Source organism: Dongia deserti, assembly GCF_003574735.1.
GTDB lineage: Bacteria > Pseudomonadota > Alphaproteobacteria > Dongiales > Dongiaceae > Dongia_A > Dongia_A deserti.
The window spans coordinates 166,957-370,845 of sequence record NZ_QORW01000004.1 but is presented as its reverse complement, the minus strand read 5'-3'; the positions used below and the strand labels follow the sequence as shown (position 1 = coordinate 370,845).

Below are 203,889 nucleotides of genomic sequence, written 5' to 3'. Positions count from 1 at the left end.
GGCCGTCGAGCACGTCGCTGACGCTCTCCGCCTCGAACAGGATGTCGGCCAGCGCCTCGGTGGATACCGCGCCGACGTTCTTCCAGCCCTCCGCCCACTTGTCCGTCGACTCGCTCGCTTCTTCGAGCGTCTTGTCGGCCAGCTCGACAGCGCGGTTGAAGGTCTCCTGGCTGATCGCGTCCTGCGCCAGCAGGTCCCGCAGATGCTCCAGCGTGTCGGCATAGACCTCGGTCGGCGTGCGCAGCGCTTCGGTGAGCTGCCGGCCTTCCTCCATGGTGGCATTGGCCGCTTCCTGCGCCGCGTCGGCGAGCTGCTGCGCGTCGGTCTTCTGCTGGATCGACGCGACCAGCTGCTGGATCGTCTGCCCGGCCGCCGAATTGATGTCGACGCCGGCCGCATGCAACGCGTTGTAGAGCTGCTGTTCTTCCGATGTGCGCGAGAGTTGCTCGTTCTCGAACTCAAGCGCCTCGACCAACTTGCGGATCTGCTTCTCCGCATCGGTCTCGCCGCGCGGTCCGCCGCCGACCGGCGGTGGTGGCGCCTTGCCCGGCTGGTCGACCTTCCGCAGCATCAGCTCGTCAGCAAGCTGCTGCAGCTCGAGGAGGCGCGCCTCAATCTCACCGAGCCGCCGCGTGTCGCGCTCGTCTCCGACGCCGAGGAAGTCGGAGATCCCGGCCAGCACGGAATCGTTCTGTCGCTGCTGGATGCGCCCTACGATCTCGTCGCGCTCATCCATCAGGGCGTTGATCTCGTTGGAGACGGCATCGAGGCCGCTGGCGTTGAGGCGGTTGATCCAGTCCGTCAACGCCTTGAGGCCGGCGATCGCAGCATCGAAGGCCGCGCTATCCGCCAAGCTCTTGAGGAAGTCGCCCCATGCGTCGTCCAGCTCGTTGAGCGCGCCGGTCAGGCCCGTCACCTGCTCGGCCGCGACGCCGCCGATCTGGCCAGCGACGGTGTCGAGGATGATCCCCATCGCCTCGCCCTGCTGGCCGGTCTCGACCAGGGACTTGATGAGATCCTGCTGGGCCTCGGTGAAGCTGATGCCCGACCGCCGGAGCGCGGTCAGCCCGGTCACGGGATCCTCCAACGCCTTGCCGAGCTGCAGCACCGCGCCCTGCAGGTCGCCGCCCATAAGCGCGGCAAGGTCGGTGGCCAGGCCTATCGCCTCGCGGAACGTGTCGCCTTGCACCTGGCGGAAGGTCAGCAGCACCGCTTCGGCCTGCTTGATCGCCGCGTCGTCGAACAAGGTCGTGCGTTCGAGCTGGTCGGCCAGGTCCGACAGCTCGTCGGCCGTGAAGCCCACGGTGCCGCCCGTCGCGCGCAGCACGGCATTGAGATTGGCGGTCGCCTTCTCAGCCTTGGTGATTTCGCTGACTGCGGCGCCGATGAACCGCTGTGCGGTGGCGAAGCTGGCATAGGCCGTGACGGTGCCGATGACGGCCGTCTTGAGCCGGCCGAGCGCGCCCGACCACGCGTCGGTTCCCTTGGTGGCCTGCTCGGCCGAGCGTTTGCCGGTATCGCCGAGCTTCTTCAGCTCGTCGCTGCTGACCTTGACGGCGCCGACGAAGCCGGTGCCGTCCGCCTTCAGCGTGATGCCAAGCGTCAAGTCAGCCATGGGTCACCGCCGTTTCTCGATCATCGCCTTGATCGCGGCGTGCTCCATCTCGCGCAGATCCTCGAACAGCGCCGGCGTCACGGTCAGCGCCATCATGCGGGCCGCGCTTTCGACGCCGAGATAATCCAGGCCGATCGCCACGCCGCCCATGCCGGCCGTGCGCCATTGCGTCGACGACGCCAGGAAGAGCCGCAGCGCATCCTGGTTCTCCTCCAGGATCGCGAAGCGTGCCCGCTCTGCGTTGCCCTTTGCGCGTCGCTCCCATTGTGCGATGACCTCCAGTGGTGCGCCCAGCTCCCGCAGCTCACGCGTTACTGAATCGTCGCCGGCGGTTGGATCGTCGCCGCTGGCCCAGTGGCGAGCGGCGTCCCGGAGTTTTTTCTTTTCGCTCCGGTCATGCACTGGACGAAGGCGCGCGCGATCCCGGCGCGCGCATACGGGATGCGCAGCATCGTGCCGAGCGCCTCCTTGCTGAACGGCAGCTCTTCCTTCTGGCCGGTGATCGTCTCGCGATTCACGCCGCTCCAGCCGACGATCACGTCCTCGAACTTGCCGAAGCCGGCGAGCTGGTCCGTCGGGATCAGCTTGAACGAAACCTCGAACTCCTCCGGCCGCGTCTCGCCGCCGTCGACCGGCACCTCGACGATGACCGGCCACTTCACGATGCGCTCGGTGTTGAGTGTGAACATGGATTGCCTTCTCCCTTGTGTAGTCAGAACTCCAAACGCGCGGCGCGATCGATGGGTTGGCGGGCGGCGTCGAGCGCGCCGCGCCCAGCGCGCTCCGGCGCGCTACTTCACAGTAATTTTCACCTCGTCGTTGCCCACGCTGGGATGGAACTCCAAGTCCATCGTCAGCGTCGTCATGCCCTGCGATTCGCCGTAGCGCGGATTGAGGAGCTGCACCTGCGGCGCATCGACCTGAATGATCTGGCCGGCGGCGACGCCGTGGATCAGCTGCAGCGCGCCGAGCGTCTCGCCGCTGATGGTGCTGAAGAAGTTCTTCTGCGCGATCGTCGGCGCCTCGATCACGACTTGCCCCGCCGGCGCGCGGTCGGTGATCTGCACGTCCTTCGTGTTCACCCAGTCGCGGAAGGCGACGACATTCGCCATGTCGATAGACAACGAGGAGAGCGCCGCCGCGAAGCCGTGCAGCGTGAAAGTCGGCGTGTTGACCTTGTTGACGACACGAGGCTCGATCCAGCCGGTGAAGTCCGGCGTCACGATCGCGGAATCATCCGGTTCAAGGGGCAAGCCCGTCATGGCGACGCGGAGTCGCGGCGGCAGGCCGGACGTAAACTCGAACACCGGAGATCCGCGATAGCCGTTCGCGCGGGTGCGCTGGCCGTCGACGTTCCAGAAGCTGGTCATGGAATCGAAGGCAGCCGACACCGGCGAATACTGCACGTCCACGCCGACATTGATCGTCTCGGAGAAGCCGCAGCAGCGCAGGTCAAGGCCCCACTTCGGCGCGGTGCCAGCAGCGCCGGCGCCGACCATTTCGATGAAGTAGCTCAGCGTCGACTTGGCGTTCGCCATCTTCGTCCTGGTCGTGCGCCCCATCCAGGGCTTGATCGCCCTGCGGCCGACGCCTTCGGCAGCATACGGAACGAAGTCGACTTCGTGCGCGAGCGCCGCGTCGGCGGCGGCTGGCACTGGATCTGTGCCGTAGGTGACCTCGCGCTTGCGCTGCAGGACCTTCTTTGCCCAATAGAACGGCATGGCTGGTTACTCCTTCGCTTCGGTCGCCGGCGCGCCTGGGACGGCCGGCTTCGTGGGCTCTTCGACGCGGCGTCGAACGCCGTTCTCGATGACGTAGCTGCCGCCCTCTGCCGGAGGCGGCAGGTCGGGCTTGGTGGTCTCGGCTGGCTTCTTCGCCATGGTCAGACTCCCACTCGGAAATGGCGCGTCGCGAGATTGAGGCGCGCGCCGTGACACAGCACGTCGGCGAACATCACCGGTCCGTGCTCGATGAGCTGCACGCCGATTGTGGGCGGCGGCACCTGCGTGCCTTTGATCAGTCCGCCAAGGGTCTCGTCGGCGCGGAACGCGTCCCGGATCGCTTCGATGAGGTTGTCGAAGGCGATCTCGCTTTCGGCGGAATCGTCGATCGCCATGAAACCGCGAATCTGCCAGCGGTGGTCGATGACGTAGCTGCCCAGCGTCGGGCTGACCTCGTTGGTGGCGGTCCGGCGGATGTGCCAGCCGCGAAGCTGGCCGCCAGTCACATACAGGGCCTTGAGATCCGCCACACGCGTTGCCAGGCGCTCGTACTTGTGCACCACGCCGATGCCTGGAATCGCTTCCAGCTTCGCTTTGATGGCGTCCCGGATCTGGGTGAGTGTCGCCATGCTACACGCCCGCCGAGCTGGGGTTGGCGGGGCGGCCAGCGAGGCGGGCCAGGCCGCGTTCCGCGGCCCGCGTCAATATGGCCTGCACGGTTGCCTCGCCATCGCTGAAGGCGCGCTGGAACATGAAATGGCCCTTGGTGCCTTCGCGCGCGATCTTGCGCGCGACCGCATAGCCGACTTCCTCGGCTTCCTCCGGTGGCAGGCCGAACTTCATCCGTGCCCAATCGGCCAGCGCCTGCACCGGCGGGAAATGTGGCTTGGAGCCTAGCTCGACGGGGATCGCATACCCGATCGACGTGCCGACCACGCCGATCGCGTCTTCCCCAATGCGGCGCGGCTCGCGCGCGCCGATCGAACCGCGCAGGACGTTCGTGGTGGTCGGCGTGTTGTCCTTGACGAGGCGCTCCAGGTAGAGCGAGGCCTCCAGCACGCCATTGACCAGCTCCTCGGCCATCAGATCCGGCGCGTAGCGCCAGGCGTCGGCCACCGCTGCCACCTTGCTCGCGTCGATTTCGATCCGGATGCCGGTCATCGCCGCAACCTGTGCGTCATGCGCGGCCCGCCCAGGGAGTCGCGCACATCGAGTGCGACCACGGTGCCGGCCGCCACCTCGCGCTTCGGATCGATGCCGAGCTGGTCGAAGTAGAACTTGCGCAGCCGGTTGGCGCGCGAAGCAAACTGGTCGCCGCGCGAGCGATGGTCGACGACGTCGGCCTGGATAGTGGAATCGCTGGCGCCCGAAAAGAACGCTGCCAGCTCGTCGAGCAGGATCGCCGCCGCATAGGACGCGATCGGTTCGCGATCGTCGACCGGGATCGTGTCTGTGACGGCGTCGACCTGGTGCCGGATGGTGTAAGTGGCGCGCACCGCCTGGCCGTTGCCGATCGCGCTGTCGAGCTGGATGACGGTGCTCGCCGGCTTCTGGTAGAGCCGGCGGAACTCCGGTGCAATGAAGGTTGGCGGGATGTTGCCGACCGGGTACTCCAGGCTCTTCAAGTCGGAGAAACCGTCCTGCCAGCCAACCGGCAGCGCCAGCTCGTTGGTGCCGGCGCCGGCCAGGTCCTCGACCTTGATGCGCGGCCGGTCCTTCCCGTAACGCCCGAACGCCAAGCCGAGCGCGCGGTCCCGATCGGCGACCGTGATCTTGGCCGTATCGTCGCGCACCAGGTTGTCGGTCAGCGTCTGATAGTCGGAAAGCACTTCTTGCCCTCTGATGGTTGGCGCCGGCCGGGAGAGAAGGCTGACCCCCGCGCCGGCGCCGTTTTCCCCCGCTGCAGAAGGGGATCTGCGTCTACTTCCGGAACAGCGTCACGAGCACGACGATGTCGTTCCAGGTCGGCGAGGTGCCGCCGATCGCCAGATTGACGGTGATCGCCGCCTCGTCGGCCAGGTCCTTGTCCGTGACTGTGGCCTCCGCGACCGCGCCGGCGGTGACCGCGACCGGCGCCGAGAGGATCGTGACGCCGCCCTCCAGCACGTCGACGGTCAAGGTCGGCGATGTGCCGCCGGACGCGCGCGCCGAGGCGCTGACGCCCAGCACGGCCGCCGGGAAAGGCAGCGTGAGCCGCGCGACGGCGGTGGTGTTCGCGGTGTACTGGCCGCTGATGTGCAGCGGGATGACGACGACCTGGCCGGCGCCCGGCGTCACGTTTGGTGTGGCCGCCTCCGCGAGCTGCGCGATCGGCGCGAGGACCGAGGCCGCGATCAAGGCGGCGGCGAGAAGATTGCGAATGAACTTCATGTGGACTCCTCTGCATCAGGCGCACCGACGGCGCGCCGCGAACTGGGGTTGGAGGGGCGGCCGGTTCGCGGCGCGCCCCTCTCGATTACGCCACCACGCTCTTGTCGAAGGCGCGGAAGTCGACCGGCGCGCCGCCATAGATGTGGCGGATCTTGTAGGTCGTCTTGTCGTTGGTGAACATCGAGCCGACGGTGGGCGCGTCCTGCACGAACAGCTCGGGCTCCTCGTTGCCGTTGAGGAAGCCGATCTCGATGCCGGGCACGTCCATCGGGTCGGCGTAGAGTGCCCAGTCGTTCGTGTCGGTCCAGTACCACACCGGCAGGATGTCCAGCGTCATGGCCTGGATGAAGGTCTTCTCGTTGTTCGTCGACAGCTTGAACAGGTTGACTGCCGCCTCCTGCAAGTCGACCGGGACCATCATACCTTTCGGCGGGATGCCAAGGCGGTCGGCCGAGCTCAGCTCGGTCTGCTTCATCATCGCCAGACGCCGGGCGGCGAGGCTGGTGGTGTCGAGCGCGGCCGAGCCGAGGTTGCCGTGCGAGGCGTGGAACAGCGCGATGCCGTCGTAGGCCGTCGGGTTCGTGCGGATGAAGTCGAACACGAACTTGGAGAGCGTGCGCTTGGACGCGCGCGACAGCTTGATGGGGATGCTGCGGATCGCGCCGACGTCGTCGTTCGTGATCATCTCCAGGGTGACGTCCTCGGTGCCGCCGCGCTTTGCGATGGCATAGGTCGCCTTCTCGTCGCTGGGCGAGGACTGCGCCAGGTAGGGTGCCGCCTCGGCGACGATCGGCAGGTCGCCGTAGCCGCCATAGCGGGTGCGCTCCTGGCTGCGGAAGTCGCGCACCGGCACGACGTTCACGATCTGGCGCCAGATGCCGTACTGGTCGGCCAGGCGATAGTCGGCGATCATGCGGCGCGTGATCGAGTTGCCGAGCACGTTCGCGAAGCTGCCGCTGTCGAGCGATTCGCGCAGCAGCACCTGGTCGCAGTTGTCGAGCCGGCCGGTGATATTATGGTCGCCGGTGATGACGACATAGCACTCGCGGAAGGAGCGAGCGTGACGGTGGTCCTTGTGCTCTGGGTCGAAGAAGGCGTCGAGCATGGCGGCGACCTTCTGCGCGCGGGTTTCGCCGACCTCGATGCGCGGGAAGCCGCCGAGCTGCACTTTGCCGCTCTCGGTGAACTTCGCGATGTAGGTGCGCTCCTCGCCGATCAGCTTGTCGATCTCGGCTTCGGTGAACTTGGCCATGAGCGTGACCTGCGCGGTCAGCTTTGTCTTGGCCTCGTCGGGAAGGCCGCTGGCGGCGATGGCCGCGCGGGCATAGGCGCGCGCCTCGGTCATGCGGATCGTCTCGGCGAGCTGCTCCTGCGTGACGGGCGTGCCGCCGACGTTTGCCGGCTGGCTCGCCGACGCGGCCTGGCCGAGAGCCTCTGTGAACAGCGCTTCGAGCTGTTCGTCGGTGAGCTGGTCCACCTTTTTGCCCTGCAGCAGGTCGGGCCGCTTGGCTTCCAGCAGGGCGAGCATTTTCGTGCGATCCATGATGACGTCCTTCTTCGCTTCGAGGAGCCCGATGACACGTCCGCCGGCGCCGGGCTCGACGATCAAGTCGACGGAGTTGACTTCGATGAACTTGGTGGCGGTGCGGCGAGGCCTGCCGGCGGCAGTCTCGCTGCGCGCCAGGCCCTTGGCATCGATCGAGAAGCCGAAAAGATTGGTAAGGCCGCTGTCCCACGCTTCGCGGATCTTTAGCGCCTCGGGGCCGTTTGCGTCGATCAGCGTGAAGACCGCCTGGATCTCGCCGCTGTCCGGCGCCTTGCCTTCGATGAAGATCGGCTTGCTGAGCCCGCCGATCAGGTTGCGGAAGTCCTTGCCCTCGCCGGCCAGGTGCTGCTTGTCACTCTTCACGAACACGCGCGCGCCGTCGAACAGGGGCGCCGCCTCGCGCAGCACCGCGTCGGGATAGTAGTTGCCGTTGCCGCTGAGGCCGCCCTTGATGACGCGGATCTTGTAGCGCCCGGGCTTGGCGGCGGCTTCGATGAAGACGCCGTCAGTCAGCGCCTCGCGCATCGCGACGGGTTCATACGACGCGACCACCTCGACCGGCGCGCCGAGCGTGAGTGTGTTGGCCGCCGCGTCGTGTGAGTAGGGATAAGACCAGATCTTGGTCTCGCGGCGCACGACCACGTGGTCGGCATAGAGCGCCAGCACGTTCGGCCAGCAATCGATGTCACCCGCAGCCTTGAATACCTTGCGCAGCGCGTCATGCAGCATTTCGCCGAGCTGTCTGTAGTCGGTGGCCACCGCCTCGCGAATCGCCGCCTCGCCGATGATGCCGGTCTCAGGCAGAGCGGCGCCGGCGGCTTCGATGAAGCGCGCCGGCAGCTCGCCGCCGATCACGAGGACGCGGCTCACGCGGCGGCCTCGATCTTCTGGCCGTCGATGGTGACGATCGTCACCCGGTTGCCACGCACCGCGTGGCTGAGGATGTCGTCGACCGTGGCCGTCCGTTCGATGACGATCTTCTGCTTCGTCTTCGGGTCGACAACGGGGTTGCCCTTTTTGTCGACGTCGAACACGCGCACCGTCACGCCCTTCGCCACCTTGGCGAGCTGCTCGGCCGTGAGGGTTTTCTGTGCTTCAGCCATGGAGCCTCCTGGTAGGTTGGCCGGGTTGCCGCCGGCCGCCGGTTGCCAAATCGGCAAGGCTGGGCGACTGTATCGGCGGCCCCCTCTGGTGGGACCCCGAACACCTGTTCGGGGGTCAGCCCCGATCTCAGGAATCCCAAAAACGGCGAATCCGCCCTGGCGAACCGGACGGGAAGGCCGTACGCCGGCCTTTTAAACGGGGTTTTAAACGGGTCGGGGGATTTGCCGGGGCGATGGCAGCGGCCGGAGGCGCGAATCGGGCTGTACGGGGCTCTAATGGGCGTTAACGGAACCGCCTGGGTTTTCCGGGTAGACGGGGCGCTTTTCTAAGCGGCGTACTATCATTCGTGGCCGATTCCAGGGTCGCGACACTTGAGGGGGGACGCGTGAATCAGAATCAGGACACCCGACCGGACGACTTCTCGGACATCGCTGCGCAGCTGGCGGAGGAATGGGAACTCGGAAACGAGTCGAACCAGCCGGTAGTCACTACGCCGCTTTATCACTACACCTCAGCAGTCGGCCTAATCGAGATCTTCCGAAGTCAGAAGCTCTGGTTCACTTCGCTCTTTCACATGAACGATCCGAGCGAGCTGCGGCATGGCCTCAAGATAGCATCACGGTTGGTGCGCGCGCATGTAAAAGACGACGGCAGCAACATAGACAAGGCGAGGTTGGCATTCGCAAATGTGTTTGAACGCATACTCAGACTTAGCGAGCCGCTGCCATTCACTCATTTCCTCGCGTGCTTCAGCAAGGCTCGGGACGAGTTGGGCCAGTGGCGCGCCTACGGGGATGATGGGCGCGGGTTCGCGATCGGTTTCGCACCTCAGGTCTTCCAGCCCGATGGCGAAGCGATCACCGCGCCAGGTGGAGCACTTACGATTAGGAACGTTCACTACGACGCCGACGCAGCGGAGGCGAATATGCGGCCACGGATCGATAGAGCGCTGGCGCTTCTGGAGAGCACGATCACGTCAGACCAACGGGTGAGGGATCTTAAGAGCGCGGCAAAGTCAATGCACCGAATTGCTGCGACGCTCCTGGTCGAGCTGCTGCACCAGTCTCTCGCCTACAAGCATGAAGCCTATAGAGCTGAAGAGGAATCGCGGCTCATCTGCATGAATGTGAGAGAGGACTTGGCGAAGCACGTCCTAACACGTGCACGCGGGGCCACCTTGGTCTCCTACATCGAGAATGACATTGCTGTACGGAAGCCAGGCAACGTGATCGAAATCGTCATCGGACCGAGCGCGCATATAGATGCGGAAGATGCAGTCGGCTCTCTCTTGGCGTCGTATGATTTACTCAAGCAGGTCAAGATCTCTCGTTCTGCAATTCCATATCGTTCTGTTAGGTAGGGCTCTCCCAGCTCTCCATGAACGGCAGCGATTCGCAGCCGCAGTTGATCGTCTCCGATGCCGGCGCGCGCGGGTCACGCGGGAACATCAGCGAGACCCCGTCGCCCAGCGTGAAGGGCTCGTCGACCGCGCGCACCTGGCCATCGATCGCGTCGTGCTGCGGCCGGCTGTGCACCTTGCCGGATCGGCGCCATTGCTTCTTCAGCCCCGGCAGTTTCGCCGCTGCTTGCTCGTAGCGTTCCTGCGAAGCGACCGAGAAGGCGCGACCCAGCTCGGTGCGGATGATCGTGGTGGCGCGGGCGCGGCCACCGTCGATCAGTCCGCCGATCGCCTCCGCCGCCTGGTGTTGCGTCTTCGCGCCGATCATCACGAGCCCCAGCTCGCTGTTGATGCGGTTCGCGACGCTGGTCGAGATGTCGCTCATGCGATCGGTCATGAAGCTGCGCATCGCACGCAGCTGCCGCGTGTCGATCTCGCCAAGGAGTCCGTCGAGCCGGAAGCGCGGCCCGCCCGCCGCCTCGATTGGCTTGTCGACCAGGTCGATGCCGGCTTGCCAGGACTGGCCGGCCGCCGTGCCCAGCTTCGAGTTCGCCGCGCGCTCCATCGTCTCCAGTGCGCGCGTGACGTTCTTCTTCAGATTGTCGAGGTGAAACGCCTGCCACGACTTCGGGTCGGGCGCGAGCGCCAGGTCCCGATTGATCTGCTCCAGTGCCTTCTTCAGCAGCCGGCGGATCTCCTTGTCGGTGTCGCGCTGGATCGCCGTCAGCCGGCGCCGCACCTTGTTCGCTTCGCGCCGCAGGATCTTGTCGCGCGGGTCGGCCATCTATTCACCGAGCGCGTTCAATCCCATGGCGAACAGCTCCGCTTCCTTGGCGAGCAGCAGCATATCGCCCGCGCCCATGCGGCTGTTCACGACCATCGGCATGCCGCCCTTGAGGCGAGCAACGATCAGGACTTCCTCCAGCTCATAGCCGGCAACGTGCGCCAGCGCCTGTTCTGGCGAAAAGAAATCGCTCGCCGGCAAAGCTATGACGCGCGCGCTGCGCTGCTGCTCGTCGGCCATCACTCGCCTCCGTTCTCCGGGTCGGGCAGATCCTCGTCTTCAGGGATCTCCGTGAACGAATCCTCCTCGCGCCGCTTCACCAGCTCGTCCTTCGCCGCCTGCAGCTCCGCCTCTGCATCGATCTCGACGCCGAGCCGGCCGGCGACGGCGTTGATGAGGCGCAGCGCCGTCAGCTCGGTCAAGAGTCCGCGGTCGATCGCGCTGGCGCAGCCGGTCACGACTTGGGCGAGAGCGGCGGCATAGGTCGAGATGTCGCGCGTCTGCAGCTCGGGGAAGATCGCCTGCGGCATTACCTCATCGTCGGTGCGGTCGATCCAGCTCTTGCCGCTGGGATCAATCCCGCGCGACACAACGAAGCGCCCCACGTCCTCAAGGATCGCTTTCAGGATCCGCTGCAGCATCGAGAGCGCCTTGTAGGTCGGATCGCCCATCTCGCTCGCAGTCGCGCGGTTCACGTCGCCGCCGCCGCCGAACCAGTGCTCAGGCAGCGTGCTGCCGGAGAGCATGTGGTTGCGGAACAAGCGAGCGGAATTGGCCGACTCGTAGGAACCCAGCTCTGCGGCCAGTGACTGCCACGTCTCGCTGTCGTTATGGACGCGAACGCTGTTCGGCTTGGGTGCCGTGATCTCGTCGGAGCGTTTCTTCACTTCCTCCGGCGTCGCGCCCTTGAGCGTCACGTCCCACACGAAGCTGCGCATGATATGCGAGCGATCGATCTCCCCGAACAGGAACTGCTCGTAGGCGTCAAGCCAGTCGATCTGCGCCAGCAGCGTGCCGTGCCCGCGCACCACCGAAGTGAGGTCATTGATCGAATAGTAGAAGCAGTCGCCGTCGGTGAAGGTCTTGCGGATGTTCTGGGTGCGCGCCGTGAAGCACTCCACTTCCGTCCCCATGACGATCACACGGTAGCGCCGCGCCACGCCCTTCTTGTTCTTTTTCGTGATGATGCCGATCGGCTGCTCCGGATTGTCTGGGTCAGTCACCACCGTCTCGATGAAGCAGGGATCGAGATTGCCGAGGCGGACCTTGCCGTTGAACTCGTTGACGAAGGCCGGCCAGCATTGCTCGCCGAACAACTTCAGCTCGCGCACGCGCTTCGGCAGCTTCTGGTCCATGCGGTTGATCGGGTCGAACCAGAAGGTGTCGAGATAGTCCTGCGCGGCCTCGTCCTTGGTGGCCAGGCGCACACCTTCCGCCAGCAGGTAGGCGATCGGCAGCTCGATCATGCGGTTGGCGAGCAGGTTCGATTGCCACAGATAGAGCGACAGCTCGCGCATGCGCTGGCGCGTCATGGGCGTGAGATCGCGGTCGGAATCACCGGTCAGCGGGCGCCAATTGTGATCGTCAGCATCGACGTTCACGCCGAATGCCTCGCGCAATTTGACGGTGGCCTGCGACGGCGCGGGCTTGTCCGGCGCCGGTGCAGCCGCCGCCTCTTCCAGCTCGTCGCCGGCGACCGCCTCGGCCTTGGGGACCGTGGCGCGGAACAGACTCATGATCGAATGGAATCCGAACCCTCTCGCCATCATCTGCTCCTGAAGATGCCGCGCATCTGCTCGAAGGTGCGGCCGAACATGCGGACAGCCGGACGCTCCGGCATCGAGGCCGGCCGCAGATCCTCGCGCTTGCTTTCGATGGTGGAGCCGGCTGCCGGCGGCACCAGGTTGGCGCCTGCGAGCAGCGCCAGCATGTGCGCCCAGAAGTGGTCGGCGTGGCCGATCGCCTCCGACCGCTCCGCATCGAAGCGTGGTGCGCCGCTGACCGTCGTCATCTTGCGCACGGCATGGTGGCTTTCCCGGATGGTGCGCGTGGGCGGAATGCGCGTGCGCTTGTCCTCAAACATCTGCTTGCCGCGGGTGGCCAGATCCTGTTTCGCCGGAAGCGTGAACATCACGCCCTCGACCTTGTATTCGCCGTGGCGCTTCTTCGCGTCCTCGACCACCTTCTCGCCCATGCCGGTCTGGTCGATGCAGGCGCGCCGCACGTCGTAGGTTCCCATGAGCCGGTCGAACTCGGCGTCCTGCTCGGCGAATGTCTTGCGGTGCATGTCGACGACTTCGCGCGCCCACATCACGTCGCCAACCAGCTCGTCGACCCACATAACGCTGAGGTCGCGCTTTCGCCCGATGTCCCAGCCGACGTAGCAAGGACCGCGTTGATAGTGCTCCGGCTTGCCCGCGTCGGGATGCTCGTTTGCGGTGATCAGCTCCCAGGTCAGCCAGGCGGTCGCTTCGTCAACCGGCTGGCACATGAACTCCTGCAGCCAGGTCTCCTCGTCACCGGCGGCATCGCGCTGCTCCTGCAGCCACGCGGCGCGTTCCTCCGCCGTCAATGCTCGGCCCAGGATCTTGTCGGCCAGGCCTTGCTCGACGGCCATCGCGATCGTGGTAGTGTGCAGAGACCAGTTGTTCTCCTTCTTCGCCTCCACGACCATACGGTAGTAGCGGTTGCCCTTGCCGTTGTAGGTCGAGAGAACGCGTACCGGATAGCCCCAGGTGATGATCGGCAGCGCGGCCTTCCACAGCTCCTCCGGCTGGGCATGGAACGCATACTCGTCGATGACGAGCTTGCCGCCCTTGGAGCGGAACGCCTTCGGGTTCGACGAGAGGCCGTGGATGCGCTTGCCCGTCGCGAACTCGATGGTGCGCGCCTTGATGTCATCCTTCCTGTCGATGACGATCTCGCCGAGATCCTGCGCGGCGATGTCGTAGAGGCGGGTCCACATCTCGCAATAGCGGATGTACTCGGCGGCCGCGCTGTCGTCGGCCGACGTGAACCACACGTCGATCGGCTTGTCCGCTTTCGATGCGTCGATCACGTCCTCATAGGACTGCCCGTAGGTGGCGCCAATGCGCCGGGACTTCTCCCAGATCTTGAAGCGCGACTGGTCTGCGATCCATTTGGCCTGGTAAGGCAGGAAGTAGCCGCTCACCGGACGATCCCCAGGATCTCCCGCTCGACCGTGGCGATCGTCTCGGCCGAGAGCCCCGCCTTCTTCAGCGTGCCAGCCGCCTGCTTCGCGGTCTCTGTGGCCCTCTCCGCGATCTCCGCCTTCACACGCTCGCGGATCTTGACCTCGCGCTCGACGTCGACCTTGGCGGCCTGCGCCAGGCGCTGCAGCGCGGTTGCCGCAAAGTAGGCTTCCTGCGCATCGAGCTTGACCGGTTCATCGCTGCCGTCGCCGGTCATCAGCTTCATGACCAGGCCGTGCATCAGCTCGATGTTGAGGCGCGCGGTCTTCGATTCCGGCGCGTCGCCCAGGCGCTGGACGATCGCGTCGGCGATCGTGCGCGTGCGCTGGATGTCAGCAACGATCTTGTCTAGGCCCTGGATGTGACGCCCCAGCGCGGAGCGCGAAACATCCTGTGCGCCGGGCGCCTTCAGCTCGCGCAGCTTGTCCAGGATCTCGTCGATCGTGTGGCCGTCGCGGCGGAGCTGCCCGATCAGCTCGCGCACCTCGCCGGGCAGTCTCATGATGGAGCTGGGGCGCGGCATTGTCGCCTCACGCGCCGGGACTGGGCTTCTTGACGCCCTCGACTTCCACGCGCCCTGCCTCGACGTCCAGCCCCCGCTCGGTCAGACGCGCGACTCTCACCTTGTCCTCGAACCATTCGATGGTGATCAGGCCGCGATCCTTGAGGAAATCGAGGTCGCCGCGCACATCATCGCGCGTGGCGGTCTCGTGCCCCGACATTCGGACACCGGCGGTGAGTACGCTGTCGTTGGCGGTGCCGCCGGCGCCCTTGATCAGCCGCAGGATGACCAGGCGCCGGTCCTGCTTCAGATGATCGACAAAACGCTTTGTCATCGGTTCTTCGCCAGGAACTCTTCGATCCTGTCCACCTGGTGTTTGAAGACCTTCTGCAGATCCTCCATGCCCGACATGCGCTCATTGGTGATGCCGAGCTGCCCGGTCAGCCGCTCGATGGCCAGACTCAGCTCGTGCATCTCCTTCGCGGTCGGCCCTTGCTTCATCTGGTGACCGATCAGGGTGATCGTCGTCTCCAGGTTCTGGACGCGTTTCTCGACTGCCTCGTGGTCCTTTCGAGTCACGAACACGCTGCGCATGTAGAGCATGAAGACGAAGAAGAGCGCGACCGCGATCCACTGCAGGATCTGCAGAACGGGCTGGGATGCCTGCAGGATCTCCGTCATGCGCTGCCTACCCGCCTACAGCGCTTCGCCGAGAATGGCGCCGATGCGCTTCCGGTTCTTCTCGATACGCTCTTCGCACCCCGCCGTTGCAACCTCGAGGTCCAGCTTCTCCGCGCCGATCTCCGCGACCACGCGCTTCACGTCGCGCACGATGCCGTCCGCCAGGACGGCCTGGCGCGCGGCGATTCCGGCGCGGTCCAGCACGCCGGGCACGTTGACGCCGCCGGCGAAGTTGCCGAGCAGGCCGGCGACGCGCGACTTGGTCGCATCGACGATCACGCCGGCCAGCTCCAGCGTGACGATCTTCACGTCCGTCTCGAACCAGATGTTGGCGGCCGAGGTGTCGAGGTTGTCGAGTACGGCCTTGATGCGCGTGATCTGGCCGGCCGCCGCCTCGGCGTACGCCGCGTCGCCGTGCGTCACGCGATCGGTCATCACTTCGACCACGCCGGACGCGATCATGCACAGGCGCACGCCGCGATGGTCCGGCCCGATCGCTTCGGTGAACAGGCGATCGGCGACCGCTTGCGCCGGGCTCTTGTCCTCGATCGAGTCCGGCGCCAGCTCCTCGAGCGGCTTGCCGCCGGCCGCGCAGCCGGACAGCAACACGGCCACGATGCCGGTCGCGAGAGCGAACGCGGCGAGCGACGAAAGCGCGGAGCTGCTGCCGTCACTCGCCGCGCCACCGGCTGGCGTGCCACTCTTGAGCTTGTTGGGGATCGCCCACACCGAGACGAAGCCGAAGACGCCGGCGCCAATCGCGACCCACAGCACGTTGAACGCCGCTTCGAGCAGCGCCGGATCGACCGGCTCGGCCATGCCGAACATCGCGAAGATCGTCTGCAGCAGGACGATGCCGGCCGGCACCGTGTCCGGCTCGATGCCGATCGGCACGGCCAAGACGGAGAGGAACCCGCCCGCGCCCCCCATGCGCGCCTTGTTCGCGTTGAACACCTGCCTGAGTGCGGTCGTGTTCATCTAGACCTCCTTGCCCTCGAACGTTCGAAGGGCGATCCACTGCAGTTTGAAGAGCCGGAGAAACAGACCGCGCTGAAGATCCTGGTGGCTCTTCTGCGCGTAGCGCCAGGCGCGTCGCGACAGGAAGTCGCCCCAATCGGCGGGCGTGTTGCGCTTGCGCGCGGCCGCGATCGTGACGGGTCCGACAATGCCGTCATCCTTCACGCCTACGGTGTCCTGCAGCATCTCGATCACGCCGTCCTCGGGACCGGGAATCGCCGCTGGCTGATTGACGACGCCGTCGAACACGAGCAGCGACCACGGCCATGGCAGCTCGTCGCAGCTGAACTTCAGCCAGTAGTGCTCGTGATAGATCTCGGTCGCGCGGTCGATGGTGAGGTTCGGGATGTCCTCGCCCGGATGCCAGCGCTTCGAGATGCCGTACTTGGTCTCGCCGCCGGGATCGCGCTTGTCATCGCTGAAGACGCCCTCGGCCTTCAGGACGATCGCCACCGCGCGGGTGAAGTCGGAGGAATACATCGGGCTCGCCAGTCCAATTGACCGGCGTCATAGTGCCTCTGGTCGGGAGACACGGGACCGCGAACTCCGGTTCGCGGGACGCTCAGTTGAGGCGCCACCTTGGATTGTTGCGGATGAGGCGGTCCTTGATCAGCCGATCCCAATCGATGTCCGCGCAGTGCCGACGGTGCTGCTCGGCGAAATCGGGAGACTCCCGGAAAAGAGCGCCGACGAGGTCTTCATAGCGTTCCCCGCCGCGGTCGACGGAGCATGCGTCATCGAACCCATTCGTACCGCCGTGCAGGCAGGTGTGATGCACATAGCTCGCATCGTGGGCCGCCATATAGAGCGGGCACTTCGCGACGTCGTTCTTGTAGGGGCAGGCCATGGGTATCTTACTTGACCTTGTCGAACAGATCGACCTGCCGAGGATCAGGACCGCCAAGGCCGAGCTTCCCCTTGGTCCTGCGCACGGTCACCTCGTGGCAGTGCAGGTCCCGCGCGATCTCGTTGTTGGAGCCGCCCTCCGCGATCCGCTTCGCGAGCGCGATGCGGAACCGCGCTTGGTTGCCCGTCGGTCCGAGCGGGACTGTGATGTCGCCCCGGCCGAGCAGCTTGCAGAGCTTCTCGGCCAGCTCCTGGCCGAGCTGCTTGGTGATCGGGCTCTCCGGTCCTGGTTTCTCCGGGATATAGATCCGCTGCCCGCCGAACGCGTGCGCGAACTTCAGCATTGCTGCATAGCCCAGCTCGGCCTCGATCGTCTGCAGCAGCTCGGGCAGCGTGTCGTCGATCATGCGCGCTCCGCCCGCCGCCGCTTCTGCCGGCGAACAACAGCGCCGAGCGCCGCGATGGCGTCATCGAGCCCGTCGCTGGTCATCATCCAGACCTGTTCGACTCTGTAGTGGATGCGCAGCCACGCTTCGATCGGGGCGCCGTCCGCGATCGTGTTGCCCGCGCGCTTCCACAGCGTCAGGAGCAGCGCACATTTGGCGGCGAAGCCGGTGTCGACCTCCTCCAGCATGGCCTCTCGCCGGCGGGAGTTGATGTGGTCCAGATGAAACGAATTAGGCTGGAGGAATCCCAGGCGGCCGCACCAGGCGCGCAGCGTATTGATGACCTTCGCGACGTCGCGCTGGTCGAGCCACTGCAGCGCGGCCTTGCCCGTCATTCGCTCGGCATACTTGGCGAGCGCGGCCTCGCCCGACTCCTGCACCTCGCCGAGCTGGAAGAGCGCCAGCCACAGCGCGCGCATCTTCGACGCCTCGGCGCCCTCCGCCAGCGGCCGCGCCCCGGACTTCGATCCGGGGCCAGCGCGCTTGATCCGTCGATCGTCGAAGCCCTTCGCCTTGAAATAGTCCAGTACCTTCGTGCGGCCAGCCTGGTCGAGATCGCCGGCGCTGTCCTTGCCGGCGACCCGTATCAACAGGGATCGATACGTATCGTCGTCCAGCCCCAGCGCCTTCTTCGCCAGGTGGATCTTCGCCAGCTCCTTCTTCCGGCGGACGTCGGTCGCGATGCTCATGCGCCACCTATCAGTGGCAGGTCGAGCTGCCGATCGACCAGGCGCCACACGCTGACGAGACGCCCGGTCGGACCCTTGCGCAGCTCCGCGCGCACGATGACGCCCAGCTTCTCCAGCTCGCCGCGGCGCGGCGTCACGCAATTGATCGGCCAGCCCAGCTTCATCGACAGGTCCTGGTCGCTGGCTTCGCCCAGCTCCATCAGCGCGGCGGCCACGGCCGCCTGGCGCTCGTTGAGCGGCACCGTGCTGTAGGCCCAGCGCGATGTCTCAGCGACCGGCATGTCCGCTCCGTTCCTTTGCAGCCATCCGCGCACGATCATCGAGGGTCAGGCGGATGCGCGCCTTGGCTTCATTGAGCAGCATCGTGTTCCAACGCAGCCTGATGAACTCTGTGATGTGGAGCGGCCCTTTGAGCACATTGCACTCCAGACACGCGGCCACGCGGTTGTAACCGTCATCGCGCCCGCCAAGCGCTAGCGGCCTCAGGTGATCGATGGTCGCGCGCAGCGGCGTGTTGCGGTCACCGGCACCCGCGCGCGGATCGACCATCGTGCGCCCGCAATAGGCGCACCGCCCTCCTTGGAATCGCCACAGTTCGAGGAGGACGTGGTTCGCCATTACAGCTCCACCTCCAGCTTCCGGCCGATGCGGTGTGCGACCGCCATCTGCTTGGGCGTGAAGAGCGTGCGCTCTCCATAGCGGCCGAGGCGCGTCGCCGTGTTGGTCGCGAAGTCGACCTCGAAGTCCGTCAGCCCATCCGCTTCCCCGATCGCCTTCGCCATCACGCGATCCATCCACGCGAACTTGTCGCCGATCGGCGTGCCCGCGGACTCGTGCTGCACCACGTTGTTGTGCTTCATGCTGTCCTCCGCTTCCGCCGGCGGCGCCGGCGCGGTTTTGGATTCCTCAGGCGTTCGAGGGCGCTGAGGAAACGACGATGCACGTTCTCCGCTCTGGCACCCTGCTTGAAGTTCGCGATGTAGTGGAACTCGCTATCGATCACCTTTTCCCGCTGCGCGGCGTCGTTCGTATAGAGATCGACGCGCGTGAGTATCCGGTTGCAGAGTGCCTGTACCAGCGTCTCCTTGGAGAAGCGACGAAGCCGCTCATCAACGCGACGTATCTCGTCGATCCTGGCGCGCGTCGCATCGGACAGCGTGATTGCAGTCATGCGATCCCCGCCGCGCGTTCGATCGCCTGTTCTTTCATCTTGGCCCACACGCGCCGTTCGATGCCGAACAACGTCTTGGCCAGGCCGAGATTGGCTCGGCAGACCTCCAGCCCTTCGACCTTCCGGCAGACGCGGCGGTGAAGACGGCGGAGTCCGCTATCGACCAGGCGCTTGTGGCCTCCACAGATGATCTCCGCATTCGCATCGTCGTTGGGATCGCGCGGCGCCGTCCGCTTGCAGAACGGCACCACGCACGCGATGCGGCCCGGCTTCGGCCTGCGCGTCATGGCTGCGGCACCTCCGCCAGGACGGTCGCCTCGAGCGCGCCGAGGCTCCAGCCCATGAAGAACATCGCACCCATGGCACATACGAAGGTGACGGCGATGCGTCCAGGCGTCTGCCTGCCCTCCATCGCGATCATGGCGCCGATCAGGAACGCCATAGCGAAGATGATCTGCATCATGGCGCCGCCTCCTTCAGCTCGCCCATCTCCGGGCTCGTGGTGCCTCGATAAAGGCCGGCTCGGTTCCGGTCGCCGGCTTCTTCTGGATCGAAGCGGCGTGGTGCTCGTCGCAGTAGGAGTGGCCCTCGCGCACCGGCGTCGCGCCGCAAAAGTGGAAGCCCGGCTCGCGCGGGTCCCCGATCGGCCATGCGCACGTGCGGCTGGTCATCCTCTCCGAGCGCGACTGGGTTGGCGTGGCGACCGTCGCGCGAGCATCAAGAGCGATGCGCGGCTCCGGTGGTGACGGTGGTGGCGGCGGCGGTGCAGCTGGTGCGGCGGGCTGCGCCTGGCGCTGTGCTGCCTTGACGGCCTCCGTCCGCTCGCGTGCCTCCAGGAGCGCTTGACGGCCTCCTGGCAGCTTCGGGCGCGGCTTGTATTGCCGTCGCTTCGGCGTTCGGCCGTCGCGGATGATCGGGCTCGGCCGGCCGGCCAGGCCTAGCCTGTGCGCCTTGCCGATCACCGCGTTGCGCGTGAGCCCGCCGCCGAGCGCCGACGCAATCTTGTTGGCCGACACCTTCTGATCCCACAGCCGGCGCAAGGCCTCGAGCCGCCATGGAGTCCAGACGTCATTCACAGCTACAGGTCCGCGCGTCATGCTGGCATCTCCTCTGGCTTTTCGGGCTGTCTCCCAGCCGCCCGGATCGCGTTGTTCACCGCAAGGATGTAGTCGTTGCCAGTCCGCCATCTCCATTGCGGCCGGTCGCAGCGCCAGGCCCTGTATCGGCGGCGAACTTCCTCCCGCTGTGCTTCCGGCAGAGCGTCCCAGTGGCCGGCGCACAGGATGTCCCGCTCGCCCTGCAGCGGCTGCTCGCAGCCGTCTACCGGGCACGTGCGCGGCTTGTCGGCCGGTGTAGTGCTACCCATTGCCGCCTCCCGCCTCCGCGCGCTCGACGGCGATCGCGGCGGCCCCAGTGTCGCTCAGCGGCTCCAGGTGCTTGAGGATGCCAAGCGCGTGGCGCTTCGCTTCGTCCGGCGGCAGATCGAACACCACGCGATCGAGCGCTGTTAGCACCTCGACGCGCACGCCGCCGGCCGGCAACCGCATGGTGCAGATCGTCCCACGCGCGCCGGCGCCGCGCGCATTCTTGATCTGCGTCTTCTGGCCTTGTGCCTCAGTCATCGCAGCACCGCTCGATCACGCCGTTGCACGTGCGGCACTGGGTGTGCCCGTGGACTCGGACTTCGGGGTCTCGCTCTCCGCAGAAGGGGCAGTGTTCCCACTGACGAAACTCGGACCTGGAGCGGCTGCGGTCGTGCGTGGGTGGTTCCGATGATCGAACCACGTCTTCATCTTCTCGCTGCATGTTGCGGCCTCAGCCAGCTTCGCTTTGTCCGTGTCGCGCATGCCTAGCGACCGAAGGTCGGCGATGGCATCGTCCAGGAGCTGCCGCGCGAACTCGAAGTGGCCACCACGCAAGGCCGACCAGATGGCGACCAGGTGGTGCGCCGTCCGATCGCGACCGAGCAGAGTGAACATCGGCTCATCGGCGTGCGCCTTCGCATAGCAGTCATAGTCGCCAGGGTTATTCTTCGTGCCCATGTTGCCCTCTCAGTTGCTGCGTTGGAGCGGCACGCCTGCCCAACCGGAATCGATCAGGTTGTGCAGCTCCGGTTCGATCTCGATGACCAGGTCGCGCAGCAGCCAAGCCACCTGCGTCACGCAGGTGCTGTTGATGCCGTGCTCACGCTGCGCCCGCTGCAGCACCATCAGGACCGTCGCCGCCGTGAAGCCATCGAGGCGCAGGACCAGCGCCTTCGTTCGGGCGCGCATCATCGCCTCGATCTCGGGCTCAGTCGGCTCGCGGACGAGAAGCGCGCCGAATGCTTGCGTGCTCTCAAGCCCCATCGTGCGCCTCCATGGAGCGCTGCAGCTGCTTCTCGTCGCGCGCGGCGCACTTGCTGCAGAGATCCGGTTCCACCCAGTGGCAGCCGACGCCGTTGTCATCGCAGGCATGCTGGTCGGTGCAGCCGCATTCGCGGCATTCCAGCGACGCGCGCGCCATGTCCATCACCCAGGACGTCGGCACGATCTGGCCGTCCAGCTCGTGGTGCGTCTCGCGCCGGTCCTCGCGCTTGGCGCAGAACACGCGGTGCCCATGCCGGCGCAGCTTCAGCACGGCGTCGTAGGCGGCGGGCGTGAGGCCCAGCTCCGTATCGTGCAGCCGGACCCTCATGCCGCCTTCTCCAGCTTCATCTCGTTGGGAGTGACGGCGAACTGCTCGCCCGCGCTGGCGACCTTGACGCCGGGCACTTCCGCCGCCAGCTCCGGCCAGCGCAGCATCGCCTCGCGGTCGATTGCGTGCTTGATGCGCAGGAACTTCTCGAACTGTTTCGGTGCCTCCTTCAGCCAGGCCAGCACCTTCTTGGCACCCTTGATCGTGACCTTCTTGGGTCGCAGTCTCCACGCCACCTCGCCGTTGCCGAAGCGGTAGGACTTGGTCTTGCCGCCGCCTGTGAGGCGCTCTCGATGGGCGTTGCAATAGCCTTCGATCGCGCCGTGAAGAGCCGCGAGCCGCTGGCGGTGCGGCTCAGCCTGGGTCTCAAAGTCCGCCTTCGCCTTGGCGAGCGCATCGTTCATCTCGGCTTCGAGCTTCACCAAGTAGCGGTGCAGCTCGCCCAGCGCGAGGATATAGCTGTCGCATTCGATGTCGTCGGCCGGCGCGTCGACCGCCGGCAGCTTCGCCTTCTTCGCCATGTCAGGCCTCATCGTCCGGGAACCAGCCGCGCGGCAGCGTGATGGTGAGCGCCTGGCCGCTGACCTCGCTGTCGCACTCGATGAAGCCCGCAGGCTCCAGGCCCTTCATCTGGACGGCGTTCCACCACGGGCGCGTCGCGATGGAGAAGTGGCTGGCCTGGCGGCCGTGCTCCCCCAGCTTCCAGCCGCGCGGCGCTGGCGCCAGACGAACCTTGCCCGCGTCCTCCTCCGTGCCAGCCTGGATGCCGATGACGCCACCGAGTTTCCACTTGAGCTTGCCGGCGAGTGTCGCGTCGACGGCGAGGGTCAGCCGCGTCTTGCCCTTCTTCGGGAACGCGAGCTTGGCGGATGCCCCCCCAGGCAGCGTGTGGCCACGGCTGATGGTGATGAACGGCATGATCTCCTCCTCTCAGTTGGCTGCGCGGGCCAGCGCCAGCGCACGCGTGTTGAATGGATCGTCTGCGCCGGCCCACGGCGCGAAGCGGCCCGCGCTCACGACCAGCGTTTCGCCGTTGCGGATGGCGCTGTTGAGGCCGACCAGGCGCGCGCCATCGTCGTCGATCAGAAGGACCGGGCCGCCGGAGTCGCCCGGCCTGATGGGGCAGCGCGTCGTGAAGAAGGCTTCGCCCCACACGTCCAGCAGCGCGCAGCCGGTGTGCTCGACCAGCATGTTTGGATCGGCGAAGCCGAAACTTGCCAGGCGCGCGCCCTGCGCGACCGCCTTCTGGATCTGGACTTTGGTCATCGGCGCGACCGCGATCGGCGCGATCGGCATCGGTGCCGTGCGGATCAGCGCCCAGTCGCGCGCCACTTCGACGGGGCTGACCTCGGCACCATCGGTGAAGCCACCGGCGGCCAGGATCTCCTTTCCGCGCCAGGCGTGGTTGACGCCAACCGGCACGAACACCAGGTCGCCCGCATCGGCGCCCTGCAGGCAATGACCGGCTGTCGCCACCAGGTTCGCCTGCACCAGCACGCCCGTGCAGACGGTGTTCGCGTGCCGGTTCGCGATGTGCATGATCGCCGCGCGCCAGTCGCCGCCGGCATAGCCGGCCGGTGCGCCCGCTGGCTGCGCAGCGGCGCACCCAGCGAGCAGCAGACCAGCGATGACGGCGGCGAAGCGCATCAGGCGGCGTCCTCCTTCGTTGCGAGGAAGGCGCGCAGCCCGTCGCGCACGGCTCCCGCCGCGCCGATCGGATCCAGTGAGAACGCCTGCCGCGCCAGCTCGTCGATCTCGCTGTCGATCGATGGTGCGCATCGCGCGACCGCGCGCTCGGCCGCCAACACGGCCGGATCGCGCACCGCGGACTCGCACCGGTCTACCTGGAAACGCAGGTCCGGATCGCGTCCAATGCGTTCCTTGATGGTGTTCACGGCATGGAGGATGGTCGTGTGATCGCGCTCGAACGCCCATCCCAGCCGCGTCAGCGAAAAGTTCGTCGCGCGGTGGGCGAGATACATCGCCACCATGCGCGGCGTTGCCGTTCGCAGGTCACGTCGCTCCGAGAGCATCTCGGCCACCGCGATTCCGAACTCCTCGGCCACGATGGCGCAGATGCGACCGCACTCGGACCAACGCTGCGTCTGCGCAGGCGGGCGTTTGCGGGCTGCAGTCACGGCCGCTTGCCTCCCGTCATCGGCACGACGTTGGGTCCCCAGCCCCACGGCGGCTCCTTGCAGATCCGCGGATCACGCGGCACCACAGCGTTCTCCAGCGCGCGCACGTCGTTGCGGATGCCGAGCAGGTTGGCGTAGAGCGTGTCGAACGCCTGCCCGTCGATCGTCACCTGCGGCACCCCGACGTGCTCTTCGAGGTGCTTCAGGAGGTTCGTGATGTCTCCGCTGGCGCTCACGACGCGGCCTCCTGCTGGTCGATCGCTTCGCCCTGCAGCTCTTCCCAGGCCGCCTTGATATGCTGCAGCGTGGTCGAACCGCCGCCTGCGAGCACGGCCGCCAGGCGCAGGACCTTCACCACCATGCGCAGAGCGCCGGGCCGCCGGCTGATGGCCTCCAGCTCGCGCAGCTCAGGCGTGCCCTTGACCTTGAAGGCGGCGGCCATCGCGTGAACGTCGCCGGCGACCGGCCGCACCAGGGCGAGCCGCTTGCCGACGCGGCTGAAGAGCTGGGCGAAGCCGTTGTTGCCGCCGCGATAGAGGTTGTTGAACACCGCCGCGTTGCCGCTCAGGACCAGCCCGATGCCGGTGGCGTCGTGCAGGGAGCGCGCCGCTTCCAGCGCCTGCTTGGTGAGGTGCTGGGCCTCGTCGATGACGAGCAGCCCGCCCGTATCCTGGATGTGCCGCAGGATCGCGCGCTGCAGCTTGGCCGGGTGCAGCGGATAGTCCCGGAAGCCGAGGGCAATGGCGATCTCTTCGAGAAGCAGCGCCACGCCTGCGGTCGCCGGCGTCGCGGTCACCACCCACACGTTCACGTTCCTCTCGCGATACCGCCGGATCGTGGTGGTCTTGGAGAGGCCGGCGCCGCCATAGATCACGGCGATGTCGCCGACGTGCTGCGCGTAGGCGAGCGCGTCATAGATCCGCTTCGCCGTCGGTGCCTCCACCCAGCTCGGGGCGTGCGGCAGCACCGCGTTGATGCGCGCGTTCTCGTCGCGGCTCTTCAGCCACTTGACGAGCGATGCGCCGACCTTGTTGCTGTCGCCGCGATAGGAATCGCTGAGCCACTGGCTGATGACGGAGGTGCTGTGGCCGGTTTCGCGCGCCAGCTGGGCCTGGCTGATCTCTTCCTTGGTCATCAGCGCGCGCACGCGCTCGCGCAATTCCGCCTGGTTGAGCGGCACGACGACGGTGTCGGCCGGTTTTTGCTCGATGGCTTGCTTCATGGTAGGTTGCCTTCTGGTTTGGGTTGCTAGGCTCAGACCTGCCGGTTCCCCTCATCAGGAAAGTCGGCATCGACATGGGCCGGGACCTCACTCCCGGCCCTTGTTCCTTCCAGCTCTTCGAAGTCGTCGGCCGCCGTCATCAGCACGCGCGCGAGCTGGCGCGCAGACGCCGACGTGATCTCCGATTGCACCTGGATTCCGGCGGGCGATTGCAGCGTGAGCAGCACGCCGTGCTCGTCGACCGCGACGTAGGTCCTGCCGCCGACCGTGCAGACGCTCGTCATGATGCGGCCGTCGATCATGGTCATGCCTCCTTGACCAGGCCGAGCTTGCGCATGCCGTCCGCGAACAGGCGGTCGCGCTCTTCGGCGGTGATGCGTGGCTGATCCGGCGCTTGGCTTGCGAAGCCGAGGGGTCGGATGACGTTCGCCGCCGGCGCCGGCGGTTCCGGCGTCTTGGGCAGCAGCGCGGCGACCCGCGCCGCATCCATGGTGCGCTCGGCCTGCAGCAGCTCGCGCTGCGCCTTGGTCCAGCTCTTGCGCGCGCGGGCGTGCTCGCGCGCCGCCTCGATGTCGTTGAAGCCGGCCAGCTCCTGGCACTCGGCAGCGCACAGGTAACGGCCGTCGAGCCCATAGACGTGGATCGGATCGGCCAGCCGCTGCGGATCGAAACGCGCGATGACCTTCTTCCCTGCCATGCGCGCGAGCGCCGGCGCATCGCTCCAGTACATGTTGCCGAACAGGTGGATCGCGGCCGTGTCCGCCCGTGCCGTCACGCCCTCAGCCGCCAGCAGCAACAGGCGCAGCTGCTCCTCGGTCGCCTTGCGGATCGGCGCGCGGGAATACGACTCAGCGAAGGTCGCGTCGAAGCTGCGGCCGGCGCACACCGGCGAGCGACGGCCGTCACGCCGGTTGAGCGCGCGCATGCGATCGTCGACCAGCGCGATGAACGCGTCGAACGGCACCGTGCGGCTGTCGTAATTCTCTGGCTTCTTGTCGGCGCTGCCGCCGGTGTAGGCGCCCTCGCACAGCGGGTGCTTCGAGATCTCTTCGATGACGTCCTGGAAGCCGCGCTCGATCGGCTTGGACTGGCCGCTGTAGGGATTGGTCCAGTGGATCTCGACGCCGAGCTGCTTGAACACGCCGTCCGGCTCTTCCTCGCGGAACTTGAAGCGGTAGCGGTTCGGGATGCCACCGGTGTTCCACTTGCTCGCGAAGGCGCGGCCGTTGTCGAGATAGGCCTGCGCCGGCAGGCCATAGGTCCGGCACACGTCGCTGAAGCTGAGGCGCACCAGCTCGGCGCATTCCGTTGCGGCGATGCGCCAGCCGACCCACTTGCCGGAGTAGATGTCCTGCCAGGCCAGCAGCGTCGGCCGGAACTTTTTGCCGTCGCGGTCGCGCACGAACACGTCGAAGCGATGGCCGTCACCGTTGATCGCTTCGAGCGCGTGGAACACCGCATGATCGCGGCGCTGCGCAGGGAACGCGCGCTTCAGCGCGTCCGGTCCACCGCGCGCGAGGCGCTGCAGGGCCGGCGGCAGCTCGCGCGCCAAGCGCCGCTGCAGCGTGCGCAGCGATGGGATGGTCCAGCCGTGCGCGGCCGCCGCTTCTTCGAGCCGTCGATAGCAAGGCTCCGCGCGCGGCTGCGACATGCGCAGGAAGTCGCCCTTGAAGAACTCCCACGCGTCCGGGCTGCATTCGGCTGTGTCCGTGCGGCCGGTCCATTTCGGCGCGAGCGCCGGCAGCCAGTCCGCGCGATCGAGGCCGGCGACGAGCTGCTGCCAACGCCGAATGGTCGAGGGATGCTCCTGGATGTGCGCCGCGACTGCGTTGACCGCTTCGAGCTTGCCGCGCCCGCCGGCGATCAGAGTCTCGACTGCGTCGAGCGCTTCGAGCCGGCGCTGCGCGATGTCCTTCAGCTTCTGCGGTTTGCGTTCGAACAGCGCCCACAGGTGCGACCGCCGGGCATCGCTGTCATTCGCCGGCAGCGCAGGCGCGGCGTGCTTCAGCGCGAGCGCCGCCTGCGTCTCCGCCGGCAGGCATGTGATCGGATAGACCCAGCCGCCACCACGCCCGCTGCGCTTCTGGCGCGGCCATGATTCGCGCTTTGCAAGGCGGATGACGCCGCTTTCGGATTGTGGCATGCCGGGCTTGCCGGCCAACTCAGCCGCTGAGGCGTGGATGTTCATGTCCGCGCCCCTCCACGCTGCTGCTTGCGGATTTTCTGTTCGAGCTGCTTCCGGCGCTCGACAGCCTGCAGTTCCTCGTGGCGGGCTTGGGCAAGCTGCGCCATCTCGTCGTCCACGACGACGCGTCCACACTTCGATGCGAGACGGTCTAGCAACCAGGTCGCGCCGGTTGCGCGCACGAAGGCCGGGAGATAGATCAGCGGGAAACGGTAGTCAGTCTTGCTGGCGGCGGTCCACGCATTGAGGAGCGCCACGCTCACGGGGTAGTCCGGATCGTTGCCGAGGAGCCGCTCCATCTCGGTCGCGATGTTGCCGCGCCCGAAGCCGCATTCCTCGATGGCTTGATTGAGCGCCGCGCGCCACTCGCGATCGAAGCTGAGACTGCCGCTCGCGACGGTGGAAGAATCGCCGTCGAAGAGCGTCGCTTGTCGCGGGTCTTGGCGCGCCGGGGAACGCATGTCTAGGCGACCCCCGGAACTTGGACATTGCGACCAAGGGGCGCTCTGCTACGCTGCGGCGAACGGGTCGCATGCAGGCGACGACCAGCGGAGTCGAAGCGCTCTGGAAACAGCTGCTGTGGCTTTAGACCCAGCTCCTTGGCCAGCGCGGTTTCGATGTAGGAGGATGGAGAGAACAATGCAGCACTGACAGCCTGCTGGCTGACGCCGATCTGGAAGGCGAAGCGGCGCAGGTTGGTGCCGCGGACGCGCAGCTGGTAGATCACCCAGTGCCGCCTTTTGGCGGCATCTTTTGGAACGTCATAGGTTGTCATTACGCTTGTCATCTTGGGTCACAGCTATAACACCAGGGAGAGAGATCAGCAACACTAAAGAGTTGGTCAGACTTACCCCATGGTGGGATAGTGACTTTGAATGTGGAAAATGGCGCAGAATCAAAAAGATGAAGAAACTCTGACGCTTGAAGGCCACTCTGACCTAGGCGTCAGGGCTGGGAAGCGGGACTCTGACGGGATAGCCGCCCGGCTCGGACTTGCTCTAGGGAGTGATTCGCCTTTCTCCCTGGCGCGACGGACAGGAATCCGCGACAGCCTGATCCGGAAGTATCTCAAGGGGTCGGAGCCCGGCCTGACCAACGGCCGCAAGATCGCGGATGCGCTTGGCGTTTCGCTGGGCTGGCTGAGCGGCGGCGAACCCGAAATAGCGCGGGATTACGAGCTGGAGATCCAAGCCTGGCAGTCGACCCTGGAGAGCCTGAAAGGCCTCGAAGGCGAGCCGAGCATGGAGGACATCAACGCCCTGATTCGCGTGCTCAGGCAGGGTTTGCAGGCGCGGCAAGAGGTGGAGCAGATCGAGAATCGGCTGCGGGAGAAGATGCCGGAGCACTATGGCGCGTCGGGCGATCAGCGCAACGTGACGCTCGGAAACCGGTCCGACGCGCGTGCTGTGCCGCAGCCGCCGCTTGATCGCAGCGTGTTGCGCGAGGCGCTGCAGCGGTTCTTCCGCGCATGGCTGAAAATGTCGGAGGAGGATGCTGCCGACAATGCCGCCGCTTTCGTCGGGCTATACGAAGAGTGGTTGCGACGGCGTGGGTAAGGAATTGGAAACGAACGTGGGCTGAGAATCCTGACATATTCGAAAGTATAGGTCGGGGTTTTCTATGTCGGGTTGGGAAGAGTTTGAGAAGGCAATGCGCGAGCTGCACTCAAAGAAGAAGCGCAGGGCAGGAGATGGTGGAATGTCGCGATCCGATGCCATACGAGCGGTCGAGGACGGTGTGGCCGAAGCGGGACTTGGGGCCGTCCTGCAGGCATATCTCGCGAGCACGTTCGACGCGCCGAGTCTGCATGTGCTTGATGATGCGCAGCTCGGCCGCGCACTGCTCTTCGTCGCCCAGATGGTGCGCCAGGCGCCGCAGCCGTACGTGCCCTGGCCGAGTGCCCCGTTTAAGGGGGAAGTGCTGTGGATGAAGGTGGACGTCGGCGCCGCCGGCGGCTAGGGGGAGAGTCACATGAGCGACGCTGTCTTCATTGCATATGCGGCTGCGCCGGTGATCGCTGGCCTGCTGGTCGGCGCGGTCGCACAGCTCTGGAAGCGGCGCGTCGGGTTCTACTGGTGGTTCCTGACGACGGCCGCCGGCTATATCGCTGCTTTCGGCCTCGATCGGATTCTGCGCTCGTTAGATGGCTATAGGCAGATGGTCGAGGCCGCTGCCAAGGAGTCCGCTCCCCGGCTCGTTACGATCGAGATCGCCGCCGGTGGTATTCTGGCCGGCTTGGTCATGCTGATCGGCGTCTCCACCCTGCCGCGTTCGAACGCTCTTAAACGCTCCGGTGAAGCCGGGTAGAATGTGCGCAAATCATGTGTCGGGAGAGCGGCCGTTCGGGGGAAAGTGCGCAATCCAAGTGTCAGGCGAACGCGCGCGAGCGGCGCGCCGATTTTTCCGCAACCCCTTGATAGAGCGGACTCCATCCCGCCATGTCCCGCGTCATCCCACGGAATCCCGGATTGCGCAGATCATGTGTCAGCCCTCACTTAAGGCGAGCAGCATCTATCTCAAGCCGCCGCCGAATTGGCGCGCTTGGCTTTCTTCCAGGCGTCGGTGAGGCGGGAGAAGCGCCGCGCCATCTCCGAGATGGCAGCCGTGTCGTCCATCTGGCCGCGCAGCCAGGCATCGGCGGGCTCGGCGAAGATGGTGCGGCCGACGGCGAAGCCTTTCACGATCGGATCGCTGGCGGCCGCCTGGAATGCCTCCTCCAACACATCCTCGCTGGCCTCGAGGCCCAGCAGCACGACACCGCGACAGAACGGATCGCGCGCCCGGATCACGTCCCCGATCTGCTGCCAGGCAGTCCGGGTCGCCTGCGGCTCCAGCTTCCACCAGTCCGGACGGATGCCGAGATCATAGAGCCGGCGCAGGACGGTGGCGACCGTTTCGTCGGTCGACGGTCCGTGCTTGCCGGCGATGATCTCGACCAGCAACTCGCGCCCCGCCGTGCGCGCGGCGTCATAAAGGGTCAACAGCCGCTCCTCCTGCTCGGCACGCAACGCTTCCGGATCGTCCGGATGATAGAAGCACAGACATTTGATGACGTGCGTCACCGGCCATTCGGCGAGATGGGAGCCGAGATCCTCTGTCTCGAACCTGAGAGGGCGCGATCCCGGCCGTTCTACCGGCCGCGCGATCCAGAGGTCATGATCCGCGGCGCGGAACAAGGCCTCGCGGCCATAGGTGCCATCGAGCAGCATCCCGAAGCCTGGCTGCCCGTCGGCAACCTTGGTGGCAGCCGCCACCGCTAGCGCCTTGAATGCGCCGATGCGGGCGCGTGGCACGCCCGCCTTGTCCGCCAGATCCTCCATCTGCGCGCGGTGATCGATGGCGAGCGCCAGCAGGAGGGACCAGCGGCCGCGCCGCGTCGTCGACCAATGAATGTGGTTGAGGTCGGCATCGTACCGTAGCGCGCGATGCTTGCTGCCATGCTCCAGGAAGTATTGCAGCTCCGTCCAGGTCGGGATCTCCGGCGAGCAGAGCAGGCGTGATACCGCGAAGGCGCCGCAGGCGTTGGCCCAGGTCGCGCAGGTCTCCAGCTTCTCTCCGGTCAGCCAGCCGCGCAGGAAGCCTGACATGAAGGCATCCCCCGCGCCGAGCACGTTGTAGACCTCGATCGGGAACCCGCTGCCGACGATGCCCTGATCGACATCGTCCGGAATTGCATCGGAAAAGACCGCGCAGCCCTTGGGCCCGCGCTTCAGCACGATGATGGCGCTGCTCCTGGCACGGATGTTGCGCAACGCTGTCAACGCGTCCTCGGCGCCGCCGGCGATCTTCACTTCTTCCTCGGTGCCGACGATCAGGTCGCACGCGGGCAGGATCGGCTGCAGATGCTGCGACACCCGGTCGGAGGCTATGTAGCGCGATTCACCCGCGCCGTGCCCGGCCAGGCCCCACAGGTTCGGGCGATAGTCGATGTCGAACACGATCTTCGTACCGTTCTCGCGCGCAATCTTCATCGCTTTGCGCTGCGCCGCCGCCGTGGTTGGCGTCGAGAAATGCGTGCCCGTCACCACGATCGCCCGCGCGCGCTTGATGAATTCCGGATCGACGTCGCTTTCATCGAGCGCCATGTCGGCGCAATCGGTGCGATAGAAGATGAGGGGGAAGCTGTCGGAATCTCTGACGCCCAGAATGACGAGCGCGGTCAACCGCTTGGGATCGGTCCTGATACCGTCGACGGCGACGCCTTCACGGGCCATTTGCTCGCGGATGAAGCGGCCCATATGCTCATCGCCGACGCGCGTCAGGATGGCGGATTTGAGACCCAGGCGCGCCGCGCCGATGGCGATGTTGGAGGGGCAGCCGCCGACCGACTTGGCGAACGTGCCCATGTCCTCGAGGCGGCCGCCGATCTGCTGACCATAGAGATCGACCGAGGAGCGCCCGATGGTGATGACGTCAAGGTCTTGGGCCATATGGCCTTCCTGCCCAGTGCGGAGCGCGGTCCATCGCTTCCCCCGTCAGCGCGCCGCAAGGACGCACCATCTCGACGCGCTGCTTGACGTTCGCGCTTGCCCTAATGAAACAAACATTCTATTTTCTGTCAATAACGGAATGTCTGGTATTTGTAGGGAGGACATCCATGCGGGTCGGGCTTTTAGGTGCTGGCCGGATCGGCCAGATTCACGCGCGTTCCGCCGCCGCGCACAAGGTTGCGAAGCTGGCTACGGTCTTTGACGTGGATGCCAAAGCGGCCGGTGCGATTGCGACCGAAACCGGCGCGAGCGTCGCCAAGGGCATTCCCGAGATCATGGACGACAAGAACATCGAAGCGGTGCTGATCTGCACGCCGACCGACACCCATGCCGATTTGATCGAGCAAGCCGCGAAAGCGGGCAAGGCGGTGTTCTGCGAAAAGCCGGTGGACTTGTCCGCGGAGCGTGTGCGGGCTTGCTTGAAGGTCGTGGCGGACACCAAGGCCAAGCTGATGATCGGCTTCAACCGCCGCTTCGATCCGAGTTTCGCGACCCTGAAGAAGCGGCTGGAAGCGGGCGAGGTGGGCAAGCCGGAGATCGTCACCATCCTGTCGCGCGATCCCGGGCCGCCGCCGGTCTCCTACATCAAGCATTCGGGCGGCCTGTTCCGCGACATGATGATCCACGATCTCGACATGGCGCGCTTCCTGTTGGGCGAGGAGCCGGTGGAAGTCTCGGCCATGGCCGCGTGCCTGGTCGATCCCGCGATCGGCCAAGTTGGCGATGTTGATACCGCGGTGGTGACGCTCAAGACCAAGAGCGGCCGCCTGGCGCAGATCTCAAACTCGCGGCGCGCCACCTACGGCTACGACCAGCGCATCGAGGTGCATGGCAGCGGTGGCATGTTGCGGGCCCACAATCAGCACGCGACGACGGTCGAGAAGGCGACTGCCGAGGGCTTTGCGTCGGATCCTGCGCTCCATTTCTTCCTGGAGCGCTACACCGCCGCCTATCGCGCGGAGATGGACACTTTCGTCGCCGGCGTCACGGAAGGCAAGCCGCTCTCGCCAACGGGCGAGGATGGATTGAAGGCATTGATCCTGGCCGATGCGGCGGTGGAATCCGTGAAAACAGGGAAAAGCGTGCGCGTAGGCTAAGGCCTACGCCGCGCTCTTCTGCACGGGGGCGCATTGCGGCACGTTGGCGAGCCGCGTGCCGACTTTGCCGAGCAGATCGACCAGCTCGCGCAGGCGCCTGCCTTCCTCGGTCAGATCGTATTCCACGCGCGGTGGCACTTCCGGGTAGACCGTGCGCTGCAGGAGTCCGGCTTTCTCCAACGCACGCAGATCGAGCGTCAGCATGCGCTGCGAGATGGACGGCATGGCGCGGCGCAATTCGCTGAAGCGCCTCTTGCCGTCCAGCAGATGATAGATGAGCACGATGCGCCAGCGGCCGCCGAGCAGGCGAATGGCGTCTTCAACCGGGCAGCCCGATACACTCTCTTTCATCACGAACCTCGGTATAAAAATTGTTCCCGTCTCACAAATTAGTGCCGTCTTCACAAGTAGCACGGCCAGCGCCACGTTCAATCCCGTTGAGAGCAAGCAGTCAATTTTCGGGAGTTTGAATCATGGAACCGGTGTTGTTCTACGGCGTGCCGCATGGTTGTTCTTTCGGATCGATCGTGGCGCTGGAGTGGTTGGGGCAACCTTACCGCCTCTGCCGGATCGAGATGCTGGCGCCGAAAGATGAGCGCTACCTGCGCATCAATCCCAAGCACCTGACGCCGACCCTGCTTATGGAGAATGGCGAAGCGCTCGGCGAAAGCCTCGCGATCCTCCTCAATATCGCCGCGCGGGATCTAGGCCAGCGTCTCGGCTTCCTGCAAGGCACGCGCGCGTTCGACCGCCTCAACAGCGTGCTCGCGTTCCTTCATATGGAACTACACGGCGCCTTCGCGCCAGCCTGGACCGCCTACAAGCTGCCGGAGGACGCGACGAAAGAGAAAGAGATGCTGCGGAACTTGGCACGCGAACAGGTGGCCAAGGCCTATGTGCATGTCGAGCACTTGCTTTCAAGCAGTGCGTGGCTGGCGGGCGATGTCCGGACAGTTGCCGACGCGTATCTGGCTGGCATCGCGCGCTGGGGCGAAGATCTGCGCCTGTTCGATCTCGGCAAGGAGTATCCACGGCTCTACAAGCACCTGCAGAAGCTGGAACACGACAAGGCCGTCATCTTCGCGCACGCGATCGAGGACGCGAAACCGACCACCAGCAGCGGTCACTTCCTGGGGCACGTCACGCTGGACGATCTGCAGCCGCGCTTGGCTGCGTGACGTCGCCTGCTCCTACCCCGTCGCCCCCAGCGCCACCACGAGCGACTGCGCGAGGCACATCGAGGCGCCGAGCGAGCGGAAGTCGTGCACCGCGGCGTCCTCGACATAGAACACCACGTCGCATTGCGCGGTGAGGGGGCTCAAGGGCTGGTCGGTGATGCCGACGACCGGCACCTTGCGCTGGGCGGCAAAGGTGACGGTCTCGACCACGCGCGGCGTATAGTCGGCGTAGGTGACGGCGACCAGTGCATCCCGCGGGTCCATCAGTTGGCGCTGCTCCTGGTCCATGCCGCCGATGGCGTCTATCAGGTGCGCGCGCCGGCCGATCTTGCTCAGCGCGTAATAGAGATAGGCGGCGAGCGGGAACGAGCGGCGCTGTGCCACCAGATGGATCGTCTCGGCCTTGCGGAGGATCTGCACCGCGCGGTCGAGGTCGCCGGCCTTGGTCTCCTCGCACAGATGCTGCAGGGCGGCGATGTTGGCTTCGGCGAAGCGGGTCAGGATGGCTTGCGGCCCGTGATCGCGCTGGCCATGCAGCTCCTCGCGCATGGCAGCGATGCGCTCGGCATAGCTTGGCCGGCTCTCGCGGAGCCGCTGCTGGAAAATGCGCTGCAGATCGGAGAAGCCTTCGAAGCCGAACGCCTTGGCGAAGCGGATGAGCGCTGAGGGCTGCACTCCGGCATGCTGCGCGATCACCGCGATGGATTCGATCGCGATCTCGTTGGGATGCTTGAGCGCGAACTCAGCGATCTGCCTTAGGCGCTTGCTGAGAGTCGGATAGCGGGTCGAGATCTCGCGATTGAGTCCCACGACATCGGACGGGACGGCGGACGCCGCGGCGCGGCGCGTGCGTGTGCCCACCGATGTCAGGTTCTTGCGTTTCGGCATGCCCCGCGTCCCCGCTTTTGATGGAAAGACCGCAAAATAGAATAAAAATTCCTCTTGCTTGATACAAACGAAAAATTCCAGAATCCGCAGCCGTCGCCACGGATGCGGCGGTTTCGGAGCGTACTTCATGCCGCAATCCATCGGAATCGGTGTCGTCGGCACCGGCATCATGGGCGCTGCCCATGCCATGGCGTTCAGATCGGCGCCCACGATCTTTGAGACCGCGCTCTCGACCCGCCTCGAGGTCGTGGCGGACGTGAGCCTGTCTGCCGCGCAGCAGGCGGCGCAGCGGTTCGGCTTCCGGCGCGCCGTCGAATCGTGGCAGGAGTTGATCGCCGATCCCGCAGTCGACATTGTCTCGATCACCACGCCCAACGCGCTGCATCACGACATCGCCATTGCCGCGCTGAAGGCCGGCAAGCATGTCTATTGCGAGAAGCCGCTGGCCGCGAACCTAGCGGCGGCGGAGGAGATGGCGGCAGTCGCGCGCTCTGCAAAAGGCAAGACGCTGGTCGGCTACAATTACATACGCTCACCCGCGATCGCTTTCGCCAAGCAGCTCATCGCCGAGGGTGCGATCGGCAATGTCAGCTATTTCCGCGGCGTCTGCGACGAAGACTACATGGCGGATGAAGAGACCCCCTATTCCTGGCGCTGCCGGCAGGACATGGCGGGCCTCGGCGCGCTCGGCGATCTCGCCTCGCATCTGGTCAGCATCGCCCACGATCTAATCGGTCCCGTGCGCCGTCTGGTGGCCGACACGCGAATCTTGATCCCGAAGCGCCCGGTGCCGGCCGCCGGCGACGGGACGGAGCGGCGCGACATGAAGGTCGCGTTGAGCGGCGAATACCGCGCAGTGGAGAACGAAGATACCGCCCACGCGCTCTTGCAATTCGACGGCGGAATCATGGGCACGCTGGTGACGAGCCGCGCCCATTGGGGCCGCAAGTCCCACCTCGCGTTCGAGGTGTTCGGATCGAACGGTTCGATCCTGTTCGATCATGAGCGGATGAACGAGCTGCAGATCTACACCAAGGATGCGAGCGACGCGCCGACCAACGGCTATCGCCTCATTCCCATGGGACCGGAGCATCCCTTCTATGGCCGCTTCTCGCCGGCGAAGGGCCACGGCATCGGGTTCAATGATCTCAAGATCATCGAAGTCGCCCATCTGTTGGAAGGCATCGCCGGCAAGGAGACGCTGTCACCCACCATCGGCGATGCCCTGGCGATCGAGAAAGTGCTCCACAGTGTCATCGCCTCAGCCAAGAGCGGGAGTTGGGTGGAGCTGGCCTAGCGGTCGCGCTTGGTCACAGGCGTCCCGCTCTCCTCGCGCACTATGCGGGCTGGCGGCGCAGTGCCTGTCTTGCCCTCCCCAAAATAGATCGTGCGGTGCGGGAACGGCATCTCGATCCCGCGTTCGTCGAACTTCATCTTGAGCCGTCGGTTGTATTCTCGGCCTACGTCCCACTGCCGGATCGGCAGGGTCTTGATGCGGCCGCGGACGACGACGGCGGAGTCCTCGAAACGATCGACGCCAAGGATCTCGATTGGCGCGATGATATCGGGGCCGAGTGTCGGATCCTCGCGCAGTTCGGCATCGACCTCGCGCATAATGGCGACCACGTCGTCGGTTCTCTCGCGGTAAGCCACCCCGACATCGAGCAGGTAGTACGAGAATTCCCTGGTCATGTTGGTGACGGTCGTGATCGATCCGAAGGGAATTGTGTGCACGTTGCCCGACAAGTCGCGGAGTCGGATGGTGCGGACCGTCATGCCTTCCACCAGGCCGCCCGTGCCGTTGATGTTGACGACGTCGCCGATATTGATCGTGTCCTCGAACAGAATGAACGCGCCGGTGATCACGTCCTTAACGAGCGATTGCGCGCCGAACCCGATCGCAAGGCCCGCGACCCCTGCCCCGGCGAGCAACGGCGCGATGTCTACGCCGATTTCCGACAGGACCACCAGCGTCGCCATCACCGCGATCACGATCATGAGCGCGTTGCGGATCAGCGGCAGCAGGGTCCGCATGCGTGCGGACCGGATGAGCGACGCGCCCGAGGTGTCGCGCCTGTTGAGGTGCGCGGTGATCAGGCCGTTCGCCACCTCCCAGGCGGCGAGCGAGATCACTAACACGACGGCGATATCGAACAGCCGGCCGAGGATATTGCGGCCCGTATCGCTGAAGAGGATGGCGGTAACGCCGACCTGCCAGGCGGCCAGGATGACCAGGATTGCTACAATCCGGATGGCATAGACCAGCACTCGCCGCAGGATGGGCAGGTAACGGCTGGTGCGAGCGGCCACGAATGGATAGCGCGCCACCAAAGGCGCATCGAGCCCGGAGAAGCGATCCAGGAGTCGCGGCACCCAGTACTCGCCCGCGACCAGGAGGCCGATCACCAGCACTGTGAGAACGGTCGCGCGCAGGAGATAGAGGAATCCGCCCGCTATATTGAATGCCCAGATCAGATAAACGCCCGCCAGGTAGGCGATCGCCGCAACGTGCCAGATCTCGGCCGCGCGGCCGCGCGCGATCCGCCGACCGCCTTCGGCCGGCCCGCCCCGGATCCAATACGCGACCGTTTCCCTGTTCTGCAGGACCAGGACGATCAGCAGGGCCGCCACGATCAGCCCGACGATCTTGGCGCCAATCGCATATCCCGACGGCGGCAGTCCCAGGAGCAGGGCGGCCTGCAGCAGCACATAACCCCACGCGATGACCACGATCAACCGGCGCGACCAGACGTAGAGATAGACGGCGGTGGCATCGCTGAGCGGGAAGAGCCGCAATCCGGGCTCCATAGGGCTGAACACGAATCGCGCTGCGACTGCGCCAGCCATCGAAATCAGCGTCGCGTTGATGAAAGCGAGCAGCGCTACGCGCGCCGTTGGTATAGGCGCCGTCCACCCGGCGACGCCGAAAGCAACCAGCCCGAACGCGATGACTGGCAGCATCTCCAGGAGCAGCCGCGCGGCGGAGAAGCGGATGCGCCGGAACAGCCGGTCGCCGGCGCGCTGGGCCAGGCGATGCCGGGCGGCCCTGACGAGGACTGCGATGACATAGGCAACGAGGAATCCGGCACCGAGGCTGAGGACGAGATCCCAGCCGACGTCGATCCACATCGCGCGCCGCATTGGATCGGTGGCTTGAATCTCGAGCCAGGACAGGAGTTGCCCGGAGGCACCAAAGCCTCGTCCCAGATCTTCCAATGTCTGGCTGAATTGCTCGGACCCGCTCGACAGCGTGTCGAGAATGCGCATCCCGATGCGCGGCTGCTCTTCGGGCGCAGGTTCAGGCTGCTGAACTGCGAGCAGAGTCTCTATCTGCTTTTCGAGCTCCTCGCGCTTGGCAGGGTCGCGCAGGGTGTCCAGCATGTTCTGAAGATCTTCACGCGTGCCGCTGGCCGGCGCGGCTTGTTTGTCGCCGGGCGTTGCGGTGGGCTCAGGAGCTGGAGCCGGCGAGGGTGTTTGCGCGTTCGCGTGCGGAACGGCAATGCTGAGCGCGAGAGTGGCTAGAATGGCGACGAGCCACCCTTTCAGCAGCCGCGAGATTTTCATGGCAACTCCACAAAGAGAAGGCGGGCGGGGCGATCTCTCGCACCCGACCCGCACCTCAGCGTTGCTGGGTATGCTCGGACAAAACATACCCGTAGCCGCCGAGTCATCAAACAATTTAGGGGATAAATCCGTTGCAGGCTCGAAAACTCATATAATAGTGTAACGGCCCGAAGGGAGGCCCCATTGCGCAATCTCGGAAAGACCCCGCTTCGTGTCACCGAAATAGGCTTCGGCGGCGCGCCGCTCGGCAACCTGTTCGCGGTCGTCACCGATACCGAGGCCCAGGCCAGCCTCGCCACCGCTTGGGAGAATGGCTGCCGTTTCTTCGACACCGCGCCGCTCTACGGCTACGGGCTCAGCGAGCGGCGCGTCGGTGATGCGCTGCGCGAGAAGCCGCGCGATCGGTATGTGCTGTCCAGCAAGGTTGGGCGCCTGCTGCGGCCCGGCACGCTTGGGCGCGGTGACGGCACGGATTTCAAGTCGCCGATGCCGTTCTACGCGGAGTTCGACTATTCCTATGACGCGACCATGCGCTCGATCGAGGATTCGCTGCAACGCCTCGGGCTCGATCGCATCGACGTCGCGCTAATCCATGACGTCGGCCGCGACTGGCACGGCGATCAGCAGCCGGCCATGTTCCGCCAGGCGATGAGCGGCGCCGCCAAGGCGCTGGCGGAACTGAGGGCGGCCGGTCGGATCGGTGCCATCGGTCTCGGCGTGAACGAGTCAGACGTGTGCGAGGAGGCGCTGGAACACGGCGACTTCGACTGCTTCCTGCTCGCCGGCCGCTACACGCTGCTGGAGCAGGCGCCGCTCGACCGCTTGTTCCCGGCGTGCCAGAAAAGAAATGTCTCCATCATCATTGGCGGTCCGTTCAATTCGGGCCTACTGGCGCGGGTCGGGCAGCCGGACGCGACCTACAATTACGGCGCTGTCCCACCGGAGATCGCACAGCGCGCGGCCGCTCTGCATGAGGTCTGCGGCCGTCATGGTGTGCCGCTGCCGGCCGCTGCGTTGCAGTTCCCGCTGGCGCATCCCGTGGTGGCATCGGTGATCCCGGGCGCCCGCAACACGGCGGAAGTGGCGAGCCATTGGCAGTGGGCACGGCTCAGGCTGCCAGCCGCCTTGTGGGAAGATCTGCGCGAGCGCGGCCTGCTGCACCCCGAAGCACCGGTGCCTCAAGGTCCCGTTCTCTAGCCATGCGCATCGATTCTCATCAGCATTTCTGGAAACTGAGCCGCGGCGACTATAGCTGGCTGACGCCGGACCTGGGCGTGATCCATCGCGACTTCGGACCCGATGACCTGCGCCCGATCCTCCAGCGTCACAAGATCGACGCCACCATCATCGTGCAGGCCGCGCCGACCATCTCCGAAACCGAATTCATGCTCGACGTCGCGCGCCGCACGGATTTCGTCAAGGCCGTCGTCGGCTGGGCCGATTTCGAAGCAAAGGACGCACCCGATGTCATCGGCCGGCTCGCCGCGCGGGACTATCTGGTGGGCCTGCGGCCGATGATCCAGGACATCCCGGATCCGGAGTGGATGCTGGGCGCTTCGATCGAGCCGGCGGTCGCGGCGATGGAACGGGGAGGGTTGCGCTTCGACGCGCTGCTCAAGCCGCCGCATCTCCAGCCGTTTCTGATGTTTCTGCGCAAGTATCCCAACCTGCCGATCGTCGTCGATCATGGCGCGAAGCCGGAGATCCGCAGTGGCGGTTTTGCCGCGTGGGCTCCCGCAATGAGCGAGATCGCGCGGGACGAGCACGTGTTCTGCAAATTGTCGGGCCTGATCACCGAGGCGAATGCGGACTGGCAGGTGGACGACCTGCGGCGTTATATCGATCATCTCGTGGCGTGCTTCGGCCCCGGTCGACTGATGTGGGGCAGCGACTGGCCGGTCGCCAACCTGGCCGGTGGCTACGATCGCTGGGTGGAAGCAAGCGATGCGTGCCTGTCTTCGCTCAGCGGCGATGAACGGGCGGCGATCTACGGTGGAACGGCGGCGCGGTTCTACGGCGTGTCCGCTTGAACTCAAGTCTGAGGAGAATCACGTGAAATTACTGCGCTATGGCCCGAAAGGGCGGGAGAAGCCGGGGCTTCTGGACAAGGACGGACAGATCAGGGATCTGAGCGCGCATGTTCCTGACATCGCGGGCGAAGTGCTTTTGGCCGATTCCCTGAAGAAGCTGGCGGCGCTCGACCCCAACAGCCTGCCGCTCGCCACCGGCGATCTGCGCATCGGGCCGTGCGTCGGACGGATTGGCAAGTTCATCTGCATCGGCCTCAATTACGCGGATCACGCCGAGGAATCGAATGCGCCGATCCCGAAGGAGCCGGTCGTGTTCATGAAGGCGACCAGCGCGGCCTGCGGTCCCAATGATGATGTCGAGATTCCGCGCGGGGCCGAAAAGGTCGACTGGGAAGTGGAGCTTGGCATCGTGATCGGCAAGCCGGCGAAATATGCGCCGGAGAACCACATCATGGATTACGTCGCCGGCTACTGCGTGATCAACGACGTATCGGAGCGCGAATATCAGCTCGAGCGCGGCGGCGGCCAATGGGACAAGGGCAAAGGCTGCGACACCTTCGGGCCGATCGGCCCCTGGCTCGTCACCAAGGACGAGGTGCCCGACCCGCAAAATCTCGCCATGTGGCTGGAGGTCGACGGCAAGCGCTACCAGAACGGCAACACCAGGACGATGATCTTCAACGTGCCGAAGCTGGTCTCCTATTTGAGCCATTTCATGAGCCTGCAGCCGGGCGACGTCATCTCCACGGGCACGCCGCCGGGCGTCGGGTTGGGGCAGAAGCCGAACCCAATCTATCTGAAGGCCGGACAAGTCATGCGCCTCGGCATCCAGGGCCTCGGCGAACAGCAGCAGCGCGTGGTGCAGGGGTAAGTGCGCACGCGTATTTGGCACGCTCTCGTTCGTCATGGTCGCGCTTGGACCATCCATGAGTTTGCCTGCCGCAACACGATGTGGCCGATAGAAACTCGTGGATGGTCGGACCAAGTCCGACCATGATGGGAGAGGGACGTCGTTTCTTTGCAGGGAGCGCGTCATGACAAAAATCACCGCCGTCGTCGTGCGCGACATTCGCTTCCCCACCTCGCGCAATCTCGACGGGTCCGATGCGATGAATCCGGACCCGGACTATTCCGCCGCCTATGTGGTGCTGAAGACCGATACGCCAGGCCTGGAAGGGCACGGCCTCACCTTCACTCTCGGCCTCGGCACGGAATTGTGCGTGGCGGCGGCAGAAGCGCTGGCGCCTGCCGTCATCGGGCGCGATCTTGCTGGCATCACCAAGAACATGGGCCAGTTCTGGCGCGGCCTCACCGCCTTCCGCCAGCTGCGCTGGGTCGGGCCGGAAAAGGGCGTGCTGCATCTTGCGACGGCTGCCGTGGTGAACGCGATCTGGGATCTCTGGGGCAAGGCGGTCAAGAAGCCGGTCTGGCGCGTGGTCGCCGACCTCTCTCCGGAAGAATTCGTACGCCTGATCGACTTCCGCTACATCACCGACGCGCTGACGCCGGACGAAGCGCTCGACATCCTCCGCGCCAACGACGGAAGCAAGGATGTGCGCATCGCGGAGATGGAGAAGAACGGCTATCCGGCCTACACGACCTCGGCCGGCTGGCTCGGCTATCCCGACGACAAGGTGCGGCGCCTCACGCGCGAAGCGGTCGCGAAGGGCCTCGACTACATCAAGATCAAGGTCGGCCGCGATTTGGCTGACGACAAGAAGCGCTGCAAGGCGGTGCGCGATGAGATCGGACCAAACCGCAACCTCATGATCGACGCCAACCAGGTGTGGGATGTCGGCCAGGCGATCGAATGGATCACGGAGCTCGCTCCCTACAAGCCGCTCTGGATCGAGGAGCCGACCTCGCCCGACGACGTGCTCGGCCACGCCGCGATCCGCAAGGCGGTGAAGCCACTCGGCATCGGTGTTGCGACCGGCGAGATGTGCCAGAACCGCGTGATCTTCAAGCAGCTGATGCAGGCCGAGGCGATCGATTTCTGCCAGATCGATTCCTGCCGCCTCGGCGGCGTCAACGAGATCCTCGCCGTCCTGCTGATGGCGAAGAAGTTCGGCATCCCGGTCTGCCCGCATGCCGGCGGCGTCGGCCTGTGCGAGTATGTCCAGCATCTCGCGCTCATCGACTACATCTGTGTCTCGGCGAGCCTCGAGCACCGCGTGGTCGAATATGTCGACCATCTGCATGAGCACTTCGTCGATCCGGTAGTGGTGAAGAGCGGCCGCTACATGCCGCCGAAGATGCCCGGCTATTCCATCACCATGAAGCCGGAAAGCCTCGACCGCTACGAGTTCCCGAACGGCGCGGAGTGGCGCAGCTGACGGAGGGGCAATGGGCGCTGAGTCACCTTATGCGACTGCGTCCATCGCGGGCTTCTGCTCCACCAGCGGGAAGTGCACGTCGAACCTGGCGCCTTGGCCGGGCTCGTTGTCGACCAGGACGAAGCCGCCATGGTCGCGCACGATGCCTTGCACGACGGAAAGGCCGAGGCCGGTGCCTTCGCCGACCGGCTTGGTGGTGAAGAACGGATCGAACAAGCGCGCCTTCACATCCGGAGAAATGCCGGGACCGGTATCGACGACAGAGATCCGGCAGAACGATCCGGGCTCGACCTCCTGGCCGGTGATGGCCGTGCTGTCCTCCAGCTCGACCTGGTCGAGCGTGACGCGGACCGCGCCGCGATTCGGGCCGATGGCACCGACCGCGTTGCTCACCAGGTTCATGATCACCTGATGGATCTGCGTCTGGTTGATTTTGCAGTTCAGCTGAGCCGCACGCACGTCCATATCGAGCGCAATGGTGGCCGGCACCATCGCGCGCAGCATGCGCAAGGTGCTCGCGATCTCGGCAGTCATATCGACGATGCAGCGCTCCGAGCCTTCGTCGCGGCTGAAGGCCAGGATCTGCCGGACCAGCTCCTTGACCTTCAAGGCAGCAGACATCACGTCGCGCAGCTCTTCGCTGAGCTCGCTGTCCTTCGGTGCGTCCAGCAGCAACATGTCGACGGCCCCGATGATCGGGATCAGCGTGTTGTTGATGTCGTGCGCGATGCCGCCGGCGAGGGTGCCCAGCGCCTCGACCTTCTGGGTCTGCTGCAGCTGATCTTGCAGCATGCGCCGGTGCTGCTCGGCGAGCTTGCGGGCGGAGATGTCGGTGAGAGAGCCAGCGGCGCGATAAGGCCGCCCGTCTTCATCGCGGATCACCGCGCCGCGGTCCGACACCCAGCAATAGCTGCCGTCGAGCCGGCGCAAGCGGTATTCGATGGCGAAGGAGCGCGCGCTACCGCTGAGGCAATCCTGCAGAGCGCGCAAGGTCGCGGGCAGGTCGTCGGGATGAACCAGGCTCTGCCACCAATCATTGTTCTGCATCCGACCGGACAGGTTCGTGTCCGGCGGATAGCCGAGCATTTCCATGCAGCGGCCGGACCAGAAGAGCTTGCCCGTGCGCAGATCCCAGTCCCACAGGCCGTCATAGGCGCCCTCGAAGGCCAGGGCGTAGCGCTCCTCGCTCTGTTTCAGCGCGGCTTCGCTTTCGGCCAGACGCTTCTGCGCGCTGATCAGCTCGGATACGTCCCGCACGACCGTGATGCCCGCGACGACATTGCCCTCGTCGTCCCGCAGCGGGCGTCCGTTCACGCTGACGACAAAGCCGTCCGGCCGGCTCGGGCCACGCACGACCACATTGAGGTCGTTGGTTTCCAGCCCCCGTAAAGCGCGCGGCAGCGCCAGCTCCTCCGTCGCCACCGGCGTGACACCATCCAGATGAAAGCGCTTGTAGTTCTTCAGCCAGGATTCGAGCTTGTCGCCGCGCCAGTCGCCGAGCATCTCCTGCGCTGGGCGGTTGAACACCAGGAACTTGCCGTTCGTATCGACGGCGAGCAGTCCGTCGCTCATCGATTCCAGGACGGCGTCGAGCATCTTGCTCTCCTGGGCGTGGGCCCGCTCCCGTGCCAGGATCGCATCCTCGCGGCGCAGCATGGCTCCGAGGATGATCGTGCCGCCCAAGCCGTTGCCGAGGACAAAGACAGCAAAGACCACAGGCGCCGTCTCTGCGACGTCACGATGAGCGACCAGCGCACCGAGTCCGCCGGCCAACGCCATGCTCAAACCGAGCAGCGCGAGGGCAGCCGTTGTGATCGGGGCTTGCCTCCGTCGATGAAGGAAAGCGAAGCCGATCCCGACCGCGCTGGCGACCAGCGCCTCAGTGACATGGGCGTAGCCGTGCGCGTGGCCGACCAGCCGGAAGAAGCCGGCGATGATCGTCGTAATGATCGTGGCCAGCGGGCCACCGAACACCGCCGACAAGGCGATGGGAAGCAGCCCTGCGTCCATCGCCTGCTTGCCCGCAAGGACCACGGGCAGCATGGTGCCAATCGCGGCACCGGCGCCGAACAGCAGGCCAAGCAGAATCGTCCGCTGCCACTCGTTGCGCGCGGCCCTGACAGTCTCGCGGTAGCAGAGGACGATTGCAGCGAACAGGCAGACATTCTGCAAGCACTGCAATATCCACCCGGTGTCCAGCTCCATCCGAAAGGCCTGTTGATTCTCGGTGCATTCATTCTTTCGGATGATCATGAACCAGAACTTAAGAGATGCTGAGGCAAGCCTTTTGGCGTAAGGATTGCCTAAACCAAAGGTGTTAGGCTGTGCGGGTTAGCAAGGGGTTTCAATTTATGGCAATTGCCGCGGAATTGCTGTCGGCCCATGAGGCGAACCGGTCCGTCATGTCGGATCGCGGCGAAGGGCGCATCCTCATCGTAGCCAGAAACGCGCCGCCACTGAAATTGCTGGAGGCCTAGAACCATGCCAGACATCAGGCTCCCGACCGGCGCGGCTCCGGTCTTCGAGACGGAGCGGTTGAGGCTGCGGCCTCATCGGGTGGAAGACATCGACGCCTGCGTTGCGATGTGGGCCGATCCCATCGTCACCCGTCACATCGGCGGCAGGCCGTTCTCGCGCGAGGAGACCTGGTCGAAGATGCTGCGCTATGCCGGCCACTGGGCGCTGATGGGCTTTGGGTATTGGGTGGCAGAGGACAAGGCGAGCAACGACTTCCTGGGTGAAGCAGGCTTCGCCGAATTCCGGCGCGAGGTCAGCCCCTCCATCGAAGGCCTGCCGGAAATCGGCTGGGCGTTCGTTCCCTCGGCCCATGGAAAGGGTCTAGCGACCGAGGCAGTGCAAGCGATCTGTGCCTGGGCCGACCGGAATTTCGGGTCGACCCCGACCGTCTGCATCATCGACCCGGAGAACATCGCCTCCGCCTGGGTCGCCAAGAAATGCGGCTACCAGGAATTCCTGCGGGCGATCTACAAGGACCATCCGACGATGCTCTATCGTCGCCAGGCCTGACGCGACGCCGAACGGCAAACGTCAGGGCATAACAACTCGCCCAGCTGCAGGCGACGCCCAGCTGTTACAGATTTTGCGCAGATGACACGCTCCAACGCCGGCTCGCCCACTATGCGAGCCGACGCTAGTTCCCAACGATTGCCGGCGGGCGGTTAGACTGAAATCTCGGGCCCGCTGGTGGGATCGAGGTCGATCGTGTCTGTGACTTCAGCGTCCTGCGGGACCAGGCTGTTCTTCCGGTCATCCGCCCAGTGCGCCACCTTCACCACATAAGTGGTCTGCTCGCTGATCGCGTCGCCGCCACCGCGCTCCACGACGTGCAGGCCCTCTGTTCCAATGAAGAAAGTATGGTGCCCGAACACCGATTCGAGCTGCGGAACGGTCGGGTGATCGTCTGGGATCACCTCCGCCGGCAGCTGATCCAGCACCTGATCAACCTGGGACTCGTTAAGTTTCATGCCTCGGTTCCTTGGCTGGTGTTAACGAATCCACCAACAAGGACAGCGGCAATGGGTTCCCTCAGAAAGGATGGCGCGCGCTCCTTTAATGCATTCGCTCTTCCGACGGCGCCTCCAAGGCACCGGTCATGAGTGCGACCGCCTCTGACATGGAGTATTTCTTGGGATCGATCACCGTCAGCCGCCGGCCAAGGCGGTGGATGTGGATGCGGTCCGCCACCTCGAACACATGCGGCATGTTGTGGCTGATAAGCACGATGGGCAGGCCGCGGCGCTTCACGTCCAGGATCAGCTCCAGCACCCGGCGCGACTCCTTGACGCCGAGTGCCGCGGTCGGCTCGTCCATGATCACGACCTTGCTGCCGAAGGCGGCGGCGCGCGCGACCGCGACGCCCTGGCGCTGACCGCCGCTCAGGGTCTCGACCGGCTGGTTGATGTTCTGGATCGTGAGCAGGCCAAGCTCGGACAATCGCTCACGCGCGACTCGTTGCATGGCCGCCTTGTCGAGCTTGCGGAACCAGGAGCCCAGCGGGCCCTTTGCCCTGATCTCCCGGCCCAAGAACAGATTATCCACAATGGAAAGGGCAGGGGACAAAGCCAGGTTTTGGTAGACGGTCTCGATGCCGGCGCGGCGCGCATCCATGGGCGAGCGGAAATGGATCGGCTTGCCGTCCATCAGGATCTCGCCATGGTCGGGCATGATCGCCCCGGTCAGCGCCTTTATCAGCGTCGACTTGCCGGCGCCGTTGTCGCCGATGACAGCCAGGATCTCGCCGGGATAGAGGTCGAAATCGGCGTGGTCGAGCGCCGTGACCCGGCCGAACCGTTTGACGAGGCCGCGGGCCTGGATGATGGGAGCCGGGTTCGTCATGCCGAGACCCTCCGCAGCCACTGGTCGATCGCCACCGCCGCAATGATGAGGAAGCCGACCGCGAATTCCTGCCACAGCACGTCGACGCCCGAGAGCGCAAGGCCGTTCCGGAACACGCCAACGATGAGCGCGCCTATGAGCGTGCCGATGATGGAGCCGCGCCCGCCGAAAAGGCTGGTACCCCCGATCACGACCGCCGTGATGCTATCGAGGTTCGCCGTGTAGCCGGCCTGCGGGCTGACCGATCCGATGCGGCCGATCAGCGCCCAGCCTGCCACCGCGCAGATGAAGCCGGCGATCCCATAGACCGAGAGCAGCAACCCGTTGGTGCGGATGCCGGCCAGCTTGGCCGCCTCCGGATCATCACCGATCGCATAGATGTGTCGCCCGAACGATGTCCAGTTGAGGATGTACCAGAACAGGAATACCAGCCCCAGCATCAGGATCGAACCGATCGTGATGCGCGCCTGGCCGATGACGAAGGGCGTGCCGGTGAATTGAAGGAAGCCGGCTGTTGCCGCGATGTCCTGGGACCGGATGCTTTCGCTGCCTGAGTACCAGAGATTGAGCGCGAAGAAGATGCTCCAGGTGCCGAGGGTCACGATGAAAGGCGGCAGGCGCAACCGGGTGACCAGCAGGCCGTTCATGATGCCGCACAGCGTGCCGACCACCAGGCCGCTCGCGAAGGCCAGCGGAACGGGCAGCCCGACGTCGATGGCGAACTTGCCCATCACCACGGAGCTCAGGACCATGATGGCGCCGACCGAGAGATCGATGCCCGCGGTTAGCACGATGAGAGTCTGCGCCACGCCAACGATGCCGATGATGGTGACCTGCTGCAGCACCAGCGAGAAATTGAACGGATGCAGGAATTTCTGGCCGGCGATGCTGGAGAACAGGATGATGGCAAGCACCAGCACGATCGCCGGGATCGCCGTCGGATGCGCATGCAGGAAATGCTGTAGCCGCCTGAGCGGCGTCGCAGCATCCTCCTCGAACGACGCAATGCTCTGGTCGGCTTTCTTCAGGGCCTGCTCGTAGCCGGCTGGGCCGGCCCTGCTTTCCGTGTCGGCTCCGCTCATGCGGGACTCCCCTGATCTGCAGGCATCCTTGCCTGCGCACGCTACAACGCCCTCCCCCAAGTTGGAGGAGAGCCGGGGTGGGGGTTGCTCTATCGAGCGAAGGCTGGGTCGAGCTGAACCATCGCCCCCACCCTAACCCTCCCCCGCCTCGGGGGAGGGAAGGAGGGCTCGTGGATCTTTTGTGGTTGGAAACCTGGACTCAACCCCAGCACTTCGCAAGGCCTTCCTCGACGCTGAGCGAGGGAACGCCGTCCACCGGTTTGGCGGTGATGAGCTCAACGCCCGTGTTGAAGAAGTCGAGGCCAGGCGAATTCTCCGGCTTCTTGCCGGTCTTCACGTAGTTGACCACTGCCTCGACTCCCATCGAGGCCATGAGCAGTGGATATTGCTGCGAGGTGGCGCCGATGATCCCCGCTTCGACGTTCTTGACGCCCGGGCAGCCGCCGTCGACCGAGACGATCAGCACATCCTTTTCGCGGCCCACCGCCTTCAGCGCTTCATACGCGCCTGCCGCGGCCGGTTCGTTGATCGTGTAGACGACGTTGATGGTCGGGTCCTTCTGCAGCAGGTTCTCCATCGCCCTGCGGCCGCCCTCCTCGTTGCCCGAGGTCACGTCGTGGCCGGCGATGCGCGGATCGTCCTCGTCGCCGATATCGGTCGGGTCCTTGATGTCGATGCCGAAGCCCTTCATGAAGCCCTGGTCGCGCAGGTAATCGACCGTCGGCTCCATCGGGGTCAGATCGAGAAAGCCGATACGCGCATCCTTCGCGTCCTCGCCGAGCGTTGCCGCAGCCCACTGACCGATCAACTCGCCAGCCTTGAAGTTGTCGGTGGCGAGCGTGGCGTCGGCAGCAGTGATCGGCTCCAGCGGCGTGTCGAGCGCGATCACCATGATGCCGGCTTCGCGCGCCCGCTCGACGGCCGGGACAATCGCCTTGGTGTCGCTGGGCGTAATGAGAATGCCCTTGGCGCCGGCGGCGATCAGGCTTTCGATCGCGGCGACCTGGGATTCATTGTCCCCGTCGACCTTGCCGGCATAGGAGCGCAGTTCGACGCCCAGCTCCTTGGCCTTGGCCTGTGCGCCTTGCTTCATCTTCACGAAGAACGGATTGATCTCGGTCTTGGTGATGAGGCCGACGATGATGTCTTCGGCGAGGGCAGGGGCTGTGCCGATGAAGGCCAAGCAGGCAGTGCCGAAGGCAGTACCCAGGGCGATCTTCTTCAAGCTGCGGAATGATAATGATGCTGTCACTTTCGTCCTCCCATGGTTCCCCGCTTCGGGGTCGAACATTGATTGAGATAGATCTGCGGCCGGGGCGCTGTGCCAGGGTCGCGCAACCCCGCATGCGATGGAACCGACCGCCGCGCTCATTCCAGACAATGTTTCACGGCGAGTCAATAATTAAATCACGCGGATTTAGTTATTGACCCCGAGCAAGAAAATGGGGCACTTTCAAAGTGTAAGGCCGCTCAGGCCAAGGGCCCAAATAACAGCAATTCGATGGCAAAAGTCGGTCCAGAGATCGCAGTTCCGCAGGTGCCGAGCATCGGACGGACGCTCAGCACGCCGCCGCTGCATCCGGGCGATCTGGCGCGCGGCGGCAGCCAATCGGGCGTGCGGCTCTATAACGAGCGGCTGGTGCTGTCCCTGATCCGCCGCTACGGCAGCCTGCCCAAGGCGGAGATCGCGCGTGTCACCGGGCTCTCGGCGCAAACCGCCTCCGTCATCGTGAAGCAACTCGAAGCGGACGGGCTGCTGCTGCGCCAGCGGCCGCAGCGCGGGCGTATCGGCCAGCCGCCGGTTCCTCTCAGCCTCAATCCCGACGGCGCCTATTCCATCGGCCTCAAGGTCGGGCGCCGCAGCGCTGATCTTGTGTTGATCGATCTCATGGGAAAAGTGCGCGCCAGCCAGCACCGGACCTATCGCTATCCGGAGCCCGGCCCGACTCTCGACTTTGTGCGCGACGGCATTGAAGAGCTGCAGCGCGACTTGAAGCCGGCACAGCGCGCGCGCATCTCCGGCCTCGGCATCGCGACACCATTCGAGCTCTGGAACTGGGAAAAGGAGATCGGCGCGCCGCACGATGTGCTGCAGGTCTGGCGCACTTTCGATTTGGTGGGCGAGGTGACGAAGCTGTCGGGCTGGCCCGTGCAACTCTGCAATGACGCGACCGCCGCTTGCGCCGCCGAGCTCTCCTTCGGCATCGGCAGCCGGTATCGCGACTTCGTCTACTTCTTCATCGGCTCTTTCATCGGCGGCGGCATCGTCCTCAATGGCATGCTCTATCAAGGCCGCACTGCCAACGCCGGCGCCCTGGGCTCCATGCCGGTGAGCGGCGAAGGGCCGCTCGGCGTGCTGCAGCTCATTCGCTCGGCATCGCTCTACCGCCTGGAACAGCTGATCAGCAATCAAGGGCGCGATCCCTCCATGCTGTGGAAGACGCCGCAGGACTGGGGCGAGATCGGCAATCCGCTCGATGTCTGGATCAAGGATTCCTCGATACACCTTGCGCAGGCGATCGTGGCGTCCGTCTCGGTGATCGATTTCGAAGCCGCCATCATTGATGTTGCCTGTCCGCCCGACGTGCGTACGCGCCTGGTCGAAGAAACGAAGAAGCAGATCGCGCAGCTGGACCAGCAGGGCTTGTCGCCATTCACCACCGTCGAGGGCAGCATCGGCAGCGACGCCCGCGCCATCGGTGGCGCCAGCCTGCCGCTGCTGACGAACTTCGCGGTGGACCGGGAGATCTTTCTGAGAACGGCGGGGTAGGAACGTTCATCGGCTCCCCGCCGTCGTGGTCGGAGCAACTCCGACCACGACGATGAAGAGGCTATGCCAATCCCAGGTAGCTAAGGATGACAGCAATGACAACCACCACGCCGATGATGTAGAAGATGTTCATAATCCTCTCTCCACAACAAATGACAGCATGGCTGCCCAGGAGGCAGCATTGCCGTTTCCTGTAAACAAGTTCGGTGGCAGGTTAGGTTCCGTGACGCGCGGCGGACAAAGCACGCGCCAGGTCCGTTGCAGGTCCGCCGCTAGAACGCCCGCGGAATATCTTCAATATTGTACGGCGTCGCTTCGTACAGCGCTTTGATCCAGTTGGTGTAGATGTGCGCCGTGTGCCGCCAGGTGTTGCGCGGCATGCGGTCGGGGTTATCGCCGGGGAAGTAGTGGAGCGGCAATGGCCAGCGCGAGTCCTTCGCAGAATCGCGCTTGTACTCCACACCCAGGGTCTCTGTGTCGTATTCCGGATGATTGAGGATGTAGACGCGATGGGGGTAGAGGAACCGCCCGCGATCATAGGGCGCGCTCTCGACGATGATGTTCGGGCCGCCCTCCTCGGAATCCGCCACGATCTCCAGAGCCTCGTGTTCGAGGATGTCCTCGCGGCGCGGGCTCTTCCAGCGCGAGACGGGAACCGGGAACACATCGGGGAAGCCGAACAGCAATCCGGTCTTGTCCGACACGAGGTGATGCTCGAACAGGCCGAACAGCTTCTGCTTGCTCTTGTAGCTCTCGATATCGTGGAAGTGCTTCAGCGCCGCCTTGGCACCCCAGCACAGGAACATCGATGACAGAACGTTAGTCTCCGACCAGTGTAGGATCTTCTGCACCTCCGGCCAGATGTCTTCGTCGCTGACGCGTTCCTTGAGCGCGTTCACGCCCGTGACGATCAAGCCGTCGAACTTCTGGTCCTTGATCTCGCTCCAAGCGCGATAGAACTTGCGGATGTGCTCGGCCGGCGTGTTCTTGGTCTCGCGGCCGGCATGCACGTCGCGCACGTACGTGTCGGTCGTCGCGAAGGTCAGCTTGACCTGCAGCATGGTATTGCCGAGCCAGAGGGCCAGTTGCCGTTCGGTCGTCTGCTTGTCCGCCATCAGATTGATGATCGCGATCTCGAGGGGGCGGATGTCCTGATGCTCCGCCCGCGCGCTCTCGATCGCCAGCGGCGTGCCGAGCGACGGCAGGAAGGGGTGGATGGCTTCGCTGTTGATAATGACCGGCATAAAAACCCTCGTCGCGGGCGGGCTATGGCCGCCTCGTTCCAACCGCGGGTAAATAGGGCAAGTCCGGCGTTACCGCAACAGCAACTCCGCCACTAGGTTCGAGGCGGCCCAATGGGGCATATGGCCGGCATTCTTGACGAAATGCACTGCTGCCCGGGCCGGCATCTGGGCCGCATGCTGCCAGGGGATGATGCGGTCCTTGAGGCCGAAAATGGCGGTTACATGCGCTTTCACGCGCTCGAGATCGGCCAAGATGGAATGAAGCTGCCCGCAGCCATCATTGATCGACGCGGCAAGCGCGCGCAGCACGCTGCGCCGGGCCTGGATGCGGCTGAGCAGCTCCGCCAGATAGCTGGGCGACAAGGCACCGCCATCGAGCTTGGCGAGTTCGCGTTCAAGGTCGGCGGTGGTATCGGCGCCGATCATCCGGTCGATGAAGCCGGTATCGATCTCCTTGCCCAGGCCGGCCGGCGCCAGCAGCATCAGACGTTCGAGCGCAACTTCGCCCTCGGCCGCGATCTTGGCTGCGACCATGGCGCCGAGGGAGTGGCCCACCAGCCGGACTGGACCGACGGCGAGCGCGCGCAGGACCGTGGCCGTCGCATCGACCAGTTGATCGAGGCTCGTGGCCGTGGCGTCGCTGCCGCCATGACCCGGCAGATCGATGGCGAGGACACGCAAGCCGCCTTTGGCAAGGCGCCGCGCCGCCAACGCGTAGGAATCCGCGTCGGCAAACAGGCCGTGGATCAGAAAGGCATCGCCGCGGCGCTGGCCAGCGGCCGGCCATTCCCGTACCTGGATCGTGCCGTGGAGCGTCGCGACCTGGATGGCGGCCTGTGGCGCTTCGCTCGTGCGGGTGCTCGCGGCCAACACATCATCGCCGCTGATCCGTCCGTTTCGGCCCGTGCCGGTGAGGGCGGCGAGATCGGTGCCACGATCCCGCGCCAGCCGCCGAGCACGCGGGCTCGCGCGCAAGCCGTCATCGGCCGGCCGCGTCGCGATCGGCGCTGCCGGCTTTGCCATCGTCGGGGTTGGAGCCGCCGGTTTCGGCGCCGCTGCCAACTCGACGGCGCCGGCAACCTCGATGCGCGCGATTGGCGCATCGACCGGGATCATGTCGGCTTCGGCGGCGAGATGCTCTATCATCACGCCGTCCTGCAGAGCGGGCACTTCCACAACCGTCTTGTCGGTCTCCACCTCGAGCAGGATTTCGCCGCGCTTGAACTTGTCCCCCGGCTGCTTGAGCCAGGCGACGATGCGGCCTTCCTCCATTGTCTCGCCGAGACGGGGCAGGGGGAGATTTACAGTGCCCACGCCGGCGCCTTCCTTTGCACCAACCACAGGCCGGTTTCCGTAATGAGCTGCGCGTTCGGCACGGCGTTGCGCTCGAGCGGCGGCGAGACCGGGATCGGGATATCCTCGCCCGCCACGCGCGCGACTGGCTCTTCCAGATGATCGAAGCAGGATTCGTGGATGCGCGCCGACAGCTCCGCCGAGAAGCCGCCTGTCAGGTGCGCCTCCGTCACCACCATCGCACGGTGCGTGCGGCGCACCGAGTTGGCCACGGTCTCCTCATCCAATGGATTGAGGGTGCGCAGATCGATTACTTCCGCCGAGACGCCCTGCGCCGCCAGCTGCTCGGCCGCCGCGAGGGATTCCAGCAGCATCTTTGAATAGGTGACGATGGTAAGATCATGGCCGGCGCGCCGCACGACCGCCTTGCCCCACGGCGCGTCCGGCTGGGCAGTATCCAGCGTGCCCTTCTGCACATAGAGCCCCTTGTGCTCCAGGAACACGACCGGATCCGGCAAAGTCAGCGCATGGCGCAGCAGGTGATAGGCGTCATTGACTGTCGCCGGCATGGCGAGACGCAGGCCGGGCACATGCGCCATCCAGGCCTCGAGCGATTGCGAATGCTGCGCGGCGGCGGAGCGGCCAGTGCCACCCTGGCTGCGCAGGACCATCGGCACGCCGATCTGCCCTCCGAACATGTAGCGGATCTTGGCCGCTTGGTTGGCGAGCTGGTCCATCACGATGCCGACGAAATCGACATACATCAGCTCTGCGACAGGCCGAAGGCCGCTCATTGCGGCGCCGACTGCCGCACCGACGATGGCGGCCTCGGAGATCGGTGTATCGAGGATGCGCTCCGGCCCGAACTGGTCGATCAGGCCCTTGGTCACGCCATAGGCGCCGCCATAGAGGCCGACTTCCTCGCCCAGCACGACGATGTCCGGGTCCTCGTTCATCGCGTCGATGAGTGCCTGGCGCAAAGCCTCGCGATAGGTAGTCTCGATGGCGCTCATTTCGCCGCCTCCGATAGGATGGCGTTGAGACGTGTGCGGACCGGCACCGGTTTCGGCTGATCGGGCGCGAATACGTCCTCGAACATCGAATCCACTGACGGCAACGACGAATTGACCGCGGCCTCGAGTGCCGCATCCATCTCTGCCGCAATCTCCGCGTCGAGCGCATCGAGTTCCGCTGCCTTTGCGCCGCGGGCGATCAACTTATCTCGCGCTTTCTTCAAGGGATCGCGCGCGCGCCCGGCCGCTTCCTCCGCCTCGTCGCGGTAGGGGCTCTTGTCCATGCGCGCATGGCCATAAAAGCGATAGCAGGTGAGCGACATGAAGCCCGGCTTGCCCTGGCGCGCATTGCTGAGCACACGCTCCGCCGTTTCGTGCACGAGCTCGACGTCCGCGCCGTCGACGATCACGCCGTCAAGCCCGAAGGCGCGGGCGCGGTCATCGAAGGCCAGATTGGCGGCGGCACGGTCGACCCGCGTGCCCATGCCGTACTGGTTGTTGATGCAGGCGAACACGACCGGGAGGGACCAGAGCGCGGCCAGGTTCATGCTTTCATAGAGAATGCCCTGCTGCATCGCCCCATCGCCGAAAAAGGCGACCGACACGCGCGGCTGCTTCTTGCGCTTGTAGGCGAGGGCAGCGCCTACCGCGTGCGCGATGCCGCCGCCCACGATCGCGTTGGCGCCGAGATGGCCGAGCCCCATGTCGGCGATATGCATGGATCCGCCCTTGCCGCGGCAATAGCCGTTCGCCTTGCCGGCGATCTCCGCCAGCATGCGCGCCGGTTCCGCGCCGCGCGCAACGAAAATGCCGTGCCCGCGATGGTGCGTGGTGAAGCTATCTTGTCGCTCCATGGCGTGGACGACGCCCGCGATGCCCTCCTCGCCGATGGACAGGTGCAGCATCGAGCCCGCGCTTTCCGAGCGCACAAACAATTCGCTGACCCGCTCCTCCAGCGAGCGGATGCGACGCATGTCGCGATAGAGCGCGTGGAGGAGTCTGTTATCGGTACTCATGTTGTTTCACGGACCTTTTTCAGCGCGGCATAGAGCTCGCGATACCGGGAATAGAACGAGTCGTAGCGTCTGGTATTGGCGGTGTTCGGCTCAATGGTACGGGCTGTGCGCACCATGGCCTTCGCGCCTTCCTCGATGGTGCGGAAGCGGCCGGCCCCGTGAGCGGCGAGGATGGCGCAGCCGAGGGCAGGGGCATCGGACACTTCAGTGAGTTCCAAGGGTGCGCCGATCGTGTCGGCATGGATCTGCAGCCAAAGCGGCGAGTGGGTCGCCCCGCCCGCCACCACGATGCGCTTGGGCGTGAACGCCGCGCCGAAATTCTCGACGATCAACTTGGTGCCGAGGCAGATGCCCTCGATGATCGCGCGATACACGTGCGCCGGTGTGTGCTTCAGCGTGAGACCCGTGATCGCTCCACGCGACAAGGCATCGGTGTAGGGTGTGCGGTTGCCCTGGAAATGATCCAGCACCAGCAGCCCCTCACAGCCGGGCTCGATCTTGGCCGCCTCTTCATTGAGTGCATCGAAGCTCGTGCTAGGCGCGAAGTGGCGCTTGAACCAAGCGATGACAGAGCCAGTCGACGTCTGGCCGCCTTCGATCACCGGCTTATCGGGATAGACGGCGTCCATATAGGTGCCCCAGATGCCAGGCCCGTGCACCGGCTTGGCTGCGATGCCGAGATGCAGGTGCGAGGAGCCTGTGATCAGCGCCATCTCGCCCGGCTCGGTCACGCCGAGGCCGATGACGCCGATGAAGGCGTCGGCACCGCCTTGCACCACCGGGGTACCGGCCTTGAGGCCGAGGTGATCCGCTGCGGCTTTGGCGAGCGTGTCGATCACGTCGCCGGGGCGCACGACTACCGGCGGCCACTTCTGTTCCAGTTCTTCGAGCTCCAGCGCCTCCAACAGCGAGAGCGGCAATCCGCCTTCACGGCTCTGGTAGTGCCAGCGCACCGACATGTTGTTGAGGGATGCCACCCAGCGGCCGGTCAGGCGCCAGTTGATGTAGTCCTGATATTCGCAGATATGCGCGGCGCGCTGGAACAGCTCCGGCTGGTTGCGCTTCATCCACAGCGATTTCGGTACCATCCACTCGGCGGAGACCGGGCCGCTGCCATCGCTGTTGATGCGCAAGGCGGGATCGCCGCTCGCCGCGACGTCGGCAGCCTCGGCCGCGGAGCGGACATCCATCCAGATCATGGCGGGTCGCAGTGGCGTGCCGTCCGCGTCCACCGCGACGACGGAGCAGCAGGTGGTATCGACGCACAACGCGAGCACATCTTTGGCAGAGATGCCGGCGGCGCTCACCGCGCCGCGCACCGCTTCGCCCATGCCGCGCCACCAATCCTCCGGGTTCTGCTCCGCCCAACTCGGCTTGGGGAATTGCGTCGGGTAGGCGCTGGCGTGCGCGCCTTTCGGCCGCCCTTCCAGATCGAAGACGATCGCCCGGATGCTCTCCGTCCCGCCATCAACGCCGATCAGATAGGCCATGTCCTCCCCTCGTGTTTTGTCGAGGCGAATGTGGCTGGTTTCAGCGGCCCGTGGCAAGGCTCGAGCAGGGCAGCATTAAAACGCGTTTACAAGCCGACTTCCGCGCGCACGCGATCGGCGCCGGAGAGCATGCGCCATCTGGTCCGGTAGGCGGTAATGTCGACTGCCGGGCGCAGCGCCGCCACAGGCAGCGAGGCCGGCCAATTCGGATCGGCCAGCAAGGCGGCGCCGAGGCTGGTGCCTTGGGTCTCTGCGCTGGGCAGAACCGGACTCTCCGGGCGCAAGGCGGCGAGGGCGGCGATGTAGACATTATTCGTAGCGAATGGCCCGTCGAGGATGATCGGCCCACGCGCGGTCAGGACATCCAGCATCAGGTCGGTCATCAAGGCGCAATAGACCGCGCCCAAGGTGGATGGATCGGATGCCGCAGCATCATTGCCGTGCTCATCGACGATGCGGCCCTTCCGGCCGGCGAACGGGCCACCCTGGTCCGAGAACGCCGGCAGAGCGTAGCAGGGCACGGCCAGCAGCCGCGTGAGCTTGTCTTCAGCTGATCCACCGACGGCGCGGTGTTCGCCGGCGATGCGCTCCAGCTCGCGGCCGCCCAGGAAGCGCGCGCTCGCCACCAAGTTGCCGAGCGCATCGACGTTGCCCAGGCAGTCGAGATGCTCGCCCGCCGCAGGCAGATTGCCGCCGGCCGCCAGCAGGATGATCCAGGTGCCGGTCGAGGCGACCGTGAAGGGTTCCTGCAACAGCGAGCGCCAGCGCAGGAAGGTGGCGTTGCTGTCGTGGATGCCACAGCGCACCCGGCACTGAGGCGAGAGGCCCGTGCGCGCCGCGATCTCCGGCCGGATTGGACCCAGCACGTCGCTTGCCTTGCGGAGCGGCGGCATCAGCCGGCGCCAGCCCGTCGTGTCCACCAGCCGCGAATAGTCCGCAACACGCGGGCGCCACAGATCCGTGTGACAGCCAAGCGCCGTGAGTTCACTGGCCGCGACACCACTCAGCAGGAAAGCCCAATATTGCGAATAGCCGACGATGGCCTTGGTGCGCGCGAAGGCTTCGGAGAATTTGCGCTGCAGCCAGAAGAGCTGCCGCCCCGTGTTGTGGCCGCAGGGCAGGCGCGGACAGGCCGTCTCGGCAAAGTCGCGCGCAAGCTGTTCGTATTCAGCGTCGAAATCGGAGATGTCCTGCTCGTAGTCCAGCATCGGCAGGACGAGACCGCCGCCATCAATCGCCGCGACGCTGGCGCCGTGGGCGACCGGCACGATGTCGGTGATGGTGAACTGGCGCGACAGCGCCGTGAGCTGATCAAGCGCCCAGTCCCAGATCCGGTCGTTGGCAAGGTGAAGGTACGGCGGCGCGGGATGCGGCTCGTTGTGGCGCCGGCGCTGTTCGATGATGCCGCCGTCGGCCACCAGCGTCACTTTGACGTTGGTCTTCCCCACGTCGAGAATCGCGATCGCATCCATGCCGCCATCCTTGCTCAAACCGGGCAAGGATGGCGAGAGGCAACGCGCCGTCAGGCCGACCTCAATGATGGTCCAGATTCATCGGAGTTGGCTGGCGCGAGCGCCTTGCGCATCCGCGTGAGGGGCATGCTGATGCGGTCGCCGAGATCCACATGGAATGGGTCCAGGACCTGGTATCCAACGCTCCGGTAGAACCCGCGGCTGTTCTCTGTGGCGCCTAGTTCGGCAGTGCGCAAGCCTGCGGCGCGCAGGGCGTTCTCGACCGCGCTCATGATCCCGCGACCGATGCCCTGGCGCGCGGCGAGCGGCTCCACGAACACGCTGCGAACCGTCGCGCGGCTCGGATCCGGCGAGTGCACGTTATCCTTAGTGTGGCGCGCATAGCCCGGCAGACGCGTGGTCCATCCGCCGCAGCCGACGATCTCGCCATCCGCTTCGGCCAGCAGATAAGTGCGATCGTGGACCAGATAGTCATCCATCGTGCCGATGCGCGCGATGTAGGCCTCGATTTGGGTTGCAGAATACCGGAGGCGGCCCAGCATGCGCATGGATCGTTCCTGGAGCTCGCGCAGGGCAGGGATATCGGCGCTTTCCGCCAGGCGAATCTCGATCTGGTTCATGTGCGTCTCACGTCGTTTGGGCTCTGGGGCAGCGGATATACGCAGCCGCTTTACATCACTGAAACGAATTTATATGATCCATTGAATCAATAATATTGATCATGCTGGAGCCAGACCTTCTCCGCACTTTCCTGGCGATCTGCGACGCAGGCGGCTTCACCGCCGCTGGTGCCGTGGTCGGGCGCACCCAATCGGCGGTGAGCATGCAAATGCGGCGCCTGGAGGAGCAGCTCGGGTGCAGCCTGTTCCACCGTTCCGCGCATGAGGTGGCGCTGACCCCGCAGGGCGAGGTACTGCGCCGCCACGCCCGGCTCATCCTCAATGCTCAGCAGGCCGCCCTCGCAGCCCTCGATCGGCCTGATGTGCCGTACGAGATCTCGCTCGCTATCCCGGACGATTACGCGCTGGGGCTACTGCCGCCCGTGCTGCGAGACATCGCCACCGTCCATCCGAACGCGTCAGTCAACATAACCTGCGAGCCCTCGCGCGAGATCATCCGGAACATGGCGGAGGGCGCTTATGATCTGGCCCTCGTCACGGAGGGACAAGGCCCAGTGACGGGGCCGGTCGTGCATCAGGAACCTTGCCACTGGGTTAGCAGCGCCAACGGCGATGTTCACGGTGTTGATCCATTGCCGGTGGCCTTCCGCCCGGAGGACGACACGTATCGGCGGTGGGCGATTGACCGGCTGGTGGAGCATGGGCGCTCGTTTCGCATCGCCTACACCTCGACCAGCATGGCAGCCATTCGGGGTGCGGTTGCCTCCGGCCTCGCCGTCAGCGTGATGGCACGGAGCAGCATGACCACCGCCATGCGCGCCCTGACTCGCGCCGATGGATTCCCTGATCTCCCGGTTCTGCGAATCTGCCTGATAACGAGTCCCCGCAATCGGACAGAGATGGTGCAGGCGCTCGAGAATTTTCTGGTTAAGCGGATGCGGGAGCGGGCAGGCGGCATTGTCGACCGTCCTACTCCGGCCCCGCAGCGCATCCGAAAAAGGGTGGGCAAAGGCGAGCGCGATCCGGCCAAGCGCCGACGCCGCGGCTGAATCAGCGCCGGTGTGTCTCACCGTAGCGCGGCGGAGGCGAGGGGCTCGCCTAGCCGCCGTAGGCCTTCGCCATCTCGTCGAAGTGCTTCTCCGCGTCCTCGAGCGATTCCAGCGCACGCAGCATGTCGATGAGGGCCCAGAGCAGAGCTTCGAGGTCGGTCAGCTCCTTGCTCACCATCTCGCCCGCATCCTCGATGTCGCCGACGATCTTGCCCAGCGTCCTGGTCGCGCCGCGCAACCGTCCGCGCGTCTTGCGGTCTTTCGAAGTATCGTTGTCGAATTGGGTCTTCCTATTGCCCCTGAGCCTCTTGCTGATTTTGCGGATCAGCTTGTCGACTTCCCGTCGGACGGCGTCCGCGGCAGTCTTCAACGCCTGCTGGATCGCCCGAAAGGCCGGTCCAAGTACGGCGGTCGACATGGTGCCCCTCCTTCCCCAACGCGCATCGCTTGCAGATGGCGGCGCCAATACTACTCCTGGAGGCAGGTCGCGACAGGGGAAATTGCCAAAGGTTGTCGAGCAGAATACTTTGATGTATGATATCTTAATATTAAGAGACTGATCTGATGCAGGATTTCATCGACCGGTTCGAGATCGAAGCTCCAAGGACCAGGCCGGGCATCCATCTGGGGGACACGGCCGGTCTCCTGCGGGTCATGCGGCTGGCGGCTCATCTGGAGCGGGACTTCGCCGCGAATTGCGCGGTGAAGCCGGGCGAGTTTCAGGTGCTGGCCGCCTTGCGCCGACGCGATCCCCTCCCGATGCGCGCGACCGAATTGGCGCGGGCGGCGATCCTGACCACGGGCGCCATGACCGCGGTCCTCGACCGGTTGGAAGAAGAGGGGCTGGTCCGCCGCGAGATCGACAGCGAAGACAGGCGGGCGCGGCGCGTCACCATCACCGAGAAAGGCCGCACCATCATCGACCGGGCGCTCGACCAGCGAATGGCGCGGCATCGCGCCCTGAATGCCGTCCTCACCATAGACGAGCGCGAGACCCTGTCCGCCATCCTGCGCAAGTTGTTGATTGCGGTCGAAGGCGAAGCTGCCTAGCCAAGCGGCGGCGCTGCTTGTATGCAGGGAGCATGCTCCGCTTTGCCGCAAACATCTCCTTCCTGTTCAAGGAACTGCCATTCCTCGACCGCTTTGTCGCGGCGGCCGAGTCAGGGTTCAAGCTGGTCGAGTGCCATTGGCCGTACGACAATGCGGTCGAGGCGCTGCGCGATCGCCTGGAGCGCAACGGGCTCAAGCTGGTGATGGTGAACACGGCGCCCGGGAACCTCGACGCCGGCGATTTCGGGCTGGGTGCCGTGCCGGGACGGGAAGCGGATTTCCAGGCGGCGCTAGATCAGGCGCTGCTCTATGTCTCAGCGCTCGGCGCGACGCGGATCCACTGCATGGCGGGCAAGGTACCGGTGACGTCGACCACCCATGGCACCTTCGTCGACAACCTGCGCCGTGGCGCCGACAAGGCGCGCGAGAAAGATGTGACCCTGGTGATCGAGCCGATCAACGCGCGCTCCGCCCCGGGCTACTTCCTCACCAACTCGCAGCAGGCGGTCGACATCATCGGCGAGGTCGGTCGGCCGAACGTGAAACTGCTGTTCGACGTGTTCCATCTGCAGATCATGGAAGGCGACCTCATCACGCGGCTGGAAAAATTGAAGCCGCTGATCGGCCATGTGCAGATCGCCGCCGTCCCCTCGCGCGCCGAGCCGGACGAAGGCGAGATCAACTACCGCGCCATATTCGATGCGCTGGAGCGCATCGGCTATGACGGCGTCGTTGGCTGCGAATACCTGCCGCGCGCGGGCACGAAGGAGGGCCTGGTGTGGATGAAGACGTTGGGCGTCACGCCGAGCTAGGCTCCGCTTTGGAGTGTCATATCGTCTCCAAGAACGCCTCTATCTTTTCCGCTACTAGGTTGGGCGTGTCCAGCATGGCGAAGTGGCCGGCGTCGGGCAGGTACGAGAGCCGCGCATCCGGGATGAGAGACTGCAGGCGCTTTGCGGTCTCGGGTGCAAGCCAGCGATCCTCGGCACCCCAAAGGATCTGGGTCGGGACCGTGATGCTCGGATAGAGCGTTTCGAGTAGGCCGGTGAAGTCATGATCGTACTGCGCGACCTGACGGTAGTACGCGGCTTGGCCTGCTTCGCCGGTCCAAGGCCCGAGCAGCGCCAGCAATGCTGCCTCATCGAGCACGCGGCTGACTGCGGAACGAAGGTGCGCGGCCAGCATCGCCTCGTGCACATAAGCGGGTAAGGCCCGGAACACGGCGACATTGGCGCGTACCAGCAATGAATAGGGCGTGCCCCAAGGATTGAGTGTCACCCCGTCTATGACGGTCAAGCTTCTCGCCCCCACCCGCTCGACAAGATGCGCGCCCAGCACGGTGGCGGCGCCGAAGTCGTGGCCGACCAGGTGCGGGCGCGCGAGGCCGAGATGTGCGACGAACTCGGCCAGCACATGCGCTTGCGCGCGCAATCGCACATCCTGGTCCTCATACTTGTCCGATGCGCCGTAGCCGGCGAGGTCGTATGTGATGACCTGCAAGCGGGATGCGAGGCGCGGCCAGACCTTCTCCCACACAAAGGAGGAACTCGGTGTCCCATGCACCAGGACGACTGGCGCACCTTCGCCATGGATGTCGTAACGGATGCGCCCCTGGCTGGACGGGAAGAACCGGCTCGCTTTGGCCATTCGCATCACCATGAATTCAATTTGAGTGATGCCGCAAGGATGAGCGCAGAACGCGGCCATGATAAGCGAATTCTCTTGCGGCAATACTTGAAGAAAGTTCAAATGCCGCCGGCATGGTGAATTACCCTCCCTTCGCGCCTTTGAAGTCGTTCTTTGCCGCTGCTGAAGCCTCGGAGTCCGGGCGGCTGCGGGCCGCCGCGAAACAGCTGGGGCTCACCGAATCCGCGGTATCGCACCAGATCAAGCGGCTGGAAGAGTTCTTCGGCATTGCGCTGTTCGAGCGTCATGGGCGCGAGCTGCGGCTGACTGCGGCGGGCGCGCGCTTCCATCGTGCGATCCAACCCGCCTTGGCGACGATCGAGACGGCGACCGCCGACATGATGACCGGACCGCAGCGGCAGCGAGTCACGATCACCGTGCCAACCTCGATCGCAGCCTTCTGGTTGATCCCGCGCATGGCGAAGCTGCAGCAGCGCCACCCGTCGGTCGATCTGCAACTGGTGGCAACGAATCGCCTGTGCGATCTGGCACGCGAGCACATCGACCTCGCGATTCGCTATGGTGCGGGTCAGTGGCGCGAGCTCGAAGTACGACCATTGATGCCCGAGCTGTATTTCCCCGTCGCAAGCGCCGCGTTTGTGCGCAAGCACGGCGCGTGCGACCCGGCAGAGCTGCTGAAGAGCAGTCGCATAATTACCAATGCGCTACATCCTGATGAGTGGAGTGAGTGGTGCAGCGCGCACGGCTTGCAGCCACCACGAACATCCAACATGATCACGCTGACCTCGGCGGAGCTGGTCGTGCCAGCTGTGCTCGATGGGGTAGGGATCGGGATGGGGCGGCGGCCGATCATCGATCCATTGTTGAACGACGGAAGGTTGGTGCCATTGTTCCGGGACCGGGCAATCGGCAAAACGGCTTATTACCTGGCGCAGCCGCGCGCGAGTCGGAGCACGGCGGCGCGCAAGGTTGCGGAATGGCTGGTCGAGGAAGCGAGACAGGCGAACGAAGGCAAGTTGACCACTGGAGCAGGCGGAACGGTCAGCGGGGAACGATCCGTCGGCGCCAGGAGGAACAAGAAAGCAAGAGGATGAAAAGCATGGCCCGCAACGCCTGCGAACTCGAGCGGTCTGGTGGATCGCCACGATGATGCGCTTTCTTCGGTATTCTGTGGCCGCGATCATCGGTATCGCCCTCGCCGCCATCGCACTGATCCTGGAAGGCGAAACGCTGGAGACCATTATCTTCGGGATCAAGGACGTGCCGGTCATAGATTTCGCGACGCTGGAGCGCAGGGCCGCGCCCAATCAGTTTCTGCTGTGCCCCACGTCCCTGTGTTCCACGCGAACAGACGGCGCAGCACCCGTCTTCAACGTCACGGTCCCGAAGCTGCAGGCTGAGTGGGATGCCATGATCGCGGAGCAGCCGCGGGTCCAGGTGCTCCGCCGCGACCTCACCAACATGCAGATCGACTACGTGCAGCGCTCGCGGTTCCTGCGGTTCCCGGACCTGATCACGGTGCGGTTCCTGCCGGTCGACGACACGCACTCGACGCTCGCCATTTACAGCCGCTCGCTCTACGGCAAGGGCGACTTCGGCGTGAATCGGGCCCGAGTCGAGGAATGGCTCGCCAGGCTGAAGGCGCGGTTGGGCTAGCCGCCGCGAAACAGTTCCGCAATGCTCGATCGATGACGGCGCGGCTTGAGGGACGCACGAAAGTGCGAATCGCGCGGCCTCGATTGGACGCTGTTCAAGGCATGAAGCAGTGCGCCTAGGGCCGCAAAGCGGCCTCAATCAGGACCGGCCTATCCGCGCGATTATCCCGTTACGTCAACAGATTGCTCTCTTCACACGGGATGTGAAAATAAAACAGACTCGCTTTTCACGTTCAATTCACGGCGCATGTGGCTATCTGTGCGCGCCATAAGATTGTGGAGGGCCACATGCCAACGTTGACGACGGTTGTCGCTGTGAGGAAGTCATGCTGACTGCCCTCGTCCTGATCTGTTCGATTGCGACAACGCCGGATTTGAGAGACTGCGATACCGACAATGCACGGGTCGTGATGCGCGTTCCTCAGGCTTACGCGAGCCCGGTGAGCTGCGCCATGCATGGCCAAGCCTACTTGGCAGAAACTGCGGTCGGGCGGGCGCTCACCAAGACCGACCGGGTGAAGGTCGTCTGCATGCGCCAGGAAAAAGCCGAGGAAATGATCGCCAAGCTGCCGAACCAGTGACGATTCGGCAGCCGGGCGGCGATGCGGCTACCGCTTCGAATCGAGGGGGATCGCCCTATTGTCCGTTCCACGGCGCCAGAACGGCGCGCTTGGCGGCGCGTTGCTCCTCGACCGGCAGCTTGAAATTGCCGCCAAACGGCGCGGATTCGAATGAGCCGTAGCTGGGGTTGGGGAGCATGATCCATTCGCGCCCCCACCGCGCGTGGTTCTCTTCGAATACCGTCTGCCGTTCCTCGACGCTGCCCTTGTAGGCGTCGGTGAAGTCGCCGAAATTATCGCCGATGCAGAGCAGGATACGATAGTGCCTGGCGATGGCCGCGCGCCGCGTGCCTTTGGCGGAACTCCAGTCTGGTTGTTCCTTCGCGCTCAGGATCGTGTCGACATTGGCGCTCATGGGAAAACCGAGTTTTCTCATGTTCTCACGCGTGGGCCCTTCTTCCACCTTGGTACGGTTCGTGACGTAGAACACCCGGACACCCTTGGCCTCCGCGTATTTGGCGAACTCGACCGCGCCGGGGGTGGCCAGTGATGTCTGCGAGTTGACGAACTGGGTCCACGTCTTGGGACTGAAGGTCAGGTTGTTCATCACCATCCAGGCCTGATAGCCCGAATTGTCGAGCACGGTTTCATCGGCGTCGATGACGATGGCGGGGGTCAGATCCTTGAAGTCGCCGGTCTGCTCGGCGGGCGCTGCGGTCCAGCTCTTATCCTTTAGCGCCTGGTCGAGGCGAATCTTGGCGAGTTCGAAAAGTGCCAAGGTCGTGGCCTGGTATTCGACCGAGCGTTGCATCCAAAGGACTGCGTTCAGATTGTCGTTGGCGGGCACGTCCTGCGCCCAAGCGGCGGGGGATAACGCAGCGCAGAGCGCCAGCGCGGCGAGCGGACGAAGACTGACTCCCAGCATGACGATCTCCCTACAGTTTTACGACTGAGGGATCATAGGAAGAAGGTCGTGCGGGTGGCAAGCAGCCCGCGGCGCCGCGCTCTAGATCGCGCGGCAGATCAGCTCGGCCGGGGCCAATACCGCACGCTCGAACAGGTCGACGACATTGCGGAAGACCTTTTGTAGATCGGCCCTGAGCAGGAGATGGATGCCGAGGAGAGTCGGCCAGGTTGCAAACGCGAGTCAGGCCGAACTCTTGAGCGCCGCGGCGGTCAGGTCGCCCAGCCTCTGCTGCTGCTTGCCATGGGCGTCGAAATTGCTGGGATCGAGCCAGGTTTCGTACGCGGCCTTCAAGGCCAGCCACTCGTGATCGATCATCGCAAACCAGGCGGTGTCGCGGTTGCGGCCCTTGTAGACGGTGGCCTGGCGGAAAACGCCCTCGAAGGTGAAGCCGAGGCGCTGCGCGCCGCGGCGTGATGGCTCGTTCAACGCGTCACATTTCCATTCATACCGGCGATAGCCGAGCTCCTCGAACACCCGGCACATCATCAGATACATCGCCTCGGTCGCGGCGCGCGTGCGCTGTAGCCGCGGGGAATAGTGGATATGCCCGGTCTCGATCACGCCGAACTTGGGGTCGATCCGCAGGTAGGAGGCGACGCCGACCGCCTTGTTGGTGCTGATGTCGATGATCGCGTGGAACAGGGGATCATCGGCCAGACAGGTTGCCTTCATCCAGGCGCGATACTCCGGCAGCGTACCGAACGGCCCGTACGCCATGTAGGTCCAGCTTCGGCCATCGGCATCCTCTGAGATCGCTTCAAACAGATCGGCGGCGTGCCGATCGATGTCGATCGGCTCGACCCGGCAGTAGCGGCCGACAACGGGCGTGCGCGGCGGCGAGTTGACCGGCTTCCAGTGCGGCACTTGATACCCGATCGGCTGTCCCAGCGAGTTCAACCGGTTCTTCATGCAAGCCCCGCGCGACGATTCGGAGCACCATCATAAAGCCTTTAGTGGCGCTCGCCATCACTTTGCAAAAAGCTGCAAAGTGAATCGCTAAGGGCGGTTTCCAATGTTGCGTGCGAAGCGCCGGCGGGCCAGACTTTGCCCATGTTGCCCGAAGCCGACAGCTATTCCGCGCTTGTCCGCGATTTCCGCTGGCAGGTGCCCGCCCGCTATAACATCGGCGTTGATGTCTGCGATCGCTGGGCCGTCCGGGAGCCGGAGCGGATCGCCCTGACCTTTGTCGGACCGGACGATGCGACGCGTGACTATTCATATGGCGAGCTGCGCACCTGGTCGAACCGGCTTGCCAACCTGCTTCGGAAGCTAGGGGTCGGCCGCGGTGACCGCGTTGCCGTCCTGCTGCCGCAAGCGCCTGAGACGGCGGTCGGTCACATCGCAATCTACAAGCTTGGCGCGATCGCCGTCCCCTTGTTCGCCTTGTTCGGGCCGGAGGCGCTGCAATACCGGCTTGCCAATTCCGGCGCCAAGGCCGTCATCACGAACCGCGGCGGCGCGGCGAAGCTGGCCGAGATCCGAGCCAGCTTGCCCCATTTGGAGCACGTGCTCTGCGTTGATGGCGCTGCGCCGGGTTGCTGGGAACTCTCGGCAGCGCTGGAGACTCAGGTGGCGGATTTCACGCCGGTCGATACGGCAGCGAACGACCCGGCCCTCATCATCTACACCTCGGGAACGACCGGCCAACCGAAGGGCACGCTGCACGCCCATCGCGTGCTCTTGGGCCATCTGCCAGGAGTCGAGATGAGTCACGACCTGCTGCCGCAGCCGGGTGACAAGATCTGGACGCCGGCTGATTGGGCCTGGATCGGCGGCCTGCTCGACGTTTTGATGCCGGCGCTCCATCACGGCGTTCCCGTCGTGGCGCGACGGTTCGAGAAGTTCACCGGCGAGGCGGCGTTTCAGCTCATCCAGGATTTCGGTATCCGGAATGCCTTTCTGCCGCCGACCGCGCTCAAGATCATGCGCGGCGTCCCGGAGCCGGAGGAGCGCTGGCGCCTCGCCATGCGCTCGATCGCCAGCGGCGGCGAGACTCTCGGTGCCGAGTTGATTGAGTGGGGCAGGCGCGTCTTCGGCCTCACCATCAACGAGTTCTACGGCCAGACCGAATGCAACATGATCGTCTCCTCCTGCGCGCGGCTGATGCCGGCGCGGCCGGGCATCATGGGACGCGCCGTGCCAGGACATCACCTCGGGATCGTGGATGCAGCCGGTGCTGTCGTGTCGGAAGGAACGCTCGGCAACATCGCGGTTCGACAGCCCGATCCGGTGATGTTCCTGGAATACTGGCGCAACCCCGAGGCGACGGCGGCCAAGTTCGCCGGCGAATGGCTGCTGACCGGCGACACCGGCACAATGGATGGAGAGGGGTGGATCAAGTTCGTCGGCCGCGACGACGATGTCATCACGTCGGCTGGCTATCGGATCGGGCCGGGTGAGATCGAGGACTGTCTGCTGGGACATCCGGCGGTGCGCCTTGCCGGCGTGGTCGGGAAGCCAGACGAGGAACGCACGGAAATCATCAAGGCTTACGTCGTCCTGCAGGAGGGGCACACGCCGAGCGACGAATTGGCGCGCGACATCCAGGCCTATGTGAAGAAGCGCCTCGCCGCGCACGAATATCCGCGCGAGATCGAATTCGTGAGCGAGTTGCCGATGACGACGACGGGCAAGATCATCCGCCGCGCGCTGCGTGCGCGCTGAACGGGCTGCGGATCATCAACCGGACTGCTGCGTCTTCTGGGTGGCTGCCAGGGGCAGGCGCGCCTCGAGCCACGCTGCGGCATCTGGTGGAATGGCTGCGGAGCCATCGAACAACCGATTGCTCCGGGCGTCTTGACCTTCGAACAGCCCGTGGTAGTGGACATGGACAAGGGGGCGCGGCAAAGCGGTTCGATCGGCAAGATGGAGGGGAAAGTTGTAGCCGTCCGGCAGCAGTCGGACAGGTATTCGGCTGGCCACGCAAGCCAATGAGAATGCTGCTTGGCTGGTGCCCCAATACGATGTGGCTGAGCCGCTCAAGACACCGGTTCCGGCGGCAACTTTGGGCCCCTCGCTTCCCCATGGCCGCAGGCCCGCAGCGACCATCCTCCCGAGGATCTCCTCCGTGCGTGTGAAGAGGCCGTGAGAGCGGCGCGCCACCAGGAGGCCGCCATTATAGCTTGCCCGGACTCGGCATCCATCGATGCTCGTCACCACGAAGGGAAGATCCGAGTAGTCGACCTCTGCGATGCGGCAAATCTCCTGCCAATAGCGATCGAACGGGTCGCTCGGCCCGGTGGTGCACATGCCTTTCACATCAACCGGTCTGGCTGCAGCCTCCCAATCGCCGAGTGAGAAGTCCGGCTGCTCAAAAAAGAGCGTGTCGCTGTCGAGTTGCGCAATTACATCTGGCCCGGACCTGCGCTCAATCCACGCGGCAGAGTGGACGCGATAGCTCGTGCCGTACAGCGGACAGCAGCTATCGACCTCGATTTCGTGGTAATCGACATTCAGCCGCTCCAAAGCGCAGATGGTCGCGGCCAACGGGCGGCGGCTTGGCCTGGGCGATACCACCGTTATGCGAGGGCGCGCATAGCCGCCGGCGAAGCGACGTATGCTTTCGCACAACAGGAGCGCCTGCGCTTCGAGGATTCCTGTCTCGGCGATCGCCACGAACTCGACGTCATTCGGTGGCTCTCGGTCGGCGAGCTTCTCGGTCATATGCGACGCCTCAGATCTTCTCGACGATGAGCTGGTAGCCGCGATGCAGCTCCCGATACTCCCCGGCGCGGACCCGAAGGAACGTATCGACGCCTAGCTTGGGGCGATCCATTTCCGTCCCCATCAGGGACCAATCGTAGTCGTCGAAGACAACAATTCCATGATTTTTGACCATCGGCCACGACAACGTCGCGTCGGACTGTACATCGGCGCTCCGGTGACTGCCGTCGATATAGACAAGGTCGAACTGGGCTCCTTGCAAGAGCAAGCGGGCCAAGGCTTGCATGGATCTCGACTTCAGCTTGACCACGCGGTCGCCGAACTCCGCCACGTTCGCATCGAAACGCGCTTCGATGTGTGGAACGGCAACACGCCACTTCTCGACCGTGAGATGCTCGGCACTTCCGGCAAAAGTATCGATACACGTAAGCCGGCAGTTCGGCAGATACCGAAGAAAGAAGATCGCTGAACGGCCTTCCCACGAGCCGATTTCGAGGACCGTCAGCGGCTCGTTGCGGCGCGACCCAAGGAGCGAAGCCCAGATGGGATAATAACGCGATGTCCAGTCCGTCGTCAGATCCTTGCCGCGAAACCAGGCCGAGTAGTCCTCGCTCGTCATATTCTCCTTAGCTCGATCCATATTCACCTCATCCACGTCCAGCACCACCCTGCGTGCGCTTGCGTATTCCCAGGACCAGGGGCACTGCCGCAAGCTTCATGCGCTCGACTGCAGCTCTGCAAGCAGCATATGGGCCCAGGGCGCAGCACAGCAGGCAAATCGATAGAGCGCGATAGGACAATGGAGGTGGTTCACTCAGGATGCGGCGAATCAGATTGCGCTTCAACCTAGCGGCAGCGAAGCGGTCGTCCGCTCTCGCAGTAGGCGCGACCGAGGCAAGGAATGCACGAAGTACGAGCAGCAGCTTGTGGTAAGCGGCTGTTCGGCGCGGAGCGGGAATGGTGCGACCACGAAGGAACTCGCTGATACTTGCCGCAAGTTTGTCGTCGTACAGGTCATATACGAGGCCTATTCGAGACCAGAGCACTTCGCGGATGCGATGGGTGCGCGACCTCCCGCGCCTCGAATCAGTCGTAGTGAGCCCGCGGCTGTTGACCCGGTAACGCACGAGCGGCTCGGGGACGTTCCGCGCGCGGCAATGTGGAAGCATGTCGAACCACAAATAGTGATCTTGGGAAACAAGCTCTCCGGGCCGATAGTGTCCGGCAGACTCGAAACAGTGGCGGCGGAAAGCTACGGTCGAGTGGTAAAATGGATTATGGAAGAGAATGGTCCATCGGATCTCAAGATCACTCTCCGGCATCGGCTGAACTCCTATTACGGAGTCTGTCTCATCGATAAGCGTGCACCAACTGCCGAGAAGGCCAAGCTCGGGATCGTCCGATAGCATGGAGAACAGGCGCGAAATTCGATTGGGCTCTGCAAGGTCATCGGCATCAAGCCGGACGATGATGTCAGAACGAGCGGACTCGATCCCTCGATTCGCGGCGGCGGCCGTGCCAATGTTGATTGGGTTCGCCAGAACGCTGATGCGTGGATCACGTCGAGCGATAGCGTCGAACAATGCTTGCTGTCCGGTTCCGTCATCGACCACGATCAGCTCGAAATCGGGAAAGTCTTGGCTGATTATGCTTTCGATCGCGTCGTCCAAAAAGCGCAAGTCGTTGAAGACCGTCATCACGACAGAGATTTTTGGAGGTGCACCATCCATCACGTGACCCGGAAATCAGGCATTGCATTCGGAGGAGCGATGATGAGGGAAGGGCGCTCGAAAAACAAGAAACGATCGATATTCACGCGAGAAGGTGTCTCGTTGTGCACAAGTGTCCGCGCGAGATCGAATTCGTGAGCGAGTTGCCGATGACGACGACGGGCAGGATCATCCGCCGCGCGCTGCGCGCACGGGCCGTGGCGGAAGCGACGGCAACGAACACGCCCTGACCCCTGAAAATGAAAAATCCCTTCCTGCAGAGAGTGCGGAGAGGGAATTCTTTGACGCGTAGCACGGTTGTCGGTGCTGGAACCTTGCCCCGCGACGCCCATGGCTCGAAGCGCAAGTGGGATGACGCCGCAACAGCAGTAACCTAGCTGGAGGAAGAGAAGAGGAAAACTGATGGCCAACGAAAGGACTGCAAGATACGAGCTGCGGCTGGAGCGTCTGCTGGACGCGCCGCGCGCGAGTGTTTGGCGGTGCTGGACGGAGCCCAACCTGCTGGAGCAATGGTTCGCGCCCCAGTCCTGGAGAACCGAGGTGAAGACTCTGGAACCGCGCACCGGCGGCGCGTCTCACATCGTCATGCGCGGCCCGGACGGCGAGGAATCCGATGGCGACGGCGTGTTCTTGGAGGCGGTTCCGGAGCAGCGGTTGGTGTTCACCAACGCCTTTACCTCGGGGTGGATCCCATCCAGCAAACCCACGGTCGTCCCCTTCATGACCACGATCATTGAGATGTCCGACAAAGACAGCAAGACTCGCTATGTCGTGCGCGCCCTGCACTGGACCGAGGAGGCGCGGAAACAGCATGAGGAGATGGGCTTCCATGAAGGCTGGGGACAGACGGCCGGCAAACTCGAAGCGCTTGCCCGGACGCTCTGAAAACGCAAAAAAATGCGTCGGTTGCTAAGCCGCAGCATCCTATCGGGATTTGACGAAGCGTTCCAGTTTGCCCAGCGTTTGCAAGCCCAGTTCGACTGCGCCAAATCCTTTCGCCTCCTGAAACGCGGCCTCTGTACTGAGCACCATGCCCAGCGTCACCTTCGTCGCCCCGTCCTGATCCTCGAACGACGCCCAGGCGTCGGCATGTTTTGGTCCGTTCTCGCCCCATAGCAGCGTATAGCTGATCCTCTCCTCGGGTCGGACCTCGGTATAGAGGTGATGGTTCGGGAAGACCGCGCCATCGGGCGCGATCATGTCGAACACCCATTCGCCGCCCGTTCGCAGGTCGATCCTCTTCGTCCGGCAGGAAAACCCATCCGGCCCCCACCATTGTGGCAGCGTCTCGGGGTTCATCCACGTGTTCCAGACGATGGTTCGTGGTGCCTGTATCATTCGCTGCAGCACCATGGTTCGCTCGGCCGCTCCTGCGAGATTGCGCAGTCCCGCATCGAAGCCCTGCCGGTAGCTAGCCTCCATATCCTCGGCCAGCGAGGAAAGCTGCACCGTTACGACCAATCGGCTGCGCTCGTCTGTGCCTGAGAAATCAGCCGTCACCAGCGCCGCCGATTGCGTCACACCACCGGAGGAGACCACCTCGTAGTTCACGCTGCGCTCTGCCGGCTGCAACTCAAGCCAGCCACATTCACAGCGGGTATCCGGCTGGCCCTCAATCTTGCAGAGCGAGACCTCGCGTCCACCCACCCTGATGTCGGCTTCCAAAAACTCCACGGTGACAGAGGGCGTGGGCGCGGCCCAGACCGCTCGCGCGGCTGGCGCCGTCCAGGTCTGCCACAGCACCGACAATGGCGCGGCCACGTCCCGCTCGAAGGTCAGCGTCGCAAAGCGGCCTTCCGCATGATCGGGCGCCGCAGGCATGCGCTCGGGGTTCAGTTTCGATATCATTCGGCGCGTTCCTTCATAGTTTTCATCGCAAATGCGTCCAACCGGCTGAGCCGGCCTTCCCATATTGCCCGCTGCTCATCGAGCCATGTCCGGACCGGTTCCAATGCCTCCGGCACGATGACGCAGGTGCGCACCCGCCCATCCTTGGACGTGGCGATCAGCCCTGCCTCCTCAAGCACTGAAAGGTGCCGCATCACCGTGGGCAGGCGCAGCCCCGTGGGTGCCGACAGATCCGAGACCCGCGCGGGCGTTTCAGCGAGTCGGGTCAGGATCGATCGACGGGTCGGATCGGCCAGGGCATGGAAGAGCAGCGAAAGTTCCGGATGATGCTTAGTCATAAAGCTAACTATCATCCGAGGCGTCTGCCGCGCAAGAGAAACTTCGTCAATTTGCTAAGTGTTCCCACATTGGCATCGGGGCCACGAAGCAGTCGGCTTCTTTGCAGGGGACGGGCCGGAAGATCGGGTGCAAGCACAGACATTAGTTTGCCATACGGTGAACAATTGTATATAGTTCACCATATGGAAACCTATCGAACACCACTTGATGCCGCTTTCCACGCGCTTTCCGACCCGACCCGGAGAGCGATCATCAACCGTCTGATGACAAGCCCCGCGCCGGTCAAGGAACTGGCCGAGCCTTTCAGCATGGGGCTGCCTGGCTTCCTGAAACATCTTCGGGTGCTTGAGGACAGCGGATTGATCGCTACCGAGAAGGCCGGCCGTGTCCGCACCTGCCGGGTGAGGATCGAGCGCTTGGCGGAGGCCGAGACCTGGCTTTCCGAGCAGCGCGCGCTTTGGCAGGCCAGAACCGACCGCCTGGCCAATTATGTCGAAACCCAAATGTCAGGGAACGAAGATGAGGACTGAAAATACCGAGTTGAATATCTCGCGGATCATCAACGCTTCGCCCGTCACGGTCTGGAAAGCGTGGAGCGAGCCGGAGCATCTTGCGAAATGGTGGATACCCGCTCCCATCGAATGCAAGGTCGTCAAGCTGGACCTGCGGCCGGGCGGCGGCTTCGAGACGTTGATGAGTGAAGGCGGCGGCGAATTCAAGCCGCATATCAAAGCCTGCTTCCTCGACATCACGCCTGCGCGGCGGATGGTCTGGACCACGACCCTGGCTGAGGGCTGGCAACCGATCGAGCCCTGGTTGGCGCTGACCGCGATCATCACATTTGAGCAGGAGGGAAAGGGCACGCGGTATTCGGCCCGGGTGCTGCACAAAAGCCCCGCCGATAGCCGCAAGCATGAGGAGCTGGGATTCCACGAGGGATGGGGCACGACGATTGACCAACTCGCAGCCTTTGCTGAGCGCTTGAAATGACGCAAAGGTCGCCGAGCCGAGGCCAACTTATCCTTGGATTTCGCCTGAAACCGAGCAGTCCAGTTTCGGCCTAGGCCAGTCACACCCTGCTTGTTCCTCGGTGAGGGGAGCGGTCCTCAACGTGTGATCGGCGGTTGTAGCGGACGGACTATCTGCCCGGTTGAGCGCGTGAGAACTACGTCTCGCAGCACAATAGCACTCCAGGCGCCTACCTTTATTGATAATCAAAAGAGATGGACTATCAATTTGCGCCGTAATCGGCGGTGTTTGGTGGGCCCGGCGGGACTCGAACCCGCGACCTCTCGATTAAAAGTCGCTTGCTCTACCGACTGAGCTACGGGCCCACTCTGGCCGCCGGAGGCATGTCCGCCGGGGCCGGCAAGGGCTTCCCAAAATCCCGCCCAAAATGCAAGCGCAAAACCCGCAATGGCGCCCTTCAGAACGCACCGGCGGGCAGGAAAAGCCAGAAATTCCGCTGTCTTAGGGGGTGAGCTTGCGCGGGGCGCCGGTGAGGGGCTTCAGGGGCCGGGCCTTGATCGTGGAATTAACCGGCGCGGCTTTCGAAGGTGCCGCGGGCGGGGCCTTGGCAACTGGCTTGGCCGCGACCGGCGCAGGCTGGCAGGCATTCTGCGCCGCCTCGAACCGGTGCCAATTGTCCCGCATCACATCCGGCCACACGCCACTGACTGTGTGGTCCGGCCAGTAGAGATCGCCGTTCCAGAACCGCGTTACAGAGCCGCCGGCGAAGTCCGGCTCGACCGTCACAAACGCAAGCTTTTCCCCGCGGGGCGAGTCGATGGTGATCTCGTGAACGCCGCGGTAGATGTCGACCGTCGGCCTCCGGTCGCGGAAATTCTCCCCCAGCTTGACCGCAAGGCAGGAGGTCAATGCCCGCGGGGCTACCGGCGATTTCATCACGATGTCCGGCTCAGCCACCTTGACCGTAGGGGTGCAGGCGCCAGCGCCCAGCGCCGCCAGGGCGGCGAACAGAGGGGCGGCAAGAAATGCAGGGCGTTTGCTCATAACCATCATGCAACGCAAGCCATGTGCCAGGGCATCTTGTGGCCCAAATCACTTTTCCCCTTCGTTAATGCTTGTAGGGTCAAATGGCACTGCCTACGCCACCCTTTTTTGGGGCGGCGCCTGAAGGAACGATCACATGTGCCGGTGGCTGACCTATTGCGGCGACCCGATCTACCTCGACAAGGTCCTGTTCGAGCCGCGCAATTCCCTGATCAGCCAGAGCCTCCGCGCCCGGCACAGCCACGTCACCACCAACGGCGACGGCTTCGGGATCGGCTGGTACGGCGAACGCCCGACCCCGGGTGTCTATCGCGATATCCTGCCGGCCTGGAACGACCAGAACCTCAAGAGCCTGGCGCACCAGATCCGCTCCAGTCTGTTCCTGGCGCATGTGCGCGCCTCGACCGGGACGGCGACCTCGCGCGCCAACTGCCACCCGTTCGCTCACGGCAAATGGCTGTTCATGCATAACGGCCAGATCGGCGGCTATGAACGCGTGCGCCGCCGGCTGGAAGCGATGATCGATGACCGCTTCTATTGCCATCGCGTTGGTACGACGGACAGCGAGCTCATCTTCTACCTGCTGCTGAGCGACGGGTTGCAGGAGGATCCAATCGGCGCGCTGACGCGCACCATCGGCAGCATCGAACGGCTGGCACGCGACGCGGCGGTGAACGAGCCGTTCAAGTTCACCTCGGTGTTGAGCGACGGCGAATTCGTCTATGCGGTGCGGCATTCCAGCGACGAGGTGCCGCCGACGTTGTTCCACCGGCAGCGCAGCGATCATTTCATGGTCGTGTCGGAGCCGCTGGACGAGGAAGAGGATTGCCAAGCCTGGCGCGAAGTGCCGGCCGGTCACATGCTCGTGATCGAAAAGCGCGGCAGTCTCGAGATCACGCCCTTTCTTCCGAGCATCTGAGCCTCCATCCGGAACGTAACGCTTATGAACGCGTGACGGCCATCACAGTGCTGCTGCGCTGTGTGACGGCATTCACAGAATCCGCCATTTTGCGGCGTTAACGTCCGCATGCAGTTATTGAAGCGGACGCAGGCATACCCTACGTGCTGATCCACGAGTTTGGAGGGGACAATGTTTACGACCGAAACCTACCAGGACGTCTTGAGCGAAAACGGCTATCGTGACCATGCGGCCAGCAGCGCCTGGATCGTCGTTGTCGCCGTGACCGTCGCGCTCATTCTCTTCGCCTAGAGACAGCTTCGCTGTCATCCAATCCCAGTTCCTGGCGCCGCTTCCTGGAGAGGCCGAGCGCGACGATACGGTGGGACTCCTTCAGATAGCCTTTCAGGTCCTTATCCGACAGGCCCGGCTTCGCGTAGTGCTGGATCCATTTCATCCCGCGTGAGGCGAGATACGGCGCCGGCCTCAAGCCGCGCTTGTCCTTCAGCATCTCATAGGCGATCGGCGAGACTTTGAAGGTGACGCGGCCGCCATTGGCATCCCAGCCGCCGATCGCGAACACCTTGCCGCCGACCTTCCACACATGATGGTCGCCCCACTGCATCACGTAGGTCGTGGCAGGCAGCGACTTACAGAAGGCGTTGAACTCTTTCTCGGTCACACGTCCAGGTCCCGGGCGAACTGGGCGTTCTCCTGTATGTATTGGAAACGCAGCTCGGGTTTGCGGCCCATCAGGCGTTCGACCAGGTCGGAGGTTTCGCGCGCCTCCTGCCGTTCCTCTTCGACGTAACGATGGGGCATGCGCACGCGCAGCAGCACGCGGTGCTTGGGGTCCATGGTGGTGCTCTTGAGGTCGGCGGCGGGCATTTCTCCGAGGCCCTTGAAGCGGCTGATCTCCACCTTGCCGCGTCCGGAGAACTCGGTCTTCAGCAGCTCCTCCTTGTGCGCATCATCGCGCGCATAGACTTTCTTCGCACCCTGGGTGAGGGCATAGAGCGGCGGCTGCGCCAGGAATAGATGGCCGTTCTGGATGAGGTCCGGCATCTCCCGGAAGAAGAACGTCATCAGGAGCGAGGCGATGTGCGCGCCGTCGACATCGGCGTCGGTCATGATGATAACCTTGTCGTAGCGCAGGCGCTCCTCGTCATACTTGTCGCGCGTGCTGCAGCCAAGCGCCTGAATGAGGTCGATCAATTCCTGGTTCCCGGAGAGCTTGTCGGCGGATGCACTGGCGACGTTGAGGATCTTTCCGCGCAGCGGCATCACGGCCTGGGTCTCGCGATTGCGCGCCGTCTTGGCCGAGCCGCCGGCGGAATCGCCTTCGACCAGGAAGATCTCAGTGCCCGGCCCGGTCTTGGTGCAGTCGATCAGCTTGCCCGGCAGGCGCAGCTTGCGGGTGGCGGTCTTGCGCAGGATCTCCTTGTCCTGGCGCTTGCGCAGGCGCTCCTCCGCGCGCTCGATCACCCACTCCAGGAGGTCCTTGCCGCGGGCGGGATCGGCGGAGAGCCAGTGATCGAAATGGTCCTTGATCGAGGTTTCGACCAGGCGCGCCGCTTCGGCCGTCGCCAGCTTTTCCTTGGTCTGGCCCTGGAACTGCGGATCGCGGATGAAGAGCGACAGGATCACGACTGCCCCGCCAATCACATCTTCGGCGATGATCTGGCCCGTCTTGCGGTTGCCGATGAGCTCGCCATAGGCGCGCAGCGACCGGCTGAGGCCTGCACGAAGGCCCGTCTCATGGGTGCCGCCTTCGGGGGTAGGGACCGTGTTGCAGTAGAAGCTGCGCAGCCCCTCCTCTTCGTCGGATGCGACCGGCCAGGCAATCGCCCATTCGACCCGGCCTTGCTTGTCGGGAAATTCCGCCTGCCCGACGAACGGCGTGGAGGTGACGGTCTGCTTGCCATTGAGGCGGGACGCCAGGTAGTCCCCCAGGCCGCCCGGAAAATGCAGGGTCTCCTCGGCTGGTGTCGAATCCTTGTCGCTGATTAGCGAAGGATCGCACGACCAGCGGATCTCGACACCGCGATAGAGGTAGGCCTTGGACCGGCACATGCGATAGAGCCGGTTCGGCCTGAAGTGCGCCTGCTTGCCGAAGATCTCGGGATCGGGATGGAAGCGCACGCTGGTGCCGCGCCGGTTGACGCCGCCGGCATTCTTCAACTTTCCCTTCGGCTTTCCCTTGCTATAGGCCTGAACATAAAGCTCTTTGCCGCGCGCAATCTCGACGGTGAAATCGTCGCTGAGCGCGTTGACCACCGACATGCCGACGCCGTGCAGGCCGCCGGAGGTCTCGTAGACCTTGCCGCCGAACTTGCCGCCGGAATGGAGCGTGGTGAGCAGGACTTCGACCGCGGGCTTGTTGCCGTATTTCGGCATGGGATCGATGGGAATGCCGCGGCCATTGTCGCGCACGATGATATAGCCGTCGGCGCCTAGCTCGACCTCGATGCGGCTGGCGTGGCCGGCCACGGCCTCGTCCATGGAATTGTCCAGGATCTCAGCGACTAGGTGATGAAGCGCATGCTCGTCCGTGCCGCCGATATACATGCCAGGGCGCCGCCGTACCGGCTCCAGCCCCTCCAGGACCTCGATATCTTTGGCGCTGTAGTCCGCGCCCCGCTTGCCGCCGCTGAAAAGATCGTTCATCCGACTCGTGTTCCGAAGGTGATTGCGGGCAAAGACATAAGGCCCCGGGCAGGCCCGCTGCAAGCTTTCCGATGCGACGAATTATCGTGGCATTTCAAAGGCCAAGCCGGCACGAGCCGCACCGGCCGCCGTTGCGCAGTTGGACACGGTCCGCTAAATAGCGTGACCCTTCACTGGATTGCGAGCGGGGGATGGCGCCGAAGCCGGCCAAGATAGTCTATTGCCCGATGGAGATCGCCTCGCGGGAGCTGGATTCGCGCCTCCTGCTGACTGCGATTGCGGCCGCGCGCGGCTTCGAGGTGGTGCTGGGCCAGAAGTGGCTGATCGAGCGCAACATAGAGCGCATGACGCCGGGCATCTACCTCTCCAAGACGCTGACCGTGCGCGATGCCAAGATGCTGAAGCGGGCGCGGGCGGCGGGCTACATCACGGCGGCAGTCGATGAGGAGATCCCCGGCCTCGTCGTGCACGACAAGAACTTCTGGTGGGTCTCGCGCGATGCGGTCGATGCAACCGACGTCATCTTCCTGCCCGGGACCTTCAACTCGCGGGCGTTCCTGGAGGCGTTCGGACTCGAAGCCGGCCGGGTCAAAAAGGCTGCGAACCCTCGCTGGGACCTTCTGCGGCGCGAGCTGCGCACGATCTTCGCCGAAGAAGCTGACGCACTGCGGCGACGGCACGGCGAGTTCATCCTGCTGAACTCGAATCTCGGCTTCACGAATTCCCACAAAGGCAACATCGACGAGATCATCCAGTCGCTGGTCGACCAGGGCAAGGTCGATCCGAACAACCACGCGTTCATGGCAGAGCTCAGGGAGTTCGGGCGGATGGAGAGCGGCAATCGCGCGGCGCTGCTCGAGCTGCTGCCGGCTCTGGCCCAGGCCTTTCCGCACTACAAGATCGTCGTTCGCCCGCATCCGAGCGAGAATGTGGAGGCGTGGCAGGAATGGACGCGCGGAATCCCGAACCTGTCTGTCATTCGCGAGGGCTCGGCAACCGCATGGATCATGGCCTCGCAGGTCCTCGTCCACACTAACTGCTCGACGGGCACCGAAGCCGTCGCACTCGATCGTCCGGCGGTGTGCCTCGTGCCGACGGACAGCCCCGCCAATCGCCGCTACCTGGCCAACCTCGTGAACCCGGTTGCTAAGACGGCGCGCGAAGCCCTGGAGGCGGTCGCCTCGTTCCTGTCGGAGCCGGCGCGCTGCTATACACGCGAGATGATCGATCGATACCGGGACACCTTGTCCTACGACGACAAATGGACGGGTGCGGAGCAGATCATATCCGGCATGGAGGAGCTCGCGGCCGCGCGCGGCGGGTGGAGCGCGAGCGGTGAAGGGATGAGCGCATGGCATCCATCCCTCGGCTACCGTTGGCATCAGGCAGACAAGAATGTCCGCGGCACCCTGTTCCCCGAGCTCGACCTCGTGGCTGTCGAACGGCGCCTGAAGCAGTTCAGCGAAATATTGGGCCTCGATACGCAGCTCAACATCGAAGGCTGCGGCACGAAGGTGGCCCTGATCTCGCCGCGCGGCCTGCCGCTGACTACCCGCATCCGCCGCGCGGTCGGACGGTGGTAGCGGGCCTACAATCTCGGAAGATCTGGCAAGCTATTGGAATTGTTGGAATTGCCATCCGGCCCGGAAGTATGCCGCCAGTGGCTGCAGCCGATGGACTTTGGTGCCGCCGGGCGCTTGTAACGCGCCGTCCCTCCGTTTATGAGAGGCCCTCACGAACCGAACCAAGGGAGCATCGCATGTCTTTTGAGCCGTGGCAGGTCTGGGGCCGGGAGCCCGATGTAGAAGTGACCCTGCCGCGAAGGGCGACTGGTGAGCTGGGCGAGATGGAGTCAACCAAGCAGCTCGTGAAGCTCATCGGCGACGTCTACAAGCCCGGCATGCGCGTTCTTGATGTGGGATGCAACGTCGGACACTACCTGCGTGGCATCCGCCGCATCGGCGCTGACGTCACGTATCGCGGTGTCGATGCCTATGAGCATGTGATCAACAAGGCGCGGCAGATCTTCAAGGACGATCCGCATGCCAGCTTCGAGGTCAAGGATATCCACCAGCCGCTTTATCCGAGCGATCGGTACGACATCGTCTATTGCTGCAACGTTATCCTTCATTTGCCTTTCTTCAAGAAGCCGGTGAAGAACCTGCTCGACAGCACCGGGAAGGTCTGCTTCATCCGCACGCTGCTGAGCGAGCACCCGACCACCATCTCGAAGCGGTGTAGGGACAACCTGTTCGACGATGACGGCAACCCGCTCGAATGGGCGTACCAGAACACCTACGACGTCGAGTTCTTTGCCGACTATGTCCGCGGGCTCGGGTGCGACATCGAGTATATCGATGACGAGTTCGACCCCACCGTGCTTCAGGATGAATACAAGAAGCTCAAAGGGAACTATGGCACCCGCATCGTTGGCACGGGCGTGCAGGCGGACGGCAATGTGCTGTTCCACTGGAAGTGGGCAAAGATCACCCGGCGCTGATTCTGCATGAGCGCGGGCGGTATCTCGCGCACATCATGGATTGCGGCAGCACGACGCCAGCGATTGCCAGCGCAATGCCGGCGCCTCTCCGGGTACAATGGGCGGCGTCTCACGCGGCAACAGGCGCCTGTTGCCGCGGTGCCACCAGCGACAGAGCCAACATCATCGTCACCAGCGACAGCCATACCCACACCGAGTGCTGCTCGCCGAAAATGATCATGCCCCAGACCACGCCGAACAGGGTGACGAGGTTTGCGGTCTGGCTGGTGAAGACGGGGCCCGCGCTCTCGATCAGGCGGATGAACAGCGAATAGGAGACGGCGTTGATGACGCCGAGGCCCAGCATGGCCCATTCCACCTTCGTCCATGGCCAGCCGAAGGACACGAACGTGCCGGTCGCATAGAGAATCGGGCTCATCATCAGGGCGGCGGCGACGAACATGCCGGCGGTCACCGCGCCGGGCGTCATTCCGCCAGGCTTCCACAGCGCCAGCATGACGTTGAAGGCGGCGTAGCAGGCAGCCGCGAGGAGCGCGAGCAGAACCCACGGAAGTTGTGCCGGGTCGGGCAGGCTCTGTTGCGGCCCGACCAGCAGCATGATCGCCAGCGCCCCGAGCACAACGCCGGTGACACGACCGAGCGCAAACATCTCCAGCCTGAGCAGCGCCGATGCGACGAAGGTGACAATGGGAATGATCGCCAGGGAGATCGCAAGGATTCCGGCCGGCACGTGCGCGGCGGCATAGAAGAAGATCGCACCGGGTAGGACCATTCCCAGCAGGCCCGAAACCAAGTAGAGCAGCATCGACGCGCGGGTGACGGGAATCCTGCGACGGCGGACGCCGCTGAGCGTCAACAGAATCGCGCCCGCGATGGCGGCCTCCCAGAAGGTAAGGCTGAGCGGGTGGATGCCGCCCACCGCGGCGATCCTGGCGAGCGAGAACGATAGGCCCCAGCTGAGACCCATTGTCAGCAAGATGGTCCAACCCCACAGCTGTCGAACCATAAGGCGCTGAGCCATGGCAACCATCCCCCCTCATTCGGATGCGCGTTCGGATGCGCGCTGCACCATAGGCGCTGCCTGAACCGGCGAATAGAGCGTCCGTGCAACACGCCGAACCACCGCCGACAACCGGCGGGCAAGCGACGGGGCGGCTTGAAGAGGCGATCGCGGAATGCGAACGCGGCCTGGAGATCAACCCGAACAGCTCGCTGATCCTGGGAAACCCTGCGCGTGCCTGGCTGCGTCCGTCCGGTCGCAGCCCACGCTCGAAGCATCGCGCTTGGCCCTCAAGCTCAATCCGCGCGATCCGTCGAACTTCTGGCGGCACTACGCGATCGCGGTGGCGCACATCGCGGCGGAGGATTATGCGACGGCGCGCCAGGAGGCCAACAAGACGGCATTGTTGCGGCCGCCCGATTCCTGCCGCGGTCCCACCCCAGTCCTGATCTTATGGTCCTGGTTTAGTCCAATGCCTCGAGCGCCGCGACTGTCAGCACGTCCAGGATAAAGTTGCTGGCCGCCTTGATCAGCAGAACCCGGTTATCGACAATCCTATAATGGTATCCCGGCTGCAGTGGCGGCAGCTGCACGATCAGATCGTGCGGCAGCGGATGGTACTCCAAGCCGGGCGGCAACTGGTTGTTGCGCGCCAGCTGCTTGGCGATGCCCGGCGGCAACGAGCCCTTCTTGGCGATACCGGGCGGCAGGCCCTTGTGCTTGTTCTTCTTGCCCTTCTTGTACTCATAATAGTCCGGGCTCTGCTGGTACGCGACCAGGTGGCGCTGGTAGTAGCTGGCTATGATCCGCTTCTCGAGCTCGCCGATGAAGATATCGGCGGCATCCGGCGATTCCGCGACTTGCGTGCCCGTCGCGCCATGCTGGCTTGGTTGGTCGGCCATGGCTGCATGCGACAACAACGCCAGCGGAAGAGCCATAGCCGTGGCTCGCAGAATGGAACGGATGTGGATGATACGCAGCATCAGCAGATCCCCAGTGGTTGCTCGAGGATTGAAAAGATAGCGCTCCACCGCCGCTGTCAAACGCAAGAACGCGTGACCGACTTGTTCATGTCTGGTTCAGATACCGGCGCGATCAGTACGACGGGCCGCCACCCGGTGAGGGCGGGGGAAGCTGATCCACAGTCGGCTCGGTCGGGATCGGGCCGCCGCCGCCATTGCTGCCGCCGCCGCCGCCACCGCCGCCCGCGCTCGTGCGCTTGGTTCCGGGCACAACGGTGCAGCGATCGCCACAGGCGAAGATCGTTTCAGTGACGTTCCCGCCGTCTGGCGCCAGCACGGAGACCTGCGCGCTCGCATTCTTGGCCGTCACGACAACCTGCGTGTCCATCGTGATGGTGCCATCGTTCATGATGATCAGACGCGTGATGCCCGGCGCTCTGCCGATGATGACCAGTCGGTTCGGTGTTTGCACCGTGACGTCGGCGACGTTCGGGTTGCCGACGACGATGTCGCTCGCTGGGTTATCCAGCTTCAGAATTCGGGCGCCGTCCAACTCGACGGTCAGGGCATCAGCAGCGTGGACGCTGCTTGCCGCGGCCACAGCAATTCCGGCTGCGACCAGAAACGGCCAAGTCGATCGGAACATGCTCATCAATCCCCTCTTCTTAAACGATTTGTTCATCATGTTCGGCCATGCTCTTCGATGGGTGATACTCCATCAGAACATCCTCAACGATCAGTTAACGCGGGCTAAGAACTGCAGAGGTAAGGGGAAATGGTAAAACGCACGACGCGATTGCTGGGCAGTGTGGCGCTTGCGCTTGCCATGTCCGGGTGCGCGACGGTGGCCGATAAGGCCGCCAAGCCGGCTGAGAAGACAGCCGATGTGGAGCCGACTCTGCGCCGGGCGGCAATGATGGCCGAGCGCAACGCCAGCTATGGCGAAGCGGCGCAGCATTACGCGGCGCTTCATGCACGGTATCCGCAGGATAAGGCGATCACCTTGGCCGTGGCCCGCAACCTGCGCTTCTCCGGCAATCCCCAGAAGGCCATCGCGGTGATCAACAGCTCCGCGAGCGGGCAGGCGCCCGATGCCCTGACGCTGCTGGAGCTAGGCAAGGACTATCTGGCCGCAGACCAGTTGAATCTGGCCAAGCCGACTTTGGAGCGCGCCAAGGCGGCCGCTCCCCTCAACTGGGAAATCCTCTCGTCCCTCGGCGTTGTCTACGATTACGACGGCGAATATGCCCAGGCGCAGCAGCAGTATGATGCCGCCCTGTTCCTGGACCCGGAGAACCCAACCGTCCTCAACAACAAGGCGCTTTCCCTGGCGCAGCAGGGGCGGCTGGACGAGGCCGTCGCGACCATGAAGCTCGCCACCGACCAGCCGTCGGCCAGCGCCCAGGCGCGCCAGAATCTGGCCTTGCTGATGGCCCTCAAAGGGGACGCGGAAACGGCCGAGCGCCTGGCGCGCAAGGACCTGCCGCCGGCCGTCGCCGAGGCGAACATCGAATACTACCGCTCCCTGGCGAAGCCGGAGCAGCCGGCGAAGCCGACGCAGAAGGCGCGCGTGAAGCCGCAGCCGCCGGCCGAGGACGACGACCTCCCGCCGCCTCCACCGCCGCCGCTCGACTACTAGTCCCCGACGCCTTTCCTACCGAAACGGCGGCCGTCCGAAAGGAACGGCCGCCGTTCTTCCTTCATTCGAGTCAAATGCCGGAAATGTCAGGCGGCGCGTTCCGCGGACTCATTGATGAGGGTCGCCTAGAGCCCGGCGTTGTGCAGGGTCGCTTCGAGTTCGCGATGAGCGGCCAGGATAGGTGACTTCACCGGTCCGCAAGAAAGCTCATGGCCGTGATGGACACGGCGTGAAGCGGTGTGGCGCAGGAATTTGTCCAGTGTTTATCGCTCGGACATCATCTGCGCGATCTGGATTCCGGCTGGAGCGGCGATGATGATGAACAGCACCGGCAGGAAGAAGACGATCATCGGCACCGTGAGCTGGGCAGGCAAGGCCGCGGCCTTCTTCTCGGCCATCGACATGCGCGTGTCGCGGTTCTCTTGCGCCAGCACGCGCAGGCCGTTGGCGATCGGCGTGCCGTAGCGCTCGGACTGCAGCAGCGTGGTGGCGAGCGCCTTGAACGACGGCATACCGGTGCGTTCGCTCAGGTTCTCGAACGCTTGCCGCCGGTCGCTCAGGAAAGCCAGCTCGGCCGCAGTCAGGCCCATCTCTTCCGACATCTCGGGCGAGCTCTCGGCCATCTGCTCCGTCACCTTGTTGAACGCCGCTTCGATCGACATGCCGGATTCAACGCAGATCACGATCAGGTCGAGCGCGTCGGGGAAGGCCCGCTGCAGCAGCTTTTGCCGCTTCTGGATCGCATTGTTGAGCATGATCTGCGGCAGGAAATAGCCGAGACCGCCAGCGGCGAGCACGCCCGCCATGCGAACGGCGATCGGCTTGTCCGGGAACAGGAGCCACGCATAGAGCAGGGCCACGATCACAAAGCTGATCGGCAGCGCGATGCGCTTGAACAAGTAGTTGGCCACCGCGCTCGGGCTGCGCTTACCGGCGCGCGCCAGCTTCATGCGCAACTCCTTGGCGTCCAGCAGGTCGGACATGCTGACGCCGCGCAAAGCAAGGCCCTTGATGCCCGTGTTCGGCACGGCCTGCAGTCGGTTGCGCGCCTGGAAGGACTGGGTCTGGGCCTGCGACAAGGCGCGCCGCCGATCGCGCACGGCACGCAGGCGAGCCTCGAAGCGTTCGCCTCGCATGAAGGGCAGGGCCAGTGCAAAGATCGTCAAGACGGTGGCCGCGAACACGATCAGCACGATTATGCTCGTGATATTGAAACCACCGGAAAAGTCGATTCCTAATTGGCCCATTGCAGCAGACCTCAGATCTCGAAATTGATCATCTTACGCATCACGGCGATGCCGATCGCAAATGACATGAAGCCGATGAAGACGCACCAGTTGCCGGCATTGGTCGTCACCAGAAGGCTTACGTAGTCGGGAGCGATGAAGCTGAGGATTCCGGCGACCGCAAAGGGCAAGGATCCGATGATGCTGGCGGAGGCCTTCGCTTCGCTCGACAGCGCCTTGATCTTGTCGCGCATCTTCTTGCGGTCGCGCAGGATGCCCGACAGTTTCGCCAAGGTTTCGGCCAAGTTGCCGCCGGTAACCTGCTGCGTGACCAGCACGATTGTGAAGAACCGCACCTCTGTGGTGGGCACCCGCATGACCAGCCGATTGAGGCACTCTTCCAAGGTCATGCCCATCTGAATGTTCTCGGTGATGGCGCGGAACTCCATGCCGACCGGGTCCGGCATCTCCTTCCCGACGATGGAGAGACATTCGGCGACCGTCATGCCGGTCTTGACGCCGCGCACGATGAGGTCGATCGCGTTGGCGAACTGAGCCGTGAACGCCTTGAAGCGCTTGTTCACCAGGTAGCGCAGGACAAACCGTGGAATGCCGAACATACCGACCAGAATGCCGGCCGGAATGGTGTAGATGATTCCGGTAGAGAAGAAGATGATCAGCGTGAAGACAGCGCCGCAGATGATGCTGTAGATCCAGAATTGCTTGGGAGTCGTCTTCAAGCCGGCCTGGATGAGTTTCTCTTGCAGCTGATAGCCGCGCTGCTGCTTCTTCAGCTGCTCGGCCGCCTTCAGCTTGGCCTCGATATCTTTGCGCCGCATTCCGGTTTGCGTCTTGCCCGCGCCGGCCTTATCCCGGCTGCCGCCCGCGCTGCCCGCGACCGAGTTCAGCCGCCGCTCCAGCCGCGCGCGCGGCCCATAGAGGCTGTTCAGCAGTGCGAACGAGACGATGATGAGGGCCAATAAGAGGACACCGACGGCGCCCATGATCATGGGGTCCAGATTGGCCAGGTTCTTAATCAAAGTCGTCTCCCATGATTTCTGCCAGTTCGCGCTCGCGGCCGAAATACTTTGCCTGATCCCAGAAGGCCGGGCGCAGACCTGTAAATTTGTGGCGGCCCACGATGCGGCCGGATGCGTCCTCGCCCTGGATCTCGTAGATGAAAAGGTCTTGAAGCGTGACGACCTCGCCTTCCATGCCGACGATCTCGGTCACATGGGTGATCTTGCGCGAGCCGTCGCGCAGACGCGCTGCCTGTATGATCACGTTGATCGAGCCGGCAATCTGCTCGCGGACGGTCTTGGCAGGTAGATTGTAGCCGCCCATCGCGATCATGTTCTCGAGACGCGAGATGCATTCGCGCGGGTTGTTGGCGTGGATGGTGCCCATCGACCCGTCGTGGCCGGTGTTCATGGCTTGTAGCAGATCGAACGCTTCGGTTCCGCGGACCTCGCCGACGATGATGCGTTCAGGGCGCATACGCAGACAGTTGCGCACCAGGTCGCGCATTGTCACCTGGCCGACGCCTTCGAGGTTCGGCGGACGGGTTTCCAGGCGCACGACGTGCGGCTGCTGGAGCTGAAGTTCCGCCGCATCTTCGCAGGTGATGACGCGTTCGCCCTTGTCAATGAACTGCGTCAAGCAGTTCAGCAGCGTGGTTTTACCGGAGCCGGTGCCGCCCGAGACGATCGTGTTGAGCCGGCAATGGCCGATGATCTGCAACAGCTTGGCGCCGGCCGGCGACACGGACCCATAGTTCACCAGCTTATCGAGCGTCAGGCGATCACGCTTGAACTTACGAATGGTGAGCGCGCAGCCATCGAGAGCCAAGGGTGGAGCGATGACGTTCACGCGCGAGCCATCCATCAAGCGCGCGTCGCAGATCGGGCTGGCTTCGTCGACGCGCCGGCCGACGGCCGAGACGATGCGCTGACAGATGTTCATCAGCTGCTGCTGGTCGCGGAATTTGATGTCCGTCAGCTCGATCTTGCCGTTGGCTTCGATGTAGACCTTGTCAGGCCCGTTTACCATGATGTCGGCGATATCATCACGGGCGATCAGCGGCTCGAGCGGACCGAGGCCGAGGACGTCGTTGCAGATATCCGTGACGAGCAGCTGTTGTTCGCCGGCGCTGATCGTCAGGTTGCGGAGGTTGATGATCTCCGCCACCACTTCCCCGATCGCCTCGCGGACCGATTTGTGGTCGAGCTTCGCCAGCTCGGCGAGGTCGACCGTGGAAATCAGGTCGTTGAAGACGTTCTGCTTGATCTCCTGCAAGCGGCTGTCAAGTTCTCCCGGGCGGCCCGGGCCGGTCTTCTTCGGCGCAACAGGCGCAGCCGGTGCTATCTCGGTTGCGGCGGTCGCGACCGGGACATTCTGGCTGGGCGCCGGCTGTGTCGGCGGAGAGGAACGACGGCCGAACATGAGACCTCAGTACCCCCTTAGGCGACCTTGGGCTGCGGCTTCCGGAACAGGCTCGGGAAGGCGAGTTTCTTGGCCGGCTTCGCGGCGCCCTTCACGCTGCCACGGACGCCGGTCCGCATTACCAGATCGGTGAAGACTCCGATCAGTTTGTGGGACTTGAACCGGTCGCCGATCATCTTGCCGTCGTTGGCTGCCTCAATGAAGGTCGTCGGATCGAACGGAATCGCCGCCACCGGCTGGATGCCGAGCGTGTTCGATATGTCCTTCGGCAGCAAGCGCGTGCGCTTGGCCACGTCCGACTTGTTGATCACCACCTTGACCTGCTTGCTGTCGCCGCGCTTGCCGTTCAGGAAGTCGAGCAGATTGCGCGAATCGCGGATATTCGCGATATCGGGCGCAAGCACCAGGACAGTTTCGTCGGCGCTCATCAGAAGCGCCTCCGACCAATCGGTCCAAACATGCGGCACGTCGACGATCACCAGCTTCGCCATCTGCCGGCAGAGATCAATCGTCTTCTCGACAGCCTCCTCATCGATGCCTTCGTAGTGGCGGAGAATGCCTGGCGTGCTCAGAATCTGCAGGTTGTCATCCTCGCCCGTCATGTAGCGCTCGAGGAGCGTGATGTCGATGCGCTCGGGGTCGTTGAATGCTTCGCCGAATGCCGTCCGCGGATCCTGGTTGAAGGCGAGGCCGGCAGTCCCGAAAGTCAGGTCCATGTCGGCCAGGATCGTCTTGAGATTAAGCCGCCTGGCAGACGCCCAGGCCATATTGTGGGCGATGGTGGAGGCGCCAACCCCGCCGCGAGCACCGGTCACGGCGACGAGCCTGCAGCGTTCCGGACCCTTCGGGTCGTGCGCCGCGCGCTCGATCGCGTCCATCATGCCTTCCAGGCTGAGAGGCGAAACCAGGTAGTCGGTGACGCCGAGCGATACGATCCGGCGGTAAACCGAGATGTCATTGACGGCGCCGACCACGATCAGCTTGCGACCGGGCTCGACCACCTGCGCCAGCGCGTCCAGCCGCGATTGCAGCGTAGCGGTGTCCCCGTCGTCCTCCACGATGATCAGGTGGGGCGAGGGATGATCGGCATAGTGAGTCACGGCACGTGCCAATCCGCCATCGCGCACCGCGATCTTGCATCGGGCAAATGCGCGCTGCTCGGCCAATGCCTTTGCTGATGCCGAGGTCTGCTCGGCGTGGCAGAAGACGTCAATCGTCAAACGATGCTGCATGGCTGGTCTCTCACTAACTGGAGATCTTGAAGTTGTAGTCTTGCAAGAGGTCGTTCGCGCTCGGAAGCGCCTTGCCTCTCTGATAGTTGTCGATCACGTAGTAGGCGCGCGCGCCGGATCGGCCGGGCGTCATCTCGCGTGGATGAACGAGATCACGCGGATTGGCGGCCATCGCGTCGATGTTGTGCTGGATCGCGCAGCCGTAGTTCGGATGGATCGCGTTTTCGTGCCCCTTATCCCAGAAGCCGGGCGTATAGCCGCACCGCTCCGGAGACGTCACGTAGATCGGGAAGGTGACGCTCGCCGTTCCCTTGGTCTGGGTCTCGGCGACATAGAGGTTGATGTCCTCCGCAGGGACGCCGCGGTGCATCAGCGCGTTGGCAAGCTGCAGAGCATGCTCTCGCGCGGCCGGGTCATCGGTCGACTTGCCGGGCACTGTCACCTCCAGCGGCCGCTCGCCCTGGGTTTGATAGGCCGCCAGGAACTCGTCGATCCGCTCTGAATCGGAGGGGTTGGGTTTGCCGGCATAGAATGGTCCCACGTCGATCCGCGCTGTCTTGCGTTGGACGGTGGTGGGGTGGGCGTAGGTCGGGTCATGCTTGGTGATGTCGGTCTCGCACGCGCCGATGAAGACAGCGATGAGGCTGGCGCAGGCGCAACGCAGCAGAGAATGAGTCACGGCTGGTCTCCTCAATTGATGATGTAGCCGATGGGGCCTTTCGGACCCTCGCTCGGCTGGCTGCCCTCGGGTGGCCGCTTGACGTAGAGGCTCTGGAGGTTGCCGAGGAAGTAGCGATCTAGGTCATGCGAGGGCGACAGGCCGTCCGTCGGCGCAGCCAGCAGATCCGGGTCGACTGGCTTGGCGAGCATGACGTTCACGAGGATTACCAATTCGGTTTCGTTGCGCTGGAAGTCGGTCGACCGGAACAGCGCACCGAGAATGGGAATATCCATCAGCCCAGGAACACCAGTGATCGTGCTCTGAATGTCGTCCTGCAGCAGGCCGGCAATCATGATGCCGCCACCGCTTGGCAGCTCGATGGTGCTGTTGGCGCGGCGGGTCTGCAGACCAAGGATGGTGAAGTCGTCATCGCCGAACGGCAAGGTGACAGAGTTCGCGGTCGACAAGGCGCTGACCTCGGTGGAGACCTTGAGCCAGATGCGGCCAGGCGCGATTACCACCGGAAGGAATGCGAGGCTGACGCCGAACGGCTTGTACTCGACCGAGACAGTGGCCGAGTCTCCGTCATCCGACACCGCAACGACAGGATATTCGCCGCCAGCCAGCATGCTGGCGGGCTCGCCGGAGATTGCGAGCAGGTTGGGCTGGGCCAATGTCCGCAGCATGCCTTGCGACTCAAGCGCTTCGAACGTCGCATCGACGTTGTCGCCGTTGAAAGCAAGAGTTCCGATCGCGCTGGTAAGGCCCGCCGTGCTCAGGAAGTCGAGCGCAAATGGGCCAAGGTCCTGCGCAGCCAGGTCAAAAAGGGAGCCGAGTTGCTTCAGGGCCGTCTTCTGCACCTCGGCGACCTTGACCCTGATTAGCACCTGCTGCTCGGAGCCGACTGTGATCATGTTGATGATGTTGTCGTCGTTCGGCACGAACCGGCGTGCAATCTGCTGGGCCTGTGCGGCGGCACCATCCGAGCTGGCGACGCCGGAGAGCACAACGGAATCGCCAACGCCCCTCACGTTGATGCGCTCCTTGGGGAGCAACTGGCGAATCGCGGCCTCGACTGCCGATCCGTCGGGATTGACCACCACCTCGAGCTTACGCACCAGGTTGCCCCTGGCATCTACCAGGAACACGTTGGTCTCGCCGACCGAGCGGCCAATCAAATAGATCTGGCCGGGCGCACGCACCACAACGTCAGCGACTTCGGGGTTGCCGATGATCACGTCGCGCACCGCGCGGTCGAGCTCGATCGGACGCGTCTTGTTGAGCGGCAGCTCGAAATGATCCGCGCCGACCGCAGGAGTCGCCGGCAGTGGCTCAACTGGGATCTGCACGCGTTTGACCGGAGCGCTCGCACCCTTGGTAGGGTCGAACTCGTAGGCGTCGAGCGGCACGTTGGCAGCCACCTGGTTGGCGGGCAAGCTGGTCAGCGGCGAACGGAACTCGGGCATGTCGGCCAGAAGCTCCGCCTCGGCGTCCAATGTCGCATCCTCGGCGCCCGGATTGTTGACGATGCCGATCACCTTCTTGATCGGCTTGAGCTGCCTGTTGGTCTGGGTTGCCAGGGCGCTGGCCGCGGCGCTTGCGGCGGCTGTCGCGCTATCGACCTTGGTGTTCGCCGGTACTGGTGACGATGTCGCCGGCTTCTGGGCCGCCTTGGGCGCGGGCACCAGCCGATTTTCGCCTGATGCGACGGGATTGCCGTTCGTGTCGACCGGCGTCAGCATGATCGCGTTCGGGCCAGGCACACCCGGCGAGCCTGCCAGCGGCAGTTTGTCCACGATGGGCGCCGGAACTTCAGGCGAAGTCGCGGCCGGCGGGGTCTCCGCAAAAGTCGTGGAGGCCCCCCACAGTGCCCCGACGACCAGGATGGCTGCGATTCCGTGAAGTTTCGACACGGCTATTTTCCTTCCTGTGAAATTGCACCGCCCCTATTGACGCGCACGCCGCCGCTCTCCCTATGGCCATACAACGACGACGTCGTGTGAATGGCCGAGACTGCGCGACTGGTCGCCACGTCGGTCGTGAAATTGAAAGGATCTTCGAACGCGTCGATTTCGTCTTGCGGCGTGTCTTCGACGATCATGCTCCGCAGGACCAGCGTCAGGCTGCCGAGCTTCGATGCTGTGAGCAGCTTCTCGGTATCGGACAGCGAGACCTCTAGCGTTGCGGTCTTGCCCACGTCGGCCGGGCCTTCCTCGGCTCTGCGGCCCAGCTTCTGATCGATTGCCAGGACCTTCACGTTGCGCAGGACGGTTTCGCTCGTAACCTTGAGTAATTCATCGCCGTCCGGCAGTGTCGCCGGCGTGCCTTGCGGCAGTTCCTTGCCGCTGCCATCAACGATCGTGAGTTTGTGCTCGATCGACAGGATCACGTCCACGTAGTCGCCCGGCGCAATGAAGCCGCCGGACGCGCTCGTGGCATTGATCGGGATCGAGACGGCACGCATGCCGGGCGAGACGACGGCAGAACCGATGCTGCGGTCACCGCGCTGGATCAGCTGATCCGGGCTGATCGGCTCGTTGGCAAGGATGCGGCGGCGGGCTACCGCACCGACAATCGCCGCGTCGGCGGGGCTCGACGATTGCGCGCCGTTTTCCACTGCGCCACTCGCCGACTTCTTGGTCGACGCATCACCTTCGCCCGTGCGCACGATCATGCCGACTTGCGTCGGCGGCACAGTGGCCGACGGCACGACGAACTCGCTTTCGTCGATCATCCGCTCAGTGATGAGCGCCTTCGGCCATTCGGCCCAGGTGACATCCTTCGTCGACAGAATTTCGCCGGGATTGATGGTGCGGCTCGCAACCAGGACCTTCGCACCACCCTTCGGCTTTTCCTCTTGAACGATGACAGGCTGCGCCTGGCGTTCGAGGAACACTTTGACCAGAAACGCCGCCGCGCCCGCGAGAACCAGCGCGACAACGGCGAGCATGATGACGGATGGCCTCATGGAAAACCGGCTCCTCTTCCCACGAAATTATGCAACGCGGACGTGTGCGAGTATCCGCAATCGTCCCGATGCTAGGCACCCATGGTGAAGGATTGGTAAATTCTGAAGGCGCTATTTGCGTTTTACTGAGCAGGGCAAGAACTTGCGGAAAATGCACTGCTGGAGAGTCGCGCCGTGCAGTTGCTCGAGCATGGCCACTCGAACCCGATAAAAACCCGCTCTAATTGAATCGCAGAATTCGTTCCTAGGTTGGCGGCGCTACTGCAGCCAGGACCAGAACGGCGTGAAGGGAGAGCGCATGCTCGTGACGAAGAAGTCCAAGCCGGCAATTGCGATCGCGACCCCGTAGGGAATGCGGTTTGGAACTTTTTGTCCTGACACATTGTCGGACGACAATGCGGCGGCATGAGGCGCATCGGACGGCGAAGCCGGGTCGCTTGCCAACACGGGACGCTGGCGTCGCCGCTTGAGCATCCACACAACGCCCAGCAATCCGCCCGCCGCGGTCATGACAAACAGAAAGCGCGGCAGAGCAGGGAGGCCGGTCCACAGCGCCATGGCCGCGATTAATTTGACATCGCCGCCACCGAACAATCCGAGCGCGAACAGGCCCGCACCCAACAGGAACATGCCCAGTCCGGCCAGCACAGACCATCCCATGGCACTCCATGTCATGTTGAAGATCGCGCCGATCGCGAAGGCGATCACGATCGCATAGACGAAGGTGTTCGGAATGCGATAGCGCCGAACGTCGCTGACACCGGCGGCAATCAGCAGAATGGCTGTCGCGGAGGCGGCGAGAACGTGGATCCAGTCGGCGTAGGTCATCGGGCCCTTCGGTCAAATCAGAGACAAGGTGTCTTCCGTGGTCAGCATCGCAGTGCGAGCAGACCGACGCAAGCACCCGATTCGAAGGCAGCGTGCACGAGCTCGTCGATCGAGCTCAGAGACGCAATGGGAGAGAAATGCACCCGCGCGGCGGAAAGCGTCGTCCTGGTCATCCACGGGGAGCATGTAGAAAATGGGCGGCGGGCGAGAGACTTCGGACCCACCGCCGAACGCGCACTAGTTCAGTGCACTATCGATGTTAGAACTGATGTAGTTGAAGGCGCCCGTCATCGCGTTTTCAACGGCCACGAGAGATGTGATGATGACGACGGAAATCAGACCAGCGATCAGACCGTATTCAACAGCCGTAGCGCCCAATTCGTCCTCACGAAGCCTTCGATAGAATCGGAGCATCGTCAGGTCTCCTGTGACTGCCGTATCGAATTGGTCCACCATCGGTGAACCCCCCGAAGAAGCCAAACGGCGGGCAGAGCGAACCCTCAGCCCGCCGTTCGTCAAGTACGTTCCCGCGTGTTAGTTGCTGGACACAACGTTTTCCAGCGCGCCCTCGATCTTCATGAACACCAAGTTCAGCGAGTTGCCAACGAGGGTAACGGCACCGATGATCACGACAGAAATCAGACCGGCGATCAGACCGTACTCGATGGCCGTGGCGCCGTTCTCGTCCTTACGCAACTTGCGAAAGAAGCGAAGCATCGTTAGTTCCTCCTAATCGACGTGGCGCCCCGACGGCGACCACTTCCCACTCCACCCATGCGGCATCGGATTGTTTGCCGCCGAATGTCACATGAGCTAATAAATCAACCAGCACGTTAACACAAGTAAAAATCCGAATTTGCCCGAAGATTTATTTTAGATAACTCAATCAAAAATATACTTTTACTATAATAATTCGACAAGAACAGTATTCGCTTGGGCTGTTCCATCGGCTCAAGGCTGCGATGAGTCCACGCCCGAGGCGCCGGGAACATGGCTGTTATAGGACCGAGAAATTAACGAACGGTGAAAGGCGGGCGGTCAATCGGTGCGCTCCGACACAGCTATATGTGCATAGTCCCCGGCGCCAGTTCCCAGCCGATGACCTAAAGTTTTAAGTAAATAGTGGCTAATATTTAAATAGCGCAAATATTCGAACGAAAGCATGCGGATGGCTGCCAGTCGTCGGATAAAGTGCTCGCAGCGCGCTAGGCGGGCATTGGTGGGAGTGTTTTCGGCCAAAGCACAGCTCGTGTCGCGGGCCGACCCACAAGCCGACCAGTGAATCGCCAGGGAGCCCAGGCGGCGGCGATGGAAACGTAGCCATCGAGCGCGTAATGCCATCCGAGATGCACCGACCCGATCAGGATGACGCCAAGGAAAGCTGCAACCGGCGATGGCGGCCAGCGTCCATAATAGGTCTGCAGCATGCGCGCGATCAGCCAAGTGGAGGCGACATGCATGCTCGGTGCAGCGGATATTCCGAGCCCAAGCCCGGTGTCGCTCTGCTGGTACAACAGGTCCTGGACACAGCGACCAATTTCGGCGGAGAGCCGACGCCCAGTACCAGCGTCGCCTGCACGGTATCGCGCAGGTACGCCATGAGCGGCGCATAGCTGTCCGGAGGATCCAGGCAACATGGTGCTGAGCGCGCATTCCCACTCCTCTACGGCTGTCCCGCCCGTGCTGTCTCCTGCAGCTTGACGCGGCGGAGGCGATGGTGATGAGTGCGGAGGAAACGCAGTCGGGCACGGACGACAGCAAAAAGGAAAGACAGGAATGGCAATCCTCTATGCGGATGACCCGGCCGATGCGGCCGCTTGGGCGGCGGCGATCCACGCGCTCGAGCCTCAGCTTGAGCTGCGCTTCTGGCCGGATTCGGGCGCCGCGGCGGAGATCGATTTCGCCATTGTCGGCGGACGGGCGCCGGGCGATCTGCGCGCTTTCCCCAATCTGAAGGCGATCCAGTCGACCTGGGCGGGAGTCAATCATCTGCTGATGGACGCCAATCTACCATCGGACCGGCCGCTGGCGCGCATGGTCGATCAAGGCCTCACTGTCAGCATGACGGAATTCGTTGTGCTCCATGTGCTGGACAGCGCGCGGGAAGGGCCCCGATTGCGCGCCGCCCAGCGCGCGCGGCAGTGGCTGGAGTTGAATCCGGTATCGCCCCGCACCATCACCGTTGCGATCCTCGGCCTCGGTACCCTGGGCGCGGATGCCGGCACGCGCCTCGCCGGGCTCGGGTTCAACGTGCGCGGCTGGAGCCGCAGCCGCAAAGAGATTGCCGGCATCCAGAGTTTCGCCGGCAGCGATGGATTGCGGGACTGCCTGGCTGGTGCGCACATCCTGGTCTGCCTGCTGCCGCTGACCGAGGGTACGCGCGGCATCCTCAACGGGGCGACCTTTGCGCCGCTGGCACGCGGTGCCGTGCTCGTGCACGCCGCGCGCGGCGCACATCTGGTCGAAGCAGATTTGTTGGCGGCACTCGACTCCGGCGGACTGTCGCGCGCGATCCTGGATGTCTTCGCGGCCGAACCGTTGCCCGGCGATCATCCGTTCTGGAAACATCCGCAGGTGACGGTCACGCCGCACGTCGCGGCAATCACGCGCCCGGGCACCGGTGCCGCCGACATCATCGAGAACTATCGCCGTGCGTTGGCCGGCGAGGCGCTCATCAACCAGGTGGATCGCACGAAGGGCTATTAGAGCGCGCTCAGCGCGGCCTGCGATAGCCCTCGGCCCGCGTGAGCATCATGGAGATGTGGTTTCGCCGGATCATGCCAAGGGCGTCGAAATCATTGACCGCGAGCGCGCGTAGCGACTCCTCGACCTCATAATAGAAGTATTGCACTTCCTGCCGCACGTCTGCCTTCGCCAGCCAGCCGTACCAGTAGCGGTCGGTCTGGGTGTAGAGCTGATCCTGGAACTGACGCAGGAAGGTGTTGCCGATGACGTTGTTGAGCCGCGTGAAGAAACGATCGCACAGATCGGCATACTCGCCGATCTCCGGCTCCTGATCCCCGGCGAGGATCTCGGCCAGCCGCTGCCTCACCGCGTGAAGCTCCGCCATGTCGTCTTTGGAGAGCGACCGCGGCGACAGTCGCCCGATCAACGTCGCGAGGGACATGCGCAATTCGTAGATGTCCTGCAGCTCCGCATCGTCGACCTCGGTCACCTGGATGCCGACGCCGTTCTTCACCTCCACCAGCCCCTCGACCGCCAGCCGGTGCAGCGCCTGACGCACTGGCGTGCGCGAGACCTCGAACTCCTCTGCGATCTCGGCCTCGGTCAGGCGAATACCAGGAGCATATTGGCGGGTTGCGATGCGCTGACGCAGAACGTCATAGACGCGCATGGAATTGTCGCCATGCCGCGCGGGTGCATGGCGCTGCGGCGTCACCGCCCGGCTGATCTCGCTGGCGGCTTCCGGCCCGGCAAGTCTGGTTCGGCGCTTAGAGCTCATGATATCCCGGCGGGGCTAGGTCCCGCCTCATCGGCTGTTCAGGGCCGCTCATACCAGGGCTTGGCGGCAGAAGCCAGAAATTAACCGATGGACTGGGACAATGGGCCCATGTCCACCGATCTGCGGCGGAGCGGGAACGAACGCTCGGCACAGCCCATCGCCGACCTATCGTCGATCCGGAGCGATGTGTTGCGCCGGTTTGTCGCATATTGGAGGGAGATTCGCGGCGTCCGCCGGATGCCGACGCGTCGCGATTTCGATCCGTTGGATGCGCGATTCGCCCTTGGCTATATCAGCCTGATCGAAGTTCATCGCGATCCTATGCGGTTCTATTTCCGCCTCGACGGCACCAACCAGGTAGAGCTGTTCGGCATCGATTGTACGCGCCGCTACCTGGATGAAGCGATGCCGTCGGAGCATGCGGCAATGGCCAGCATCTCCTATACCGACGTCGTCCAGCACGGCGAGCCGCGCTACCATCGGCGACAAATCGTCTTCCATGAGCGGTTGATTGATTGGGAGGTGGTGATCCTACCGTTCTCCAATGATGGCGAACGGGTCGATCGATTGATGACAGGAATTGTTCCAGATCAATCGTTATAGAGTTTCGGTAGGCTACAGTTTGACCTGTGCGGAATGTCACTTTCGGGAACGCCCAGGTGAGGGCATATTGGAGTGTGACTTTTGGTTTACGAGCGGGCCCAATCACTGATTTGTGTCTATCGGAGCTTGGCCGGTCCGCCGATAGTGCTCGCGGGAATCGGGGCGCCCCGTTGGGATGCGTCCCGCCACAAGGAGAGAGGTTACAAATGAAGAGGCTTTTGACCTTGGCGGTGGCGATGGCGACCCTGGCGGGTTGTGCGCAGACCTACCAGCCGGTGGTCGATACCAAGGGCCACGATTCGGCCCGCTATCAGCAGGATCTGTTCGAGTGCCGCCAGTATGCGGAGCAGGTGAGCCCGGCCGGTGATGCCGCGGTCGGTGGTCTCGGCGGCGCAGCGGCTGGTGCGGCCTTGGGCGCCATTACGGGCGCGCTGGTCGGCGGCGTCGGCGCTGGTGAGGCCGCGGCCGTCGGTGCGGCCACCGGTGGCGCGGTCGGCGTCGGTGCCGGCGCCTATAGCGGCGTCAACGAGCAGCAGCGCATCATCGACAACTGCATGCGCGGCCGCGGCTACAACGTCCTCAACTAGACGGCAGCTCGTTTAAGTGCACAGCCCCGGTCGCAGGCAGCGGCCGGGGTTTTTCTGTGACCAAACTGGGCCTCTGTTGATCGCAGTTGCGGCGGTTCTGCGTTTCTGTATGTTCCGGCCCAACTGAGCCGGAGCATTTGCCAGATGGACCTTTCCAAGATCAAGACGGGCGAGAATCCGCCTTACGACGTTAACGTGGTGATCGAGATTCCGCTTGGTGGAAATCCGGTCAAGTACGAGCTCGATAAGGTGTCCGGCGCCATGTATGTGGACCGGTTCCTCTACACGGCCATGTTCTATCCCGGCAATTACGGCTTCATCCCGCACACGCTGGCCGCGGACGGCGACCCTATGGATGTCATCGTGCTCGGCCCGACCGCGGTGGTGCCGGGTGCCGTCGTCCGTTCACGCCCCGTCGGAGCGCTGCTCATGGAGGATGAAGCCGGCGGCGACGAGAAGATCATCGCCGTGCCGGTGGACAAGCTGCATCCCTATTATGCCAATGTCGGATCGTACCGCGATCTGCCGGACGTACTGCGGGAACAGGTGGCGCACTTCTTCGCGCACTACAAGGATCTTGAAAAAGGCAAGTGGGTGAAGGTGACGCGCTGGGCCGAGCCGGAGGAAGCCTGCGAGCTGATCCGGCAATCGATCGCCAATTACGGCAAGGAGTGATCCTTGCTGCCGCGCGGGTCGGTCAAGGCGCTCTCGGATTTTCTCCGCAAGGCGGCGCAGGCGGAGCGTGCGGATGTCGGCCTCGAGCGTGCGCTTCCCGGCGATGCGGGACGTGCGCACTATCTGATCTCGGTGGAATTTCTCGGCGGTCCTTTGACCGGGCGGCACGCGCTGGTCGTGCGGGGGCAGAGCGATGATCGCGGCTCCATGCTCACCGGCGCCGAAGAATTCGCCATTCGTCGCGTCGCGTTCGGCGCGGGCCTGACGACTCCCGAACCGCTCTGGCTCGAAGCGAACGGTGACGCGCTGGGCTGGCCGTTCATGGTGTTGCGCCACGCGGCGGGCACGGTAGACGCGGCTGCGCTGCAAAGCGAGCTGTCGATGGAAGAGGGCGACCGCCTCGCTTATCGTCTGGGCCAGGAATTGGCGCGGCTGCATCGGATTACGCTTGAAAAGGCGCCGGCGGAGATCGCCTTCCTGCCGCATCCCGACGCGGACTGGGCGCGACGGCGCGCCGCAGAATGGCACGCGGCATTGGACGATATTGGAACGCCACAGCCTTGCTTCGAATGGGCGATCAACTGGTTCCTCGACCATGCGCCCGGTATCGAGGGTTTTGCGCTGTGTCATCGCGACCTGCGCCTTGGCAATTTTGTCGCCGACGGCGAGCAGCTGGTCGGCATTCTCGATCTGGAGCAGGTGCGCTGGAGCGATCCGATGGAGGATCTGGGCTGGCTGTGCGCACGCGGCGCGCGCCACGGCCTGCCGGACCGCGAAGCCGGCGGCATCGGCAGTCGCGAAGCGCTCTATGACGGCTACAAGGATGTTGCCGGACACGAGGTCGATGATCGCCGCGTGCGCTTCTGGGAGATTGCAGCCGCGATCCGCCAGGGCATCGCGGCGCTGCAGCGCGCCGCACGGCCCGCCGGCGATGCGGAGCAGGGGCTTGCGGCCATGCTGACGGGCCTGCGATCGCTCGAGGCCGAATATGATCTGCTGCTCGAGATCGAGCACTATGCAGCGGAGGCCGCGTGATGGCGAATAGCCCACTCCTGCCATATGGCCCGGCCGAGCTGCTCGAGCGCGCAATCGAGACGCTGCGCGCACGTGCGCTGCCTGAGCTGAAGGAAACGCCGGAGCATGAGGCGATGCTTGCGGCCGTTCATGCGCTCGCCATCGCGCAGGCGGAGCTCTCGAGCGACCCGGCCATCATGGGCCGCGAGTTGGCGGAAATCGAAGGTTTGCTCGGCCGCACGTTCGATGGTGATGCCATTGCCGCCCGACGCGCCCTCGCGGACGCCATCCGCGCACGCACCTTGCCAAGCGACGGCCCAACGCAAGTACGGCTGCGCGATCACCTGCTGAAAGCGACCGCCAACCGCTTGCGTCTTACCAATGCCAAATACATGACACGGCGGCAGCGCAGGGCGGAATCTTCCTACTGAAGGAACGGCGCAAGATGCCCAGTCATCGCAGAAGCTCCACCAGTACATCCGCCAGACGGTCGTAGCTCGCGCTCGCGCCGCTCTCCATGCCACCTTTCAGGAGCTTGTCGCGCGTCTCCCGTGAATCACAAAGCGTGGTGGAGGTGAAGGTGGTGATGCCGCCGCTCTCGGCGAGCGTGGTGGTCAGCACTAACTCGCCAGGAAGCCACGCCGCTTCCATGCGCTGGGTGTTGACGATCCTCTCCGGCCGCACGATCTCGCGATACAACCCGTTCATGGCAAATTCAGAGCCGTCCGGGCTACGCCACACGAAGCGATAGGCGCCGCCGACCTTCAGGTCGATCTCGCACACTGGCATCGAGGCGCCCACGTTGCCCAGCATCCAGCGCTTCACCAACTCCGGCTTGGTCAGGGCGTCGAACACCAGGTTGCGCGGCGCGTTGAAGGTGCGCGAGAGCACGATCTCGCGGTCGGAGGGCGTGGTCACGGTCAATGTCTTGGTCATAGGCGTTTTCCTTTGCGGGGGGCGGTCTTTTTCTCGGGCGCTTGCAGCTCCTCGAGCAGGGCATCGAGACGTTGGAAGTTCTCCTCCCAGATCCGGCGATAGTTCTCGAGCCATTCGCTGATATCGGCGAGGGGCTTGCCTTCGATGCGGCAGGGGCGACGCTGGGCGTCGCGCCCGCGGGAGATCAGGCCGGCGCGTTCCAAGACCTTGAGATGCTTGGAAATTGCCGGCTGACTCATGGCGAAGGGCTTGGCCAGTTCCAGCACCGAAGCTTCGCCCGTGGCGAGCCGGGCCAGGATCGCCCGCCGGGTGGGATCAGCGAGGGCGATGAAGGTGGCATTGAGGCGTTCGGATGAGGTCATTCCATAACCATATGGTTCTATAACGACCAGGTTATGCACAACTTCGAGCGTATCGTCAAGCCCGCGGCGCGTCCGACCTGGCGCAGCACCGGTGGTGCTGGCCACCTGGGCGATGCGGTCCCCTTTGCAGCTTGGACCGCGCTCGGCTATTGATTGAATTGAGCGGTCGTCATTGGGAGGCGCGCCGCATCGACCTGGGCCTTGCACCCGGAGTCCAACCAAAGAGGGATTGTCATGAAAGCGATGTTGAAAGGCGCCTTGGTCGCCCTTGGCCTTGCCGTGACCCTGGCAATGGGCCAGCAGGCCGCGAGTGCGGCGGAGAATTCGTTGCTGCACCAGATCCTGAACCGCGGCACGCTGCGCGTGGGCACAACCGGCGATTATCCGCCGTTCTCCGAGCTCGATCAGGCCACCAAGACCTACAAGGGTTATGAGATCGACGTGGTGACCGCGCTCGCCGCCGATCTCGGCGTGAAACTCGAGTTCGTGCCGACGAACTGGGATACGCTCGGCGCCGGCATCGCGGCGGACAAATATGATGTGGTCGCCTCCGGTGTCACCATGACTCTCGAGCGGCTGAAGAGCGTCGCCTTCTCGGATCCCTATCTCGATTCGCCGCTGGTGCCGCTTATCCTCAAGAAGGACGACGGCAAGTTCGCGAGCTGGCGCGCGATGGATCAGGAGGGAGTGAAGCTGGCGGTGATGGCGGGCACTTCGGCAGAGGAATCCGCCAAGAAGAACTTCACCAAGGCGGAGGTCGTGCCCATTACTGCACCCGCGCTCGACTACCAGGAGCTGCTCGCAGGCCGCGTCACGGCGGCGATCACCGATACGGTTTTCATCAAGAAGGCGTTGGCACAGTACGAGAGGGAATTCGCCGTCGTCGATCCCAGCCATCCAATCGAAGGCCAGCCTATCAGCATGATGACGCGGCAGGGCGACCAGGTCTGGCTCAATTGGGTCAACACCTGGATCAAGCTCCGGCAGCAATCCGGCTTCTTCGACAGCCTGTTCCAGAAGTGGATCGCGGGCTAACAAACACCCTCCCCCAATATGGGGGAGGGCTGGGGAGGGGGAAGCGAGCGAAGGCTCTTTCCCATCGTGCGCCGGCTTCCCCCTCCCTAACCCTCCCCCGTTTCGGGGGAGGGGATCATAATCCATCAATAGCGCTCCTTGCCTGTATCGCTCTCGTCCTAACCGGCTGCGGGAATTGGACGGTGCTCATGCCGACCAATCCCAATGGGCAGAAGTACCTTCTCTTCCTGCTGTCCGGCATCCCGCTGACCCTGCTGATCTCGTTCTATTCGATCATCTTCGGATCGATCATCGGCCTCGGCGGTGCCTTGATGCTGCGCAGCCGGCGCAAGGCACTGCGCTGGTTCGCGGCGGGCTATGTCGATCTGTTCCGCAAGATTCCGCTCTATGTGGTGCTGCTGTGGATCTATTTCGGCTTTCCGACCGCGCTGCGCGACCTGCCGGACGAGATCAAGACCATGCCGGTGATCTCGCTCTTTGCCAGCATGACGGCGGTCACGGCGGCGACCGTTGGCCTCTCGCTCAATGCCGGCGCCTTCCTGATTGAAGTGTTCCGCGCGGGTATCGAAAGCGTGTCGAAGGGCCAGATCGACGCGGCCTACAGCTTCGGGATGTCACGGGCGCTCGCCATGCGCCGCGTCGTGCTGCCGCAGGCGCTGCGCCGCATGCTGCCGCCGACCGTCAATCAGTACATTTCCGTCGTGAAGGATTCATCGCTTGCCGGCGCGATCGGCGTGCTGGAGATCACGCGGCAAGCGACGCTGCTGCAGACGCAGATCCTGCACGCAATGGAGATCTATACGTTCCTCGGCCTGCAGTACTTCGTCATCCTGACGCTGCTGACCTGGCTGTCGCGCTGTCTGGAGCGGAGGTTTCCGCAATATAGTTGACGTGCGAGAGGTCAACCCGTCCGGTGGGAAGTCTATCTAAGCGCATCCAGAGAATGCGCTTAGCTGACCTGCAGCACCTCATCCGCACTGCGGGTCAGGCCGTGGAGGGAGGAGCGCAAGAGCTCGCACCGCACCGTCTCCGGGTGCTGCAGCAATTGCGCGACGCCATCGTGCATCGCGTAGAACCGCACCAGGCGGGTCGCAATCTCGCCAGGCAAGAGGTCCAGCCGATCGGCATTGGCGCCATAGACCGTCGCGCGCGGCAAACCGAGCAGGCCCAGGTGCGAGCCCGGGATCGGCAGGTCCTGGACCAGACTCCTTGTCCCGTCGTACTGCTCCTGTGCTGAATCGCGGATCGCGGCGACCTCGGCCAGGAGCGTGGCCGCGAGTACGTGGCCGTCGGCCGCACCCTCTACGTCCGGTGTGACATCGCGCCTTCGCGCAAGCAGCACCAGCGCGATCAGGCCCAGCACCGCAATAAGGCCGAGCAGCGGCGCCTGCTCGATCCACTTCGGAACGGCGCTTTGCAATGGCGTGGGCTGCGGCGGGGTAGGCGCTGTAGCGTCGCGCGGCGCCCAGACACCGAGCTTGCGCGCGCGGGCGTCGGCCTCCTCGGTGTCGTAGCGCGCGGCCAGTTCCCGTTCCGCCGCGGTCGGCGCCGCGCCGACGCGATAGACCGAGGCGAGGCCCTGCGCCAGCAGCTCGGATGCGACATCAGTGCCGTCGATCGCGCAGATCGCGACCATTTGGCCGTGCGCGTTGCGATCCACTTCCGTGCACGTCACGCGCTGGCCTCCGGCGAGCGCGTCCAGATAGAGCCGTGCATCGGGCCCGAGATTGGAACTGATGTCCGGCGCGGCGATGCCGAACAGGCGGATGAGGCTGTCACCGACCCGGAGCTCGTCGCCGTCGATCACCGTCGCCATGCCATGGATCGTTTGGCCAGCAACGCGTGTCATTGGGGCGGTAGCGACGTCCCCTACCGGCACCGCGGGCGGTGCTGGGGCAACATTGCTCTGAGCGACGACACCGGCACTGGATGTGCAGAGCACGACGATGGCAATGGCGCAAATCGAGGGTCCGTTCATGGTCGCCTCACGCGTGACGCAGCTTGGTAGCCAAACGAATCCGGTGGCGTCAAACCATCTGTCTGACTGCCACCGGGCGATCCCGCCACGAGAGGGCACACCGGCCCTGGAACCCTTCCACACCGCGACGGTTTAGAACACCATCCGCGCCCCCGCGCCGCGTCCGCTCGGATTAGGGTCGCATAGCGTCGAGAACTACGTCACGAATGACAGCGCGCATCCGCAAGTTGCTCAGTGATCTCGGGGAGGCATTTTGGGTATTGCCCGCACTGCTCGTGGCCGGCGGCGTGATCTTGGCAGTCTCCGCCCTTCGGGTCGATCGCGACAACATTGTCCCGCAGTGGCTGATCGAGAGCCGCTGGCTCTATGGGGGTGGGGCGGAAGGAGCCAGGACGCTGCTTGGAACGATCGCGGCGTCGACCATAGGTGTAACCGGAACGGTGTTCTCCATCACCGTTGCGGCGCTCTCGTTGGCCGTCGGACAGATGGGGCCACGATTGCTGCGAAACTTCACGCGCGATCGGGGCAACCAGATGACATTGGGCCTCTATCTTGGCACTTTCGCCTATTCGGTGATGGTGCTGCGAAGCATCCGTACGGCTGGTCAAGAGGACTTCGTTCCACATCTGGCGCTGAGCCTCTGCGTTGTTCTGGCGATCGCGTGTGTCGCGATGCTGGTTTACTTCATTGGGCATATCGCGGGCCGGATCAATGTGGATACCGTCATCGACCTCGTGAGCGAAGATGCCCGGGATACGGTCGGACGGGTCGCAACCGATGAGCTTCAGCCGACTGTCCAATCTGGCAACATGTTTTGTGAAGCGGTTCCGGTGCGCGACCCGCGGCGCGGCTATCTTCAGGAGCTTGACGCCGAGGGCCTCGCTGATTGGGCCGCCGAGCACAAGGTCGCGGTGTGCATGTTGGTGCGACCCGGAGATTTCGTGTTTCCCGGAACTCCGATTGCCATGCTGACTGCCGCCGTCGATGGCGCGGATACAGCCATTCGCGAGGCTACCGCGCTGGGTCGGCAACGAGGAAGCCCAACCGACTTGGAGTTTGCTGTGCGGCAGATGGTCGAGGTCGCCATTCGCGCATTGTCGCCGGGAGTGAACGACCCAAACACCGCGATCACTGTGCTAGATCGGCTGGGGGCGCTTTTGTGTGACATCGCACCACTACATCTCAAAACCGGAGTCCATGAGCGGAACGGTGTTCCTGTGCTGTTCGTGCCAGCGATCAAATACGACGAGCTGGTCGACGCGATGTTTGGAGTTATCCGCCGGCACTCAGCGGGGAACGCCGATCTGCTGATGCGCCTGCTCGAAGTGCTGAGCTCCGTACGCGGCTGCGAGCGGGATGCGATGCGGTTTGCCACGCTGCAACACCAAGCCAAGCTCGTTATGCACGATGCGGAGCGCTCGATCAGCAATCCGTCGGATCTTACTGAGGTGCGCAATCGCTATATGAGGTTCGAGCAGGGAGTGTGGAACGGCCGAGACGTCGAGCCTGCCAGAGGAATGCAGGAGAACGTGTCGGTTCCTTCGCAACAAACAGCACCGTCAAGAACGACGGGTAGGGTTTCTCGCCCGCAGGTCGTTGAGACCTCAACCGAGCCGTAGCCCAGCCAGCTTCCACAAGGCCTGGGCGTATTTCTCGGCGGTGCCCGCGATCACGTCAACGGGAAGGCGCGGCCCCGGTGCTTTTTTGTTCCAGTCCAGCGTCTCCAGATAGTCGCGCACGAACTGCTTGTCATAGCTGGGCGGACTGATGCCGGCGCGATAGTCGTCCGCCGGCCAGAAGCGCGAGGAATCCGGCGTTAGCATCTCGTCCATCACATAGAGCGTGCCGTCCGCATCGGTGCCGAACTCGAACTTGGTGTCGGCGATGATGATGCCGCGCGCGGCAGCATAGGTTGCCGCCCATTTGTAGATCCCTAAAGTCGCCGCGCGCACGCGCTCCGCGAGCTCGCCGCCGATCACGGCAACCACCGCGTCGAAGCTGACGTTCTCGTCGTGGTCGCCCACCGCCGCCTTGGTGGACGGCGTGAAGATCGGCTCAGGCAGCTGCTCGGCCTGGCGCAGGCCGGCTGGCAGCTTGATGCCGCAGAGCGTGCTGGTCGACTGGTAATCCTTCCAGCCGGAGCCGATGAGATAGCCGCGTGCGATGGCTTCGACCGGCAAGGGCTTGAGGCGCCGCGTTACGATGGCGCGCTTTGCATAGAGCGCCGCATCAACGCCCGGCGGGAGCACGTCTAGCACTGGCGTCGCAAGCAAATGATTGGGGATGATGTGCGCCGTCTTGCCGAACCAGAAGTTCGACATCTGGGTCAGCATCTCGCCCTTGCCGGGGATGGGATCGGGCAGCACGACGTCGAACGCCGACAGCCGGTCGGTGGCGACGATCAGCAGGCGGTTGCCTGGTAGGGCAAAGACATCACGCACCTTGCCGCGATGAATGAGATCAAGGCCGGGCAGGTCGGCCTGCAGAAGAGTGGTGGGCAAGGTAGAGGCTCCGACAGATGTTCGAACGTCTAGACGTTATGACCCCGGTATGAAGCCGGTGGTCCGCCCTTTCATGTCGAAGATAATCGAGGGTTGCTCGGACGGACCGAGCCGAGCCTCAGGCATGGAGGACGGACCATGGGGAAGTATAGCGAGGTGTACGTCGCGTTTGATACGGCGAAGCTGAAGCATTCGGTGGCAATTGCGGAAGGCGGGCGCCAGGGCGAGATCCGCTTTGTCGGCGAGATCGCGAACCAGCCGGCAACGATCCAGCGGCTGATCAGGAAGCTGGCCGGTCGCTACAGCCACCTGCAGGTATGTTTTGAAGCCGGCCCGACGGGCTTTGGCCTTTACCGTCAGATCCGAGCGTTGGGGCATGAGTGCCTGGTGGTAGCTCCGTCACTGATCCCGCGTCGGTCAGGCGACCGGGTGAAGACCAACCGACGGGATGCGATGACATTGGCCCGCCTGTTTCGGGCCGGCGAGCTGACGGGGGTCTGGGTACCCGACAGCGTCCACGAGGCGGTGCGCGATCTGGTGCGTGGTCGCCTGGCTGCGGCGGACGACCTTCGACGCAAGCGCCAGCAACTGCTGTCCTTCCTGTTGCGCCATGGCCGGATCTTCACGGGCGGAGATCACTGGACTCGCGCGCATCGACGCTGGCTGGCCGACCAGAGCTTCGAGCATCCGGCGCAGCAGATCGTCTTCCAGGACGGGGGTCGCTGCCATCGAGGATGCCATCGAACGACTGCGCCGGCTCGAGGACCAGCTCGCATCCATCGTGCCGAGTTGGTCCATGGCACCTGTGGTCGCTGCCTATCAGGCAATGCGCGGCGTGTCATTCCTGGTCGCGGTGACCTTCGCTGCCGAGATCGGTGACGTGCGCCGGTTCGACACACCACGACAGCTGATGTCATTCCTCGGTCTGGTTCCTGCTGAGCGCTCGACCGGCGATACGGTACGGCGCACCGGTCTCACTCTGGCCGGCAATCGGCGCACCCGCCGGGTGCTGGTGGAAGCGGCTTGGAGCTACCGTCATCCCGCTCGCGTCAGCAACACCCAACGGGCGCGGCTCGAAGCGATTCCCAAGGCAGTCCGCGACATCGCATGGAAGGCGCAAGTCAGGCTGTGCGGTCGGTATCGCCGGCTCAGCGCTGCCGGCAAGAGGCAGCCCGTCATCATCGCTGCTATCGCACGCGAGATGGCGGCGTTCCTATGGGCGATCGGCCGCCAGGTTACTCCAGTACCCTGACCTGGCCGCCGAGCTCATCATGTGCTGCTGCGCAGCGTTGGGGATGGAGCACGGAGGGGAACTCCCGGCGCTAGTTATGTGGCCGGGCCAAGCCCGACGCCCGTCATCTAGAACGAGGAAAGCCCCGAGACGTAGACACGCAAGGCGGTACCCAACCCGCGGATAAGAGCCTGATCAACCGTCGTCTCACGCTCCATCCCCAGCCTTGCGCAGCTTCCATATCCGTCGCCCCGACGGCGCCAACCAGCGCCGCCGAGCAAACGGTTTCACCTCAGCTCTTGACCGGGGAGCCTACATCGTCAAACACGGAACAACCCGCTGCTGTGATCCCCGATCTCGCGGGTCTGCCCGCGAGCTCGGGTCAACGGCCTGTATCGCTGGGCAGGCTAGTCGGGGGGGCGCCCTGGTAGGTCAAGATAACGACTCAGCCACACGACAGATCCGTCCGTCTTTTCCAGGGCGGCGAGGATTGTGAACTCACCATAAACCGATATCCAAAGCTCGAACTGGCTCTCCGCCGCCGCAGTGGAGATTAGACGGTTCTCCTCAGCCCATGAATTGTCGAGACGGTAGATCACGTGCTTCACGCTTTCCGCGCCAAACCCGAAGTTCTTATCGAACTCAACCCAGACTCTAACGCTGTAGCGCCCGCTCTTGGGGCTTGTCCGCGGCACTTGCATGACAGCAGAGTGCAGCAAGTAGGGATAGGTCGCTGACTGATCAGGATTGTCCTCGCGCTTCAGTGAAGCGATCAGTTCGGGTCGAACCTCGGACAACTTGCCACCCGAAACGCCCTCCTTGGTCGTGCTTTTCACAGTGTCGCTGGCAATGCCAGCCGGCACCTCGATCGAAACGGGGCCAACCGTGAACTTGGTGCCGCGCTGGATGAGCATGTCAACGTACTTGACTGCATTGGCAAGATATCCGCGTGCCCTAGTCGAATAGGACAATGTGATGATGAGGCCCACGGCGATGGCAGGCCAAGCCACGGCACTCAATAGCGAGCCAATGGCTGTTATAAGTTGGGCTATGTCATTCACAATCGATGGATCGTTCGCGGGCGTATCGGACATCGCGCATCCCAGCATTCTACCGTCTGGTTCTCCGAAGTAGGCACCTTCTCCGAAGTAGGCACCATCGGCGGCACATCAACTAATGATAGCAGAATGGAACTCAAAAGCAAAACGCCCTCCCGGTTAGGGGGAGGGCGCTGCAGCGTTGCGGAGAGATAGTTTAGCCGCTGATGCCCGGCATCAGCTTGTTATCGCCCTCGTGATCCCCGCCGTCGGAGAGCTCATCCAACGTCAGGTCGACGGCCTGCTCGAACTTGCTCAGCGTCTCCGTGAGGCATGCTTCGTCGTGTGCGGCGGAGATGAACCAGGGCTCGCGACTGTCAGGCTCGCACATCACGCCCATGTCGATCAGGATGCCCGCCATCGTGTCGTAGAAGGTGTAGTCGCTGAGCTTCCAGTTGCGATAGGTGGTCGGCGCCTGGGCGCTGAAGAACAGGCCGGACATCGAGTAATGGCCGGTGAAGCTGTGCGGGATGCCGCGGCGGCTCAGCACCTTGTGCATGCCCTCTTGCATCGCCTTGCCATAGGCATTGATGCGCTCGAACGCATCGGTATCGCGCAGGATGGTCAGCGTCTTCTCGGCGGCGGCGAGGCTCATGGCCTGCGCCGTGTAGGTGCCGCCATGAGCGACGCCCTTACCGTACTTGCGCATGATCTCTTCCTTGCCGCCGATCGCCGCGATCGGGTAGCCGTTCGCCATCGCCTTGGCGACGGTGAAGATGTCCGCCTCGATGCCGTAGAGCGCCTGCGCGCCGCCTTTGCCGACACGGAAGCCGGTCTTCACCTCGTCCACAACCATCAGAACGTTGTACTTGGTGCAGAGCTCGCGCACCGCGCGGATGAACTCGGGCTTCGAGGGGATGCCGCAGCAATTGCCGAGGATCGGCTCGATCAGAACCGCCGCGATCGAATCATGGTGCTGCTTCAGCACGTCCTCGAGGCGGTTGGCGTCGTTGTACGGCACCTGCCAGAACAGCTGGCGCACCAGCTTCGGAATGCCCTGACCGTAGGAGATCAATACCGGGTCCCGGCTCTGGTCCTTCATGCTCTCGGGGTCCGCCGTCCACATGGTGGCGTCGAACAGGCCGTGATAGGAGCCTTCGAAGGTGACGTAATTGTCCTTGCCGGTATAGCCGCGCGCCAAGCGCAGGGCAGCCATCACCGCTTCGGTGCCGGAGTTGGAGAAGCGCACAAGGTCGGCGGCCGGCATCATCTCCTTGATCAGCTTGGCGATGGTCACTTCCTTCTCGGTGCCGAGGGCGTAGACCGTGCCCGTCGACTGCGCCTCACGCACAGCGGCGTCGACCTCGTCGTTGCAGTGGCCGAGGATCGCCGGGCCATAGCCCAGCCGGTAGTCGATGTATTCGTTGCCATCCAGGTCCCAGAGGCGCGCGCCCTTGCCGCGCTTCACGAACACGGTCTCCTTCTCGCCCCAAAAGCGGAAGTTGGACGAAACCCCCAGCGGCAGATGCTTCACAGCCTCCTTGTAGTGCGCGTTGGACTTCGTGAGGTTGCGCCGCTCGGTCTTGATCGTGCTCATGATTCGCTCCGGGTTGGTGCCGCTGAAGCCCTCCGTAGCGTCGTCTCAGCGGCGGATCATTAAATGACGATATAGAAAATCTAGCCCTCTTCTGGCATACTGTCCAGCATGTTAAATGAACATTTAATCCCGCAGGTGCAGCAATCCATTGCAATTCAACAAGTTGGGTGTAGAGTGCTCGCCTTTAACGCGAGAGGGGGCTCGCGTGGTAAGGGTTGTTAAAATGGCGAAAGCAGAAGCCGCCAAAGAGATTCGGCGCAAGCAGCTGATCGACGCGACCATGCGGGCGATCGGGCGCTATGGCTATGCGAGCCTGACTTTGACCCACGTCGCGGGTGAGGCGGGGCTGTCGCCCGGCATCGTCAATTTCTATTTCAAGTCCAAGGATCAGCTCCTCATCGCGACCTTGGAAAACATCGCGGAGGAATATTCCGGCTTGTGGCAGGCTGCGATCGCCAAGGGCAAGGTTTCGCCCGCCGCCGGCCTCGAAGCAATGATTGAGGCCGACTTCCACGCGACGGTGTGTAATGCGGAGAAGGTCTCGGTCTGGTACGCCTTCTGGGCGGAGGCACGGAACAACGCCAACTACCAGAACCTCGTGATGCGGCTGGAGGAGGAATACCTCAAGGAGACCGAGCAGCTCTGCGCGCGCATCGTGGCCGAAGGCGCTTATGAGGGTGTCGATGCCCACCAGGCCGCCGTCGGCCTGAATGCCATGATCGACGGCCTGTGGTTCGATTGCCTGATGTCGCCCGCCAAGTTCGATCGTCAAGGCGCCAAACGCACCTGTCTTGCCTATCTCTCTGCCGTCTTCCCGGCGCATTTCGGCAGCGGTGCCGCGACGAGGCGCGGCAAAGGTGACGTGGATCCCTCTATCGCGATGGCGATCGATCAGGACGTGCAGGGGCGCGACGCGCACCGTGCCCGGCTGGCGGCGGCACTGCGCAAGCGGCTGGAGCCGGTCGGCCCCATGCGGCGCGAGGCACTGGCCGCCGCGACCGGCGTTTCCGTCAAGGTACTGGAAAGCTGGCTGGAGGGGCGGGCGGAGCCGACCTCCTGGCAGATGGGCCGCCTGATCGTCGCGGTCGACGTGCAGCTCTGGATGGAGGTCTATGGCCCCGTCCATGAAGAAGCCAAGCGCCTGTTCGAGGCCAAGCTGGCGCAGCAGCGCGATTTCGCCCAGCGCGAGCAGGCGAGTCTTGACGCGCTGTCGGGCAAGGCGAAGGACTAGCCACCTCCATGACCAACGTCGTCTGGCTGCCTTCGGCGTCTTCCGCGGCGCTGCGGGCGCACCGCCTGGCGCCGCTGCTGAGGCCGAAGCGGGTGGCGCTGGTGGGTGCTTCGCCGAAAGAGGGCACGGTCGGCAACGGCATGATCGTCGCCGCGACCATGGGCGAGCCGCCGGCCGAGATTGCGCTGGTCAATCCGAACTACCGGGGGATCGGCGATCGGCCGGTCTATCCGAGCCTGCGCGAGGGTCCGGGGCCGGTCGATATGGCGGTGCTGGGCGTCTCCAACGAGCGGCTGGAAGCGGCGGTGCACGACGCCATTGCGGCCGGCGTGAAGGCACTCACCATTTTTGCGTCCGGGTATCTCGACAACGACAGCGAGCCGAAGCTGACGCAGCGCGTTGCCGCGATGGCGCGCGAGGCGGGCGTGCAGATCTGCGGCGGCAACTGCATGGGGTTCTACAATCTCAGCTATGGCTTGCGCGTCTGCGGCTTCCCGCCGCCGCAATGGATGCGCAAAGGCGGCGCGGTGCTGCTCACTCACTCCGGCTCAGTCTATTCGGGCATCTGTCACAACGACAGGCGCATGGGCTGGGCGCTCGCGGTCTCGGCCGGGCAGGAGCTGACCACCACGATCGCCGACTATCTCGATTTCGCGCTGGAGATGCCGGAGACGCGCTGCATCGGCCTGTTCCTCGAGACGGTGCGCGATCCGGCCAACTTCGTCGCCGGTCTCGAGAAGGCGCGCAAGCGCGATATTCCTGTGATCGCGCTGAAGGTGGGGAAGACCGCTGCCTCGGCGGCGAAGGCGGTCAGCCATTCCGGCGCCATCGCCGGCAATCACGCGGCCTATGCCGCCTTGTTCGACCGGCACAACGTGATCGAGGTCGAGACGCTGGATGATTTCGCCAACGCGCTGCGGTTCTATTCCGGGCCGCGGCGCCTGGCGCCGGGCGACATCGCGACCATGCACGATTCCGGCGGGTTGTTGGAGCTGACCATTGATCGCGCCGAGAAGCATGGCGTTTCTTTCGCTGTGATCTCGGACGAAACCAAGCGCAAGCTGGCGAAGCGCCTGGATGCCGGGCTTGAACCGACGAATCCGCTCGATGCGTGGGGCACGGGCAAGGATTACCAAGCGGCGATGGGCGAGATGATGACCGCGCTGGTGGAGGATCCCGCCACGGCGTGCGGCATTTTCTGCGTCGAGACGCGTGACGGCTACTATCTCTCCGATGGCTATGCCGCGCTGATGGAAGCTGCCTTCGCGCGTACGGAGAAGCCGCTGCTGCTCAGCACCAATCTCGGCAGCAACGGATCGGATGGCGTCGCCCAGCGTCTGACCGAGCACGGTATCCCGGTTCTGTCCGGCGTCGATTCCACGCTCAGCGTCATGAAGCTGGCGCTGCGCCATCGCGATCGCGGTTCGCAGCAACGTCTGGAGATTGCGCCGGCGTCGCCCGGCCTGCGCGAGAAATGGGCGCCACGCCTGAGGCAAGGGGAGCCGCTCGACGAGGATGCTAGCCTCGCGCTGCTGGAGGATTATGGCTTGCGGGTGCCGAAGCGCCACGTCGTCGGCAGCGTGGAGCAGGCGATCGCGTGGGCGGAGCGCATCGGTTATCCGGTCGCGCTCAAGACAGCAGCGCCGGCCGTGCACCACAAGTCCGATGTCGGCGGCGTGAAGCTCGACATTCGCAGCGAGGCGCACTTGCGCGCGGCCTATGAGGAGATGGCGACGCGCCTCGGCGCGCGCATGCTGCTCACGCAGATGGTGGAGCAGGGGACGGAGCTGGCGCTGGGCGGTCTGCATGATCCGCAGTTCGGCATGCTGCTCATGCTGGGCGCCGGCGGCACCCTCATCGAGATGCTGGAGGACCGTACCTTCGCCCTGGCGCCGATCGACGAGCTGGAGGCCGAGCGCAAGCTCGACGGCCTGAAGCTGCGCAAGCTGCTCGACGGCGTGCGCGGGCGGCCTGCGGCGCATCTGCCGAGCGTACTCATGGCGATCGCGCGCTTCTCGGTGATGCTCGCGGACCTGGACGGCTTGAGCGCGGAAGTCGACGTGAACCCGCTGATCGCCGGCCCCAGCGCCTGCATGGCCGTCGACGCGCTGATCGTGCCTTCTTCTCATATGTCACCCCGGCCTTGAGCCGTGGCCTATGCGGCCTATCGAGCGCACCGAACGTTCGCATGGGTCCCGGCTCTCGCTCACGCTCGGCCGGGATGACACTCTGGGAAGCGTAACTTGGGGGGAACGCATGGACCTGTCACTCAGCACCGCCGACATCGAAGCGCAGGCGCGGGCCCGCGCCTTTGTCGAGACCTGGCTGCATCCTAACGAGATCGCGTGCGATGAGCGCACGCTCTCGAAGAAGACGCTGGCCGAGATCAAGAAGAATGTGCTGCGCTACAAGCTGAACGGCGTCAATCACACGATCGAGGATGGCGGTCACGGCTACACGCCGCTGCAGCAGGTCCTCATCGCCGAGCAGCTCGGCCGCGCCACCAACGGCATGTGGACCGTGTGCTGGAAGGCCTCGACCCCGCTGAAATACGGCACCGAGAAGCAGCGCCAGGAGTTCCTCATCCCGATCAACCAGGGCAAGGGCCGCGCCTGTTACGCCATCACCGAGCCGGAGGCCGGCTCCGATCCCTCGATGGTCAAGACCAGCGCTGTCAAGAAGAAAGGCAGGTGGGTGATCTCGGGCGAGAAGTGGTTCGTCACCTCGGCCGATGCCTCGCACGTCATCCTCGTGCACGCTCATGTCGATGGAGATCCGAAGAAGCCGACCCTCTTCATCGTCGACAAGGATGCGCCGGGCGTGAAGGTCAACCGCATCCCCAAGTTCACCCACAATTATCTCTACGAGCACTTCGAGATGACCTTCGACAAGGTGACCGTGGAGGACGACCGACGCCTGGGCGACGTGGGGCAGGGCTTCGACCTTACCAAGGAGTGGTTCACCGAGACGCGGATCGAGATCGCGGCTCATTGCCTGGGTGCTGCCACCCGCGCGACCGAGATCGCCAACGACTACGCCGCCGGTCGCATCCAGTTCGGCAAGCCGATCCGCGATTTTCAGGCCATCGAGTTCATGCTGGCCGACATGGCGGTAGACCTCTTTGCGACCAAGAGCATGATCTATCGCGTCGGCGCGGAATTGAATGCCGGCCTCGACAAGAAGATGCAGCACGCCCGCGCCTCCGCGCTCAAGCTCTACGCCTCGGAGATGGCCGGCCGCGTGGTCGACAAAGCGGTGCAGATATTGGGCGGCCGCGGCTACATGCGCGAGAACCCGGTCGAGCGCCTGTGGCGCGACGTCCGCGTCGACCGCATCTGGGAAGGCACCAGCGAAATCCAGCGCATGGTGATCGCCGGGCAGATCAAGAAACGTGGGCTTGGGATCTATAGCGGGTGGTGATCTTAGGACCTAATCGCTACCACCACCATCTCCACCCTCGCCGCCGCCACCGTGGTCAGAACTCCCAGTATAACGGATGATATCGCCTTAACCGGCATAGCGCTGCACGCCACCGAACGGATCATGATAAGAGGCGGCCTCGCTGGCCTCCTTACCCGGCTTGGCGCGACGCGGCCGGAACAAGGCAACGACAATCAGGACGCCGAATGCGGCAACGATCGCTGCGACTATGTATTCCGCGACTTTGCTCCCACCGTATCTGACGTCCCCCGCTGATCTGGCTGGGCGGCTTTCGACGCGTCATCCTCCGTCGGCCATCCGGTCAAGCCGCCATAGTGGTCCATGATGAACTGCTTGTTACGCGCTCGGGTTTGGTCGACGAGAATCCCGCGCGCGAGCGTCAGAATCGTGCATACAATCACGCCCACAACGATACCGAAAAATTGCAAGGACCTCTAGCATTCCGATCAGTTCAGCAATCGCCGCCAGCACTCGCGCCGGTCCCGCAACCGGCAACAGCGCCACCAGGGTCGCCGCAATGCGAGCCGTTGTGGTCCGGAACCTGCGCTTTCCAGTCGTCGATGCTCATCCAGATACCTAGCACGATGAGGCCGCCAAACAGCACATAGCCAAGGATGGACTCCATGCGATCACCTCGCGCGATTATATGGGCGCGGAACGATCGCAATGGTGGCATAGGGCCGCGCGATTGGCAAATCGCGGTGTAGCCCACTGATCTGCTTTATCTGGAGTCGGGCACTGAATCAGGTTGCTGCGGATCCTGGACTTTCGGACTCCGTCCCACCATCACGACCCAGATGACGGCGAACAGGATGGCAGCGACGATTGCGAGCCGCCATGAAAACTCGCTCAGCACGAAGCCGATTACCGCCGCGAGCACGAGGCTGATCGCAAGTGCCTGTAGGACGGTCGTGATGTGACCATTTCGCATATCAGATCACCGTGAGAAGAGACGCCGACTACCCGACCCCGAACTGCGCCACGACCTTGCCGAAGTCATCGGCGAAAGAGTCGCCGGTGCGCAGGATCGCCACGTCATCGGGGATGCCGGGGAACAAGGCGCGGTCACTGCCCTGGCTGGTCAGGATCGCGGCGGGAATCTTCTCGATGCTGGAAATGGCGCGGACGGCGCGTACCAGGTCGAGGCCGGTCATCGTGCGCATTACCTGCGAGGTGATGATCATATCCGGTCGCGCGCGCAGGGCGGCATTGAGGCCGTCCATCGGATCGTTGACCGCGTTCACGCGGAAGCCGCACGCCATGACCTGCTGGGTCAGCAGCTTGGCAAGCGCGCGGGTTGGCGTCACCAGCAGAATCTCGACGGTGTGGGCGCTGATGTCCTTGACCGAGAAATTCTGCACCAGGTGGGTGGGGAGCGCGCGCACGATCTGCGCCAGTTCTTCGTCGCTCGGCTGCTGCGGGCGGTCGAGCATCTCGGCCATGCGGTCGATGAATTTCTGCAGCTGGCCCGGCATTTCCGCGGTCCAGTTCGTCAGATCGGCGACGTAGTTCTCCATCCGGTGCGCGATCTGCGAGAGCGCGGGATAGCCGAAGCTGCCGCCGATGCCCTTCATGTTGTGCGCCTGGCGCCTGAGGGCGGAGAGGCCGGTATCGCTCGGGCCGTCCGCGATCATGCGCTCCATGATGCGCCCCATCTCGGACAGCCGGTCGGTGGCGTCGTCATGCAGCTCGATCTGCAGGACGCGCATCATCTCATCGTAATTGCCGCCGGTTATCTTGATGGCCGTCATGATCTGTTCCCCGCATTCGGCCGAACGGCCGGTCTACATCGGATGCCACAAGCCAGGTTGAGATCTGGTAAAAACGCCCCGGCATTCGCCTCAAATGCAGGGGAGTGATCGCCTTTCGTTGCAATGCTCCCTGCATGTCATCCCGGCCGAGCATAGCGAGAGCCGGGACCCATGCAGTCCATCAGTGCCGCTGAGATTTGGCATGGGTCCCGGCTCTGCGCCGCTAACGCGGCTCGGCCGGGATGACATGTGGTTATTGGGCGATCACCACACCGGATCGATCGGCGTGTCCAGTCCGTGCTGTGCTTCGATCACTTCGGCTGCATCCAGTGCTAGGTCTTCGCGGTAGCGGCCGGTGATCACTTGCACCCCGAGCGGCAGGCCCTTCGGCGCGCCCTCTACCTGCGTGGTTCCGACGGGAACCGCGGCGGCCGGGAAGCCGAGCAGGTTCACCACCACCATGAGCGCTTGGGCTTCCAGCACATGGCGCGTGCGCTCCATGTCCGTGGTATCGAAGCCGAATTCGAAGGGCAAGTCGCCGCTGTTTGGTCCCACCAATACGGGATACTGCTCGAGGAACAGCGACCACTCGCGACGGTGCTTGCTGATCTGGGCAAAGCCCTTGATGTATTCGCCAATGCCGATGGCCGGCAGCGCGTCGCGCCACAGCTTCACCGCCTTCACGGCGAGCGGGTCGGCATTGGCCTCGATGGTCTCCCACAGCATTCCGCGGATGTCGGCCGCCACCAACGCTAGCCAGAGTTCGCGCGCGTCCACGATCGAGGGGGGCGTCACTTCCTCCACCACATAGCCCGCGTTGCCCAGCGCCGCGCCTGCTTTTCGCACCGAGTCCGCGACAGCCGCATGCGTGTAGAGCCCAGGCGCACCGGTGATGAGGCCGACCTTGATCGGCCGCTGCGGCGAACGGCCGTGATGATGCGCCGGCACCCACCACGGGTCGCGCGGATCGCGCCCGCTCATGGCATGGAGGCCGAGGCGCACGTCTCTGACGCGCCGCGCCAGCGGACCTTGCACGGCGAACATCGCGATTGTGGGCGGCCGCTCTGCCAAAGCAGTGGGGTTGAAAGCGGGCACGCGGCCCATCGTCGGGCGGATGCCGGCGACGCCGCAGCAATAGGCGGGATAGCGGATCGAGCCGCCGTAGTCGTTGCCGTGCGAGATCGGGCCGATGCCGGCCGCGACCGCCGCGCCCGCGCCGCCGGACGAGCCGCCGGGCGTGCGCCTCTTGGACCAGGGATTATAGGTGCGGCCGCGCAACGCGTTGTCGGTCTCCCAGCGCAGGGAGTAGGCGGGACAGTTGGTGCGACCGATGAACACGGCACCAGCCCTGCGCCAGTTGGCGGCCACCGGTGCGTCGGCCGGCGCGATCACATCCTTGTAGGCGACCACGCCGTTTGGCGTGGGCAGGTCCTTCTGGTCGATATTCTCCTTGGTGCTGACCGGCACGCCGTGGAGCGGGCCCAGAGCCTCGCCGGCCTTCACTGCGGCATCGGCCGCGTTGGCATCGTGCAAAGCCTGCTCGCGGATCTGGAACGTCACGGCGTTGAGCTTCGGGTTCACCGCGTCCAGGCGGGCCAGGCAGGATTCGGTCGCCTCGCGGCTCGATATCTTGCGCAGGCGGATCGCCTTCGCCAGATCGACCGCATCCCACTGCCAGAGTTCCGTCTTGGTCATGATCCGTCCCTGTTCCTGATCCAGCTGCAGAGCGTAGCGCGGGACTGGACGAAAGCCAATTGGCTGGTAGATTTCGCCGGGCAAAATCCGAGGGAGCAGCATGAAGGTCTATATCAGCGCCGACATCGAAGGGACGGCCGGCATCACCAACTGGGACGAGGCGCGCAAGACCCACGCTGACTATCCCGAGCATCGCCAGCAGATGACGCGCGAAGTGCTGGCCGCTTGCGAGGGCGCGAATGCGGCCGGGGCCAAGGAAATGCTGATCAAGGATGCGCATGCGACCGGCCGCAACATCCTTCAGGCCGATCTGCCGGTGAATGCGCGCCTGATCCGCGGCTGGAGCGGCCATCCCATGAGCATGGTGCAGGGGCTGGACAAGGACTTCGATGCCGCCTTGTTCATCGGCTATCACTCGAAGGCGGGGGACGAGACCAATCCGCTGGCGCACACGCTCAATCTGGACATCATGCGCATGCGCATCAATGGTGTGCCGACGTCAGAATTCCTGCTGCACGCCTATGCCGCCGCCACTGTCGGCGTGCCGGTGGTGTTCGTCTCCGGCGACTGGCAGCTCTGCACCGACATCAAGGAGATCAACCCCAACATCACCGCCGTCGCGGTGAGCGAAGGCATCGGGCCTTCGACTGTCAGCCTCGCGCCCAGGACCGCCTGCGCGCAGATCCGCGATGGCGTCGAGCAGGCGCTGCGGGGCGATTTGAAGAAGTGCCTGCTAAAATTGCCGGAGCGCTTCACGCTGGAGATCGAGTTCAACAATCCGGTGAAGGCCTACAAGTCATCCTGGTACCCCGGCTGCCAGCACATCGGAGGCCGTACCATCCGCTTCGAGACCAGCGACTATTTCGAGGTGATGCGGGCGCTGAAGTTCATCGCCTAGCAACCACCCGCACTCCCCCGCTGTCATCCCGGCCAAGCCGCGCAGTGGCGCGAGCCGGGACCGATGGGCCATCACCACCACTCTGATGGAGCACATGGGTCCCGGCTCTCGCTGCGCTCGGCCGGGATGACATGTAGAGTGGTTGTTGCAAGCGCTATGCCGTTGCCACGAAGTGCCCGCCACCGAGGTCGCGATAGCTGACGAAGATGGGCACGTAATCCACCGGGCGGAACGGGCTCGGCACTTCGCCTTCCAGGCGCCGTCGCGCCAGGCCGCGGCGCGCGGGATCAGGGACGGGCACCGCTGCGAGCAGCTTCTTCGTGTAGGGATGCTGCGGGTTGCCGAGCACTTCCTTGGTGGGACCGGTCTCGACGATCTGCCCGAGATACATGACGGCGACGCGGTGACTGATCTGCTCCACCACAGCCATGTCGTGCGAGATGAAGAGGTAGGAGAGGCCGAGCTCCGCACGCAGCTTCTTGAGCAGCGCCAGGATCTGCGCCTGGATCGAGACGTCGAGCGCCGATACGCATTCGTCGGCGATGATGATCTTGGGATTGAGCGACAGCGCGCGGGCGATGCAGATGCGCTGGCGCTGGCCGCCGGAGAACTCGTGCGGGAAGCGCGACATGTGATCGGGTGTCAATCCCACGCGCTGGAACAGATCGGCGACGCGGCCAATCAGCTCCTGTCCCTTGGCGAGGCCATGGATCACCAGCGGCTCACCCACCAGGTCGCCGACGTTCATGCGTGGGTCCAACGACGCGTGTGGATCCTGGAAGATCATCTGCACGTCCCGGCGCAACGCGCGCAAGTCATCGCCATCAAGGCCCGCGGTTTCCTTGTCTGTGAGCTTGATGGAACCGGTGAACGGCGAGAGGTGCATGATGGCGCGGGCCGTGGTCGACTTGCCGCAGCCGCTTTCTCCCACCAGCGCCAGCGTTTCGCCGGGCGCTAGGTCGAAGGAAACCTTCTCGACCGCATGCACGCGCTGCTTGGTGCGGTGGAAGAAGCCGCCCTTCACGTCGAACCGCACGATGAGATCGCGCACGCTGAGGATCGGTTCCGGCGGCGGCGCTTCGACCGGCGCGTTCCTGCCGTTGGCGAATTTGGGGACGGCGGCCAGCAGCGACTTGGTATAATCGGCTTGCGGCGTGGCGAACACGGACTTGACCGTCCCTTGCTCCATCATCCTGCCGTGGCGCATGACGATCACGCGGTCCGCCATCTCCGCCACCACGCCCATATCGTGCGTGATGAGGATGATGGCGGTGCCGGTCTGCTTCTGCAGATCGCTCATCAGCTCCAGGATCTGCGCCTGGATGGTGACGTCGAGCGCGGTGGTGGGCTCATCGGCGATCAGGATCTTGGGGTCGCACGACATCGCCATGGCGATCATCACGCGCTGGCGCATGCCGCCCGAGAGCTCGTGCGGATATTGCCTCATGCGGCGGCGCGCTTCCGGGATGCGCACCGAGTCCAACACGGCGATGGCGCGCTTTTCGGCCTCGCGCTCGCTAAGCCCCTTGTGCCGTCGCAATCCTTCGATCATCTGCGTGCCGATGGAGAGCACGGGATTGAGGCTGGTCATCGGCTCCTGGAAGATCATGGCGATCTCATCGCCGCGCACCTCCTGCATTTCGCGATCGCTGAGCTTGAACAGGTCGCGTCCCTGGAAGATCGCGGAGCCGGCGGTGATGCGCCCGCCTGGCTTGGGCAAAAGGCCCATGAGCGAGAGCGCGGTCACCGACTTTCCCGAGCCGGATTCACCGGCGATGCAGAGCGTCTCGCCGGCCTCGAGCGTGAAGGTGAGGCCGTCTACCACCGTGTCCGGCCCCGTCGGGGTGGCAAACGCCACGCGCAGGCCGTCGAGGTGGAGGAGGGCGCTCGGCTTGTTGGTGTGGCTGGTGGCCGTCATACTGCCTGGGATCGTTGTAACTACTCGCGCTGTTCCTTGACGAGGCGGATCAAAAGTTCGGCCAGTTCTAGGGCCTCTTCTTCGCCCATGTCGACTGGATCCTTGTAATTGTTACGCACCTGCAAGATGATCGCGCCGCTCGGCTCCGCCCACACGGCAATCTCACCGCCGGCCACCTCATAGACCTGTGACTCGTCTGTAGTCATTTTATAGGCTCACCCTTCCAGTCATCCTCGTGCTTGGCACGAGGATCCACGAGTTTGCCCGCGATGGCTCCGTTTGGCCCTTCGAAACTCGTGGATGGTCGTGCCAAGCACGACCATGACGAAGGTGAGAGTGGCATCGGATTCGGACTCAATCCAACACCACCCGCGGGAAGTACAGGCTCACCACCCAGTTGGGCATGTCGACGATCTCGCTGATTCGGAGGTCGGCGCAGACGGAGCACAGCATGTAGGCCTCGAGCGCGGAGATGTTGTGGCGTGCGGTGAGGAGGTCGATCATGCCGCTTACCGCAGCACGCGCACCGGTCATGAGATCGGGGCCGATGCCGGTGGTCACGTCGTAGCCCTTTTCGTCGAGATGGCGCGCCACCGGTCCCGGCGTGCGGAAGCGCGGCATCTTCAAGTTCGCGCCTTTGACCAGGTCGAGCTTCAGCGTGACCTTGTGCTGCGTCTCGATCGCGGTGCCGCACACCTCGCCATCGCCTTGCGCGGCGTGCGGGTCGCCGATCGAGAACAGCGCGCCCTTGACCTCGATCGGCAGGAACAGTTCCGTGCCGATCGAGAGATCGCGGATGTCCATGTTGCCGCCGACCTGGCGCGGCGGAACGACCGAATGCAGCCCTGGTTCGGCCGGTGCGACGCCGATGGTGCCGCAGAACGGCTTCATCGGCACCGCCGCCAGTCCGCCGAACATCGCGGGCGTGGAGAAGCTGGCATCGTATTTCCAGATGTGAAGTCCGGGCTCCTTGAACTGGTCCGCCAGCAGGCCGAAGCCGGGAATGTTGGCGGTCCAGCCCCAGCCGTTGTTCTCGAAACCGAGGAACGTGATGCGCAGCGCATCGCCCGGCTCGGCCCCATCCACCTCGATGGGGCCGAGGGTCGGATTGATGCGCCCGAAATCCAGCCGCGCGAGATCGGCCGCCTTCCAGTCCGGCGTGATCTGTCCGCAGGACGGATCGAGGCACTCAAACTCCAGCACATCGCCAGGGGCCGCCTTGGCGGTCGGCGGGAAGGCGTTGTTCCAGCCGATATGGTGCTGGTGGCTGTGGATGGTGTTGACCGGCCCGTGCGGATGATTATGGCGCATCACGTCACCTCGTCTTGATGATCACTCGACCCACGCCGCTTCGAAGTTGAAGGGCTGGCTAATGATGTCGGTGAAAATGGTCTCATCACCCTTCAGCTTCGCCGAGCGCAGGCTGAAGCGGTTGGAGTTGAACAAAGGTACCCAGGCGGCGTCCTGCTCGATGATGTCGATCATGATCTTCGACCAATCATCGATCCGCTCCTGCGCCCGCGCCGGATCGGCGAGGGCGTCGGCCGCCTTGGCCCGCGCATCGATGTCCTCGTTGCAATAGAACGACCAATTGAAGCCGCCTTCAACCGCGGCGCCGCAGCCCAGGATCGCGGTGTAGAAGTTGCTGGGGTCGGGGAAGTCGGCATACCACTCGGTCAGGGCCATCGGCGCGCCGTCGGGCTTGCCCGCGGTGCCGAACAGGCTCGCCATCTCGAGGCCGCGCAATTCGACCTTGATGCCGATGGCGGCGAGGTCCTGCTGGATGACCTGCGCCATACGCGGCCAGGGATCGACGTTCTGGAAGTACAGCTCGGTCGTGAAGCCGTCGCCCAGGCCCGCTTCCTTCAGCAGCCCCTTCGCCTTCTCGGGATCATAGGGATAGCCCTGGAACTTAGGATTGAAGCCAGCCATGGCGGGCGGCAGGATCTGGCCCGTGACTGTGCCGCGGTTGTTCAGCACCTGCACCAGGCGCTGCTTGTTGACCGCCATGTTGACGGCGCGCCGCACCCGCAGGTCGTCGAACGGCTTGATGTTGAAATTCATGCTCATGTAGTTGGTGTTAAGCTGGCCGACGGTCAGGAAACGGCCCTTGACGGCCGGGTTCTGCGAGACCTCCAGATATTTTGCCGGCGGGAATATCTCGCCCAACGTGTCGGCCTCGCCCTTCTCGATGCGCAGCACGCCGGTCACCGGCTCGACACCGAACTGCAGCGTGATCTTGTCGATGTAGGGCCGCCCATCCTTGTCGGTGTGGGGATTGCGCTCCAGGACGACGCGCTGGCCGGGCGTGTATTCGACCATCTTGTAGGCGCCGGTGCCGACGCCGTGATGGGTGAAGTCCTCGCCGTACTCCTCCGCCACTTCTTTCGGCACGGCGAATGCGAAGTTCAGCGCGAAGAGGTGGAGCATGGTGGCGTTCGGCTCGGTCAGCTGGAACACCACGGTGTAGTCGTCCGGCGTGGTGATGCCGCTCGCTTCGGTCGCCTTGCCGTCGATGATGTCCTGGCAGCCGATGATGCCGGTGTAATAGCTCGCACCGGGCGATTGGGTTTTCGGGTTGCAGGTGCGCTCGATGGAATACTTGATGTCCGCCGCCTTCAGCTCACGGCCATTGTGGAACTTGACGCCCTGGCGCAGCTTGAAGGTGTAGGTCTTGCCGTCGGGGGAGATCTCGTAGCTCTCGGCCAGGTCCGGCTCGATCTCCGTGGTGCCTGGCTTGTAGTCCACCAGGCCGTCGAACACGGCCTTGATCGGCGTCCAGCTCTGGAACGAATAGCCGATGGCGGGATCCATCGAATCGAAATCGTCGCGATAGATGATCGTGATCTCTCCGCCGCGCTTCGGTTCGTCGGCAAGCGCGAGAGGCGAGGCCAGTATCAGGCCTGCCAACAGCGGCATCAGGTAACGCGACATTCAGTTCTCCTTGTTCTTGGTGATCGGCGGGCGGGGCATCTGATCAAGGCCGACACCCCGCCCGCACTCCGTCACTGCGCGTCGGTTGCGTAGACTTCGTCGTAATTGACCGGAATGTGAATCGGGTCGGCGAACACGCCGGCCGGTCCATCGATGCGCTTCGAGTGGATCAGATAGTGCTTCTCGTTGAAGATCGGGACCCACGGCGCATCTTCCATCAGGTCGGTGAAGATCTTGCCCCAGGCGACGGCGCGCTCTTCCTCCTTGGCCGGATCGGTCATCGCGTTGGCTTCCTCGGCGCGCTTGTCGAGTTCTTCGTTGCAGTACCAGGCCCAGTTCCATCCGCCATCGACCGCGCCGCCGCAGCCCAGGATCGCGGTGTAGAAGTTGCTTGGATCCGGGAAGTCCGCGATCCAGGCCATGCCGCCGGACCACAGCATCGGCGTGCCGTCCTTCCGGCCGCCCGCTGCGATCACGTTGGTCTGGTCAAGGCTCTTGATGTTGGCCTTGATGCCGATCGCTGCGAGGTCCTGCTGGATCGCCTGGGCGATACGCGGCTGCGGATCGGTGTTGGACACATAGAGGTCGGTCTCGAATCCGCCTTCGAGGCCGGCTTCCTTCAGCTTGGCCTTGGCGCCCGCGACGTCATACGCGTAGCCCTTGAAGCTCTTGTCATAGCCCGGCATGGCGGGCGGCAGCGGCTGGTTGGCCGGCACCGCGCGGTTGTTGATGACCTGGACGATGCGATCCTTGTTGATCGCCATATTCACCGCTTGGCGCACCGCCACCTTGTCGAACGGTGGGATGTTGACATTCATGGTGACGTAACCGGTGTGCAGCTGGTCAGCGACGATGACCTGCTCTTTCCAGGTCGGATCGTTCATTACTTCGGTGAATTTCGCCGGCGGAATGCCGTTGCCCGGTATGTCGATCTCGCCCTTCTGCAGGCGCAGCAGGTTGACGACGGGATCCTGTCCGATCTGGAAGGTGATCTTGTCGAGCTTCGGAATGCCGGCCTTGAAGTAGTCCGCGTTGCGCTCCAGCGTGATCGACTGACCAACGGTCCAGTTCGTGAGCTTGAACGCGCCGGTGCCTACGGGGCTGCGGCCGAAGTCCGCGCCGGATTCTTCGATGGCCTCTTTCGGCACGATGAAAGCAAAGTTGAGCGCCATCAAATGCAGAAGCGTGGAATCCGGCCGGCTCAGCTCGATCTTCACCGTATGGTCATCGACCACTTGCACGCCGCTCAGCTCTTTTGCGCTGCCGCCCTGGAACTCATCAAACCCTTTGAGTGCTGCATAGTAGCCGGCGCCTGGTGACTGTGTCGCCGGATTGCAGGTGCGCTCCAGCGAATACTTGACGTCCGCGGCCGTCATCTCGCGGCCATTGTGGAACTTGACGCCCTGGCGCAGCTTGAATGTGTAGGTCAACCCGTCAGGGGAAACGTCGTAGCTTTCGGCGAGGTCGGGCACCAGCTCGGTGGTGCCCGGCTTGTAGTCCATCAAGCCGTCGAAAATGCTCTTGATGATCGACCAGTTGGTCCAGTCATAGCCGATGGCGGGATCGAGCGTCGCGAGATCATCCTTGAAAGTGACGATCATCTCGCCGCCCTGCTTGGCTTCCGCGAAGGCGGGTGTCGAAACTGGAGCCGCCGCGATCACCATTGCGGCGATCGAAACGGATGCGAGCAGACGTTTCATAGGTAGACCTCCCCATAGCGTGGTTTATGCAGCGTTATCGCAGCTTGATGCGCGGATCGATCAGGGGCGACACGAGGTCAGCCAGCAGGTTCCCCAGAACGTACGCGCATGCTGAGACCAAGGTTACTCCCATGATGATCGGAATGTCGATTTGCTGGATGGCCTGCCAGGTCAGCTGCCCGATGCCCGGCCAGCCGAAGACGGATTCCACGATCACGATGCTGCTCATGAAATAGCCGACATCGATGCCGATCATGGCGATGACCGGCAGGGCGGCATTGGGCAGGATGTGTACCGAGACAATTCGCCAACGATCCAGGCCCTTGGCGCGTGCCGTCCGGATAAAATCCTGTCGAAGAACTTCGATGACGCTGGAGCGCGTGACGCGCGCGTACCAGCCTCCGCCCAGCAGGCCGAGCGTGATCGATGGCAGCACCAGATGCGTGAACTGCCCGTAGCCGCCGATCGGGAACCAGCCGAGCCAATAGGCGAAGATATAGAGCAGGGTGAGAGCAGTGACGAATTGCGGCGTCGAGACGAAGACCAAAGCGGCAACCATGAGCGTCTGGTCGGCGGCGCTACCGCGACGCAGGCCGGCCATCGCCCCGAGCGTGACACCGATCAGCAGCTCGCACGTGATCGCGCCGAGCATGAGCAGGAGCGAGGCCGGCAGCCGCGCCCCGATCAGCGTGGTGACTTCCGTGCGCTGCAGGTATGACCGGCCGAGATCGCCCTGCAGCAGGTTCCAGAGATAGCGGCCATATTGCTCCCAGACTGGCAGATCCAGGCCGAGCTGCATGCGCACCAGCTCGACCTGTGCCTTGCTCGCCGTGCGGCCCGCCACCATGCGCGCCGGATCGGCCGGCAGGAAATAGAGCAGCACAAACGTGATGATGGAGACGCCGAGCAGGATCAGCAGCGCCTGCACTAGGCGGCGGGCGATATAGGTTGGCATCAGTGCCTGCCCCGCAAGGTCGGATCGAGCAGGTCGCGCAGCGCATCGCCGATCAGGTTGATGGAGAGGGCCAGCGCCGCCACGGCGAAGCCGGGGAAGAACACCAGCCACGGGGCAGACTGGAAGTAGGACTGGCCATCATAGACGATGTTGCCCCAGCTCGGGTTCGGCGGTTGCACGCCGACGCCGAGATAGGAGAGCAATGCCTCGAACAGCACCGTTGTGGAGATGCCGAGCGTGCCCCACACGATGATGATGGGAAGCAGATGCGGCAGGATGTGGCGGAACAGGATGCGGCTGGTATTCGCGCCGATCGCGCGCTCGGCCGCTATGAACTCGCGCTCCGCCAACGAAGTGGTCTCCGCATAAACCACGCGGGCAATCGGTCCCCAGTTCACCAGCGCGATCACGAGAACAACCAATCCCAGACTTGGTCCGCGCAAGGTGGCGATGGTGATGGCAAGGATGAGGGCGGGGAAGGCCATGACCAAGTCGGTGAAGCGCATGAGGACAGCGCCCACAACGCCGCGGAGGAAGCCCGCTGTGATTCCAACCGCCGTTCCGACCAGCACCGCGATGCCATTGGCGAGCAGGCCGACGATCAGCGATGTGCGCGCGCCGTAGATCATGCGCGAGAGCAAATCGCGGCCCAGCAGATCTGTGCCGAAGAGGAAGCGCTCGTTCGGAGGCAGCGGCGCGCCTTCCAGCGTCAGCCCGTCGAAGAACTGCTCGTACGGAGAATAGGGGGCTATCAGAGGAGCCGCGATAGCGACCGCTACCAAGGCGACGGCAATCACCAGCCCCGCCATCGCCAACGGTCGGCGCAACAACCCGCGCCATACGCTCATCTGACCCGCCCCGCTCCAGCCTGCGTTCTTGTCCCGCGCAGCGGCGCGCAGTCTGCCGCACCGACGCCGGTCCAGGCAAGGCCGAACCATTGCGCCAGCGCCGCCGCTTTTTTCAGCCGCTCAAGGCATTTGCCGCCACCTTTTCAGGCAGAAGGTGCGAGACGTCAGAGCCCGGCGAGCGCCGTCTACGCATTCGTCTCGTGGCCGGATTGACCTTCCCGTGCGCCGGTTTCGGAGTGGCTGCATATCTCCTCGGCGGCGTTCAGTACGTTCCGCGCCAATTCAAGCGCTTTCCCAAGATGCACCATGCTTCTCAAGCAGGGTCCGCTCATACGATGCGCCCCAAGCGCGCTTGTGAGGCATTCCCATCAGACGCCTTAGCCAGATCGCGATACGCTTCGCCAACACGGGCGGATTACCAAGAGCAGACCGAAGCACGTCCCGGCCCACAGCGGCCTTGCCGGCGCGGTGCGCCTTCAGCCGCTTCTTGGCCCAGCCGGGCGCCGCAAGGAAATCGGCCGGAAGAAAGGCAACATAGGGTGCGCGCGTCGCCCTGACGCCGATAGTCCGCGCCGCACTCACAGACAGGCGCTCGTCGCAGTCGATGACCGCAATGTCGATACCATGCCGTGCCAACAGCCTGCCCATGTCGCCGCCGCCCGAATTCACCACCATGATCTCCACCGCCGGATTCTGCGCGAGCAGCGACCTGACCGCGGCCACGGTTCTCCGCGGCGCACCGCGCGCCAGCACCACGGCGGCGAGTTCGGGGTGGTTGCGCCGCGGCCGTTCCGGCTGCTCGCCCTCCTGCTTGATCAGCACCATCATCCCGTCGATCGTCTCATGGCGCACATGGTCGAAGCACGTCATGTCCCAACCTGGACGAACCTGGCGGAGCTCCTCGATGGCATTGCCGCTCGACAACTGAACGAGGCTGTCGTCCTGGATGACCCTGCCGAAATCGAAGCCTTGGTTCAGCAACGCACGCAGAAAGACCTGTTGCCGGAGAATCCGGCCGAAGTCCGAGTCCAGCCGGCTCAGTCCTCTGCGGGCTCCCACCCATTGATGGATGCGCTCGCCCTCGAGCCGTTCACAGGGCGGACGGAAGGATACTGTCTTGCTTCCTTCCTGAATCCGTTTCGTCGGCTCGAGCGGATACAGGAAGTCGAGCGGCTCGGAGACAGGAACATCGACCGATAGATGCGCTGCAGCTGCTTCGGTCGCGCGCCTGCGCACCACGATCGCATGGTCACATTGAAAGCCAAGCTCGCGCAGGGCCGAGATCAGCCGTGCTGTTCCGCCCAACGCAAAAGCCCCATTGACCCGATCGTACAGCGACGGGGACCACAAGTCGCGCGGGACCCAGGTGAGGCTTCGCGCGAGCGGATCGGCAATGACGATCACGTCGGTGCGCGCCGACCACGTATCCCGGTCCAGAATTGCGACGACTGTCGCCACAAGCCTCCTCCAATCCGCTGCCGAAGCGTGCCTGCACCGCTAACTCTTTGCAATGGCCGGCCAGCGCGGATGGCTCTCCCAAATTGTCGTCTGGAGCGCCTTAGCGACTGGCGCACTGGAACAGTTCGGGGACGTGATCGGCGATCCCATCGAGGCTGAATGATGTCGATCCGATGCGGGTCACGATTGTCAATCGCCGCGACTCTGAAAAGGCCCGGAGCGAGTCTTGTACGCTCGAGGCGACGATCGGGACCAGCGAAGCGCCACCCGGCTTCGCTTCAAGTCGATGGCTCCCGCTCGTGCCATTGTCGAATTCGAGCCTGGCAAGAGTCTTCGTGCCGGCCTGGACGACCTTCGGATCTTCGAACAAGACCCCGACCACGCCCTGGTCCGTCGACCGAGAAATGCGTGACACGGAGATGGAGAACGGGCGGCCCTGATCGGTGGTCGAGAGGGAGCAAATCTTGCCGTTCTGTCCATCCTGGCTGCGCAGGGTCCAAGTTCCGGCAGCCGTGCTATCAGCAGCTCCTGCGAGGCAGGCAATGCACACGAGAAGGGCGAGTTGGGGTGTGTGGTGCATATGGTCCGCTCAGATCGACAGACAGCCGCCGCTGAGCGGGATGATGTCGATCGTATCGCCGGCCTTGGCGGCCGGAGCGTGGGGTTTGCGGACGATCAGGCAATCGGCGCGCGCGATCAAGGAGAGCATCGCGCTATCCTGCGGCGAGAAGGGAGTCGCCACCTTCTGGCCTTCGGCGTTGGTGACAAGGCGCGCGCGCACATAGTCCTGGCGTGTGTCGTTGGCCGGCATGTCCTTGCCCAAGAGCGCAACCTCGCGCGCCGGCTCCAGACCAGCAAGGCCGAGCATGCGTTCGATCGCGGGCTTGAGGAACAGCAGCGCGGTCACAATGCTGGAGACCGGATTGCCGGGCAGTCCGAGCACCTTCAGCGCGCCGAGCGCCCCGAACATCAGCGGCTTGCCCGGCCGCATCGCGATCTTCCAGAAGTCCAGCTGCATGCCGCGCTCGGTAAGCGCCGTCTGCACCAGGTCATGCTCACCGACCGAGGCGCCGCCGGACGTCACCAGCGCATCGAACCCCAGGGCCGTTTCGATCGCGCGGTCGAGATCCTCGAGATTGTCGCGTGCGATACCGAGGTTGACCGGCTCGCCGCCGAAGGCGTGCACCATGGCCGCCAAGCCGATGCCGTTGCTACCAATGATCTGCGCCGGCCCGACTGGATCGCCGGGATTGACCAACTCATCACCCGTGGAGAGCAGGGCAATCCGCGGCCGGCGCCGGACCGTGAGCCACGGCCGATTCATGGCGGCGGCAAGGCTGATGTCGCGCGCGGTGAGACGACGGCCCGAATGCAGGGCGATATCGCCGGTGGCGAAGTCGAGGCCGGCTTTGCGGATGTGCTGGCCGAGCGCGCGTCTGCCTTCGCGCACCGTCAAATGATCGTCAGCTTCGTCGCAGTTCTCCTGGATCACAATCGTGTCGGCGCCGGGCGGCACCTGCGCGCCGGTAAAGATGCGAGCCGCTTCGCCGTCACCAATCGCGCCCGAAGGCGGCTGGCCGGCGGCGATACGCTGTGTGATCTTGAGGCGCACGGGCAGCGTTTTCACGTCGGCGGCGCGCACGGCATAGCCATCCATCGCGGAGACGTCGGCGGGCGGTTGCGTGAGGCGCGCTTCGAGCGGTTCAGCCAGAACGCGGCCGAGCGCCCGGTCGAGCGAAACCAGTTCCGCACCCAATGGAGCGAAAGCGCGCTCGATGCGCTCGATGGCTTCTTCAACGGAAATCATCAGGGACGCTCGAAAGTGTCGGACTTGCCGCCGCTCTTGTGGGTCAGGCGGATGTCGGTGATCTGCATGCCTTTGTCCACTGCCTTGCACATGTCATAGACGGTGAGGGCGGCGACCGACACCGCCGTCAGCGCTTCCATCTCAACGCCGGTCTTGCCGGTCAGCTTGCAGGTCGCGGTGATGTCGACGGCGTTGCGCGCTTCGTCTAGCGTCAGATCGACCTGCACCGAGGTGAGGGCAAGCGGGTGGCAGAGCGGAATCAGATCCGGCGTGCGCTTGGCGCCCATGATGCCGGCGAGGCGCGCGATCGAGAGCACGTCGCCCTTCTTGACACAGCCTTCCTTGATGAGGGCGAGGGTCGCGGGTTGCATGATAACCGAACCCTTGGCGGTCGCGATGCGTTCCGTCTCCGCCTTGTCGGAGACGTCCACCATGCGGGCCTTGCCCTCTTTGTCGAAGTGTGTGAACTCGGGCATTGTTCGTTACTCGGCTGCCACCGCCGGCGCGTGCGGGCCCAGCAAGGCGCGGGTCGCTTCCGTCACGTCGGCCTGGCGCATCAGGGATTCGCCGACCAGAAAGATCGAGGCGCCGACCCGGTGCATGCGCTCGAGGTCGGCGGTCGCATAAAGGCCGCTCTCGGCCACCAGCAAGCGGTCCTTGGGCACCATGGGCGCGAGCGCTTCCGTCACCGCAAGATCGATCTGCAAGGTCTTGAGATTGCGGTTATTCACGCCGACGAGCTTGGAGCCGAGGCGCAGTGCCCGCTCCATCTCCGCCGCGTCATGCACTTCCACCAGCACATCCATCCCGAGGTCGAAGGCGAGGGATTCCAGTTCCGCCGCTTCCGCATCTTCGAGCGCCGCCATGATGAGCAGGATGCAATCGGCGCCGATCGCCCGCGCCTCGAACACCTGATAGGGATCGAGCATGAATTCCTTGCGCAAGGCCGGCAGGTTCACCGCATTGCGCGCCTGGTCCAGGAACGCATCCTCCCCCTGAAAATAGGGTACGTCCGTCAAGACCGAGAGGCAGGTCGCGCCACCGGCCTCATAGGCGCGGGCGAGAGAAGGCGGATCGAAGTCGCCGCGGATCAGCCCTTTGGAAGGCGAGGCGCGCTTGATCTCCGCGATGAGGCCGAAGCGGCCAGAGCGGATGACGCGCTCCAGCCGGTTGCGGAAGCCGCGCGGCGGATCGCTGCGATTGCGCGCTTCGGCGGCGGCGCGGATTTCCGACAATGGGCGTGCTGATTTGCGGTCGGCGATATGCTGGCGCTTGTCGGCGCAGATCTTGGCGAGGACGTCGGTCATGTCAGTTCTCCGGCGTCTTCACTTCATTGGTCACGCGGATCAGATCCTCGAGCACCTTGCGCGCCTTGGCGAAGTCGATCGCCTCCGCCGCCATGGCGATGCTCTGGCGCAGATCCTTCGCGGCGTCCGCCACGACGAGGGCAGCGGCGGAATTCAGGAGGACGATGTCGCGATAGGGGCCAGTCTTGCCATCCAGCAATTCGCGGATCGCCTGCGCATTATCCGCGGGATCGCCGCCCTGCAACTCGGCCGCGGTCGCGGTTCGGATACCGTAGTCGCTGGGCGAAATCTCGAAGCGCCGGATGTTGCCGTTCTTCAGCTCGCAGACATGGGTGACGGTCGTGGTGGTGATCTCATCCAGCCCGTCGCCGCCATGGACCACCCAGGCATGCTCGGTGCCGAGGTTCCTAAGGACATGCGCGACCGGCTCCATCCATTGCTCGGCGAAGACGCCCAAGAGCTGGCGTTTCACGCCGGCAGGGTTGGAGAGCGGCCCCATGATATTGAAGATGGTGCGCGTGCCAAGCTCCACCCGGGTCGGCGCGACATGGCGCATCGCGCTGTGATGCTTCTGCGCCCACATGAAGGTGGTCCCGACCTCGATCAGGGCGCGCTGCACCGTTTCGAGATCGGCATCGATATTGACGCCGAGGGCGGTCAGTACGTCGGCCGCACCGCTCTTGGACGAGGCGGCGCGATTGCCGTGCTTGGCGACCGGCACGTTGCAGGCGGCGCACACGAACGCGACCGCGGTGGAGATATTGAGCGTGCCTGCCTGATCGCCGCCGGTGCCGCAAACGTCGATCGCGTCGGGCAAGGCGGGGATGCGCAGCATCTTCTCGCGCATGGCGGTGACGGCGCCGGTGATCTCATCGATCGTCTCCCCGCGCACGCGCATCGCCATCAAGAGAGCGCCCATCTGCGCTGGCGTCGCTTCGCCGGACATCATGGTGTTGAACGCCATCTCGGCCTGGGCGCGGGTCAACGGCCGGCCTTGCGCGACGATGCCGATGAAGCCTTTCAGGTCGGTGACGGGCGCTGCCAACGGTGCACTCATTGCAGCACGTGCGAGCCGGAGAGATTGCAGCCAGCCCCACGCAGGAAATTTGCAAGCAGCTTGTGGCCGTGCTCGGTCGCGATGCTTTCCGGATGGAACTGCACGCCGGCGAGCGGCAGCGACTTGTGCTGCAGGCCCATGACGATGCCGTCCTCGGTCTCGGCGGTGATGTCGAGATCTGCGGGGAAGGTGTCGCGCGCCACCGTCAGCGAGTGATAGCGCGTCGCCTGGAACTCATTCGGCAGGCCGTGGAACACGCTCTTGTTGGCGTGCTTGATGTGGCTGATCTTGCCGTGCATCGGCTTCGGCGCGCGCACCACCTCGCCGCCGAACGCCTGGCCGATTGCCTGATGGCCGAGGCAGACACCGAGCAGGGGGATCTTGTGCCTGGCGGCGGCTTTGACGAGGTCGAGGCAGATGCCGGCCTTGTCCGGATCGCACGGGCCGGGCGACAGGATGATGCCCTGCGGATGCTTGGCCAGCACCTCATCCACCGTGATCTTGTCGTTGCGGTGGACTTCGATCTCAGCCCCCAACTCCCCCAAATAATGGTAAAGATTGTACGTGAAGGAGTCGTAGTTATCGATCAGGATGAACATGGTCGCGCAACACCGGTCCCCAGAAGGCCAATCCAAGCTCAGCACCGAGTGTAGCCGCCCCGGGACGGGGGGAGCAAGGATAGCCAACAGCGCGCAACGGGACCCCCTCCTCCAAACTGGGGGAGGGCTGGGGAGGGGGAAGCGAGCGAGGACTTTCTCCCAACGAGACACGACTTTCCCCTCCCTAACCCTCCCCCGTATCGGGGGAGGGGAATTGTGCGAATGACGGAAGCGGTGGACCAGACTCGCGCTGCGCTGCGGTTTGGCCGCTCGGTCTGGCTCTGGCCGGTTGTGGGGGCCCTGCTGGCAGCCTGGCCAGTCTGGCGGTCGTTCTTCGCCGAGGTACCGGATGTCGGTGCCGCGCCGCTGCGCGGACAGGTCGCGGCGGCGGTGGGGGAATTGATCCTGATCGGCGGCTGGGTGGCGCGCTACCGGGGACGCGTCACCGGTTTCAATCTACCGCTGTTCGCCATCGGGTTTGCAACCATCGTGCTGATCATGGCCAGCATGAACAACGATGCGCCCACGGCGGATCTCAGCGCGCTCGCGATCTGCTGGGTTGCGGCGGTATTCCTGTTTGCAGGGGCCGTTCTGCTCGACGGGCAGCGCGCCTTTGCCACGATGCAGGGTGGTGCCGTTCCGCAGGTCAGCATGCTGCTGCCCGCGCATGAACGGATCGGCTATTGGCTGCTCGGCATCGCGCTGGCGATCGCGACCATTCAGGAGACGCCGCAGGGATTTCTGCTCGCTGCGCTGGCAGCAGTATCGCCGGGCGCGGTGCTGGTCTGGGGTGGGTTGTGCGACACGGCGCGCGCGGTGCTCGCGCGTCGGCGCGTCTACGTCGCCGATTTTTCCGCGCTGCCGACGATCGTCGGTAGAAGGGACATCGTCCTGAGCGATCCCGGCATGCTGGTCGCAAGCCGACCGAAAGTGATCAGCATCATGCCCGTCGGCGAGGCCAAGCCGGGGGAGATCGTCGGGACCGCGGCCGCACTGCTGGCGGACGATGACAGCGACATGGCGCGAGGATTGCAGGATTTCGGCGTGTCGCACCGTCTGCGCGTGCCGAACATCAAGTTGCTCGACGCGGGAACGCCCGCGCTCCATCGCGGCCAGCTGCCGGACCAGCGCATTGTCGAAATCGGCACCATCGCGGCCAGTGCGATCGCCGAGGAGGAGCGTGCGCCGTTTGCGGATCAGCTCGGGCGTGCGGCGGAGCTGCACCGCGCCGTTCTGGCGCTGCGCGAAACCGCGCCGTCGCCGCGCCTCTTGGGACTCATCGTGCTGGCGAGGGCCGCGCGCCCCGGCGCGACGGAAGCCGTGCGGACGTTGAGAAAGGCGGACTTCACAATCGTTCTGGCCAACGTCGAGATCGACCCGAAAGACCAGGAGGCATTGACCGGTCTTGCGGTGGAGCGCGCGGCCGATTGGCCTTCATCGGCCATCGGACTCGCGCGACCGGGCCAGCCGCCGCTCGAATCGTGCGCAGCCACCGTTCACTTTGGCGGCCGTGCGCGGACTGATACCGAGCAGGGCAGCGGGGTCGTGATAGCGCGGGATGACCCGCGCACCCTGGTCGATCTGCTGCAGTTCGCACGCGATTTCCGGATCCGCGCACGGATGGCCATCGTTGCGGCGAACCTGCCGGGCGTCGCCTTGCTGGCGGCCGGGCTCGGCTATGTACCCGCTTCGCCGCTGATCGTCACGATTGCCGCTTTGGCCGGCATCGCGCTGGCGGTCGCCCTGCCACAAGCCTTGCGCCTGTCCCCGACCATGGCTAATGAGGTCGACGAGGAATAGGGGACCCATGACACGCAAGATCAGGTCGCGATCCCGCCGCCGCACGCGCAGGACAAGCCGCACGCATGTTGCAGCCGGCCTCGTCGCACTTGGCTGGTTGACGCCTAGCGGCTTGGGGCGATTCGCTGCCGGCATCCTGATCGGCCTCGCGTTGGGAGTAGGCGCCGCGTTCTATCTCGGCGATTTCGGTCTGCCGCTATTCGAGAAGAGCGCCGCCAAGGTCACGACGCTCAATGCCTCGCCGGTCGAGAAGCCAGCGCAGCAGCAGGCGGCGGCGACACCTGCGGCACCGAAGCCGGCGCCGCAGGTCATAGAGCCGGCACCGGTGGCGTCGCGCGCGAGCACCTTGGGCGAAGAGGCGAAGGCCACGCCGGCTGTCGCGCCTGCCGCGCTCGTCACATCTGCCAAACCTGCTGCAGCCGCCAGGACCGCGCTGACGCCAACGCCCGAACCGCAAGTCGCCACCATTGCTCCAGTGGCGCCGATCTATACCGGCAACGATGCGACTTGGGTCAAGAACGCGGTCGCCTTCGCCGTTCCACGAGGACGGCCGATGATCGCCGTGGTGCTGGATGATGTCGGCGTTGCGCGCAGCCACGCGGAGATGGCGATCGATATGCCCGCCGTCATCACGCTCTCCTTCATGACCTACGCGGATGGTGTCGCCAATATGGCGGCGCGTGCCCGCGCCAAGGGGCATGAGCTGATGCTGCATGTGCCGATGGAGCCGCTGGATAGCGACGTTGATGCGGGCCCGCAGGCCTTGAAGGTGCATCTGTCGGAGAGCGAACTCAAGAAGCGCTTGGCCTGGGGTCTCGGCCGCTTTCCCGGTTACATCGGAATCAACAACCACATGGGCAGCCGCTTCACCCAGGATGAGCGCGGCATGCGCATCGTGCTTTCCGAGCTGAAGGATCGCGGCTTGCTGTTCCTGGACTCGCGCACCATCGGCACATCGATCGGCGACCGCCTCGCCGCCAGCATGGGCGTTGCGCACGTCGTGCGCGATGTGTTCCTGGATGACGAGATGGACCAGGCCGCGGTCATGAAGCAACTCGCCTATGCCGAGAGGGTCGCGGCGAGCAAGGGCCACGCGATCGCGATCGGCCATCCGCATCCGGCGACCTTGGCCGCCATCCGCGCCTGGATGCCACAGGCGGAGGCGCGAGGCTTCGTCCTCGTGCCCCTTTCCACGGTCGCGAAGCTGCGCCTGGGTGCGTCGGGTTAGGCCGCCACCGCGCGGCGGCGCAAGCGGCGCTCTTCGCGCATGACGAGATGCATCGGGAACTGCAGGTGAATCTCCGAGCCGCGGCCGCTGGTGTTGACCACGGCCAAGCGACCGCTGATCGAATCCATCAAGGCGCGCACGATCATCAGGCTCATGCCGGCGGCCTCGTCGGCACGCGAGATGAAGAGCGTGCGCTGACCGTGGGTGCGGCGTGGCAGCCCGCCCAGACCTAGCGTCGGATTTGGACCCGTATCCCGGATCGACAGATCGAGCCTGCCGTCGCCGCCGAATCCGACGGACAGAATGATCGCACCGCCATCGGGCGTGCGCATGGCGGCGTCCTTGATCAGCTCGCGGACGATCTGGCGCATCAGCAGCGGCTGGACTCGGATCCCGACATCGAGCTCCGGCATGCGGATGCCGAAGGTCAGGCGTTTCGGCGCAAAGGTCGCGACCGCCCAGGTGTGCGCCTCGCGCAGCACGGTGGCGATCGAGGTCGCGTGCTCCGCCGGCTTGGCGATCGAGCCCTCTACCCGCGACAGCTCGATGATGTCGGTGATGCGCGCCAGCAATTGTCGGCCGGCGCCGATGATCTGCTGCGCCGCTTCGCGATAGGCGGGACGGCCGACGGCGCCGAACATCTCCCGCTCGATCATCTCGCCATAACCCAGAATGGTGGTGAGCGGCGTACGCAGATCATGGCCCGCCTCGGCCAGGAAGCGCGACTTGTCGGCGTTCGCCTGGTCGGCATCCATGCGCGCGCGCTCCGCCCGCACCAACAGGGCCTGCGCTTCCTTGCGCACGGCATCCTGCGACTGTGCATGGCGCAGCAGACGCAGCACCGTCACGACCAGGCAGATCGAGGTGGCGGCGGCCAGCGCCAGCACGATCCAGTGCAGCATGTTGAGCCTGGCGATGTCCTGCGCGACCGCGCCCGTGGCCGGATCCGACAGGGCGGCCGCGACCTTGTTCTGCTGGCGCAGCAGGAGCGGGATGCCGATCACCAGCACTGTTCCCAGGACGCCTGCCGCCGCGAGCCCGATCGCCTGAGTCACGGCCAACGCGCGGTGGCCCGCCAGGCCCTCCTTGGGGGCCGTCGTTGGTGCACGCTCAAGTGGTGGCGGCAGCGGTTCCGGCAACATGGCGTCAGGCTATACGGGAAGAGGCGGTGAGACAATGAGAGCGGAAGACCGCGCGCGTCTCACTGAACGATGGGCGGCAGTTCCAGCGTCATGGTCGTGCCGTGGCCAGGCTGGGTAACGACGCGGATCTGGCCGTTGTGGAGCTCGATCAGGGCCTTCGTGATGGCTAGGCCGAGGCCGACACCGTCCTGCCGCTGCGTGGTCATGGCGGCGCGATGGGCATAGGCCTCGAACAGATGCGGAAGCACCTCTTCCTCGATACCCGGCCCGCCATCTGTCACGCTGATCTTGGCGCCGCCGAGGCTCGATGGCTCCAGGCGGACTTCCACCGTGCCGCCGGGCGGCGAGAACTTGACCGCGTTGGAAACCAGGTTGATCACCATCTGCGTGATGGCGCGGCTGTCGCAGCTGGCGCTGAGATCTACGCCGTTCGCACGGAACTGCAGATTGACGCCGCGGCGCTCGGCGATCGGCTGGGCCATGCGGATGCTGCGCTCGATCAGAGGTGAGAGTATCTGGCGCTCCAGCTTCAGCGCCGCTCGGCCGGCCTCGATCTTCGACATGTCGAGAATGTCGTTGATCAGCGAGAGCAGGTGCTGGCCGCTGCGCTGGATGTCGTCGACATAGTTCGTGTATCGCTCGTTGCCGAGGGGACCGAACATCTGATGGCGCAGGATCTCCGCGAAACCGATGATGGCGTTGAGCGGCGTGCGCAACTCGTGGCTCATGTTGGCGAGGAAGTTGGACTTGGTCCGGTTCGCCTCGACCAGCGCCGCGTTGCGCTGCTGCAGCTCCTGCTGCGTCTGGGTCAGCTCGCGATGCGAGGTCGCGATGTAATCCGCCATCGCGTTGAACGCCTGGCCGAGATCCCCGATATCGTCCGCGCGATCGACCTTCGCGCGTATCTCGGTGTCGCCGGCGGCGAAGCCGCGCACGGCATCGGCCAGGCGGCGGATCGGTCGGACAATCTGGCGCTGGACCAGCAGATGCGTCACCGCAACCACCAGCACGATCGCCACCGCCGCCGTCAGGCCGAACAGCAACAGTGCTTTCGATGCGCTGCCGGTGATGCTGGAAAGCGGTGTCACGATATAATAGTGCCACCCGGTTTCCGGCAGTGTGCGCATCAAGACCGAAACCGTCTCGCCGTCCAGCTCGGCGTGAACGGCCCCGCGATCCCCCGTGCGTCCGTTGAAGGCCGCCTGCAGCGCATGGACCGTATCATTGAACGCGCTGCGCGCGTCGCCGGTCAGCTGACTTGCTTCCAGCGCCTCTTGCCACCTGCCGGCGATGATCGGATCGCCATCGGCATCGAGCAGGAAGTGCTGCGTCCCCGGCAACTCATCGGTGCCGACCAGACGCCGCACCAGCTCATCGAGGAAGAGATCGTGGCCGATCGTGCCCAGCCACACGTTGTTGAGATCGAACGGCCGGACCGCACTGATCATCCAAGTGCGCAAGATCGGATCGAAAGCGACATTGGTCCAGCGCAGCCTGCGGTCGGGATTGTTGGCAGGGTCGCCCAGCGTCAGCCATTCCGATTCGGTGTATGGCTCGTCCGCGGTGGCGCGGTAGATGAACTCGGGATCACGCGGCGCATAGATGACGCCTGTCCGATCGCGCGTCAGCAGCCACATCGAATCGAGCGGCGGCACGACCGTGCCGGCATAGAGGGTCATCAGGCGCTGGGTGCGCGCATGAAGACGGTAGAGCGCGTCTCCCTTGGGCGCGTTGGGATGAAGGAGAACGCCTGCCTGGGTGCGTCCATCGAACCCGCTGCGGCGCGAGACCAGGACGTTGGCGGCATTGGGCTCCAATCCGGCGGTGAAGCGTTCAACCTCCTGGTCCGTCGCAGGCGCAGCCAAGTTGTCGCGCAACATGAGGTCGAAGCGGGAGAGGCTCGTGTGCGCCAAGTGCAGCGTGTAGTTGAGCCCGAGAATTCGCCGGTCGGTCGCCGTCGCCGCGAATTGCTCTGCTTCGGCGATGGAGGCGTCCCGCGTGAAGAAGTAGAACACCAGGGCCGCGGGGGCGCTGACCGCAACGACGCTGGCTGTAAGAATCGCCAGCATGCGCTGCGACAGAGTCGGCGACCGGGATCTCGCAAGCGGCAAGCGCGGCATGGATGGCTGCTGTTGCTGGGGGTGCCCTTCCACGCCAGTGTAACCCCGGCCTTCCGGCAAGCTGCAAGCAGTCCTTTGATCCGATTCGAGAGTTTGTGGAATTTCGCTGAGTTAACGATTTGTTGCAGAGCGGTTGAAATGCGGCAGCACTTCAAGCATTCTGCGCCTCAAGATCTCTAATTTGGAATGGTTCTAACTATGAGCAGTCGCGGACTGATGGCAGCCCGTGAGCAGGGATTCGCGGATCTGTTGGGGCGTGTCGAGGCGGGCGTAGCCAGCGCGGCCGATGCCCTCGGCCGCCTGCAGCGTCCGGAGGGCCATTGGGCCTTCGAGCTGGAGGCCGACGCCACCATTCCGGCGGAATACATCCTGCTGCGCCATTTCCTGGGCGAGCCAGGTGATCCGGTCCTCGAAGCCAAGGTCGTGCGCTATCTCTGGTCCATCCAGGGCGAGCACGGCGGCTGGCCGTTGTTCCATGGCGGCGACTTCAACATGTCGGCCAGCGTGAAGGCCTATTACGCGCTCAAGATCTGCGGCGAGCACGTGAACGCGCCGGTCATGAAGCGCGCGCGCGACGCGATCCTGGCTAATGGCGGTGCGAAGGAATCGAACGTCTTCACGCTGATCCAGCTCGCGCTCTACGGCCAGGTGCCGTGGCGGGCCGTGCCGGTGATGCCGGTGGAGATCATGGCGCTGCCGCGCTGGTTCCCCTTCCACCTGGACAAGGTCAGCTACTGGTCGCGCACGGTGATCGTGCCGCTGCTGGTGCTCATGGCCAGGCGCCCATTGGCGCGCAATCCGCGCAAGGTCGATGTGCGCGAGCTGTTCGTGACGCCGCCCGAACAGGTCAAGGACTGGTACAACTACAAGCGCAAGGGTGCCTGGGCTGCATTCTTCCGCGGCATCGATCGCGTGCTGCAGCGCGCTCAGGTGCTGTTCCCGACGAAGCTGCGCGAGCGCTGCATCCGGGATGCAGTGAAGTGGGTGAGCGAACGCTTGAACGGCGAGGACGGCCTTGGCGCGATCTATCCCGCGATGGCCAATTCCGTGATGATGTATGACGCGCTCGGCTATGCCGAGACGCATCCGGAACGCGCGATCGCCCGCGCCTCGCTCGAGAAGCTGATGGTGTTCAAGGACGGTCTGGCCTATTGCCAGCCGTGTCTCTCGCCGGTGTGGGATACCGCACTCGCGGCGCATGCCATGCTCGAAGCGGGCGACGATGCCGCCGAGCGCGTGAAGCCCGCGCTGGATTGGTTGAAGGACCGGCAGATCCTCGACGTCTATGGCGATTGGGCGGTGAATTGCCCGGGCGTGCGGCCCGGCGGCTGGGCCTTCCAATACAACAACGCCTATTATCCGGACGTTGACGATACGGCTGTCGTCGCGCTCGCGATGGATCGCACCGACCGTGAACGCTACCGCGAGAGTATCGATCGCGCGACCGAATGGATCTTCGGCCTGCAGAGCAAGAATGGCGGCTGGGGCGCGTTCGACAAGGACAACGAGTACTACTACCTGAACCACATCCCGTTTGCCGATCACGGCGCGCTGCTCGATCCACCCACCGCGGACGTCTCCGCCCGCTGCCTGTCCATGCTGGCCCAACTCGGCTACAAGCAGGATCATCCGAAGGTGAAAGCCGCGGTCGATTATCTGTTCAGGGAGCAGGAAGCGGATGGCTCCTGGTTCGGCCGCTGGGGCACCAACTACGTCTACGGCACCTGGTCGGTGCTATGCGCCTTGAACGCGGTCGGCGTGCCCGCCGATCATCCGTCGGTGCGCAAGGCCGTTGCGTGGCTCAAGTCCAAACAGCGCGCGGATGGTGGCTGGGGCGAGGATGGCGCCTCCTATTGGGCCGACCAGCCGCGCGGTGAGGGCAAGGAATCGACACCCTCGCAGACTGCCTGGGCTGTACTCGGACTGATGGCGGCGGGTGGAGTGGATGATCCGGCCGTGGAGCAGGGCATGCAGTATCTGACCTCCACCCAGACCGAAGACGGCCTCTGGCAGGAGGAGTATTTCACCGCGGTCGGATTCCCGCGCGTGTTCTATCTACGCTATCATGGCTACCGCGCCTTCTTTCCGCTGTGGGCAATGGCGCGCTATCGCAACCTGAAGCGCGGCAACGCTACCAGCATCATCCACGGGATGTGACAGCCCGTGCTGGGCATCGTCACCGGCCTCAAGTCCGAAGCACAGCTCCTCCGCGGCCTCGACCTCATCTGCATCAGCACGGGCGGCCGCGGCCACATCGCGCGCGCCAAGATCGAACGACTGGCCGAGCGCGGCATCACGGGCTTGGTCAGCTTCGGTATTGCCGGCGCCCTGTCGCCGGAACTCAGGGCTGGCGATATCGTCATTGCGGGCAAGTCGATCAGCGAGGGCGGCGAAATGTGGACCGCGCATCAGCCGTGGATCGATGCGCTCCTCTGGTCGGTCGCACAGCCGCGCAGCAATGGCCATCGCGATGATGTGCCCCATCATGCTGCCGCGCGACGGTCGGAGGGCCATGCCGGTTCGATGCCGACATGGTCCGCCGATCGGGAAGATGCGTCCATGCCGCCGCACACTCCACCCGTCACCCCGGCCTTGGGCCGGGGTCCATCGGAAAGGCAAACGCCAGCGGCGCCATGGATCCCGGCTCAAGGCCGGGATGACCGAAGGGGAGGCGTGAGGGTCGGTACGATCCTAGGCATGGATCGATTGCTATCGTCACCACAAGAAAAGGCTGACGCCTTCGCCCGCACCGGCGCGCTCGCTGCCGACATGGAGAGCCACCATGTTGCCCGTGCTGCTGCCGAGCACGGGTTGCCGTTCATCGCGATCCGCGCGATATCGGATGATGTAAACGAGGCACTGCCGGCGATCATGGCGAGCTTCGTGGACACGGAAGGCCGAACGAAAATGAGCGCCGTTTTGGCGGCGCTCATTCTGGGTCGCGTTTCGATCGGTGAGCTATTGCAGGCGGGCCGCGCCTCGAAGCGCGCCCATCAGGCCTTACTCCGCTGCCGCGGGGCGCTTGCCGGACTTCGCTAGCTCCTTCTCGTGCTTGATCTGGTCCATCGCCTGCTCGACGTGGCGTGAGAACACGTATTCGGCCTTGCGCTGCTTCTCGAGCGAGATCTCCGGCGCCATCTCGCCTTCGACCCGGACGCCCTTGAGCGAGACCTTCAACGCCTTCAGCGGATTCTGGATGGCATCGCGCACGGCGGTGCCTTCGAAGCCGCTATGCACCATGCAGTCGGCGCACTTCTCGTAGTTGCCGACGCCGTAATTGTCCCACGCGGTGTCTTCCATCAGCTCCTTGAAGGTCTTGGCATAGCCTTCGCCGAGCAGGTAGCAGGGGCGTTGCCAGCCGAACACGTTGCGCGTCGGGTTTGCCCACGGCGTGCAGGCGTAGGTCTGGTTGCCCGCCAGGAAATCGAGGAACAGCGACGACTGGCTGAACTCCCACTTCTTGCCGTTCATGCCGCGGCGGAAGATGTCGCGGAACAGCTGCTTGGTGCGCTTGCGATTGAGGAAGTGCTGTTGGTCCGGCGCGCGCTCATAGGCATAGCCGGGAGAGACAGTGATGCCGTCGACACCCATCGCCATCACGTCATCGAAGAACTTCGCGGCGCGCTCCGGATCGGTGCCGTCGAAGAAGGTGCAGTTGATGTTGCAGCGGAAGCCGGCGTCCTTGGCCTTCTTAATTGCCTCGACGGCCTTTTCGTAAACGCCTTGCTGGCAGACGGACTTGTCGTGCTCTTCCTTGCTGCCGTCGAGATGGACGGACCAGGTGAAATAGGGCGACGGCTTGTAGTCGCCCATCTTCTTTTCCATCAGCAGTGCGTTCGTGCAGAGGTACACGAAGCGGCCCTGCTTGATCAGGCCCTCGACGATCTCGGGCAACTCCTTGTGCAGCAGCGGCTCGCCGCCGGCGATGGAGACCACCGGCGCGCCGCACTCCTCGGCCGCTGCGAGCGCGTCCTTCACCGAGATGCGCTGGTTCAGGATCTCAGCCGGATAATCGATCTTGCCGCAGCCGGCGCATGCCAAGTTGCAGCGGAACAGAGGCTCCAGCATCAGAACCAGGGGATAGCGCTTCCGACCGAGCAGATGCTGCTTCACCACATAGGCGCCGACGCCGATCATCTGTCTTAATGGAATAGGCACAATATGCTCCTTCTGTCGGGCTCTTCTTGTGGGGCGCCGCTATTTCGCGGCGACCCGGCCGTTGGCTTCGAGTTGCGGCGGCAGGCGGAACTTCACATTCTCTGCAATGCCTTCCATGACGCTCAGGCTGATTTGCTGTAAATCCCGCAGCTTAGAAACTACTTCCTGCACCAGAACATCGGGTGCGGAAGCGCCTGCGGTGATGCCCACGGACTTCACGCCTTTCAGCCATTGGGGATCGAGCTGGCCGGCATTTTCGATCAGGTGGCTGCGCACGCCGAGTTCCTCGGCAATCTCCCGCAACCGATTGGAATTGGAGGAATTCGGAGCCCCGATGACCAGGATCATATCCACCTGCTCGGACAACTGGCGCACGGCGCGCTGGCGATTCTGCGTCGCGTAGCAGATGTCCTTGGTGTCGGGGCCGACAATGGCAGGGAAGCGCCGCTTCAGCGCCTCGATCACGTCGCGCGTATCGTCCACCGACAGTGTCGTTTGGGTCACATAGGCCAGCTTGTTCGGGTCCTTCACCTGCAGCCTGTCGACGTCCCCCGCGGTGGAGATGAGATGAATGCCCCCTGGCACTTGGCCCATCGTGCCCTCGACCTCGGGATGGCCGGCATGGCCGATCAGGATCACCTCGCGTCCCTGGGCGGCATAGCGGCGGCCCTCGACATGGACCTTGGAGACGAGCGGGCAGGTCGCGTCGATTACCTGGAGGTGTCGCGATTCTGCATCAGTCTCGACCGTCTTGCTGACGCCATGCGCACTGAAGATCGCGATCTTGCCCTCGGGCACTTCGTCGAGTTCCTCAACAAAAACCGCGCCTTTTGCGCGGAGCGAATCCACGACATGCCGGTTGTGCACGATCTCGTGCCGGACATAAACCGGAGGCCCATAGGTCTCCAGCGCCTTCTCAACGATGTCAATTGCCCGCTCCACACCGGCGCAGAAGCCGCGTGGCTGTGCCAAAACTACCTTCATGATCACCATCTGTTCAGACCAGCACCTGAATACCGATGGCATCCCCTAGTGCTGGACTCGGCCATACCATACCGAAACTGGCAGCGGCGCTGACCGATTGGATTGCCCCCGTGTAACATAGAATGCCTGTTTTGCCTACCCGCGTTGCGGCGCTGCACACATCAGATTAAGTATTTGCCATAAAGACCACTAATGTTGCTCGGCTATTCGCCCATATGCGCTATGCTAGCTTTTGTCTGCTGATTTCCCTATAAGCAGCCGATTCGCGGCCAGGTCATTTCCTAGGCCGTTGGGGACTGCCACGTAAAGAAGTGAGACGCATTATCGTGACCGCCGCCAGCAAGACGCCGCTCCTCGACCGTATCAAGACGCCCGCCCACCTGCGCCAGCTTGACGCAAGCCAGCTCCGCCAAGTTGCCGACGAATTGCGTCAGGAGACCATCGACGCCGTTTCCGTCACCGGCGGACATCTGGGCGCGGGTCTCGGCGTGGTCGAGCTGACTGTCGCGATTCATTACGTGTTCGACACGCCGTATGACCGGCTGATCTGGGACGTCGGCCATCAGGCCTATCCGCATAAGATCATCACCGGCCGGCGCGACCGTATCCGCACCATCCGCCAGGGTGGGGGATTGAGTGGTTTCACCAAGCGGTCCGAATCCGAATACGACCCGTTCGGAGCGGCGCATAGCTCGACCTCCATTTCCTCTGGCCTCGGCATGGCGGTGGCGAGCGAGCTGCAGGGCCGCAAGCGCAACGTGATCGCCGTGATCGGCGACGGTGCCATGAGCGCCGGCATGGCCTATGAGGCGATGAACAACGCGGGCTCGCGCGATACCCGCTTGATCGTTATTCTCAATGACAACGACATGTCGATCGCGCCGCCGGTCGGTGCGCTGAGCTCGTATCTCTCGCGCTCGCTGTCATCCACCTCGTTCCGCTCGCTGCGCCACGTGGCGAAGGACATCTCAAAGATCCTGCCGCGCCCGTTCCAGCGCGCGGCCCAGCAGGCGGAGGAATTCGCCCGCGGCATCATCTCCGGAGGCGGCACGCTGTTTGAGGAACTGGGCTTCTACTATGTAGGCCCGATCGATGGTCACAACCTCGAGCATCTGCTGCCGATCCTGCAGAACCTCGCCAACTCCGACGAGCCCGGCCCGGTGCTGGTCCATTGCGTCACGCAGAAGGGCAAGGGCTATGGCCCGGCGGAGGCCTCGGCCGACAAGTACCACGGCGTCGTCAAGTTCGACGTCGCCACCGGCGCGCAGCAGAAGTCGGCCCCCAAGGCGCCGAGCTACACGAGCGTGTTCGCCAAGGCGCTGATCGCGGAGGCCAAGGCCGACGACCGCATCGTCGCCGTCAATGCCGCGATGCCGGGCGGCACCGGATGCGACGTGTTTGGCAAGGCGTTTCCGCATCGCTGCTTCGATGTGGGCATTGCCGAGCAGCATGCTGTGACATTTTGCGCCGGCATGGCGACGGAGGGAATGAAGCCGTTCGCCGTTATCTACTCGACGTTCCTGCAACGGGCCTATGACCAGGTTGTTCATGACGTGGCGATTCAAAGCCTCGCCGTCCGCTTCGCGATGGACCGCGCGGGTCTGGTTGGTGCGGATGGACAGACACATGCGGGCAGCTTTGACATCGCTTATTTGGGATGCCTGCCAAACTTCGTGGTCATGGCGCCGTCAGACGAGCTTGAGCTGATGCATATTGTCGCAACCGCCGCCGAAATCGACGATCGGCCCTCGGCCTTCCGCTATCCGCGCGGCGAGGGCATCGGCATGCAGCTGCCGGAGCGCGGCACACCGGTTCCGATCGGCAAGGGGCGCATCCTCAAGGAAGGCACCAAGATCGCAATCCTCAATTTCGGTACGCGCCTGCAGGAATGCTTGAAGGCAGCGGAGGATCTGGGCGCCAAGGGGCTCTCCACAACGGTCGCAGATGCACGCTTCTGCAAGCCGCTGGATGAGGACCTGGTTGCACGCCTTGCCCGCGAACACGAGGTGTTGATCACGATCGAGGAAGGCGCCGTTGGCGGCTTCGGCTCGCACGTCCTACATTATCTGGCGCATGCTGGCTTGCTGGACGGCGGGTTGAAGGTGCGGCCGATGGTGCTGCCCGACATTTTCATCGACCAGGACTCGCCGCAGAAGCAATATGACGTTGCCCGCCTGAACGCGCCCCACATCGTGGAGCACGCGCTGCAAGCACTGGGCATTGCGCAGAAGGTCGTTCGACTGTGACATTCAATTGGCGTGGCTTCATAGTCGCCGCAGCGATGCTGTTGATCGGCAGCTCCATTTCTCCGAGCTTCGCGGCGGCGCAGGATACCGGCGACCCCAAGGCGACGGTGCAGGCGTTCTACGACACGCTTGAGGACACCATGAAGCACGGCAACGAGCTTGGCTTCGAGGGCCGCTACGAGAAGCTGGCGCCGGTGATCGAGCAGACCTTCGACGTGCCGGTGATGGCGAAGATCGCCATCGGCAGCGAATGGACCAGCTTCACCGCCGATGAAAAGGAACGCATGCTGGATGCGTTCAACCGCTACATGGTCACCACCTATGCGGCGCGCTTCAAGAGCTACAAGGGGCAGAAGTTCCAGGTCGGCGATGTCAAGCAGCCGGCGGAGGACCGCTCCCTGGTGGAGACCAAGATCATCCGTTCCAACGGCGATCCGGTTGCGCTGAACTACCTGTTCCGCCCGAGCGCGGGCGGCGGCTGGAAGATCATCGACGTGTATTTCAGCGGCGCGATCTCCGAAATGGCGCGCATGCGCTCCGACTTCTCCTCAACGGTCACCGGCGGCGGCGCCAATGCGCTGATCGCCGCGCTGGAGAGGAAGATCGTCGACATCAAAAGAGAACCGGGCCAGTAAGCCCGCCGCAATCCATTTCCATCATCGGACGGCTTGCGATTCCCGCGGCGACTGCCTATCAATGGCAGTTGCGAACGGTTCGCATTTTGCTCGGGCCCGTGGGATGGAGCGACGTTCTTGCGTCGTCACGACGAGACTCTCACTTTTTTCATGGCGCATCGGCCCAACCTCGTCAGCTATGCGAGCGGCATCATCGGCAGCCGCGCCCAGGCCGAAGACGTGGTGCAGGAGGCTTGGCTGCGGTTCGACGACGCCAGCCGGCTGCGACTGCTCGAGGAACCCCTCGGATACCTCTATCGGATCGTGCGGAATTTGGCCCTGGACGGCCGCCGCCGGCTGGCGCGCGAGGTTCGCGGGCGGGAGAGCTACGCCATGCTGGCTGCCGAAGCGGACTCGCCGGATCGTGCCACGCCTGAGCGTGAGGCCCTGCACAAGGACGAACTGCGCATCGTGATGGCCGCAATAGCCGAATTGCCGGAGCGCACACAGATCGCCGTGGAGATGCACCGCTTCGGCGGGTGCAAGTTGCGGGAGATAGCCGACCATCTCGGCATCTCCGTGACGCTGGCGCACAGCCTCGTCGCCGATGGGATCGAGCATTGCCGACGCCGCCTCCGTCGCCCCTAGCGTTTCACCTGAAAAACAGCGGACGCGGCGCGTCTACCCGATAGGACGGGCTTCTGAACGGTGCGGCATGGAGACAAGCGACACAGCCAGGACGGAAGCCACGCGATGGCTCATCCTGCTCCAAGAACAGCCGGACGATCATACCCTCAAGACGGCGTTCGAGGCCTGGCTGGTGGCAAGCCCCGCCAATGCTGAGGCTTGGGCTGAGACCAGCCACGTCGGCGCGCTCATGGCGCAGAGCGCGCCCCGATACCGCAACCGGTGGTCCCAACCGAAGGCTCCGTGGCGCCGGAAGGTCGCGACTGCCGCCGCGGCTCTCGCCATCGCCGCGGCGATTGTGATCGCGCTGACGCCGAATGTTCTGCTCCGCTTCACCGCAGACTACGTCACCGGCACGGCGGACGTGCATGCCGTCCCATTACCCGACGGCAGCGTGGTGCACTTGGCGCCCGACAGCGCCATCGACGTCGACTACGCGCCTGGCCGGCGGCACATCCGGTTGATCGCCGGTGGCGCGTTCTTCGAAGTGCAGCCGGATGCGGTTCGGCCTTTCACCGTTGCGACGGGTGTGGTCGAGACGACAGTCCTGGGGACGGCATTCGATGTGAGGCTGGATGACGAGGGCGTTGCGGTCGCGGTCCGACATGGCTCAGTCCGGGTCGAGAGCGCTGCCGGATTGCGCGCGCAGCTTGGGCCGGGAGATTGGGTTCGGGCGCGTGCGTCAGGCGGGGCTGAGCGGGGCGCAGGGCCACCCGATCAAGCAGGCGCTTGGCTGCGTGGCGAACTCGTCGCGCGTGACCAATCGGTCGCGGAGGTCGTGGCGGAGCTGCGGCGCTATTTTCCCGGCGCGATCTTCATCATGGACGACCGGCTGGCGGCCCAGCCCGTCACAGGGCTCTACGCGCTCGACGATCCCGTCCAGACATTGCGGGCTGTCGCCCTGACTCACGGCGCCACGCTCCACCAGATCTCGCCTTGGGTGCTGGTCCTTTCCAAAGACTGACGGTCTCTCGCTTCCTTTTTTCTGAAAAATCCCGCCACGGGAACGTTGCACGAGTGGAAAGCGAGAATGCGAGGCATTCGCACAGGCTGAATCGCCTCCCTTATGGGACAGAATTGGGGGATCGGACGTGGCAGAGGGGATATCGCGGATTGCCGCCGGAGCAGTTCGGCGGGCGGCGTGGGGCGGCGTATGTATTGCGGCCTTGATGGCGGGCATGCCGGCCTGGGCCGATGGTGCAGCCCAACCGGCACAGATGGTGCAAGCCCTGCAAGGGCGCCAGTTCGATATTCGCGCGCAGCCGCTTGCAGATGCCCTGGCCGAGTTCGGCAGGCAATCGGGCCTGCGCGTCACGGCCGATGGGGCGCTGGTGCGCGGTCTTTCGGCGCCGGCCGTGACCGGCGCGATGTCGCCGGAAGAGGCGTTGCGCCGGCTGCTCGACGGGACTGGCCTTGCCGGACGTTTCGCTGAAAGCGACCTCATCATCATCGAGCGCGTGGCGATCGACGACAGCGGCAGCGTTCTGCTCGCACCGGTGACGGTGCTTGGCTCCCGCCAGCCGGACGCGCCGCTCTCCAACGTGCCGTCCTCCATCACCTTCGTGGAGAACGAGGAGATCCAGGAGGAGCTGGCCACCACTAACCGCATCGACGAGGTGATCGCCCGCAAGGTGCCCGGCTTCAATCCGACCAACAACGGCGTGCGCCAGATTCGGGGCCGCACCGCTCAGGTGTTCATCAACGGCGTTCCGACCAATGAGCAGATGCGGGCCGGCACGGGCTCCGACCTCAACCTGCTGCTGGCGGATCAGGTGTCCGACATCGAAGTCAGCCGCGGTGCCAACTCCGCGTACGGGTTCGGCTCGCCGGGCGGCATCATCGCCTTGCAGACGCCGCGGGCGAAATCGGAAGAACTGACCATGCGCACGGTCTTGCGCGAGAGCTTCAATCCGGGCCACGTCAACGGCAGCAGCCAAGCGAGCCTCTATCAGAGTGCCTCGCAGATCATCGGGGACTTCGATTTCCAGATCGGCGGCGCGGTCGCCTATGACGGCGCGGAGTACGATCCGGACGGCGACCTCGCGCTTGGCTTCGACAATTCCGCCCTGCTCACCAACGGCAAGGAATGGCTATACAATCTCGACACATCGCTTGGCTTGGACCTGGGCGACGCCGGTAGCCTGCGGCTGACCGGCACGTTTGGCTATGTCGATTTCACCGAACGTTATGCCCTCAATCCCGGCATCTACCGCGAGGAATACGGGTTTCTGACCGAGGAACCGCTTGGGGGCAAGAGCTTCCGGCGCTCTTACACTGTCGACCTTGCGTATGAGAACGAGGACGTGCTGGGCAGTGCAGTGAAGCTGGAGCTCTTCACCAGCGACGTGAAGTATCACGTCTTCGAATCGTTCGGGGCCGACGATTTCCGCCAGGAATGGAACAACACGTACTATGGCGTGCGGTCGAGCGTCACAACCCCGCTCGATCTCATTCTGGAGGGCGTGTCGATCACCTATGGGATCGACGCACTGCGGAACGAGCTGATCAATCCCTATTACAATCACGATACAGGGCAGCTGGTCACCTATTTCGCGCCCGATGTGACGCTCGACCAATGGGCGCCCTATGCGCAGCTCGAGATACCGTTCAGTGATTTCGTGCTGAGCGGCGGCGTGCGCCACGAGCGCTACAGCGGCCACGTCGAGGAGGGCGATGATGGCCTCGGACCACAAGAGAGCGGCGACATCGATGACTTCGATCTCACTCTGTTCAATGCCGGCCTGGTCTATTCGCCGATCGAGCAGATCGACCTCTATGCCACGTTCTCGCAAGGCGCGGAAATAACCCAGCTCGGCCGCGCCGCGCGCGATGCTTCCGATCCCGATCAGATCGATCCCAGGCCGGCGAAGTCCAATCAGTACGAGCTCGGCATGCGCGGACGCTGGCACGATCTGGAACTCGGGTTGGCCGGCTTCTACACGGAGTCCAAGCTGTTGAGCGCGCTGGAGTGCAATGGCATTGACCCCTGCACGCCACTGCGGGAGCCGCGGGAGTTCTGGGGCGTCGAGGCCAACGCGGATTGGCAGATCGACGAGCAATGGGGTGTTGGCGGCATTTTCACCTGGCAGGACGGCATCCGCGAGTTGGAGGATGGCGAGGAGCGGCGCATTCCCAGCCGCGACGTGCCGCCCATCCTGGTCACCGCCTATGTCGAGTTCAGCCCGTTCGACTGGTGGCGGAACAGGCTGCAGCTCAACTATCGGGCTGAGCGCGATCCGTTCGGCGACAGCGTCGAATACGGCGAAGGCCGCGTGGAAGATCTGTTCCTGCTCAATGCCTCGATGGCTTTCGACGTCGGCCCTGGCGAGCTCAGGATCGGTGCGGAGAACCTGCTCAACGAGACCTACACCTCCATCCCGTCGGAGTCTGACAATTTCGGCTTCCTGTGGATTCCGGAGGAGGGCACGCGGGTCTTCGTCTCCTACGCAGTGAGGTGGTAGAGGCGACGTTTCGCGCCGCCAGCGCCGGCATCGTGATGGGCGCGCGCTGCCCCATCGCGCTCACCAGCCGTGCCGATCCGGTGGAGAGCCGGCTCGCTTCCGCCGCCTCGCTCACGCTGGTCGCTACACACCGGCAGGAAAGTGCGGCGGTTACAGCGTGGGAGGCAACCAGCACGGCCGCAGGAGGTTCGGATGCAATACGGCACGACGCGAGGCCGCGTCCAGGATGCACGAAAGATGATGGATGACCTCGAGAAGTTCGCCGCGTGGGTGGAAGAGAGCTTCAAGTGACCTGAGGGCCGGCGTCCTTGGGCACCGGCCCCAACAGGGCCGGCATCAAGGTGAAGATGCTGACCAGGGTCATCGCCATGCCGGTCAGCAGCACGATGCCCATGCTGGCGGTGCCGAGATGGCCGGAGACCGCCAGGCTGGCGAAGGACGATCCGGTGGTGAGGCCGCTGAACAGCACGCCGCGGGCGGTGCTCGTCTGCAGCGGGCCGCTGATGCCGTTGCGCCAATTGACCACGAAATAGATGTTGAAGGCGACACCGATGCCGAGCAGCAGCGGCAGCGCAATGATGTTGGCGAAGTTGAGCTGCAACCCGATCAGCCAGCAGATGATCGCAGTCGCGAGTGCGGCAGCTGCCAGCGGCACCAGAACCATCACCACATCGACCGCACGTCGCAGGATGACACCGAGCAGGACGGCCATGCTCGCCATCGCGAACAGGGTTGCGATCTCGAACGCATGGGACACGGCGCGCCCGGCTTCATAGATCTGCACCGCCGCGCCGCTGGCCTGCGGCGCCACTGTGCGCACGGCCGTGATGAAGCGCTCCAGCACCGCGTTGTTATTGCTGTCACCCGCCGGGATCACCAGCACGCGTGCACGGCCATCGGCGGCGATCCAGTCGTTGCGAATTTCCGGTGGCAGCGTGTCGACCGTCACCGGCTTGGCGGTGAGGGCGGCCTTCAGCGCGTCCAGGCGCGGCATCAGGCTCGAGAGCAGCACGTGGTCGAGCCGCTTCAGGAAGGCATCGTCGGAATCCGCCGCCTGGTCGAGCAGCCGCGCCAATTGCTGCGCGACGTCGGAGGAGGGAACTGCCTCGCGCAGCATGGCCGCGCAGCGCCGAAGCGACGCGCGCACTTGGTCCGGCGTCGGCGGCGCGGCGACGTCGATCGGATCGAGGCTCAAGCCCATCAGGTCGTTGAGGTCCTGGATGATGGCGAGCTTCGCCTCCTGGTCCTTCGGCACGAAGCTGTTGGCCGTTAGCACCATGTTGACTTCGGGGAGCTGGCCGATCTTGTCGGCCAGGGCCTGCGCGGCGGCGATATCCGGTGTGAGGATCTCGATCGTATAGGGCGTGCGCAGCGGGTCCTTCATCAGGTCGAGGATGCTGGACACGGACTCGGCCTTCGGATCCTTGAGATGCAGCGGATTGAAATCGAAGCGCAGGTTCATCGCCGCGATCACGCCGACGAGGCCGACCAGCACCCAGGCTGCAAGCACCGGCCAGCGCCGCCGCAGCAGGAAGTCGTCGATCGGCCTCGCCCAGGCAAAGCCCATGTCGATGGGCTGGCTGGCCGGCGGGAACACCTTCAGCAGCGCCGGTAGCAAACTGAGATTGAGCACCAGCGTGATCGCCATGCCGGCGCCGGCGATCAGGCCGAGCTCCGACACACCCTTGTAATCCGTCGGCGTGAAGGAGAGGAAGCCGGCGGCGATGGCAATGGCGGCCAGCGTCAAAGGCCGCGCCATGAAGCGCCCGGTACGGGGCAGGGCAGTGCCGTCGTCGGCGATGAAACGCTCCTGCCCGTAGCGCACGCCGAACTGGATGCCGAAATCGATGGAGAGGCCGATGAACATCACGGCAAAGGCGATCGACACCAGGTTGAGCGAGCCCACGGCGAGCGCCGCAAATCCGAAGGTCAGGATGAGGCCCATGATCAGCGTGACGAAGCACGCGACGATCAGCTTGATCGAACGCAGCGCGGCGAACAGACACGTCAGCACCAGCGCGATCGACAGGAACAAGGCCAGGCTCATGCCTTCGGCGACCGTGCCGAATTCTTCGTCGTTTAGCGGCACTTGCCCCGTCAGACGCACCGTGACACCGCGATCGGGTGTTAGGCTGAGATCGCTTACCATCTGCCGCACGGCGGCAGTCGCCTTCGCGCCGGGCTGCAGCGCCCGAAAGTCTCGCTTCGGCTGCGCCAGGATCAGCTTGCGCAGCTCGCGCGGGTCGACCGGCCGGTCGATCATCAGGCTGCGCCAGGAGAGCGGCGTCTCGTTGCCGGTCAGCGCCGCGCTCATCGCGCCGGAAATCGCGGCGAGCGGCCGCTCCAGGGACGCGAAATCGGTGGCCTTGCGCGCGACGCCTTCCATGGCAAGCGACAGCACGTTGAACAGGCCGCGCAAGCTGGGATCGGCGGCGAGGCTGGCAATGAAGGGTTGGGCACGGATGACCGAGCGCGCGATCCGGTCCAGGTCCTTCGTGTCCAGCAGCATCAGGCCGTAGCGGTCGTAGAACGGGCCGCCGTCGGCGCGGCGCACCGTCTCGAACAGGTCCGTCCGCTCCTTCATCTTCGCGAACAAGGTCGCGGCGGCATCCTCGGCCGCGTCCGGCGTGCGCCCATCAACCATCGCCACCAGCAGCCCGACATTCTGCGGGAAGGCGGCGTTGATCTTCGCCATCTCCTGCTTCCAGGGCAGATCCGGCGAGATCATGCGCGCCGTGTCGGTGTCCATGGTCAGGTTGCGCGCGGCGTAGAGCCCGGCCGCGACAGTCAAGGCGAGGCAAAGCAGGATGACCAGCTTGGCGTGAGCGATGGCCCAGGCCACCGAACGTTCGACAATGCGCTCAATCATGCCGGTCTCAAATTTCCCGATACAGCAACAGGGTGACGGCCGTCAGGCAGAAGAAGGTCGGCCACAGCCAACCGGCGATTACTTGCGCACGACCGTCCAGGCGCAGCTCCAGCCAGCGGGTCCAGCCTGACCAGATGGCGAAGACGGCCAGCGGCATGTGGGTCATCTCGATCAGCAACAGCTCTTTGACGTTGGCGATGGAGTGGGAATGCGTCAGCAGCATCATGCCGCCCAAGGCGCAGAGCAGTGGAAACACATACTTCGCCCAGCCGCTCCGCATCACCTGGTTGCGCACGCTCCACTCGAATACGGCGAAGCTGGTGATCAGGATCATGAAAGCCTTGTGTTGGATGAACTCCGGATCGCGCAGCGACTCGGCCAGTGTCAGCGTGCCGATCGGCCAGGCTTCCGCCTCCGAACGCATGAACAGAAAGGCTGCGAGCACGACGAGCAGCAAAGGCCAGTGGCGCGCCCATGGCGCCTTCCCCGTTTTCTCCAGGAACACCAGAATACTCATGATGAGCACGATCATACCCGCCCAATGATGATTGTACTCTGACCAGGCGATATCGTGCGCATTGCGCGGCAGCGGCGCGCCGGAGCCGGGCACGTAGGCCTGCAGCGTCGCCGGCTTGTGCTCGGCCTTCTCCTCGGCCAGCAGCTTCTGCTCTTCGTAAAAGGCGAGGCTTTCGCGGCTGGGGCTGCTGAGCGCCGGCCATTTCGGCACCAGCCGCTCGGCGATCTCGGTCAAGGTGACACGGTCGCGCGGCAGATCGATGGCGGGCGGCAGCGACGTCATGGAGGCGGCCACGAAAAAGATCGTGATGCCGACGCCCAGCTCCACCTCCGCGAAGCGGCGCAGGCGCAGGTTCGATCCGGCGGGATTGCCCGCAAGGGCTCGCACCACACGGAAGTTGCCGTAGCCCAGTGCGAGCAGTCCGAAGAACAAGATGGTCTTGGTGGCGAGCATCATGCCGTAGGCGGTGCCGTACAGCGCGGGGAAGCTGCCGACATAGTGCACCAGCATGCCGATACCGGAGAAAGCGATGGCCGCGACCGATATCATCGACAGCGTGGAGTAGCGCGAGCCGACGCGGCTGCGCATCTCGCCCGCCGGTAAGCGCCGCATCGCCGAGAGCAAGCATGGCAGACCGCCGATCCAGATGGCCGCGCCGATATGGTGGAGTGCGGTAATGCCGATCAGTAGCCCGCGATCCTCCACGCGCGCGGCGGCGTGGCTGATGGCGACTCCGGCACCCAGATCGACCAGACCAAGCGCCAGCAACAGCGGCACGCTCGGGCTCTTGCCATAGAGCAGGGCCAGCATCAGCACCGCGCCAACGATGCGCACCATCTGCGCCCGCGCAAAGTCGCCGCCCAGGGCGTCGGCGATCGTGATCTCCGCGGTGCCGGCCAGGATCGTCACGTGCATCGCGAGCAGGATGGAAACCGAGACCAGGAGCGCCCAGACGAAGACGCGCGTCAGCTGAATGGTGCGCGGCGCCAATCGCACGCTGTCCGACGCGCCGTGACCGAGCGGCACGGCGATGAAAGCAAGAAAGGCGATGCCCCCCAAGGTCAGGCATTGCGCGGTCCGCACAAGACCCGAGAGCAGCACGCTGGCAAAACCGAAAATGTCGAGCAGCAGATCCATGGCATCGCGGATTCAATTGCCGACCGTGAACGGGATGTCGCCGCGGGTGATGTGGCCATCGATCGCCAGCACCTGCCAGCGCAGCATGTACGCCCCCGGGGTAAGAACGGCTGTTGTGCCCGCGATGACGTTGGGCTCGCCGGCGGGTTCGATCGAGACGTTGGCCTTTTCGCCGGTGGGGGCCGTGACCTGCAGGCGTGAACGCTCCTTGTCGATGCGGGCATTGAACTCGATGCGAATGGCGAGCTCGCCTGGCGCCACCTGTTGGTCGGCGGTCGGATTGGCTGAGAGGATGACCGCGTGCGCCCAGGCCGGAAGGGCACCGGTAATCATCAGCACGACCGCGGCGGCAGCCAAATTCCGCAGATATTTCCGCACCTTGTGCTTCCCCACAAATGGACGGCAGGGGTTCTACCAGAGCTGATGCGGATTGTCATCGCGGCGATGCGGCCACACCGTCGAAGGCGGCTGCGGCGTCGCCACCCTTGGCGGCGACCAGGCTGGTGACCCAGCTGCGGAGAAACTGCCGCAGCGTCATCCCAAGGGCCTTGATGTCGGCAATGCGATAGCCGGTCTGGGTGGGGGTCAGGGTCCACTCCACCTCGACCTCGCCGAACCGCGGCACCGTGGCGGTGCTGAGGATTCGGCGGTTGCCGTCGGAGTCGATTCGCATATCGCGGAGCGCCACCGTCATGGTCGGCAGATCGGTTCCGGCGCGGCGGGCGAGAGCTCCCAGTTGGTCCTCCAGCTTGTCTGTGACGCTGCTCATGCCATCCGCGTTGAGGTCCGCGCCATAATGGCCGATGGCAAAGTGGGTCAGGCCACGCCAGTCCATCGCGGCTTCAATGAGGGCGTCCATCTCGGCGCCCGCCTCCGCGGAAACTGGCGGGCGGGCCAGCTCGAACGCGCGGTCGATGGTATCCTGCAGGAACCGCGCTGCCGGAGTGGTGACCGGTCGCTCGCGCGCGGCGGCTGGGGCCGCAGCAGAGCAGGGCGGCCATCACGGCGAGAAACAACGGGCGAATTTGACTTGCGCGCATGGTTCCGGCACATCGTGCCGCAGCTTCTCGGCCGGAAAAAGGGGGCTTGGTGCGGCTCAATCTCGTGACGGGCGGATGTGGTTTCATTGGCCGCCATCTGGTGGATGCGCTTGTGGCGCGCGGCGAGCGCGTCAGGGTTCTCGATCTCCGGTCGTTCAACCCTTCACTGGGCGTCGAGCAGGTCGTCGGTTCCATCACCGATTCATCGGCTGTGGCGCGTGCCGTGGAAGGCTGCGAGCGCGTGTTCCATCTCGCCGCCAATCCCAATCTCTGGGCCCCCGATCCGAAGAGCTTCGACGCCGTCAATCACCAGGGCACCCGCCGCGTGCTCGAGGCTGCGCACAAAGCGGGCGTGGAGCGCTTTGTCTACACCTCCACGGAATCCATCCTGAAAAGCTATCGCGCGCCCAAGCAGTCGGCACGCGCGCTGATCGATGAGACCGTGGTGCTGAAGCTCGACGACATGCCGGGCCCCTATTGCCGCTCAAAGTTCCTCGCTGAGGAGGCGGCGCGCGAAGCGGCGCGCGGCGGCCTGCCGGTCGTGATCGTCAATCCGACCATGCCGATCGGGCCGGGCGATGATCTGCTGACGCCGCCGAGCAAGATGATCCTCGGCTTTCTCAATGGCGAGACACCGGCCTATCTCGATTGCGAGTTCAACCTGGTCGATGCGCGCGACGTTGCCGCGGGCCAGGTCCTGGCGGCCGACAAAGGGCGGGTAGGGGAGCGCTACATCCTTGGCAACGTCAATCTCAGCTTGGGCGATTTGCTGGCGGAGCTGCACCGCCTGACCGGGCTCTCCGTGCCGCGCACACGTATTCCCTATGCCCTCGCGCTGGTTTCTGCGCTCGTGAGCGAAGGCATTTCGAATATGACCAAGAAGCCGCCGATCGCTCCCCTCACCGGCGTGCGGCTCGCGCGCACGTCCATGGCGTTCGATTGCAGCAAGGCACGCAACGAGCTCGGCTGGTCCTGCCGCACGCTCGAGCAATCGCTGCGCGATGCCGTCGCGTGGATGTCAGGGCGCGGCCTGCTCCGGCGCTCAGTGCGTGACGTTGCGGTTGCGTGAAATGATGGTCGTGCTGGTGCCCTTGGGTGGGCTCACGCCATCCGGCAGATTGTAGATGAAGCCGGCCGCCGGATAGACGCTGCCCCACACCTGCGCCTCCTGGTTCCAGAAGCGCAATTGCGTCCAGTCATTGGCCGGCGAAATATCGGTCACCGCCATGTTGGTGATGACGGCGCCCGGTTGCCAGTTGGCGTGATCGACGCGGATTTCGCGCGGCCCGACCACCGCCGAAACGACGCCCAGATGGCCATGGCGAAGCCGGCTCGTCTTGCGCAGCACCAGGACTGAGCCGACCAGCGGCTGGCTGCCGCGCTCGTAACGCCCGGCGGCCGTTTCCCACCACGTGTAGGCATCGCCGAAAATCCCGATGCCGGAGCGAGCGCGGGCATAAGGCACGCATTGCGCACCCATCCCAGGCTCGATGGTCTGCAACGCAGCCTGCTGCGGCTGCTCTTGAACCGGCACGGTGACGGTGGCCGACGGAGGCTTTGGTATGGCGCAGCCGGCAAGCAGCAGCAGTGCGGCCAAATGACCCACCCGCCGCTTCCATCCATGTCGCGCGATCGCGGGATCCGCCTTCATCGACTTGGAATTCCTGTCCGATCCAGCACGTCCGACAGGCGGCCCTGGTCTCCCCCGCGACTCCGTAGGACGTAATCTCAGCGATCCTAGTCGAATTTTGGATAGTCAAAAAGGTTCCGAGAAATACGATGAAAACCAGCGGGAGACATCCGGATCAGATTGGAGTGGTCCGTTTCGACTGTCTCATCAGCGTCATTCATCGCGCGACCAGAGTGCTCGCGCGCCGGGTGAAAGAGCAGGAGCTAAAGCCGGCGCCATTGGCGCTGTGCTTTATCTACAGTTCATCCGAGTGAATTGACATTGGCCGATGGACAATCGGTCCTGGTCCAGGCATTTCTTATCGGATGGGAGGATGGTGCAGCGCAAAATTGCGCTGTGCCCAGGTTATGCAACGACAGAAACCTGGCGGAGGAAACCCATGAATATCCACGAATATCAGGCGAAGCAGCTGCTCCGGCGCTATGGCGTGCCGGTGCCGCGCGGAGAAGTGGCCCACAACCCGGCCGAAGCGGAGACAATCGCGGAAGAGCTGGACGGCCCGGTCTGGGTGGTGAAGGCTCAGATCCACGCCGGCGGCCGCGGTAAGGCTGGCGGCGTGAAGATCTGCCGCTCCGTCAAGGAAGTCGTTGCGAGTGCCGACAAACTGCTGGGCAGCCGGCTCGTCACCCATCAGACCGGACCACAGGGCAAAGAGGTCAAGAAGGTCTATATCGAGCAGGGCAGCGACATCGCGCGCGAGCTCTATGTCGCTCAGCTGATCGACCGCAAAACCGGCGGCGTCGCGGTCATCGCCTCGACCGAAGGCGGCATGGATATCGAGGAAGTCGCCGCCAAGCACCCAGACAAGATCATCCACCTGTCGCTGTCGCCGGCAACGCCGATGCGCGCATTCCAGGCCCGCAACATCGCCTTCCAACTCGACCTCAAGGAACGCGAGGTCCACAAGTTCGTGCGCCTGCTGATGTCGATGAACAAGGCGTTCCGCGAGCTCGACGCCACGCTGGTCGAGATCAATCCCTTGGTCGTCACCAAGTCGAACCGTCTGATCGCGCTCGATTGCAAGATGACGTTCGACGAGAATGCGCTGTTCCGGCACCACGATATCCAGGACATGCGCGACGAGCACGAAATGGATCCGCTCGAGCTAGAAGCCTCGCGCCACGACCTCAACTACGTGAAGCTGGAAGGCGATATCGGCTGCATGGTGAACGGCGCGGGCCTTGCCATGGCGACCATGGACATCATCCAGCACTATGGCGGCCAGCCTGCCAACTTCATGGACATCGCCGGCGCTGCCACCAAGGAGCGCGTCGCTTGCGCCTTCAAGCTGATCTTCAACGATCCGGGCGTGAAGGGCATCCTGGTGAACGTATTCGGCGGCATGATGCGCTGCAACTCCATCGCCGAAGGGATCGTCGGCGCCGCGCGCGAGGTCGGGCTCGACCGGCCGCTGGTGGTGCGCCTGGAGGGCACCAACGTGGAGCTGGGCCGCAGGATCCTGCAGGAATCCGGTTTGCCCATTGTCACCGCGACCACTCTGTCAGATGCAGCCGGCAAAATTGTCAATGCCGTGCAGGGGAGGGCGTAGCCATGAGCATCCTCGTCAACAAGGCGACCAAGGTCATCTGCCAGGGCTTCACCGGCACGCAGGGCACCTTCCACTGCCAGCAGGCGATCGAATACGGCACCAACATGGTGGGCGGCGTGACGCCGGGCAAAGGCGGCTCCACGCATCTCGGCCTGCCGGTCTTCAACACCGTGCTCGATGCCAAGGCGGCGACCGGCTGCAACGCCAGCGTCATCTACGTGCCGCCGACCTACGCAATGGATTCCATCCTGGAGGCGATCGATGCCGAGATCGAGGTGATCGTCGCCATCACTGACGGCGTGCCGGTCCAGGACATGGCGCGGATCAAGAAGGAGCTGAGATATTCCAAGTCGCGGGTGATCGGCCCCAACTGCCCGGGCATCATCACGCCGGCCGAATGCAAGATGGGCATCATGCCCGGCTACGTGCACAAGCCCGGCCGCATCGGCATTGTGTCCCGCTCCGGCACGCTCAGTTACGAGGCGGCGACCCAAACGACGGCGGCGGGCCTCGGGCAATCGACGGTGGTCGGAATCGGCGGCGATGCTGTCAACGGGTCGAACTTCGTCGATATCCTGGAACTGTTCCTGGCCGACGACGATACCGATGCGATCATCATGATCGGTGAGATCGGCGGGACACCGGAAATCGACGCAGCGGAGTTCCTGAAGCGCTCCAAGCGCAAGAAGCCGGTCGTCGGCTTCATCGCGGGACGTGCGGCGCCTCCGGGCCGGCGCATGGGCCACGCGGGCGCCATCGTCTCCGGCGGCGGCGAAAGTGCTGCGGAAAAGATCGAAGCCTTGCGCTCGGCCGGTATCATCATTACGCCATCGCCGGCGGAGCTGGGCTCCACCATGCTGCAAGCCTTGGGAAAGGCGGCGGCTTGAGCCGACGGAAAGGGGAGAGAATGGCCAAGGGGTCTGGGAAGCGGCCGAGCGGCACGAAGGCCGCAGGGCGGATCGCCTTGCGCGCGACCGAACAGGCGGCGCTGCCGCGCAGCGGTCGGAAGACCTTGCGCAACGACCTGCCGGCAGAGATGCAAGCGTTCCCGGACTCCGCCCTGCTTGATCCGGCAGCTCTGGAGCGCGACCTCGGCCACCTGTTCGGCACGCTTGGCGACCTGCGCGAGCGCAACCCCTTCGGCAACTCGGTCAAGCTGCTGGCACTGGAGCTCGGCAAGAGGCTCGATGCGGGCAAGCTCAGCTATGGCGATCTCGAACGGCTGATCCAGCAGCTCACCGCTGAAGCCTATGCGCATCGCGCAGAGCGTCTTGCCGCCTATCTCGGAGAACGCGATGAGGCCAAGAACGAGGCCCTGATCCGCGCCGCCGTTCGCCGCGTTGCAGTGCCTGAGGAAACGAAGGGCAAGAAGCCGACGCCGCGCCCGTTCTCCGAGTTCCAGGCCGTGCTGGAGCGCGAGCTGTTCGGCATCGTCATCACCGGACATCCGACGTTCAGCCAGTCGACCGAGATGCTGCGCAACCTCGCCGAGCTGGCGATGGAGCGCGACAGCGCCGGCAACAAGCTGAATGCCAAGGAGCGCGCGCGGCGCCTGACGGCCGCGCGCATGGTGGAGCATCGCCCACCGGCCGAGCCGACCCTGTCGTACGAGCATCGCCTGTCGATCGAGGCGATCACCAATATCCAGCGCTCCTTGCGCCGGGTCTATGAGATCGTGTTCGACGTCGCGGCGGAGTTCTATCCCAAGGAATGGGAGCAGCTGCGCCCGAAGCTGCTGACCATCGCCAGCTGGGTCGGCTATGACCTTGACGGCCGCTCCGATATCACGTGGAGCGATACCCTGTTCAAGCGCTTGCGGGTGCAGACCGCGCAGCTCCAGCAATATCTCGATGTGGTCGAAGAACTGCGCGCGCAGAAGCCGCGCGGTGAGAACGGTGTTGACCTGGCGCACTTGATGGAGCTGCTGGAGAGCCGTCTGGCACTCGCCATCAAGGAAGCGGATGACGAGATCGAGGTCTTCCAGCAAAGCGATGCCGATCCCAAAACCTGGACCGAGCAGGTGCGGCGCCTCGCCAAGCGCATGCATGAGAGCCGGCATCTGCGCCTGATCGAATCCGGCCAGCTGCTGGAGCTGATCGAGCGGGCGCTGGAGCTGTCTACCCGTCCGGCCGAGCGGCGCAAGCTGCTGATCCTGCGCGCGGAGCTCACCAACCACGGGCTTGGAATGGCGCACACGCATGTGCGGCTGAACGCCGTGCAGATCCACAATGCCGTGCGCAAGCTGATCGACATGGAGACCGAGCCGGACGATCCGGCCCGCAAGCGCTCCTATCTCGCAGCGATCGCCAAGCTGCTGCGCGAGGTGAAACCGATCCGCATCAATTTCGCCTCGATCCTCGCGGAGCGCACGTCGGCCAAGCGCCTGTTCATGATCGTCGCGCAGATGCTGAAATACATCGACGCGACCACACCGGTGCGGTTCCTGATCGCCGAGACGGAATCGCCGCTGACTTTGCTGGCAGCGCTCTATTTCGCGAAGCTGTTCGGTGTCCAGGCCACGGTCGACATTTCGCCCCTGTTCGAGACCACCAAGGCATTCGAACGCGGTCTCAGGGTCATAGATGAGTGCCTGCAGAACCCGGACTTCGCCGCCTATGTGCGGCAGCGGGGCCGCCTCTGCATCCAGACCGGATTCTCGGACGCCGGACGGCATCTCGGCCAGACCGTCGCTGCGATCTCGGTGGAGTGGCTGCGGCTGAAGCTGGCCGACGTGCTGCGCGACCGCGGCTTCGCGGATGTGGAGCTGGTGGTGTTCGACACCCACGGCGAATCCATCGGCCGCGGCGGGCATCCGGAAGGCTTCCAGGCGCGGTTGGAATACGTGGCGTCACCCGCCAGCCGGCGCAAGTTCCAGAATCTCGGCATTCGCGCCAAGGAGGAGGTCAGCTTCCAGGGCGGCGACGGCTACGCGCTCTTCATCACGCCGCAGATCGCTTTCGCGTCGGTCACGCGCATCGTCGAGTATGTGCTGACCCCGCCGCTTGAGGAGGTACTGGCCGATCCGATCTATTCGGTCGACGAGGACTATATCAAGGAGTTCTTCGTCACCATTCGCCGGTTCAACGAGCAGGTGATGAACGACCCCAACTATGCTGCCTTGCTCGATGCGTTCGGCGCGAACTTTCTCTATCCCAGCGGCTCGCGTGCGCTGAAGCGGCAGCACGACGACCTCACGCTGCGCATCAACCTCACGCATCCGACACAACTGCGCGCCATTCCGCACAACGGCATCCTGCAGCAGCTCGGATTCCTTGCCAACACGATCGGCGGCGTGGGGCAGGCGATCGTCAAGGACCCAGAGCGTTTCCAGAAGGTCTACAAGGCCTCGCCGCGCATGCGCCGCCTGCTGGGCATGGTGGAGTGGGCGCTGGAATGCTCGGAGCTCGACGCGCTCAAGTCCTATGTCGACCTGTTCGATCCCGGCCAGTGGCTGAGCCGCGCCTATCAGGCGAGCGATCCGCAACGCGCCTGGGAGCTGCGGCGCGTAGCCGAGCATCTGGAAGGCGAAGGCGTCCATGAGAAGCTTGCGAAGATCTACCGTGTGTTCCAGCGTGACATGCTGGATCTGCGCGACGGATTGGCGGTGATCGAGGGGCCGAAGCCCAAGCTGCCGCCGCGGGCACGTCTCAATCTGCGGCTGCTGCATGGCGTCCGCATCGGCTTGCTGATGCGACTCTTCGCGCTTGCGACTCACGTCCCCGATTTCTCCGTGCAGCACAACATCTCGCGCGAGCAGCTCATCTCCAAGATCGTGCATCTCGAGATCGAGGACGCGATCCGCAAGCTTGCGACCATCTTTCCCAAAGTGGAGCAGGAGAAATACGAAGGCGATTTCGGCGAGATCGCGACCTATGTCGGCGACTGGCACCAGACCTACGAACGCGAGCACCAGCTGATCTTCCAGCCGATCGCCGGCCTCTACGCGCTCGTGCGGCGGCTGGGCTCCGGCATCATCCACATCATCGGGGCGATTGGATAGGCCCGACGCTCCTTAAACTGTCATCCCGGCCTTGAGCCGGGATCTACTCCGCAGTCGCACGTGCAGCTGAATCATGGACCCCGGCTCAAGGCAGGGGTGATAGGTGTGAGGGGCCCCCCGCCTATGCCTTCCTGATCGTCACTTCAACGCTATGCACCGCCGAACTCTCCGCCATGTCGGTCTTGCGGCCGGGATTAAGCGCGTTGACGTTGGCGCGCTGCGCGGAGAGCTTGGGCCAACGGCTCTTGTGCGAGAGGGCGACGCCAGCAGGGACGATGTCGGCAATGCCGGCGCGCAACTCCAGGCGGCCGGTTTCGTTCGTCGCAGTGATGGCATCGCCATCCAATAGGCCAAGGCGCGCAGCGTCGGTAGGATTGAGCGCGATGCTTTCCGGTCCGAGCTTGTCGGCGATCTTCGGATCGCAATTGTAGGTGCTGTTCATCAGCCAGGCCGAAGCGGGCGATAGCAAGCGGAGCCGTCCGTCTTGCGGCCGCGGGTCGGCGAGTGGTTGCGGCAGGCGCGGATGGCCGTCCGCTTCCGCAACAGCGCTCGCGATCTCGATCTTGCCGCTGGGCGTCGGAAACCGAAGGTTGGCGAATTGCGGCACCGGTTCCTGCCAAATATCCACGGTGCCCTTCGCGGCGAGGCCCGCGAAACCTTCGAGACCAACTTGCCGGCACAAAGTGTCGAGTGCGGTGCGATCGTCCTCGAATAACTCCGGCTCACTGTATTCCATCGCCTTCGCGAGCCGGCGGAAGATCTCTTGATTGGGCAACGCATCGCCCATCGGCTCCAGCGCTTTCACCTGCGCCGACATGGAGAGATGGAAGTAGGGCGAGACGAGGTCGTCGAACTCCAGGAAACTCGCGGCCGGCAGCACATAGTCGGCGAAGTCGGTGGTGTCCGTCGGAAAGGGATCGATCGCGATATGGAACAGCCGCTCGTCGCTGAGCACACGCTGCAGGCGCGCCTGATCCGGATTGGATGCCGCAATATTGATGTTCCAGGTGATGAGTGACTGCGCCTTGGTGGGGTCACTGAGCGTCGCGACCAGGTCCATGTGGCTAATCGTGTGCTTCCCGCCGCGGCGCAGACGCGGCGCTTCGAGATAGTCGCCGTCGATGCCGCGCCGCGACCCGCCGTTGAGATAGAGGAATCCGGCGCCCGGCTTTGCGAAGTTGCCGGTCGCGGCGGGCAGCAACCCAACCGCGCGGAACACGTTGCCGCCGGTGGGCTGGCGCTGCAGGCCCTGGCCGAGCCATAGCAGCGACGGGCCGTTGCCGTAGAGCCGCGCGGCCTCTGCGATCTGCGTGACGGAAAGGCCGGTGATCGGCGCCGCCCAGTCCGGCGTGCAGCGGTCGAGCACCGGCTGAAGTTCATCCCAGCCGACGGTATGCGCGGCCAGGAACGCGCCGTCGATCAGGTCCTCGCGTCTCAGCACGTGCAGCATGGCAAAGGCGAGCACGGCATCGCTGCCGGGGAAGATCTGCAGATGCAGATCGGCCGCGGTAGCCGTCGGATGGCGCACCGGATCGACGACGATTGTCTTCGCCTTCGTCTCCTTGAGCCAGTGCTTGTGCTGATGCGGCGCGGAGGCCGATGGGTTTGCGCCCCACACGAGAATGCAGTTCGCATCCCTGGCCGTGCGCGGATCGAAGCCGATGTCGCTTGCGCCATACATATATTTGAGCGCGGCGTGGCCGGCCGCGTTGCAGATCGAATCCGGATCGACCTCGCTGGCGCCGAGCCGGTTCAGGAACCGCTGCGGGAAGCCACCGGCGAGGAGCGAGCAGGTGCCGGTGTAGTGCGCATGCCAGATGGTGTCCGCGCCATGTGTCGAGACAATCTGTTTGAACCGCGCGGCTATCTCTGGGGTCGCTTGATTCCAGGAGATCGCTTCGAATTGCCCGTTGCCCTTGGGCCCGACACGTTTCAATGGGCGCGTCACACGCGCGGTCGGATCGAGCCAGGCGCCGTTGTAGGCGATCGCGCATTTGCCGCAGAGCGCGCCACGCGAAACGGAATGATCGGGATCGCCCAGCACCTTCACCAATCCGTCTGCGCGCTTCACCACTGCGATCCCGCACGCGTCATAGCAATCGCGCGGGCAGGTGGTGCGGATGATGGTCTTGTCGGACATGAGCGCCCTCCCAGAGCGGTTGCGATGATAGGAGAACCCAGGCCGCTTTCATAGCCGCCACGTTATTCTACGTCATGGTCGGACTTGGCCCGACTAACACGAGTTTCGATGGGCCGCACTCGCAGTTTGCTGACAAACTCGTGAATGGTCGTGCCAAGCACGACCATGACGAAGGAGGGTGCGGATTTTACATTTTCCTGTTGCTATGCTCAGATCGCGCCGAATACAGGAAGGGCATTATTCCATGCAAATCGAAGTGATCGCCAAGCCGGCGATGTCCGCCGATGTCACTGTCGTGTTCGCGGCCGAGGGCAAAAAGCTATTGGGGCTTGGTGCACCCCTCGGCAAAGCGCTGCAGAAGGCGATGGCGGCGCCGTCCTTCTCGGCCAAGCGCGGCGAGATCCTCGATGTGCTGGGTGCGGCCGACACGCGTCGGGTGATCATCGCCGGCGTCGGCAATCCCAAGGAACTGTCCGCGATCCGCGCGCGCAAGATCGGCGGCAAGATCGCCGCACATCTGCTGCAGGTGCACGAGCCCAAGGCGCAGATTTTGGGCGGCGGGGTCGGCAGGCTCGATGACGCTGTGTTCCTGGGCAACGTCGCGCTAGGGGCTCGGCTGCGCGGCTATCGCTTCGGCAAATACGTGACGCAGGCGAAGCCGGGCAATGCACCGGCGGAGATCGCCGCCCTCTCCCTGGTGACCGCGCAGCGCGCGGCGACGCAGAAGATCGCGGCGGATGCCGAAGCGTTGGCCACCGGCATCTGTTTCGCGCGGGACCAGGTGAACGAGCCGCCGTCTACGCTGTGGCCAGACGCCTTCGCCAAGCGTCTGCTGGAATTCAAGAAGCACGGCATCGCTGTCGAGATCTATGACGAGGGCGCGCTGCGCAAGATGGGCGCGGGCGGCATCCTGGCTGTGGCGCAAGGCTCGCAGCATCCGCCGCGGCTGGTGGTGCTGCGCTGGAACGGGCGCGGGAAATCGGGGGGCGGCAAGTCGAAAGAAGGACCGGTTACCCTAGTCGGCAAGGGCGTCTGCTTCGACAGCGGCGGCCTTTCCCTCAAGCGCACATCCCAGATGCTGACCATGAAGGGCGACATGGGCGGCGCAGCCGCCGTGGCCGGCGCGATCCTGACGGCCGCCTTGCGCAAGGCGAAGGTCGACGTCGTCGGCGTGATGGCGCTGGTGGAGAACATGCCGTCGGGCTCGTCCTATCGGCCGGGCGATATCGTGAAGACCTTGGCCGGCAAGACCATGGAGATCATCGATACCGACGCGGAGGGGCGCGTCACCCTGGTGGATTCGCTCTACTACGCGGCCTCGAAGTTCAATCCCTCCTGCATCCTCGATGCGGCAACCTTGACCTATTCGGTGTCCGCGGCGCTGGGCCCGGTCTATGCGGGCCTGTTCGCCAACCAGGAAGCCCTGGCGCGTGAAGTGCAGGCGGCGGGCCAAGCGGCCGGCGAGGAGCTCTGGCGCCTGCCGCTCGATCCGGACTACGTGAAGAACCTCAAATCCAAGGTCGCGGATTACCGACAAGTCGCGCCCGACGATCTCAGCGCCGACGCCGCGCACGCCGCGGCCCTGTTGTCGGAGTTCGTCGACGGCAGGCCCTGGGCGCATCTCGACATCGCGAACAAGGAATTTGCAACCAAGGACACGCCGCTCTGCCCCGAAGGTGCGACCGGCTACGGCGTGGCGCTGTTCGATGCATTCCTGCGGCAGCGGGAATAGGCGCAGGCGATCAGGAACGAAATCCCGCCGCGATGATCAGCCATTGATAGGACCGCTGGCGCCATAGGCGGATTCTATACAGCATATACGAAACTGCGATTTGCCTTGTATCAATGTGAGGCCCCACTCTGGCGCCGCGATCGCCCGCCACGTCGAGAATGGGGACGCACAGGGAGAAGAGACGGGCTGATTTTGGTTTCGGATCGAAGGCTGAACGATTGAGCAAGACCTGTCCTGCCATAGCGCGGCCCGGGCAGATGCTCTTGTGCCAAGTCGGCGGCGCGCCTGACACCGAATCTTCTCGTCCTTGCAACTCGTTCGTCACATTGAGCACCCAATAGGGTGGCACGGCGCGACTGGCCGTATGGGTGACATGGGAGCAGAGGAGGCACGAATGACGAGAACGACAGAGAGGGTACTGCGTGCATGGGCGACCGTAACGGCCGGCGCGTTCGCGCTGGGCGTTGGGTTCGTCGCTGACGCGGATGCGAAAACGGCGCTGAAGGTCTATACCGCGCTCGAAGAGGAGCAGCTGCCGATCTACAAGGAAGCGTTCGAGAAGGCCTATCCGGACATTGAGATCAACTGGCAGCGTGATTCGACCGGCGTTATCACTGCGCGCCTGCTGGCGGAGAAGGACAATCGCCAGGCAGACGTCATCTGGGGATTGGCGGCCACCAGCCTGATGCTGCTCGACAAGAACGGCATGCTCGATGGCTACAAGCCCAAGGGCTATGACCAGATCAAGGATCAGTTCAAGGATACGCGCAGCGACAAGCCGACCTGGGTGGGCATGGACGCCTGGGCGGCCGCCGTCTGCTTCAACACGGCGGAAGGCGAGAAGCTCGGCATTGCCGCGCCGAAGACCTGGGCCGACCTGCTGAAACCCGAATACAAGGGCCACATCGTCATGCCGAATCCTGGCTCATCGGGAACCGGCTTCCTGACCGTCTCGTCCTGGCTACAGAGCATGGGCAAGGAGGGCGGCTGGGCCTACATGGACAAGCTGCACGAGAACATCAACAGCTACCTGCATTCCGGTTCCAAGCCCTGCAAGTCCGCGGCGGCAGGCGAATATCTGGTCGGGATCTCCTTCGCTTATCCGGGTGTGAACCTCATGAACCAGGGCGCGCCCGTCCAGGTTATCCTGCCGAGCGAAGGCATCGGCTGGGACATGGAGGCGACCGCCATCATGAAGGGCACGCCGCACTTCGAAGCAGCCAAGGCGGTTGCCGACTTCTCGGCGAGCGCCGAGGCGAACGCACTCTATAACAACTCCTATCAGGTCCTGGCCCGGAAGGACGTGAACGCCAAGGTGCCGGAGAACTACCCGGCCAACGAAGGCGAGCTATTGATCAACAACGATTTCTATTGGGCGGCGGAGAACCGCGAGGCCATCCTGCAGGAGTGGCAGAAGCGGTACGGCTCCAAGGACGCACCGAAGAGCTGATATACTCCTGCGCTGATGAAATGCGGCCGGTCCGCGAATAGGAAGCGGACCGGCCTTCTATCTGGCCGACCGAGGGGGCGCGATGGCGAACGGAAGCGGCGCACAGCCTTATCTGCGCATTCGCAACGTCGACAAATTTTTCGGCGGCTTCCAGGCGTTGAAGGATGTTTCCCTGGATGTCTATCCGGGCGAGTTCGTCTGCTTCCTCGGCCCGTCGGGCTGCGGGAAGACGACGCTGCTCAGGGCCATCGCCGGCCTCGACTTCCAGGATAGCGGCATGATCGAGCAGGGCGGAAAGGACATCTCCGCCTTGCCGCCGGCGAAGCGCGATTTCGGCATCGTGTTCCAGTCCTATGCCTTGTTTCCGAATCTGACGACGGCCGAGAACATCGCCTATGGCTTGGTCAACGTCGGCAAGGACAAGGCCGCGATCGCAGCGCGCGTGGCAGAGCTGGTCGCCCTCGTCAGCCTGAAAGGGCAGGAGCGAAAGTATCCCGCCCAACTCTCCGGCGGACAGCAGCAGCGCGTTGCCTTGGCGCGCGCGCTCGCCATGTCGCCGGGCCTATTGCTCCTCGACGAGCCGTTGTCCGCACTCGATGCCCGCGTGCGCCTACATCTGCGCGCGGAGCTGAAACAACTGCAGCGCCGGATTGGCGTCACCACCATCATGGTGACGCACGATCAGGAGGAGGCTCTCGCGGTCGCGGATCGGATCGTCGTGATGAATCACGGCGTGATCGAGCAGGTCGGAACGCCCCAGGAGATCTACCGCGCGCCGGCCACGGCCTTCGTGGCGGACTTCGTCGGACACATGAATTTCCTGCCCGGGCGCATCGGCGAGGAAGGGCAGGTGCGCGTCGGCGCGATCGCGCTGCAGGCCGATCTCGCCGGTACGAAGGCCGCGAGCGGCGACCAGGTGATGGTGTGCCTGCGCCCCGAGGACGTGCAGGTGCGTGGGCTGCAGCCGCGCCAGTCCAACGTGTTGCAGGCGGAGATCACGGAGCTGGAGTTCCTGGGATCCTTCTGCCGCGCCGAGCTGCGCCTCGATGTAGCCGACAACTTGGAGTTGGCGGCGGACTTCTCGATCAACGCCATGCGCGATCTGAACCTCGCGATCGGCATGTCGATCTCCGTGGCCCTGCCGCCCGATCGCTTGCGCGTGTTCGACGCGGGAACGCAAGCGCATGGCTGACGCCACAGTCCAATCACCGTCATTGCAGGCACAGCGTCTGGTGCGTCCGGTTGCCGGCGCGGAGGAGTGGGCGCAGCGCCTGCTGATCCTGCTCCTTGGCACGTGGCTGTTGGTCACCGTCCTCGTCCCGCTCTCCGTGCTGTTCCGAAAGGCGGCTGAGAATGCGCAAGGCCAGTTCATCGGGCTGGCGAACTTCGCGGCTTATTTCAGGGATCCGGCGCTGGTCCAGTCGATCTACAACACGCTGACCGTTGCGCTGATCAGCACCTTCATCACCATCCTGCTCGCTTTCGGCTTCGCTTACGCGATCACGCGCAGTGCCATTCCATTCCGGTCCTTCTTCCGGTCGATCGCGCTGGTGCCGTTGCTGGCACCATCGCTGCTGCCAGGGCTGGCCTTGGTCTATCTCTTCGGCAACCAGGGCATCCTAAAGAGCTGGCTGTTTGGTCACAGCGTCTATGGTCCGATCGGCATCGTGATGGGCGAGGTGTTCTTCGCCCTGCCGCACGCCGTCATGATCATCGTGACGGCCTTGTCGGCGGCCGATCAGAGACTGTACGAGGCGGCGGAGTCCCTGCGCGCCAAGCCGTCTCGCATCTTCTGGACCGTGACGCTGCCGGGCTGCCGCTACGGGTTGGTGAGCGCGACCTTCGTCGTCTTCACTTTGGTCTTCACGGATTTCGGCGTACCCAAGGTGATTGGCGGCCAGTACAACGTGCTGGCGACCGACGTCTATCGCCAAGTCATCGGCCAGTTCAATTTCCAGATGGGCGCGGTTGTCGGCCTGTTGCTGCTCGCGCCGGCCATTCTTTCCTTCGCTGTGGACCGGTTGGTGCAGCGCAAGCAGGTGGCGCTGCTCTCGGCGCGTGCGGTGCCCTATCAGGTCACGCGTCGCCCCCGCATCGATGCGGCCTGCCTTATTCTGTGTGTGCTGGTCTCGATCTTCGTGCTGTCCATCCTCGGCATGGCGGTGTTCGGCAGCCTGATCAAGTTCTGGCCGTACAACCTTTCGCTCACGCTCAGCAAATACAATCTCGGTGCCTTGGGCACGGTCGGCTGGGGCGCGCTGTGGAACAGCCTGATCATGGCGTCCCTGGTGGCGCTCGTCGGCACCATCATCGTGTTCTGCGGCGCCTATCTGGTGGAGAAGACCAAGACCTGGCCGTGGGCCCGGTCGGCGGTACATTTCGGCGCCATGATCCCGCTGGCCGTGCCTGGTCTGGTCCTAGGCCTCGCCTACATCTTCTTCTTTAACGCGCCCGGGAACCCGCTCAACGTCATCTACGGCACCATGGCCATCCTGGTGGTCAACACGGTCGGGCACTTCTACACGGTGTGCCATCTGACCGCGGTCACCGCCCTCAAGCAAGTGGACAACGAGTTCGAGGCGGTCTCCGCCTCCTTGAAGGTGCCGTTCTACAAGACCTTCTGGCGGGTGACGGTGCCGGTCTGTCTGCCGGCGATCCTGGATATCGCGGCCTATTACTTCATCAATGCGATGACGACGGTCTCGGCCGTGATCTTCCTTTATTCCAGCGACACCAAGCTGCTGTCGATCGCTGCGATCAACACCGACGATGCCGGCAATACGGCCATCGCTTGCGCCATGGGCACCATCATCGTGATGGTGAGCGCGACCGCCCGGGTCGTGCAGCTGATCGCATCGCGCAAGCTGCATGCCCGGACCCAGGCCTGGCGGAATCGCTAACCGGCTGAACTTTCGCGAGGTGCAGAGCGTTGAATCAGTGGCAGCGCGAATCTCATTTGGACGTGCTATGTTGCGGTTTGATGACACACTTCTTGCGTAAGGCGCGCAGTTTCATTCAGCTGTCGCGGGTCTAGATGGTCTTTCTTATCAATCTCTTCGGAGCTGCTGCGCTTCTCCTGTGGGGGCTGCGCATGGTCCGGACCGGCGTGATGCGTGCCTTTGGCAGCCACCTCCGCGCTTTCCTTGGCAGCGTGATGGGCAATCGCTTCAGCGCCCTCTTCGGCGGGCTTGGCGCCACCATCCTGCTGCAATCCTCCAGCGCCACAGCCCTTATCACGTCGTCCTTTGCCTCGCGCAAGGTGGTGGGGGCGGGCGCCGCGCTCGCCATCATGCTAGGGGCGGATATCGGGACCTCGCTTGTCGCCCAGGCCTACGCGTTCCGGGTGACCTGGATCTCGCCCGTGCTGATCCTTATCGGCTACATCATGTTCAACCACATGGCCGATACGCGCACGCGCGACCTGGGGCGCGCCATCGTCGGCCTCGGCATCACGCTGCTCGGACTCGGCATGATCACCCTGGCGGCTGAGCCGATCCGCGAGGCGCCAGTGGTGCCGCTGATTCTCCGCCTGATGGAAAACACGCCTGTCTCTGGCGTGATCGTCGGGGCAGTGCTCACCATTGCCTCAACCTCCAGCCTCGCGATCGTCCTGCTTATCGTCTCCTTCGCGACCCATGATCTCATTCCGGTCGAGGTCTGCTATTCGCTGGTGCTGGGTGCCAACTTGGGCAGCGCGGTCATGCCGATCATCGCGACGATGTCGAACGTGCCGGAAGCGCGCCGTGTGCCCGTCGGCAATCTCATTTTCCGCGTTGCCGGCGTCGTCATTGCCTTGCCGCTGCTGCCTTTCATCATGCCGGAGATCGCAAGCCTGCAGCCGGAAGCCTGGCGCCAGGTGCTGAACTTCCACGTCGCTTTCAACTTGGGACTTGCCATCCTGTTCATCTGGCTGATCGGGCCGGTCTCGCGCCTGACGGCCAAGCTGCTGCCGGAGCAGGAGAGGCCGGACGATCCCGGGAAGGCACGCTATCTCACCGAGGGCGCGGTCGAGAACCCGTCCATCGGCCTCGCCAATGCCAGCCGCGAGGCGCTGCGCATGGGCGATCTGCTGGGCCAGATGCTCGATCTCTCGCTACAGGTCTTCAAGCAGGACGATCGGCGGCTGGTCGATGTCTGCTCTGACGTCGACAGCCAGATCGACCGCCTGAACGAGGCGATCAAGCTGTATCTGACGCGAGTCAGCCGCGACGTGATGGATTCCGGCGACCATAAGAAGATCATCGACCTCATCACCTTCACCACCAACCTGGAGCATGCAGCGGACATCGTCGACAAGAGCCTGATGGACTTGGCGGCGAAGAAGACCAAATACGGCCTCAAATTCTCGGCCGAGGGTGCCAAGGAGATCGAGGATATCCACCGCCGGCTCAACGCCAACGTCCAGCTCGCCATGAACGTCTTCATGACCGGGGACCTCACCCTCGCGCGCCAGCTGTTCGCGGAAAAGCAGGTCTTCCGGGTGCTGGAAAAGACCGCGTCGGAGAATCACCTGCTGCGCCTGCGCGAGGGGCGGATCGAGAGCATCTCCACCTCCGGCCTGCACCTCGATATCCTGCGCGACCTGAAGCGCATCAACTCGCACCTGGCGCTGGTCGCCCAGCCGCGGCTCGAAGCAGCCGGCGAACTGCATCCCTCGCGCCTCAAGGAAGAGGCGCACGCCTGATCCATAGATCGAGATTGAAGGCCGGCCGGCACTCTGCCTTATGATCCCAGGCATGCAAAAGCTGAAGCTTCTCTGGCAGGGCTACCTGCCGCTTGAAACCACGTTCTGGCAGTACGCCATCCTGTATGGGCTGCTTCTCAACATCGTTACGACCGTCGCCGCCCTGTTCCTGGTCGTGCTCGATGTTCCGATCGCCTATGCGGCCATCGTGCATCTGCTGCCGGTGCCCTATCTGATCCTGACAGCCGTCGGCGTCTGGCGCAGCGCCGACCGCTATGGGCATCACGGCAATTTCCCGCTGTTCGCAAGGTTGGCCGTGCTCGCCTGGTCTGCTTTCTGGTTCGTGGCCTAAGCTACCAGCACTTCTCGAACACGCCGTCGAGCGCCCAATCGGCGCCGTCGAGGGGGAGCTTGGATTTCCACGCCTTGGCCGGCACGGCGATCTGGGCGTTCTTGCCGGCACGCAAGGCCTCCAACACCTCCTGCACCCGCAGCTCCATGTTGGCGTCGGCCGGCGAGACCAGCAGCTCGCCATCCTTGGCAATGCCGGGCAGATCGTATTTCACGCCGTCAATCACGAATCGCAGGTCGAAGTTCTTGCCGTCCGGCAGGAGCGGGCTGAGGACAACGTTGTGCAGGCTGATGATCGCGGTATTGGGCACCTGATAGGCCGAGCAGAAGAAGCCGAGGGTCGAGCCCGGCGCCAGGGCGGCGATCGCGATCTCATAGCGGCGGTCGCGGCCGCGTTCCCAGATCGGTTGTTGCGCCAGCGCATCCGCGGCGCACAGCAAGGACAGGACGGCAAGCATGATGCGCCTCATCGCACCCCCTTTGCGTCGGCGGTTTCCTTGACCACGGCGAGGAAGGCCTTGACCAGCGGCGACGACTTGCGTTCCTGCAAGCAGGCCACGAATTCCGTCGAGGTGATCTGTTGGCCGTCGAACGGCAGGGCCTTGAGCCGTAGATCGTCCCCTAGCTCCGACTCCGCGATTACGCCGACCCCAAGGCCGGCCGCCACCGCCTCCTTGATCGCCTCGCGGCTGCCGATCTCCAGAATCTCCCCCAGCACGATGTTCGACTTCGCCATCGCCGCATCGAAGGTCTGGCGGGTGTTGGAGGTCGGCTCGCGCAGCAGCAGGCGTTGGGTTGCCAGCTCCGCCAGTTTCACGCTGTGCCGCCGCGCCCACGGATGGGCGCGATCCACGAACGCGATGAAGTGATCCTGGCGGAAGGGCAGGGCGAAGATCCGGCTGTCGGTCTTCACATTGGCGGCGATCGCAACGTCGCAGCGCTGGTCCAACAAATCATCAAGCAGCGACTTGGTGTTGCCCATGGTCATGCTGAGGCGCAGGTCGGGATAGCGCCGGTGAAACGCCGAGAGGAACGGCACCGAATGGTAAGGCGCATCGGCGCCGATCCGGAGGTGCCCGCGTTTCAGCGCGTGTGCCGCGCTCAGGACCTGCACCGCCTCGAGCTCCAGGCTGAACATGCGGAAGGTGATATCGAGCAGGTTGCGACCGATGTCCGTGACCTCGATGCGGCGCCGGCGGCGATCGAACAGGCGTACGCCGAACCGCTCCTCCAACGCCCGCACCTGGCCGGACAAGGTCGGCTGGGTCACGTTCAGGAGCTGGGCTGCCTTGGTGAAGCTGCCCTCGGTGGCGACCGCGTGGAAGGCGCGGAGCTGGCTGTGACTTATAGACGTCATCTATGCGACGTATAATTAAGTGCGATTTGCCTTATAGTATGCTGCCGCGCATCTTAAGGCAATGAGCCGGGGCCGGAGTTATGCCCCGTCCTGCATTGAGGGCGCTAAATGTCTCAAGATCCTTGGCTCTTGACCCCCGGACCGCTCACCACCTCGATGAGCGTCAAGCAGGCGATGCTCCACGACTGGGGCTCCCGCGATGCCAATTTCATCGCGATCAACGCGCGGATGCGGCAACGCCTGGTCGCCATGATCGGGGGCGAAGATGCTTTCGCCTGCGTCCCGATGCAGGGCTCCGGCACGTTCGCGGTCGAGGCCATGATCGGCGCCTTCGTGCCGCCGGCGGGCAAGCTGCTGGTGCTGATCAACGGCGCCTATGGCAAGCGCATCGCCAGGATCTGTGACTACTACAAACGCGCCACGGCAATTCTCGAATGGCCGGAAGACCAACTGGTCGATCCCGCATGGGTGGCAAAGGCGCTGGCGGCGGATACGGCGATCACTCACGTCGCGGTGGTCCATTGTGAGACGACATCCGGCGTGCTCAATCCCATCGCGGAGGTTGCGCGCGTCGTCGCGGCGGCGGGTCGCAGGCTGTTGATCGATGCGATGAGCGCGTTCGGCGCGATCGCCTTGGATGCGAAGGACGTATCCTTCGATGCGGTCGCCGCGTCCTCCAACAAATGCATCGAGGGCGTGCCTGGTCTTGGCTTTATCCTGGCGCGCGTGGATGCTCTCAAGCAATGCCAGGGCAATGCACCGTCGCTGTCGCTGGATCTTTATGATCAGTGGCAGGCGCTGGAGAAGACCGGCCAATACCGCTTCACGCCGCCGATTCACTGCATCGTCGCGTTCGATCAGGCGCTGACGGAGCACGAGCAGGAAGGCGGCGTGGCAGGACGCGGCGCGCGCTATCGCAACAACTGCAAGGTCCTGGTCGACGGCATGCGGGCAATGGGGTTCCAGCCCCTGTTGCCCGATCATGTGCAGGCGCCCATCATCGTCACCTTCCACATGCCGGCTGACCCACGCTTCGATTTCCAGGCCTTCTATGACAAGCTGAAGGATCGGGGCTACGTGATCTATCCGGGCAAGCTGACGGTGGCGGATTCCTTCCGCATCGGCTGCATCGGGCGACTGGACGAGAGCCATATGAGGGGCGCGCTCGCCGCGATCCGCGCCGTGATGGCGGAAATGGGCGTCGCCAGCGGCAGCCCGCTCAGGCAGGCGGCGAACGCGGAGTAGCAGATGACCAACAGCGTGACAGTTAACGGCAAGACCTATGCCTGGCCGAGCGAGCCGATCATTGCCATCTGCGTCGACGGGTGCGAGCCGGCCTACCTGACCGAGGCGATGCGCGGCGGGCATATGCCCTGGCTCAGCCAGATGCTGCCGCACGGCACCGACACGATCGGCGATTGCGTGGTACCGAGCTTCACCAATCCCAACAATCTTTCCATCGTCACCGGCGCACCGCCCTCGGTGCACGGCATCTGCGGCAACTACCTCTATGACCGCGACAGCGGGCAGGAGGTGATGATGAACGATCCCAAGTTCCTGCGCGCGGAAACCATCCTGGCGGCTTTCTCCAAGGCCGGCGCCAAGGTCGCGGTCGTGACCGCCAAGGACAAATTGCGCAAGCTGCTGGGCAAAGGCATGACCGGCATCTGCTTCTCGGCGGAGAAAGCCGACGAGACAACGGAGGCCGAGCATGGCCTTGACAACGCGCTCGCTTATATCGGCCGGCCGCTGCCCTCGGTCTACAGCGCGGATCTGAGCGAGTTCGTGTTCGCCGCCGGCGTGAAGCTGCTGAAGGACCGTCGGCCGGACATCATGTATCTCTCCACCACCGACTATGTGCAGCACAAGGCGGCGCCAGGCTCCGCCGACGCTAATAGCTTCTATCGCATGATGGACGGCTACCTGGCGCAGCTGGACGCGGAAGGCGCGACGATCGTGCTGACGGCCGATCACGGCATGAACGACAAGCACAAGGCGGACGGATCGCCCAACGTCGTCTATCTGCAGGATGTGCTGGATACCTGGATCGGCGCGGGCAAGGCGCGGGTGATCCTGCCCATCACCGATCCCTATGTCGTGCATCACGGTGCGCTGGGTTCCTTCGCGACCGTGTATCTGCCGGACGACGTCGACCAGTCGGCGCTCATCCGGCGCATCGCGTCCCTGCCGGGGATTGAACTGGCGCTCAATCGCGCCGCCGGCTGCAGCCGCTTCGAGTTGCCGGAGGATCGGATGGGCGACGTGATCATCGTCTCCGACCGCAACACCGCCATCGGCAGTGCGGCCAGGAAGCACGATCTCTCCGGCCTGACGGTGCCGCTGCGCTCGCACGGCGGCCTGACGGAGCAGAAGGTGCCGGTCATCCTCAACCGCAAGATCGGTGCGCTACCGGCCGGCTATCGGCTGCGCAACTTCAGCGCCTTCGATCTGGCGCTCAACCATGCCAAGGCTCAGCCGACCTTGAGCAAAGCCGTCTAGGGGCCATCATGGGCGTTCCCATCCGCAAGGAGCACATGCGCGTCGCAACCGGTCCCGGCACCAGCGACCGCCACATCGACATCTTCAATCCCTATACCAACGAGATCTGCGGAACGGTTCCAAAGGCCGGCATTGCCGATGTCGAGAAGGCCCTGCGGGTCGCCAAGGCGTTCAGGGCGGAGCTGTCGCGGTCCCAACGCTCCGAGATCCTGCGCAAGACCGCGGACCTCCTGGTCTCCCGCAAGCAGGAGATCGCCGAGCTGATCACCGCGGAATCCGGCCTGTGCCTCAAGGACACGATCTATGAGGTGGGTCGCGCCTATGACGTCTTCTTCCTGTCCTCGACCGCTGTCATCAAGGACGATGGCGAGATCTTCTCCTGCGACATCACTCCGCACGGCAAGAAGCGCAAGATCTTCACCCAGCGCGAGCCGTTGCAGGGTGTCATCACGGCCATCACGCCGTTCAATCACCCGCTGAACCAGGTGGCGCACAAAGTCGCGCCGTCCATCGCCACCAACAACCGCATGGTGCTGAAGCCGTCGGAGAAGACGCCGCTGACCGCGCTGCTGCTGGCCGATATTCTCTACGAGGCCGGCCTGCCCAAGGAGATGTTTCAGGTCGTCACCGGCGATCCGCGCGAGATCGCCGACACCTTGCTGACCGATCCCGATGTCGACCTCATCACCTTCACCGGCGGGGTGAAGGTCGGCAAGTACATTGCCGAGCACATGGGCTATCGCCGCGCGGTCCTGGAGCTGGGCGGCAACGATCCGCTGATCGTAATGGAGGACGCAAACCTGGAGGAGGCGACCAACCTCGCGGTCTACGGCTCCTACAAGAACAGCGGCCAACGTTGCACCGCGGTCAAGCGCATGATCGTGCACGAGGCGGTGGCCGATCGCTTCGCCGCGCTGCTGGTGGAGAAGACCAGGAAGGTCAGGTTCGGCGACCCGATGGATCCGACTGTCGATATGGGAACCGTGATCGACGAGGAGGCCGCGCGCTATTGCGAAGACATGGTCAATGACGCAGTGCGCGCCGGTGCCAGGCTTCTCCACGGCAACCAGCGCGAGGGTGCGCTCTATGCACCAACAGTGGTGGATCACGTGCCCTATGATTGCAAATTGGTGAAATGGGAGACGTTCGGCCCGGTCTCGCCCATTATCCGGTGCAAGGACATCGCCGACGCGATCCGTATTTCCAACTCGACCAGCTATGGGCTATCCTCGGGCATCTGCACCAACCGCTTCGACTATATCCAGCGCTTCATTAATGAGCTGGTGGTCGGCACGGTCAATGTGCGGGAGGTGCCGGGCTATCGCATCGAGATGTCGCCCTTCGGCGGCATCAAGGATTCGGGCCTCGGCTACAAGGAAGGCGTGATCGAAGCGATGAAGGCCTTCACCAACGTCAAGACGTTCTCGCTGCCCTGGGGTTGAGTCCATGCGTCGCATCGTGCTTGCGGAGCCGGAGAAGGGCGGTCTGGCCGCCACCTGGAGCGACGGCACGACCAGCTTCTGGCCCGCGATCTGGCTGCGTGACCAGTGCGCTTGCCCACAATGCCGGCACCCCAATGGCCAACGCCTGTTCGAGATCGGCGATTTGCCGGAGCATCCCGAGATCGACCGTGTGACCACGCAGGCCGACAGCACGGTGCGCGTGGTGTGGAAGGAGGAGGGGCACGTCTCCACCTATTCCGCCTTGTTCCTTTACGAGAACAACTTGAAACCGAGGCGCCCTGCGTCGATCAAGCTATGGGGTGCCGACCTGGCTGAATTGCCGGAAGCAGATTGGCTCTGGGTCGCGCGCAATCCGGCAGCGGAGCTGGCATGGCTCGAGGCCTATCACCTCCATGGCTTTGCGCTGCTCCGCAACGTGCCGGTCCGGCCGGGCATGGTGGCGGAAGTGGGCGACCGCATCGGCTTCGTGCGCACCACGAATTACGGCCGGCTGTTCGACGTCATCTCGGAACCGGATCCCAACAACCTCGCCTACACCGCGCTCGGCCTCGGGGTCCACAGCGACAATCCGTATCGCGATCCGACTCCGGGCGTGCAGCTGCTGCATTGCCTGGTGTGCGAAGCGCCGGGCGGCGACTCGATCCTGGTGGACGGACTCGCAGCGGCGGAGCAGCTGCGCGCTGAGGCACCAGAGCAGTTCGAGCTGCTGGCGCGCGTGCCGGCCAGTTTCCGCTTCGCCGACAAGAACGCCGACTTGCAAGCGCGCAGGCCGCTGATCTCCATTGACATCGAGGGAGAGATAACGGCGATCCACTTCAACAACCGCTCTTTCGCTGGGATCGACGGGCCGGTCGAGCTGGTGGAGCCGTGGTATGCCGCCTATCGCACCTTCGCCCGCATGCTGAAGGAGCCGGCGCGGCAGCTGGTCTTCCGCCTGGCGCCGGGCGATTTGCTGGTGATGCAGAACGAGCGCGCCTTGCATGGCCGCACCGCCTTCGATGCCAATCTGGGGCGGCGGCATCTGCAAGGTTGCTATGTCGACAAGGACGGCCTGGAGAGCCGCCTGCGCATTCTGCGCCGCCAGATCGCGGAATCGCAGCAGGCCGCCGAATGAGCGCGCTGGAGGAAATCCGCGCCGCCTTTGCCCGCAGGGGTACGGAGACCTATGGCGAAGGCGTTTCGCAGCTGGAACATGCTTTGCAATGCGCTCAGTGTGCCGAGCGCGATGGGGCCGCACCTGCCCTGATAGCGGCAACTCTGCTGCACGACATCGGCCATCTGGTCCACGACCTGCCGCAGGACATCGCAGATCGTGGCATCGATGCCCAGCATGAGAGCCTGGGGTCGGCCTGGCTGTCCCGCCATTTCGGCCCGGAAGTGACGGAACCTGTGCGCCTCCACGTCGCCGCCAAGCGCTATCTTGCCACCACCGAGTCGACCTATTTCGACCTGCTGTCTCCGGCTTCGGTCCAAAGCCTGCAGCTGCAGGGCGGCCTTATGTCGATGGAGGAGCGTGTCCGCTTCGCGGCCGGACCCTTCGCTGAGGATGCGGTAAAGCTTCGCCGCTGGGACGATGAGGGCAAGATCGTCGGCGCCTCGACACCGGACCTGGCCTATTTCGAGCGCTACCTGAGCCGGAGCTTACGCCCGGAATAAGGCTCTCCAGCGATCGTCAGACGCCATCTCTCCCAGCCGCTGTGGCACCACCGTGCGGCAGACACCATTTTTGGGGCTAGCGCCCACCACCGACCGGAGTATATTTTCAATTTGTTACTGGTCGCGGCATGGCCGTGACCGGCATCGGACTTGGGCGCTCGCCACGCGCGGTTGCCTATGCTGGCGAGACCATCGAAGATCCGGCCCTGGCGTGCGACGACCTCTCGGACTGGCGGTTCGGAGGTACGGCAATGGCTCAGACGATCCGAAACCCCGTTGAGTGGCTATCGGACGAACTCCGAGAATTGGCCAGAGGCTTCGGTCTCGCGGGCCGATCCGTCCGGCGCACCTCGGAGCACTTGGTTTCTCCGCAGCTTGCCGTTCATCGGATTGATGTCGGCGATCTGAAGGACGCGCTCGTCAAGGGCTTTGATGACTTTGGAGCCTATCGGACCGACATCCTCTTCCTGATCGTCATCTATCCCATCATCTCCCTCGTCATCATCGCCGCCTCCTTCAATTACGAACTGATCCCGCTCTTGTTTCCGTTGGCCTCCGGGTCGGTGATCATGGGGCCGTTCGTGGGTGTGTTTCTGTATGAGATGAGCCGACGACGTGAGCTGAATTTCGAGCGCCATCACGAGGATAACCACAGCTGGGCGAACGCGGTCACCGTGTTTCACTCGCGCAACTTCGGCGCGATTGTCCTCCTGGGGATAATCCTGGTTGGACTCTACCTGGTGTGGCTCGGGGTGGCATGGTGGCTCTATCACGTCATCAGCGGTCCGCAGCCGCTCTATTCGGTCGGCAAGTTCGTGCAGGACCTGCTGTTCACGGAAGCGGGTTGGTGGCTGATCGGCCTCGGTTGTGGCCTTGGCTTCCTGTTTGCCGTGCTCGCGCTGGTGATTACCAACGTGTCGTTCCCGCTGCTGCTGGATCGCGAAGTCGGGCTGGCGACCGCCATCTCAACCTCGATCCGCGCCGCCCTTGCCAACCCTGGCCCGATTGCGGCGTGGGGCCTGATCGTCGTCGCCGGATTGGTCATTGGGGCGATTCCGCTTTTCATCGGCCTAGTCGTGGTGATGCCGGTGCTGTGCCACGCAACCTGGCATCTCTATCGCAAGCTCGTGCCCAAGCAGGCGCCCGCGCCGCCACCGCATCACCGGCGCAAGGCGGCCGCGGCCATGCCGGCAGCTCTCTCAGCGGGCACTCTTGAAGAGGAAGGGACCAGTGAAGGGCAGACGGTCGCGTTGATCATCGTCGCGGTGGCCGTCGCCTCTATCCTGTTTCACGTCTTGAGCCCGTGGTACTGGACCCCGATCGCATCCAACTGGAGCTACATCGATCACACGATCACTATCACCTTCTGGATCACCGGGTTCGTCTTCACGGCAATCCTGCTGTTCACGGGCTATTGCATCTGGCGATTCCATCACCGCCCGGGAGTCAAGGCCGCGTACGAGCCGGAGAGCACGAAGATGGAGTTGTGGCTGACAGGCGGCACGACGCTTGGTGTCGCCGCCATGCTGGCACCGGGACTGATCGTGTGGAACCAGTTCATCACGGTTCCGGAGACCGCCACGGAGATCGAAGTGGTCGGCCAGCAATGGCAGTGGAACTACCGGCTGCCGGGCACGGACGGCAAGCTCGGCGCGTTCGATACGAAGCACGTCACCGCCGAGAACCCGCTCGGGCTTAACCCGAACGACCCCAACGGGCAGGACGACATCGTGGTTTCGGCGGAAGATCTGCACCTGCCAACCGGCAAGCCGATCAAGGTGCTGCTGCGCTCGATAGACGTGCTGCACGATTTCTACGTACCCGAGTTCCGTGCCAAGATGGACATGATCCCCGGCATGGTCACCTATTTCTGGTTCACCCCAACCAGGACCGGGACGTTTGAAGTCCTCTGCGCGGAATTGTGCGGCAGTGGCCATGCCTACATGCGCAGCCGGGTCGTCGTTGAGGAGGAGGCCGAGTACCAGGCGTGGCTCGCGCAACGCCAGACCTTTGCGCAGTTGATGCAGGCACAACAAAAGCAGGCGGCAAAGTAGACGTAGGAGACGAGACGCAACGAGGAGGACGGTTTAGATGGTAGATATCTCACGCGATGCAGCTGACCTGGTCCCTCCTGCCGAGGTCCCGGATGTAGAGCTCTACCACGCGCACAGCTGGATCACGAAATACGTCTTCTGCCAGGACGCGAAGGTGATCGCGATCCAGTATTCGGTGACGGCCTTGGCGATCGGGTTCGTGGCGCTCGTCCTGTCGTGGCTGATGCGCCTGCAACTCGGCTATCCTGGTGCCTTCTCCTTCATCGATGCGGAGCACTACTATCAGTTCATCACCATGCACGGGATGATCATGGTGATCTATCTGATCACCGCGATCTTCCTGGGCGGCTTCGGCAACTACCTCATTCCGCTGATGCTGGGCGCGCGGGACATGGTGTTCCCGTACGTGAACATGCTCAGCTACTGGGTCTATCTGCTTGCCGTCATCGTCCTGGTGGCGAGCTACTTCGTGCCTGGCGGCCCGACCGGCGCCGGGTGGACGCTCTATCCGCCGCAGGTCATTCTGTCCGGCACCGCCGGATACGACTGGGGCATCATCCTGATGCTGGTCTCCCTCATCCTGTTCATCATCGGATTCACGATGGGCGGCTTGAACTACGTGGTGACGACGCTGCAGGCGCGCACGCGCGGCATGACCTTGATGCGCATGCCCCTGACCGTATGGGGCATCTTCACCGCGACGGTGCTGGCGCTTCTGGCATTCCCGGCGCTGTTCGTTGCCTGCGTGATGCTGCTGTTCGACCGACTGCTCGGCACCAGCTTCTTCATGCCGGCGCTGGTGGAGATGGGGCAGCATTTGTCGTACCGTGGCGGCAGCCCGATCCTGTTCCAGCACCTGTTCTGGTTCTTCGGCCACCCCGAGGTCTACATTGTGGCGCTGCCGGCCTTCGGCATCGTCTCCGACCTCATCAGCACGCATGCCCGGAAGAACATCTTCGGCTATCGGATGATGGTGTGGGCGATCGTGGCGATCGGCGCGCTCAGTTTCATCGTGTGGGCGCACCACATGTATGTCAGCGGCATGCATCCGTGGTTCGGATTCTTCTTTGCCACCAGCACGCTGATCATCGCCATCCCGACGGCGATCAAGGTCTACAACTGGGTTCTGACGCTGTGGAAGGGAGACATCCACCTGACGGTGCCGATGCTGTTCGCGCTCGGGTTCATCGTCACGTTCGTGAACGGCGGGCTGACCGGCCTATTCCTCGGCAACGTCGTGGTGGACGTTCCGCTGTCCGACACGATGTTCGTGGTCGCGCACTTCCACATGGTGATGGGCGTCGCACCGATCCTCGTCATCTTCGGTGCGATCTACCACTGGTACCCGAAGATCACCGGGCGGATGCTCGACGACACTATGGGCAAGATCCACTTCTGGGTGACGTTCATCGGGGCCTACGCGATCTACTTCCCGATGCACTATCTCGGCCTGATGGGGGTACCGCGCCGGTATTTCGAGCTGGGCGAGATGGCGTTCGTCCCACCGTCGGCGGTGACGCTGAACGAGTTCATCACCATTGCCGCTCTGATCGTGGGCGCGGCGCAGGTGCTGTTCGTCTACAACCTGATCGTCAGCCTGTATCGCGGGAAGGAGGCCGGCGGCAATCCATGGCACGCTACCACGCTGGAGTGGCAGACCCCCGAGACGCCGCCAGGACATGGCAATTGGGGCAAGGAGCTGCCGGTGGTCCATCGCTGGGCCTATGACTACAGCGTTCCCGGCGCACCGCGGGACTTCGTGCCGCAGAACCAGCCGACGCTGACACCCGCCACCTGAGGAAAGGCGCGACATGGGTAGCATCGTCCTCTTCCTTGCGGTGGTCGGAATCATTGCCGGATGGTGGCTTGCGCGCCAGCGGCTGACCGCCAAGCCGTGGCTGGAGGAGGGGCCGCTGGCAGAGTTTCCAGGTGCTGGTGCCATGGCGTTTCCGGCGCAGACGGTGGGACTGGGCATCTTCCTGGTGGTGGTCGGCGCGCTATTTGCGCTGGTGATCAGCGCATATTCCGTACGCATGCTGATGCTCGACTGGCGGCCTCTGCCGGTGCCCGATCTGCTATGGTTCAACACCGGGCTGCTGGTGGCGAGCAGCGTGGCGCTGCAGGTGGCGTACGCCTCCGCGAAACGCTTGCGGCCGGAGGACATGAAGCTTGGCGTGCTCGCGGCGGCGAGCTTCGCCGTGCTGTTCCTGGTCGGCCAGGTCCTGGCGTGGCTGCAGCTGCAGAAAGCGGGGTATTTCCTGGCGAGCAATCCGGCCAACGCGTTCTTCTATCTGTTGGCGGCATTGCACGGTCTGCACCTCTCGGGCGGCCTCGTTGCCCTCGGGCGCGTGGGGCGGAAGATCTGGCTGGGCAACGAGCGGCGGGAGCGGGTCCGCATGCTGGTCGGGTTGTGTGCGGCCTACTGGCACTTCCTGCTGTTCATCTGGCTTGTCGTGATGGCGCTGCTCATGGGCTGGGCGGACGATTTCATCGAGCTGTGCGGCAGGCTCTTTACGTAGCGAGGTTGAGCAGATGACGGAGCAAGTTGGAACGGCTGAGCCTGGGTTTGGGACTGCAGCGCGGCCTCAAATGCGCCCGCCGGGCCTGCGCGGGATGCTCGTCGATTGGGCCTCGGACCAGCGCGCGTTCAAGAACGTGTCCTGGATGAAGGCGATGATGTGGATCTTCCTCCTCAGCGACACCTTCATCTTCAGCTGCTTCCTGCTCTCCTACATGACGGTCAGGATGTCGACCACGGTGCCGTGGCCGAACCCGAGCGAGGTGTTCGCGCTGCACATCGGCGGTCAGAACGTTCCGCTGATCCTGATCGCCATCATGACCTTCATCCTGATCAGCAGCAGCGGCACTATGGCTATGGCGGTCAATTTCGGCTATCGCCGCGATCGCACAAAGACTGCCCTGCTGATGCTGCTCACTGCCTTGTTCGGCGCAACCTTCGTCGGCATGCAGGCTTTCGAGTGGACCAAGCTGATCACGGAGGGCGTGCGTCCCTGGGAGAATCCCTGGGGCGCGGCGCAGTTCGGATCATCCTTCTTCATGATCACCGGCTTCCACGGCACCCACGTGACGTTCGGCGTGATCTTCCTGCTCATCATCGCGCGCAAGGTCTTGCGTGGCGACTTCGATCACGAGCGGCGGGGCTATTTTACCAGCCGGAAAGGGAACTACGAGATCGTCGAGGTCATGGGACTCTACTGGCACTTCGTCGATCTGGTGTGGGTGTTCATCTTCGCCTTCTTCTATCTGTGGTGAGGCAGGTCATGGCACAGGCAACGATGGCTCACGGAACAGCGGCGCCGGCCGCGGCTGCCCATCGGGATAGCCATCAGCAGCATCCAATCAAGCTTTACCTGGTGGTCTGGGGCTGGCTTTTCGTGCTCAGCACCGCCTCCTATCTCGTCGACTATTTCCACCTGCAGGGTTATCTCAGATGGAGCCTCATCCTGATCTTCATGATGCTCAAGGCCGGCCTGATCGTCGCGGTCTTCATGCACATGGCGTGGGAACGCCTGGCGCTCATCTATGCCATCCTGGTGCCGCCGCTCCTGGTCCTGGTGTTCGTCGGAATCATGGCATTCGAATCGGAATACACGTTCTTCACGAGACTGTTCACGGGCGCGGGGTCCTAGGCGAGCGGGGAAGACACGGCCGAATCCCGGGCGTATACTCACCGCAAGACTGGTCGCGGCTTGGCCCGACATGTCTGACCTGGGTGCGTGCCGCACGCGGCTTAGCCCGTGCCGGTAGCCCGTTGAAGATGCGGCCTTGGCAAGCTGGCGGCCTCTAGAACCGAAAGAAGTTCGGGGGAAAACACCATGCCTCAGATAATCCGAAATCCCGTGGAATGGGTGGTGGACGAGCTGCGCGAGGTGGCCGACGGATTCGGCCAGGCCAGCCGATCCGTCCAACGTAACTCGACGCATCTGTTCTCGCGCCCGCTGATGGTCAGCCGCATCAGTGTCGGCGATCTCAAGGAGGTGCTGGCGAAGGGATTTGATGATTTCATGGCTTATCGGACGGACATCATTTTCCTCATTGTCGTCTATCCGATCATTTCGCTTCTGGTGATTGCGGCTTCGTTCCGCTACGAGCTCATCCCGCTGGTGTTCCCGATTGTTTCCGGCTCCGCCATCCTGGGCCCGTTCGTCGGTGTCTTCCTTTATGAGATGAGCCGCCGGCGGGAGCTGAATTTCGAGCGCCACCACGCAGACAGCCACAGCTGGGCGAATGCGTTGAGCGTGATACGCTCGCGCAATCTCGGCGCGATCATGATCCTGGGTGGGATGCTGGTGGCGATGTATCTCCTCTGGCTGGCCTGTGCCTGGTTCATCTATCGAGCGATCACGGGCCCGACGCTGGCAGAGACCGTGGGCCGCTTCATCCACGACCTGTTCCTGACTGAGGCGGGGTGGTGGCTGATTGGAATCGGCTGCGGCGTGGGGTTCCTGTTTGCTGTCGTTGCGTTGGTCACGACCGTCGTCGCATTCCCGATCCTGCTGGACCGTGACGTGGGGCTCGGAACGGCGGTCCAGACATCGGTCCGCGCGGCGCTGACCAATCCTGTTCCGATCGCGGCCTGGGGCTTGGTAGTCGCTGGCGGCTTGATCGTCGGGGCGATCCCGCTGTTCATCGGCCTGGTGGTGGTCATGCCGGTGCTGTGCCATGCCACCTGGCATCTCTATCGCAAGCTCGTGCCGCGCCAGAACCCGGCGCGCGAATAGAAACGCGACAGACTCATTGACTCCTCGAACATGGCTGCGGAGAGTGCACCCATGTTCGAGGATCTGAGAGGACGCGTCGCGCTGGTGACCGGCGGCGCCACCGGTATCGGCGGCGCCATATCTGCCGCTTTTGGCGAGGCCGGCATGAAGGTCGCGGTACACTTCCACGCCGGGGCGGACCAAGCAACAGGCATTGCGGAGGAGATCGAGCGCCCCGGCGGAACAGCGCTGCTGCTTCAGCGCGACATCACCGAAAGCGAGGCGCCCGGCGATCTGGTCCGGCGCACGGTCGATGCGTTCGGCCGGTTGGACGTGCTGGTGAACAACGCCGGCGGCATGGTGGCGCGCCGGCCGTTAGAGACGATCGATGATGCGTTCTTCGATGCGGTCGTCGACCTGAACGTCCGCCAGTTGGTGCATGCCTGCCGTGCCAGTGCAGCCGCCATGAAAGACAGCGGCGGTTCCATCATCAATGTCAGCTCGATTTCAGCGCGGACCGGCGGCTCGCCGGGCTCCAGCATCTATAGCGGGGCCAAGGCATTCGTCTCGACCTTCACCCGCTCGCTGGCACGGGAACTGGCGCCCCACAACATCCGAGTCAACGCGCTGTCGCCCGGCACGATTGCCACCGCGTTTCACGAACGGCACTCGACGCCCGAAAAGCTGGAAGCGACCCGCAAGTCGATCCCGATGCTGCGACTTGGCGCGGCGGCAGATTGTGCCGGCACGGCCTTGTTCCTCGCGTCGAACGCGCTCTCAAGTTATGTGACTGGCCAGGTGATCGAGGTGAATGGCGGGCAATTCATGGGCTGAAATACCCGCCATTCGCCTGAGTTAGCCGTCAGTCAAAAGCGTCTGCGACCGCATCGCCGGCATCATCCGCTGCATCTGCGATCTCAGCACCAGCGTCTTCCGCAGTGTCTTCGATCTCGCTTCCCGCGTCCTCGGCAAAGTCGCTGATCTCGTCGCCAGTGTCATCGGCCAAGTCGCTGATCTCGTCACCGGCGTCTTCGGCGGCTTCCTCTACGTCACCTTCCTCATCAAACTCGCCAGTGGCGTTGGTTCGGGCGGCAAGATCAGTGGCTTCCGTCACGTCATCACTCGCGTCATCGGGCACACTTGCCTCCGTGGCATTCTCGAATCGCCGGTCGCCGTCTTCGAGCAACATTTGGTGCCGCATGCATTCCACTCCGGTCAGTCCGGTGCAGCCATAGCCCTGCTCATAGCGGTCGGGGATCGCGAATGCCGGGGCCGCGAAGGCAACGATTGCCACCGAACTCAGTAATATGCTTGATCTCATCTTTCAGTCCTCCGAAGTCGATTTCAGCCGCTTCTCAACAAACGGAGGGGGCGATAAATTCCCCGAAAAGAGACCAGGATTGGAGGGAACGTACTGGCGGCTTTGCTGTTCAGCGGCCTCGCGGCCGCTACGGCATGCCGAGCAGAGACCCTGCGCTTCGATCGTGAGGCGGTTAAGGGAAAATCCCAACTGCTGCGCGCTCTGTTCGACGGCTTGCAGAATCGAGGGGTCGTTCAGCTCGATCGCAGCCTTGCAGGATGTGCAGATCAGAAACTGCGAAATGTGCCGCTCTTCCGGCCGATCGCAGCCGACAAAGGCATTCAGACTCTCGATCTTGTGCACCAGCCCCTGTTCCAGCAGGAATTCAAGCGCGCGATAGACGGTCGGCGGCGCGGCCGCGCGATCATCGGCGGCGCGCAACAGATCCATGATCGCGTAGGCCCCGATCGGCGCATGGCTGTCCCACACCAGCTCCAGCACGCGGCGGCGCAGGGGCGTCATTCGTGCGCCGCGCTCGGCGCAAACCGTCTCGGCCCGGCTGAGGGCGTCGTCGATGCAGTGGCGATGGTTGTGGGGATGCAGCGTTTGGGGAGCGTTCATCCATCGAATCCTATTTGTCTAGATCAGTATAAGGGGCCAGGGCGGAATGGGCGAGAGGGGGCCAGCAGCCTGCGTCCGCTAGGGCCAGGATAAAATAACATAGAGTAATTGTGTTTTTTGACATCGATGGCAGACGAGTCTATATGCAATTGATATTACATGATAAATAGAAAAACCAGGGATCTTTGTTGGCGAAGCCGACAGGGCCGCTGCGACGCGCGCCGCAAATTCACACTGTAAAATACAATTGACTTACCGGGATGTCTGACCTAACTAGTCGGAAAAGGCGCATCGCGTGCGTCTTTCCACGATTCTGGGTGTGGAATTAGATGCGCAGTTTTCCACTGTTCCTGAAGCTCAAGGGCCGGCCGGTCCTGCTCGTCGGCGCTGGCAGCGCCGCGGCGGCCAAGCTGCGGCTGCTGGGCTCGGCCGGGGCGCGCGTCACCGTCAGCGCGGATCAACCTTCATCCGATCTGTTGGCAGCAATCGCCGATACCGGCGCACATCTGATCCAAGGCGCAGTCGCGCTTGCGGATCTCTCCGACGTTGATCTGGTGTTCGGCGCGACGGGTGATGAAGGCCAGGACCGCGCGGTTGCGGAGCTGGCGCATCGCGCAGGCAAGCTGCTCAATATCGTCGACCGGCCGGAGCTCAGCGACTTCACCATGCCGGCGATCGTCGATCGCGGCGATATCGTGGTTGCGGTGTCCACCCATGGCGCATCGCCGGTGCTTGCGCAGCGCGTGCGCGCGGCGATCGAGAGCGTGCTGCCGCCGGGCCTTGGGCGCCTGGCGCAGTTCGCACAGCGCTTCCGCTCCGCGATCCAGGGGCGCATTGGCAACACGTCGTCGCGCCGCCGCTTCTGGGATCAGGTGCTGGGCGGTCCGATCGCGGCTGCCGTTCTTGCCGGTGACGAGAAGCGCGCGACCCGCGACCTGATCCGCGCTGTCAACCGTGGTGAGCCGAAGGCCGAGACCGGCCGCGTGTCGCTGGTCGGGGCAGGGCCCGGCGATCCGGAATTGCTGACCCTGCGCGCGGCGAGGGCGCTGCGCGAGGCGGACGTCATCGTCTATGACAAACTGGTCGATCCTTCAGTGCTGGAATATGCGCGCCGCGACGCGCGCCGCATTTTCGTGGGCAAGAGCAAGGGCGATCACACACTGCCGCAGGCCGAGATCAACGCGCTGCTGATCGACGAGGCGAAGGCAGGCCGCCATGTCGTGCGCCTCAAAGGCGGCGATCCTTTCCTGTTCGGCCGCGGCGGCGAGGAACTGGATGCACTGGTGGCCGCCGGCATCTGCGTCGAGGTCGTGCCGGGCATCACCGCCGCAACCGGCTGCGCTGCCTATGCCGGTTTCCCGCTGACTCATCGCGACCACGCCTCGAGCGTCGTGTTCGTCAGTGGCCATTCCAAGGATGGAATTTCCGATCTCGATTGGCGCGCACTCGCCAATCCGCGTCAGACGATCGTGGTCTATATGGGCGTGAGCGCAGCGGGCGAGGTCGCTGGCAAGCTGATCGAAGCCGGATTGAGCGCAACGACACCGATCGCGATCGTGGAAAACGGCACGCGCTGGGATCAGCGCGTGATCAAGGGTGAATTGCGGGATGCTGCAGACCTGATCCGCCATCACGGCGTGGCCGGTCCAGCCTTGCTGGTGATCGGCGAGGTGACGCGCGCCGCGGAAGCGGGCCTGCGCGCCGAGCTCAGGGCCGCGGCGGAGTAGGGAAGAGATGGCTATGGCATCACAGATGATCACCGCGAACCGCCTGTTGGACGGTGCAGTGGTCTATTTCACCGCCGGCAAGAGCTGGTCGCCGAATTTCACCGACGGCGCGGTGTGGCCCGACAAGGAAAGCGCAGATGCCGCGCTGATCGAGAGCAAGGAATCGGTGAAGGCGCGCATCGTGGTCGAACCTTATCTGTTCGACGTCGCCGTGACCGAGGCGGGCCCGAAGCCGACCAGCGCGCGCGAGCGCATCCGCGCCGACCACAAGCCGACCTTCGAGCCGGACCAGGGCTCCTGGACCGGCCAGATTTCAGGTTGAGTGCACCATGTATCGTTATGACGAATTCGACGCCACCATCGTCCGGGAACGGGTTGAGCAGTTCCGCGGCCAGGTCACGCGTCGCCTCGCAGGCGAGCTGACGGAGGACCAGTTCCGTCCCCTGCGTCTGAAGAACGGGCTTTATCTGCAGTTGCACGCCTACATGCTGCGCATCGCAGTGCCGTACGGCGTGCTCAACTCGAAGCAGATGCGCAAGCTGGCCCACATCGCGCGGCGCTATGATCGCGGCTTCGGCCATTTCACCACGCGCCAGAACATCCAGTTCAACTGGCCGCAGCTTGGCGACGTGCCGGACATCCTGCAGCACCTGGCCGAGGTCGAGATGCATGCCATCCAGACCAGCGGCAACTGCATCCGCAACGTGACCGCCGACCAGTTCGCCGGCGTTGCCGCCGACGAGATCGAGGATCCGCGCATCTGGGCGGAGATCGTGCGGCAGTGGTCGACCTTCCATCCGGAGTTCTCCTACCTGCCGCGCAAGTTCAAGATCGCGGTGACCGGTGCACCCGACGACCGCGCCGCCGTGCGCGTGCACGATATCGGCCTGCGCATCGTGCAGAACGAGGCGGGTGAGACCGGGTTTGAAGTGTGGGTCGGTGGTGGCCTCGGCCGCACGCCGATCATCGGCGTTGCGATCCGCAAGTTCCTGCCCAAGGAGCACCTGCTCTCGTATCTCGAGGCGATCCTCCGCACCTACAACCTGCTCGGTCGGCGCGACAACATCTACAAGGCGCGCATCAAGATCCTGGTCCAGGCAACCGGCGGCGAGAAGTTCGGCCAGATGGTCGAGGAGGAGTGGGAGAAGATCAAGGACGGCCCGCTGCACCTGCCGCAGGCGGAGATCGATCGGATCCACCGCTACTTCGCGCCGCCGGCTTATGAGGCGCTGCCCGACGTCGACCCCGCCTTCGAGACGGCGAAGCTCGAGAACCCGGACTTCGCGCGCTGGGCCCGCGTAAACCTGGTGAAGCACAAGGTGCCGGGCTATGCCATCGTCAACGCCTCGCTGAAGCCGGAAGGCGGCGCACCGGGCGACGCGTCGGCCGACCAGATGGACCTGCTGGCAGACCTTGCCGACAAGTTCTCGTTGGGCGAAGTGCGCGTCACTCACCATCAGAACATCGTCTTCCCGAACGTGCGCAAGCGCGACCTCTTCGCGCTATGGCAGCGTCTCAAGTCGGCAAGGCTCGCTACCTCCAATCTCGGCTTCATCAGCGACATCATCGCCTGCCCGGGGCTGGATTACTGCAACCTCGCAAACGCGCGCTCGATCCCGGTCGCGCAGCGTCTCTCTCGGCACTTCAGCGACCCGCGCAAGCTGGACGAGATCGGCGATCTGCGCCTCAACATCTCCGGCTGCATCAATGCCTGCGGACACCATCATGTCGGCCACATCGGCATCCTGGGCGTCGACAAGCAGGGGCAGGAATTCTACCAGGTCACAGTCGGCGGCTCGTCCAAGGACGATGCCTCGCTCGGCAAGATCGTTGGCGCGGCGTTCTCGGAGGACGACATCGTTCCGGCGATCGACACCATCATCAATACCTATCTCGCCAATCGCACCGACCGCAGCGAGCGGTTCCTGGACTATGTCCGCCGCGCCGGCGTGGATCCCTTCAAGGAGGCACTCTATGGCCCTGCTCCAGCACGGCGCACTGCAGCCGAATAACTGGCGCTTCGTCGGCGACGATGCGGCGATCCCGGCCGAGGGGCCGGTGACCGTCAGCCTCAAGCGCTGGCAAGCGGAGAGCGAGGTCCTGCGGGGCCGCAACGCGCCGATCGGCGTGCGGTTGAAGAACGACGAACCGGCGCTTGCCCTCGGCGAGGACGTGCATCGTCTGTCGCTGATCGAGGTCGAGTTCCCGAAATTCACCGACGGGCGCGCGTTTTCGCAGGCGCGCATCCTGCGCGACAAGCTCGGCTACGAGGGTGAGCTGCGCGCTGTCGGCACCATCCTGCGCGACCAGTACCTGTTCATGACTCGCTGCGGCATCGATTCCGTGGAGCTGCCGGAGGGCAAGGCGATCGACGGCTATCTCGCCGCGCTCAAGGAATTCAGTGCCTGGTACCAGCCGGCGTCCGATGGACGCCCCACGGTGATGGAACTGCGCCATCCCGCCAACGCGAATGCGCGTCGCGGAGCCGCGCCGATCGTCACCGCGAGTGTGGCGGCGCATTCAGCCTAAGGCCCGCCCATACAGCACAGGCCACTCCGCTATCGGCTAGTCCGACGCAGCGAGCTGCCGTCGGACTCGATGGCTATGGCGCGCTTCCTGATCGGCAAGATCCTGGTGCGAGATCATCCCGACGGGCGCGCGAGCGGCCGGATCGTCGAGACCGAAGCCTATCCGCCCGGCGATGCCAGCAGCCATGCCTATCGCGGCGAGACGCCGGCCCGGCGCTCCATGTTCCTGCGGCCCGGTCACGGCTACGTCTACATGGCCTATGGCTCTTGCTACTGCTTCAACGTGAGCAGCGAGCCGGCGGGAGTCGGCGCTGGCATCCTCATTCGTGCGCTGGAGCCGCTGGAAGGAATCCCGTTGATGCAGCGTCGCCGCGGCACGGACAAGGTGCGTGACCTGGCGCGCGGGCCCGGCCGGCTGGCGACCGCGCTTGCGATCGGCCGGGAACTCGACGGCGTCGATCTCTGCGTCAAAGGTCCGTTGTGGCTCGCAACATCGTCGCTGCCGACTGGAGCGATCGACGAGAGCGTGCGGATCGGCATCAGCCGCGAAGCGCATCACTTGCGCCGTTTCTACGAGCGCGGCAACCCGTACGTCAGCGGCGCGCGACGAATCAACGCCCGTCGCTCCTGAACGCGAGCGCGAAGTCGACCAGCCAAGAGTCATTCCAATAGGCCTTGCCGAGATAGACACCGGGCGCGATCAGCCGAATCTCGTCGCGGATCCGCCGCGCCACGATCGATGTCCGGGAATAGTCGAGGACGATGCATTCCTTCTGATCGAGCAAGCTTGGCGCCCGGTAGACCGTGGCGGGAACACTGTCGATGCCGAACGGCAGGATACGGTTGCGTAACGTTCCGGTCTCCGCGTCGAACACCTTGCCTTTCCAGGCGAAAACTTTCACCAACCTGGCGATGCCTACGGTAAACTTGGTGCCGGGCGCCACAATCAGGGTACCCTCCACGAAACCATCCGGAATCGGTCCCGCCGCGTGCGCGCTGAATAAGGCATCCAGCTCGTCCTGCGACTTCGCCAGGAGCTGCTCGACCAACTCGCTCATCGTCGGCTCAACGGACTCGATCGCGTAGCGCTGCGAGACCACATCGCGGCGGGGGATTTGTCTGCGCTGTTCGTTGTCACACTTCCTCTCAGCTCCTCGTCAAAAGCCGATCAAAAATAGCGGTATTGGCGGTGTGCCTGTGACCGGGATCACACACGAAACAACTCCGTGATGATCCAATCATTGTCTGTCGCGTAAGTGTAACTATATCAAAACGCGTTTCGCGCGGAGGAGGACCCAATGCGCATATCCATGTTGATTACGGCAACTTGTCTATTGATCGTGGGCGCGGGCGTCGTCGTCGAACGTCACTCGCAGGCCATGACCATGCATATTGGCACGCAGCCCGAGGCGACGCGTGTGGCGGATGTTACGACCAACGGTATTCAGACCTGGACTCGCATGATGAAGTTGGGGGGCCTCGAGAATTTCGGCAAGGCTCCGCAAACTCTCTTCGTGCCGTCGGATGCCGCTTTCGAAACCTTGCCGACGGACGAGCTGAAGGAACTGCTGTCCCCCGGGACCAGTGAACGCCGTCGTGCCTTCCTGGCGCGGGGTGCAACCGATTCATTGCTGTCCCCGGATGACATCGCGGGCAAGCGGATCTCCGTCATCACGCTCGATGGCCGCCCCTTGACCATTGACGCGACGGGCGAAGAGCTGCTGGTCGGTGATGCGGAGGCGCTGGACGTGCGCCGGTTGCCGGACGGCAAGATGCTCTACGTCCTGGATCACGCGCTCGGGCGCTGATCCGAAGGCTGGCGCCGGCCGGGACGCTTCGGATAGAGTGACAGGCGGCCTTGAGCCGCCCTTCCGCGTTGGCGGGCAAGGGCGGGGTAGGGGCCGCCTTTCTTCACTGTCCTTCCGCAGCGCCGATCCATGAATGCCATTCCCGAACGCCCGATCGCCTTGCTCTCGCCCCTGGTGGAGGAGCGGGATGCGCTGTTTCATCGCCTGACGGATGTCGAAGCCCACGTGATCGGAACCCTGCCGGTCACCACCGGAAAGCTGGAAGGTCACAGTGTCGCCTTGGCGGAGAGCGGAGTCGGCAAGGTCGCATCCGCGGCGATCGCGACACTCATCGCCAAATCGTTCGACTGCCGCGCCATCGTGGTGTGCGGCGTCGCCGGCGGTATCGATCCGGCACTGGCGATCGGCGACGTGGTCATCGCGGATCGCCTCATTCAGCACGACTACGGCCATCTCACCAATCAGGGCATCCGCAACTTCCGCCCCGGCGTGCCGCCGATCGGCGAGGCGCGCGACCGCATCGCGTTCGATCTGTCGCCGGAGCTGCTGATGCGCATCGGTGGCGTGGTGAAGGACATCAAGCTGCCGCCCTTGCCGCCGGACCTTGGGGTCGAGACGGAGCGGCCGCCGCGCATTGCCTTCGGCCCAATTGTTAGCGGCGACCAGTTTATCAACAGCGAGGAGGTGCGCGAGCGCCTGCGCCGCGACCATGCCGCCCTGGCGGTGGAGATGGAAGGCGCCGCCGTCGCCCAGGCTACGGAGCTGATCGGCATTCCGTGCATCGTCATCCGCTCCTTGAGCGATCTCGCCGGCGCGGATAGCCATCTCGACTTCCCTAAGTTCCTGCGCGCAGTCGCGCCAGCGGCCGCCGAGGTCGTCACGCGTATCGTCTCGGTGCTGTAAGGATGCCGGAGGTGGGCGCAACCGTCGCGGCGCTGGTCATTGCGGTGGCTTTGGCTGCGTTCGCCAACTGGCAGATGCGACGCCCGTTCGAGCGGCGCTGGCTGCCGGTGGTGCCATGGCTGGGCGTTCAGTTCCTGGCGGTCGCCGTTGCCTTGATCATGCTCGCGCATCTGGTGTCGCTGCTGACCGGCCGTCCGTTCGGCCGCAACTACGCACCGTAGGGGGAGAGCGCCGTGCGCCAGGTCTCGATCTCGCGCGCGGCATCGGCGGCCTCGAACCGGATCGGCGCGGCGTGGCCCCAGACCGGCTTCGGCCAAGCTGGGTCATCCTTGAACCGCCCCAGCACGTGGATGTGGAGCTGTGGCACTACGTTGCCGAGGGCGCCGACGTTGATCTTGTCGGGGCGCTGCTGGTCCTTGAGCGCCTGGCTGGCCCAGGCGATCTCGTCCATCAGCCGCACCCGGTCGGCGGCGGACAGGTCGACGATCTCCCGTGCGTCGGTCAGCCGCGGCACCAGGATCAGCCATGGATAGGCGGCGTCGTTCATGCGCAGCAACCGGCTCAGCGGCCAGTCCGCCAGGAACAGGCCATCGGCCGCCAGCTGCGCATGTAAAGCGAATGTCGTCATGAGAAACTCTCTATTGCGCCGGGAACGGACGCTGGGCTATTTCCCGCCCCGAATCACGCGTGTCCAGCCTAGCCTCATGCATCACCCCGTCAATCCGAAGCGGCCGTTTCCGCTTGCTATCTTTTCGCTTGTGAGCCGTCTCCTTCACCCCTCGTGGGGCAGGGCTACCGCATATGAAAGGGTGAGCTGCAAAAAACGCTCCTTCCCCCGCAAGGAGGGGAAGGGATTTTTTGGCGGGCGCGCAGTCTGATGATCAGCGCGCTGCGCACGGTCTTTTCGCTCCTGCTGGGGGCCGGGTTGATGGCGCTGGGCGTCGGCCTGCTCGGCCTTTTGCTGCCGATCCGCATGAACCTGGAGGGGATCGAGCCGCAGGTCGCCGGCTACGTGATGTCGGCGTACTACGCCGGCTTCATGGGCGGCAGCTTCGTGGCGCAGCGGATCATTGGCCAGGTGGGCCACATCCGAGCCTTTGCCGCCTTCGCCGCCATCTTGACCGGGGCGATCATGATCCATGCGCTGGTCTTCAACATCCCGGTCTGGGGACTGATGCGGGCCGCCGTCGGGTTCTGCATGGCGGGTCTCTATGCGGTGATCGAAAGCTGGCTGAACGTCCGCAGCCCTAACGAGCTGCGCGGCCGGGTGCTGTCGATGTACACCCTGACCATCTACGTCTCCTCCGGCATCGGGCAGCTCGCCATCAACCTCGACGACACGGCGGGGCTCGAGCTCTTCTGCCTGGGCGCCCTGCTGACCTCCCTGTCCCTGGTGCCGGTGGTAATGACCCGGGTGGCCGGGCCGGAGCTGGGCAGCATCAAGACCATGAGCCTGGCCGGTCTCTATGACGCATCGCCGCTCGGCACGGTCGCCACGGCCGGGGCGGGGCTGATGAGCGGCTCGCTCTACGCCCTGGGGGCGGTCTACGGGACCCAGATCGGCCTGTCGGTATTCGAGAACTCGATCTTCATGGGGGCACCGATCATCGGCGGTTTCCTGCTGCAATGGCCGATAGGGCGACTGAGCGACAAATTCGACCGAAGGACGGTATTATTCGGCGTTCTGCTGTCAGCCGTTATCGCTGCAGTCCTGTTGGGGGCGTTCAGCCTCGCCCAGGGCAACTTCCTTCTACTCGCCACCGCCAACCTGCTGCTCGGCGGATTCCTGGCAACCATCTATCCGACCGCCGTCGCCCATGCCTTCGATTACATCGACAAGAGCCAGATGGTGGCCGCCAACAGCGGCATGCTGCTAGCCTGGGCAGTCGGCGCGACCGCCGGGCCGCTGGTCGCCTCGTCCTTTATGGCGATGGGGCCCTCGGGCTTGTTCGTATTTATCTCGAGTATCGCCATCATCCTGGCGATCTATACGCGCTGGCGCATGAGCCGCCGGGCCGCCAAGCCCGCGGAAGAGCAATCGAAATTCGTGCCGGTGCCGTCCACTTCGGCGATCGCCGGCGCCCTCGACCCGCGCGCCGACCCGCTGCCGGAGTTCTATTACGAGGACGAGGACCCGGGCGACCGGTAACAGCCCACCTCGGTAAAGGCCGGATTTTTTCGCCCAATCGATAAAATGAAATCGTGTCGCTAAGCGATTGTTAATCGACGACTGGCATCGTGTACATACCTTTGCACACCTTGACTGTTAAGCCGACCATCAGAGCCTTCCGTGTCCCGCACCGCACACACCCCTGACCAGACCAAGTTGCCGATCATCGTTCGGGTCGGCCTGTGCGGTCATCATCGGTGCGGCCATCATCAGCCCAAGCAGGGGCCCGCTCAGGCGGCCGCCGTGGCGAGGCGTGCAACAATGCGGAAAGCGGAGCGGCGCAGCAAACGCCGTAGCAGCCTGTGAGACGCACCGTGACACCAACCGTGTACGGAACGTGGCATGCTCGTGAGAAAAGCGTCGCGCCTGTTGCGATCGATAAAATTCTATCTAATCGAATCGCATGCAACGCGTTAGAATCACTTGCACAGGTTCGGCGCTTGTTGGGTAAGCGCGTCGTCGTGGGATGCGCGCGGGGGCTGGCGGAGCTCAGCGCAGCGGCGATGGCGTTTCGGGGACGCTCAGCGATTTCCGCAAGACCGAGTTCGGACACCTGCCATTGGTCGCGGCCGGCGGATGCGTTGGCTGCGGGAGAGTAACTGTTTTGTTCTGAGGTTAGTTGGTTATGAATCCGCGCCGCAAACCCATCTTCGCTCGTCACCGGAAAAGTGCCTCGCAGCCGCACTGGCTATGGGTTGCCCTCAGTCTTTGCGTGCTGATCGCCGTGACGCTGTTCGACGTCGGGCCCAACCATCATAGTTGGGGCACCACCACACCCGACCAGCTCTACAGCGACGCCGCCCCTCAAGTCCGGACGCAGCTCCAGGCTTCGAACTGAGGTTTGCGGCGCCATCATCCGGCGCTGGTCTCTCGTCTCTTTTCGTGTTCCGGCGAATCACTCACCGGACTCCCGCTGAAGATCGTAGCCAAAATCGACAAGGTCGATGAGGAATACTGGGATAGTGCGATCAAGCCGATGGTGCGCTCCCACCCCAATGTAGAGTTCATCGGGGAGGTCAATGACGATCAAAAGGCGGACTTCTTTGGCAATGCGCCGGCGCTGGTGTTCCCGGTTGACTGGCCCGAGCCTTTCGGTCTCGTCGTGATTGAAGCCATGGCCTGCGGCACGCCCGTGATCGCCTTCAGATGCGGTTCGATACCCGAGGTGATCGACGAGGGCGTCACCGGCATGATCGTCGAGACCATCGACGAGGCGGTGGAGGTGGCGAGCGGCTGGACGCAATCGATCGGGAAGGCGTTCGCGCGACCTTTGACCGGCGCTTTACCGTCGAGCGGATGGCCAGCCAGTATGTGGAGATATATGGCAGCTTGCCGGGCGTGCACATGAAGCTGGCGCGGCTGGAGTGGCCGCCGACCATGATCCCCAATTCCACCCAGTAGCGTGCGCGGCGCGCCAGGTATTGAACCCGAGAGAACGGCTCATATATTTAACGCCGCCCGCGCGGCGCCGTGCGGCCGCGCATTTTCATTGTCATCGCTTCGCTCATACCGAGGAGGTTATGCTGATGAAAATTGCCCAGATCGCCCCGTTGTGCGAAAGCGTACCGCCCAAGCTCTACGGGGGCACAGAACGGATTGTTTCCTATCTGACGGAAGAATTGGTGCGGCAGGGACACGATGTAACCCTGTTCGCCAGCGGCGATTCAATCACGGCCGCCAAGCTGATCCGCTGCTCGAAGACGGCACTTCGGCTCGATCCGACAGTCAAGGATCACTGGCCCTATCACATCATCATGATGGAGGAGGTCCGTCGACGCGCCGACGATTTCGACGTCCTGCATTTCCATCTTGATCTTGTCCATGCGCCCCTGGTGGGCGACTTCCTGGACCGGACGGTGACCACACTCCATGGCCGGTTGGACCTGCCGGATCTGAAGCCGTTCTACCGGACCTTCTCGGAACTGCCGCTGGTTTCCATCTCCCGCAACCAGCGGAAGCCAATGCCGCCGGTGAATTGGGTCGGAAACGTCTACCACGGTCTGCCGGGCGACCTGCTATCGTTCCACAAATACCCGGCGGATGGTGGCTACCTGGCTT

General features: G+C 64.1%; 211 protein-coding genes, 1 tRNA gene and 1 pseudogene (1 of these 213 only partly in view). 85 read left to right on the top strand and 128 right to left on the bottom strand.

Translation table 11 applies throughout. The annotated features are described in order from the left end of the window. From DTX69_RS08760 to DTX69_RS08725, 11 genes are all read right to left on the bottom strand, one after another. Window positions 1-1,615 (bottom strand): phage tail length tape measure family protein (locus DTX69_RS08760; RefSeq protein ID WP_284735638.1); only part of this gene is annotated, 1,615 nt, incomplete at its 3' end. A gap of 3 nt (window positions 1,616-1,618) precedes the next feature. Then, a complete protein-coding gene (locus DTX69_RS30060; RefSeq protein ID WP_162917014.1) occupies window positions 1,619-2,017 on the bottom strand; it encodes a DUF1799 domain-containing protein in 399 nt (132 codons plus the stop codon). Continuing rightward, the gene (locus tag DTX69_RS30055) at window positions 1,927-2,304 is read right to left on the bottom strand and encodes a hypothetical protein (RefSeq protein ID WP_162917013.1); all 378 of its coding nucleotides are present in this window, start codon (window positions 2,302-2,304) and stop codon (window positions 1,927-1,929) included. The genes DTX69_RS30060 and DTX69_RS30055 overlap by 91 nt, the downstream gene beginning before the upstream one ends. A 102-nt stretch (window positions 2,305-2,406) precedes the next feature. Next, entirely contained in the window at window positions 2,407-3,336 is a 930-nt protein-coding gene (locus DTX69_RS30050) for a hypothetical protein (RefSeq protein ID WP_162917012.1), read from the bottom strand. Window positions 3,337-3,342: 6 nt separating this feature from the next. Next, window positions 3,343-3,495, bottom strand: a complete 153-nt coding sequence (locus tag DTX69_RS30045) for a hypothetical protein (protein WP_162917011.1) — start codon at window positions 3,493-3,495, stop codon at window positions 3,343-3,345. Window positions 3,496-3,497: 2 nt separating this feature from the next. After that, window positions 3,498-3,965 (bottom strand): hypothetical protein, encoded by a 468-nt coding sequence (locus DTX69_RS08750; RefSeq protein WP_119301139.1) that lies wholly within the window; start codon window positions 3,963-3,965, stop codon window positions 3,498-3,500. 1 nt (window position 3,966) lies between these two features. Then, window positions 3,967-4,497 carry an HK97 gp10 family phage protein gene (locus DTX69_RS08745; RefSeq protein WP_119301138.1) on the bottom strand — a complete coding sequence of 177 codons (531 nt, stop codon included), beginning with the start codon at window positions 4,495-4,497 and terminating at the stop codon, window positions 3,967-3,969. Next, entirely contained in the window at window positions 4,494-5,165 is a 672-nt protein-coding gene (locus DTX69_RS08740) for a hypothetical protein (RefSeq protein ID WP_119301137.1), read from the bottom strand. Before DTX69_RS08740 ends, DTX69_RS08745 begins: the two co-directional genes overlap by 4 nt. Window positions 5,166-5,256: 91 nt before the next feature. Continuing rightward, window positions 5,257-5,706 (bottom strand): hypothetical protein, encoded by a 450-nt coding sequence (locus DTX69_RS08735; RefSeq protein ID WP_119301136.1) that lies wholly within the window; start codon window positions 5,704-5,706, stop codon window positions 5,257-5,259. An 85-nt stretch (window positions 5,707-5,791) separates the two neighbouring features. Continuing rightward, window positions 5,792-8,122 carry a phage major capsid protein gene (locus tag DTX69_RS08730; protein ID WP_284735637.1) on the bottom strand — a complete coding sequence of 777 codons (2,331 nt, stop codon included), beginning with the start codon at window positions 8,120-8,122 and terminating at the stop codon, window positions 5,792-5,794. Beyond that, window positions 8,119-8,355, bottom strand: coding sequence for a hypothetical protein (locus tag DTX69_RS08725; protein ID WP_119301135.1), 237 nt, complete (start codon window positions 8,353-8,355; stop codon window positions 8,119-8,121). Before DTX69_RS08725 ends, DTX69_RS08730 begins: the two co-directional genes overlap by 4 nt. 386 nt (window positions 8,356-8,741) lie before the next feature. On the opposite strand from DTX69_RS08725, the gene DTX69_RS08720 reads away from it, so the two are divergent. Next, on the top strand, window positions 8,742-9,716 hold the full coding sequence (locus tag DTX69_RS08720; protein WP_162917010.1) for a DUF2971 domain-containing protein: 975 nt from the start codon (window positions 8,742-8,744) through the stop codon (window positions 9,714-9,716). Here the strand turns inward: DTX69_RS08720 and DTX69_RS08715 are convergent. From DTX69_RS08715 to DTX69_RS08555, 34 genes are all read right to left on the bottom strand, one after another. Next, window positions 9,709-10,539 (bottom strand): phage minor head protein, encoded by an 831-nt coding sequence (locus DTX69_RS08715; protein ID WP_119301133.1) that lies wholly within the window; start codon window positions 10,537-10,539, stop codon window positions 9,709-9,711. The genes DTX69_RS08720 and DTX69_RS08715 overlap by 8 nt on opposite strands. Next, on the bottom strand, window positions 10,540-10,779 hold the full coding sequence (locus DTX69_RS08710) for a hypothetical protein (RefSeq protein WP_119301132.1): 240 nt from the start codon (window positions 10,777-10,779) through the stop codon (window positions 10,540-10,542). Then, window positions 10,779-12,305: a hypothetical protein gene (locus DTX69_RS08705; protein ID WP_119301131.1), complete on the bottom strand. Its 1,527-nt coding sequence runs from the start codon at window positions 12,303-12,305 to the stop codon at window positions 10,779-10,781. Before DTX69_RS08705 ends, DTX69_RS08710 begins: the two co-directional genes overlap by 1 nt. Beyond that, window positions 12,305-13,711, bottom strand: a complete 1,407-nt coding sequence (locus DTX69_RS08700; protein WP_119301130.1) for a phage terminase large subunit family protein — start codon at window positions 13,709-13,711, stop codon at window positions 12,305-12,307. Before DTX69_RS08700 ends, DTX69_RS08705 begins: the two co-directional genes overlap by 1 nt. Next, a complete protein-coding gene (locus DTX69_RS08695; protein ID WP_119301129.1) occupies window positions 13,708-14,274 on the bottom strand; it encodes a DUF3486 family protein in 567 nt (188 codons plus the stop codon). Before DTX69_RS08695 ends, DTX69_RS08700 begins: the two co-directional genes overlap by 4 nt. A 7-nt stretch (window positions 14,275-14,281) precedes the next feature. Next, window positions 14,282-14,587 carry a VpaChn25_0724 family phage protein gene (locus DTX69_RS08690; RefSeq protein ID WP_119301128.1) on the bottom strand — a complete coding sequence of 102 codons (306 nt, stop codon included), beginning with the start codon at window positions 14,585-14,587 and terminating at the stop codon, window positions 14,282-14,284. Continuing rightward, window positions 14,584-14,934, bottom strand: coding sequence for a DUF2730 family protein (locus tag DTX69_RS08685; RefSeq protein WP_119301127.1), 351 nt, complete (start codon window positions 14,932-14,934; stop codon window positions 14,584-14,586). Before DTX69_RS08685 ends, DTX69_RS08690 begins: the two co-directional genes overlap by 4 nt. 15 nt (window positions 14,935-14,949) lie before the next feature. Beyond that, window positions 14,950-15,912 (bottom strand): hypothetical protein, encoded by a 963-nt coding sequence (locus DTX69_RS08680; protein ID WP_119301126.1) that lies wholly within the window; start codon window positions 15,910-15,912, stop codon window positions 14,950-14,952. Next, window positions 15,913-16,431, bottom strand: a complete 519-nt coding sequence (locus tag DTX69_RS08675; RefSeq protein ID WP_119301125.1) for a glycosyl hydrolase 108 family protein — start codon at window positions 16,429-16,431, stop codon at window positions 15,913-15,915. A gap of 82 nt (window positions 16,432-16,513) precedes the next feature. Beyond that, a complete protein-coding gene (locus tag DTX69_RS08670) occupies window positions 16,514-16,798 on the bottom strand; it encodes a hypothetical protein (protein ID WP_119301124.1) in 285 nt (94 codons plus the stop codon). Window positions 16,799-16,805: 7 nt separating this feature from the next. Next, on the bottom strand, window positions 16,806-17,204 hold the full coding sequence (locus tag DTX69_RS08665) for a helix-turn-helix domain-containing protein (protein WP_119301123.1): 399 nt from the start codon (window positions 17,202-17,204) through the stop codon (window positions 16,806-16,808). Continuing rightward, the gene (locus DTX69_RS08660) at window positions 17,201-17,932 is read right to left on the bottom strand and encodes a gp16 family protein (RefSeq protein ID WP_119301122.1); all 732 of its coding nucleotides are present in this window, start codon (window positions 17,930-17,932) and stop codon (window positions 17,201-17,203) included. Before DTX69_RS08660 ends, DTX69_RS08665 begins: the two co-directional genes overlap by 4 nt. Next, window positions 17,929-18,213 (bottom strand): hypothetical protein, encoded by a 285-nt coding sequence (locus DTX69_RS08655; protein ID WP_119301121.1) that lies wholly within the window; start codon window positions 18,211-18,213, stop codon window positions 17,929-17,931. Before DTX69_RS08655 ends, DTX69_RS08660 begins: the two co-directional genes overlap by 4 nt. Next, window positions 18,200-18,550, bottom strand: a complete 351-nt coding sequence (locus DTX69_RS08650) for an HNH endonuclease (protein ID WP_119301120.1) — start codon at window positions 18,548-18,550, stop codon at window positions 18,200-18,202. Before DTX69_RS08650 ends, DTX69_RS08655 begins: the two co-directional genes overlap by 14 nt. Next, window positions 18,550-18,792 carry a hypothetical protein gene (locus DTX69_RS08645; protein WP_119301119.1) on the bottom strand — a complete coding sequence of 81 codons (243 nt, stop codon included), beginning with the start codon at window positions 18,790-18,792 and terminating at the stop codon, window positions 18,550-18,552. Before DTX69_RS08645 ends, DTX69_RS08650 begins: the two co-directional genes overlap by 1 nt. Then, window positions 18,789-19,103 (bottom strand): hypothetical protein, encoded by a 315-nt coding sequence (locus DTX69_RS08640; protein ID WP_119301118.1) that lies wholly within the window; start codon window positions 19,101-19,103, stop codon window positions 18,789-18,791. The genes DTX69_RS08645 and DTX69_RS08640 overlap by 4 nt, the downstream gene beginning before the upstream one ends. After that, the gene (locus DTX69_RS08635; protein WP_119301117.1) at window positions 19,100-19,390 is read right to left on the bottom strand and encodes a hypothetical protein; all 291 of its coding nucleotides are present in this window, start codon (window positions 19,388-19,390) and stop codon (window positions 19,100-19,102) included. The genes DTX69_RS08640 and DTX69_RS08635 overlap by 4 nt, the downstream gene beginning before the upstream one ends. After that, on the bottom strand, window positions 19,387-19,566 hold the full coding sequence (locus tag DTX69_RS08630) for a hypothetical protein (protein WP_119301116.1): 180 nt from the start codon (window positions 19,564-19,566) through the stop codon (window positions 19,387-19,389). Before DTX69_RS08630 ends, DTX69_RS08635 begins: the two co-directional genes overlap by 4 nt. A 13-nt stretch (window positions 19,567-19,579) precedes the next feature. Next, window positions 19,580-20,200, bottom strand: coding sequence for a GcrA family cell cycle regulator (locus DTX69_RS08625; protein ID WP_162917009.1), 621 nt, complete (start codon window positions 20,198-20,200; stop codon window positions 19,580-19,582). Beyond that, window positions 20,197-20,469, bottom strand: coding sequence for a hypothetical protein (locus DTX69_RS30040; protein WP_162917008.1), 273 nt, complete (start codon window positions 20,467-20,469; stop codon window positions 20,197-20,199). Before DTX69_RS30040 ends, DTX69_RS08625 begins: the two co-directional genes overlap by 4 nt. Beyond that, the gene (locus DTX69_RS08620) at window positions 20,462-20,725 is read right to left on the bottom strand and encodes a hypothetical protein (protein WP_119301114.1); all 264 of its coding nucleotides are present in this window, start codon (window positions 20,723-20,725) and stop codon (window positions 20,462-20,464) included. Before DTX69_RS08620 ends, DTX69_RS30040 begins: the two co-directional genes overlap by 8 nt. Window positions 20,726-20,740: 15 nt before the next feature. Further along, complete coding sequence (locus tag DTX69_RS08615; RefSeq protein ID WP_119301113.1) at window positions 20,741-21,145, bottom strand: hypothetical protein; 405 nt, start codon at window positions 21,143-21,145, stop codon at window positions 20,741-20,743. Window positions 21,146-21,154: 9 nt separating this feature from the next. Continuing rightward, entirely contained in the window at window positions 21,155-21,451 is a 297-nt protein-coding gene (locus DTX69_RS08610; protein WP_119301112.1) for a hypothetical protein, read from the bottom strand. Further along, a complete protein-coding gene (locus DTX69_RS08605; RefSeq protein ID WP_119301111.1) occupies window positions 21,441-21,779 on the bottom strand; it encodes a hypothetical protein in 339 nt (112 codons plus the stop codon). Before DTX69_RS08605 ends, DTX69_RS08610 begins: the two co-directional genes overlap by 11 nt. Beyond that, window positions 21,776-22,300, bottom strand: coding sequence for a host-nuclease inhibitor Gam family protein (locus DTX69_RS08600; protein ID WP_162917007.1), 525 nt, complete (start codon window positions 22,298-22,300; stop codon window positions 21,776-21,778). Before DTX69_RS08600 ends, DTX69_RS08605 begins: the two co-directional genes overlap by 4 nt. A 1-nt stretch (window position 22,301) precedes the next feature. Next, entirely contained in the window at window positions 22,302-22,697 is a 396-nt protein-coding gene (locus DTX69_RS08595) for a hypothetical protein (RefSeq protein WP_119301109.1), read from the bottom strand. 12 nt (window positions 22,698-22,709) lie between these two features. Beyond that, window positions 22,710-23,426 (bottom strand): trypsin-like serine peptidase, encoded by a 717-nt coding sequence (locus DTX69_RS08590; protein ID WP_162917006.1) that lies wholly within the window; start codon window positions 23,424-23,426, stop codon window positions 22,710-22,712. Beyond that, complete coding sequence (locus DTX69_RS08585) at window positions 23,426-23,917, bottom strand: helix-turn-helix domain-containing protein (RefSeq protein WP_162917005.1); 492 nt, start codon at window positions 23,915-23,917, stop codon at window positions 23,426-23,428. The genes DTX69_RS08590 and DTX69_RS08585 overlap by 1 nt, the downstream gene beginning before the upstream one ends. Further along, a complete protein-coding gene (locus DTX69_RS08580) occupies window positions 23,914-24,153 on the bottom strand; it encodes a hypothetical protein (RefSeq protein ID WP_119301106.1) in 240 nt (79 codons plus the stop codon). The genes DTX69_RS08585 and DTX69_RS08580 overlap by 4 nt, the downstream gene beginning before the upstream one ends. Next, window positions 24,150-25,139 (bottom strand): AAA family ATPase, encoded by a 990-nt coding sequence (locus tag DTX69_RS08575; RefSeq protein WP_119301105.1) that lies wholly within the window; start codon window positions 25,137-25,139, stop codon window positions 24,150-24,152. Before DTX69_RS08575 ends, DTX69_RS08580 begins: the two co-directional genes overlap by 4 nt. A 32-nt stretch (window positions 25,140-25,171) precedes the next feature. Further along, window positions 25,172-25,441 (bottom strand): hypothetical protein, encoded by a 270-nt coding sequence (locus DTX69_RS08570; RefSeq protein ID WP_162917004.1) that lies wholly within the window; start codon window positions 25,439-25,441, stop codon window positions 25,172-25,174. 2 nt (window positions 25,442-25,443) lie between these two features. Next, entirely contained in the window at window positions 25,444-27,327 is a 1,884-nt protein-coding gene (locus DTX69_RS08565; RefSeq protein ID WP_119301103.1) for a transposase domain-containing protein, read from the bottom strand. After that, on the bottom strand, window positions 27,324-27,785 hold the full coding sequence (locus DTX69_RS08560) for a hypothetical protein (protein WP_119301102.1): 462 nt from the start codon (window positions 27,783-27,785) through the stop codon (window positions 27,324-27,326). The genes DTX69_RS08565 and DTX69_RS08560 overlap by 4 nt, the downstream gene beginning before the upstream one ends. 2 nt (window positions 27,786-27,787) lie before the next feature. After that, complete coding sequence (locus DTX69_RS08555; protein WP_162917003.1) at window positions 27,788-28,099, bottom strand: helix-turn-helix domain-containing protein; 312 nt, start codon at window positions 28,097-28,099, stop codon at window positions 27,788-27,790. Between the two features lie 109 nt (window positions 28,100-28,208). On the opposite strand from DTX69_RS08555, the gene DTX69_RS08550 reads away from it, so the two are divergent. From DTX69_RS08550 to DTX69_RS08540, 3 genes are all read left to right on the top strand, one after another. Next, complete coding sequence (locus DTX69_RS08550; RefSeq protein WP_162917002.1) at window positions 28,209-28,880, top strand: helix-turn-helix domain-containing protein; 672 nt, start codon at window positions 28,209-28,211, stop codon at window positions 28,878-28,880. A gap of 94 nt (window positions 28,881-28,974) precedes the next feature. Continuing rightward, window positions 28,975-29,283 carry a hypothetical protein gene (locus DTX69_RS08545; protein WP_162917001.1) on the top strand — a complete coding sequence of 103 codons (309 nt, stop codon included), beginning with the start codon at window positions 28,975-28,977 and terminating at the stop codon, window positions 29,281-29,283. 12 nt (window positions 29,284-29,295) lie between these two features. Continuing rightward, complete coding sequence (locus DTX69_RS08540; RefSeq protein WP_119301098.1) at window positions 29,296-29,631, top strand: hypothetical protein; 336 nt, start codon at window positions 29,296-29,298, stop codon at window positions 29,629-29,631. 209 nt (window positions 29,632-29,840) lie between these two features. On the opposite strand, the gene DTX69_RS08535 is transcribed toward DTX69_RS08540, so the two are convergent. Continuing rightward, complete coding sequence (locus DTX69_RS08535) at window positions 29,841-31,754, bottom strand: bifunctional 5-dehydro-2-deoxygluconokinase/5-dehydro-2-deoxyphosphogluconate aldolase (RefSeq protein WP_119301097.1); 1,914 nt, start codon at window positions 31,752-31,754, stop codon at window positions 29,841-29,843. Window positions 31,755-31,921: 167 nt separating this feature from the next. On the opposite strand from DTX69_RS08535, the gene iolG reads away from it, so the two are divergent. Next, window positions 31,922-32,911, top strand: a complete 990-nt coding sequence (gene iolG / locus DTX69_RS08530; RefSeq protein ID WP_119301096.1) for an inositol 2-dehydrogenase — start codon at window positions 31,922-31,924, stop codon at window positions 32,909-32,911. A 3-nt stretch (window positions 32,912-32,914) separates the two neighbouring features. Here the strand turns inward: iolG and DTX69_RS08525 are convergent, their stop codons facing one another. Next, on the bottom strand, window positions 32,915-33,262 hold the full coding sequence (locus tag DTX69_RS08525) for a winged helix-turn-helix transcriptional regulator (RefSeq protein ID WP_119301095.1): 348 nt from the start codon (window positions 33,260-33,262) through the stop codon (window positions 32,915-32,917). A gap of 122 nt (window positions 33,263-33,384) precedes the next feature. Between DTX69_RS08525 and DTX69_RS08520 the strand changes: the two genes are divergently transcribed. Beyond that, on the top strand, window positions 33,385-34,089 hold the full coding sequence (locus DTX69_RS08520; protein ID WP_119301094.1) for a glutathione S-transferase family protein: 705 nt from the start codon (window positions 33,385-33,387) through the stop codon (window positions 34,087-34,089). A gap of 12 nt (window positions 34,090-34,101) precedes the next feature. Here the strand turns inward: DTX69_RS08520 and DTX69_RS30035 are convergent, their stop codons facing one another. After that, window positions 34,102-34,977, bottom strand: a complete 876-nt coding sequence (locus tag DTX69_RS30035; protein ID WP_162917000.1) for a MurR/RpiR family transcriptional regulator — start codon at window positions 34,975-34,977, stop codon at window positions 34,102-34,104. Window positions 34,978-35,104: 127 nt separating this feature from the next. Here DTX69_RS30035 and DTX69_RS08505 point away from each other — a divergent pair, with 127 nt between their 5' ends. Beyond that, window positions 35,105-36,274, top strand: coding sequence for a Gfo/Idh/MocA family protein (locus DTX69_RS08505; RefSeq protein WP_119301093.1), 1,170 nt, complete (start codon window positions 35,105-35,107; stop codon window positions 36,272-36,274). On the opposite strand, the gene DTX69_RS08500 is transcribed toward DTX69_RS08505, so the two are convergent. Beyond that, complete coding sequence (locus DTX69_RS08500) at window positions 36,271-38,541, bottom strand: mechanosensitive ion channel domain-containing protein (RefSeq protein ID WP_162916996.1); 2,271 nt, start codon at window positions 38,539-38,541, stop codon at window positions 36,271-36,273. The two genes, DTX69_RS08505 and DTX69_RS08500, sit on opposite strands and share 4 nt — an antisense overlap. A gap of 183 nt (window positions 38,542-38,724) precedes the next feature. Here DTX69_RS08500 and DTX69_RS08495 point away from each other — a divergent pair, with 183 nt between their 5' ends. The 4 genes from DTX69_RS08495 (at window position 38,725) to DTX69_RS08480 (ending at window position 42,907) form a co-directional block, all read left to right on the top strand. Beyond that, the gene (locus DTX69_RS08495; RefSeq protein WP_119301091.1) at window positions 38,725-39,738 is read left to right on the top strand and encodes an aldo/keto reductase; all 1,014 of its coding nucleotides are present in this window, start codon (window positions 38,725-38,727) and stop codon (window positions 39,736-39,738) included. Between the two features lie 2 nt (window positions 39,739-39,740). Further along, window positions 39,741-40,571 carry an amidohydrolase family protein gene (locus DTX69_RS08490; RefSeq protein WP_119301090.1) on the top strand — a complete coding sequence of 277 codons (831 nt, stop codon included), beginning with the start codon at window positions 39,741-39,743 and terminating at the stop codon, window positions 40,569-40,571. Between the two features lie 22 nt (window positions 40,572-40,593). Beyond that, entirely contained in the window at window positions 40,594-41,442 is an 849-nt protein-coding gene (locus DTX69_RS08485) for a fumarylacetoacetate hydrolase family protein (protein ID WP_119301089.1), read from the top strand. A 163-nt stretch (window positions 41,443-41,605) separates the two neighbouring features. Then, complete coding sequence (locus DTX69_RS08480) at window positions 41,606-42,907, top strand: L-fuconate dehydratase (protein WP_119301088.1); 1,302 nt, start codon at window positions 41,606-41,608, stop codon at window positions 42,905-42,907. A gap of 27 nt (window positions 42,908-42,934) precedes the next feature. Here DTX69_RS08480 and DTX69_RS08475 read toward each other — a convergent pair whose 3' ends face one another. Continuing rightward, on the bottom strand, window positions 42,935-45,079 hold the full coding sequence (locus DTX69_RS08475) for a PAS domain S-box protein (protein WP_284735635.1): 2,145 nt from the start codon (window positions 45,077-45,079) through the stop codon (window positions 42,935-42,937). Window positions 45,080-45,258: 179 nt separating this feature from the next. Here DTX69_RS08475 and DTX69_RS30595 point away from each other — a divergent pair, with 179 nt between their 5' ends. Beyond that, entirely contained in the window at window positions 45,259-45,384 is a 126-nt protein-coding gene (locus tag DTX69_RS30595; protein ID WP_284735634.1) for a hypothetical protein, read from the top strand. 4 nt (window positions 45,385-45,388) lie between these two features. Next, window positions 45,389-45,934 (top strand): GNAT family N-acetyltransferase, encoded by a 546-nt coding sequence (locus DTX69_RS08470; RefSeq protein WP_119301086.1) that lies wholly within the window; start codon window positions 45,389-45,391, stop codon window positions 45,932-45,934. Window positions 45,935-46,086: 152 nt separating this feature from the next. Here the strand turns inward: DTX69_RS08470 and DTX69_RS08465 are convergent, their stop codons facing one another. The 4 genes from DTX69_RS08465 to DTX69_RS08450 all read right to left on the bottom strand — a co-directional run bounded on the left by DTX69_RS08465 (window position 46,087) and on the right by DTX69_RS08450 (window position 49,597). Beyond that, on the bottom strand, window positions 46,087-46,392 hold the full coding sequence (locus DTX69_RS08465) for a hypothetical protein (protein WP_119301085.1): 306 nt from the start codon (window positions 46,390-46,392) through the stop codon (window positions 46,087-46,089). A gap of 85 nt (window positions 46,393-46,477) precedes the next feature. Continuing rightward, the gene (locus DTX69_RS08460) at window positions 46,478-47,263 is read right to left on the bottom strand and encodes an ATP-binding cassette domain-containing protein (protein WP_119301084.1); all 786 of its coding nucleotides are present in this window, start codon (window positions 47,261-47,263) and stop codon (window positions 46,478-46,480) included. Continuing rightward, window positions 47,260-48,345 carry an ABC transporter permease gene (locus tag DTX69_RS08455; protein WP_119301083.1) on the bottom strand — a complete coding sequence of 362 codons (1,086 nt, stop codon included), beginning with the start codon at window positions 48,343-48,345 and terminating at the stop codon, window positions 47,260-47,262. The genes DTX69_RS08460 and DTX69_RS08455 overlap by 4 nt, the downstream gene beginning before the upstream one ends. Before the next feature lie 199 nt (window positions 48,346-48,544). Next, window positions 48,545-49,597, bottom strand: a complete 1,053-nt coding sequence (locus tag DTX69_RS08450; RefSeq protein ID WP_284735633.1) for a sugar ABC transporter substrate-binding protein — start codon at window positions 49,595-49,597, stop codon at window positions 48,545-48,547. A 249-nt stretch (window positions 49,598-49,846) separates the two neighbouring features. On the opposite strand from DTX69_RS08450, the gene DTX69_RS08445 reads away from it, so the two are divergent. Further along, window positions 49,847-51,115 (top strand): ROK family transcriptional regulator, encoded by a 1,269-nt coding sequence (locus DTX69_RS08445; protein ID WP_119301081.1) that lies wholly within the window; start codon window positions 49,847-49,849, stop codon window positions 51,113-51,115. Window positions 51,116-51,387: 272 nt separating this feature from the next. On the opposite strand, the gene DTX69_RS08440 is transcribed toward DTX69_RS08445, so the two are convergent. The 7 genes from DTX69_RS08440 to DTX69_RS08410 form a co-directional block, all read right to left on the bottom strand. Then, window positions 51,388-52,359: a homoserine O-succinyltransferase gene (locus DTX69_RS08440; protein WP_119301080.1), complete on the bottom strand. Its 972-nt coding sequence runs from the start codon at window positions 52,357-52,359 to the stop codon at window positions 51,388-51,390. 69 nt (window positions 52,360-52,428) lie between these two features. After that, window positions 52,429-53,673, bottom strand: coding sequence for an acetoin dehydrogenase dihydrolipoyllysine-residue acetyltransferase subunit (locus DTX69_RS08435; protein ID WP_162916980.1), 1,245 nt, complete (start codon window positions 53,671-53,673; stop codon window positions 52,429-52,431). Then, on the bottom strand, window positions 53,661-54,665 hold the full coding sequence (locus DTX69_RS08430; protein WP_119301078.1) for an alpha-ketoacid dehydrogenase subunit beta: 1,005 nt from the start codon (window positions 54,663-54,665) through the stop codon (window positions 53,661-53,663). The genes DTX69_RS08435 and DTX69_RS08430 overlap by 13 nt, the downstream gene beginning before the upstream one ends. Beyond that, the gene (locus DTX69_RS08425; protein WP_284735632.1) at window positions 54,662-55,681 is read right to left on the bottom strand and encodes a thiamine pyrophosphate-dependent dehydrogenase E1 component subunit alpha; all 1,020 of its coding nucleotides are present in this window, start codon (window positions 55,679-55,681) and stop codon (window positions 54,662-54,664) included. The genes DTX69_RS08430 and DTX69_RS08425 overlap by 4 nt, the downstream gene beginning before the upstream one ends. Next, window positions 55,678-57,171 carry an FGGY-family carbohydrate kinase gene (locus DTX69_RS08420; RefSeq protein ID WP_119301077.1) on the bottom strand — a complete coding sequence of 498 codons (1,494 nt, stop codon included), beginning with the start codon at window positions 57,169-57,171 and terminating at the stop codon, window positions 55,678-55,680. The genes DTX69_RS08425 and DTX69_RS08420 overlap by 4 nt, the downstream gene beginning before the upstream one ends. 86 nt (window positions 57,172-57,257) lie before the next feature. Further along, on the bottom strand, window positions 57,258-58,643 hold the full coding sequence (locus DTX69_RS08415; protein ID WP_162916966.1) for an FGGY-family carbohydrate kinase: 1,386 nt from the start codon (window positions 58,641-58,643) through the stop codon (window positions 57,258-57,260). A gap of 50 nt (window positions 58,644-58,693) precedes the next feature. Then, entirely contained in the window at window positions 58,694-59,263 is a 570-nt protein-coding gene (locus DTX69_RS08410) for a GNAT family N-acetyltransferase (RefSeq protein ID WP_119301075.1), read from the bottom strand. Window positions 59,264-59,364: 101 nt separating this feature from the next. On the opposite strand from DTX69_RS08410, the gene DTX69_RS08405 reads away from it, so the two are divergent. Next, complete coding sequence (locus DTX69_RS08405) at window positions 59,365-60,312, top strand: LysR substrate-binding domain-containing protein (protein ID WP_162916959.1); 948 nt, start codon at window positions 59,365-59,367, stop codon at window positions 60,310-60,312. A gap of 49 nt (window positions 60,313-60,361) precedes the next feature. Here DTX69_RS08405 and DTX69_RS08400 read toward each other — a convergent pair whose 3' ends face one another. Next, a complete protein-coding gene (locus DTX69_RS08400) occupies window positions 60,362-60,730 on the bottom strand; it encodes a hypothetical protein (RefSeq protein ID WP_119301073.1) in 369 nt (122 codons plus the stop codon). Between the two features lie 146 nt (window positions 60,731-60,876). Here DTX69_RS08400 and DTX69_RS08395 point away from each other — a divergent pair, with 146 nt between their 5' ends. After that, window positions 60,877-61,362, top strand: coding sequence for a MarR family winged helix-turn-helix transcriptional regulator (locus tag DTX69_RS08395; protein WP_119301072.1), 486 nt, complete (start codon window positions 60,877-60,879; stop codon window positions 61,360-61,362). A gap of 32 nt (window positions 61,363-61,394) precedes the next feature. Then, window positions 61,395-62,174, top strand: coding sequence for a 2-oxo-tetronate isomerase (gene otnI, locus DTX69_RS08390; RefSeq protein ID WP_119301071.1), 780 nt, complete (start codon window positions 61,395-61,397; stop codon window positions 62,172-62,174). Window positions 62,175-62,190: 16 nt separating this feature from the next. Here the strand turns inward: otnI and DTX69_RS08385 are convergent, their stop codons facing one another. Further along, entirely contained in the window at window positions 62,191-63,009 is an 819-nt protein-coding gene (locus DTX69_RS08385) for an alpha/beta fold hydrolase (RefSeq protein WP_162916952.1), read from the bottom strand. 113 nt (window positions 63,010-63,122) lie between these two features. Between DTX69_RS08385 and DTX69_RS08380 the strand changes: the two genes are divergently transcribed. The 3 genes from DTX69_RS08380 to DTX69_RS08370 all read left to right on the top strand — a co-directional run bounded on the left by DTX69_RS08380 (window position 63,123) and on the right by DTX69_RS08370 (window position 65,245). After that, on the top strand, window positions 63,123-64,103 hold the full coding sequence (locus DTX69_RS08380; protein WP_119301069.1) for a LysR substrate-binding domain-containing protein: 981 nt from the start codon (window positions 63,123-63,125) through the stop codon (window positions 64,101-64,103). Between the two features lie 52 nt (window positions 64,104-64,155). Continuing rightward, window positions 64,156-64,665: a DUF1499 domain-containing protein gene (locus DTX69_RS08375; protein ID WP_119301068.1), complete on the top strand. Its 510-nt coding sequence runs from the start codon at window positions 64,156-64,158 to the stop codon at window positions 64,663-64,665. Window positions 64,666-64,990: 325 nt separating this feature from the next. Beyond that, entirely contained in the window at window positions 64,991-65,245 is a 255-nt protein-coding gene (locus tag DTX69_RS08370; protein WP_119301067.1) for a hypothetical protein, read from the top strand. Between the two features lie 55 nt (window positions 65,246-65,300). Here the strand turns inward: DTX69_RS08370 and DTX69_RS08365 are convergent, their stop codons facing one another. Both DTX69_RS08365 and DTX69_RS08360 read right to left on the bottom strand, forming a co-directional pair. Further along, window positions 65,301-66,149 carry a 5'-nucleotidase, lipoprotein e(P4) family gene (locus tag DTX69_RS08365; RefSeq protein ID WP_119301066.1) on the bottom strand — a complete coding sequence of 283 codons (849 nt, stop codon included), beginning with the start codon at window positions 66,147-66,149 and terminating at the stop codon, window positions 65,301-65,303. 222 nt (window positions 66,150-66,371) lie between these two features. Beyond that, on the bottom strand, window positions 66,372-67,100 hold the full coding sequence (locus DTX69_RS08360; protein ID WP_119301065.1) for a GNAT family N-acetyltransferase: 729 nt from the start codon (window positions 67,098-67,100) through the stop codon (window positions 66,372-66,374). Between the two features lie 141 nt (window positions 67,101-67,241). Here DTX69_RS08360 and DTX69_RS08355 point away from each other — a divergent pair, with 141 nt between their 5' ends. After that, window positions 67,242-68,855: an acyl-CoA synthetase gene (locus tag DTX69_RS08355; protein WP_119301064.1), complete on the top strand. Its 1,614-nt coding sequence runs from the start codon at window positions 67,242-67,244 to the stop codon at window positions 68,853-68,855. Between the two features lie 15 nt (window positions 68,856-68,870). On the opposite strand, the gene DTX69_RS08350 is transcribed toward DTX69_RS08355, so the two are convergent. From DTX69_RS08350 to DTX69_RS08340, 3 genes are read right to left on the bottom strand one after another with little or no spacing between them, the layout of a single operon-like run. Beyond that, window positions 68,871-69,806 carry a hypothetical protein gene (locus tag DTX69_RS08350; protein WP_162916946.1) on the bottom strand — a complete coding sequence of 312 codons (936 nt, stop codon included), beginning with the start codon at window positions 69,804-69,806 and terminating at the stop codon, window positions 68,871-68,873. A gap of 58 nt (window positions 69,807-69,864) precedes the next feature. Beyond that, window positions 69,865-70,521: a class I SAM-dependent methyltransferase gene (locus DTX69_RS08345; protein WP_119301062.1), complete on the bottom strand. Its 657-nt coding sequence runs from the start codon at window positions 70,519-70,521 to the stop codon at window positions 69,865-69,867. Next, window positions 70,502-71,584, bottom strand: coding sequence for a glycosyltransferase (locus DTX69_RS08340; RefSeq protein WP_119301061.1), 1,083 nt, complete (start codon window positions 71,582-71,584; stop codon window positions 70,502-70,504). Before DTX69_RS08340 ends, DTX69_RS08345 begins: the two co-directional genes overlap by 20 nt. A gap of 104 nt (window positions 71,585-71,688) precedes the next feature. On the opposite strand from DTX69_RS08340, the gene DTX69_RS30590 reads away from it, so the two are divergent. Both DTX69_RS30590 and DTX69_RS08335 read left to right on the top strand, forming a co-directional pair. Next, a complete protein-coding gene (locus tag DTX69_RS30590; RefSeq protein ID WP_284735631.1) occupies window positions 71,689-71,814 on the top strand; it encodes a hypothetical protein in 126 nt (41 codons plus the stop codon). 172 nt (window positions 71,815-71,986) lie between these two features. Further along, the gene (locus tag DTX69_RS08335) at window positions 71,987-72,469 is read left to right on the top strand and encodes an SRPBCC family protein (protein ID WP_119301060.1); all 483 of its coding nucleotides are present in this window, start codon (window positions 71,987-71,989) and stop codon (window positions 72,467-72,469) included. A gap of 39 nt (window positions 72,470-72,508) precedes the next feature. Here the strand turns inward: DTX69_RS08335 and DTX69_RS08330 are convergent, their stop codons facing one another. Together DTX69_RS08330 and DTX69_RS08325 are read right to left on the bottom strand one after the other, a co-directional pair. After that, window positions 72,509-73,432: an SRPBCC family protein gene (locus DTX69_RS08330; protein ID WP_119301059.1), complete on the bottom strand. Its 924-nt coding sequence runs from the start codon at window positions 73,430-73,432 to the stop codon at window positions 72,509-72,511. Then, on the bottom strand, window positions 73,429-73,770 hold the full coding sequence (locus DTX69_RS08325) for an ArsR/SmtB family transcription factor (RefSeq protein WP_284735630.1): 342 nt from the start codon (window positions 73,768-73,770) through the stop codon (window positions 73,429-73,431). Before DTX69_RS08325 ends, DTX69_RS08330 begins: the two co-directional genes overlap by 4 nt. Before the next feature lie 183 nt (window positions 73,771-73,953). Here DTX69_RS08325 and DTX69_RS08320 point away from each other — a divergent pair, with 183 nt between their 5' ends. Together DTX69_RS08320 and DTX69_RS08315 are read left to right on the top strand one after the other, a co-directional pair. After that, entirely contained in the window at window positions 73,954-74,301 is a 348-nt protein-coding gene (locus tag DTX69_RS08320; RefSeq protein WP_119301057.1) for an ArsR/SmtB family transcription factor, read from the top strand. Window positions 74,302-74,311: 10 nt separating this feature from the next. Further along, window positions 74,312-74,761, top strand: coding sequence for an SRPBCC domain-containing protein (locus DTX69_RS08315; RefSeq protein WP_284735629.1), 450 nt, complete (start codon window positions 74,312-74,314; stop codon window positions 74,759-74,761). 268 nt (window positions 74,762-75,029) lie between these two features. Here DTX69_RS08315 and DTX69_RS08310 read toward each other — a convergent pair. Both DTX69_RS08310 and DTX69_RS08305 read right to left on the bottom strand, forming a co-directional pair. Further along, window positions 75,030-75,105, bottom strand: a tRNA-Lys gene (locus DTX69_RS08310). A gap of 136 nt (window positions 75,106-75,241) precedes the next feature. Continuing rightward, entirely contained in the window at window positions 75,242-75,784 is a 543-nt protein-coding gene (locus tag DTX69_RS08305) for a hypothetical protein (protein WP_119301055.1), read from the bottom strand. Window positions 75,785-75,920: 136 nt separating this feature from the next. Between DTX69_RS08305 and DTX69_RS08300 the strand changes: the two genes are divergently transcribed. After that, the gene (locus tag DTX69_RS08300) at window positions 75,921-76,703 is read left to right on the top strand and encodes a class II glutamine amidotransferase (RefSeq protein WP_119301054.1); all 783 of its coding nucleotides are present in this window, start codon (window positions 75,921-75,923) and stop codon (window positions 76,701-76,703) included. A 274-nt stretch (window positions 76,704-76,977) separates the two neighbouring features. On the opposite strand, the gene DTX69_RS08295 is transcribed toward DTX69_RS08300, so the two are convergent. Together DTX69_RS08295 and parE are read right to left on the bottom strand one after the other, a co-directional pair. Beyond that, the gene (locus DTX69_RS08295) at window positions 76,978-77,364 is read right to left on the bottom strand and encodes an MmcQ/YjbR family DNA-binding protein (RefSeq protein WP_119301053.1); all 387 of its coding nucleotides are present in this window, start codon (window positions 77,362-77,364) and stop codon (window positions 76,978-76,980) included. After that, the gene (gene parE, locus DTX69_RS08290; protein ID WP_119301052.1) at window positions 77,361-79,349 is read right to left on the bottom strand and encodes a DNA topoisomerase IV subunit B; all 1,989 of its coding nucleotides are present in this window, start codon (window positions 79,347-79,349) and stop codon (window positions 77,361-77,363) included. Before parE ends, DTX69_RS08295 begins: the two co-directional genes overlap by 4 nt. A gap of 191 nt (window positions 79,350-79,540) precedes the next feature. Between parE and DTX69_RS08285 the strand changes: the two genes are divergently transcribed. After that, on the top strand, window positions 79,541-80,932 hold the full coding sequence (locus tag DTX69_RS08285) for a surface carbohydrate biosynthesis protein (protein ID WP_119301051.1): 1,392 nt from the start codon (window positions 79,541-79,543) through the stop codon (window positions 80,930-80,932). Window positions 80,933-81,108: 176 nt separating this feature from the next. Beyond that, window positions 81,109-81,849: a class I SAM-dependent methyltransferase gene (locus tag DTX69_RS30030; RefSeq protein ID WP_162916934.1), complete on the top strand. Its 741-nt coding sequence runs from the start codon at window positions 81,109-81,111 to the stop codon at window positions 81,847-81,849. 109 nt (window positions 81,850-81,958) lie between these two features. Here DTX69_RS30030 and DTX69_RS08275 read toward each other — a convergent pair whose 3' ends face one another. The 3 genes from DTX69_RS08275 to DTX69_RS08265 all read right to left on the bottom strand — a co-directional run bounded on the left by DTX69_RS08275 (window position 81,959) and on the right by DTX69_RS08265 (window position 84,457). Beyond that, a complete protein-coding gene (locus DTX69_RS08275; RefSeq protein ID WP_162916928.1) occupies window positions 81,959-82,870 on the bottom strand; it encodes a DMT family transporter in 912 nt (303 codons plus the stop codon). A 443-nt stretch (window positions 82,871-83,313) separates the two neighbouring features. Beyond that, on the bottom strand, window positions 83,314-83,751 hold the full coding sequence (locus DTX69_RS08270) for a hypothetical protein (protein ID WP_162916921.1): 438 nt from the start codon (window positions 83,749-83,751) through the stop codon (window positions 83,314-83,316). A 193-nt stretch (window positions 83,752-83,944) separates the two neighbouring features. Beyond that, window positions 83,945-84,457, bottom strand: coding sequence for a pilus assembly protein N-terminal domain-containing protein (locus DTX69_RS08265; protein ID WP_162916915.1), 513 nt, complete (start codon window positions 84,455-84,457; stop codon window positions 83,945-83,947). A gap of 129 nt (window positions 84,458-84,586) precedes the next feature. On the opposite strand from DTX69_RS08265, the gene DTX69_RS08260 reads away from it, so the two are divergent. Further along, on the top strand, window positions 84,587-85,450 hold the full coding sequence (locus DTX69_RS08260) for a tetratricopeptide repeat protein (RefSeq protein WP_119301046.1): 864 nt from the start codon (window positions 84,587-84,589) through the stop codon (window positions 85,448-85,450). Between the two features lie 263 nt (window positions 85,451-85,713). Here DTX69_RS08260 and DTX69_RS08255 read toward each other — a convergent pair whose 3' ends face one another. From DTX69_RS08255 to DTX69_RS30970, 11 genes are all read right to left on the bottom strand, one after another. Further along, the gene (locus DTX69_RS08255; protein ID WP_284735628.1) at window positions 85,714-86,643 is read right to left on the bottom strand and encodes a type II secretion system F family protein; all 930 of its coding nucleotides are present in this window, start codon (window positions 86,641-86,643) and stop codon (window positions 85,714-85,716) included. A gap of 65 nt (window positions 86,644-86,708) precedes the next feature. Next, on the bottom strand, window positions 86,709-87,716 hold the full coding sequence (locus DTX69_RS08250) for a type II secretion system F family protein (protein ID WP_119301044.1): 1,008 nt from the start codon (window positions 87,714-87,716) through the stop codon (window positions 86,709-86,711). Further along, complete coding sequence (locus DTX69_RS08245) at window positions 87,709-89,118, bottom strand: CpaF family protein (RefSeq protein WP_119301043.1); 1,410 nt, start codon at window positions 89,116-89,118, stop codon at window positions 87,709-87,711. The genes DTX69_RS08250 and DTX69_RS08245 overlap by 8 nt, the downstream gene beginning before the upstream one ends. Before the next feature lie 17 nt (window positions 89,119-89,135). Beyond that, entirely contained in the window at window positions 89,136-90,350 is a 1,215-nt protein-coding gene (locus tag DTX69_RS08240; RefSeq protein ID WP_119301042.1) for a pilus assembly protein CpaF, read from the bottom strand. 13 nt (window positions 90,351-90,363) lie between these two features. Further along, window positions 90,364-91,029 (bottom strand): CpaD family pilus assembly lipoprotein, encoded by a 666-nt coding sequence (locus DTX69_RS08235; protein WP_162916908.1) that lies wholly within the window; start codon window positions 91,027-91,029, stop codon window positions 90,364-90,366. Between the two features lie 11 nt (window positions 91,030-91,040). After that, window positions 91,041-92,924, bottom strand: coding sequence for a pilus assembly protein N-terminal domain-containing protein (locus DTX69_RS08230; protein WP_119301040.1), 1,884 nt, complete (start codon window positions 92,922-92,924; stop codon window positions 91,041-91,043). A 2-nt stretch (window positions 92,925-92,926) separates the two neighbouring features. After that, the gene (cpaB, locus tag DTX69_RS08225) at window positions 92,927-93,979 is read right to left on the bottom strand and encodes a Flp pilus assembly protein CpaB (protein ID WP_119301039.1); all 1,053 of its coding nucleotides are present in this window, start codon (window positions 93,977-93,979) and stop codon (window positions 92,927-92,929) included. A 258-nt stretch (window positions 93,980-94,237) separates the two neighbouring features. Further along, the gene (locus DTX69_RS08220; RefSeq protein ID WP_119301038.1) at window positions 94,238-94,807 is read right to left on the bottom strand and encodes an A24 family peptidase; all 570 of its coding nucleotides are present in this window, start codon (window positions 94,805-94,807) and stop codon (window positions 94,238-94,240) included. A 237-nt stretch (window positions 94,808-95,044) separates the two neighbouring features. After that, the gene (locus tag DTX69_RS08215; RefSeq protein ID WP_284735627.1) at window positions 95,045-95,263 is read right to left on the bottom strand and encodes a Flp family type IVb pilin; all 219 of its coding nucleotides are present in this window, start codon (window positions 95,261-95,263) and stop codon (window positions 95,045-95,047) included. Window positions 95,264-95,341: 78 nt separating this feature from the next. Then, entirely contained in the window at window positions 95,342-95,524 is a 183-nt protein-coding gene (locus DTX69_RS08210) for a Flp family type IVb pilin (protein WP_119301037.1), read from the bottom strand. Window positions 95,525-96,012: 488 nt separating this feature from the next. Further along, entirely contained in the window at window positions 96,013-96,444 is a 432-nt protein-coding gene (locus tag DTX69_RS30970) for a phosphatase PAP2 family protein (RefSeq protein WP_119301036.1), read from the bottom strand. Between the two features lie 139 nt (window positions 96,445-96,583). On the opposite strand from DTX69_RS30970, the gene DTX69_RS08200 reads away from it, so the two are divergent. Then, entirely contained in the window at window positions 96,584-97,513 is a 930-nt protein-coding gene (locus DTX69_RS08200) for a 2-hydroxyacid dehydrogenase (protein WP_119301035.1), read from the top strand. Window positions 97,514-97,520: 7 nt separating this feature from the next. Here the strand turns inward: DTX69_RS08200 and DTX69_RS08195 are convergent, their stop codons facing one another. Beyond that, window positions 97,521-98,270: a GntR family transcriptional regulator gene (locus DTX69_RS08195; RefSeq protein ID WP_119301034.1), complete on the bottom strand. Its 750-nt coding sequence runs from the start codon at window positions 98,268-98,270 to the stop codon at window positions 97,521-97,523. Between the two features lie 87 nt (window positions 98,271-98,357). Between DTX69_RS08195 and DTX69_RS08190 the strand changes: the two genes are divergently transcribed. From DTX69_RS08190 to DTX69_RS08170, 5 genes are all read left to right on the top strand, one after another. After that, window positions 98,358-98,873 (top strand): PAS domain-containing protein, encoded by a 516-nt coding sequence (locus tag DTX69_RS08190; RefSeq protein WP_119301033.1) that lies wholly within the window; start codon window positions 98,358-98,360, stop codon window positions 98,871-98,873. Window positions 98,874-99,079: 206 nt separating this feature from the next. Beyond that, entirely contained in the window at window positions 99,080-99,460 is a 381-nt protein-coding gene (locus DTX69_RS08185; RefSeq protein WP_119301032.1) for a lipoprotein, read from the top strand. Between the two features lie 144 nt (window positions 99,461-99,604). After that, the gene (gene ppa, locus DTX69_RS08180) at window positions 99,605-100,135 is read left to right on the top strand and encodes an inorganic diphosphatase (RefSeq protein WP_119301031.1); all 531 of its coding nucleotides are present in this window, start codon (window positions 99,605-99,607) and stop codon (window positions 100,133-100,135) included. A gap of 3 nt (window positions 100,136-100,138) precedes the next feature. Next, on the top strand, window positions 100,139-101,170 hold the full coding sequence (locus DTX69_RS08175) for a phosphotransferase family protein (RefSeq protein WP_119301030.1): 1,032 nt from the start codon (window positions 100,139-100,141) through the stop codon (window positions 101,168-101,170). Continuing rightward, entirely contained in the window at window positions 101,170-101,580 is a 411-nt protein-coding gene (locus DTX69_RS08170) for a DUF6285 domain-containing protein (RefSeq protein ID WP_119301029.1), read from the top strand. Before DTX69_RS08175 ends, DTX69_RS08170 begins: the two co-directional genes overlap by 1 nt. 22 nt (window positions 101,581-101,602) lie before the next feature. Here the strand turns inward: DTX69_RS08170 and DTX69_RS08165 are convergent, their stop codons facing one another. Together DTX69_RS08165 and DTX69_RS08160 are read right to left on the bottom strand one after the other, a co-directional pair. After that, a complete protein-coding gene (locus DTX69_RS08165; RefSeq protein ID WP_119301028.1) occupies window positions 101,603-102,085 on the bottom strand; it encodes an SRPBCC family protein in 483 nt (160 codons plus the stop codon). After that, complete coding sequence (locus DTX69_RS08160) at window positions 102,082-102,552, bottom strand: ArsR/SmtB family transcription factor (RefSeq protein WP_284735626.1); 471 nt, start codon at window positions 102,550-102,552, stop codon at window positions 102,082-102,084. Before DTX69_RS08160 ends, DTX69_RS08165 begins: the two co-directional genes overlap by 4 nt. 129 nt (window positions 102,553-102,681) lie before the next feature. On the opposite strand from DTX69_RS08160, the gene DTX69_RS08155 reads away from it, so the two are divergent. Together DTX69_RS08155 and DTX69_RS08150 are read left to right on the top strand one after the other, a co-directional pair. After that, window positions 102,682-103,482, top strand: a complete 801-nt coding sequence (locus DTX69_RS08155; RefSeq protein WP_119301026.1) for an ABC transporter substrate-binding protein — start codon at window positions 102,682-102,684, stop codon at window positions 103,480-103,482. Window positions 103,483-103,670: 188 nt separating this feature from the next. After that, entirely contained in the window at window positions 103,671-104,372 is a 702-nt protein-coding gene (locus DTX69_RS08150; RefSeq protein WP_119301025.1) for an amino acid ABC transporter permease, read from the top strand. Window positions 104,373-104,431: 59 nt separating this feature from the next. Here the strand turns inward: DTX69_RS08150 and DTX69_RS08145 are convergent, their stop codons facing one another. After that, a complete protein-coding gene (locus tag DTX69_RS08145; protein ID WP_284735625.1) occupies window positions 104,432-105,298 on the bottom strand; it encodes a thermonuclease family protein in 867 nt (288 codons plus the stop codon). Window positions 105,299-105,666: 368 nt separating this feature from the next. Here DTX69_RS08145 and DTX69_RS08140 point away from each other — a divergent pair, with 368 nt between their 5' ends. Continuing rightward, complete coding sequence (locus tag DTX69_RS08140) at window positions 105,667-107,079, top strand: DUF2254 domain-containing protein (protein ID WP_119301023.1); 1,413 nt, start codon at window positions 105,667-105,669, stop codon at window positions 107,077-107,079. On the opposite strand, the gene DTX69_RS08135 is transcribed toward DTX69_RS08140, so the two are convergent. Further along, window positions 107,065-107,961 carry a phosphoribosylaminoimidazolesuccinocarboxamide synthase gene (locus DTX69_RS08135; RefSeq protein WP_119301022.1) on the bottom strand — a complete coding sequence of 299 codons (897 nt, stop codon included), beginning with the start codon at window positions 107,959-107,961 and terminating at the stop codon, window positions 107,065-107,067. The genes DTX69_RS08140 and DTX69_RS08135 overlap by 15 nt on opposite strands. Window positions 107,962-108,099: 138 nt before the next feature. Here DTX69_RS08135 and DTX69_RS08130 point away from each other — a divergent pair. Beyond that, window positions 108,100-109,213 (top strand): annotated as a pseudogene (locus DTX69_RS08130) (IS110 family RNA-guided transposase). 386 nt (window positions 109,214-109,599) lie between these two features. Here the strand turns inward: DTX69_RS08130 and DTX69_RS08125 are convergent. Beyond that, a complete protein-coding gene (locus DTX69_RS08125) occupies window positions 109,600-110,286 on the bottom strand; it encodes a pYEATS domain-containing protein (protein ID WP_119301021.1) in 687 nt (228 codons plus the stop codon). Between the two features lie 160 nt (window positions 110,287-110,446). Continuing rightward, window positions 110,447-111,826, bottom strand: a complete 1,380-nt coding sequence (locus DTX69_RS08120; RefSeq protein ID WP_119301020.1) for an aspartate aminotransferase family protein — start codon at window positions 111,824-111,826, stop codon at window positions 110,447-110,449. Window positions 111,827-112,049: 223 nt separating this feature from the next. On the opposite strand from DTX69_RS08120, the gene betI reads away from it, so the two are divergent. From betI to DTX69_RS08105, 3 genes are all read left to right on the top strand, one after another. Then, entirely contained in the window at window positions 112,050-113,057 is a 1,008-nt protein-coding gene (betI, locus tag DTX69_RS08115) for a transcriptional regulator BetI (RefSeq protein ID WP_119301019.1), read from the top strand. Between the two features lie 8 nt (window positions 113,058-113,065). Further along, entirely contained in the window at window positions 113,066-115,204 is a 2,139-nt protein-coding gene (locus DTX69_RS08110) for an acetate--CoA ligase family protein (protein WP_119301018.1), read from the top strand. A gap of 109 nt (window positions 115,205-115,313) precedes the next feature. Next, entirely contained in the window at window positions 115,314-116,477 is a 1,164-nt protein-coding gene (locus tag DTX69_RS08105; protein ID WP_119301017.1) for an acyl-CoA dehydrogenase family protein, read from the top strand. A 472-nt stretch (window positions 116,478-116,949) separates the two neighbouring features. On the opposite strand, the gene DTX69_RS30025 is transcribed toward DTX69_RS08105, so the two are convergent. The 4 genes from DTX69_RS30025 to DTX69_RS08085 form a co-directional block, all read right to left on the bottom strand. After that, complete coding sequence (locus DTX69_RS30025; protein WP_162916896.1) at window positions 116,950-117,123, bottom strand: hypothetical protein; 174 nt, start codon at window positions 117,121-117,123, stop codon at window positions 116,950-116,952. 96 nt (window positions 117,124-117,219) lie between these two features. Beyond that, window positions 117,220-117,429, bottom strand: coding sequence for a hypothetical protein (locus tag DTX69_RS08095; RefSeq protein ID WP_119301015.1), 210 nt, complete (start codon window positions 117,427-117,429; stop codon window positions 117,220-117,222). 28 nt (window positions 117,430-117,457) lie between these two features. Continuing rightward, on the bottom strand, window positions 117,458-118,249 hold the full coding sequence (locus tag DTX69_RS08090; RefSeq protein WP_119301014.1) for an Hpt domain-containing protein: 792 nt from the start codon (window positions 118,247-118,249) through the stop codon (window positions 117,458-117,460). Window positions 118,250-118,513: 264 nt separating this feature from the next. Beyond that, entirely contained in the window at window positions 118,514-119,944 is a 1,431-nt protein-coding gene (locus DTX69_RS08085) for an amidase (protein WP_162916894.1), read from the bottom strand. A 100-nt stretch (window positions 119,945-120,044) separates the two neighbouring features. Here DTX69_RS08085 and DTX69_RS08080 point away from each other — a divergent pair, with 100 nt between their 5' ends. Next, a complete protein-coding gene (locus DTX69_RS08080; protein ID WP_119301012.1) occupies window positions 120,045-120,842 on the top strand; it encodes a M55 family metallopeptidase in 798 nt (265 codons plus the stop codon). 154 nt (window positions 120,843-120,996) lie between these two features. Here the strand turns inward: DTX69_RS08080 and DTX69_RS08075 are convergent, their stop codons facing one another. The 13 genes from DTX69_RS08075 to DTX69_RS08010 all read right to left on the bottom strand — a co-directional run bounded on the left by DTX69_RS08075 (window position 120,997) and on the right by DTX69_RS08010 (window position 135,425). Then, window positions 120,997-122,760, bottom strand: a complete 1,764-nt coding sequence (locus tag DTX69_RS08075; protein WP_119301011.1) for an ABC transporter ATP-binding protein — start codon at window positions 122,758-122,760, stop codon at window positions 120,997-120,999. A 20-nt stretch (window positions 122,761-122,780) separates the two neighbouring features. Then, window positions 122,781-122,966, bottom strand: coding sequence for a hypothetical protein (locus tag DTX69_RS08070; RefSeq protein WP_119301010.1), 186 nt, complete (start codon window positions 122,964-122,966; stop codon window positions 122,781-122,783). A gap of 148 nt (window positions 122,967-123,114) precedes the next feature. Beyond that, window positions 123,115-124,071 (bottom strand): acetamidase/formamidase family protein, encoded by a 957-nt coding sequence (locus DTX69_RS08065; RefSeq protein WP_119301009.1) that lies wholly within the window; start codon window positions 124,069-124,071, stop codon window positions 123,115-123,117. Window positions 124,072-124,092: 21 nt separating this feature from the next. Next, window positions 124,093-125,694, bottom strand: a complete 1,602-nt coding sequence (locus DTX69_RS08060; protein ID WP_119301008.1) for an ABC transporter substrate-binding protein — start codon at window positions 125,692-125,694, stop codon at window positions 124,093-124,095. Window positions 125,695-125,765: 71 nt separating this feature from the next. Then, window positions 125,766-127,394, bottom strand: a complete 1,629-nt coding sequence (locus DTX69_RS08055) for an ABC transporter substrate-binding protein (RefSeq protein WP_119301007.1) — start codon at window positions 127,392-127,394, stop codon at window positions 125,766-125,768. 34 nt (window positions 127,395-127,428) lie between these two features. Further along, window positions 127,429-128,349 (bottom strand): ABC transporter permease, encoded by a 921-nt coding sequence (locus tag DTX69_RS08050; RefSeq protein WP_119301006.1) that lies wholly within the window; start codon window positions 128,347-128,349, stop codon window positions 127,429-127,431. Beyond that, on the bottom strand, window positions 128,349-129,197 hold the full coding sequence (locus DTX69_RS08045; RefSeq protein ID WP_119301005.1) for an ABC transporter permease: 849 nt from the start codon (window positions 129,195-129,197) through the stop codon (window positions 128,349-128,351). The genes DTX69_RS08050 and DTX69_RS08045 overlap by 1 nt, the downstream gene beginning before the upstream one ends. Window positions 129,198-129,479: 282 nt before the next feature. After that, the gene (locus tag DTX69_RS08040) at window positions 129,480-130,601 is read right to left on the bottom strand and encodes a glycosyltransferase (protein ID WP_162916892.1); all 1,122 of its coding nucleotides are present in this window, start codon (window positions 130,599-130,601) and stop codon (window positions 129,480-129,482) included. Window positions 130,602-131,244: 643 nt separating this feature from the next. Then, window positions 131,245-132,462 carry a molybdopterin molybdotransferase MoeA gene (locus DTX69_RS08030; protein ID WP_119301002.1) on the bottom strand — a complete coding sequence of 406 codons (1,218 nt, stop codon included), beginning with the start codon at window positions 132,460-132,462 and terminating at the stop codon, window positions 131,245-131,247. Then, window positions 132,462-132,938, bottom strand: a complete 477-nt coding sequence (gene moaC / locus DTX69_RS08025) for a cyclic pyranopterin monophosphate synthase MoaC (protein WP_119301001.1) — start codon at window positions 132,936-132,938, stop codon at window positions 132,462-132,464. Before moaC ends, DTX69_RS08030 begins: the two co-directional genes overlap by 1 nt. Before the next feature lie 6 nt (window positions 132,939-132,944). Next, the gene (gene trpC, locus DTX69_RS08020; protein ID WP_119301000.1) at window positions 132,945-133,769 is read right to left on the bottom strand and encodes an indole-3-glycerol phosphate synthase TrpC; all 825 of its coding nucleotides are present in this window, start codon (window positions 133,767-133,769) and stop codon (window positions 132,945-132,947) included. Window position 133,770: 1 nt separating this feature from the next. Continuing rightward, a complete protein-coding gene (gene trpD, locus DTX69_RS08015; protein WP_119300999.1) occupies window positions 133,771-134,826 on the bottom strand; it encodes an anthranilate phosphoribosyltransferase in 1,056 nt (351 codons plus the stop codon). Continuing rightward, window positions 134,823-135,425 (bottom strand): anthranilate synthase component II, encoded by a 603-nt coding sequence (locus DTX69_RS08010; RefSeq protein WP_119300998.1) that lies wholly within the window; start codon window positions 135,423-135,425, stop codon window positions 134,823-134,825. Before DTX69_RS08010 ends, trpD begins: the two co-directional genes overlap by 4 nt. A 222-nt stretch (window positions 135,426-135,647) precedes the next feature. Here DTX69_RS08010 and DTX69_RS08005 point away from each other — a divergent pair, with 222 nt between their 5' ends. Together DTX69_RS08005 and DTX69_RS08000 are read left to right on the top strand one after the other, a co-directional pair. After that, a complete protein-coding gene (locus tag DTX69_RS08005; protein ID WP_119300997.1) occupies window positions 135,648-137,225 on the top strand; it encodes an HAD family hydrolase in 1,578 nt (525 codons plus the stop codon). Between the two features lie 7 nt (window positions 137,226-137,232). Next, window positions 137,233-138,453 (top strand): divergent polysaccharide deacetylase family protein, encoded by a 1,221-nt coding sequence (locus DTX69_RS08000; protein WP_162916890.1) that lies wholly within the window; start codon window positions 137,233-137,235, stop codon window positions 138,451-138,453. On the opposite strand, the gene DTX69_RS07995 is transcribed toward DTX69_RS08000, so the two are convergent. Both DTX69_RS07995 and DTX69_RS07990 read right to left on the bottom strand, forming a co-directional pair. After that, the gene (locus DTX69_RS07995; protein WP_119300995.1) at window positions 138,450-139,595 is read right to left on the bottom strand and encodes a sensor histidine kinase; all 1,146 of its coding nucleotides are present in this window, start codon (window positions 139,593-139,595) and stop codon (window positions 138,450-138,452) included. The two genes, DTX69_RS08000 and DTX69_RS07995, sit on opposite strands and share 4 nt — an antisense overlap. 59 nt (window positions 139,596-139,654) lie before the next feature. Beyond that, entirely contained in the window at window positions 139,655-141,715 is a 2,061-nt protein-coding gene (locus tag DTX69_RS07990; protein ID WP_119300994.1) for a sensor histidine kinase, read from the bottom strand. 198 nt (window positions 141,716-141,913) lie between these two features. On the opposite strand from DTX69_RS07990, the gene shc reads away from it, so the two are divergent. Both shc and DTX69_RS07980 read left to right on the top strand, forming a co-directional pair. Further along, a complete protein-coding gene (shc, locus tag DTX69_RS07985) occupies window positions 141,914-143,872 on the top strand; it encodes a squalene--hopene cyclase (RefSeq protein WP_284735624.1) in 1,959 nt (652 codons plus the stop codon). 6 nt (window positions 143,873-143,878) lie between these two features. Next, window positions 143,879-144,754 (top strand): phosphorylase family protein, encoded by an 876-nt coding sequence (locus tag DTX69_RS07980; protein ID WP_119300993.1) that lies wholly within the window; start codon window positions 143,879-143,881, stop codon window positions 144,752-144,754. Here the strand turns inward: DTX69_RS07980 and hpnH are convergent. Beyond that, on the bottom strand, window positions 144,716-145,873 hold the full coding sequence (hpnH, locus tag DTX69_RS07975) for an adenosyl-hopene transferase HpnH (RefSeq protein ID WP_119300992.1): 1,158 nt from the start codon (window positions 145,871-145,873) through the stop codon (window positions 144,716-144,718). The two genes, DTX69_RS07980 and hpnH, sit on opposite strands and share 39 nt — an antisense overlap. A 39-nt stretch (window positions 145,874-145,912) precedes the next feature. Next, window positions 145,913-146,857, bottom strand: a complete 945-nt coding sequence (gene ispH / locus DTX69_RS07970) for a 4-hydroxy-3-methylbut-2-enyl diphosphate reductase (protein WP_284735623.1) — start codon at window positions 146,855-146,857, stop codon at window positions 145,913-145,915. 326 nt (window positions 146,858-147,183) lie between these two features. On the opposite strand from ispH, the gene dxs reads away from it, so the two are divergent. The 5 genes from dxs (at window position 147,184) to DTX69_RS07945 (ending at window position 153,865) form a co-directional block, all read left to right on the top strand. After that, window positions 147,184-149,103: a 1-deoxy-D-xylulose-5-phosphate synthase gene (dxs, locus tag DTX69_RS07965; protein WP_119301157.1), complete on the top strand. Its 1,920-nt coding sequence runs from the start codon at window positions 147,184-147,186 to the stop codon at window positions 149,101-149,103. Next, window positions 149,100-149,738, top strand: coding sequence for an ABC transporter substrate-binding protein (locus DTX69_RS07960; protein WP_119300990.1), 639 nt, complete (start codon window positions 149,100-149,102; stop codon window positions 149,736-149,738). Before dxs ends, DTX69_RS07960 begins: the two co-directional genes overlap by 4 nt. A 117-nt stretch (window positions 149,739-149,855) precedes the next feature. Continuing rightward, the gene (locus DTX69_RS07955) at window positions 149,856-150,365 is read left to right on the top strand and encodes a sigma-70 family RNA polymerase sigma factor (RefSeq protein ID WP_284735622.1); all 510 of its coding nucleotides are present in this window, start codon (window positions 149,856-149,858) and stop codon (window positions 150,363-150,365) included. A gap of 67 nt (window positions 150,366-150,432) precedes the next feature. After that, entirely contained in the window at window positions 150,433-151,368 is a 936-nt protein-coding gene (locus tag DTX69_RS07950; protein ID WP_162916888.1) for a FecR family protein, read from the top strand. A 214-nt stretch (window positions 151,369-151,582) separates the two neighbouring features. Then, window positions 151,583-153,865: a TonB-dependent receptor domain-containing protein gene (locus tag DTX69_RS07945; RefSeq protein WP_162916885.1), complete on the top strand. Its 2,283-nt coding sequence runs from the start codon at window positions 151,583-151,585 to the stop codon at window positions 153,863-153,865. A gap of 283 nt (window positions 153,866-154,148) precedes the next feature. Here DTX69_RS07945 and DTX69_RS07935 read toward each other — a convergent pair whose 3' ends face one another. The 4 genes from DTX69_RS07935 to DTX69_RS07920 are packed head-to-tail and all read right to left on the bottom strand — an operon-like array spanning window position 154,149 to window position 159,286. Further along, on the bottom strand, window positions 154,149-156,734 hold the full coding sequence (locus DTX69_RS07935) for an MMPL family transporter (protein WP_119300986.1): 2,586 nt from the start codon (window positions 156,732-156,734) through the stop codon (window positions 154,149-154,151). Between the two features lie 7 nt (window positions 156,735-156,741). Beyond that, window positions 156,742-158,388 carry a copper resistance D family protein gene (locus DTX69_RS07930; RefSeq protein ID WP_119300985.1) on the bottom strand — a complete coding sequence of 549 codons (1,647 nt, stop codon included), beginning with the start codon at window positions 158,386-158,388 and terminating at the stop codon, window positions 156,742-156,744. A gap of 12 nt (window positions 158,389-158,400) precedes the next feature. Beyond that, window positions 158,401-158,766 carry a copper resistance CopC family protein gene (locus tag DTX69_RS07925; protein ID WP_284735621.1) on the bottom strand — a complete coding sequence of 122 codons (366 nt, stop codon included), beginning with the start codon at window positions 158,764-158,766 and terminating at the stop codon, window positions 158,401-158,403. A 55-nt stretch (window positions 158,767-158,821) separates the two neighbouring features. Next, window positions 158,822-159,286, bottom strand: coding sequence for an ABC transporter substrate-binding protein (locus tag DTX69_RS07920; RefSeq protein WP_284735642.1), 465 nt, complete (start codon window positions 159,284-159,286; stop codon window positions 158,822-158,824). Between the two features lie 191 nt (window positions 159,287-159,477). Here DTX69_RS07920 and DTX69_RS07915 point away from each other — a divergent pair, with 191 nt between their 5' ends. Beyond that, a complete protein-coding gene (locus tag DTX69_RS07915; protein WP_119301155.1) occupies window positions 159,478-160,497 on the top strand; it encodes an NAD-dependent epimerase/dehydratase family protein in 1,020 nt (339 codons plus the stop codon). Here DTX69_RS07915 and DTX69_RS07910 read toward each other — a convergent pair. After that, entirely contained in the window at window positions 160,471-161,079 is a 609-nt protein-coding gene (locus DTX69_RS07910; protein WP_284735620.1) for a CHAP domain-containing protein, read from the bottom strand. The two genes, DTX69_RS07915 and DTX69_RS07910, sit on opposite strands and share 27 nt — an antisense overlap. 418 nt (window positions 161,080-161,497) lie before the next feature. On the opposite strand from DTX69_RS07910, the gene sucC reads away from it, so the two are divergent. From sucC to DTX69_RS07895, 3 genes are read left to right on the top strand one after another with little or no spacing between them, the layout of a single operon-like run. Next, entirely contained in the window at window positions 161,498-162,667 is a 1,170-nt protein-coding gene (gene sucC, locus DTX69_RS07905; protein ID WP_119300983.1) for an ADP-forming succinate--CoA ligase subunit beta, read from the top strand. Between the two features lie 2 nt (window positions 162,668-162,669). Then, window positions 162,670-163,554 carry a succinate--CoA ligase subunit alpha gene (sucD, locus tag DTX69_RS07900; RefSeq protein ID WP_119300982.1) on the top strand — a complete coding sequence of 295 codons (885 nt, stop codon included), beginning with the start codon at window positions 162,670-162,672 and terminating at the stop codon, window positions 163,552-163,554. A gap of 20 nt (window positions 163,555-163,574) precedes the next feature. Beyond that, on the top strand, window positions 163,575-166,667 hold the full coding sequence (locus DTX69_RS07895; protein ID WP_119300981.1) for a phosphoenolpyruvate carboxylase: 3,093 nt from the start codon (window positions 163,575-163,577) through the stop codon (window positions 166,665-166,667). Between the two features lie 121 nt (window positions 166,668-166,788). Here the strand turns inward: DTX69_RS07895 and DTX69_RS07890 are convergent, their stop codons facing one another. Continuing rightward, window positions 166,789-168,807, bottom strand: coding sequence for a molybdopterin-containing oxidoreductase family protein (locus DTX69_RS07890; protein WP_119300980.1), 2,019 nt, complete (start codon window positions 168,805-168,807; stop codon window positions 166,789-166,791). Between the two features lie 244 nt (window positions 168,808-169,051). On the opposite strand from DTX69_RS07890, the gene DTX69_RS07885 reads away from it, so the two are divergent. The 6 genes from DTX69_RS07885 to DTX69_RS07860 all read left to right on the top strand — a co-directional run bounded on the left by DTX69_RS07885 (window position 169,052) and on the right by DTX69_RS07860 (window position 177,025). Beyond that, window positions 169,052-170,539: a leucyl aminopeptidase gene (locus DTX69_RS07885; RefSeq protein WP_162916883.1), complete on the top strand. Its 1,488-nt coding sequence runs from the start codon at window positions 169,052-169,054 to the stop codon at window positions 170,537-170,539. A gap of 394 nt (window positions 170,540-170,933) precedes the next feature. Further along, window positions 170,934-171,989, top strand: coding sequence for a putative 2-aminoethylphosphonate ABC transporter substrate-binding protein (locus tag DTX69_RS07880; RefSeq protein ID WP_119300978.1), 1,056 nt, complete (start codon window positions 170,934-170,936; stop codon window positions 171,987-171,989). A gap of 82 nt (window positions 171,990-172,071) precedes the next feature. After that, the gene (locus tag DTX69_RS07875) at window positions 172,072-173,181 is read left to right on the top strand and encodes a putative 2-aminoethylphosphonate ABC transporter ATP-binding protein (protein WP_119300977.1); all 1,110 of its coding nucleotides are present in this window, start codon (window positions 172,072-172,074) and stop codon (window positions 173,179-173,181) included. Continuing rightward, window positions 173,174-174,889 (top strand): putative 2-aminoethylphosphonate ABC transporter permease subunit, encoded by a 1,716-nt coding sequence (locus tag DTX69_RS07870; RefSeq protein WP_284735619.1) that lies wholly within the window; start codon window positions 173,174-173,176, stop codon window positions 174,887-174,889. The genes DTX69_RS07875 and DTX69_RS07870 overlap by 8 nt, the downstream gene beginning before the upstream one ends. Before the next feature lie 134 nt (window positions 174,890-175,023). After that, complete coding sequence (locus DTX69_RS07865) at window positions 175,024-176,673, top strand: Na/Pi cotransporter family protein (protein WP_119300976.1); 1,650 nt, start codon at window positions 175,024-175,026, stop codon at window positions 176,671-176,673. A gap of 52 nt (window positions 176,674-176,725) precedes the next feature. Then, complete coding sequence (locus DTX69_RS07860; RefSeq protein WP_162916881.1) at window positions 176,726-177,025, top strand: hypothetical protein; 300 nt, start codon at window positions 176,726-176,728, stop codon at window positions 177,023-177,025. A gap of 1 nt (window position 177,026) precedes the next feature. Here DTX69_RS07860 and DTX69_RS07855 read toward each other — a convergent pair whose 3' ends face one another. Further along, entirely contained in the window at window positions 177,027-177,494 is a 468-nt protein-coding gene (locus DTX69_RS07855) for a hypothetical protein (protein WP_162916879.1), read from the bottom strand. After that, window positions 177,491-178,381 carry a LysR substrate-binding domain-containing protein gene (locus DTX69_RS07850; protein WP_119300973.1) on the bottom strand — a complete coding sequence of 297 codons (891 nt, stop codon included), beginning with the start codon at window positions 178,379-178,381 and terminating at the stop codon, window positions 177,491-177,493. The genes DTX69_RS07855 and DTX69_RS07850 overlap by 4 nt, the downstream gene beginning before the upstream one ends. Before the next feature lie 108 nt (window positions 178,382-178,489). Between DTX69_RS07850 and DTX69_RS07845 the strand changes: the two genes are divergently transcribed. The 12 genes from DTX69_RS07845 (at window position 178,490) to DTX69_RS07790 (ending at window position 191,608) form a co-directional block, all read left to right on the top strand. Further along, complete coding sequence (locus tag DTX69_RS07845) at window positions 178,490-179,626, top strand: 2-aminoethylphosphonate--pyruvate transaminase (protein WP_119300972.1); 1,137 nt, start codon at window positions 178,490-178,492, stop codon at window positions 179,624-179,626. 3 nt (window positions 179,627-179,629) lie between these two features. Further along, complete coding sequence (gene phnA, locus DTX69_RS07840; RefSeq protein ID WP_119300971.1) at window positions 179,630-180,880, top strand: phosphonoacetate hydrolase; 1,251 nt, start codon at window positions 179,630-179,632, stop codon at window positions 180,878-180,880. Window positions 180,881-180,888: 8 nt separating this feature from the next. After that, window positions 180,889-182,322, top strand: coding sequence for a phosphonoacetaldehyde dehydrogenase (gene phnY, locus DTX69_RS07835; protein ID WP_119300970.1), 1,434 nt, complete (start codon window positions 180,889-180,891; stop codon window positions 182,320-182,322). A gap of 4 nt (window positions 182,323-182,326) precedes the next feature. Further along, a complete protein-coding gene (tmpA, locus tag DTX69_RS07830; protein WP_119300969.1) occupies window positions 182,327-183,457 on the top strand; it encodes a 2-trimethylaminoethylphosphonate dioxygenase in 1,131 nt (376 codons plus the stop codon). Further along, entirely contained in the window at window positions 183,454-183,999 is a 546-nt protein-coding gene (locus DTX69_RS07825) for a phosphonate degradation HD-domain oxygenase (RefSeq protein ID WP_119300968.1), read from the top strand. The genes tmpA and DTX69_RS07825 overlap by 4 nt, the downstream gene beginning before the upstream one ends. A 128-nt stretch (window positions 184,000-184,127) precedes the next feature. Next, window positions 184,128-186,053, top strand: a complete 1,926-nt coding sequence (locus DTX69_RS07820) for a DUF2189 domain-containing protein (RefSeq protein WP_119300967.1) — start codon at window positions 184,128-184,130, stop codon at window positions 186,051-186,053. A 37-nt stretch (window positions 186,054-186,090) separates the two neighbouring features. Beyond that, window positions 186,091-187,851, top strand: coding sequence for a cytochrome c oxidase subunit I (locus DTX69_RS07815; protein ID WP_119300966.1), 1,761 nt, complete (start codon window positions 186,091-186,093; stop codon window positions 187,849-187,851). A gap of 13 nt (window positions 187,852-187,864) precedes the next feature. Beyond that, on the top strand, window positions 187,865-188,572 hold the full coding sequence (locus DTX69_RS07810) for a cytochrome c oxidase subunit 3 (protein ID WP_119300965.1): 708 nt from the start codon (window positions 187,865-187,867) through the stop codon (window positions 188,570-188,572). A gap of 70 nt (window positions 188,573-188,642) precedes the next feature. Further along, entirely contained in the window at window positions 188,643-189,326 is a 684-nt protein-coding gene (locus DTX69_RS07805; RefSeq protein ID WP_119300964.1) for a heme-copper oxidase subunit III family protein, read from the top strand. 8 nt (window positions 189,327-189,334) lie between these two features. Further along, the gene (locus DTX69_RS07800) at window positions 189,335-189,703 is read left to right on the top strand and encodes a cytochrome C oxidase subunit IV family protein (protein ID WP_284735618.1); all 369 of its coding nucleotides are present in this window, start codon (window positions 189,335-189,337) and stop codon (window positions 189,701-189,703) included. Window positions 189,704-189,889: 186 nt separating this feature from the next. Continuing rightward, entirely contained in the window at window positions 189,890-190,795 is a 906-nt protein-coding gene (locus DTX69_RS07795) for a DUF2189 domain-containing protein (protein WP_119300963.1), read from the top strand. Window positions 190,796-190,846: 51 nt separating this feature from the next. Then, window positions 190,847-191,608, top strand: coding sequence for an SDR family NAD(P)-dependent oxidoreductase (locus DTX69_RS07790; RefSeq protein WP_119300962.1), 762 nt, complete (start codon window positions 190,847-190,849; stop codon window positions 191,606-191,608). A gap of 28 nt (window positions 191,609-191,636) precedes the next feature. Here the strand turns inward: DTX69_RS07790 and DTX69_RS07785 are convergent, their stop codons facing one another. Then, window positions 191,637-192,095 (bottom strand): hypothetical protein, encoded by a 459-nt coding sequence (locus DTX69_RS07785; RefSeq protein WP_162916877.1) that lies wholly within the window; start codon window positions 192,093-192,095, stop codon window positions 191,637-191,639. A gap of 3 nt (window positions 192,096-192,098) precedes the next feature. Further along, window positions 192,099-192,695, bottom strand: coding sequence for a transcriptional repressor (locus DTX69_RS07780; RefSeq protein ID WP_119300960.1), 597 nt, complete (start codon window positions 192,693-192,695; stop codon window positions 192,099-192,101). A gap of 329 nt (window positions 192,696-193,024) precedes the next feature. Between DTX69_RS07780 and cysG the strand changes: the two genes are divergently transcribed. The 5 genes from cysG to DTX69_RS07755 are packed head-to-tail and all read left to right on the top strand — an operon-like array spanning window position 193,025 to window position 197,581. Continuing rightward, the gene (gene cysG / locus DTX69_RS07775) at window positions 193,025-194,422 is read left to right on the top strand and encodes a siroheme synthase CysG (protein ID WP_119300959.1); all 1,398 of its coding nucleotides are present in this window, start codon (window positions 193,025-193,027) and stop codon (window positions 194,420-194,422) included. A gap of 7 nt (window positions 194,423-194,429) precedes the next feature. After that, complete coding sequence (locus DTX69_RS07770) at window positions 194,430-194,744, top strand: DUF2849 domain-containing protein (protein WP_119300958.1); 315 nt, start codon at window positions 194,430-194,432, stop codon at window positions 194,742-194,744. A gap of 7 nt (window positions 194,745-194,751) precedes the next feature. After that, window positions 194,752-196,434: a nitrite/sulfite reductase gene (locus DTX69_RS07765; RefSeq protein ID WP_119300957.1), complete on the top strand. Its 1,683-nt coding sequence runs from the start codon at window positions 194,752-194,754 to the stop codon at window positions 196,432-196,434. Further along, entirely contained in the window at window positions 196,397-196,951 is a 555-nt protein-coding gene (locus DTX69_RS07760) for a DUF934 domain-containing protein (protein WP_119300956.1), read from the top strand. Before DTX69_RS07765 ends, DTX69_RS07760 begins: the two co-directional genes overlap by 38 nt. A gap of 9 nt (window positions 196,952-196,960) precedes the next feature. Next, entirely contained in the window at window positions 196,961-197,581 is a 621-nt protein-coding gene (locus DTX69_RS07755; protein ID WP_322090882.1) for a DNA-3-methyladenine glycosylase, read from the top strand. Here the strand turns inward: DTX69_RS07755 and DTX69_RS07750 are convergent. Beyond that, complete coding sequence (locus DTX69_RS07750; RefSeq protein ID WP_119301152.1) at window positions 197,562-198,008, bottom strand: hypothetical protein; 447 nt, start codon at window positions 198,006-198,008, stop codon at window positions 197,562-197,564. The two genes, DTX69_RS07755 and DTX69_RS07750, sit on opposite strands and share 20 nt — an antisense overlap. 240 nt (window positions 198,009-198,248) lie before the next feature. Between DTX69_RS07750 and DTX69_RS07745 the strand changes: the two genes are divergently transcribed. The 3 genes from DTX69_RS07745 (at window position 198,249) to DTX69_RS07735 (ending at window position 199,882) form a co-directional block, all read left to right on the top strand. After that, a complete protein-coding gene (locus tag DTX69_RS07745) occupies window positions 198,249-198,758 on the top strand; it encodes a fasciclin domain-containing protein (RefSeq protein WP_119300954.1) in 510 nt (169 codons plus the stop codon). 129 nt (window positions 198,759-198,887) lie between these two features. Then, entirely contained in the window at window positions 198,888-199,661 is a 774-nt protein-coding gene (locus DTX69_RS07740) for a 5'-methylthioadenosine/adenosylhomocysteine nucleosidase (protein ID WP_119300953.1), read from the top strand. An 11-nt stretch (window positions 199,662-199,672) separates the two neighbouring features. Next, on the top strand, window positions 199,673-199,882 hold the full coding sequence (locus DTX69_RS07735; RefSeq protein WP_162916875.1) for a hypothetical protein: 210 nt from the start codon (window positions 199,673-199,675) through the stop codon (window positions 199,880-199,882). Here DTX69_RS07735 and DTX69_RS07730 read toward each other — a convergent pair. Then, window positions 199,870-200,289: an HIT domain-containing protein gene (locus DTX69_RS07730; RefSeq protein WP_119300951.1), complete on the bottom strand. Its 420-nt coding sequence runs from the start codon at window positions 200,287-200,289 to the stop codon at window positions 199,870-199,872. The two genes, DTX69_RS07735 and DTX69_RS07730, sit on opposite strands and share 13 nt — an antisense overlap. A gap of 249 nt (window positions 200,290-200,538) precedes the next feature. Here DTX69_RS07730 and DTX69_RS07725 point away from each other — a divergent pair, with 249 nt between their 5' ends. The 3 genes from DTX69_RS07725 to DTX69_RS07715 form a co-directional block, all read left to right on the top strand. After that, on the top strand, window positions 200,539-201,810 hold the full coding sequence (locus tag DTX69_RS07725) for an MFS transporter (protein WP_119300950.1): 1,272 nt from the start codon (window positions 200,539-200,541) through the stop codon (window positions 201,808-201,810). Between the two features lie 862 nt (window positions 201,811-202,672). Beyond that, a complete protein-coding gene (locus DTX69_RS07720; protein ID WP_284735617.1) occupies window positions 202,673-203,179 on the top strand; it encodes a glycosyltransferase in 507 nt (168 codons plus the stop codon). Between the two features lie 16 nt (window positions 203,180-203,195). Continuing rightward, a protein-coding gene (locus tag DTX69_RS07715; protein ID WP_456073057.1) for a glycosyltransferase family 4 protein crosses the window boundary here: on the top strand, window positions 203,196-203,889 show its 5' portion. It continues 566 nt past the right edge of the window; the window shows 694 of its 1,260 coding nt (coding positions 1-694); its start codon is at window positions 203,196-203,198; its stop codon lies beyond the right edge, outside the window.

Bases quoted from the DNA above. Each gene is read 5' to 3' on its own strand.
- DTX69_RS08715 (WP_119301133.1), bottom strand. From the start codon at position 10,539: ATGGCCGACCCGCGCGACAAGATCCTGCGGCGCGAAGCGAACAAGGTG.
- DTX69_RS08595 (WP_119301109.1), bottom strand. From the start codon at position 22,697: ATGCCGTTCATCACCATCAGCCGTGGCCACACGCTGCCTGGGGGGGCA.
- DTX69_RS07825 (WP_119300968.1), top strand. From the start codon at position 183,454: ATGAGCGCGCTGGAGGAAATCCGCGCCGCCTTTGCCCGCAGGGGTACG.
- DTX69_RS08125 (WP_119301021.1), bottom strand. From the start codon at position 110,286: ATGTCCGATACGCCCGCGAACGATCCATCGATTGTGAATGACATAGCC.
- DTX69_RS08375 (WP_119301068.1), top strand. From the start codon at position 64,156: ATGATGCGCTTTCTTCGGTATTCTGTGGCCGCGATCATCGGTATCGCC.
- DTX69_RS07815 (WP_119300966.1), top strand. From the start codon at position 186,091: ATGGTAGATATCTCACGCGATGCAGCTGACCTGGTCCCTCCTGCCGAG.
- DTX69_RS08055 (WP_119301007.1), bottom strand. From the start codon at position 127,394: ATGAAACGTCTGCTCGCATCCGTTTCGATCGCCGCAATGGTGATCGCG.
- DTX69_RS08155 (WP_119301026.1), top strand. From the start codon at position 102,682: ATGAAAGCGATGTTGAAAGGCGCCTTGGTCGCCCTTGGCCTTGCCGTG.
- DTX69_RS08195 (WP_119301034.1), bottom strand. From the start codon at position 98,270: ATGAGCTCTAAGCGCCGAACCAGACTTGCCGGGCCGGAAGCCGCCAGC.
- DTX69_RS30030 (WP_162916934.1), top strand. From the start codon at position 81,109: ATGTCTTTTGAGCCGTGGCAGGTCTGGGGCCGGGAGCCCGATGTAGAA.
- DTX69_RS30035 (WP_162917000.1), bottom strand. From the start codon at position 34,977: ATGCCGAAACGCAAGAACCTGACATCGGTGGGCACACGCACGCGCCGC.
- trpC (WP_119301000.1), bottom strand. From the start codon at position 133,769: ATGACCGACGTCCTCGCCAAGATCTGCGCCGACAAGCGCCAGCATATC.
- DTX69_RS08165 (WP_119301028.1), bottom strand. From the start codon at position 102,085: ATGACCAAGACATTGACCGTGACCACGCCCTCCGACCGCGAGATCGTG.
- DTX69_RS07750 (WP_119301152.1), bottom strand. From the start codon at position 198,008: ATGAGCGAGTTGGTCGAGCAGCTCCTGGCGAAGTCGCAGGACGAGCTG.
- DTX69_RS08320 (WP_119301057.1), top strand. From the start codon at position 73,954: ATGGAAACCTATCGAACACCACTTGATGCCGCTTTCCACGCGCTTTCC.
- DTX69_RS08010 (WP_119300998.1), bottom strand. From the start codon at position 135,425: ATGTTCATCCTGATCGATAACTACGACTCCTTCACGTACAATCTTTAC.
- DTX69_RS08440 (WP_119301080.1), bottom strand. From the start codon at position 52,359: ATGCCGGTCATTATCAACAGCGAAGCCATCCACCCCTTCCTGCCGTCG.
- DTX69_RS08075 (WP_119301011.1), bottom strand. From the start codon at position 122,760: ATGACGGCCACCAGCCACACCAACAAGCCGAGCGCCCTCCTCCACCTC.
- cpaB (WP_119301039.1), bottom strand. From the start codon at position 93,979: ATGAGGCCATCCGTCATCATGCTCGCCGTTGTCGCGCTGGTTCTCGCG.
- DTX69_RS08655 (WP_119301121.1), bottom strand. From the start codon at position 18,213: ATGCCGGTCGCTGAGACATCGCGCTGGGCCTACAGCACGGTGCCGCTC.
- DTX69_RS08550 (WP_162917002.1), top strand. From the start codon at position 28,209: ATGGCGCAGAATCAAAAAGATGAAGAAACTCTGACGCTTGAAGGCCAC.
- DTX69_RS08460 (WP_119301084.1), bottom strand. From the start codon at position 47,263: ATGACGAACCCGGCTCCCATCATCCAGGCCCGCGGCCTCGTCAAACGG.
- DTX69_RS08535 (WP_119301097.1), bottom strand. From the start codon at position 31,754: ATGGCCCAAGACCTTGACGTCATCACCATCGGGCGCTCCTCGGTCGAT.
- DTX69_RS08570 (WP_162917004.1), bottom strand. From the start codon at position 25,441: ATGATCGACGGCCGCATCATGACGAGCGTCTGCACGGTCGGCGGCAGG.
- DTX69_RS07785 (WP_162916877.1), bottom strand. From the start codon at position 192,095: ATGAGATCAAGCATATTACTGAGTTCGGTGGCAATCGTTGCCTTCGCG.
- DTX69_RS07790 (WP_119300962.1), top strand. From the start codon at position 190,847: ATGTTCGAGGATCTGAGAGGACGCGTCGCGCTGGTGACCGGCGGCGCC.
- sucC (WP_119300983.1), top strand. From the start codon at position 161,498: ATGAATATCCACGAATATCAGGCGAAGCAGCTGCTCCGGCGCTATGGC.
- DTX69_RS08245 (WP_119301043.1), bottom strand. From the start codon at position 89,118: ATGTTCGGCCGTCGTTCCTCTCCGCCGACACAGCCGGCGCCCAGCCAG.
- DTX69_RS08005 (WP_119300997.1), top strand. From the start codon at position 135,648: ATGACGGAAGCGGTGGACCAGACTCGCGCTGCGCTGCGGTTTGGCCGC.
- DTX69_RS08240 (WP_119301042.1), bottom strand. From the start codon at position 90,350: ATGCAGCATCGTTTGACGATTGACGTCTTCTGCCACGCCGAGCAGACC.
- DTX69_RS08410 (WP_119301075.1), bottom strand. From the start codon at position 59,263: ATGAACCAGATCGAGATTCGCCTGGCGGAAAGCGCCGATATCCCTGCC.
- DTX69_RS07860 (WP_162916881.1), top strand. From the start codon at position 176,726: ATGCAAAAGCTGAAGCTTCTCTGGCAGGGCTACCTGCCGCTTGAAACC.
- parE (WP_119301052.1), bottom strand. From the start codon at position 79,349: ATGAACGATCTTTTCAGCGGCGGCAAGCGGGGCGCGGACTACAGCGCC.
- DTX69_RS07740 (WP_119300953.1), top strand. From the start codon at position 198,888: ATGAATGCCATTCCCGAACGCCCGATCGCCTTGCTCTCGCCCCTGGTG.
- DTX69_RS08650 (WP_119301120.1), bottom strand. From the start codon at position 18,550: ATGGCGAACCACGTCCTCCTCGAACTGTGGCGATTCCAAGGAGGGCGG.
- DTX69_RS08370 (WP_119301067.1), top strand. From the start codon at position 64,991: ATGCTGACTGCCCTCGTCCTGATCTGTTCGATTGCGACAACGCCGGAT.
- cysG (WP_119300959.1), top strand. From the start codon at position 193,025: ATGCGCAGTTTTCCACTGTTCCTGAAGCTCAAGGGCCGGCCGGTCCTG.
- DTX69_RS07995 (WP_119300995.1), bottom strand. From the start codon at position 139,595: ATGTTGCCGGAACCGCTGCCGCCACCACTTGAGCGTGCACCAACGACG.
- DTX69_RS08105 (WP_119301017.1), top strand. From the start codon at position 115,314: ATGGACCTGTCACTCAGCACCGCCGACATCGAAGCGCAGGCGCGGGCC.
- DTX69_RS08470 (WP_119301086.1), top strand. From the start codon at position 45,389: ATGCCAGACATCAGGCTCCCGACCGGCGCGGCTCCGGTCTTCGAGACG.
- DTX69_RS08405 (WP_162916959.1), top strand. From the start codon at position 59,365: ATGCTGGAGCCAGACCTTCTCCGCACTTTCCTGGCGATCTGCGACGCA.
- DTX69_RS08745 (WP_119301138.1), bottom strand. From the start codon at position 4,497: ATGACCGGCATCCGGATCGAAATCGACGCGAGCAAGGTGGCAGCGGTG.
- DTX69_RS08415 (WP_162916966.1), bottom strand. From the start codon at position 58,643: ATGGATGCGATCGCGATTCTCGACGTGGGGAAGACCAACGTCAAAGTG.
- DTX69_RS08140 (WP_119301023.1), top strand. From the start codon at position 105,667: ATGACAGCGCGCATCCGCAAGTTGCTCAGTGATCTCGGGGAGGCATTT.
- DTX69_RS08170 (WP_119301029.1), top strand. From the start codon at position 101,170: ATGGCGAATAGCCCACTCCTGCCATATGGCCCGGCCGAGCTGCTCGAG.
- DTX69_RS07880 (WP_119300978.1), top strand. From the start codon at position 170,934: ATGACGAGAACGACAGAGAGGGTACTGCGTGCATGGGCGACCGTAACG.
- DTX69_RS07845 (WP_119300972.1), top strand. From the start codon at position 178,490: ATGTCTCAAGATCCTTGGCTCTTGACCCCCGGACCGCTCACCACCTCG.
- DTX69_RS08270 (WP_162916921.1), bottom strand. From the start codon at position 83,751: ATGGCCGACCAACCAAGCCAGCATGGCGCGACGGGCACGCAAGTCGCG.
- phnA (WP_119300971.1), top strand. From the start codon at position 179,630: ATGACCAACAGCGTGACAGTTAACGGCAAGACCTATGCCTGGCCGAGC.
- DTX69_RS08380 (WP_119301069.1), top strand. From the start codon at position 63,123: ATGGTGAATTACCCTCCCTTCGCGCCTTTGAAGTCGTTCTTTGCCGCT.
- DTX69_RS07805 (WP_119300964.1), top strand. From the start codon at position 188,643: ATGCGCCCGCCGGGCCTGCGCGGGATGCTCGTCGATTGGGCCTCGGAC.
- DTX69_RS08540 (WP_119301098.1), top strand. From the start codon at position 29,296: ATGAGCGACGCTGTCTTCATTGCATATGCGGCTGCGCCGGTGATCGCT.
- DTX69_RS08220 (WP_119301038.1), bottom strand. From the start codon at position 94,807: ATGACCTACGCCGACTGGATCCACGTTCTCGCCGCCTCCGCGACAGCC.
- DTX69_RS08305 (WP_119301055.1), bottom strand. From the start codon at position 75,784: ATGAGCAAACGCCCTGCATTTCTTGCCGCCCCTCTGTTCGCCGCCCTG.
- DTX69_RS08620 (WP_119301114.1), bottom strand. From the start codon at position 20,725: ATGACTGAGGCACAAGGCCAGAAGACGCAGATCAAGAATGCGCGCGGC.
- DTX69_RS08670 (WP_119301124.1), bottom strand. From the start codon at position 16,798: ATGGCCTGCCCCTACAAGAACGACGTCGCGAAGTGCCCGCTCTATATG.
- DTX69_RS08645 (WP_119301119.1), bottom strand. From the start codon at position 18,792: ATGAAGCACAACAACGTGGTGCAGCACGAGTCCGCGGGCACGCCGATC.
- trpD (WP_119300999.1), bottom strand. From the start codon at position 134,826: ATGAGTGCACCGTTGGCAGCGCCCGTCACCGACCTGAAAGGCTTCATC.
- DTX69_RS08695 (WP_119301129.1), bottom strand. From the start codon at position 14,274: ATGCCGCGCCCCAGCTCCATCATGAGACTGCCCGGCGAGGTGCGCGAG.
- DTX69_RS07850 (WP_119300973.1), bottom strand. From the start codon at position 178,381: ATGACGTCTATAAGTCACAGCCAGCTCCGCGCCTTCCACGCGGTCGCC.
- DTX69_RS08285 (WP_119301051.1), top strand. From the start codon at position 79,541: ATGGCGCCGAAGCCGGCCAAGATAGTCTATTGCCCGATGGAGATCGCC.
- DTX69_RS08665 (WP_119301123.1), bottom strand. From the start codon at position 17,204: ATGATCGACGACACGCTGCCCGAGCTGCTGCAGACGATCGAGGCCGAG.
- DTX69_RS08325 (WP_284735630.1), bottom strand. From the start codon at position 73,770: ATGACTAAGCATCATCCGGAACTTTCGCTGCTCTTCCATGCCCTGGCC.
- DTX69_RS30970 (WP_119301036.1), bottom strand. From the start codon at position 96,444: ATGTTGCCTGGATCCTCCGGACAGCTATGCGCCGCTCATGGCGTACCT.
- DTX69_RS08690 (WP_119301128.1), bottom strand. From the start codon at position 14,587: ATGACAAAGCGTTTTGTCGATCATCTGAAGCAGGACCGGCGCCTGGTC.
- DTX69_RS08080 (WP_119301012.1), top strand. From the start codon at position 120,045: ATGAAGGTCTATATCAGCGCCGACATCGAAGGGACGGCCGGCATCACC.
- DTX69_RS08265 (WP_162916915.1), bottom strand. From the start codon at position 84,457: ATGTTCCGATCGACTTGGCCGTTTCTGGTCGCAGCCGGAATTGCTGTG.
- DTX69_RS08070 (WP_119301010.1), bottom strand. From the start codon at position 122,966: ATGACTACAGACGAGTCACAGGTCTATGAGGTGGCCGGCGGTGAGATT.
- tmpA (WP_119300969.1), top strand. From the start codon at position 182,327: ATGCGTCGCATCGTGCTTGCGGAGCCGGAGAAGGGCGGTCTGGCCGCC.
- DTX69_RS07875 (WP_119300977.1), top strand. From the start codon at position 172,072: ATGGCGAACGGAAGCGGCGCACAGCCTTATCTGCGCATTCGCAACGTC.
- DTX69_RS08525 (WP_119301095.1), bottom strand. From the start codon at position 33,262: ATGAAAGAGAGTGTATCGGGCTGCCCGGTTGAAGACGCCATTCGCCTG.
- DTX69_RS08750 (WP_119301139.1), bottom strand. From the start codon at position 3,965: ATGGCGACACTCACCCAGATCCGGGACGCCATCAAAGCGAAGCTGGAA.
- DTX69_RS30045 (WP_162917011.1), bottom strand. From the start codon at position 3,495: ATGGCGAAGAAGCCAGCCGAGACCACCAAGCCCGACCTGCCGCCTCCG.
- DTX69_RS08300 (WP_119301054.1), top strand. From the start codon at position 75,921: ATGTGCCGGTGGCTGACCTATTGCGGCGACCCGATCTACCTCGACAAG.
- DTX69_RS07870 (WP_284735619.1), top strand. From the start codon at position 173,174: ATGGCTGACGCCACAGTCCAATCACCGTCATTGCAGGCACAGCGTCTG.
- DTX69_RS08425 (WP_284735632.1), bottom strand. From the start codon at position 55,681: ATGAGTACCGATAACAGACTCCTCCACGCGCTCTATCGCGACATGCGT.
- DTX69_RS08355 (WP_119301064.1), top strand. From the start codon at position 67,242: ATGTTGCCCGAAGCCGACAGCTATTCCGCGCTTGTCCGCGATTTCCGC.
- DTX69_RS08030 (WP_119301002.1), bottom strand. From the start codon at position 132,462: ATGATTTCCGTTGAAGAAGCCATCGAGCGCATCGAGCGCGCTTTCGCT.
- DTX69_RS08445 (WP_119301081.1), top strand. From the start codon at position 49,847: ATGGCAAAAGTCGGTCCAGAGATCGCAGTTCCGCAGGTGCCGAGCATC.
- DTX69_RS07885 (WP_162916883.1), top strand. From the start codon at position 169,052: ATGCAAATCGAAGTGATCGCCAAGCCGGCGATGTCCGCCGATGTCACT.
- DTX69_RS08565 (WP_119301103.1), bottom strand. From the start codon at position 27,327: ATGAACATCCACGCCTCAGCGGCTGAGTTGGCCGGCAAGCCCGGCATG.
- DTX69_RS08725 (WP_119301135.1), bottom strand. From the start codon at position 8,355: ATGGCTGAAGCACAGAAAACCCTCACGGCCGAGCAGCTCGCCAAGGTG.
- DTX69_RS08400 (WP_119301073.1), bottom strand. From the start codon at position 60,730: ATGTCGACCGCCGTACTTGGACCGGCCTTTCGGGCGATCCAGCAGGCG.
- DTX69_RS08360 (WP_119301065.1), bottom strand. From the start codon at position 67,100: ATGAAGAACCGGTTGAACTCGCTGGGACAGCCGATCGGGTATCAAGTG.
- DTX69_RS08465 (WP_119301085.1), bottom strand. From the start codon at position 46,392: ATGAAACTTAACGAGTCCCAGGTTGATCAGGTGCTGGATCAGCTGCCG.
- DTX69_RS08430 (WP_119301078.1), bottom strand. From the start codon at position 54,665: ATGAGCGCCATCGAGACTACCTATCGCGAGGCTTTGCGCCAGGCACTC.
- DTX69_RS08735 (WP_119301136.1), bottom strand. From the start codon at position 5,706: ATGAAGTTCATTCGCAATCTTCTCGCCGCCGCCTTGATCGCGGCCTCG.
- DTX69_RS08660 (WP_119301122.1), bottom strand. From the start codon at position 17,932: ATGAGCATCGCGACCGACGTCCGCCGGAAGAAGGAGCTGGCGAAGATC.
- DTX69_RS08625 (WP_162917009.1), bottom strand. From the start codon at position 20,200: ATGACGCGCGGACCTGTAGCTGTGAATGACGTCTGGACTCCATGGCGG.
- DTX69_RS08050 (WP_119301006.1), bottom strand. From the start codon at position 128,349: ATGCCAACCTATATCGCCCGCCGCCTAGTGCAGGCGCTGCTGATCCTG.
- DTX69_RS08680 (WP_119301126.1), bottom strand. From the start codon at position 15,912: ATGAACACGACCGCACTCAGGCAGGTGTTCAACGCGAACAAGGCGCGC.
- DTX69_RS08000 (WP_162916890.1), top strand. From the start codon at position 137,233: ATGACACGCAAGATCAGGTCGCGATCCCGCCGCCGCACGCGCAGGACA.
- DTX69_RS07730 (WP_119300951.1), bottom strand. From the start codon at position 200,289: ATGACGACATTCGCTTTACATGCGCAGCTGGCGGCCGATGGCCTGTTC.
- DTX69_RS08590 (WP_162917006.1), bottom strand. From the start codon at position 23,426: ATGCGCTTCGCCGCCGTCATCGCTGGTCTGCTGCTCGCTGGGTGCGCC.
- DTX69_RS08340 (WP_119301061.1), bottom strand. From the start codon at position 71,584: ATGGATGGTGCACCTCCAAAAATCTCTGTCGTGATGACGGTCTTCAAC.
- DTX69_RS08090 (WP_119301014.1), bottom strand. From the start codon at position 118,249: ATGACGGCCATCAAGATAACCGGCGGCAATTACGATGAGATGATGCGC.
- DTX69_RS08555 (WP_162917003.1), bottom strand. From the start codon at position 28,099: ATGACAACCTATGACGTTCCAAAAGATGCCGCCAAAAGGCGGCACTGG.
- DTX69_RS07865 (WP_119300976.1), top strand. From the start codon at position 175,024: ATGGTCTTTCTTATCAATCTCTTCGGAGCTGCTGCGCTTCTCCTGTGG.
- DTX69_RS08110 (WP_119301018.1), top strand. From the start codon at position 113,066: ATGACCAACGTCGTCTGGCTGCCTTCGGCGTCTTCCGCGGCGCTGCGG.
- DTX69_RS08150 (WP_119301025.1), top strand. From the start codon at position 103,671: ATGCCGACCAATCCCAATGGGCAGAAGTACCTTCTCTTCCTGCTGTCC.
- DTX69_RS30040 (WP_162917008.1), bottom strand. From the start codon at position 20,469: ATGGGTAGCACTACACCGGCCGACAAGCCGCGCACGTGCCCGGTAGAC.
- phnY (WP_119300970.1), top strand. From the start codon at position 180,889: ATGGGCGTTCCCATCCGCAAGGAGCACATGCGCGTCGCAACCGGTCCC.
- DTX69_RS30050 (WP_162917012.1), bottom strand. From the start codon at position 3,336: ATGCCGTTCTATTGGGCAAAGAAGGTCCTGCAGCGCAAGCGCGAGGTC.
- DTX69_RS08275 (WP_162916928.1), bottom strand. From the start codon at position 82,870: ATGGCTCAGCGCCTTATGGTTCGACAGCTGTGGGGTTGGACCATCTTG.
- DTX69_RS08395 (WP_119301072.1), top strand. From the start codon at position 60,877: ATGCAGGATTTCATCGACCGGTTCGAGATCGAAGCTCCAAGGACCAGG.
- otnI (WP_119301071.1), top strand. From the start codon at position 61,395: ATGCTCCGCTTTGCCGCAAACATCTCCTTCCTGTTCAAGGAACTGCCA.
- DTX69_RS07855 (WP_162916879.1), bottom strand. From the start codon at position 177,494: ATGAGGCGCATCATGCTTGCCGTCCTGTCCTTGCTGTGCGCCGCGGAT.
- DTX69_RS08045 (WP_119301005.1), bottom strand. From the start codon at position 129,197: ATGAGCGTATGGCGCGGGTTGTTGCGCCGACCGTTGGCGATGGCGGGG.
- DTX69_RS08215 (WP_284735627.1), bottom strand. From the start codon at position 95,263: ATGGTGGACCAATTCGATACGGCAGTCACAGGAGACCTGACGATGCTC.
- DTX69_RS08505 (WP_119301093.1), top strand. From the start codon at position 35,105: ATGCCGCAATCCATCGGAATCGGTGTCGTCGGCACCGGCATCATGGGC.
- DTX69_RS08600 (WP_162917007.1), bottom strand. From the start codon at position 22,300: ATGGCGAAGAAGGCGAAGCTGCCGGCGGTCGACGCGCCGGCCGACGAC.
- DTX69_RS07760 (WP_119300956.1), top strand. From the start codon at position 196,397: ATGGCCCTGCTCCAGCACGGCGCACTGCAGCCGAATAACTGGCGCTTC.
- DTX69_RS07910 (WP_284735620.1), bottom strand. From the start codon at position 161,079: ATGAAGGCGGATCCCGCGATCGCGCGACATGGATGGAAGCGGCGGGTG.
- DTX69_RS07895 (WP_119300981.1), top strand. From the start codon at position 163,575: ATGGCCAAGGGGTCTGGGAAGCGGCCGAGCGGCACGAAGGCCGCAGGG.
- DTX69_RS08610 (WP_119301112.1), bottom strand. From the start codon at position 21,451: ATGGGGCTTGAGAGCACGCAAGCATTCGGCGCGCTTCTCGTCCGCGAG.
- DTX69_RS08260 (WP_119301046.1), top strand. From the start codon at position 84,587: ATGGTAAAACGCACGACGCGATTGCTGGGCAGTGTGGCGCTTGCGCTT.
- DTX69_RS30595 (WP_284735634.1), top strand. From the start codon at position 45,259: ATGGCAATTGCCGCGGAATTGCTGTCGGCCCATGAGGCGAACCGGTCC.
- DTX69_RS08065 (WP_119301009.1), bottom strand. From the start codon at position 124,071: ATGCGCCATAATCATCCGCACGGGCCGGTCAACACCATCCACAGCCAC.
- moaC (WP_119301001.1), bottom strand. From the start codon at position 132,938: ATGCCCGAGTTCACACACTTCGACAAAGAGGGCAAGGCCCGCATGGTG.
- DTX69_RS08210 (WP_119301037.1), bottom strand. From the start codon at position 95,524: ATGCTTCGCTTCTTTCGCAAGTTGCGTAAGGACGAGAACGGCGCCACG.
- ppa (WP_119301031.1), top strand. From the start codon at position 99,605: ATGGACCTTTCCAAGATCAAGACGGGCGAGAATCCGCCTTACGACGTT.
- DTX69_RS07820 (WP_119300967.1), top strand. From the start codon at position 184,128: ATGGCCGTGACCGGCATCGGACTTGGGCGCTCGCCACGCGCGGTTGCC.
- DTX69_RS08190 (WP_119301033.1), top strand. From the start codon at position 98,358: ATGGACTGGGACAATGGGCCCATGTCCACCGATCTGCGGCGGAGCGGG.
- DTX69_RS08145 (WP_284735625.1), bottom strand. From the start codon at position 105,298: ATGGCGACGGTGATCGACGGCGACGAGCTCCGGGTCGGTGACAGCCTC.
- sucD (WP_119300982.1), top strand. From the start codon at position 162,670: ATGAGCATCCTCGTCAACAAGGCGACCAAGGTCATCTGCCAGGGCTTC.
- DTX69_RS30025 (WP_162916896.1), bottom strand. From the start codon at position 117,123: ATGGAGTCCATCCTTGGCTATGTGCTGTTTGGCGGCCTCATCGTGCTA.
- DTX69_RS07780 (WP_119300960.1), bottom strand. From the start codon at position 192,695: ATGAACGCTCCCCAAACGCTGCATCCCCACAACCATCGCCACTGCATC.
- DTX69_RS07725 (WP_119300950.1), top strand. From the start codon at position 200,539: ATGATCAGCGCGCTGCGCACGGTCTTTTCGCTCCTGCTGGGGGCCGGG.
- DTX69_RS08545 (WP_162917001.1), top strand. From the start codon at position 28,975: ATGCGCGAGCTGCACTCAAAGAAGAAGCGCAGGGCAGGAGATGGTGGA.
- DTX69_RS08335 (WP_119301060.1), top strand. From the start codon at position 71,987: ATGGCCAACGAAAGGACTGCAAGATACGAGCTGCGGCTGGAGCGTCTG.
- DTX69_RS08685 (WP_119301127.1), bottom strand. From the start codon at position 14,934: ATGACGGAGATCCTGCAGGCATCCCAGCCCGTTCTGCAGATCCTGCAG.
- DTX69_RS07765 (WP_119300957.1), top strand. From the start codon at position 194,752: ATGTATCGTTATGACGAATTCGACGCCACCATCGTCCGGGAACGGGTT.
- DTX69_RS08490 (WP_119301090.1), top strand. From the start codon at position 39,741: ATGCGCATCGATTCTCATCAGCATTTCTGGAAACTGAGCCGCGGCGAC.
- DTX69_RS08455 (WP_119301083.1), bottom strand. From the start codon at position 48,345: ATGAGCGGAGCCGACACGGAAAGCAGGGCCGGCCCAGCCGGCTACGAG.
- DTX69_RS07930 (WP_119300985.1), bottom strand. From the start codon at position 158,388: ATGGATCTGCTGCTCGACATTTTCGGTTTTGCCAGCGTGCTGCTCTCG.
- DTX69_RS08640 (WP_119301118.1), bottom strand. From the start codon at position 19,103: ATGACTGCAATCACGCTGTCCGATGCGACGCGCGCCAGGATCGACGAG.
- DTX69_RS08200 (WP_119301035.1), top strand. From the start codon at position 96,584: ATGGCAATCCTCTATGCGGATGACCCGGCCGATGCGGCCGCTTGGGCG.
- DTX69_RS07745 (WP_119300954.1), top strand. From the start codon at position 198,249: ATGCGCATATCCATGTTGATTACGGCAACTTGTCTATTGATCGTGGGC.
- DTX69_RS08575 (WP_119301105.1), bottom strand. From the start codon at position 25,139: ATGAAGCAAGCCATCGAGCAAAAACCGGCCGACACCGTCGTCGTGCCG.
- DTX69_RS08480 (WP_119301088.1), top strand. From the start codon at position 41,606: ATGACAAAAATCACCGCCGTCGTCGTGCGCGACATTCGCTTCCCCACC.
- DTX69_RS07800 (WP_284735618.1), top strand. From the start codon at position 189,335: ATGGCACAGGCAACGATGGCTCACGGAACAGCGGCGCCGGCCGCGGCT.
- DTX69_RS07935 (WP_119300986.1), bottom strand. From the start codon at position 156,734: ATGATTGAGCGCATTGTCGAACGTTCGGTGGCCTGGGCCATCGCTCAC.
- shc (WP_284735624.1), top strand. From the start codon at position 141,914: ATGAGCAGTCGCGGACTGATGGCAGCCCGTGAGCAGGGATTCGCGGAT.
- DTX69_RS08120 (WP_119301020.1), bottom strand. From the start codon at position 111,826: ATGAGCACGATCAAGACCGAGCGGCGCAACCTCACGAAGTCCAACGCG.
- betI (WP_119301019.1), top strand. From the start codon at position 112,050: ATGGCGAAAGCAGAAGCCGCCAAAGAGATTCGGCGCAAGCAGCTGATC.
- DTX69_RS08365 (WP_119301066.1), bottom strand. From the start codon at position 66,149: ATGCTGGGAGTCAGTCTTCGTCCGCTCGCCGCGCTGGCGCTCTGCGCT.
- DTX69_RS08330 (WP_119301059.1), bottom strand. From the start codon at position 73,432: ATGATATCGAAACTGAACCCCGAGCGCATGCCTGCGGCGCCCGATCAT.
- DTX69_RS08560 (WP_119301102.1), bottom strand. From the start codon at position 27,785: ATGCGTTCCCCGGCGCGCCAAGACCCGCGACAAGCGACGCTCTTCGAC.
- DTX69_RS08635 (WP_119301117.1), bottom strand. From the start codon at position 19,390: ATGACGCGCAGGCCGAAGCCGGGCCGCATCGCGTGCGTGGTGCCGTTC.
- DTX69_RS07795 (WP_119300963.1), top strand. From the start codon at position 189,890: ATGCCTCAGATAATCCGAAATCCCGTGGAATGGGTGGTGGACGAGCTG.
- DTX69_RS08615 (WP_119301113.1), bottom strand. From the start codon at position 21,145: ATGGGCACGAAGAATAACCCTGGCGACTATGACTGCTATGCGAAGGCG.
- DTX69_RS08705 (WP_119301131.1), bottom strand. From the start codon at position 12,305: ATGGCGAGAGGGTTCGGATTCCATTCGATCATGAGTCTGTTCCGCGCC.
- DTX69_RS08520 (WP_119301094.1), top strand. From the start codon at position 33,385: ATGGAACCGGTGTTGTTCTACGGCGTGCCGCATGGTTGTTCTTTCGGA.
- DTX69_RS08500 (WP_162916996.1), bottom strand. From the start codon at position 38,541: ATGAAAATCTCGCGGCTGCTGAAAGGGTGGCTCGTCGCCATTCTAGCC.
- DTX69_RS08060 (WP_119301008.1), bottom strand. From the start codon at position 125,694: ATGTCGCGTTACCTGATGCCGCTGTTGGCAGGCCTGATACTGGCCTCG.
- DTX69_RS08385 (WP_162916952.1), bottom strand. From the start codon at position 63,009: ATGGCCAAAGCGAGCCGGTTCTTCCCGTCCAGCCAGGGGCGCATCCGT.
- DTX69_RS07770 (WP_119300958.1), top strand. From the start codon at position 194,430: ATGGCTATGGCATCACAGATGATCACCGCGAACCGCCTGTTGGACGGT.
- ispH (WP_284735623.1), bottom strand. From the start codon at position 146,857: ATGAAGGTAGTTTTGGCACAGCCACGCGGCTTCTGCGCCGGTGTGGAG.
- DTX69_RS08630 (WP_119301116.1), bottom strand. From the start codon at position 19,566: ATGATGCAGATCATCTTCGCTATGGCGTTCCTGATCGGCGCCATGATC.
- DTX69_RS07810 (WP_119300965.1), top strand. From the start codon at position 187,865: ATGGGTAGCATCGTCCTCTTCCTTGCGGTGGTCGGAATCATTGCCGGA.
- DTX69_RS08605 (WP_119301111.1), bottom strand. From the start codon at position 21,779: ATGAGGGTCCGGCTGCACGATACGGAGCTGGGCCTCACGCCCGCCGCC.
- DTX69_RS08085 (WP_162916894.1), bottom strand. From the start codon at position 119,944: ATGACCAAGACGGAACTCTGGCAGTGGGATGCGGTCGATCTGGCGAAG.
- DTX69_RS07945 (WP_162916885.1), top strand. From the start codon at position 151,583: ATGCCGGCCTGGGCCGATGGTGCAGCCCAACCGGCACAGATGGTGCAA.
- DTX69_RS30055 (WP_162917013.1), bottom strand. From the start codon at position 2,304: ATGTTCACACTCAACACCGAGCGCATCGTGAAGTGGCCGGTCATCGTC.
- DTX69_RS08095 (WP_119301015.1), bottom strand. From the start codon at position 117,429: ATGCGAAATGGTCACATCACGACCGTCCTACAGGCACTTGCGATCAGC.
- DTX69_RS08710 (WP_119301132.1), bottom strand. From the start codon at position 10,779: ATGGCCGACGAGCAGCAGCGCAGCGCGCGCGTCATAGCTTTGCCGGCG.
- iolG (WP_119301096.1), top strand. From the start codon at position 31,922: ATGCGGGTCGGGCTTTTAGGTGCTGGCCGGATCGGCCAGATTCACGCG.
- DTX69_RS07950 (WP_162916888.1), top strand. From the start codon at position 150,433: ATGGAGACAAGCGACACAGCCAGGACGGAAGCCACGCGATGGCTCATC.
- DTX69_RS08420 (WP_119301077.1), bottom strand. From the start codon at position 57,171: ATGGCCTATCTGATCGGCGTTGATGGCGGGACGGAGAGCATCCGGGCG.
- DTX69_RS08185 (WP_119301032.1), top strand. From the start codon at position 99,080: ATGAAGAGGCTTTTGACCTTGGCGGTGGCGATGGCGACCCTGGCGGGT.
- DTX69_RS08675 (WP_119301125.1), bottom strand. From the start codon at position 16,431: ATGTATTCCTCCGACTTCACCCGCGCGGTGGCGATCGTCCTGAAGGCC.
- DTX69_RS07990 (WP_119300994.1), bottom strand. From the start codon at position 141,715: ATGCCGCGCTTGCCGCTTGCGAGATCCCGGTCGCCGACTCTGTCGCAG.
- DTX69_RS07890 (WP_119300980.1), bottom strand. From the start codon at position 168,807: ATGTCCGACAAGACCATCATCCGCACCACCTGCCCGCGCGATTGCTAT.